Annotated in this window: 200 protein-coding genes, 2 tRNA genes and 3 rRNA genes (2 of these 205 cut by a window edge); 106 read left to right on the top strand and 99 right to left on the bottom strand. The window is 45.1% G+C overall.

The window, feature by feature from the left end:
- The 6 genes from AC6H1S_RS03275 to AC6H1S_RS03250 form a co-directional block, all read right to left on the bottom strand.
- Positions 1-3191, bottom strand: the 5' portion of a protein-coding gene (locus AC6H1S_RS03275) for a two-component regulator propeller domain-containing protein (RefSeq protein ID WP_497565091.1). 907 nt of this gene lie to the left of the window's left edge; the window shows 3191 of its 4098 coding nt (coding positions 1-3191); the start codon lies at positions 3189-3191; its stop codon lies off the left edge, out of view.
- A 218-nt stretch (positions 3192-3409) separates the two neighbouring features.
- Positions 3410-4567 carry a TIGR03364 family FAD-dependent oxidoreductase gene (locus AC6H1S_RS03270; RefSeq protein ID WP_497565090.1) on the bottom strand — a complete coding sequence of 386 codons (1158 nt, stop codon included), beginning with the start codon at positions 4565-4567 and terminating at the stop codon, positions 3410-3412.
- A 157-nt stretch (positions 4568-4724) separates the two neighbouring features.
- Entirely contained in the window at positions 4725-5294 is a 570-nt protein-coding gene (locus tag AC6H1S_RS03265; protein ID WP_199139030.1) for a helix-turn-helix domain-containing protein, read from the bottom strand.
- 425 nt (positions 5295-5719) lie between these two features.
- Entirely contained in the window at positions 5720-6622 is a 903-nt protein-coding gene (locus AC6H1S_RS03260; RefSeq protein WP_497565088.1) for a metallophosphoesterase family protein, read from the bottom strand.
- A 12-nt stretch (positions 6623-6634) separates the two neighbouring features.
- A complete protein-coding gene (locus AC6H1S_RS03255) occupies positions 6635-8431 on the bottom strand; it encodes a RagB/SusD family nutrient uptake outer membrane protein (RefSeq protein ID WP_497565087.1) in 1797 nt (598 codons plus the stop codon).
- 11 nt (positions 8432-8442) lie between these two features.
- The gene (locus tag AC6H1S_RS03250; protein WP_497565086.1) at positions 8443-11622 is read right to left on the bottom strand and encodes a SusC/RagA family TonB-linked outer membrane protein; all 3180 of its coding nucleotides are present in this window, start codon (positions 11620-11622) and stop codon (positions 8443-8445) included.
- 270 nt (positions 11623-11892) lie between these two features.
- Here AC6H1S_RS03250 and AC6H1S_RS03245 point away from each other — a divergent pair, with 270 nt between their 5' ends.
- A complete protein-coding gene (locus AC6H1S_RS03245; RefSeq protein WP_497565085.1) occupies positions 11893-12516 on the top strand; it encodes a Pr6Pr family membrane protein in 624 nt (207 codons plus the stop codon).
- 68 nt (positions 12517-12584) lie between these two features.
- Here AC6H1S_RS03245 and AC6H1S_RS03240 read toward each other — a convergent pair whose 3' ends face one another.
- Positions 12585-13472: a PorP/SprF family type IX secretion system membrane protein gene (locus tag AC6H1S_RS03240; RefSeq protein ID WP_199139041.1), complete on the bottom strand. Its 888-nt coding sequence runs from the start codon at positions 13470-13472 to the stop codon at positions 12585-12587.
- A gap of 23 nt (positions 13473-13495) precedes the next feature.
- Positions 13496-22084, bottom strand: a complete 8589-nt coding sequence (locus AC6H1S_RS03235) for an MBG domain-containing protein (protein ID WP_497565084.1) — start codon at positions 22082-22084, stop codon at positions 13496-13498.
- 483 nt (positions 22085-22567) lie between these two features.
- On the opposite strand from AC6H1S_RS03235, the gene AC6H1S_RS03230 reads away from it, so the two are divergent.
- On the top strand, positions 22568-23878 hold the full coding sequence (locus AC6H1S_RS03230; RefSeq protein ID WP_497565083.1) for a sensor histidine kinase: 1311 nt from the start codon (positions 22568-22570) through the stop codon (positions 23876-23878).
- 51 nt (positions 23879-23929) lie between these two features.
- The gene (locus AC6H1S_RS03225; protein WP_497565082.1) at positions 23930-24400 is read left to right on the top strand and encodes a DUF1579 family protein; all 471 of its coding nucleotides are present in this window, start codon (positions 23930-23932) and stop codon (positions 24398-24400) included.
- Between the two features lie 21 nt (positions 24401-24421).
- Here the strand turns inward: AC6H1S_RS03225 and AC6H1S_RS03220 are convergent, their stop codons facing one another.
- From AC6H1S_RS03220 to AC6H1S_RS03170, 11 genes are all read right to left on the bottom strand, one after another.
- Complete coding sequence (locus AC6H1S_RS03220) at positions 24422-27334, bottom strand: outer membrane beta-barrel protein (protein ID WP_497565081.1); 2913 nt, start codon at positions 27332-27334, stop codon at positions 24422-24424.
- Positions 27335-27374: 40 nt separating this feature from the next.
- Positions 27375-28238: a hypothetical protein gene (locus AC6H1S_RS03215; protein WP_497565080.1), complete on the bottom strand. Its 864-nt coding sequence runs from the start codon at positions 28236-28238 to the stop codon at positions 27375-27377.
- A 271-nt stretch (positions 28239-28509) separates the two neighbouring features.
- On the bottom strand, positions 28510-30276 hold the full coding sequence (locus AC6H1S_RS03210) for a S8 family peptidase (RefSeq protein ID WP_497565079.1): 1767 nt from the start codon (positions 30274-30276) through the stop codon (positions 28510-28512).
- Positions 30277-30423: 147 nt separating this feature from the next.
- Positions 30424-30535, bottom strand: a 5S ribosomal RNA gene (gene rrf, locus AC6H1S_RS03205).
- Positions 30536-30618: 83 nt separating this feature from the next.
- Positions 30619-33493, bottom strand: a 23S ribosomal RNA gene (locus AC6H1S_RS03200).
- Between the two features lie 180 nt (positions 33494-33673).
- Positions 33674-33750, bottom strand: a tRNA-Ala gene (locus AC6H1S_RS03195).
- Positions 33751-33771: 21 nt separating this feature from the next.
- Positions 33772-33846, bottom strand: a tRNA-Ile gene (locus tag AC6H1S_RS03190).
- Positions 33847-33955: 109 nt separating this feature from the next.
- Positions 33956-35477: ribosomal RNA gene (locus AC6H1S_RS03185) — 16S ribosomal RNA — on the bottom strand.
- Together the 16S, 23S and 5S rRNA genes with 2 tRNA genes alongside form the textbook arrangement of a ribosomal RNA operon.
- Before the next feature lie 743 nt (positions 35478-36220).
- Complete coding sequence (locus tag AC6H1S_RS03180; protein ID WP_497565078.1) at positions 36221-36580, bottom strand: CoA-binding protein; 360 nt, start codon at positions 36578-36580, stop codon at positions 36221-36223.
- Positions 36581-36622: 42 nt separating this feature from the next.
- A complete protein-coding gene (locus AC6H1S_RS03175; protein WP_497565077.1) occupies positions 36623-37090 on the bottom strand; it encodes a DinB family protein in 468 nt (155 codons plus the stop codon).
- 13 nt (positions 37091-37103) lie between these two features.
- Entirely contained in the window at positions 37104-38654 is a 1551-nt protein-coding gene (locus tag AC6H1S_RS03170) for an NAD(P)/FAD-dependent oxidoreductase (protein ID WP_497565076.1), read from the bottom strand.
- Between the two features lie 240 nt (positions 38655-38894).
- Between AC6H1S_RS03170 and AC6H1S_RS03165 the strand changes: the two genes are divergently transcribed.
- The 5 genes from AC6H1S_RS03165 to AC6H1S_RS03145 all read left to right on the top strand — a co-directional run bounded on the left by AC6H1S_RS03165 (position 38895) and on the right by AC6H1S_RS03145 (position 41792).
- Positions 38895-39476 (top strand): LemA family protein, encoded by a 582-nt coding sequence (locus AC6H1S_RS03165; protein WP_199136955.1) that lies wholly within the window; start codon positions 38895-38897, stop codon positions 39474-39476.
- Between the two features lie 76 nt (positions 39477-39552).
- A complete protein-coding gene (locus AC6H1S_RS03160; RefSeq protein ID WP_199136953.1) occupies positions 39553-40002 on the top strand; it encodes a TPM domain-containing protein in 450 nt (149 codons plus the stop codon).
- Positions 39999-40784: a TPM domain-containing protein gene (locus tag AC6H1S_RS03155; protein ID WP_497565075.1), complete on the top strand. Its 786-nt coding sequence runs from the start codon at positions 39999-40001 to the stop codon at positions 40782-40784. The genes AC6H1S_RS03160 and AC6H1S_RS03155 overlap by 4 nt, the downstream gene beginning before the upstream one ends.
- 70 nt (positions 40785-40854) lie before the next feature.
- Positions 40855-41247 carry a hypothetical protein gene (locus tag AC6H1S_RS03150; RefSeq protein ID WP_497565074.1) on the top strand — a complete coding sequence of 131 codons (393 nt, stop codon included), beginning with the start codon at positions 40855-40857 and terminating at the stop codon, positions 41245-41247.
- Between the two features lie 5 nt (positions 41248-41252).
- Complete coding sequence (locus AC6H1S_RS03145; protein WP_199136947.1) at positions 41253-41792, top strand: NUDIX hydrolase; 540 nt, start codon at positions 41253-41255, stop codon at positions 41790-41792.
- A gap of 163 nt (positions 41793-41955) precedes the next feature.
- Here AC6H1S_RS03145 and AC6H1S_RS03140 read toward each other — a convergent pair whose 3' ends face one another.
- Positions 41956-43017: a DUF4932 domain-containing protein gene (locus AC6H1S_RS03140; protein WP_199136945.1), complete on the bottom strand. Its 1062-nt coding sequence runs from the start codon at positions 43015-43017 to the stop codon at positions 41956-41958.
- Between the two features lie 189 nt (positions 43018-43206).
- On the opposite strand from AC6H1S_RS03140, the gene AC6H1S_RS03135 reads away from it, so the two are divergent.
- Together AC6H1S_RS03135 and AC6H1S_RS03130 are read left to right on the top strand one after the other, a co-directional pair.
- Entirely contained in the window at positions 43207-44265 is a 1059-nt protein-coding gene (locus AC6H1S_RS03135) for a sensor histidine kinase (RefSeq protein WP_497565072.1), read from the top strand.
- Complete coding sequence (locus AC6H1S_RS03130; RefSeq protein WP_199136941.1) at positions 44262-44981, top strand: LytR/AlgR family response regulator transcription factor; 720 nt, start codon at positions 44262-44264, stop codon at positions 44979-44981. Before AC6H1S_RS03135 ends, AC6H1S_RS03130 begins: the two co-directional genes overlap by 4 nt.
- Before the next feature lie 68 nt (positions 44982-45049).
- Here the strand turns inward: AC6H1S_RS03130 and dnaA are convergent, their stop codons facing one another.
- From dnaA to AC6H1S_RS03115, 3 genes are all read right to left on the bottom strand, one after another.
- The gene (gene dnaA / locus AC6H1S_RS03125; protein ID WP_199136939.1) at positions 45050-46480 is read right to left on the bottom strand and encodes a chromosomal replication initiator protein DnaA; all 1431 of its coding nucleotides are present in this window, start codon (positions 46478-46480) and stop codon (positions 45050-45052) included.
- 193 nt (positions 46481-46673) lie between these two features.
- Entirely contained in the window at positions 46674-48221 is a 1548-nt protein-coding gene (locus AC6H1S_RS03120) for an acyl-CoA mutase large subunit family protein (protein ID WP_199136937.1), read from the bottom strand.
- Positions 48222-48273: 52 nt separating this feature from the next.
- A complete protein-coding gene (locus AC6H1S_RS03115) occupies positions 48274-48804 on the bottom strand; it encodes a DUF7935 family protein (protein ID WP_199136935.1) in 531 nt (176 codons plus the stop codon).
- Between the two features lie 164 nt (positions 48805-48968).
- Between AC6H1S_RS03115 and AC6H1S_RS03110 the strand changes: the two genes are divergently transcribed.
- On the top strand, positions 48969-49319 hold the full coding sequence (locus tag AC6H1S_RS03110) for a HesB/IscA family protein (protein ID WP_199136933.1): 351 nt from the start codon (positions 48969-48971) through the stop codon (positions 49317-49319).
- 91 nt (positions 49320-49410) lie between these two features.
- Positions 49411-50643 (top strand): ABC transporter permease, encoded by a 1233-nt coding sequence (locus AC6H1S_RS03105; protein WP_199136931.1) that lies wholly within the window; start codon positions 49411-49413, stop codon positions 50641-50643.
- Between the two features lie 127 nt (positions 50644-50770).
- Here the strand turns inward: AC6H1S_RS03105 and AC6H1S_RS03100 are convergent, their stop codons facing one another.
- From AC6H1S_RS03100 to AC6H1S_RS03075, 6 genes are read right to left on the bottom strand one after another with little or no spacing between them, the layout of a single operon-like run.
- Positions 50771-51496: a tyrosine-protein phosphatase gene (locus AC6H1S_RS03100; protein WP_233165632.1), complete on the bottom strand. Its 726-nt coding sequence runs from the start codon at positions 51494-51496 to the stop codon at positions 50771-50773.
- An 11-nt stretch (positions 51497-51507) separates the two neighbouring features.
- Positions 51508-52560, bottom strand: coding sequence for a dTDP-glucose 4,6-dehydratase (gene rfbB / locus AC6H1S_RS03095; protein WP_497565071.1), 1053 nt, complete (start codon positions 52558-52560; stop codon positions 51508-51510).
- Positions 52561-52563: 3 nt separating this feature from the next.
- Positions 52564-53130, bottom strand: coding sequence for a hypothetical protein (locus tag AC6H1S_RS03090; RefSeq protein ID WP_199136925.1), 567 nt, complete (start codon positions 53128-53130; stop codon positions 52564-52566).
- Positions 53131-54150, bottom strand: a complete 1020-nt coding sequence (gene galE / locus AC6H1S_RS03085; protein ID WP_497565070.1) for a UDP-glucose 4-epimerase GalE — start codon at positions 54148-54150, stop codon at positions 53131-53133.
- Positions 54151-54174: 24 nt separating this feature from the next.
- Positions 54175-55167 carry a UDP-glucuronic acid decarboxylase family protein gene (locus AC6H1S_RS03080; protein WP_199136921.1) on the bottom strand — a complete coding sequence of 331 codons (993 nt, stop codon included), beginning with the start codon at positions 55165-55167 and terminating at the stop codon, positions 54175-54177.
- The gene (locus AC6H1S_RS03075; protein WP_199136919.1) at positions 55167-56477 is read right to left on the bottom strand and encodes a UDP-glucose dehydrogenase family protein; all 1311 of its coding nucleotides are present in this window, start codon (positions 56475-56477) and stop codon (positions 55167-55169) included. Before AC6H1S_RS03075 ends, AC6H1S_RS03080 begins: the two co-directional genes overlap by 1 nt.
- A 66-nt stretch (positions 56478-56543) precedes the next feature.
- Here AC6H1S_RS03075 and AC6H1S_RS03070 point away from each other — a divergent pair, with 66 nt between their 5' ends.
- Positions 56544-57779 carry a 3-deoxy-D-manno-octulosonic acid transferase gene (locus tag AC6H1S_RS03070; protein WP_497565068.1) on the top strand — a complete coding sequence of 412 codons (1236 nt, stop codon included), beginning with the start codon at positions 56544-56546 and terminating at the stop codon, positions 57777-57779.
- Positions 57780-57782: 3 nt separating this feature from the next.
- On the opposite strand, the gene hemH is transcribed toward AC6H1S_RS03070, so the two are convergent.
- From hemH to AC6H1S_RS03050, 4 genes are all read right to left on the bottom strand, one after another.
- On the bottom strand, positions 57783-58796 hold the full coding sequence (gene hemH / locus AC6H1S_RS03065; protein ID WP_497565067.1) for a ferrochelatase: 1014 nt from the start codon (positions 58794-58796) through the stop codon (positions 57783-57785).
- Positions 58797-58798: 2 nt separating this feature from the next.
- The gene (locus AC6H1S_RS03060) at positions 58799-61174 is read right to left on the bottom strand and encodes a TonB-dependent receptor (protein WP_497565066.1); all 2376 of its coding nucleotides are present in this window, start codon (positions 61172-61174) and stop codon (positions 58799-58801) included.
- A 76-nt stretch (positions 61175-61250) separates the two neighbouring features.
- A complete protein-coding gene (locus tag AC6H1S_RS03055) occupies positions 61251-62099 on the bottom strand; it encodes a 4-hydroxy-3-methylbut-2-enyl diphosphate reductase (protein WP_199136911.1) in 849 nt (282 codons plus the stop codon).
- A gap of 121 nt (positions 62100-62220) precedes the next feature.
- Positions 62221-62730 carry a phosphoribosyltransferase family protein gene (locus AC6H1S_RS03050; protein ID WP_199136909.1) on the bottom strand — a complete coding sequence of 170 codons (510 nt, stop codon included), beginning with the start codon at positions 62728-62730 and terminating at the stop codon, positions 62221-62223.
- A gap of 139 nt (positions 62731-62869) precedes the next feature.
- Here AC6H1S_RS03050 and AC6H1S_RS03045 point away from each other — a divergent pair, with 139 nt between their 5' ends.
- Entirely contained in the window at positions 62870-63586 is a 717-nt protein-coding gene (locus AC6H1S_RS03045; protein ID WP_199136907.1) for a head GIN domain-containing protein, read from the top strand.
- Positions 63587-63661: 75 nt separating this feature from the next.
- Here the strand turns inward: AC6H1S_RS03045 and AC6H1S_RS03040 are convergent, their stop codons facing one another.
- From AC6H1S_RS03040 to AC6H1S_RS03025, 4 genes are all read right to left on the bottom strand, one after another.
- Positions 63662-64078: a hypothetical protein gene (locus tag AC6H1S_RS03040; RefSeq protein WP_199136905.1), complete on the bottom strand. Its 417-nt coding sequence runs from the start codon at positions 64076-64078 to the stop codon at positions 63662-63664.
- A 3-nt stretch (positions 64079-64081) separates the two neighbouring features.
- Positions 64082-64651: a hypothetical protein gene (locus tag AC6H1S_RS03035; RefSeq protein ID WP_497565065.1), complete on the bottom strand. Its 570-nt coding sequence runs from the start codon at positions 64649-64651 to the stop codon at positions 64082-64084.
- Between the two features lie 42 nt (positions 64652-64693).
- A complete protein-coding gene (gene rlmD, locus AC6H1S_RS03030) occupies positions 64694-66130 on the bottom strand; it encodes a 23S rRNA (uracil(1939)-C(5))-methyltransferase RlmD (protein ID WP_199136901.1) in 1437 nt (478 codons plus the stop codon).
- 251 nt (positions 66131-66381) lie between these two features.
- Entirely contained in the window at positions 66382-66492 is a 111-nt protein-coding gene (locus tag AC6H1S_RS03025) for a phenylalanyl-tRNA synthetase subunit alpha (RefSeq protein ID WP_199136899.1), read from the bottom strand.
- A 133-nt stretch (positions 66493-66625) separates the two neighbouring features.
- Here AC6H1S_RS03025 and AC6H1S_RS03020 point away from each other — a divergent pair, with 133 nt between their 5' ends.
- Positions 66626-67144, top strand: coding sequence for a hypothetical protein (locus tag AC6H1S_RS03020; protein WP_497565064.1), 519 nt, complete (start codon positions 66626-66628; stop codon positions 67142-67144).
- 28 nt (positions 67145-67172) lie between these two features.
- Here AC6H1S_RS03020 and AC6H1S_RS03015 read toward each other — a convergent pair whose 3' ends face one another.
- The 5 genes from AC6H1S_RS03015 to kbl form a co-directional block, all read right to left on the bottom strand.
- Complete coding sequence (locus AC6H1S_RS03015; RefSeq protein WP_199136895.1) at positions 67173-67748, bottom strand: TetR/AcrR family transcriptional regulator; 576 nt, start codon at positions 67746-67748, stop codon at positions 67173-67175.
- On the bottom strand, positions 67748-68161 hold the full coding sequence (locus tag AC6H1S_RS03010) for a Rieske (2Fe-2S) protein (protein ID WP_497565063.1): 414 nt from the start codon (positions 68159-68161) through the stop codon (positions 67748-67750). The genes AC6H1S_RS03015 and AC6H1S_RS03010 overlap by 1 nt, the downstream gene beginning before the upstream one ends.
- A 1-nt stretch (position 68162) precedes the next feature.
- On the bottom strand, positions 68163-69203 hold the full coding sequence (pheS, locus tag AC6H1S_RS03005) for a phenylalanine--tRNA ligase subunit alpha (RefSeq protein WP_199136891.1): 1041 nt from the start codon (positions 69201-69203) through the stop codon (positions 68163-68165).
- A gap of 119 nt (positions 69204-69322) precedes the next feature.
- On the bottom strand, positions 69323-70255 hold the full coding sequence (locus AC6H1S_RS03000) for an alpha/beta hydrolase (RefSeq protein WP_497565062.1): 933 nt from the start codon (positions 70253-70255) through the stop codon (positions 69323-69325).
- Between the two features lie 16 nt (positions 70256-70271).
- Positions 70272-71462 (bottom strand): glycine C-acetyltransferase, encoded by a 1191-nt coding sequence (gene kbl, locus AC6H1S_RS02995; protein WP_497565061.1) that lies wholly within the window; start codon positions 71460-71462, stop codon positions 70272-70274.
- A gap of 135 nt (positions 71463-71597) precedes the next feature.
- Between kbl and AC6H1S_RS02990 the strand changes: the two genes are divergently transcribed.
- The 13 genes from AC6H1S_RS02990 to AC6H1S_RS02930 all read left to right on the top strand — a co-directional run bounded on the left by AC6H1S_RS02990 (position 71598) and on the right by AC6H1S_RS02930 (position 92463).
- Positions 71598-74051 (top strand): DUF5686 and carboxypeptidase regulatory-like domain-containing protein, encoded by a 2454-nt coding sequence (locus AC6H1S_RS02990; protein ID WP_497565060.1) that lies wholly within the window; start codon positions 71598-71600, stop codon positions 74049-74051.
- A 134-nt stretch (positions 74052-74185) separates the two neighbouring features.
- Entirely contained in the window at positions 74186-75118 is a 933-nt protein-coding gene (gene trhO, locus AC6H1S_RS02985; RefSeq protein WP_497566016.1) for an oxygen-dependent tRNA uridine(34) hydroxylase TrhO, read from the top strand.
- Positions 75119-75193: 75 nt separating this feature from the next.
- Positions 75194-75517, top strand: coding sequence for an ORF6N domain-containing protein (locus tag AC6H1S_RS02980; RefSeq protein WP_497565059.1), 324 nt, complete (start codon positions 75194-75196; stop codon positions 75515-75517).
- A 31-nt stretch (positions 75518-75548) separates the two neighbouring features.
- The gene (locus AC6H1S_RS02975) at positions 75549-75920 is read left to right on the top strand and encodes a DMT family protein (protein ID WP_199136882.1); all 372 of its coding nucleotides are present in this window, start codon (positions 75549-75551) and stop codon (positions 75918-75920) included.
- 77 nt (positions 75921-75997) lie between these two features.
- Positions 75998-78904 (top strand): ligand-binding sensor domain-containing protein, encoded by a 2907-nt coding sequence (locus AC6H1S_RS02970; RefSeq protein ID WP_199136880.1) that lies wholly within the window; start codon positions 75998-76000, stop codon positions 78902-78904.
- A gap of 300 nt (positions 78905-79204) precedes the next feature.
- Positions 79205-82180, top strand: coding sequence for a SusC/RagA family TonB-linked outer membrane protein (locus AC6H1S_RS02965; protein WP_497565058.1), 2976 nt, complete (start codon positions 79205-79207; stop codon positions 82178-82180).
- Positions 82181-82191: 11 nt separating this feature from the next.
- Entirely contained in the window at positions 82192-83673 is a 1482-nt protein-coding gene (locus AC6H1S_RS02960) for a RagB/SusD family nutrient uptake outer membrane protein (RefSeq protein WP_497565057.1), read from the top strand.
- A 20-nt stretch (positions 83674-83693) separates the two neighbouring features.
- Complete coding sequence (locus AC6H1S_RS02955; RefSeq protein WP_199136874.1) at positions 83694-84518, top strand: LamG domain-containing protein; 825 nt, start codon at positions 83694-83696, stop codon at positions 84516-84518.
- Between the two features lie 66 nt (positions 84519-84584).
- The gene (locus AC6H1S_RS02950; protein WP_497565056.1) at positions 84585-86249 is read left to right on the top strand and encodes a glucoamylase family protein; all 1665 of its coding nucleotides are present in this window, start codon (positions 84585-84587) and stop codon (positions 86247-86249) included.
- An 8-nt stretch (positions 86250-86257) separates the two neighbouring features.
- On the top strand, positions 86258-87622 hold the full coding sequence (locus AC6H1S_RS02945) for a glucoamylase family protein (RefSeq protein WP_199136871.1): 1365 nt from the start codon (positions 86258-86260) through the stop codon (positions 87620-87622).
- Between the two features lies 1 nt (position 87623).
- Entirely contained in the window at positions 87624-89366 is a 1743-nt protein-coding gene (locus AC6H1S_RS02940) for a discoidin domain-containing protein (RefSeq protein ID WP_199136869.1), read from the top strand.
- 1 nt (position 89367) lies between these two features.
- Positions 89368-91680: a beta-glucosidase BglX gene (bglX, locus tag AC6H1S_RS02935; protein WP_497565055.1), complete on the top strand. Its 2313-nt coding sequence runs from the start codon at positions 89368-89370 to the stop codon at positions 91678-91680.
- Between the two features lie 6 nt (positions 91681-91686).
- On the top strand, positions 91687-92463 hold the full coding sequence (locus AC6H1S_RS02930) for a carboxylesterase family protein (RefSeq protein WP_497565054.1): 777 nt from the start codon (positions 91687-91689) through the stop codon (positions 92461-92463).
- A gap of 91 nt (positions 92464-92554) precedes the next feature.
- On the opposite strand, the gene AC6H1S_RS02925 is transcribed toward AC6H1S_RS02930, so the two are convergent.
- Positions 92555-93283, bottom strand: coding sequence for a YebC/PmpR family DNA-binding transcriptional regulator (locus AC6H1S_RS02925; protein ID WP_199136864.1), 729 nt, complete (start codon positions 93281-93283; stop codon positions 92555-92557).
- Between the two features lie 78 nt (positions 93284-93361).
- Positions 93362-94306 carry an NAD-dependent epimerase/dehydratase family protein gene (locus tag AC6H1S_RS02920; protein ID WP_497565053.1) on the bottom strand — a complete coding sequence of 315 codons (945 nt, stop codon included), beginning with the start codon at positions 94304-94306 and terminating at the stop codon, positions 93362-93364.
- A gap of 319 nt (positions 94307-94625) precedes the next feature.
- Here AC6H1S_RS02920 and AC6H1S_RS02915 point away from each other — a divergent pair, with 319 nt between their 5' ends.
- From AC6H1S_RS02915 to AC6H1S_RS02875, 9 genes are all read left to right on the top strand, one after another.
- Positions 94626-95273: a gluconate 2-dehydrogenase subunit 3 family protein gene (locus AC6H1S_RS02915; RefSeq protein WP_497565052.1), complete on the top strand. Its 648-nt coding sequence runs from the start codon at positions 94626-94628 to the stop codon at positions 95271-95273.
- 100 nt (positions 95274-95373) lie between these two features.
- Positions 95374-97074 (top strand): GMC oxidoreductase, encoded by a 1701-nt coding sequence (locus AC6H1S_RS02910; protein ID WP_497565051.1) that lies wholly within the window; start codon positions 95374-95376, stop codon positions 97072-97074.
- Positions 97075-97162: 88 nt separating this feature from the next.
- Positions 97163-98317 (top strand): Gfo/Idh/MocA family protein, encoded by a 1155-nt coding sequence (locus tag AC6H1S_RS02905; RefSeq protein ID WP_199136856.1) that lies wholly within the window; start codon positions 97163-97165, stop codon positions 98315-98317.
- Positions 98318-98323: 6 nt separating this feature from the next.
- Positions 98324-99376, top strand: a complete 1053-nt coding sequence (locus AC6H1S_RS02900) for a sugar phosphate isomerase/epimerase family protein (protein ID WP_497565050.1) — start codon at positions 98324-98326, stop codon at positions 99374-99376.
- A gap of 19 nt (positions 99377-99395) precedes the next feature.
- Positions 99396-99779, top strand: coding sequence for a c-type cytochrome (locus tag AC6H1S_RS02895; protein ID WP_199136852.1), 384 nt, complete (start codon positions 99396-99398; stop codon positions 99777-99779).
- A 23-nt stretch (positions 99780-99802) separates the two neighbouring features.
- Entirely contained in the window at positions 99803-101260 is a 1458-nt protein-coding gene (locus AC6H1S_RS02890; RefSeq protein ID WP_199136850.1) for a Gfo/Idh/MocA family protein, read from the top strand.
- Positions 101261-101299: 39 nt separating this feature from the next.
- On the top strand, positions 101300-101995 hold the full coding sequence (locus tag AC6H1S_RS02885; RefSeq protein ID WP_199136848.1) for a 3-keto-disaccharide hydrolase: 696 nt from the start codon (positions 101300-101302) through the stop codon (positions 101993-101995).
- Positions 101996-102085: 90 nt separating this feature from the next.
- On the top strand, positions 102086-103303 hold the full coding sequence (locus AC6H1S_RS02880) for a nucleoside permease (protein ID WP_497565049.1): 1218 nt from the start codon (positions 102086-102088) through the stop codon (positions 103301-103303).
- Positions 103304-103321: 18 nt separating this feature from the next.
- Positions 103322-104203, top strand: coding sequence for a sugar phosphate isomerase/epimerase family protein (locus AC6H1S_RS02875; RefSeq protein ID WP_497565048.1), 882 nt, complete (start codon positions 103322-103324; stop codon positions 104201-104203).
- A gap of 79 nt (positions 104204-104282) precedes the next feature.
- Here AC6H1S_RS02875 and AC6H1S_RS02870 read toward each other — a convergent pair whose 3' ends face one another.
- Entirely contained in the window at positions 104283-104636 is a 354-nt protein-coding gene (locus tag AC6H1S_RS02870; protein ID WP_497565047.1) for a YtxH domain-containing protein, read from the bottom strand.
- A gap of 96 nt (positions 104637-104732) precedes the next feature.
- Positions 104733-106535, bottom strand: coding sequence for a lamin tail domain-containing protein (locus AC6H1S_RS02865; protein WP_497565046.1), 1803 nt, complete (start codon positions 106533-106535; stop codon positions 104733-104735).
- 131 nt (positions 106536-106666) lie between these two features.
- Between AC6H1S_RS02865 and AC6H1S_RS02860 the strand changes: the two genes are divergently transcribed.
- The 9 genes from AC6H1S_RS02860 (at position 106667) to AC6H1S_RS02820 (ending at position 116445) form a co-directional block, all read left to right on the top strand.
- Positions 106667-107659, top strand: coding sequence for an aspartate-semialdehyde dehydrogenase (locus tag AC6H1S_RS02860; RefSeq protein ID WP_199136838.1), 993 nt, complete (start codon positions 106667-106669; stop codon positions 107657-107659).
- Between the two features lie 154 nt (positions 107660-107813).
- Positions 107814-108938, top strand: coding sequence for an ATP-binding protein (locus tag AC6H1S_RS02855; protein ID WP_497565045.1), 1125 nt, complete (start codon positions 107814-107816; stop codon positions 108936-108938).
- A gap of 4 nt (positions 108939-108942) precedes the next feature.
- Positions 108943-110352, top strand: coding sequence for a D-alanyl-D-alanine carboxypeptidase/D-alanyl-D-alanine endopeptidase (gene dacB / locus AC6H1S_RS02850; protein WP_497565044.1), 1410 nt, complete (start codon positions 108943-108945; stop codon positions 110350-110352).
- Positions 110353-110463: 111 nt separating this feature from the next.
- Entirely contained in the window at positions 110464-110973 is a 510-nt protein-coding gene (locus AC6H1S_RS02845; RefSeq protein WP_199136825.1) for a GNAT family N-acetyltransferase, read from the top strand.
- A 36-nt stretch (positions 110974-111009) separates the two neighbouring features.
- Positions 111010-111480 (top strand): hypothetical protein, encoded by a 471-nt coding sequence (locus tag AC6H1S_RS02840; protein WP_497565043.1) that lies wholly within the window; start codon positions 111010-111012, stop codon positions 111478-111480.
- Positions 111481-111518: 38 nt separating this feature from the next.
- Positions 111519-113501 (top strand): beta-N-acetylhexosaminidase, encoded by a 1983-nt coding sequence (locus AC6H1S_RS02835; RefSeq protein ID WP_497565042.1) that lies wholly within the window; start codon positions 111519-111521, stop codon positions 113499-113501.
- A gap of 146 nt (positions 113502-113647) precedes the next feature.
- Positions 113648-114094, top strand: coding sequence for a DoxX family protein (locus AC6H1S_RS02830; RefSeq protein ID WP_199136821.1), 447 nt, complete (start codon positions 113648-113650; stop codon positions 114092-114094).
- A gap of 142 nt (positions 114095-114236) precedes the next feature.
- The gene (locus AC6H1S_RS02825; protein WP_497565041.1) at positions 114237-115940 is read left to right on the top strand and encodes a M28 family peptidase; all 1704 of its coding nucleotides are present in this window, start codon (positions 114237-114239) and stop codon (positions 115938-115940) included.
- A gap of 106 nt (positions 115941-116046) precedes the next feature.
- The gene (locus AC6H1S_RS02820) at positions 116047-116445 is read left to right on the top strand and encodes an acyl-CoA thioesterase (protein ID WP_199136817.1); all 399 of its coding nucleotides are present in this window, start codon (positions 116047-116049) and stop codon (positions 116443-116445) included.
- 57 nt (positions 116446-116502) lie between these two features.
- Here the strand turns inward: AC6H1S_RS02820 and AC6H1S_RS02815 are convergent, their stop codons facing one another.
- From AC6H1S_RS02815 to AC6H1S_RS02795, 5 genes are read right to left on the bottom strand one after another with little or no spacing between them, the layout of a single operon-like run.
- Positions 116503-117009 carry a shikimate kinase gene (locus AC6H1S_RS02815; RefSeq protein ID WP_497565040.1) on the bottom strand — a complete coding sequence of 169 codons (507 nt, stop codon included), beginning with the start codon at positions 117007-117009 and terminating at the stop codon, positions 116503-116505.
- A complete protein-coding gene (locus tag AC6H1S_RS02810) occupies positions 117006-117440 on the bottom strand; it encodes a DinB family protein (protein ID WP_497565039.1) in 435 nt (144 codons plus the stop codon). The genes AC6H1S_RS02815 and AC6H1S_RS02810 overlap by 4 nt, the downstream gene beginning before the upstream one ends.
- Before the next feature lies 1 nt (position 117441).
- On the bottom strand, positions 117442-118497 hold the full coding sequence (locus tag AC6H1S_RS02805; protein WP_497565038.1) for an ABC transporter permease: 1056 nt from the start codon (positions 118495-118497) through the stop codon (positions 117442-117444).
- 2 nt (positions 118498-118499) lie between these two features.
- Positions 118500-119651 (bottom strand): BT_3928 family protein, encoded by a 1152-nt coding sequence (locus tag AC6H1S_RS02800; RefSeq protein ID WP_497565037.1) that lies wholly within the window; start codon positions 119649-119651, stop codon positions 118500-118502.
- A 53-nt stretch (positions 119652-119704) separates the two neighbouring features.
- Entirely contained in the window at positions 119705-120247 is a 543-nt protein-coding gene (locus AC6H1S_RS02795; RefSeq protein WP_199136807.1) for a DUF1599 domain-containing protein, read from the bottom strand.
- A 54-nt stretch (positions 120248-120301) separates the two neighbouring features.
- Here AC6H1S_RS02795 and folP point away from each other — a divergent pair, with 54 nt between their 5' ends.
- Positions 120302-121156 (top strand): dihydropteroate synthase, encoded by an 855-nt coding sequence (folP, locus tag AC6H1S_RS02790; protein ID WP_497566015.1) that lies wholly within the window; start codon positions 120302-120304, stop codon positions 121154-121156.
- A gap of 69 nt (positions 121157-121225) precedes the next feature.
- Entirely contained in the window at positions 121226-122017 is a 792-nt protein-coding gene (gene cdaA / locus AC6H1S_RS02785; protein ID WP_199136803.1) for a diadenylate cyclase CdaA, read from the top strand.
- A gap of 117 nt (positions 122018-122134) precedes the next feature.
- Here cdaA and AC6H1S_RS02780 read toward each other — a convergent pair whose 3' ends face one another.
- The 3 genes from AC6H1S_RS02780 to AC6H1S_RS02770 all read right to left on the bottom strand — a co-directional run bounded on the left by AC6H1S_RS02780 (position 122135) and on the right by AC6H1S_RS02770 (position 123518).
- Complete coding sequence (locus AC6H1S_RS02780) at positions 122135-122545, bottom strand: BrxA/BrxB family bacilliredoxin (RefSeq protein ID WP_199136801.1); 411 nt, start codon at positions 122543-122545, stop codon at positions 122135-122137.
- A gap of 147 nt (positions 122546-122692) precedes the next feature.
- Positions 122693-123160 (bottom strand): CCC motif membrane protein, encoded by a 468-nt coding sequence (locus AC6H1S_RS02775; protein ID WP_497565036.1) that lies wholly within the window; start codon positions 123158-123160, stop codon positions 122693-122695.
- 4 nt (positions 123161-123164) lie between these two features.
- Entirely contained in the window at positions 123165-123518 is a 354-nt protein-coding gene (locus AC6H1S_RS02770) for a DUF2752 domain-containing protein (RefSeq protein ID WP_199136797.1), read from the bottom strand.
- Between the two features lie 313 nt (positions 123519-123831).
- On the opposite strand from AC6H1S_RS02770, the gene ahcY reads away from it, so the two are divergent.
- The gene (gene ahcY / locus AC6H1S_RS02765; protein ID WP_199136795.1) at positions 123832-125148 is read left to right on the top strand and encodes an adenosylhomocysteinase; all 1317 of its coding nucleotides are present in this window, start codon (positions 123832-123834) and stop codon (positions 125146-125148) included.
- A gap of 243 nt (positions 125149-125391) precedes the next feature.
- A complete protein-coding gene (locus AC6H1S_RS02760) occupies positions 125392-125730 on the top strand; it encodes a DUF6370 family protein (RefSeq protein ID WP_497565035.1) in 339 nt (112 codons plus the stop codon).
- A 13-nt stretch (positions 125731-125743) separates the two neighbouring features.
- On the opposite strand, the gene AC6H1S_RS02755 is transcribed toward AC6H1S_RS02760, so the two are convergent.
- Entirely contained in the window at positions 125744-127360 is a 1617-nt protein-coding gene (locus tag AC6H1S_RS02755) for a mechanosensitive ion channel family protein (RefSeq protein WP_497565034.1), read from the bottom strand.
- A 33-nt stretch (positions 127361-127393) separates the two neighbouring features.
- Entirely contained in the window at positions 127394-128359 is a 966-nt protein-coding gene (locus tag AC6H1S_RS02750; protein ID WP_497565033.1) for a polysaccharide deacetylase family protein, read from the bottom strand.
- 154 nt (positions 128360-128513) lie between these two features.
- On the opposite strand from AC6H1S_RS02750, the gene AC6H1S_RS02745 reads away from it, so the two are divergent.
- The 8 genes from AC6H1S_RS02745 (at position 128514) to AC6H1S_RS02710 (ending at position 136681) form a co-directional block, all read left to right on the top strand.
- Complete coding sequence (locus AC6H1S_RS02745) at positions 128514-129230, top strand: pyridoxine 5'-phosphate synthase (RefSeq protein ID WP_497565032.1); 717 nt, start codon at positions 128514-128516, stop codon at positions 129228-129230.
- A 13-nt stretch (positions 129231-129243) separates the two neighbouring features.
- Positions 129244-130152 (top strand): EamA family transporter, encoded by a 909-nt coding sequence (locus tag AC6H1S_RS02740; protein WP_497565031.1) that lies wholly within the window; start codon positions 129244-129246, stop codon positions 130150-130152.
- A complete protein-coding gene (locus AC6H1S_RS02735; protein WP_497565030.1) occupies positions 130149-130709 on the top strand; it encodes a hypothetical protein in 561 nt (186 codons plus the stop codon). The genes AC6H1S_RS02740 and AC6H1S_RS02735 overlap by 4 nt, the downstream gene beginning before the upstream one ends.
- 506 nt (positions 130710-131215) lie before the next feature.
- Positions 131216-134092, top strand: a complete 2877-nt coding sequence (gene gcvP / locus AC6H1S_RS02730) for an aminomethyl-transferring glycine dehydrogenase (protein WP_497565029.1) — start codon at positions 131216-131218, stop codon at positions 134090-134092.
- Between the two features lie 134 nt (positions 134093-134226).
- Positions 134227-134811, top strand: a complete 585-nt coding sequence (locus tag AC6H1S_RS02725; RefSeq protein WP_497565028.1) for an HI_0983 family protein — start codon at positions 134227-134229, stop codon at positions 134809-134811.
- A 4-nt stretch (positions 134812-134815) separates the two neighbouring features.
- The gene (locus AC6H1S_RS02720; RefSeq protein WP_497565027.1) at positions 134816-135370 is read left to right on the top strand and encodes a hypothetical protein; all 555 of its coding nucleotides are present in this window, start codon (positions 134816-134818) and stop codon (positions 135368-135370) included.
- A 174-nt stretch (positions 135371-135544) separates the two neighbouring features.
- Positions 135545-136132, top strand: a complete 588-nt coding sequence (locus AC6H1S_RS02715) for a YceI family protein (RefSeq protein ID WP_199136776.1) — start codon at positions 135545-135547, stop codon at positions 136130-136132.
- A gap of 138 nt (positions 136133-136270) precedes the next feature.
- Positions 136271-136681 carry a response regulator gene (locus tag AC6H1S_RS02710; RefSeq protein ID WP_199136775.1) on the top strand — a complete coding sequence of 137 codons (411 nt, stop codon included), beginning with the start codon at positions 136271-136273 and terminating at the stop codon, positions 136679-136681.
- Here the strand turns inward: AC6H1S_RS02710 and AC6H1S_RS02705 are convergent.
- Positions 136668-137438 (bottom strand): MBL fold metallo-hydrolase, encoded by a 771-nt coding sequence (locus AC6H1S_RS02705; RefSeq protein WP_199136773.1) that lies wholly within the window; start codon positions 137436-137438, stop codon positions 136668-136670. The genes AC6H1S_RS02710 and AC6H1S_RS02705 overlap by 14 nt on opposite strands.
- A gap of 127 nt (positions 137439-137565) precedes the next feature.
- On the opposite strand from AC6H1S_RS02705, the gene recJ reads away from it, so the two are divergent.
- The 7 genes from recJ to AC6H1S_RS02670 all read left to right on the top strand — a co-directional run bounded on the left by recJ (position 137566) and on the right by AC6H1S_RS02670 (position 144853).
- A complete protein-coding gene (gene recJ / locus AC6H1S_RS02700) occupies positions 137566-139266 on the top strand; it encodes a single-stranded-DNA-specific exonuclease RecJ (RefSeq protein WP_497565026.1) in 1701 nt (566 codons plus the stop codon).
- Between the two features lie 48 nt (positions 139267-139314).
- Positions 139315-140049, top strand: coding sequence for an LPS export ABC transporter ATP-binding protein (gene lptB, locus AC6H1S_RS02695; protein WP_199136769.1), 735 nt, complete (start codon positions 139315-139317; stop codon positions 140047-140049).
- Positions 140050-140061: 12 nt separating this feature from the next.
- On the top strand, positions 140062-141570 hold the full coding sequence (locus AC6H1S_RS02690; protein WP_497565025.1) for a GH3 auxin-responsive promoter family protein: 1509 nt from the start codon (positions 140062-140064) through the stop codon (positions 141568-141570).
- A gap of 178 nt (positions 141571-141748) precedes the next feature.
- Positions 141749-141934, top strand: coding sequence for a hypothetical protein (locus tag AC6H1S_RS02685; protein WP_497565024.1), 186 nt, complete (start codon positions 141749-141751; stop codon positions 141932-141934).
- Between the two features lie 48 nt (positions 141935-141982).
- Positions 141983-142828, top strand: coding sequence for a helix-turn-helix domain-containing protein (locus AC6H1S_RS02680; RefSeq protein ID WP_497565023.1), 846 nt, complete (start codon positions 141983-141985; stop codon positions 142826-142828).
- Positions 142829-142897: 69 nt separating this feature from the next.
- A complete protein-coding gene (locus AC6H1S_RS02675; protein ID WP_497565022.1) occupies positions 142898-144313 on the top strand; it encodes a S41 family peptidase in 1416 nt (471 codons plus the stop codon).
- A 111-nt stretch (positions 144314-144424) separates the two neighbouring features.
- The gene (locus AC6H1S_RS02670) at positions 144425-144853 is read left to right on the top strand and encodes a CBS domain-containing protein (protein ID WP_199136759.1); all 429 of its coding nucleotides are present in this window, start codon (positions 144425-144427) and stop codon (positions 144851-144853) included.
- Positions 144854-144934: 81 nt separating this feature from the next.
- Here the strand turns inward: AC6H1S_RS02670 and AC6H1S_RS02665 are convergent, their stop codons facing one another.
- The 3 genes from AC6H1S_RS02665 to AC6H1S_RS02655 form a co-directional block, all read right to left on the bottom strand.
- Entirely contained in the window at positions 144935-146386 is a 1452-nt protein-coding gene (locus AC6H1S_RS02665; protein WP_199136757.1) for a M20/M25/M40 family metallo-hydrolase, read from the bottom strand.
- 70 nt (positions 146387-146456) lie between these two features.
- The gene (locus AC6H1S_RS02660; protein ID WP_497565021.1) at positions 146457-147515 is read right to left on the bottom strand and encodes a TerC/Alx family metal homeostasis membrane protein; all 1059 of its coding nucleotides are present in this window, start codon (positions 147513-147515) and stop codon (positions 146457-146459) included.
- Positions 147516-148487, bottom strand: coding sequence for a polyprenyl synthetase family protein (locus AC6H1S_RS02655; RefSeq protein WP_199136747.1), 972 nt, complete (start codon positions 148485-148487; stop codon positions 147516-147518).
- A 147-nt stretch (positions 148488-148634) separates the two neighbouring features.
- On the opposite strand from AC6H1S_RS02655, the gene AC6H1S_RS02650 reads away from it, so the two are divergent.
- The 3 genes from AC6H1S_RS02650 to AC6H1S_RS02640 all read left to right on the top strand — a co-directional run bounded on the left by AC6H1S_RS02650 (position 148635) and on the right by AC6H1S_RS02640 (position 151013).
- Positions 148635-149618, top strand: coding sequence for an alpha/beta hydrolase (locus tag AC6H1S_RS02650; RefSeq protein WP_199136745.1), 984 nt, complete (start codon positions 148635-148637; stop codon positions 149616-149618).
- Between the two features lie 51 nt (positions 149619-149669).
- Positions 149670-150143 (top strand): YdeI/OmpD-associated family protein, encoded by a 474-nt coding sequence (locus AC6H1S_RS02645; RefSeq protein ID WP_497565020.1) that lies wholly within the window; start codon positions 149670-149672, stop codon positions 150141-150143.
- A 99-nt stretch (positions 150144-150242) separates the two neighbouring features.
- Positions 150243-151013: a hypothetical protein gene (locus AC6H1S_RS02640; protein ID WP_497565019.1), complete on the top strand. Its 771-nt coding sequence runs from the start codon at positions 150243-150245 to the stop codon at positions 151011-151013.
- Positions 151014-151072: 59 nt separating this feature from the next.
- Here the strand turns inward: AC6H1S_RS02640 and AC6H1S_RS02635 are convergent, their stop codons facing one another.
- Both AC6H1S_RS02635 and AC6H1S_RS02630 read right to left on the bottom strand, forming a co-directional pair.
- A complete protein-coding gene (locus tag AC6H1S_RS02635) occupies positions 151073-151738 on the bottom strand; it encodes a LytR/AlgR family response regulator transcription factor (protein WP_199136739.1) in 666 nt (221 codons plus the stop codon).
- Positions 151735-152808 (bottom strand): sensor histidine kinase, encoded by a 1074-nt coding sequence (locus tag AC6H1S_RS02630; protein ID WP_497565018.1) that lies wholly within the window; start codon positions 152806-152808, stop codon positions 151735-151737. The genes AC6H1S_RS02635 and AC6H1S_RS02630 overlap by 4 nt, the downstream gene beginning before the upstream one ends.
- A 182-nt stretch (positions 152809-152990) precedes the next feature.
- Between AC6H1S_RS02630 and AC6H1S_RS02625 the strand changes: the two genes are divergently transcribed.
- Together AC6H1S_RS02625 and AC6H1S_RS02620 are read left to right on the top strand one after the other, a co-directional pair.
- The gene (locus tag AC6H1S_RS02625) at positions 152991-154169 is read left to right on the top strand and encodes a redoxin family protein (protein ID WP_497565017.1); all 1179 of its coding nucleotides are present in this window, start codon (positions 152991-152993) and stop codon (positions 154167-154169) included.
- A 66-nt stretch (positions 154170-154235) separates the two neighbouring features.
- Positions 154236-155333, top strand: a complete 1098-nt coding sequence (locus AC6H1S_RS02620; protein ID WP_497565016.1) for a redoxin domain-containing protein — start codon at positions 154236-154238, stop codon at positions 155331-155333.
- Between the two features lie 26 nt (positions 155334-155359).
- Here the strand turns inward: AC6H1S_RS02620 and AC6H1S_RS02615 are convergent, their stop codons facing one another.
- Together AC6H1S_RS02615 and AC6H1S_RS02610 are read right to left on the bottom strand one after the other, a co-directional pair.
- Entirely contained in the window at positions 155360-156775 is a 1416-nt protein-coding gene (locus AC6H1S_RS02615) for an MBL fold metallo-hydrolase (RefSeq protein ID WP_199136731.1), read from the bottom strand.
- A gap of 2 nt (positions 156776-156777) precedes the next feature.
- Positions 156778-157359, bottom strand: coding sequence for a methyltransferase domain-containing protein (locus AC6H1S_RS02610; protein ID WP_497565015.1), 582 nt, complete (start codon positions 157357-157359; stop codon positions 156778-156780).
- 50 nt (positions 157360-157409) lie between these two features.
- On the opposite strand from AC6H1S_RS02610, the gene AC6H1S_RS02605 reads away from it, so the two are divergent.
- Positions 157410-157640 (top strand): (4Fe-4S)-binding protein, encoded by a 231-nt coding sequence (locus tag AC6H1S_RS02605; protein WP_497565014.1) that lies wholly within the window; start codon positions 157410-157412, stop codon positions 157638-157640.
- Here AC6H1S_RS02605 and AC6H1S_RS02600 read toward each other — a convergent pair.
- The 4 genes from AC6H1S_RS02600 to AC6H1S_RS02585 form a co-directional block, all read right to left on the bottom strand.
- Positions 157637-158659 carry an asparaginase gene (locus tag AC6H1S_RS02600; protein WP_199136727.1) on the bottom strand — a complete coding sequence of 341 codons (1023 nt, stop codon included), beginning with the start codon at positions 158657-158659 and terminating at the stop codon, positions 157637-157639. The genes AC6H1S_RS02605 and AC6H1S_RS02600 overlap by 4 nt on opposite strands.
- 233 nt (positions 158660-158892) lie before the next feature.
- Positions 158893-159660, bottom strand: a complete 768-nt coding sequence (locus AC6H1S_RS02595) for a TatD family hydrolase (protein ID WP_199136725.1) — start codon at positions 159658-159660, stop codon at positions 158893-158895.
- Positions 159661-159765: 105 nt separating this feature from the next.
- Positions 159766-160761: an FKBP-type peptidyl-prolyl cis-trans isomerase gene (locus AC6H1S_RS02590; RefSeq protein WP_199136723.1), complete on the bottom strand. Its 996-nt coding sequence runs from the start codon at positions 160759-160761 to the stop codon at positions 159766-159768.
- Between the two features lie 31 nt (positions 160762-160792).
- Positions 160793-161803, bottom strand: coding sequence for a DHH family phosphoesterase (locus AC6H1S_RS02585; protein ID WP_199136721.1), 1011 nt, complete (start codon positions 161801-161803; stop codon positions 160793-160795).
- Between the two features lie 118 nt (positions 161804-161921).
- Between AC6H1S_RS02585 and AC6H1S_RS02580 the strand changes: the two genes are divergently transcribed.
- From AC6H1S_RS02580 to AC6H1S_RS02570, 3 genes are all read left to right on the top strand, one after another.
- The gene (locus AC6H1S_RS02580) at positions 161922-162341 is read left to right on the top strand and encodes a nucleoside-diphosphate kinase (protein WP_199136719.1); all 420 of its coding nucleotides are present in this window, start codon (positions 161922-161924) and stop codon (positions 162339-162341) included.
- Positions 162342-162446: 105 nt separating this feature from the next.
- Positions 162447-163169 (top strand): BamJ family beta-barrel-assembly machinery protein, encoded by a 723-nt coding sequence (gene bamJ / locus AC6H1S_RS02575; protein WP_497565013.1) that lies wholly within the window; start codon positions 162447-162449, stop codon positions 163167-163169.
- A gap of 46 nt (positions 163170-163215) precedes the next feature.
- Positions 163216-163389, top strand: coding sequence for a hypothetical protein (locus AC6H1S_RS02570; protein ID WP_199136715.1), 174 nt, complete (start codon positions 163216-163218; stop codon positions 163387-163389).
- Positions 163390-163427: 38 nt separating this feature from the next.
- Here the strand turns inward: AC6H1S_RS02570 and AC6H1S_RS02565 are convergent, their stop codons facing one another.
- On the bottom strand, positions 163428-163718 hold the full coding sequence (locus AC6H1S_RS02565) for a DciA family protein (protein WP_199136713.1): 291 nt from the start codon (positions 163716-163718) through the stop codon (positions 163428-163430).
- Positions 163711-164814 (bottom strand): DNA replication/repair protein RecF, encoded by a 1104-nt coding sequence (recF, locus tag AC6H1S_RS02560; RefSeq protein WP_199136711.1) that lies wholly within the window; start codon positions 164812-164814, stop codon positions 163711-163713. The genes AC6H1S_RS02565 and recF overlap by 8 nt, the downstream gene beginning before the upstream one ends.
- A 293-nt stretch (positions 164815-165107) precedes the next feature.
- Between recF and AC6H1S_RS02555 the strand changes: the two genes are divergently transcribed.
- The 3 genes from AC6H1S_RS02555 (at position 165108) to ytxJ (ending at position 167206) form a co-directional block, all read left to right on the top strand.
- Complete coding sequence (locus AC6H1S_RS02555) at positions 165108-165776, top strand: tetratricopeptide repeat protein (RefSeq protein ID WP_199136709.1); 669 nt, start codon at positions 165108-165110, stop codon at positions 165774-165776.
- A 409-nt stretch (positions 165777-166185) separates the two neighbouring features.
- Positions 166186-166677 carry a 6,7-dimethyl-8-ribityllumazine synthase gene (gene ribH, locus AC6H1S_RS02550; RefSeq protein ID WP_199136707.1) on the top strand — a complete coding sequence of 164 codons (492 nt, stop codon included), beginning with the start codon at positions 166186-166188 and terminating at the stop codon, positions 166675-166677.
- A 199-nt stretch (positions 166678-166876) separates the two neighbouring features.
- Positions 166877-167206, top strand: a complete 330-nt coding sequence (ytxJ, locus tag AC6H1S_RS02545) for a bacillithiol system redox-active protein YtxJ (RefSeq protein ID WP_497565012.1) — start codon at positions 166877-166879, stop codon at positions 167204-167206.
- A 75-nt stretch (positions 167207-167281) separates the two neighbouring features.
- On the opposite strand, the gene AC6H1S_RS02540 is transcribed toward ytxJ, so the two are convergent.
- Positions 167282-168799 (bottom strand): malate:quinone oxidoreductase, encoded by a 1518-nt coding sequence (locus AC6H1S_RS02540; protein ID WP_497565011.1) that lies wholly within the window; start codon positions 168797-168799, stop codon positions 167282-167284.
- Between the two features lie 276 nt (positions 168800-169075).
- Here AC6H1S_RS02540 and AC6H1S_RS02535 point away from each other — a divergent pair, with 276 nt between their 5' ends.
- The 4 genes from AC6H1S_RS02535 to AC6H1S_RS02520 all read left to right on the top strand — a co-directional run bounded on the left by AC6H1S_RS02535 (position 169076) and on the right by AC6H1S_RS02520 (position 172051).
- Positions 169076-169531 (top strand): GNAT family N-acetyltransferase, encoded by a 456-nt coding sequence (locus AC6H1S_RS02535; protein ID WP_497565010.1) that lies wholly within the window; start codon positions 169076-169078, stop codon positions 169529-169531.
- Positions 169532-169702: 171 nt separating this feature from the next.
- Entirely contained in the window at positions 169703-170584 is an 882-nt protein-coding gene (gene lipA, locus AC6H1S_RS02530) for a lipoyl synthase (RefSeq protein WP_199136699.1), read from the top strand.
- Between the two features lie 65 nt (positions 170585-170649).
- Positions 170650-171201: an RNA polymerase sigma factor gene (locus tag AC6H1S_RS02525; protein ID WP_497566014.1), complete on the top strand. Its 552-nt coding sequence runs from the start codon at positions 170650-170652 to the stop codon at positions 171199-171201.
- A 7-nt stretch (positions 171202-171208) separates the two neighbouring features.
- Positions 171209-172051: an anti-sigma factor gene (locus AC6H1S_RS02520; RefSeq protein WP_497565009.1), complete on the top strand. Its 843-nt coding sequence runs from the start codon at positions 171209-171211 to the stop codon at positions 172049-172051.
- Here AC6H1S_RS02520 and AC6H1S_RS02515 read toward each other — a convergent pair.
- Positions 172048-173544 (bottom strand): NAD(P)H-hydrate dehydratase, encoded by a 1497-nt coding sequence (locus AC6H1S_RS02515; RefSeq protein WP_497565008.1) that lies wholly within the window; start codon positions 173542-173544, stop codon positions 172048-172050. The genes AC6H1S_RS02520 and AC6H1S_RS02515 overlap by 4 nt on opposite strands.
- 145 nt (positions 173545-173689) lie before the next feature.
- Here AC6H1S_RS02515 and yiaA point away from each other — a divergent pair, with 145 nt between their 5' ends.
- Both yiaA and AC6H1S_RS02505 read left to right on the top strand, forming a co-directional pair.
- Positions 173690-174097, top strand: coding sequence for an inner membrane protein YiaA (gene yiaA / locus AC6H1S_RS02510; protein ID WP_199138822.1), 408 nt, complete (start codon positions 173690-173692; stop codon positions 174095-174097).
- 148 nt (positions 174098-174245) lie between these two features.
- On the top strand, positions 174246-175469 hold the full coding sequence (locus tag AC6H1S_RS02505) for a glycoside hydrolase family 5 protein (protein ID WP_497565007.1): 1224 nt from the start codon (positions 174246-174248) through the stop codon (positions 175467-175469).
- Between the two features lie 109 nt (positions 175470-175578).
- Here the strand turns inward: AC6H1S_RS02505 and uvrA are convergent, their stop codons facing one another.
- Positions 175579-178419: an excinuclease ABC subunit UvrA gene (gene uvrA, locus AC6H1S_RS02500; RefSeq protein WP_497565006.1), complete on the bottom strand. Its 2841-nt coding sequence runs from the start codon at positions 178417-178419 to the stop codon at positions 175579-175581.
- Positions 178420-178567: 148 nt separating this feature from the next.
- Here uvrA and AC6H1S_RS02495 point away from each other — a divergent pair, with 148 nt between their 5' ends.
- Both AC6H1S_RS02495 and fabV read left to right on the top strand, forming a co-directional pair.
- Positions 178568-178726: a hypothetical protein gene (locus tag AC6H1S_RS02495; RefSeq protein ID WP_497565005.1), complete on the top strand. Its 159-nt coding sequence runs from the start codon at positions 178568-178570 to the stop codon at positions 178724-178726.
- 22 nt (positions 178727-178748) lie between these two features.
- Positions 178749-179951 (top strand): enoyl-ACP reductase FabV, encoded by a 1203-nt coding sequence (fabV, locus tag AC6H1S_RS02490; protein ID WP_199138818.1) that lies wholly within the window; start codon positions 178749-178751, stop codon positions 179949-179951.
- Positions 179952-180014: 63 nt separating this feature from the next.
- Here the strand turns inward: fabV and AC6H1S_RS02485 are convergent, their stop codons facing one another.
- Genes AC6H1S_RS02485 through AC6H1S_RS02475 form a run of 3 tightly spaced genes read right to left on the bottom strand, consistent with a single transcriptional unit; the run spans position 180015 to position 181255 of the window.
- Positions 180015-180431 (bottom strand): arsenate reductase ArsC, encoded by a 417-nt coding sequence (locus tag AC6H1S_RS02485; protein WP_497565004.1) that lies wholly within the window; start codon positions 180429-180431, stop codon positions 180015-180017.
- Positions 180432-180434: 3 nt separating this feature from the next.
- Positions 180435-180908 carry a DUF6428 family protein gene (locus AC6H1S_RS02480; protein ID WP_497565003.1) on the bottom strand — a complete coding sequence of 158 codons (474 nt, stop codon included), beginning with the start codon at positions 180906-180908 and terminating at the stop codon, positions 180435-180437.
- 14 nt (positions 180909-180922) lie between these two features.
- Positions 180923-181255 carry an ArsR/SmtB family transcription factor gene (locus AC6H1S_RS02475; RefSeq protein WP_199138813.1) on the bottom strand — a complete coding sequence of 111 codons (333 nt, stop codon included), beginning with the start codon at positions 181253-181255 and terminating at the stop codon, positions 180923-180925.
- Positions 181256-181333: 78 nt separating this feature from the next.
- Between AC6H1S_RS02475 and AC6H1S_RS02470 the strand changes: the two genes are divergently transcribed.
- Positions 181334-182221 carry a pirin family protein gene (locus AC6H1S_RS02470; RefSeq protein WP_497565002.1) on the top strand — a complete coding sequence of 296 codons (888 nt, stop codon included), beginning with the start codon at positions 181334-181336 and terminating at the stop codon, positions 182219-182221.
- 596 nt (positions 182222-182817) lie between these two features.
- Here the strand turns inward: AC6H1S_RS02470 and AC6H1S_RS02465 are convergent.
- Entirely contained in the window at positions 182818-183870 is a 1053-nt protein-coding gene (locus tag AC6H1S_RS02465; RefSeq protein WP_497565001.1) for a 2Fe-2S iron-sulfur cluster-binding protein, read from the bottom strand.
- Positions 183871-183978: 108 nt separating this feature from the next.
- Entirely contained in the window at positions 183979-184752 is a 774-nt protein-coding gene (locus tag AC6H1S_RS02460) for a lytic transglycosylase domain-containing protein (RefSeq protein WP_199138807.1), read from the bottom strand.
- 219 nt (positions 184753-184971) lie between these two features.
- Between AC6H1S_RS02460 and AC6H1S_RS02455 the strand changes: the two genes are divergently transcribed.
- Together AC6H1S_RS02455 and AC6H1S_RS02450 are read left to right on the top strand one after the other, a co-directional pair.
- Positions 184972-186267, top strand: coding sequence for a pseudouridine synthase (locus AC6H1S_RS02455; RefSeq protein WP_497565000.1), 1296 nt, complete (start codon positions 184972-184974; stop codon positions 186265-186267).
- A 211-nt stretch (positions 186268-186478) separates the two neighbouring features.
- The gene (locus AC6H1S_RS02450) at positions 186479-187588 is read left to right on the top strand and encodes a lactonase family protein (protein WP_497564999.1); all 1110 of its coding nucleotides are present in this window, start codon (positions 186479-186481) and stop codon (positions 187586-187588) included.
- Positions 187589-187599: 11 nt separating this feature from the next.
- Here the strand turns inward: AC6H1S_RS02450 and bshA are convergent, their stop codons facing one another.
- The 3 genes from bshA to tilS form a co-directional block, all read right to left on the bottom strand.
- On the bottom strand, positions 187600-188739 hold the full coding sequence (gene bshA, locus AC6H1S_RS02445; protein WP_199138800.1) for an N-acetyl-alpha-D-glucosaminyl L-malate synthase BshA: 1140 nt from the start codon (positions 188737-188739) through the stop codon (positions 187600-187602).
- Positions 188740-188943: 204 nt separating this feature from the next.
- On the bottom strand, positions 188944-189426 hold the full coding sequence (locus AC6H1S_RS02440; RefSeq protein WP_199138799.1) for a hypothetical protein: 483 nt from the start codon (positions 189424-189426) through the stop codon (positions 188944-188946).
- Positions 189426-190757 carry a tRNA lysidine(34) synthetase TilS gene (gene tilS, locus AC6H1S_RS02435; RefSeq protein ID WP_497564998.1) on the bottom strand — a complete coding sequence of 444 codons (1332 nt, stop codon included), beginning with the start codon at positions 190755-190757 and terminating at the stop codon, positions 189426-189428. Before tilS ends, AC6H1S_RS02440 begins: the two co-directional genes overlap by 1 nt.
- Positions 190758-190920: 163 nt before the next feature.
- Between tilS and AC6H1S_RS02430 the strand changes: the two genes are divergently transcribed.
- On the top strand, positions 190921-193194 hold the full coding sequence (locus AC6H1S_RS02430) for an OstA-like protein (protein ID WP_497564997.1): 2274 nt from the start codon (positions 190921-190923) through the stop codon (positions 193192-193194).
- A 109-nt stretch (positions 193195-193303) separates the two neighbouring features.
- On the opposite strand, the gene rdgB is transcribed toward AC6H1S_RS02430, so the two are convergent.
- Both rdgB and AC6H1S_RS02420 read right to left on the bottom strand, forming a co-directional pair.
- A complete protein-coding gene (gene rdgB / locus AC6H1S_RS02425; RefSeq protein ID WP_497564996.1) occupies positions 193304-193876 on the bottom strand; it encodes an RdgB/HAM1 family non-canonical purine NTP pyrophosphatase in 573 nt (190 codons plus the stop codon).
- A gap of 10 nt (positions 193877-193886) precedes the next feature.
- Entirely contained in the window at positions 193887-194504 is a 618-nt protein-coding gene (locus AC6H1S_RS02420; RefSeq protein ID WP_497564995.1) for a hypothetical protein, read from the bottom strand.
- A gap of 215 nt (positions 194505-194719) precedes the next feature.
- Between AC6H1S_RS02420 and AC6H1S_RS02415 the strand changes: the two genes are divergently transcribed.
- The 4 genes from AC6H1S_RS02415 to AC6H1S_RS02400 all read left to right on the top strand — a co-directional run bounded on the left by AC6H1S_RS02415 (position 194720) and on the right by AC6H1S_RS02400 (position 198112).
- Positions 194720-195205: a hypothetical protein gene (locus AC6H1S_RS02415; protein WP_233165757.1), complete on the top strand. Its 486-nt coding sequence runs from the start codon at positions 194720-194722 to the stop codon at positions 195203-195205.
- Positions 195206-195265: 60 nt separating this feature from the next.
- Entirely contained in the window at positions 195266-196630 is a 1365-nt protein-coding gene (locus tag AC6H1S_RS02410; RefSeq protein ID WP_199138788.1) for a peptidylprolyl isomerase, read from the top strand.
- Positions 196631-197593 carry an AAA family ATPase gene (locus AC6H1S_RS02405; protein WP_497564994.1) on the top strand — a complete coding sequence of 321 codons (963 nt, stop codon included), beginning with the start codon at positions 196631-196633 and terminating at the stop codon, positions 197591-197593.
- 120 nt (positions 197594-197713) lie between these two features.
- Positions 197714-198112, top strand: coding sequence for a DoxX family protein (locus AC6H1S_RS02400; RefSeq protein ID WP_199138782.1), 399 nt, complete (start codon positions 197714-197716; stop codon positions 198110-198112).
- Positions 198113-198232: 120 nt separating this feature from the next.
- On the opposite strand, the gene AC6H1S_RS02395 is transcribed toward AC6H1S_RS02400, so the two are convergent.
- From AC6H1S_RS02395 to mutL, 8 genes are all read right to left on the bottom strand, one after another.
- Positions 198233-199120 (bottom strand): glycerophosphodiester phosphodiesterase family protein, encoded by an 888-nt coding sequence (locus tag AC6H1S_RS02395; RefSeq protein WP_497564993.1) that lies wholly within the window; start codon positions 199118-199120, stop codon positions 198233-198235.
- Between the two features lie 141 nt (positions 199121-199261).
- Positions 199262-200116 carry a nuclear transport factor 2 family protein gene (locus AC6H1S_RS02390; RefSeq protein ID WP_497564992.1) on the bottom strand — a complete coding sequence of 285 codons (855 nt, stop codon included), beginning with the start codon at positions 200114-200116 and terminating at the stop codon, positions 199262-199264.
- A gap of 76 nt (positions 200117-200192) precedes the next feature.
- On the bottom strand, positions 200193-201182 hold the full coding sequence (locus AC6H1S_RS02385; RefSeq protein WP_497564991.1) for a M28 family peptidase: 990 nt from the start codon (positions 201180-201182) through the stop codon (positions 200193-200195).
- 71 nt (positions 201183-201253) lie between these two features.
- The gene (gene cysS / locus AC6H1S_RS02380; protein ID WP_199138774.1) at positions 201254-202714 is read right to left on the bottom strand and encodes a cysteine--tRNA ligase; all 1461 of its coding nucleotides are present in this window, start codon (positions 202712-202714) and stop codon (positions 201254-201256) included.
- A gap of 24 nt (positions 202715-202738) precedes the next feature.
- Complete coding sequence (locus AC6H1S_RS02375; protein ID WP_497564990.1) at positions 202739-203848, bottom strand: endonuclease/exonuclease/phosphatase family protein; 1110 nt, start codon at positions 203846-203848, stop codon at positions 202739-202741.
- The gene (locus AC6H1S_RS02370; RefSeq protein WP_497564989.1) at positions 203848-204693 is read right to left on the bottom strand and encodes a rhomboid family intramembrane serine protease; all 846 of its coding nucleotides are present in this window, start codon (positions 204691-204693) and stop codon (positions 203848-203850) included. Before AC6H1S_RS02370 ends, AC6H1S_RS02375 begins: the two co-directional genes overlap by 1 nt.
- Positions 204686-205378 (bottom strand): rhomboid family intramembrane serine protease, encoded by a 693-nt coding sequence (locus AC6H1S_RS02365; RefSeq protein WP_199138768.1) that lies wholly within the window; start codon positions 205376-205378, stop codon positions 204686-204688. The genes AC6H1S_RS02370 and AC6H1S_RS02365 overlap by 8 nt, the downstream gene beginning before the upstream one ends.
- Before the next feature lie 4 nt (positions 205379-205382).
- Positions 205383-207230, bottom strand: coding sequence for a DNA mismatch repair endonuclease MutL (gene mutL / locus AC6H1S_RS02360; protein ID WP_497564988.1), 1848 nt, complete (start codon positions 207228-207230; stop codon positions 205383-205385).
- Between the two features lie 304 nt (positions 207231-207534).
- Between mutL and AC6H1S_RS02355 the strand changes: the two genes are divergently transcribed.
- Together AC6H1S_RS02355 and AC6H1S_RS02350 are read left to right on the top strand one after the other, a co-directional pair.
- On the top strand, positions 207535-209163 hold the full coding sequence (locus AC6H1S_RS02355; protein ID WP_497564987.1) for an amidohydrolase: 1629 nt from the start codon (positions 207535-207537) through the stop codon (positions 209161-209163).
- Positions 209138-210967: a serine hydrolase domain-containing protein gene (locus tag AC6H1S_RS02350; protein ID WP_199138762.1), complete on the top strand. Its 1830-nt coding sequence runs from the start codon at positions 209138-209140 to the stop codon at positions 210965-210967. Before AC6H1S_RS02355 ends, AC6H1S_RS02350 begins: the two co-directional genes overlap by 26 nt.
- Before the next feature lie 76 nt (positions 210968-211043).
- On the opposite strand, the gene AC6H1S_RS02345 is transcribed toward AC6H1S_RS02350, so the two are convergent.
- Positions 211044-211289 (bottom strand): hypothetical protein, encoded by a 246-nt coding sequence (locus AC6H1S_RS02345; RefSeq protein WP_199138760.1) that lies wholly within the window; start codon positions 211287-211289, stop codon positions 211044-211046.
- Between the two features lie 214 nt (positions 211290-211503).
- Between AC6H1S_RS02345 and AC6H1S_RS02340 the strand changes: the two genes are divergently transcribed.
- The 7 genes from AC6H1S_RS02340 (at position 211504) to AC6H1S_RS02310 (ending at position 217467) form a co-directional block, all read left to right on the top strand.
- Entirely contained in the window at positions 211504-211893 is a 390-nt protein-coding gene (locus AC6H1S_RS02340; RefSeq protein ID WP_497564986.1) for a helix-turn-helix domain-containing protein, read from the top strand.
- A gap of 11 nt (positions 211894-211904) precedes the next feature.
- Complete coding sequence (locus AC6H1S_RS02335) at positions 211905-212177, top strand: helix-turn-helix domain-containing protein (RefSeq protein WP_199138756.1); 273 nt, start codon at positions 211905-211907, stop codon at positions 212175-212177.
- Positions 212178-212259: 82 nt separating this feature from the next.
- Positions 212260-214383: a TonB-dependent receptor gene (locus tag AC6H1S_RS02330; RefSeq protein WP_497564985.1), complete on the top strand. Its 2124-nt coding sequence runs from the start codon at positions 212260-212262 to the stop codon at positions 214381-214383.
- A gap of 26 nt (positions 214384-214409) precedes the next feature.
- Entirely contained in the window at positions 214410-215048 is a 639-nt protein-coding gene (locus tag AC6H1S_RS02325) for a hypothetical protein (protein WP_497564984.1), read from the top strand.
- Between the two features lie 20 nt (positions 215049-215068).
- A complete protein-coding gene (locus AC6H1S_RS02320) occupies positions 215069-216127 on the top strand; it encodes a sensor histidine kinase (RefSeq protein WP_497564983.1) in 1059 nt (352 codons plus the stop codon).
- Positions 216120-216863: a LytR/AlgR family response regulator transcription factor gene (locus AC6H1S_RS02315; RefSeq protein WP_497564982.1), complete on the top strand. Its 744-nt coding sequence runs from the start codon at positions 216120-216122 to the stop codon at positions 216861-216863. Before AC6H1S_RS02320 ends, AC6H1S_RS02315 begins: the two co-directional genes overlap by 8 nt.
- 85 nt (positions 216864-216948) lie before the next feature.
- A complete protein-coding gene (locus AC6H1S_RS02310; protein ID WP_497564981.1) occupies positions 216949-217467 on the top strand; it encodes a hypothetical protein in 519 nt (172 codons plus the stop codon).
- 80 nt (positions 217468-217547) lie between these two features.
- Here AC6H1S_RS02310 and AC6H1S_RS02305 read toward each other — a convergent pair whose 3' ends face one another.
- On the bottom strand, positions 217548-218510 hold the full coding sequence (locus AC6H1S_RS02305; protein ID WP_497564980.1) for an isopenicillin N synthase family dioxygenase: 963 nt from the start codon (positions 218508-218510) through the stop codon (positions 217548-217550).
- Positions 218511-218746: 236 nt separating this feature from the next.
- Between AC6H1S_RS02305 and msrA the strand changes: the two genes are divergently transcribed.
- Positions 218747-219346 (top strand): peptide-methionine (S)-S-oxide reductase MsrA, encoded by a 600-nt coding sequence (gene msrA, locus AC6H1S_RS02300; RefSeq protein ID WP_199138747.1) that lies wholly within the window; start codon positions 218747-218749, stop codon positions 219344-219346.
- A gap of 299 nt (positions 219347-219645) precedes the next feature.
- Here the strand turns inward: msrA and AC6H1S_RS02295 are convergent, their stop codons facing one another.
- Positions 219646-220596, bottom strand: coding sequence for an outer membrane beta-barrel protein (locus AC6H1S_RS02295; RefSeq protein ID WP_199138744.1), 951 nt, complete (start codon positions 220594-220596; stop codon positions 219646-219648).
- A gap of 185 nt (positions 220597-220781) precedes the next feature.
- Between AC6H1S_RS02295 and AC6H1S_RS02290 the strand changes: the two genes are divergently transcribed.
- The 3 genes from AC6H1S_RS02290 (at position 220782) to AC6H1S_RS02280 (ending at position 225037) form a co-directional block, all read left to right on the top strand.
- Positions 220782-221378 (top strand): TetR/AcrR family transcriptional regulator, encoded by a 597-nt coding sequence (locus tag AC6H1S_RS02290; RefSeq protein ID WP_199138743.1) that lies wholly within the window; start codon positions 220782-220784, stop codon positions 221376-221378.
- A 28-nt stretch (positions 221379-221406) separates the two neighbouring features.
- Positions 221407-222039 (top strand): NAD(P)H-dependent oxidoreductase, encoded by a 633-nt coding sequence (locus AC6H1S_RS02285; RefSeq protein WP_199138741.1) that lies wholly within the window; start codon positions 221407-221409, stop codon positions 222037-222039.
- 274 nt (positions 222040-222313) lie between these two features.
- A complete protein-coding gene (locus AC6H1S_RS02280) occupies positions 222314-225037 on the top strand; it encodes a carboxypeptidase regulatory-like domain-containing protein (protein ID WP_497564979.1) in 2724 nt (907 codons plus the stop codon).
- Between the two features lie 46 nt (positions 225038-225083).
- Here AC6H1S_RS02280 and AC6H1S_RS02275 read toward each other — a convergent pair whose 3' ends face one another.
- The 5 genes from AC6H1S_RS02275 to AC6H1S_RS02255 form a co-directional block, all read right to left on the bottom strand.
- Positions 225084-225452, bottom strand: coding sequence for a hypothetical protein (locus AC6H1S_RS02275; protein WP_199138737.1), 369 nt, complete (start codon positions 225450-225452; stop codon positions 225084-225086).
- A gap of 7 nt (positions 225453-225459) precedes the next feature.
- Positions 225460-225672 (bottom strand): hypothetical protein, encoded by a 213-nt coding sequence (locus tag AC6H1S_RS02270; protein WP_199138735.1) that lies wholly within the window; start codon positions 225670-225672, stop codon positions 225460-225462.
- Positions 225673-225697: 25 nt separating this feature from the next.
- Complete coding sequence (locus AC6H1S_RS02265; protein WP_497564978.1) at positions 225698-226303, bottom strand: DUF998 domain-containing protein; 606 nt, start codon at positions 226301-226303, stop codon at positions 225698-225700.
- Between the two features lie 11 nt (positions 226304-226314).
- Positions 226315-228759, bottom strand: coding sequence for a TonB-dependent receptor domain-containing protein (locus AC6H1S_RS02260; protein ID WP_497564977.1), 2445 nt, complete (start codon positions 228757-228759; stop codon positions 226315-226317).
- A 394-nt stretch (positions 228760-229153) separates the two neighbouring features.
- Positions 229154-230686 carry the 3' portion of a PspC domain-containing protein gene (locus AC6H1S_RS02255; protein ID WP_497564976.1) on the bottom strand. 42 nt of this gene lie beyond the right edge of the window, so only the last 1533 of its 1575 coding nucleotides appear in the window; its start codon lies off the right edge, out of view — the gene reads right to left on this strand; the stop codon is at positions 229154-229156.

Genomic DNA, 230686 nt, shown 5'->3' with positions numbered 1-230686 from the left:
ACCACTTCGTCTTTTTTGCCCACCACATTGGTGTTCAGCTTGAACCTGACCTTAAAATAAATCCAATCGGCTTTGAGCTCGGCCGTAAGCTCTCCCGCTAAAAGCGCTACCAGTTCTTTGGTAAAAGCCAGGCCAATACCGGTGCTGAACCTTTCGAAATGGCGGTCGTGCGCCACATGGTACTTGCTAAAAATAAGGTCCAAGTCATTGGCCGTTAAAGTACAGCCCGAATTGGCAATAATGGTTTCCAAATAATGGCTATCGGCATCATAATTAACCTGAAACGTAATCTCTGCATGGTGGCCGGCATGTTTAAAAGCATTAGACAAGAGGTTGAACAATATTTTTTCGTACTTGTCTTTATCTATAAAACCCGCTATGTTTTCCTGGATGTAGCTGTTAAAATACTGTTGCCCCTCAACGGCTACCGGCTCGAACAGTTTCTTCAGGCTGTTCAGCATCTTGGAAATGTCTACATAGTCGTCGTTTCTGGTTAAATAACCCGCCTCTGCCCTTCTAAATTCCAAAAGTTGCTGTACCAGATAGGTTAAACGCGCCGTGTGTTGATGGATGAGCGACAAGAAGTAATTTTTGCCCTGGTTCTTGTCCTCTTTTTGGATGGTATGCTCAACCGAACCCATAATCAGCGTGAGCGGGGTTTGGATTTCGTGGGCAATATTGGTAAAGAAATTAATGCGTTGCTGGTGTATTTCTTCATCTTTTTGCCTAAACAAGGTTTCTCTTTCCAATTTGAATTTCATCTCTACCTTGTTTTTGCGATAGCGGTGAAAGGCATAAGCCGAGCCCGCCACAATGAGCAGATAAACCATGTAGGCCGGCCAAGTAAGCCACCAAAACTGCCTGATGGTAATGTGCAAAGCCTCTACGTCTTTGGTCCACACGCCCTCGCCGTTAGACCAGCGTACCATAAGCGTATATTTGCCGGCCGGAATATTGTAATAGGCAATTTTGCCATCGGTTCCGGTATAATGCCAGTCTTTTTCCAGTCCGTTGAGCTTATAGGCAAATTCGTTTTTAGAAGCATTGAAATAATTAAGGGCCGTTAACGCAAACTGGAAGAAATTGTTTTTCCTTTCTATTTCCAGCCCGCGAACCTCGGTGTTGATGGGCTTTACGGTAAAAAACTGGTTATTGAGCAACGATTGCCCCCCAAACTGCAGATCTGAAATGAGCAGATTGGGCTGAATGGTGTTTTCGGCCACATTTTTAGGCAAGAAATAATTAAACCCGTAAATACCGCCGAAAAGCAACTGGCCGTTGCCTGCTTTGTATACGGCACCATCGCTAAACTCGTTGCTTTGCAAACCATCCGTTTCCTGATAATTGGCTATAGTTTTGGTACCGGTATTCAGTTTGGCCAATCCACGGTTGGTGCTGAGCCAAACATTGCCCTTGCCATCGGCGGCTATGCCATGGATGGTATTGTTGGGCAAGCCGTTATCGGTGGTTATTTTAGTAAAGGCCGGATCGTTTTTAAGCGATTCGGCATGTGTCAGGTAATTCAACCCATAGCTGGTTCCTATCCAAAGCGTTTGATCCTGGCCGAAATAAAGCGACAGCACATCGCTATGCGAGAGGCCGTTTTGGAGCCCCGATGCCTTATAGGTTTTGAAGGTTTTTTTTCTGAAATCGAAAACGCTCAGGCCGCCATAACGACAGGCCAGCCACAAACGTCCGTCGTTGTCTGGCGCCAGTGCATAAATAATATCGCTGGCCAAGTGCGGATAATTTTTGGTGGCGTATTGCTTAAACTCGCCTACTTCAAAACCGTTTGGGCTTCTGCTGATTTGCAATTCGATCAATCCATAGCCGCTGGTTCCGAGCCAAAGCCTGCCATCAGGCGCCTGCCAAATGGCGTAAACCGACTTAAAATCGGGCAGTTGCTCTGCTCCACGGATGGTTTTCCAGTTTACAATCCGACTATTGCGATGGTCGTAAAGTGTAATTCCCTTGCCATCAGAACCGATGTAGGTAAGGTCATCTGCACCATGCTTAATTACGTAAACAGCATTGTTGTCCAAGCCAGAACGGCTATCCAACCTCTGGATTTGGCTTTTTTGTGGCTGTTGCCAAAAATTACTGTAAATGAGAATGCCATTGCCCTTGGTGCCCACCCACAAATCGTTTCCAGCCTCGGCAAAACTTCGAATGGGCTTGTTGATGGGCAAATTATCCATCTTGGCGACCAAACCAAAGTAACTTTCTTTCTGATAAACCTGTACCAATCCGTTACCGTCGGTTCCGAACCACAGCATATTATTCTGGCCTCGGCTAATTGAGGTAATCCTTACGTTTTCCAATTTGCGGGTCTCGTTTTGCAGATAGCCCGAAGGCCTGAACTGCTGGTCGAAAACACTCAGCCCCTGATTTTCCCAAGCCACCAAATAATAGTTATGGTAAGCCGTAAGCACCTTGATTTTGCGTTTGCCTAATGGGATGGGTATTTTTTGCCGGTCTTTGGTTAAAAGAACCTGTTCGTCGGCATTGGTGGTGTAAACAAGCTGGCTGCCCAACAGAAAAAAATTATTGATGCCGTTGGCGTCTGTAATGAGTTGCGTAGTCTTGCCGCCCTGCTTCAGGTCTATAACCCGTAGTTTTTCATTTTTATCGAGTACCCAAAGCCTACCCGAGCCATAACTGGCCTTCAATGGAATATCGCCGTTTTTGAAGGTGGCAACCTGAACAAATTGATCTTCGTTTGGCTGATATTTGGTTAACTGCCCGTTGGCTGCAAAGCAAAACACGCCTTGGCCAGGCACCACTACAATTTCATATTCCTTTTCGCTAACCTTACTGCTGGTTGATTTATAAAAGTAACGGTAAAACTTGCCCGTTTTCTTTTCGTACCTCGAAATGCCGCCAATGGTACTGATCCAGATGTTGCCCACATCGTCTTCGTTTAGCGATTGGATGACATTACTGCCCACACTGGTTTCGGGACTGCTGATATTGTGGTTGTAAGTGGTAAACTTGGCGCCGTCAAAACGGTTCAACCCGTCCCAAGTGCCAATCCACAACAGCTGGTCCTTGTCTTGTAAAATGGCATTGATCGAACTATTTGACAGGCCATGCCTGTTGTCTAGCTGCCGGTACACAAAATTTCGAGGATCTGTACGGTCTGTTGCGTGCACGCCAAAAAACGGCACAAAAAGCAACAAAAGGAAATACATACTCGGGCATTTGATCATGAACAGGCAAAGTTGGCTGCCTAAATTTACGAAAACAGACCACAAATGAACCCAAGTAACGAATACTTTGCCTGTTAATTGACATTACTTTGTTTTGGCTCCTCCCTGCAACACCAAGGATTAATGAATTAGCCCTTGCCGGTGCTGTCTGCCAGCAAGTATGCGTTTCTTGATGTTGCTGAGGCTTACCAATTATCAAACTAAGCCAGCATATCTTTCATACTTTGCTCGGCATAGCCTGCACTGGCCGTCATTCCTTTACCTCCAATAGCTGTACGGATGTGTATTTTATCCTCCAAATCGAGGGTAACGATATGCTTATCGGGATGTTGCGGATAATAGCCTGCCCAATAATGCTGGATGTTGCGTACCTCAAAATTCACAATCCGTGCGGCTTCCCGCAACATCAGTTCGTTGATGTATTGGTTAAGGTTAAAGCCCAAATCGTCTATATGGTTCACGGCTGCATATTCATGCGAATCGCCGATAATGAAGCTGCCATCACTGGCTTTTTTAAAGAGGATATGGATGCCCCACTTTTTCAGTTCTTCATAATGGGCCGGTGTTTGAATGGATTTAAACGAAGGACAATGATATTCGAAGCTTTCGTAGCGTCTGGTGGTTAATCCGGTTAGGATATTGCCTTCCAAAGCCACTTCTGGCATGGGCTGTGTTCGCATCATCTGCAATTTGCTGACTACAATGCCACTGTTGGCAAAATACTCGGGGAACAACAGCTTAAATTCATAGCCATTACAGATGACCGCTTTGGCGGCCTTAAACATTTCGCCTGTGCTTAACCTGATTTCTACTCCGCCGTTTTTAGTTTCGCAAGCCACCACGGCGGCGTTGTATTGCAAGGTATAATGCTTAAAATCGGCTTTGAGGTATTGATGCAGCTTGCTGATCATTTGGTCGGGCTCTACACTCACCTCCTGTGCAAAAAATAAGCCTTCTAAAGCATAGGCAGGATTTAACGCTGGGTAGCTTTGTTGCAGTGCCGATTGCGACAACAGCTCGCAGGCATAGCCCAGCTTATCGTAATGCGCCTTTAATTCGTGGATCAGGGTTTGCTCGTCTGGGTCAGAAGCGATGTATACGCTTCCGTTTTGGCGAACCGAAATATCAGCTTTAGCCTGGATGCCTTTATACAGTTCGGTGCTCCTGCAGCCATATTCGAACCAAACTCCTTCCATACCCGAAGGAACTACCTGCCCAAAATTTCGAACGGTTGATCCTACCGGAAAGTTGTCTTTTTCAAAATGCAGTACTTTTTTGCCCGCCAGCAAGGCGTGGTAGGCATGAAAAGTCCCCAAAATGCCACCGCCCACGATGATGATATCATAAGAATTATCCATGGTGAATTATCTTTTTAAAATTACTTATCGGAGCTAGCGCAAACGCTAGCTCTCGTTCGTTAATTGCCAGTACAATTGTAAACAAAGTTTATTATTTATAAACAAAAACCAGGTTAAATTAACGTTAAGCTTTTAGGGCATGTAACATCGTATCGAACTATTCGAAGAAATAAACCACAAGCATAAGCGCCTTGGCAGTGCCCATATTTACGGGCGTATGCGAAATACGGCCGTCAAATAACATCGAATCGCCTTTTTCGAGTGTTACCTTTTTATTGGAAAACTGGTACTCTATCGTGCCTTCGATGATATATTTGAACTCAAAAGCTTCTGTCTGCACCATCGGCCTATGGGCACCTACTTCGAGTTCGAGCAATACAAAATCTATGGTAGACGACTTGATGCTCTTAGACAGGATACGTTGATAATTAAACCCTACGGCCTGCTCTTTCTCAAAAGCCTGGTATTGGTCTTTGCGCTTGACCAAGATGGGCGCATCTTTTTTGTTGAAATTGATGTCCTTAAAAAAAGTATTGAGGTCGATATCAAGATTTTTGATGATGTCTATCAGCACCATGAGGGAGGGAACGGTTCTGCTGTTTTCGATTTGGGAAATCAGCCCTTTGCTTACCGAAGCTTTATCTGCCAGCTCTTGAACAGTGATTCCTAGTGCTTTGCGTCTTTCTTTTATTTTCAGGCTAATTTGGAGGAGGGTATTCTCAGACATCTATGCTTCTTTCAATTTAAGGTTTTATCAAATTTAAAGAAAATACCCACATTTGTATAATAAAGATTATTCAGCACGACAAAGCCTCCCGAACCGAAATTCAGGAGACTTTATTTTTCACCGCCTAGGCATAACGTGGCATTTTCATCTTATCATTACATACGCTGAACATTTTTACCACTTAGTGCGACTTAGTACAGTTTGCCTTAATTTTGTTCACCGCCTCAGACGCCTCAGCATAACCGTTAGCCTGAATAGGATACAGATTCGCTAACTAGTAAAGCATACAAAGCGACGAGCATGCGCCCTAATCTCAAATGCCCTTAAACGTCTGAAGTGGTAACTACATGGCAATTTGCTCACCGCCTTAGACACCTTAGCGTAATGTCTTGTTTATCGTCTTAGACGCCTTAGACTATAGCAAATTAAATCTCGAACTGGTAAGGCAAATATTCGTTTTCTACCGTGCCATCGCTGTAAAGTTTGAGCAGCGCATAACCGGGTGGCGTTTCTTGGTAATAATAGGATGCTGCAGATTTGGCATCGCCTTTGCCCCACCAAAAACCGCTCATGGCTCCATTACAAAAATAGTTCACGCCATTGTACCAAGCTCTATCCAACAGATGCTGATGGCCACTTAAACAAACCTTTATTTTATCCTTATGCTTATAAAACAAGGCCTTTAGCTCTTTGTGGTCGCCATGCTGGCCACCTTCCCAGGTACCGGTTACGGTTAAAATGGGGTAATGCGACATGAGCAACACAGGAGTATTTGGTTTTAAACCTTCCAGTTCTTGATGCAGCCAGTCTGTTTGTTCCTTATCTAGCTTAATGCCGCTGTTATTACCATCGAGTATGATAAAATGCCATCCATTTTGGCTAAAGCTGTAGTAACGGTTCGGAATTTTAAGCCGTTTAACGACATAAGGAATACCGTACATCTCGTCGTTCTTATCTGGTGCCTTCCACCACGGATCGTGGTTGCCTATACAGCTGTACACCTTTGGCTTGGCACGGCCTATAAACTCGTCCCATACGGCCCACTGGTCGGTTACCTGCTGGCGCACCACATTGTCATAAGAGGCATCGTGTATCGAATCTCCTCCGTTTAATATAAAATCGAGCTGATGCTTTAGTACTTCGTCCAAGCATTTTTTTGCTCTTGCCGGCACATTGTCGTTGCCCCTGATATGAACATCGGTAATGTGTGCTATGGTAAGTGCCGGCCTTTGTTTTTCTTTGTTGGTGGCTGCCAAGCTTATACCGGTTGGCAACACCCCCAAGGCACCAATCAGGCCTGTACTTTTAAGGAAATTTCTTCTTTTCATTGTTTCATTTGGTTATTGGTCCCATCCAAATACCTGTTTCAATTTTGGATTGAGTGAGATTTGGCCAATCGGGATAGGACGATAGTAGTATTTAGGTTCAACAAAAATTCTTGGCTGATCGCGGTCGCGCGTAAAGGCAATAAAACCCGAAGTACCATTGGTGAGGTAAAAATTGGTATTGTTGCCCGAAGCATCTTTCAGGTAATACTTGCCTAAACCGGCTTTTACACTGGCCGGCAAATTGGCAATCGGCGATTCGTCTGATGGCGATGCCAAGATCGCAATATCCTCTACTCCATCGCCGGTTACATCCATCGCGCCCAACGCAGGCACATACATGCCCACCTGACTATTTTGCAACAGCATGCCCGATTTCCAGCGCATCAAATCGTCGTAACGCAGACCTTCACAAGCCAGCTCTACCCTACGTTCTCTTCTGATCTCCAACAAGACGGCTTTATTGGCCGCCGTGGCGTTGGGATACATAGTTGCCAAAGCAGGATCCTGTGCTACGCCCATATCTAAATTGGGCATATTTACGCGTTTTCGCAACAGGTTTATGGTTTTATCCAAGTCGGCCTGGGTCAGCTCGCCCAGTTCGGCTTTGGCTTCGGCATTAATCAACAATACTTCGGCCAGCCTAAAAATAGGTAAGTCGGTAAAATTAAGTTGCCATCCCTGCATTAATTCTGTAGCACGCGGATAAAACTTGATTTGGTTTAGCCCACCCAGGGTTGCCTTGATTTTGTAAGGCACTGTTGTACCTGTTTGCACAAAACCCGGATAGCCTATGGTTTCCATCATCCGTGGATCTCTGTTGGCAAACATTTGCGTAAACAGCAGGGTATTGTTAGCCGCTACAGGAGTTCCATCGGTTTTAAGGTAAGAATCGGCCAGGCTTTTGCTCAAGGCATAGGTATAGTCGAATACGGTATGCGAGTTGTTGCCTCTGCCTATTTTTTGGTCAAAATCGGCCCAGAGAATAATTTCCTTGTTGTTGGCCAAGGTATTTGAAGAAAACAGGTTTCTGTAATCTTCGCCACCTTTGCCGGTATTGTAAATACTAAATCCGCCTTCGGTCATGATCTTGCTCGTCGCATCGGCAGCTATTTTCAAAAAGCGATTATAGTCGTTGCCTAAGCCCAATTCGTCGTGGTATTTTCTAAATGTACCTTCATGCAAGGCAAAACGGGCCAATAGCGTTAACGCGGCCCATTTGGTAATGCGGGTATTGCCTCCATTGGCCTGGATGTTATCGGCGGCAAACTGCAGGTCTTCCAAGATATGGTTTACCACATCGGCTCTTGGATCCTGGCCTTTGTACAAAGCTTCATCTTCCGAACTCAGTACAGAGCCGTACCAAGGCACATTGCTGTATTTTTTAACTTTAGAAAAATAGAACCAGCCCCTAAAAAATCGAGCGATGCCGATGTAATGGTTAATTTCGGCCTGATTACCTGTAACCGTTCCTACGTGGTCTAATAGGTAATTGATGCTCCTGAGGTTACCCCAATCACTTTTATCCCAGCCGCCATAGTTGTTCTGCGAGATGGTGCCCCGCACCAGATTATCTACTTCGCCACTGGCATTGTAGTTTGAAATGTTATCGGAATTCAGGTCGTCATACGCAAACTGCAACTGCCCATAAAGTCCGTTGGTATAGGTTTGCAAATCGGCAGGTGTTTTAAAGAAGGAAGCCGCTGTTACATTGCTTTGCGGATCTCTTTGCAGGAAATCCTTTTGGCAGCCGGTAATGAAGGTGCCACCCAGCACCAACAGGACCATATATATTGATTGATTTAATTTCATGATTTCTGATTTTATAACGTAAGGTTAAGACCAAATGAATAGGTTTTTTGGAATGGATAAACATCGCCACCCAAAGCCTCCGGATCGAGGTTGCCTTTGATATGCGAACGGTCGAGGATATTCTCGCCGCTGAAATAAATCCTCAGCCTGTTGATCCTCAATTTGCTGCTGAGCGCCTTAGGAAAAGTGTAGCCAACCGTTAGGTTTTTGAGCCTTAAATAAGAAGCGTCTTGCATATACTTGGTTTGTGCCTGACCCAACTCGGTTGCATCTTCGGCAATGTAGGCCTTTAAACGCGGAAAATAAGCATTTGGTGTTTCGGGCGACCAATGGTCGAGGTTTTGAACCGTAACGTTTGTCCAAGGTTGCGCATAAACACCCCAGAAATAGATGTTGCTCGGATTTGGGTACCAGTCTTGCTTGCCCACCCCCTGGAAAAACGCCCTGAGGTCAAAGCCTTTCCAGCCCAGGTTAACATCAACGCCATAGCGATAGCGGGCACTGCTGTTGCCAATCCTAACCAGGTCGCCATGATCTGACAAGGTATTTTTTCCTTTATTGATTTTGTTGTCGCCATTTTGGTCCTTGAACTTCAAATCGCCCACGTAAAATTTATAGCCGGTATCATCGGCACCTACCGCGGTTTGGTCGGCATGGCTTTTCAGTTCGGCTTCACTCTGGAAAAAGCCTTCGGTTTCCAAGCCCCATATTTCGCCCAATTCCTTGCCTACGTAGTAATCGCTCAAGGTTCCGGTTGGGTTATCGTATTTGGTGATAAAGGTCCGGTTATCAGAAAGATTAAAGCCTACATTATAGGTTAACGGGCTACTGGCTACGCTAACTGCATCTTTCCAACCCAGCCTCAGCTCCCAACCCTTGGTTTTTAAATTGGCGGCATTAATGGTGGGCTCGGCCGTACCAAATACACCTGGCAAGGTTTTGCCTTTGGTTAGCATGCCTTTGGTATAGCGGGTAAACTTGTCAAAGTTAAGCTCGAGCCTGTTGCCAAACCAGCCCATATCAACGCCAAAGTTTACGGTCGATACCTTTTCCCAGGTAAGGCTTGGCGAAATGGCTCCCGGCGCATACACGGCCGTTGGCCTTGTTCCGTCTAAAATAGAAGCAATTTGGCCCGAGCCCATGGTAGCGATATACGAATAGGCGCCTACATCCTGGTTACCCAGATTTCCGTAGGATGCCCTTAGCTTAAAGAGGTCGAGATGGATATTGTTAGCGAAAGCTTTGACAAACTTTTCATTGGTAAGCACCCACGAGGCCGATGCCGATGGGAAGAAGCCCCACCTATCGCCACTTGGAAAGCGCGAAGTACCATCGTAGCGACCATTAAATTCGAGGATATATTTATCGTCGTAAATATAATTGAGGCGGTAAAATAGGCCACGCACTGCCCAATCGGTAATCGATTCGCTGGCTGTAACATCGCCCGTAGCCAACGAAATAGAGGGTAGATTATTGCTGATCAAGATTTTGCGGTTTACAGAAGTTGAGCCCGCATACCTGTATTCCTGGTTAAAACCGACCAAAGCCTGCACATCATGCTTGTTAAAGGTTTTGTGGAAATCGGCATAGACATTATAGAGGTTATTGCGGGTTTCGCCGTTGTCTACCTGTGCAAACGAGGGGTTAGAACCAACCAGCTTTGCCGCCGTGTTTGGTCCGGTGTAATAGGAAACCGGAAAATCGTTGCTTTTGTTGATTTGCGCATTTCTTCTGAAAGTTGCATCGGCCTTCAGCTGCAATACATTTTTGATGACGTTGGCCGTTGCGCTGAAAGTGGTTTGAAAATTATTGGTTCGGTATATCGAATGGCCTCCTTCTTTTAAACGGCCAATAACCGCGGCACCAGAGTTGGTATACGTACCATCGGGATTATACACCGGATCTAACGAAGGCTGGCGGTTAACATTCCAGAAAAAATCGTTGGCAGCCACATAGGGCACCTGGTAGTATGACGAAGCAAACGCGGTGTTGTTTTCAACATTGAGCCAGTTGAGCACCTTTAAATCTGCCTTTGCCCTCAGGTTATAGCGGTCGTAAGATTCTTTTGCGTCTTTCAAGGCGCCATCGGTACGCATATATTCGGTAGAGATATAATAATTCAGTTTTTCGGCACGCTTGCTTAGGCTAAAATTGGCATTGTAGCTCGGCGAATTATTGTTGTAGGCTTCTTTTAGCCAATTGGTATTGCCTACGTTTTGCCAGGTGGTTGGACTTGCGGGATCGATATACACTGCAGGCAACGACATGTCTGCCGAACGTTTTTTAGCATAATCGAGGATGGCCCCGGTATAGAGATTGTACAAAGGATAAGCGGCATCGTGCTTATAAGTCATTACCGTAAACGGATCGGTAACAAGTTCGGGTAATCTACCTACGGTTTTAAGGGCATAATAGCTATTGGCACTTACATTTAGCTGATCGCCTTTGGCCGTTTTGGTGGTGATAAGGACGACCCCAAATGCCGCTCTTGCCCCGTAGATGGCGGCCGAAGCGGCATCTTTTAGCACGGTAACGCTTTCAATATCATTAGGGTTGATAAGGCTTAGCTCCGTTGAAGTATAGGGCACGTTATCTACCAAGATATACGGACTGCCACCAGAAAGCGAGGTTACGCCCCTGATGTTGAAACCAGGTGCATCGGTTGCCCTACCGCTACCAATTGATACATTGAGGTTGGGAATGAGCCCCTGCAAACCTGCACCTAGGTTGGCAATAGGCCTGTTTTCGATTTCTTTGGCCGTAATGCCATCAACGGCACCACTTAAATTGATTTTTTTCTGCTTGCCATAACCAACCACCACGAGTTCGTTCAGGGTTTGGTTGTCTTCTTTGAGCAAAACGCTGATTTCTTTTCGGCCATTGATGGCAATTTCTTGCGGTTGCGAGCCGATGGAGCTTACCAAAAGCACATCGCCTGCATTGGCATTGATCTTAAAACGGCCATCGGTATCGGTAATGGCTACCACCGTAGTGCCTTTTACTTTTACCGAAGCACCCGGAATTGGCGCACCATTTACATCGGTTACCTTTCCCGTAATCACATCGCGAACAAGAATGGCCGTTTCCATAGCCTTCTCAGCAGCAGTGGCCTGGTTAGCCTGTCCCGCAAGTGCCAAGGCAAATGCAAGTACGACCAAAAGCCCTTTCTGGATTGTAGTATACTCTTTCATAGTTTAATTTTTGTTTAGCTAAACTAAACTATGTTTATTAACAAAATAAGAATTAGTCGTTAACAAATAATAAATATTGTTTACAACAACTAACTTAAAATCAACCTGAAAGCTTTTGATCGCATATTAAATAATTGCTACTTGCTAAGCAGATGTACCAATCATGGTGAATAACAGGCTTAACACATATTGCCAAATAGTGCTCGCCGGCACCAGCTTTAACCATAGGTTGATTTTTTATCGCTAAATTTAAATCAAATTGTATTCGCTATGAGTAGACACAAACTGCTTTTGTTTATTATTGCAATCACCGCATGGGTATCACTAATTGCCCAACTGGTACTTTCTTTCGGCTACAGTACAACTGGCACCACAGAAACCCTTGTTCGGTTCTTCAGCTTTTTCACGGTACTGACCAATACCCTGGTTGCATTTTTTGCAAGCGTACAGTTTTTTTCGAAACCTCAGCAACACGGATTTTTTGCCAATGCCAATACACAAACCGCCATTACCATGTACATTACCATCGTAGGCCTGGTGTTTAACCTGGTGCTACGAAGCTTATGGAAAGAGGGTGGCCTGCAGGCCTTGCTTAACGACTTGTTGCATTCTGTTATTCCTGTATTGATGATTATTTATTGGTGGAGATATGTAGATGGCAAAAAGGCTACTTATAAAAGCATTCCTTTCTGGCTGGTCTATCCCGCAGTTTATGCCATTTATACCCTGTTAAGAGGGCCTTTTGCTACTTGGTACCCTTATCCGTTTATCAATGTCATTGAATTGGGCTATCCCGCCGTACTTCGCAACAGCGCAATATTGGTACTGGTATTTTTGTTTTTTTCGTTCTTCTTTGTATTTCTGGGCAAAAAGAAACCCACCCAGTTAGATTAAAGTTCAAACCAATAGGCATAAAAAAAGGAGCAACCTTAACGGTTGCTCCTTTTTGTTACCGGCAGGGCTTATTGGCCCGATCCCATTTTTACCCTCAGGAAAACTTCGAATCCCCCATTGGTGTAATTGTTGAGCTGCGAAGTGCTCGTGGTATACAAGCCGCTGATGAGATATTTCTTTTTGTAGTCCATCCCAAAGCCAAAAGTGGCGTTCTTGGTGCTGTGATACATCGCCGAAAGCAAGATCTGTTGGTTTACAAGGGCAAACTGTGCACCTGCATCCCAGATGTTATCGTAACCCGAAACGGCTCTGTAAGCAACCAAAGGCTCCACAAATTCGCCATTAAGGTTAGTATTGAACGGGATTTTGTAGCTGATGGCCGAATAAAACCGGGCCACATCGGCATATTTGGTATCATCGCGCTTGAACAACTTATTCAGGTTTGGCAAGGCGGCATTAATGGTTAACCTGTTACTGGTATAAGCCACACCAAAATCGCCATCGATATAGCTTTCACGGTCATTGTACTGGCCTACCAACACATCGTTCGGATTGCCTTTGATATCCGAATTGCTCAAACGCTGATTGGCAAAGCCCAACGAAACGCCAAAGTTCAGCTTATTGTTTTCATTGAGGGGGAGATGGTAAGCAAAGCTACCCACCACCCTGGTTTGGCGCTGAAGACCAGCCTTGTCGTTTACTACATTTAGGCCTACTCCTACCTTATTAAAACCATGATCAACGGTTATGGCTTGTGTAACCGGTGCCCCTGGAATGTTATTCCAGAGGCTACGATAGCCTAAGTTAAGATTGGTACCGTGCTCAAACCCGGCGAAGGCCGGATTGAGCTGGTAACGATTATTATAGTACTGCGACGACAATGGGTCGAGTTGCGCCTTAGCCGTTATTGATGAAGCAATAATGCCTACCAGAACTAAAATCTTATGTCTTTTCATTTTATACAATTTAGTTGTCCTAATTATTTATCCTGACGCACTATGGTGATGAAGCCTCTTTTCTTCAGCTTGCCAGGTCCGAAATCGATGATATAGAAATAAGTACCCTCGTTAAGTGGCGCACCATTTAAGGTAGCATCCCAGCTGTTATCGTAGCCTTTTTTGCTATACAATACGCGTCCTGCCTTGTCGAAGATCTTCACTTCGTTGTTCGGATACTGGTCTATGTTTTCTACCACCCACTTGTCGTTTACTCCATCGCCGTTCGGGGTCAGGATATTGGTAGCCTCAACCGCCTGGAAGTCGTCTCTTACTTCGATGGTGATGCTCTTCACATCGCTACAGCCTGTTGCGTTGGTTACGGTTACCGTGTAGGTAGTGGTTACCGATGGACGAACGGTTAGACTGGCCGTATTTTGGCCACTTACTATACCATTTGCAGTTGCCCAGCTATAGCTTGTGCCGCCTACGGCAGTAAGTACTGTAGTTTCGCCCTTGCTCAACGATGTACCCTTGCTCGAGGCAATGTTTACGATTGGCAACGGATTGATGGTTAAGGTTCCATTTTGGTAAGTGAACGTGTAGTTGGTTGCCACACCGCCGGCAATATTGATTGGGTAGCTGTTGGCGATAGAATTGCCACTGGCCGCTGTGGTCAGCGTAGGTGCAGTGGTCAATACGCCAGCAGTTTCTCCGTTTACGAAACCGGTATAGCTTACCGTAAAGGCCGGGTTAGGCTGTCCGTAGCAACGCGCCTTGTCGTCGGCTTTGGCAGTCAGCGTTGCCTTGTTCACCGTCAGGGTACCACTTACATAGTTGAGCTGGTAGTTGGCCGAGGCATAGCCCGCAGGGGTGATTACATAAGTGCCAGCATTGATGGCGCCCTGGGCCGTGCCAGTGTAAGCCAATGTTCCCGTTAAGCTATTGGTGGCGTTGTCGGTTCCTACAAAACCGCTATAGGTTACGCCATTGCCTCCGTTAAAGGCCAGACCATTGTAGGTTTTGCTGGCATTGGTGGCAATCACATCCAAAGGTTTTTTGGTGATGGTCAAGTTGGCGCCAGTGTAAGTTAAAGCATAGTTGCTGCTTAAAGCCAAGGTATTCTGACCGATGGCATAAGTGCCTACGCTTTCGCCTGTTGCACGGCTTAACGAACCGCTAAAGCTGTCGCCGGCTACCAGAGCCGGGCTGAAAGTATAGGTAAGAGCCGGATCGGCACTGCCGTAAACCTTGCTTTTTGCATCGGCAGTTACGGTAATGGCTTTAACCCCAATTACAATATTTCCAGCTGTATAGGTAATGGCATAGTTGCTGGCCGTAAATGTACCCCCAACAGCTGCACTAGGCGTTACTTTTGCTGTATAAGTTCCTACTGCATCGTTAGCCGCAGCGCCAGTTCCGTAGGCTATGCTCACTGTACCTACGGTTTCACCGTTTTTCAATCCGCTTGAAACAAATGCGGTTGAACCGGCAGCACCTGTTAAAACATCGCCGTAGGTTTTGTTTACTTGGTTCGCCGTAATGGTTAATGGTGCTGCAGTTACTGTACTCGAAACCGTCGCTTTAGTTACATTAACAGCTCCCGCACTGGTTAACAGGATATTTCCACTATAAGTGCCTACAGCGGTTGTGTTTTTCAGCCTTAGGTAAACCGGTGTACTGGCAATCATGCCCGAAGTACCTACGGTTACCGTATTGCTAAAGGTAGTGTTATCAGTACTTACTTCAAATCCTGCTGGCGGTGTTACCAATATGCCAGCCGTCATGTTTACACCCGAAACTGCAAACTGAGTTGAGGCCGATGCTGTTCCGTACACAGTGTTCAGTGCACTTAGGGTACCTGTAGCGGTAATGGTTGGCACCGTGATTACGGTAAATGTATTTGTTGCACTGTATACGCTTGCATTTCCGGCTACATCAGTTGCCAATGCTTTTAAGGTATGCGTGCCATCCAATAAGGCCGTACCTAAAGTATAGCTCCAGTTGCCGCTGGCATCTACAGGGATACTTGTACTTACCGTCGTTGCGTCTAGCTGTAAAGTTACGGTAGAGCCTGCTTCGGCAGTACCGCTAATTGCAGGAAGACCGGTGTAAACAGTTGCGCCATTGGCCACGGCAACCACTACTGGAGCAATAGGTGGGGTAACATCTATGGTCCAGGTATAGCTTGCAGGAGTTGCATCTACATTGCCAGCGGCATCAATTGCCCTTACCCTAAAGGTATGGGTACCTTCAGCCAATCCGGTGTACGTTAATGGCGAAGTTGCACTTACGTAAGCTCCGGCATCAAGCTGTGCTTCGAAAGTACCTGCTTCAGTACTTGTAAAAGTGAAGGTTGCATCGATTGCATTTGTAATGGCTGGCGGATTGCTGGCAATGGTTGTATTAGGTGCTGTATTATCAACAGTTACAGCAGTTGAAGTGGCACTTGCCGCTTTGTTGCCTGCTACATCGGTAGCGGTATTGGCCGCAATGCTGATGGCAATTGTTCCATCTCCAGTAATTCCGTTAAGCGTTACGGTTCTGGCTAAGCCGGTGCCACTTACGGTAGCTGTTCCGGTTGCGGTTCCTGTTGTAATCAAAGCGACATCGCTATTGGTTAATGAAACCGTACCATCAGAATAGGTCAAGGCAAAAGTTACCGGACCGTTTCTGGTCAATGCGACTGATGGACTACCAATGGTTAGCGTTGGCGCGGTTTGATCAATGGCATATACCTGTCCGCTTGTAAAGCCAGCGCTTGTAGGATTTCCAGCCATGTCGGCTACGCCTGTAGCACTTGCTTTAAGGTCAAGGCGCAAGGTTCCGTCGCCGGCAATCGTATTCACATTAATGGTATAAACCGTGGTACTTATAGGGGTAACACTTGCTACCGCAGCCGATAAGGTACCAGTGGTTGTTAAAGCAAATGCATTAGCGGTTACACCGGTAACTGGTTCAGAGAAAGTTACGGTATAATCAACATTTGTGGCATTGCTTGGGGTTGTGCCTACGCGGTTAATCGAAACCACAGTTGGCGCAATACCATCGATAACGATATTTTTGTTTGCGCCAAGAGAACCCGCCGCGCCAGGCGCAGGCAAAGTTAGCGTAGCATTGTTATTCAAGGCGTCTTTAATTGTTCCGCCTGCCAAAGTAAGTGATGTTGTAGAGGCATAATCCAAGTCGGCCGTTTGGTTACCTGATGCTACCGTATAATTGAATACTAAAGAAGAAGTTCCGGAGCCCGAATTGTACAATGCGTTGGCACCTGTATTCAAGGCCAACTGAGGTGTTCCAGTTACGGTTACAGGCATATGGAAATTAACCTGAACAGCTATTACATCGCCTATTTTATAGGTACCATTAGCCGTGCTGGCCGTTACGCCTGCAACACCCGCTGGCTGGGTAATGGTAAAGCTGCGCGTAATACTGCAGCCATTTGCATCAGTTATCGTTACTGTGTAGTTTCCTGCAACTAAGCCCGTAGCTGTAGCAGCGGTTCCGCCACTTGGAGCCCATGAATAGCTATAAGCTGGTGTTCCGCCAGATACCGATACAGTAGCCGAACCATTGGCAGCTCCAAATGCAGTTGCATCTGTTTGGCTTTGTGTTGCCGTTAGTGCCGTTGGCTGCGTAAGGGTAAAGCTTTTGGTCAATGTACAACCATTGTTATCGGTAATGGTTACCGAGTAGGTTCCAATGGCCAAGCCTGTAATAGCCGATGTAGTAGCTCCTGTGGTCCATAAATAGGTATAAGGGGCCGTACCACCAACTGGGCTTACACTAGCTACACCTGTTGAACTGCCATTGCAGGCAATATTGGTCTGACTGGTCGTAGCCGCCAATACGCTTGGCTGGGTAATGGTAAATGTTTGGGTGGTTTGGCACAAGTTGGCATCTTTAACCGTTACCGTATAGGTTCCGGCTGCAAGGCCAGTTGCTGTTGCACCTGTGCCTCCGCTTGGCGACCACGAATAGGTATATAGTCCGGTTCCGCCGACAACATTAACTGTGGCCGAACCATTTGAACCGCCATTGCATGAAACATTAATTTGCGATCCAGCCGAAGCCACTAAAGCTGCTGGCTGGGCAATAGTAAACGATTGAGTGGTTTGACAAAGGTTGGCATCTTTAACTGTTACCGTATAGGTTCCGGCAGCAAGCCCAGTGGCCGTTGCACCTGTGCCTCCGCTTGGCGACCACGAATAGGTATATGGTCCGGTTCCGCCGACAACATTAACTGTGGCCGAACCATTTGAACCGCCATTGCATGAAACATTGATTTGCGATCCCGCCGAAGCCACTAAAGCTGTTGGCTGCGTAATATTAAAAATTTGGGTTTTCGTACAAGCATTGGCATCGGTTACGGTTACCGTATAAGTTCCGGCAGCCAAGCCAGTGGCCGTTGCACCCGTGCCTCCGCTTGGCGACCACGAATAGGTATAACCTGGTGTTCCTCCCGTAACGCTAACCGTAGCTGAGCCATTAGCACCTCCATTACATGAAACATTGATTTGCGCACCAGGCGAAACCGCCAATGCGGTAGGTTGGGTAATGCTGAAATTTTTAGTTAAAGTACAGTTATTGGCATCCGTAATGGTTACCGAATAGCTTCCAGCTAAGAGGCCAGTTACGGCAGAAGTTGTAGCTCCAGTTGACCATAGATAAGTATACGGGGCCGTTCCACCGCTTGGATTTACACTTGCCATACCCGTTGCACTGCCATTGCAGGCAACATTGGTTTGGATAGTAGTTGATGCCAATACCGTAGGCTGTCCGATGGTAAAGGTACGGGTGGCCTGACAAGCGTTCGCATCGGTCACCGTTACCGTATAAGTTCCGGCAGCCAGGCCAGTAGCCGTTGCCGCCGTGCCACCGCTAGGTGCCCATGAATAGGTATAGCCAGGCGTGCCACCGGTTGGCGATACCGTAGCCGTTCCGTTAGATCCGCCGTTGCAGCTCACATCGGTTTTGCCTCCTGTGGCCAAAGATAAGGCCGTAGGCTGGGTGATGGTAAAAGATTTTGTACCTGTACAACCATTGGCATCGGTTACTGTTACCGTATAGGTTCCGGCAGCCAGGCCAGTAGCCGTTGCCGCCGTGCCACCGCTAGGTGCCCAAGAATAAGTATAAGGCGCCGTGCCACCTGTTGGCGAAACTGTCGCCGTTCCGTTAGATCCGCCATTGCAGCTCACGTCGGTTTTGCCTCCTGCTGTCGTATTTAAAGCCGTTGGTTGAGTAATGGTAAAGCTACGGGTAGCCGTACAAGCATTGGCATCGGTCACCGTTACCGTATAGGTTCCTGGAGCCAGGCCTGTTGCTGTGGCCGCCGTGCCGCCACTAGGTGCCCAAGAGTAGGTATACGCTGGCGTGCCACCGGTTGGCGAAACTGTTGCCGTTCCGTTCGTACCACCATTGCAGCTCACATCGGTTTTGCCTCCTGTGGCCAAAGATAAGGCCGTAGGCTGGGTGATGGTAAAAGATTTTGTACCTGTACAACCATTGGCATCGGTTACTGTTACCGTATAGGTTCCGGCAGCTAGACCCGTTGCTGTTGCCGCGGTACCACCGCTAGGTGCCCAAGAATAGGTATAGCCAGGCGTGCCACCGGTTGGCGAAACTGTCGCTGTTCCGTTAGATCCGCCATTGCAGCTCACGTCGGTTTTGCTACCTGCTGTCGTATTTAAAGCTGTGGGTTGCGTAATGGTAAAACTACGCGTAGCTGTACAGCCATTCGCATCAGTCACCGTTACCGTATAGGTTCCTGGAGCCAGGCCTGTTGCTGTGGCCGCCGTGCCGCCACTAGGTGCCCAAGAGTAGGTATATGCTGGCGTACCACCGGTTGGCGAAACTGTCGCCGTTCCGTTAGATCCACCATTGCAGCTCACATCGGTTTTGCTACCTGTGGTTAGAGACAATGATGCACTAGGTTGCGTAATTGTGGCGTTTACCGTACCCGTACAACCATTGGCGTCGGTTATCATTACTGAATAGGTGCCCGCAACAAGGCTGGTCCGGTCTTCGGTAGTAACACCCCCGGCCCAGTTAAAAGTATATGGAGGAACTCCTCCAGTTGGTGTGAGGTTGATTGCGCCGGTATTGCCGCCAAAACAGGCTATGTTAGTGACTACGGTAGTGCCCGAAACAGGCGCTGTTGGTTGTGTTACCGTAGCATTTACCGTACCCGTGCAGCCATTGGCATCGGTTATCATTACCGTATAGGTACCAGCAACGAGGCTGGTCCGGTCTTCGGTGGTAACACCCCCTACCCAGCTAAAGGTATATGGAGGTACTCCCCCGGTTGGCGTTAGGTTAATTGCACCGGTATTGCCGCCAAAGCAGGCTATATTGGTGACTACAGTGGTACCGGAAACAGGCGCAGTTGGCTGTGTTACCGTAATACCAGATATCGTTTTGGTACAGCCATTGGCATCGGTTATTATTACTGAATAGGTGCCCGCAACAAGGTTGGTGCGGTCTTCGGTAGTAATACCCCCTCCCCAGTTAAAGGTATACGGAGCAAGCCCGCCGGTTGGGGTCAGGTTGATTGCACCAGTATTGCCGCCAAAGCAGGCTATGTTGGTCACTACAGTACTGGCGGAAATGGCCACAGGCTGAGTGATGGTGAAAGATTTTGTACCTGTACAACCATTGGCATCGGTTACCGTTACCGTATAGGTTCCAACCGACAAGCCGGTTGCCGTGGCTGCCGTGCCCCCGCTTGGAGCCCACGAATACGTGTAGCCGGGCGTACCGCCAGTTGGCGATACCGTAGCCGTTCCGTTAGATCCACCAAAGCAGCTCACGTCGGTTTTGCTGCCAGCTGCTACATTTAAAGCCGTTGGCTGGGTAATGGTAAAGGTTTTAGTCGCCTGGCAGTTGTTGGCATCGGTTACCGTTACCGTATAAGTACCTGGTGCTAAGCCGGTGGCTGTTGCAGCCGTACCGCCACTAGGTGCCCACGAGTAGGTATAGCTTGGCGTACCGCCGGTTGGCGATACCGTAGCCGTTCCGTTCGATCCACCAAAGCAGCTCACATCGGTTTTGCTACCTGCGGCTACATTTAAAGCCGGTGGCTGGGTAATGGTAAAGCTTTTAGTCGCCTGGCAGTTGTTGGCGTCGGTTACCGTTACTGTGTAAACGCCAACGCTTAAGCCGGTTGCCGTGGCGGCCGTACCGCCGCTTGGTGCCCACGAGTAGGTATAGCCTGGCGTACCGCCGGTTGGCGATACCGTAGCCGTTCCGTTCGATCCACCAAAGCAGCTCACATCGGTTTTACTGCCAGCGGCTACATTTAAAGCCGGTGGCTGGGTAATGGTAAAGCTTTTAGTCGCCTGGCAGTTGTTGGCGTCGGTTACCGTTACCGTGTAAACGCCAACGCTTAAGCCGGTTGCCGTGGCTGCCGTGCCTCCGCTTGGAGCCCACGAATACGTGTAGCCGGGCGTACCGCCAGTTGGCGATACCGTAGCCGTTCCGTTAGATCCGCCGTTGCAGCTCACATCGGTTTTACTGCCCGTACTTACATTTAGCGCAGCTGCAGGTTGATTGATGGTAATAGTTTTTGTAATCTGACAACCAATGTTATCTGTAATGGTAACGGTGTAGGTTCCAGCAGCGAGGCCAGTAGCAATACTAGCTGTACCTCCACTAGGCGACCAGGAATAAGTATAAGGAGCTACCCCTCCAGTTGGAGAAACAGCCGCAGAGCCTGTGTTGGTGCCGTAGCACAATACATCATTTTTAGCGGTTGAACTTGTGATGTTGCTCACCGATAATGTTGCAGAGTTAGAGTTGGTACTACCGCCAACATTGCCAGCTACGCAACGGTACTGGTAACCATTCATTCCTGCACTCGCCCCAATAATTGTTAGGCTGCTGGTTGTAGCATTACTATACACACCGCCATTGTTGATATTGGTAAATCCGCTACCCGTATTTACCTGCCATTGATAACTTGTAGCACCTGTGGCTGTAATCGGAAAGGTCGTATTGCCATTTACACATATAGACCTATTGGGCGGATTTGAATTAATAACTGGTAAAGAGCTAACGCCCCATTTAAATGCATCTAAAGCAAAATATTCGAAAGAACCTGTAGTTGTAAAGGTCAATTTATCTATGTTTACTGAAGTATTATTTGAGCCTCCATAAGTCGTAAGGTCTATTAATGTATAACCGTTGTTAACACCAACATTGGTATTGAAGCCAGTGCTGGAGGTTGCAGTAAACTGGGTAACTCCATTTAAGCTTCCGGTTATTGTTAATGAACCCGTGTTATAAGACAAATCTGCACGGGATATAAAAACCCAAAAGCTTTTAGCCTGAAATGCTGAGGCACTAGCTATGCTAAAATTGACATTTACCCCTGCGGCCGCAGATCCAGAATTATCGATAAATTTATTATCTGGGGCTGTTCCATTCCAGCCAAAACCCGGACCATCGTACATATCGAAAAGCCCTCCAGATACGGTAGAAATATTAAAGACCTGCCCATTACTCGTAAAGCTTGTCGCAAAAGCGGAAAAGCTTTCAAAGGTCTCTGTGGTCTGCGCTTTAACCCAATTGGGTGCCATCATGGCTATAAACAGCAACAGACACGAGAAAAATCTTCTAAGGTAAAATTTTTGCATAAAGATTTATTTAGTTAATTAAGATGCGGATGAATAGATTTCAGAAAATTGTTCCAAACGAAAATCTAAGCACAGGGGAGCCAAGCCAAAAGGCAAAAAACCCCTTTAGCTTATCGCTTTCTGAATAAGAATTTGAACGAGAAAAAGTCGGTTGACTCTAAATTATACGTGACAACATATAATTGCCCATAAGGATGGGACTTTATGAATTTGGTGAGAGCATTCATAATAAGGATGATTAAGGTTTTCAAATATATAGACCTTATTTTTCAAAAACAAGTTTTTAACTATTAATTAATGTTCGGCGATTTAACTTTTCCACTCATCAAGCCATAAAAAGGACCTTTACAACTTATTGTGCTGGCTTTACCAAACTCATCAAAAAGTTAAGACATTGCTTCACAGCAACTTGCTTGTTCATTTTTCACCGAAATTGATTTGATAATCCTTCCGCTTTATATTTGGATAAAGATCAACCCTAACTTGAAATCGCTTCTAACTAAAATTGTCAGATTCTGGACCGGCGTAATTGGCAAAGAATACCAATACACCTTAGAATGCCGCATTTTTAATGCCGTAAGCATTTTGGCAGCCCTAACGGCATCTGTCAACGCCAGTATCAATTTTGCGCTTGGCTTGGCATTTTATGGTTTCATCATGTTGCCTTTAATCGTCTTGCTGATTTTTGGCTATTTCCTCTCCCGTTTTAAAAGCAGACTCAGCATTGCCATCGGCCTATTTGCCATTGCCTTTAATTTTCTTTGCGGCATTACCTATTTTGTAAGCGAAGCTTCTGGAGGGGTAAACCTTTTTACGTTTATTCTGATCGTTTTTATCTTAACCATTGTAAGCGACCACAAGCAGTTTTGGATCTGGATTCCTTTCACTTTATTCGTTATCGCCGGCCTTTTTTTTACGGAATATCAGTATCCCGAACTCGTTAAACAGCTATACGATACGCGTCAAGCTAGGCTTTTAGACCATGTGCAAACCGTTTTTGAAGTACTCTTGATGATGACCATCATTACGGTTTTTGTAAAAAAAAGCTATTACAAGGAGAAATGGCTGGCCGAACAGCGCTTTACGTCGCTGGAAGAAATTAACGAAACTAAAAACAAACTGTTTTCTATCGTAGCCCACGATCTAAACGCACCGCTTTCTTCCATAGAAAATTATCTTTCGATACTGAACCATGTAGAAATGGATGCCGCAGAAAAAGCGGCTATCGAAAAATCATTGCTGCTTTCTACCAAGCTGACTTCGGAAATGTTGCAGAACATCCTTTCATGGTCTAAAGATCAGATGGGTGGCACCTTGGTTAACCTCAAGTCGGTTCCCATTCACGACGCCCTTCACAAAACGATACAGCTCAAAGAAAACCTGGCCCGAGAAAAACACATCACCCTCGTCTATGTGCCACAGCCACACTTGCTTGCCATAGCCGATACCGACCTTTTGCAGCTGATTATCAGAAACCTGCTCAATAACGCCATCAAGTTTTGCCATAAGGGAGGCACGATTCTACTCGAAACCATCGACCAGCACGACCAATGCCTTATCCGAATCAGTGATGATGGAATTGGGATTGGAGAAGGGGAAAAATCGCAGGTTTTTTCGCTAAAACATAAGGGCACCTATGGCACCAACAAAGAAAAGGGTGTTGGCTTAGGCCTTACACTAGCCAAAACCTACACCGAACTGCAACATGGGCAAATTTGGTTCGAAAGCGAAATCGGCAAAGGCACTACTTTTTATGTCAGCCTGCCCAAACCCAAAGCCAATTCGTCCAACTAGTCAGATGCCCAATAATGCTAAACTTTTCGTGCAGTCAAATGTTTAGCAATTATGGAAACACAACACTATCCCCTGGAAGAAAAACCAATTATAGTACCTACCCGCGAACATGCCTCGCTCGAAGCTTTTGTAGGCAAATGGGCGATAGAAGGCCAAAGTTTTGCCTATACTGACGATACAAGTCCCTCCAAAATAAAAGGCATCGTTACCTACGAATGGCTGGCGGGTGGCTTCTTTTTGTGCTATAAATGGGACCGCTACTTTGATTTCGAAAACCATAAAGGCATGGGTATCATTAGCCATAACGAGAATGCCCATTCTTTTGCCATTACCAATTACGATAGCCAAGGAAACATTAAAAACTACCAGATTAGCTATACCCCCGATAGCTGGAAATTCAAGGGAGAAAAAGAACGCGCCACCCTTAAATTCAACACCGATTCATTTACCGAAACCTGGGAAATCCTGGTAGGCAAAACCTGGAAGCCTTTGTGCGAAATCAAAGCCCATAAAATAGCATAGCTCAAAACGCGCTATCCCTTATCAATTGAAACTACCATCTCCTCTTCTCATGATCGGACGGCCATTACGGCCTTTGGCACCGGTCCATTTCTGTAGCCTGATGCTTGCCCTCACCATAAAATACCTGCTCAAGGCATTGGTTTTCGTATCGGTATAGCTACCATCGTCGGCAATGGTACGGTTTACAAAATTGTTCTGGTTCAATAAATCGAAGGCCTGTACCGTTATGGTTGCCCTGCGTTTCCAAAGTTCTTTTTGGAGGTAGCTGTTAATCACCAAGGGGTTATTGGTAATATTGGCATTAATGCCACTTACAAAGCTCTTGCTTGCACTATAGCCCAAGATCAAGCTGCCCCACATGATAAAACGGCCATCAATATTCAGCGAAAGCGTATTGGTACGGCTATCCCTAAAAGTAGGCAGCGAATTGCTCGATTTGGTAATGCTGTAAGCCACAAAAGGATTTACTTCCAGCCACTCGTTAGGATTGATCCTGGCACCCGCGCGTTCGTTCATGATCCAGGTAGAAGTGGTGTTTTTGTTAAAATTACTCATAGAAACGGTATGGTTGTTGGCTATGTTACCGCTAAAAGACAAATTGTATTTGCGGTCGTTCAGTTGCTTGCTGATCGAGTAGTTTCCGTTGATCCGGTATACACCAGCGGTATTCAAAAAATGGGTTTCGCTTTTCCAAATGCTATCGGCACCCTTTACATCAACAGTATTTCTGATAACCGCATCGTCAACAAAAGTAGCGTTCATGTTAAACGAATAATTCAGCTTTGAATTGGCGATGTAGTTGTTATAACTCGCGTTAATGGAGTGGTTAAAAGTAACCCTCAGGTTTGGATTACCCACCACCGGATTTTGCGGATTGGAAACATCCCTCACCGGCTGGATCTGATCAAAAGTAGGTTCGGTTGCATTGCCCGAATAATTGATCTGCATGCTGTGCTGCCTCGACCATAAATATTGGAACCGGGCAATAGGAATAAGGTTGAAACTGGTTCGGTGCGTACTTGTGCCGAGGCTTACCTTGGTGCCACTCAAAACCGCTGGCACTGCCGTAACACCTAATGAAAACCTGGTTTTCGAATCGCGGTCTACTCCATAGCGATAATTCAGGGCGATACGGGCCTGGGTAAACGAATAATCGTAAATATTGCTTAGCGAATCGATGACCTGATGCACGCCACCTGCATTGATGTTGCTTGTTAAGGCCGTGTTGTCGTAGCCGTTGTAATTAATCTGCCCGTTAAACTCAAACTGCGATTTAACCGACAATGGCTCTACATAGGTTAGGCTTCCGCGATAGGTTCTTGTAAGATTGTCTCTTTCAACAAGCCGGTGAATCAGCGAATCTTTTGATACGATATCGGCATTGCTGCTTTCGTAAGAGATAATATTCGAATTCCTTTCCTGCTCGGCATCCTGTTTGTTGCGGCTCATGCTCAGCTGTACCGAAAGGTTTCTTCTCGGTTTTTTAAAAATATGTTGATAGAACAAAGTTGCATCAACATTGGGCCGGGTATTACTGCTGGTATTGGCCCCTGTTTGGTCCTGGTTAATGTATCCTCTTTGGATGACATTAGACTGCCCGCCATTAACAGAAGAACTATAAGTAATGTTTGGGCTGAATTTGATATAATTGTTGCTATCGAGGTTAGCTTCCAGTTCAAAACCGAAATTATGGTTTTTAGAATTGTTTTGGCTGGTGCTGTTATTGGTAGAAAACGTAGATCCTCTAGAGCTAAAAATTTGCGAAGCGCTGCTGTTGAGCGAGTTTACATTATTAAAAGTATAGCGGTAATTGGTATTCAGCTCTACCTTGGGGCTCAGCTTGTCGCGATAAGAGAACGAAGTATTTCCGGTGTTGGTGGTTCCCCCGCTTCCTCCCGAAGAGCTGTTGCCACCCCCGGTATTGCCACCGCCGTTTCCACCACGGTTTCCACCTCCACCTCCGGCATTGCCTCCTCCTCCATTTCCACCACCATTACCGCCTCCGTTGCTGCCACTATTGGCCACGCCATTTACGGTATTGTTCAATCGGCCACTTAAGCCAATGGTTTCGTTGCCATTGATCCTTGTCCCGAAAACAGAGCCCTCGTAGCGCTTGTTGTTGCCAACACCCGCACTTGCATTTCCGGTATTGCCCACCGATTTGTCTGTCCGAGTTACAATATTCAGTATTTTTTCTGGGTCGCCGTCTTTAACGCCCGTTCTGGCGGCCTGGTCGCCATAATCGTCAACAATCTGTACTTTCTCCACAATTTCGGCAGGCAGGTTCTGAATGGCCGTAGCCACATCGCCACCCAAGTAGGTTTTGCCATTAATTTTAGCCTTGGTTACGTTGTTGCCTTGATGCACCAAGGTGCCGTCTGATCCTACTTCCATGCCTTCCATTTTCTTTAAAAGCTCATCTACTGTGGCATTTTCGCGCACAATGTAGTCGCTCGCCTTATATTCAACAGTATCTGTTTTATACGTAATGGAAGGTGTTCCGTTTACGACCACCTCGTTGAGGGTATTAGCCTGACTTTTGAGTACGATAGGATCCATCACGATACGCGGAATGGCATCGTTTTGTTTAAACTTGGCCACAATAGGCTTATAGCCCAGGCTAGTGATCGAAAGTGTATAAGTAGCCGATTTTACATTTTTGAACACGAAAATGCCATCGGGATTGGTGCTGGTTACCAAAGTGTCTTTGGCCGAAGTAAGTTTAACCGTAGTGCCTGGTACGCCAAGATCGGTGGTATCTTTTACAATACCGCTGATTTCGCGCAGCAACAAAGGTGGCGGCGTATTGGATTTAGGGGGCGTATTTGGCCTTACGGGCGTTTGTTGAGCGTACAGGGTATTAACGAAGAAGAACCCGAGTACAAAAACAAGCAATGCTTTTGAAAAAGCAGGATATATCGATGAATTGAACATGTTGAGTAGAGTTTGTTTGGTTTGAATTGAAAGGCTTTGCTTATTTTTTGTAAAGGGTATATTTTCCCCAGAAATCTGTGGCATTCATCAGATCCTGCATATTGCTTCCAGCTCCGCCGCCAAAACCAGCTCCTCCGGCTCTTCCGCCAGCTGCTCCACCACCAAAGCCTCCACGAGCCCCACCAAAACCACCTGCACCGCCTCCGCCAAAGCCGGCATTGCCTCCAAAGCCCATATTGCTTAATCCATTTAATTTAATTTGATAAGCGAGTTCCTTGGCATCGGCCACATTGATGTCTAATAAACTTAAGGGAATAGCCAATTCATAAACATAAGCCCCACTTTGATCAAAGGAAGCCACTGCTTTCAATCCGTACTCGTTATAAATAGAAACCAGTGAATCTGGAATAGATTTGAATCCCGCCACTTTGATTTCCTTTACACCGGCCAATTGTTGCTTATGCAACACGAGGTTGGCCGAATCACGCTGTTGTTGCGTTTGTTGGGCTCTATTCTGAAAACCACCTTGTCTTTGTCCGCCTTGACCACGCGCACCCTGTGTGCGGTTAGCACGATTAATCAAGGGGTAAGTAACACTCATGGCATCCTTATCTCGTTTTTTGCCTTGCGTATTGATCAAAAAAGTCAATCCCCCAGCCATAATTTTGGTGGCATCAACTGCTTTGACAATCAGGTAGAGATTTTTATCGTCGTTGGCCATGCTATAGAAAATAGCTGTTCTTTTATTTTCGGCTGCATAAGTATCGTTCCAGTCGGAAGCTTTTCCATCAATTCTGATCATAGCCGGAGCTGGCATGCTGGCCACTTGAACATCTGGCAGTTTTTGCGCCATGGCGCCCAAGTTCAATAGGCTAAGGCAAAAGAATAAGTAAAAATTTTTCATGGTGTGTTAAGTATCTGCTATTTGATTAGGTTTAACGCAATAGACTGCTGAATTTTGGAATGGCTTAATTCAGAATTTTGGATTTTAAGCTTCTTACGATTGCAAAAAATACAATAGTGGCCTTCAATGTAAAATAAAGGCCATTTCACTCCCTATCAGCAACCTCCATATCGCTAAAATGTTACGGTATGGCTTTATCCTTCCAATCCTTCAAGACAAAAAAAAATCCCCGATAGGTGTATCGAGGATTTGAGGGGTATTCAAGAATATTTTATTTCGACAGCTCGTACGATTGGGCCAGCTTAAGTGCATTATAGGCATTTACAATTCCGCCACTTACGCAGATCTCGCTAAACAGCACACGTACATTCTCATCCTTCTCGTTCTTATATTTTACCTTATGGTTTACTTTGCTTACCGATTTGATGATGATTTCCCTAACTTGCGCCGGACTCAGTTCGGGATGGTAGCTCAATAGCAAAGCCGCCAAGCCAGAAACCACCGGGGCGGCCATACTGGTACCATCATATTCGTCGTATTTAGAGCCCGGAACGGTAGAGTTGATCATGAAACCAGGTGCAAAAACATCTACATTGTATTTGCCATAGTTCGAAAACGATGCCTTTAAATCTTCGTCGTCTTTATAGGAACTGGCGCCCACCTCTATCCAGTTACTGGCATGTGGCAAGTTGTACTTAGCCGAATCAAGCGGTGCCGGCTTGGCAAAAGGATCTGGTCGGCGTGGTCCCATGCCCATACCTTGCCGCATCATGTCTTCACGTTTGGGTATCGTCAATCCTTTTTCAGGTTTTTGATGAGCTTTGGCATACGCTTCGGCTTCGGGACTGTCGTAATATTTATTCGGGAAATTATCTACGATATCGTTATTGCTGTTATCATTTCCAGCGGCATGTACCAAAAGTACGCCTTTTGATTCGGCATATTTAACCGCTTCGTCAACTGCTTTTTTATCCCATTTATAGGCTTTGCCAAAACTCATGTTGATTACACGTGCTCCATTATCAACAGCATAACGGATGCCATTGGCTACATCTTTATCGCGTTCATCACCTTCGGGTACCACCCTAATGGTCATGATGCTTACATGATTGGCTACGCCCATAATGCCTAAGGCATTGTTTCTGTTGGCACCAATAATGCCCGATACGTGGGTACCGTGATCGGCATTAGGGCCGGTAACGTCGTTATTTCCGTAATTACGCTGAGCCGAATTGCTATAATCGTCGCCAACCAAGGTTGCACGCTCATCGTATTTCATTTCAAGATTATATTTCAGCATCACTTCGAGCTCGTGATAACCTTTCTGAATATTTTTATAGAATTTCTCTATGCTTCCGTCTTCTTTTGAGCCTTTACGGATGATCTTCTTCACATACTCTTCAGTCTCGTCGTCTGCCTTGTATTTGTCGATATCTTCTAAAGATGCGATTTGTTTTTTATTGATGAAAGCCACCGAATCCATGACTTTTTTAATGGCGATGTAAACCGGGAAGGCGCTGCTGGCCTCGTCATATTTCTTTCCGAAATCTGTCCTCACCTTGTTATACAATGCAAATTCTACTTTTTCGGCACTATCCAACACCGTACTCGGGATAGTAGACTTATATTTAGGTTCCAATTTTCTCTTGATCCTTACCAGTTCAAGGTTATCGTAGGCCAGATTGCCTTTGTTCGAGCCTATGAAATTCCAGCCATGCACATCGTCGATATAGCCGTTGCCATCGTCGTCTATGCCATTTCCAGGAATTTCTTTGGCATTGGTCCACAGTACATCCTTAAGGTCTTCGTGTTTGATGTCAGTGCCGCCATCTATCACGGCTACAATGATTTTTTGTTTAGGCTTTTTGTCTTTGAGCAATTCGGCGTAAGCCTTTTCGGTGCTGATGCCAAAATAACCACTGGTTAGCAAATCGAGATTAAACCAGTTGGGAGGCAGGGTTACATTTTTATCTTGGGCAAAGAGCGGTGCTGCTAGACCTATGAAAAGTGCAAAAAACAGACTAATCTTCAATTTCATGGTTAAAATACTTTCAGAGATTAACGTAATTTACAATAATACGGTTTTAAAATAGTTAGGGCGCTAGTTTAAAGCGATTTTAACAAATATTTAACAGGAGGGTATAAACGACAAAGGGCCATCCTTTTGGATGGCCCCTGCTTTAAAATTTGGCGCCGACCTACTCTCCCACGTGTTACCGCAGTACCATCGGCTCAGGCGGGCTTAACTTCTCTGTTCGGAATGGGAAGAGGTGGACACCGCCGATATAGGCACCTGAATATCTTTATTGCGTGCGCCAGGGCGCAGGCAATGACATATTATTGAAAGAAGTTAGTTCAGAAGAGCACCCAGCGTTCCTGCTCCTGAAAGCCTCGGACTATTAGTACTACTCGACTGTGGTGTCGCCACCTTTACATCTGTAGCCTATCAACGTAGTAGTCTCCTACGGTCCTGTATGGAACCCTCATCTCGTGGCTAGTTTCGCACTTAGATGCTTTCAGCGCTTATCTATTCCCAGCGTAGCTACTCTGCAATGCCCCTGGCGGAACAACAGATTCACTAGAGGCTGGTCCAACCCGGTCCTCTCGTACTAAGGTCAGCCCCACTCAAGATTCCTACGCCCACAACAGATAGGGACCGAACTGTCTCGCGACGTTCTGAACCCAGCTCGCGTGCCACTTTAATCGGCGAACAGCCGAACCCTTGGGACCTTCTCCAGCCCCAGGATGTGACGAGCCGACATCGAGGTGCCAAACCTCCCCGTCGATATGAGCTCTTGGGGGAGATCAGCCTGTTATCCCCAGCGTACCTTTTATCCTTTGAGCGATGGCCCTTCCATGCAGAACCACCGGATCACTATATCCGTCTTTCGACCCTGATCGGCCTGTTTGCCTCACAGTCAAGCAAGCTTATGCTATTGCACTCCCCGTACGGTTACCAAGCGTACTGAGCTTACCTTTGAAAGCCTCCGTTACCTTTTTGGAGGCGACCACCCCAGTCAAACTACCCGTCAAACAATGTCCCCCGCTGGGCGGGGTTAGACACCGAATACAGAAAGGGTGGTATTTCAACGTTGGCTCCACGAACGCTGGCGCGCCCGCTTCAAAGCCTCCCACCTATCCTACACATCCTGTACCCAATGTCAATGTTAAACTGTAGTGAAGGTGCATGGGGTCTTTCCGTCCCGTTGCGGGTACCCGGCGTCTTCACCGGGACCACAATTTCACCGAGCTCATGGCTGAGACAGCGCCCAGATCGTTACACCATTCGTGCAGGTCGGAACTTACCCGACAAGGAATTTCGCTACCTTAGGACCGTTATAGTTACGGCCGCCGTTTACTGGGGCTTCGATTCAATGCTTCGCCTTGCGACTGACATCCCCTCTTAACCTTCCAGCACCGGGCAGGTGTCAGGCCTTATACCTCATCTTTCGATTTTGCAAAGCCATGTGTTTTTGTTAAACAGTCGCCTGGGCCTTTTCACTGCGGCTGGCATTGCTGCCAGCGCCCCTTCTCCCGAAGTTACAGGGCCATTTTGCCGAGTTCCTTAGCCATGATTCACTCGAGCACCTTAGAATCCTCTTCCCGGATACCTGTGTCGGTTTGCGGTACGGGTCTTTGCAGACTGGAGCTTAGCGGTTTTTCTTGGAAGTCTGATTACCTGCGCTATCGCATCCCCCGAAGGTTCTGCGTACTATCGGCTTTCGGCAGGAAATCCGGATTTGCCTGGAATTCCTATACCTACGGCCTTCAACGAACTATTCCGTCAGTTCGCGGCAGTGTCACTACTCCGTCCCCACATCGCATCTACAAAGAGTACGGTAATATTAAACCGTTGTCCATCGGCTTCCCCCTTCGGGTACGCCTTAGGCCCCGACTAACCCTGATCCGATTAGCGTTGATCAGGAAACCTTATCCTTTCGGTGGGCGGGTTTCTCTCCCGCCTTATCGTTACTTATGCCTACATTTGCTTTTCCAGAAGCTCCACCACCGCTGACGCGTATGGCTTCGCAGCCGCTGGAATGCTCCCCTACCGATATATTTCAATCCCATAGCTTCGGTGCGCAGTTTGATGCCCGTTTATTATCCATGCACGATCGCTCGACTAGTGAGCTGTTACGCACTCTTTAAATGAATGGCTGCTTCCAAGCCAACATCCTAGCTGTCTGTGCAATCGCACCTCGTTAGTTCAACTTAACTGCAACTTGGGGACCTTAGCTGATGGTCTGGGTTCTTTCCCTCTCGGCGCGTGACCTTAGCACCCCGCGCCTCACTGCCGTGTATATTAGATAGCATTCGGAGTTTGTCTGGATTTGGTAGGATTTGACTCCCCCGCACCCAATCAGTAGCTCTACCTCTATCTAACTCTGCCACGACGCTGTTCCTAAAAACATTTCGGGGAGTACGAGCTATTTCCCAGTTTGATTAGCCTTTCACCCCTACCCACAGATCATCCGGAAGCTTTTCAACGCTTATCGGTTCGGTCCTCCAGTACGTGTTACCGCACCTTCAACCTGTCCATGGGTAGATCACAAGGTTTCGCGTCTACCTCCACTGACTGTGCGCCCTGTTCAGACTCGCTTTCGCTTCGGATCCGTGCCATAAGCACTTAACCTTGCCAGTGAAGAGTAACTCGTAGGCTCATTATGCAAAAGGCACGCCGTCACAGAACTCGTCTGCTCCGACCGCTTGTAGGTATACGGTTTCAGGTTCTATTTCACTCCCCTGTTCGGGGTTCTTTTCACCTTTCCCTCACGGTACTGGTTCACTATCGGTCTCTCAGGAGTATTTAGCCTTACCGGATGGTGCCGGCTGGTTCCCACAAGGCGTCTCCGACCTCGCGGTACTCAGGATGCTGCTAGGCCGACATTGCTTTCCTGTACAGGGCTATCACCTTGTATCGCCGGGCTTCCCATCCCGTTCCAGTTCACTTTGCCGTGCCACATCGCAGTCCTACAACCCCACGCCCGCCGTAACGGGAATGGTTTGGGCTCTTTCCCTTTCGCTCGCCACTACTCAGGAAATCATTGTTATTTTCTTCTCCTCCGCCTACTTAGATGTTTCAGTTCGGCGGGTTTGCTCTTATCGTGCCATGCCTTCAGCATGGCGGGTTCCCCCATTCGGAAATCCCCGGATCAAGTCATATTTGCTGATCCCCAGGGCTTATCGCAGCTTATCACGTCCTTCATCGCCTCTGAGAGCCAAGGCATCCCCCGTATACCCTTTATTACTTTCTTCCGCTATGCCGCCTTTTGCGCCGGCATGCGTGCTGTTGCGTGCTCGCGCGTCCAAAAGAACGCGTCCGCACTGCTGTGTGCTCTTCTTGTTTTAACTTCTTCCAATATGTCAAAGAACTTTTCTCTCCCGGAGGCCAAAGCCCCTATTATAAACATGCCTTCTGTAACAGGCACCGGTGGTGGTGGAGAATAACGGAGTCGAACCGTTGACCTCCTGCGTGCAAGGCAGGCGCTCTAGCCAGCTGAGCTAATCCCCCAAAAAAACAACCCAGGCGCTGTAGTCCCGTCCAGATTTGAACTGGAGACCCCTACATTATCAGTGTAGTGCTCTAACCAGGCTGAGCTACGGGACTGTAATCAATCTCGCCGCTTGGCCGGCAGGGCCGCCCATGGCGTCATCTTCTTGGTGTTTTCTTTAAGATAATCATTTTATAACGCAGCGAGTAGTCCAATCTACTCCAGAAAGGAGGTATTCCAGCCGCACCTTCCGGTACGGCTACCTTGTTACGACTTAGCCCCAGTTACCGGTTTTACCCTAGGACGCTCCTTGCGGCTACGTACTTTAGGTACCCCCAGCTTCCATGGCTTGACGGGCGGTGTGTACAAGGCCCGGGAACGTATTCACCGCGTCATTGCTGATACGCGATTACTAGCGAATCCAACTTCAAGAGGTCGAGTTGCAGACCTCTATCCGAACTGTGATCGGCTTTTTGAGATTGGCATTCCATTGCTGGATAGCTGCCCTCTGTACCGACCATTGTAGCACGTGTGTAGCCCCGGACGTAAGGGCCATGATGACTTGACGTCGTCCCCTCCTTCCTCTCTGTTTGCACAGGCAGTCTGTCTAGAGTCCCCACCTTTACATGCTGGCAACTAGACATAGGGGTTGCGCTCGTTGCGGGACTTAACCCAACACCTCACGGCACGAGCTGACGACAGCCATGCAGCACCTAGTTTCGTGTGATTGCTCACTGTCCCATCTCTGGAACATTCACTAACTTTCAAGCCCGGGTAAGGTTCCTCGCGTATCATCGAATTAAACCACATGCTCCTCCGCTTGTGCGGGCCCCCGTCAATTCCTTTGAGTTTCACCCTTGCGGGCGTACTCCCCAGGTGGAACACTTAACGCTTTCGCTTAGCCGCTGACCGTGTATCGCCAACAGCGAGTGTTCATCGTTTAGGGCGTGGACTACCAGGGTATCTAATCCTGTTTGATCCCCACGCTTTCGTGCCTCAGCGTCAATACAACCATAGCAAGCTGCCTTCGCAATCGGTGTTCTGTGACATATCTATGCATTTCACCGCTACTTGTCACATTCCGCCTGCCTCTAGTTGATTCAAGCCCGTCAGTATCAAGGGCACTGCGATGGTTGAGCCACCGTCTTTCACCCCTGACTTAACAGGCCGCCTACGCACCCTTTAAACCCAATAAATCCGGATAACGCTCGGATCCTCCGTATTACCGCGGCTGCTGGCACGGAGTTAGCCGATCCTTATTCCTACCGTACATTCAGCTTCCTACACGTAGGAAGGTTTATTCCGGTATAAAAGCAGTTTACAACCCGGAGGGCCGTCTTCCTGCACGCGGCATGGCTGGTTCAGGCTTGCGCCCATTGACCAATATTCCTTACTGCTGCCTCCCGTAGGAGTCTGGTCCGTGTCTCAGTACCAGTGTGGGGGGCCATCCTCTCAGATCCCCTAGCCATCGTCGCCTTGGTGGGCCGTTACCCCGCCAACTAGCTAATGGCACGCATGCCCATCTTGATCCCATAAATGTTTGGACATTGCTCCATGCGGAACTGTGTCTTCATGCGGTGTTAATCCGGATTTCTCCGGGCTATCCCCCTGATCAAGGTAGGTTGCATACGCGTTACGCACCCGTGCGCCGGTCTCTGGCAGTGCAAGCACCGCCATACCCCTCGACTTGCATGTATTAGGCCTGCCGCTAGCGTTCATCCTGAGCCAGGATCAAACTCTCCATTGTAAAATGTTGTGTTTGAATCTCTGACTATTTTGTTATTCTAAATAGTCTTATTATTCTAATAAAAATTGTCTGTTAGAATTAGACTTAAGAAACATCGAGACCACATGTACTTTGTGTACTAAATGTTTGCCTCGCTGCGTTGTATAAAAATGATATCCTTTTAATGAACTTTTCGATTTAACCTCTCGGCAATCTGTTATATCTTTAAGCTTGTTTTGTATCGGCCTTAATGCTCCTCAACTCCTCTCGCTTATTTCAATCTTTCTTTTGTTTTGTCCTTCCGACATCCGTCGGTGAACTTCCCGTTTCGTTTGGGATTGCAAAGGTAGAAACTTCTTTTTGATTTCCAAGAAAAAAATTTTATTTTTTTTCTTTTCCCTTTCTGCCTTTCAAACTCCCCTTCCGGGTTTTCCGTTCCTTCCGAAGCGGGTTGCAAAGGTAGAAAACTTTTTCGTTTCCCGAAAATAAATTTTAAAATTTATTTTCCCTTTCTGCTATTCAATAGATTAACGCTCTTTGTTCAATAATAGCCTGCATAAGCCAGCTATCCATGTTTTCAAATCCTTTCAATCCGTAACCCCCTTCCTTCCGAAGCGGAGTGCAAAGGTAGAAATTGTTTTTTAATCTAAAAACAACAGAACAATAAATTTTCGTTATTTTTAGTAAGTGTATGATTTACAACAAGAAAAAATGGGATGCAATTTCTCGCACCCCATCTCCAATCATTAAAAGCCCTCTTCAAGCTAGTATTGTCCAATGCTTAACAACACCAAGGTACATGCTTCTACAGGCTGTATTCCATGTTCCTTGAGCGCTTGTTCCAATGCGGGATTCTCGGTTCCCGGATTAAAAATTACGCGTTTGGGTTTGGTTTGCAGGATATAATCATAATAACTATTCTGCAAAGCCGGACCTATATATAAGGTAATGGTATCTATGTCGGTGTAAATCTGTCCGGGCTTTTCTATTTCTACGCCTGCAACCTTTCCATGTTTAATTCCTATGTTCACAATCGGATGTCCTTTTGCGGTTAGCTGCTGCGCGGCTCGGTAGGCATACCTATCTTCATTTGGGGTAGCGCCTATAATCAGTGTCTTCTTCATGTCTTTCATGTATGGCTTGGTTTAAATGATATAAATAGGTTATTAAAACTTTAACAATAAGGCTACTTGACCGGCATGGTAGGCATGATGTTGCACCAGACCATTGATCAGTTCGGCATTGTTCACGCCGGTGCCCAAGGCTGGATTACGCTCATCTTTTGTTGCGGCATCCCATTGATGGCTGCCCAGTTGGCCACAAAGGGCAATCAATTTTTCATTCGCCGCCTTAAATCCATTCAATATCCGTTCCCATTCCTCGGCAGAGTTTTCGTTCGGAACAGGCCAATCGCCAAGTGCTGGTTCCTTAGCCGGATGGCCATTTATCCTAGCTATCGTTTCTTCGGTCCAAGCCGTTAAATGCAACGCCAGCTCGGCAATAGAATGCGCATCGGGAATGGGATGGGTAAAAACCTTTTCGGCATTGGCTGCCCTAAGCAAATCGAGCGTATTGCTTCCATGCCATGGATCGCCATTATAAGCCTTGCTAAGTTCGTCTGCTAAATTGATCATAAACTATTAACGTTTACGAAGATGAATTGTTTAAAATGGCATTGGCACAATTGATCCCATCTATCGCCGCCGAAACAATGCCTCCGGCATAACCGGCACCTTCGGCACAAGGATACAAACCCTTAACCTGCGGATGCTGGTAGTTTTCCTTATCGCGCGGAATACGAACCGGTGAAGAGGTCCGGCTTTCCACACCTACCAGTATGGCCTCGTTGGTATAATAGCCTCTCATTTTCTTACCGAACAAGGGCAACGCGGCTTTTAGGCTCGACGCTACAAAGTCGGGCAGTATATTATCCAGCATTACGCTTTTGGTTCCCGGCAGGTAAGAGTTTTTAGGAAGCGAGATCGAAAGCTTGTTTTCTACAAAATCGACCATGCGTTGGGCGGGCGCCACCAAATGGCCTCCACCGGCTTCAAATGCCAAGTGTTCTATTTCCGACTGGAAGTTCAACATCCGCAAGGGGTCGTAGCCCTGCACATCGTCGAGCGTAACCTGAACCACCGTACCCGAGTTGGCAAAGGGGTTGTTTCTTTTGGAAGGCGACCAGCCATTCACCACAATTTCATCCAAACCTGTAGCGCATGGCGCAATGATACCTCCGGGACACATGCAGAACGAGAATACGCCTCTGGCCTTTACCTGTTCTACCATACTATAATAGGCTGGTGGCAAAAACTCGCTTCTCACATCGCAATGATATTGGGCACTGTCTATAATCTGTTGGGGATGCTCAATCCTTACGCCAAGCGCAAAGGGCTTAGCCTCAATCAGGATGTTCTTCTGGTTGAGCAACTCGTAAATATCCCTGGCCGAATGGCCGGTTGCCAGGATGACCGAATCGGCAAGCAACTCCTGGTCTTGGTTAACCACAATGCCCTTAACCTCGCCATTGGCTAAAATCAGGTCGGTAAGCTTGGCATCAAACAGCACATCTCCTCCGGCCTGGAGGATGGTTTCCCTGATGGCCGTAATAATTTGTGGCAGTTTATTGGTTCCGATATGGGGGCGGGCATCAATTAGGATATCTTCAGTTGCGCCATGCGCCACAAATAGCTGCAATACCTTATTAATATCGCCACGCTTGTTGGAACGGGTGTAGAGCTTGCCATCAGAATAGGTCCCTGCCCCGCCCTCGCCATAGCAATAATTAGATTCGGTGTTGACTAGGCCTTGCTTATTGATGGCGGCCAAATCGCGCCGACGCTGCTTCACATCCTTGCCGCGTTCTACCACAATGGGCTTCAATCCGTTTTCGATGCATTGCAAGGCCGCAAAAAGGCCAGCCGGACCAGCGCCTACAATGATTACACGCCTGGTATCCTTCACTTTAGGATAGCTTGCCAGTTTTTCTGGTATCGGTGCTTCTTCATTAATATAGGCCCGAACCTGCAAACGGTATACCACGCCCCTCCTCGACCGGGCATCGATAGAGCGTTTCAGCACCTGGTGGTGCCTGATCGTGTCTGCTTTAACGTTTAGGGCTTTAGCCAATTGAACCAGAATAGCTGCTGGATTGCCCACCTGCTCTGGGGCAATGGTAATTTCGATTTCTTTTTGCATAAAGGCTAGCCGGGTTTTTATCCCGAATAATACAAAATTACTAAATTGATAGCTAATTATCTATACATCCTGAACCAGGTTACGGCTTATCTCTCCGAAATATGCTATCTTTTTACTACCTTAGTTTGAACCTGTTACAATTGGGGATATGGCAACTTGTCAGCAATTTGTCTTCTTTAGTAACAAGGTATGGATATTGCTATCTAATTTGAAATAGAAACCTAAAAACAAAATAACAAAATGAAAAACGTAGTAATAGGAATAGTCGTAGTTGTGGCTTTGTTAGCTTTAATTGGCGGATGTGGTTATAATGGTCTTGTAAAATTAGACGAAGACGTAAAAACCAAATGGAACCAGGTTGAAACCCAGTATCAACGCAGGGCCGATTTGATCCCTAACTTGGTGAGTACCGTTAAAGGCGCGGCCAAATTTGAGCAGGGCACCTTAACTGCGGTAATCGAAGCGCGCTCAAAAGCCAGCCAAATTACGGTTGACCCTAACAAGCTTACCGAAGAGAACATCGAAAAATACCAGGCGGCACAAGGCCAGATTAGCCAAGCATTAGGCCGTTTGATGGTATTGACCGAAAACTATCCGGAACTAAAAGCTACCGATCAATTCAGGGACTTGTCTGCCCAATTGGAAGGCACCGAGAACCGCATTACCGTTGCCCGCAAGGATTTTAACGAATCGGTACAGGTTTACAATACCAAAGTAAGATCGTTCCCTAATAATTTAACAGCAGGAATGTTCGGTTTTAGCCCTAAAGCAGGCTTCAAAGCCGATGCTGGCGCCCAAAACGCTCCTAAAGTAGAATTTTAGTTACCGACCCAACATTTTAGGGTAATGCCTGTTTTAAACCAAAACACGCATTACCCTTTCTTATAAAAATACACACATGCCTCTTTTCAGTACACAAGAACAAGAACAGATAGCCAACGCCATAGCCGAAGCAGAAAAAGCAACTTCGGGCGAAATAAGGATAGCCGTTGAAAAACATTGCCATGGTAGTGCCATAGAACGGGCCACTCAATATTTTGCAGAACTTGGCATGGACAAGACCTCGCACCATAACGGCGTATTGATTTATCTGGCTCACGAAGACCATAAATTTGCCATCATCGGCGATCGCGGTATCGACAAACTGGTACCCGACGATTTTTGGGAAACCGCACAAGTGGCCATGAAAGCACATTTCATGAGTGGCAATTTGGCAGATGGCCTGATTGCGGGAATTTCTTTGGCAGGCGAAAAACTGGCGCTGTATTTTCCTTATCAAAATGGCGATGTCAATGAGCTGCCTAACGATATTGTATTTATAGACCAGGCAGAAAAAACCACCAAATGAAGAAACTCATCATCTTTTTTGTCTTAGCACTAAGCTATCACCTCGGTTTTACCCAGGATTTTCCGGCTAAGCCCACTACCTTGGTCAACGATTATACCCAAACCCTAACCGCCGAACAAATTACCAATCTAGAACGAAAATTGGTTGCTTTCGACGATTCTACCTCCAACCAGATTGCGGTTGTGATCGTAAAATCGGTGGGCGATTACGACATTAACGAGTATGCGTTGGAACTGGGCAGGAAATGGGGCGTTGGCGGCGACAAAACGAAAAACAATGGCGTTGTACTTTTAATCGCCCTGGGCGATCGGAAGCTTTCCATCCAAACAGGCTACGGTCTTGAAGGTGCTTTGCCAGATGTATACACCAAACGGATCATTGAAAACGACATCAAGCCCTACTTTAAGGACGGCGATTACTATCGTGGCATTGATGTCGGAACCAATTCTATCATCTCGCTCATCAAAGGCGAATACAAAAACACCAATCCCAAAGCTAAAACACCTGGTGGCAAAGGCACAGCAGGTATCATTGTGCTGATTATCATTGTTGTTATCTTTCTCATCATTCGCAAAGGCGGAGGCGGCAATGGCAGTCAGGTGATTGGCGGCAGAGGCGTTGCTGATGCTTTTTTCTGGAGCATGCTCTTAGGTGGAGGCCGCGGCGGCTCTGGTGGCGGAGGATTTGGAGGAGGTTTCGGCGGGGGCTCTGGTGGCGGAGGCGGTTTTGGAGGCTTCGGCGGAGGCAGTTTTGGCGGTGGCGGCAGCAGCGGCAGCTGGTAGTGTTTAGTTGGGCCTCAACAACCGCTTTAACGTTACAACCCTAAACCATTACAATTTTACAGTGCTCAACATGTACAGAAGAGACCTCATTACAGCAGAAATAGAAAAACTTGCCCAGGTTTTGGCCCGTATCATAGGTCTTAAGCAGGATGGCGATTTTGTGGCTTCCGATGAGCTACTGCAACAAACATTGGCTTCGAGCTTTGGCCTAAAACCAGAAACACTGTACGCTTCAGAACCCGATGCCTTTGGACTTTGGCTCGAACAAAGCGATTGGCCCGCCGAGAAATTGGATATGCTGGGTCAGTTTCTGTTCAATGAAATCGATCCGAATGGAGAACCTTTGGCCAACAAACTTTTGGCCACCAGGCTTGTCCTCGTTTATCAAACATTGGCAAGCAAACATCATATGGTGCATTTGGCCAATTTGAAGCGGCAAGATAGTATACAACAATACCTATAACAAACATGGAAATCTTAAAGTGGCAGAAACTCGCCTCAAAATACCTGGTTAGAGAAAAATGGGCAACTTTGCGCGTAGACACCTGCAAGCTGCCCAACGGAACGGTGAAAGACGATTATTATGTACTCGAATACCCAAATTGGGTAAACGCAATTGCCCTGACCAAGGAAAATAAAATCATTATGGTGCGCCAGTACCGCTTTGCGGCAGAGATCGTTTCGCTCGAAATTCCGGGTGGCGTAATAGACGATGGCGAAGATCCCGAAACAGCCATCAAGCGCGAGCTGCTGGAAGAAACAGGCTACAGTTTCGAAACCTGCGAACTGATTGCAACGCTTTATCCCAATCCGGCAACCTCCACCAACAGAACTTTTACCTACTTGCTAACCGGAGGCACAAAAACGCACGAACAGCATTTGGATGAGCACGAGATTTTAAACGTAGAAGAATACACCATTGAAGAAGTCAAGCAATTGCTGGCCGACAACAAAATAGACCAGGCGCTCCACGCGGCCGCACTTTTTTATGGCTTGATGAAAATTTAGTATTGCGAATAGCGTAATGTGCATTGCGAAGAAGTGAAACGCTGAGTAAGCCACAGCTTGACAAATCGCCCGATGCAATGCGAATTACAAATCCGCAGTTATTATGTTGGTCCGGAAATGTTTTCCGGACCAACATAAACCTGTCAACTTATGGCTAATTATACTATTTACCAACCGGCGGATGTTTCTCTTTGAGCATCTGCAGCATAGCCGGGAAGAAATCTTCAAATTTGGTATATTTTTTTCCCTCTCCGTAATTATCAATAATAAATGGCACCAGATCTTCTACATAAATAAAATCGCTGGCCGTTTCTCTGGCAACCTGCCTTTTAAATTCTCTCTCGGTACGATACTTTTTGTATAGGCTTCCTACAATTGCCCTGACCATATTTTCGTTGAGGCAATATTCCCACGAACCGATGCCATTTCGTTTCATGCCCTCATCGTCTTTGTTATAGAGATAAGCCATTGCATCGATCTCTTTTTTGTACTTTTTAAAAGAAGGCTCTAAAAATATATGGCTTCCTTCGTGCCAAACCAAATAATCGAAACCTTTGTATTCAAAAAAAGGCTTGTCGGCCACAGTTGATTTGGTATTGAAATAACCTGTATTGTACACAACCATATTGCTGAACTGTGGATTGATGTTTTTAGTGGTAATGGCATGCGAACCCCAGCTGTTTAGCGGATCGATACAGATGTACCAGGTTACATCTGTGTTAAAGCCGTAGAATTGCTGCAGCTGCTGCATAGTACCGCTATCGCTTACGTTTTGTTTAATGCCTTGCCCCCATTCTTCGTACTGTTTGGCATGAGCCTGATAAAAATCCCAAAACTTGGTATCTCTAAAAAAATCCTTGCACAGCCTGATATACTCCAGCACATTTTCCTTGCCATAGTTTTTATACCAGTTCAGTTCTTCGGTAGGCTCGTAAATCCTGATGTTCGGAAAATCGCTCATGGTCCAACCCAGTTCCGTCAAATCGGTATAAACCTTGTTAAAGCTTTTTACCTTAAGCACTGCCGGATGCTCCTTGTATTTGCCAAAATAATCCATCACTTCTTTGCTATAGGCAGACGGATTGGGTGCTGGAAATTTGTCGGCCAGGATTTGGACAATGGTAAACAGCTCTACGCCGGGATGAACCTTAACAATCAGTTTTTGTTGGGCTCGTGCACTGCTCATCAGTAAAAAAGCAAGTGCCAATAATTTGATCTTTTTCATTCGATTGGTTTTTTGGGCAAAGATGTATGCCTTGCCCCAAAGCAACCCGCTTAAATTGACCAACCGACCAAATGTATTGACCAACGCCTTAATCGAATAACAACCCATGTCTTTGCCGGTTTGTACCTAAAAAAACGGCGTTGATGTATTTTGCTCGTCCAATTGGTTAATTGATGATATATTTGGCTGATGCAGAAAAAATACAAAATCGGCTTGCATGTACTGGTGTGGACAGTCTTTCTTTTAAACGATTTACTGCCCAAATACTTTAGCAAGGCTTACCGGTCTTATAGCAACGATATCAATTCTTTTGCGCTTTTTGCCAAATACCTTGGGGTAAACCTGGGCTATTTGTTTTCGGGTATCGTTGTTTTTTACGGCGTGGCTTATTGGATCGCGCCCCTGGCTTTCAGACACAAAAAATGGATCCAAAGCATTTTAGCCACCCTTGCCCTGTGTATTTTTATTGTCGGCTACCGTTATATAATCGAATTTTGGGTGCTCAAGCCCTATTTGGATTTCGACAATTACTTTGGCAATATCCCCGAAACTTCCTGGTACATCAAAAATGCCTTGCTCTATTCTTTATATAGTTACTTCAGTTATGGCCTTATTTTTTTCTTCATCAACGAATGGTACATCAGCAATCGCAAAAAGAAGGAACTGGAACAGGAAAAAATAACCACAGAGCTGGCCTTCCTCAAATCGCAGATCAATCCGCACTTTTTGTTCAACACCTTAAACGATATTTATGCCCTCACCTATCGCCGTTCTGACGATGCCCCTGCAGCCGTACTCAAATTATCGGCCTTGCTGCGCTACATGCTCAAGGAAAGCGACGAGCAATTGGTACCGTTGGATAAGGAAATCGGCTACCTGCACAATGTGATCGAACTGCATAAAATTGGCCAAAAGGGAAATGCCTATATCGACTTTAAGGTAGAAGGCCATACCGAAGGCCTAAAAATTGCACCGCTCATCTTGATCAACTTTGTTGAAAATGCCTTTAAGCATGGCGTATTCGACGATCGTGAAAACCCCATACAAATCCAGATGGATATTATCGGCCAGCACATGGTCTTCAAAGTTTTCAACCTCAAAAACCATCACCAGAAAGACAAGACCGGTGGCATAGGCCTTAGCAACGTGCAAAGAAGGCTTAGCCTCATTTATCCGCAACAACATACGCTGGACATTGGCGATGAAAACGCTACATTTACCATTATACTTCAAATCAACTTGCAATGATCAGGTGCCTTATCATAGACGACAAGCCGTTGGCCATCGACATCCTCACCGATTATGTAAGCCAAATCTCCTTTTTAACGCTGGTACATAGCACCACGCATCCCTTGGAAGCCCTGCAACTGATCATGGACGAAAAGATAGATCTTGTTTTTTTGGATATCCAGATGCCCCAGCTCACAGGCATACAGCTGATGAAGATTGCACAAGGCAAATGCAAGGTTATTTTAACTACCGCTTACGCCGAGTATGCCTTAGACGGATTTGAGAACGACGCCATCGACTACCTGCTCAAGCCCATCGCTTTCGAACGTTTTTACAAAGCCGTACAAAAAGCGAAAGAGGTATTGGAAAGAACAGTTCCAACAAATACCAGCTTGCCCCTGTCCAATGCCAAGCCAGCCGACTATATTTTTGTACGGAGCGAGTACAAATTGGTAAAGATAGACCTCCACACCATTTTATATGCAGAAGGCCTGCAAAATTACGTCACTATTTATACCGAAACCGAAAAAATCGTTTCCTTGCAGAACATTAAAAAGCTGGAAGAGCAATTGCCATCTGCACAGTTTGCCCGCGTGCACAAATCATATATCGTGGGCATAGGCAAGATCAAAAGCATAGAACGCAATCGTATTTTTATAGGCAGCGAAGTCATTCCTTTGGGCGACGCCTATCGGGAAGCTTTTTACAAACAGATCGAACCCAAGGGCTCCTAAACAAAAAGCCCCGTTCTGATATAGAATCTGAACGGGGTTTCTGTTGAATTATAATTTCCCAATATATATTAACTCATCTTCAGTTTTTTCTGGATATCGTTAACGTAAGCTTTGAACTTCTTATCCGTTTCGATCAGGTCTTCTACTGTTTGGCAAGCATAGATTACGGTAGAGTGATCGCGTCCGCCAAAGAAAGCCCCAATGGTTTTGAGCGATGACTTGGTATGGCTTTTCGACAAATACATAGAGATTTGACGGGCCTGTACAATTTCGCGCTTACGGGTTTGCGATTTCACCATGTCAACCGGCACCTCGAAATATTCGCATACCAGTTTCTGGATATACTCCATCGAAATTTCTTTCGAAGTGTTTTTGATGAAGTTCTTCAGCATCTGCTTGGCCAAGGCCAAATCGATGTCTTTTTTGTTCAGGGTCGATTGCGCCAATAGCGAAACCATGGCACCTTCCAGCTCACGCACATTGTTATCGATGTTGTGCGCTACATATTCGATCACCTCTCCCGGCAGTTCGATGCCATCGGCATACATCTTTTTCTTCAGGATGGCAATGCGGGTTTCCAAATCAGGGATCTGCAAGTCGGCCGAAAGCCCCCATTTGAAACGGCTCAACAGGCGCTCTTCCAAACCGGCCAGATCTTTAGGTGCTTTATCAGAGGTCAGGATTACCTGTTTGCCCGATTGGTGCAAATGGTTAAAAATGTGGAAGAAGATATCCTGGGTTTTTTCTTTGCCTGCGAAATTGTGTACATCGTCCATGATGATAACGTCCATGGCTTGGTAGAAGTTCACAAAATCGTTGATTGTATTATTCTTTAACGAGTCGACAAACTGTTGGCAGAACTTTTCGCACGACACATAAATCACCAGTTTATCGGGCATGTTGCGTTTGATCTCGTTGCCAATGGCTTGCGCTAGGTGGGTTTTGCCCAAACCTACGCCACCATAAATCATCAGTGGATTGAACGAGGTACCTCCAGGCTTTGCGGCTACGGCATAGCCGGCAGAGCGAGCCAAGCGGTTGCAATCGCCTTCGATGTAATTATCGAAAGTATAGTTCGGATTTAACTGCGGATCTACGTTCAGCTTTTTAAGGCCTGGTATAATAAAAGGGTTTTTAATGTCTTTATTAATAGCTACCGGGATGGGCATCGATTGGATCTTTGCTTCAGCACCATTTCCGTTAGAAGGCATGTTGGTGGTGTAGGGAGAACCCGAGTTAGACGACTTGTCTACTACGATGTTATATTCCAGTCGGCCCTCATCTCCCAATTGCTTCTTTACCGTTTTGCGAAGCAAGCCAACATAGTGTTCTTCCAACCACTCGTAAAAGAATAAACTAGGCACTTGTATGGTTAAAACTTTGCCTTCCAATTTAAGTGCTGATATCGGTTCGAACCAGGTTTTGAAACTTTGGTTCGGAATGTTATCCTTAATAATTTGAAGACAGTTCTTCCATACTTCTGTACAAGTTTTTTCCATTGTAATTCTGTAATTTGTTGGTTTTCAGTTCTAAGAAGGGCATTACGGATGTGCCCTTTCGAGACATCGAATATTCAAAAAATTATCAACAAAAAAAACAAAATTTTGAATTAATTTGTAAGTACTTCATCAGCAGTAGCATAAACTAGTTAACCTAAATTTTTTATGTGGATAACTATTTTTTAACCCCAATTTAATACTCTCCGAACACACTTCTGAGGCTATCGGCAATTTCGCCCAAAGTGGCGTATTCCTCTACTGCAGCCAAGATATAAGGCATCAAATTCCGTTCCGTTTTTGCCGCTTCCTTCAAATTTTCCAAACTAATTTTCACCGCATCGTTATTACGCTCGGCCTTGAGCTTGTTGAGCTTCTCGGTTTGTATGGTCCTGATCGATTCGTCGATGTTGAGCACTTCGGTTAAGGCCTCGGTTTCCTGGGTAAATTTGTTCACCCCCACAATGATCCGCTCGGCACTTTCAATCTCCTTTTGGTACTGGTAGGCCGAGTTGGCAATCTCTTGTTGGATGTAGCCATTTTCGATGGCATTGACCGAACCGCCCATGGCATCGATCTTATCGATATAGGCCAAAGCCGCCGCCTCGATTTCATCGGTCAGGCTTTCTACAAAATAAGAGCCCGCCAAAGGATCAACCGTATCGGTAATGCCACTCTCGAAAGCAATAACCTGCTGAGTGCGCAAGGCGATTTTGGCCGCGGCTTCGGTAGGAAGCGAAAGCGCCTCGTCGTAGCCATTGGTGTGCAGCGATTGTGTACCGCCCAACACGGCGGCCATAGCCTGGTTGGCTACCCGCACCACATTGTTTAACGGTTGTTGTGCCGTCAAGGTAGATCCCCCGGTTTGCGTATGGAAACGTAGCATCATGGCCTTCTCGTCGGTTGCGCCCAAGGCCTTGGTGATGTGCGCCCACATGCGGCGTGCCGCACGGAACTTGGCAATTTCTTCGAAGAAATTGTTATGGCAATTAAAGAAGAACGACAAGCGCTTGGCAAAAACATTAATATCCAAGCCTTTTTCTAAAGCGGCATTTAAATAGGCTTTGCCATTGGCCAAGGTAAAGGCAAGCTCCTGCACTGCCGTAGAACCGGCTTCGCGGATGTGGTAGCCTGAAATAGAAATGGTATTCCATTTGGGCACTTCCTTGCTGCAGTATTCAAAAATATCGGTAATGATGCGCATGGAAGGCTTAGGCGGATAGATATAAGTTCCCCTAGCGGCATATTCCTTTAAAATATCGTTTTGGATGGTTCCCGAAATTTCCTTCAAGTTCGCCCCCTGCTTTTTGGCCAAGGCAATGTACATGGCCAATAAAATCGAAGCCGTAGCATTGATGGTCATGGAAGTGGTAATTTGCTGCAACTCGATGCCATCAAAAAGGATTTCCATATCCTTCAGCGAATCGATGGCCACGCCTACCTTTCCTACTTCGCCTTCGGCCATTTCATGATCCGAATCATAACCGATCTGCGTAGGCAAATCGAAAGCTACCGACAATCCCATGGTGCCTTGAGCCAACAGGTAGTGGTATCTTTTGTTCGATTCTTCGGCGGTAGAGAAACCCGCATATTGCCTCATGGTCCATAAACGCCCCCTGTACATATCTTTTTGGATGCCCCTGGTAAAAGGGAACTTTCCAGGCATTTCATCCGAAGGCTTGGCAACAGTATATATATCTTTGATTTCAATACCAGAAGTGGTGGTGAACTTTTTCTCCGTCATAATTAATCTATTTGGTTATACTATAATATATAGGTGGCCTATGGCCATGCCACTAAAACAGGATATGGATATCTTGTTTGAGCAAATCTATGGTTAGCTGGTAGGGGTTTTGTTCGATGCTGCTCATGTGTAGCAGTATTTTGCGACTCAAATCTATACCGCTAGCCTCTGGTGGTAATCCTTCTACGGTGTTGTTGATCATGGCAATGGTATCGTCCTTGAGCTTTCGCACCACGTCCCAGCTTGCTGCACTGATATACAGTTGCTGTGTAATGTTGTGCTGGTATTCGGCATTTACCTCGTTAATGATCAGGGCCTGCAAGGCCGAAAGCGCTATGCCCGACTGGTGCAAGCGAACCAGCAGGTTTGCGGGGTTAATGCGCTCGATAAAAATAATTACCCGCTCATAGGCCTGCAAGCGCAAGGGCAATAACGTGGCGCGCTCCTCTTTTTGGCGCTCCAGCGATTTGAACCTAAAGTAATGCTGGATATCTCCCTTGACCAAAAGATAAGCTACTGTTACGGCAATAATGCCTCCCAGGCCCATGATGGCCGCTTGGGTTAAAAAATGCGCAATGTTCATTTTATTTGTTTATAAACCGTAATATTAATAAGTGCGACGGACAAAAATGTGCATTTATATTTATATTTGTTGAGTAATTTATTTTTTTCAATGGTTGGAACAGTTGCTAACCTAATTGCCATCCAAAACAATTGGGCCAAACTGGGCTGCTAATTTTAAATTTTATGAGTAACGTAGAAACTGCTTTTGCGCCTGTATCTTTTACTGAAACCGCAACAAAGGAAATCAAAAAGCTGAAAGACCAACAAGAGATTACCGAAGATTTTGGTTTGCGCGTTGGTGTGGAAGGCGGCGGTTGCTCTGGAATGAGCTATGTTTTGGGCTTTGACCAAAAGAAAGAAGGCGATCAGGAATTTGAGATCGACGGCATCAAAATATTCATGCATAAGGCACACCAAATGTACCTTTTGGGCATGCAAATAGACTGGCAAGACGGATTAAATGCAAGGGGCTTTACCTTTAATAACCCGAATGCCACCAGCTCATGCGGTTGCGGCACGAGTTTCTCGGTTTAACACATGATTGTTTGTAACATTTTAACAGGTCTCGTTGTCTTAACAGCGGGACTTTTTATTTTTATCCTCAACCGAATTTTATCTCCATCTGATGACTTATACTGAAAACGTAAGGCTTGCACTACAATCCATTAAAAGCAATAGGCTGCGCACCCTGCTTACCGCATTGATTATTGCTATTGGCTTGTCGGCCCTGGTTGGCATCTTAACCACTATCGATGCGATCAAAAAAAGCATGACCGAAGCATTTTCGAGTATGGGCGCCAATTCTTTTAACATCCGGAACCGGGGCACCGGCATCCGTATTGGCGGTTCGGGCAAACGTCCGAAACCATTCAAGTCTATCCGCTACGAAGATGCCATTGCGTTTAAGGAGCGATTGAACACGCCTGCCAAAGTAGCCATTAGCGTATATGCTACTTTCGGCTCTACCGTAAAATACGAACAGGAAAAAACCAACCCCAACACCAACATCCAGGGGATTGACGAAAACGGATTGGGCTCTTTAGGCCTGGAACTTTCGCAAGGGCGGAATTTTAATGCGGCCGAAGCACTGAGCAACAACAACATTTGCATTATCGGCAACGAAATCGCAAAGATTTTGTTCAAAGGCCAGCCTGCTATCGACAAGATTATCATGGCGGGCAACAACCGCTTAAGGGTAATTGGGGTATTGGCACCAAAGGGTTCGAGCATGGGCCCCAGCAGCGACCGGGCCGTATACATTCCCTTGTTCAAGGCCAAGCTCATCAATGCCAACAGTAATCCTTCTTATACCATCACCGTAATGGTGCCCAACAATGATTTGATGGACAACATTATTGGCGAGGCTACCGCAGAATTCAGGAATATCAGAAAGGTAAAAATAAGCGAACCCAACAATTTTGAAATCACCAAAAGCGATGCTGTTGCCCAAACGCTGTTCGAAAACCTCAAGTATGTGGTTATTGGTGGCGTGGCCATCGGCGCCATTACCTTATTGGGCGCCTCTATCGCCCTGATGAATATTATGCTGGTTTCGGTTACCGAAAGAACCCGCGAAATCGGGGTAAGAAAAGCCATCGGTGCCAACCCTGCCGTAATTCGCAAGCAGTTTTTGATTGAAGCCGTCGTAATTTGCCTGATCGGTGGTGCATTTGGTATTTTGCTGGGTATCGGCATCGGCAATATTATTTCGAGCATGATGGGCGGTTCGTTTATCGTACCGTGGTCGTCTATCGGTGGAGGCTTTGTAATCTGCGTATTCGTGGGAATCGTTTCAGGTTACTACCCTGCCAAAAAAGCTTCGAAACTGGATCCGGTTGAGGCTTTGAGGTACGAGTAGGCTTGTGAAAAGTCTGAAGCCTGAAATCCGAGGTCCGAGGTTGATAGTCAATGGCTGATGGCCAATGGTCTATTGTCATAGCAGCGTGCCCTTAACAATCTAATGACCAATGAACCCATAAACCTTATTAAAGCAAAAGGTTGTTGAGTTGTGGTTGCGAGAGGATATTTTGTAAGCGCTCTACGTATAAGCTTTCTTTCAAGGCATCAGCATGGCGCAAATGGTGCATATCGCTACCCAAAAAATCAATACAGTAATTATCCACCAGCTCATCGGCCGCCTGTTTGCACCCTTTGCCGTAATAACCCGTAAGCGAAATGGTATTCAACTGCAGCATACAGCCCGTATCCCTGATCTGCTCATAGCTTTCTAAAGAATTCTGATAGTAAGGGTAACGCTCTGGATGCGCCAAAACAGGCTGATAGCCTGCATCCTGCATTTTGGCTATGGCTTCGAACAAATTATGTGGCGGATTAACAAACGAGAGCTCAAAAAGCAGGAAGTTTTGGCCAAAGGTCAGTACGTTTTTCTTGGCGATCTTGTTTTCGAATGTTTCGTCCAAATAATACTCGGCAGCCGCCTCTACTGCTAAATCGATTTCGTTTTGCTGCAGGCCTTCTCTCAGGATATCCAATCCTTTTTGGATGGTTTCGGGAGTATTGCGGTAATAATCGGCCATGATGTGAGGTGTGGCTACCAACTTTTTAAAGCCCAGAGCCTTGAAGCGTTTGGCCAGCGCCAAAGAATCGTTGATGTTTTTTGCGCCATCATCAATACCCGGAATAATATGCGAGTGCATATCCGTTCCGATAGCGGAAAAGTTAAACTCAGGCTCCTTTTTCTTTTTAAACAACCCGAACAAGCTTACCTCCCTTTGTATTGGTTAGCATAATAGGCCTGATAATGGCCCGAAGTTACGTTATTGAGCCATTCTTCGTTATCCAAGTACCAGTCTACGGTTTTTTCCAGGCCTTCTTCAAACTGCAGGCTGGGCACCCAACCCAGCTCCTTTTGCAGCTTGGTCGAATCGATGGCGTAGCGAAGGTCGTGCCCCGCCCTATCGGTTACAAAGGTAATGAGCTTGGCCGATTCGCCTGCCTCACGCCCCAGTTTGCGGTCCATAATCCGGCACAGCAAGTGGATCAGGTCTATGTTTTTCCATTCGTTGTGCCCACCGATATTGTAGGTTTCTCCGCTTTTGGCTTGGTGAAAAATAACATCGATGGCACGGGCATGGTCTTCCACCCAAAGCCAGTCGCGCACATTCTCGCCCTTGCCGTAAACAGGCACAGGCCGGTTGTTTTTGATGTTGTTAATGGCCAAGGGGATTAATTTCTCCGGAAAATGGTGCGAGCCGTAATTGTTAGAGCAATTGGAAATCACCACATCAAGACCATAGGTATCGTGATAGGCCCTAACAAAGTGATCTGAACTTGCCTTCGAAGCCGAGTATGGGCTATGCGGATCGTAAGCCGTACTTTCGGTAAACATTCCCGTTTCGCCCAGCGCACCGTAAACCTCGTCGGTACTTACATGATAAAAGCGTTTGGCTACATAATTATCTTTCCAATATTCTCTGGCCGCGTTCAACAGGTTAACCGTACCGATTACATTGGTCATTACAAAAGCCAAGGGATTGGTAATGGAACGATCTACATGAGATTCGGCCGCCAAATGGATTACCGCATCAAAGTCTTCGGTTTTGAACAACTGGTTAATATCAACCGCGTTGGTAATGTCCATCTTGACAAAGCGGTAATTGCTTTTATCTTCCAGATCGGCCAGGTTGGCCAAGTTACCGGCATAAGTCAAAGCATCGAGGTTTACAATTTCGTACTGCGGATAGTTGTTTACCATCCTGCGTACCACATGCGAGCCAATAAAACCCGCACCACCTGTAATTAATATCTTCTTCATAACTTATACTTGTTCGGGCAGGTCCAGTTGCTTGGCAACTGTTGCCATGTTTCCTTGGTATATCTTGGTTAATATCTTGTTCATTTCATCCCTCAAGTCGTACTGGAGGTCTTCGTGCAAGCCTTTAAACTTCCGGATCGTCATCAGCACATACTTTACAAAGTAATTGGCTAAGACCTGCTCGTGGTTCCTGTACGACGAAAAAAGGCCGGTTTTAAAACCTAGTTCCGTATGGTTAACCAAAAACAGCCTGAGTTCTACTTCTTCATAATTGGCCTTGGTTACCTTGTAATTATGGTTCAACTGCTTGGCCAATTTACGCAATTGGGTCAGTACCTCTTTCGCATTTAGGTTTTTTAACGTTTTAAGGCCTTGCATTACCGTAACAATATTCTCCTTTAAGGCTGATACACGTTGCTTTAGGTCTTCTTCGTTTTCTAAAAGCACGAAATGAAGACGCTCGGTAAGCACCTTGTCTTTTCCCACCAAGCGAAGCAAAAGCTTATCTTTTTCTTTTGGCGGCAATGCCAAAATTTCTTGTTTAAGTTCCTTATGCTCGCTTAATTTCATTTAAAAGGGATTTGCTTTCAAATATTCCTCCCAAGCCCAGGCCGAACTCATCATTTCTTCTACACCAAGTTCGGCTTTCCAGCCCAGTACCTTATTAGACAAGCTCACATCGCCAAAGGTTTTTTCAATATCGCCTTCCCTGCGCGCACCAATTACATAATTCAGTTTTACACCAGTCGATTTTTCGAAGGCATGGATGACTTCCAATACCGATGAGCCTTTGCCTGTGCCTACATTAAAAACTTCGTAATTGGCGCCATCGCCGTCTTCCAGTCTTTTGATGGCCGCCACGTGTGCTTTGGCCAAATCAACCACATGGATGTAATCTCTGATGGCCGAACCATCTGGCGTATGATAATCGTTGCCGAAAACGGTAATCGGACCACGTTTGCCAATGGCTGATTGGGTAATAAACGGCACCAGGTTTTGTGGCACGCCAATAGGCAATTCGCCAATCAGCGCCGATGCATGTGCACCTACCGGATTAAAGTAACGCAGGGCAATGACTTTCAACGACGGCGTTACGGCACAGGTTTCGGCCAAAATTTCTTCGGCAATCTGCTTGGTGTTGCCATAAGGCGACTCGGCTTTCTTTACCGGTGCGCTTTCGGTTACCGGCAATACATCCGGCTGTCCGTAAACGGTACACGACGACGAAAACACCAATTTAATGTTGTTTTGGTAAGCCGTTAGGATATTAATGAGCGAATAAAAATTGTTTCTGTAGTATTTGAGGGGCTGCTGCACCGATTCGCCAACTGCTTTGAAAGCCGCAAAATGGATAACGCCACTAATATCTTGGTGCGCCTGCGCAAAGGCATGTACACCCTGCTCGTCGGTGAGGTCCAACTTGACAAACTCTGGCTTCTTGCCCGAGATTTTTTCGATCTGGTCTAAAATTTTCGGGTTCGAATTAGACAGGTCGTCTACTATGACAACATCGTAGCCTGCATTAAAAAGTTCAACTACGGTATGCGAGCCAATGTAGCCTGCTCCTCCTGTTACTAAAATCTTTTTCATTGTTTTTCGGGTAGGGTATATGATTTATTGTTTGTTATAGGTATTAAAGTCTTTATGCTCTTTGTTCACCAAAGCTTCTTTGGGCAACGATTTGAAGTACTCGTAGGTAATCTTCAGGCCTTCGGCTCTTGATACCTTCGGTTCCCAGCCCAACAGTTCCTTGGCTTTTGTAATATCCGGACGGCGTTGTTTGGGATCGTCAACCGGAAGGTCTTTGCAGACTATTTTCTGGTCGGTTCCTGTGAGCTTGATGATCTCTTCGGCAAAATCCATCATGGTAATCTCGTCGGGGTTGCCGATGTTTACCGGCAGCGCATAATCGCTGAACAGCAGGCGATAGATGCCTTCGATCAGATCGTCTACATAACAGAACGAACGCGTCTGGCTGCCATCGCCAAATACGGTCAAGTCTTCGCCCCTCAGCGCCTGCCCAATGAAAGCAGGCAATACGCGCCCGTCGTTCAGTCGCATGCGTGGCCCGTAGGTGTTGAAGATGCGCACAATGCGGGTTTCCAGCCCGTGGAAGGTATGGTAGGCCATGGTCATGGCTTCCTGAAAGCGCTTGGCCTCGTCGTAAACGCCACGCGGGCCGACCGGATTTACATTGCCCCAGTATTCTTCGGGCTGTGGGTTGACCGTTGGATCGCCGTATACCTCCGAAGTAGAGGCAATGAGTAACCTGGCCTGTTTTGACTTGGCTAAACCCAACAGGTTATGGATGCCCAGCGAGCCCACTTTGAGGGTCTGGATCGGAATTTTCAGGTAGTCTATCGGACTGGCCGGCGAGGCAAAGTGCAGGATATAGTCGAGGTTGCCCGGTACGTGCACAAACTTAGATACGTCGTGGTGGTAGAATTCGAAATTCTCCAGCTTAAACAGGTGCTCGATGTTACGCAAGTCGCCGGTAATGAGGTTGTCCATGGCAATGACATGGAAATCTTCCCTGATGAAGCGGTCGCACAAGTGTGAGCCTAAAAATCCGGCTGCCCCGGTAATCAATACTCTTTTCCGTTCCATTATACGATCAGTTTGCGTCCAACGCTGTTGTAATAATAACCGAGGTCTACCATTTTCTGCAGGTCGAACAGGTTCCTGCCGTCGAAGATGGTTTTATTGGCTAGGAGGCCTTCCATTTTTTCGAAATCCGGGTTGCGGAACACCGACCATTCGGTAGCGATCAGCAAGGCGTCTGCCCCTTGCAAAGCCTCGTACTGGTTGTTGGCATAGTCGATTTTATTGCCTAGCAAGGCTTTTACATTATCCATCGCTTCCGGATCGAATGCGGTAACCTTGGCACCACGGATCAACAGCTCGTCGATAATGTACAAAGCAGGCGCCTCCCTGATGTCGTCGGTTTCTGGCTTGAAGGCCAATCCCCACAAAGCAAAGGATTTGCCTTTGATGTCGCCGTTATAGTATTTGAGTAGTTTGTCTACCAATATCGTTTTTTGCTTCTCGTTTACCTGCATTACCGCTTTCAGCAACTGGAAATTATAGCTGTTGCTTTCGGCGGCTATCGCCAGCGCCTGCACGTCTTTAGGAAAGCAGCTGCCTCCGTAGCCGATGCCCGGAAAAAGGAAACGCTTGCCTATACGGTCGTCGGAGCCGATGCCCCTGCGCACCGCGTCAACATCAGCACCCACAATTTCGCACAGGTTGGCGATTTCGTTCATGAAGGTAATCTTAGTGGCCAGGAACGAGTTGGCGGCATATTTGGTCAGTTCCGAAGAACGTTCGTCCATAAAGAAGATCGGGTTGCCCTGGCGCACATAGGGTGCGTAGAGCTCAGCCATCAGTTTCTGTGCCTTTTCGCTGCGTGTGCCAATCACTACACGGTCTGGTTTCATGAAATCGTCGACCGCAACGCCTTCGCGGAGAAACTCCGGATTGGAAACCACATCGATTTCCACCTGGGTGTTCTCGTTAAAAACGGCCTGTACCTTGTCGGCCGTACCCACTGGCACAGTAGACTTGTTGATGATCACCTTGTACTCGGTTACCAGCTTCGAAATATCCTTAGCAGCACCCAAGATGTACGAAAGGTCGGCCGCACCGTCTCCGCCCGGAGGGGTTGGCAGGGCCATGAAGATGAGTTGCGATTCCTTGACCGCGTGGGCAAGATCGGTAGTGAACGACAAGCGTCCCTGCTCGATGTTGCGGTGGAACAGCACGTCGAGGCCGGGTTCGTAGATCGGCACTTTGCCATTCTTCATCTGCTCTACCTTAGCCTTGTCAATATCTACACAGATGACATTATTGCCCGTTTCTGCCAGGCAAGTTCCGGTAACCAAGCCTACGTATCCTGTTCCAATTACTGCGATCTTCATATATTAATTGAAGGTTTTAAATTTAATCGTTTATCTTCGGACGAAGATAAGAATTTAAGATGCAAAATGCTTTGGATTTATAATATTGGGATTGTCATTTATGGGCTTTTGGTAAGATTGGCATCGCTGTTCAATGCGAAAGCCGCACTCTTTGTTGCGGGAAGAAAAAACAGCTTCGAAAAAATGGCACAAAAAATAAATCCAGCCGACAGACCGATATGGTATCATTTTGCTTCGTTGGGAGAATTTGAACAGGGACGGCCGGTACTTGAAAAGTTGAAATCGCAATATCCGAACGTTAAAGTTGTGGTTACTTTTTTTTCGCCTTCGGGCTATGAGATCAGAAAAAACTATCTTTTGGCCGACGGTATTTTCTACCTGCCTTTAGACACGCCAAGCCACGCCCAAAAATTTGTGGCATTGGTTAATCCACGATTGGCTATTTTTACCAAGTACGAGTTCTGGTACCACTATTTCAAAACCCTGCATCAGCAACAAATTCCAATTTACATCATTTCGGGAATTTTTAGGCCAAATCAGCTCTTTTTCAAGCCCTATGGTGGCTTTTACCGAAAAATGCTTGGCTTTGTCAAACATTTCTTTGTCCAAAATGAGGAAAGCGTTCAACTCCTGCATGGAATCGGCATTAACAGGGTAAGCCTGAGTGGGGATACGCGTTTCGACCGAGTTTTTGAAAATGCGCTAAGGCCAAAGCAGCTTCCTGAAATAGAGGCTTTTTGTGGCCAAGAACCTGTTTTGGTGGCAGGCAGTACATGGCCAGCCGACGAGAAGCTATTGGTGGCACTGGCCAATCAAAACCCAGACTGGAAATTCATCATTGCACCGCATGAAATCGGTGCTTCGCATATTTCCGAAATCGAATTGTTGTTCCCAAACGCGGTTAAGTTTTCAGTCCTCGGTTCTCCATTGGCCCAAAGCTCCAATCTAAAATCTAAAATCTTAATTATTGACAACATCGGCATGCTTTCTTCGCTTTACCAATATGGCAAATTAGCCTACATCGGTGGCGGCTTTGGTGCAGGCATCCACAATACTTTGGAAGCCGTTGCTTTCGGTTTACCTGTTATTTTTGGCCCCAAATACGACAAGTTTCAGGAGGCCAAAGATCTAATAGCCATCGGCGTAGCCCAAAGCATTGGCAATGAAAACGAATTGCTCCATGCTTTTAACAGCTTAAAAAGCGAGGAGGAACTTAAACACAGAGCCAAAACCTACATCGAAAACAAAAAGGGGGCTACCGACATGATTATCGGTTACATCAAAGAAGAAATGAAGTTGTAATTTTTAGCTTTTGGCCAGGGCAACCAGGGCTTCTACAAATTTAGGATGGTCATTCAGGCTTTCAACCAACTGTACATGTTCGCCTCCCAGTTCCCTAAATTCCTTATGGTACTCCACCGTGATTTCGTAAAGGGTTTCCAGGCAATCAGCCACAAATGCGGGGCTAAACACCAACAAACGCTTTTTGCCCTCCTGAGCCAACCTTTTCAATACATCGGTGGTATAAGGCTGTACCCAAGGCTCTTTACCCAAGCGAGATTGGAAACAAACGGTATAATTTGCTTTGGCTATGCCCAACTCTTGGGCCAACAACCTTGCCGTATCATGGCTCTGGGCCGAATAGCAAAATTTATTGGTATCGTTTAAAGTTTGGCAACAAGCTTCATGTTTTAGGCAATAGCTTCCGGTATGGTCGCATTTAAGCAGTTGACGCTCTGGCAGGCCATGAAAACTGAACAAAACATGATCATAGGTTTCGGGACGATGTTTCCTGGCATTTTCGGCAAAAACCTCTATCATCAACTGGTTATCGTGAAAAGAATTGACAAAGCTGATGTTCGGTATGGTAGCCCATTTGCCTACCAGTTCCATGACCAGCTGCATAACCGAGCCGGTACTTGCAGAGGCATACTGCGGAAACAAGGGAATTACCTTGATGCTTTCGACCAAGCCTGCCTTTAATTTGGCTAAGGCAGCTTCGATAGATGGGTTTTGATAGCGCATGGCCAGCTCTACCTGGTAGCCATCGCCCAATTGCTCTTGCAGCATGGCGGCCTGTATCCTGCTGTAGTACAACAAAGGCGAGCCTTTCTCGTTCCAGATTTCCTTATAAAGCTTGGAGGTTTTAGGGCTACGGAATGGCACGATAATGCCTTTAACCAATAGGGTACGGTTAAATTTGGGAATGTCGATTACCCTGCCATCCATTAAAAACTGATCTAGATATTTCTTTACGTCTTTTACTTCCGGACTATCTGGCGTACCCAAATTGACTAATAAAACTCCCTTTTTTCCCATAATTATAGTTCAAAGATTACCCCTATTGTTGGCAATATATTACCACTGGTGTTGGTTAATAATTTTGTTCTGAAACGTGTTGGATCTCCCAAGGCATCTTGCGGATTACCATTGGCATCTCGGTCTAGCACCAGCTGCGCCTGGGTTTCGTATTTGTTATAAGTTAAATTCTGAATGTCCAAATATACGTTAAGGTTAAATTTCTTAAAAGGGTACTTTTTATCCACCCTTACATCGAGCTGATAAAAACCTTTTAAACGGCTGTCATTCAACCTATCGTAATCAGGAATTCCTTGCGGAAAAACCGAATAATTACTTTTTAATGATGAATAGGCTATATCATAAGGCGTATAAGGCGCCCCGCCACTTAACCGCAGCTTAGCACCGATTTCCCAGTTCCGAGGCAAAAGCTTTCCGGCCGTCATGCTCAAAATGTAGCGGTTGTTCCAGCTCGACTGCACATATTCTCCATTCTTATCTTCAAATTCGCTCCTGAAAAGAGTAAGCGCCAAAATACCGTAAAATCCCCGGTTTAAGCGCTGTTGGGCAAAAAACTCCAAGCCATAGCTTCTGCCTTTGGTGGTCCCCATTACAGGCTTATTGCCCACTACGCCAAAATCTGCACCCAAATTAGCCAGGGGAACATCATCATTAAATACCTTAACCATTGGATAATTACCGTAGTGTTTGTAAAACCCCTCAACCGTAAACTTGGTGTTTTTGAGGGTGTTGTATTCAAATCCTGCCACCAGTTGCGACGACCTGATATAGTCGATATTGGCATTGGCCAATATGCCACCAGTCTGTTCCCTAAAGCCCAGCACGGTATAAGCAGGCAGTTGATAGTAGATGCCCGTATTGAAGTTGAAGCTTATTTTTTCGCTAAAGTTATACGATGCCGAAAAACGTGGAGAAAGCGTTTTTAGCGGATTCCCCATTTCACTATTAAAACTATTTCCATCTAGTCTTAATCCAAACGAAAGGTTTAACTTATTGTCCAGGTAAGGTGCGCTCACTTGTGCAAAAGCGCCATATTTGATCAAGTCGATTTCTGAAGCATAGTTTTCGGTGCCTCCCGGCAAAACCTGCAGGCTATTGGTGGTATAATTGGCTGTTTCGATCCCTGCTCCAAAATTGATTTTGTAGCTGCCTTCTAGCGACGAATTTTCGAACCGTAGCTTGTTTTCGGTCTCGGTAGAACGATAATTCAAGGTCTGCAGTTTGTTTTCGTCATTATCTTGAAACTTATCGGCCCTATTGCTCAGGTAATTCCTGCTTAGCACAAAAGTTGAAAAGCCCTTTGAACGGTAATTTTTATAAACCGCGCCAATGGTGTAGTTTTCTTGCTTATTTTCGGGCAGATTGGCCAAGATATACTGATTGTTTTCCGTTTGCTTCGTATTAAAATTGAGCACTGATTTGTCTAATGCACCCAAACCCAATAGCGTTAATTCGTTCTTGGTATTGAAACGGCTTTTGAGCTTGAACTGGAAATCTTGGTAAGAGGGTAAAAAAGGAAGGCCCAGTACCTTAAAAAGGCCTTGCAAATAAGACAGGCGGTATGAAGCCATATAGCTTGTCTTTTCGCCGATTGGCCCCTCTCCCATCAGGGCAAAATCACTAGAGCCCAAAGTTAACGATGCCTCTGGCCTTACCTGACTGCCATCTTTTTGCTTGAATTCGAATACGGAACTTAACGCATTGCCTCTTGCGGCCGGAAATGCTCCTGAATAGAAATCGACCTCTTTGATAAAATCGACATTGATCAGCCCAACAGGACCGCCTGAGGAACCTTGGGTAGTAAAATGATTGATGTTCGGAATTTCGACCCCATCTAAATAAAAGCGATTCTCGTTTGGTGCACCTCCACGAATAATGATGTCATTGCGAAAACTGACCGGCGCCGAAACCCCAGGCAACGACTGGATTACTTTAGAAATATCACGGTTACCTCCAGGATTTCGCTTAATTTCGGTAGCTCCAATAGTCCTGAGCGACAAGGGGCTTTCTATAGGCTTGATAAATTTTGGCCTTTGGATAAGCACCTCATTCAGCTTGCTAACCTCGGCCTCCAAGGCAACATCCATGGTCATTGGCCTGGCATTGCTTACCAAAACATCAAATACCGCCTTCGATTGGTAACCTACAAGACTGAACTGAAGATTATAAACACCGGGCAACAGGCCATTGAGCGTATAATTACCTAAACTATCAGAGATAGCAACCTGTTGTTTGCCCTGTATGGCCACATTTACCCCCATTAAGGGCTGATTGCTAAAAACATCGGTTATTTTACCCTTTACCATAGCATTTTGGGCAAAAACATGAACAGAGGAAATCAGAAAAACAAAAAGTAGAAAGCGTTTCTTCAACATCATCTTAATTTAATCTTAATTAATTGTACTACGAAGAAAATGGTCGAACGGATTGACATAAACAAATTTCTTGATTTGCTTAGTAAGCCTCTAGTGTGGTTTTTACGTTTTCCATAAGCCACATCGGGGTTGAGGTAGCACCGCAGATGCCTACTTTATCGCTTGGAGAGAACCAGTTTTTGTCCAGTTCTTCTACATTGGAGATAAAGTAAGAATTGTCATTGTGCTTTTTGCATACATCGTAGAGCACTTTGCCGTTCGACGATTTTTTACCTGATACAAAAACGATCTTGTCATAACCGGCCACAAAATCTTCCAGTTCTTCGTAACGATTAGAAACTTGGCGGCAAATGGTATCGTTGGCTTTTACTTCATAGCCCCTATGGAGCAACTCTTCCTTAATCTGGTAGAATTTATCGGTACTCTTGGTGGTTTGGCTGTACAAGGTAAACTTATTGGGCAGCTGCAGCGAGTCGAGTTCGGCCAGGTCTTGAAAAACAATGGCTTTGCCATCAGTCTGCCCCTGCAGGCCAATCACTTCGGCATGGCCATGCTTGCCAAAAATCAGGATCTGTTCTTTATCGTCGTGCGAGTTTTTAATCCGGTTCTGCAGTTTGAGTACCACCGGACAAGAAGCATCGATCAGCGTGAGGTTGTTATTGAGTGCCAACTCATAAGTTGAGGGGGCTTCGCCGTGCGCCCTGATGAGTACTTTTTCGTTAGAAAGCTGACGCAGCTGCTCGTGGTCGATAATGCGTAACCCCTTAGCTTTTAAGCGTTCTACTTCTTCGTCGTTGTGTACAATATCGCCCAGGCAATAGAGGTAATCCTCATGGTCGAGGATATCTTCGGCCATATCAATGGCGTATACTACCCCAAAGCAGAAACCCGACGACTTGTCAATCGTAACGTTTAAATTGTACTCCATCCTGCGCTCTGTTATTTTTCACAAAAATACATAAAAAAGGTGAGGTTGAGTACAGCCTCTTTGGCCTTCGCGTCATCCCAAATTCAACTTTATCTAAAGGCTTGGTTGGCAACAAACCATCTTAGCTGAGGTAAACACGGTCTTCTTCGCCTTCTACATCCATTACCACGTCAACATGCTCCTTTAAAATGGTAGAAAGTTCCAATCCAACGAAATCTGTAGCAATCGGGAATATTTTATGGCTTCTATCTACCAATACCACCGTGCGGATTTTTTTGTGTGGGGTATTCAAAAACACACCCAAGCCATAGGCCAATGTTTTGCCGCTATTGAGCACATCATCAACCAAGATCACCACTTTGTTTTTCCATACGCTTTCGGGCAAGTCGGTTTTGGCCACCAGTTTGCTGCTTTGTTTTTCGAGGTCTACCCGCAACAAGATCAGGTTGAAGCTTGAGATTTCCTGCAGTACTTTTTGCAGGCGCAGGGCCAGTTTGTAGCCACGGTCCCAAATTCCAGCCAGCACCAGCTCCTTCTCTCCTAAATTGTCTTCCAAAATCTGATAGGCAATGCGATTGATCTTCTGCGCAATCTGCTGTTTATCTAGAATAAGTACCTGGTTTTCGGGCATAATGAAATTGTTTGATCTTGCCTACAAAAGAACAAATTAAACCTCAAAATCAAATACAAAAAATTATTTTTAGCAAATCCTGCAACGTTTTGGCAGGCATCGGCGTCTAATCATTACAAACCCTAAAGCAAAAAGAATCATGAAATTGACCAGTATCAGAAAAATCAGCCTCCTTTTAATAGCAACTTTTGGCTTTGGCCTTAGCTTGGCCTATGCCCAAGGCAACAGAAGCGTAAGCGTAAAAAGCTTTGACCAACTTACCGTAAGCAGCGGCATTGACATGTACCTGACCCAAGGTGGCACCGAAAGCCTTACCATCAAAGGCAACGACGATGTAATTAAGGATGTGGTGGTAGAACAAAACGGAAGCAGCGTAGTAATCAAATACAAAGAGGGCATCAACTGGAGCAGGCTGTTCAAAAACCAATCGATAAAGGTCTATGTGAACTACAAAAACATCAAAAGCCTTACCTCGAGCGGGGGTTCTGATGTATACACCCAAAATACCATGAAGGCCGACCAGCTGAACGTAAGAGCCAGTGGCGGTTCTGATGTAAAACTGACCCTAAACTGCAGAGACCTTACCTTGAGCATTAGTGGTGGCAGCGATGCCGACTTAAAAGGAACTGCCGAAAACATGCAGGCAAGTGCTTCTGGCGGTTCTGACATAGACGCTTTTGGATTTGTGGTAAACAATGCCAAAGTAAACGTAAGCGGCGGTTCTGATGCCAACATCTACGTAAACAAAGCGTTGGAAGCTGGTGCAAGCGGCGGCAGCGATATCCACTACAAAGGCAATGCCTCGCTCAAAAAAACCACTTCGTCAAAAAGCGGCGACATCAACCACGTGAATTAGTTTTAGTTTTTTTGTTTAAATAGCAAAGCCCATATCGCACATGCAATATGGGCTTTCTTTTTTGTAGGCCAAAGGCTAGTTTGCTGCTTTCGGATATGGATAGTACACAAAATTGGCGCCTTCGGGTACAATGACGAAAATGCACATGTAGTTTTCCGGCTTTTTGTAGCTTTTGAGGAAATGCTCTTTTTTATCGGGATGGATAATTCCTTTTTGAACAAATTCTTCCAAAGTTGAGGCCTGGATAGTCCATGCCGTATTGAGCTCCTCGCGGTTCAAAATCAGCTCGCCAATGCTTACTTCATGTTGGTGGGCAATAAAAATAGGATGGGAAGAAATACCTTCTACCATAATTTCGACGGCAACCTCCTTGATCGAATCGGCATAAAAAGCCAGATCTTTTTCCAGGCTTACCAAAGGGCTTTTGCGTTCTGGCGCCTGTTCCTTATTGCCATTTTGGCCTAAATTGCCTAATAATTCTTCTGATTCCATTTCTTAAAACTTGATTTCTTTTTTCAGGACGATAAATTTATCATCGGTTAGGCTATCGGTTAAAAGCGCATAGCCTTGACCGGTTTTGATTACTCTCTTTGCTAACGGATATTGGTCTGAACAAAAATACATGCTGCCTGTTTTAACCAGTTTCCAGCTATTATGCTTTAACGAAAACAGGTTGACGGTTGACCAACAGCTGCTGAACCATTCTGGCCTGAGCAGCAATTCGGGCTGTCCGTCGCCATCCAAATCGCCTAACCAAACAAGATGCGCGCCGATTGCCTTGTCGAATGACAGCATTGGCCAATTTTTAGGCGCAAAAAATACATTGATGAGGTAGCTTTTTTGCTTGTCGCCCATATCATCGTCAACCAGCTTGTTTCTGACCACAAAAGCCGTATCGGCAGGCGTTAGCAAAATGGTATCAACGCTTTGCTTTTTCCAATCGACTTTGGGTCTGGCAGGTACTTCGGCCACGCTTGGCTTTGTTACTGCGCCATCAGTTTTGACCTTGCCCCTACAGGCAACCAAAACCATCAAAGCCAACAAACAAATCCAAATATTTTTCATCTGTTTACCATTGCGACGGCCTTAACCAGCCGTGATGTTATTTTACTTCAGTTTGAGCAAAACCACGTTTTCTACGTGTTGTGTATGCGGAAACATATCAACGGGTTTTATCCGTACCACTTCGTACTTTTCTTTGAGCAGCGCCAAATCCCGTGCTTGCGTAGCGGCATTGCAGCTTACGTAAACGATCTTTTCGGCTTCCATTTCCAACAGGCGATCTACCACATCGGCATGCATACCGGCGCGTGGCGGATCGGTAATCACTACATCGGGCTTGCCATGACCGGCAATAAAATCGGCCGTTAGGATATCCTTCATGTCGCCAGCATAAAAAAGCGTATTGTTGATACCGTTCAACTCAGCATTAAATTTGGCGTCTTCAATGGCCGTTGGCACGTACTCGATGCCTACTACCTGTTTTACGCTACCAGCCACAAAATTGGCAATGGTTCCGGCGCCAGTATATAAATCGTATACCAGTTCATCGCCCTTAAAACCTGCAAATTCTTTGGTGATTTTATACAATTCGTAGGCTTGCTCTGAATTGGTCTGATAAAAAGACTTGGCCCCGATCTTGAATTTCACCTTGTTGGCTTCCGACCCATCGAGCGACATCGCCTCGAAAATATGATCCCTGCCCGAATAAACAATAACTTCCTGATCAAAAATGGTATCGTTTCTTTTTTGGTTAACGATATATAGGAGCGAGGTAATTTCGGGAAAAGCCGTCTTTACGTGCGCCATCAACCCGTCGATCTGCTCTTGGCTGGCATAGGCAAAAACCACCACCACCATCAGCTCGCCCGTTGAAGAGGTACGGATAATCAGGTTGCGGAGCGCGCCCTCGTGGTTGCGCAGGTCGTAAAAACTCAGGTCGTTTTGCAGCGCATATTCGCGAATGCGCAAGCGAAGACTGTTGCTCGGCTCTTTTTGCAGGTAGCAATGTTCGATATCCAGAATTTTATCGAAACGCAAAGGCACGTGAAAGCCCAAGGCATTCATTTCCTTATCATCGCGCTCTATCTGCATATCGCCGGCATTGAGCCAACGTTTATTAGAAAAAGTATATTCGAGTTTGTTGCGGTAGTACCTGTTTACGGCCGACCCCAGGATAGGTTCCATGGCGCTGGTATCTACCTTGGCCAGGCGTTGCAGCGCAGCTTCTACATTCTTATGTTTGAAACGCAGCTGGGCTTCGTAGTCCATGTGTTGCCATTTGCAACCTCCACAAGTACCAAAATGGCTACAGAAAGGGTCGGTACGCAGGTCGGAAGGTTTTTGGAGCTTTTCGATTACCGCTTCGGCAAAGTTTTTCTTTTTCTTCACCAAGCGAACATCTACCACGTCTCCAGGAACGGCTTTGTCTACAAAGATCACCAAATCATCGGCTTTGCCCACCCCCTTGCCTTCTTCGGCAATATCAATAATCTGCAACTCGGGAATTACAATCGGAGCGCTATTTCTTCTGTTTCTACTCATTGATGCAAATATACGAAAAGTCGCGTTGATAGTTTTGCTGGGCTAGAGGCTAAAGACTAAAGCTGAAAGACCAAAGAAGGCGGAAGACAGAAGGTATGAGGCAAAAGGTCAAATAAGATAGTCAAGTTAAGAGCTTTCCATCTCCGGCGAACCTTGGGAAGTTTTTCTTTTTGCTATTGAAACAGAAAATACAAAGCATAAAGTTCCATTCGGATTGACAAATCCGCACCAGGATAATTCAGCTGAACTTATTACTGTCCAAAAACTTTAAGGATTAATCCAAAAAAGCCTTCAACCAGGTTAAAGTTCATGTCGAATTGCTCGTCAACCATTACAGAAATTTCTAAAACTTCTTTACTCATCGCCTATTTTATTGCTATTTGAACAAAAATACAATATTTTGAACCAAAAACCAAAACGGTATATATTAAATTTATGTAAAGGATTTCGATATCATGAAGGTGTTCTTATATTTGTTTATACACTAACCCACTTATGAATCTCAAAACGCTCTGGACCATCATTCTTAAAACATTGGGTGTCTATTTCCTGCTCCACTTGATTGCGGCAGCCAGCCAACTTGTAGCGGGCTTATTATCTTTTGCAAGTATGCCTGTTGATGCATCGACTATGGCCTACGTCTTAATGCCATTGATCATGTTCACCATTTACCTTTTCATTCCATTGGTTCTGATTTTTAAAAGCGCCTGGCTGATCGAAAAGCTAAAACTAACGCAAGGATTTGAACAAGAAAGAGTAGATGCCAATATTAACGGAGGCGCGGCCATCAATATCGCATTAATTGTTTTAGGCGGTTATGTTTTTATCGACTCGGCGCCGGTATTTTTGCAACAGGCCTTTACTTATTTACAAAATGGAACCGATCAACCAAACAACACAGGGTCTGGCAGCATGCTCATACAACTGGCCAAAACAATTATAGGTGCATTCCTGGTTTTGAAGCACCAAGTTGTGGGCCAGTTTATCATTAAACAAAGCCAAGCCAACGATTAGACTCTAATTTTAAGAAACCTATTACGAATTACAACGCCGCCTTAACCAGATAAGGCAGGATTTCTTTTTGAAAGGTGACAAAGTTTTTGCGCACATCGGCATCGCTAACCGAGGTAAAGGCAAACGAGAAAACAATGCTTTTGCTCGCTTTGAGCAAAAAGGCCAAACCTCCCCTACGCGCCGGGTTTTTCTTGAAACTATCAAGCTCGAGGTAGGCCGATAGCAACAAAGCCTCCAATTGATCTGACAGGTGCTTCAAAAACTCTTGCGAATTGGCGTTTTCGCGCACAAAATCCCAGCCGATAAACTCGTTGCAAACCGTAAAAGACAGGCGGCAGGTTTTCATGACCAAGGCTTTCAGGTGCTCTTCTTCGCTGGCAAACTGTACCTTGTTGCTTAAAATTTCGTGCAGGTTTACATCCAGGTAATCCATCAAAATGGCATCTAAAACCTGTTCTTTGCTATCAAAATACTTATAGATGGTAGCCTTGGCGATACGTGCTTTTTTGGCGATCTCGTTTACGCTGGTTTTATGGTAACCATATTTCCTAAACAGCTCTTTGGCTGCTTTGACAATGCTTTCTTTTATTTTTTCTGGTTCCATTAATTAGTCACCTGTAAATTATTGCCTGCAATGGCAACATTATATCGTTTTAAAGATGTTTTGGCTGGCGCCTTTACCGGGCTTCCGTCGTACAAAGAGTACTTTGCACCAGAAACAGGATCGGTTACCGTAATCACAGGATCGTCTAAAACCACTGCATTTTTCTTTTCTGGATTTACCGTACTGCAACGGTCGTAGGCCACGTAGGCATTATCTGGCCGGCGATAAATAACAATCCCCGCAACGCCGTAGCCATTTAGGGTTACTGCCCCACCGGGACTGCTCAACCTGCTGAGCCTCGGATCGGTTAACGGTGCGCTAAAATTTACGGGATAATCGGGTATGAAGTTATTTTCTTTGGCACAAGACGAAGCCATCAGCACCACAAACAATATCCCGATCAGTCTTTTCATCTTAGATCAATGCGCTTTTATATTGTTTAAGGAAACGCACGTCATTCTCGGAGAACAGGCGCAGGTCCTTGATTTCGAATTTCAGGTTGGCAATACGTTCAATGCCCATTCCGAAGGCAAAACCGCTGTATTTTTTGCTGTCGATGCCACAGTTCTCCAAAACATTCGGATCAACCATACCGCAGCCTAAAATCTCAACCCAGCCACTGTATTTGCACATTTGGCAACCTTCGCCCTTGCAAATGGTACAAGAAATATCCATCTCGGCCGATGGCTCGGTAAAAGGGAAATAAGATGGCCTGAAACGTACTTTGGTACCCTCGCCATAAAGCTCTTGTACAAAGTAGAAAAGGGTTTGTTTCAAATCGGCAAATGATACTTTCTCGTCTACATACAAGCCTTCTACCTGATGGAAGAAACAGTGTGCCCTTGCCGAAATGGCCTCGTTGCGGTATACACGACCCGGCATCAACGCCCTGAAAGGAGGCTGTCCGGCTTCCATCATCCTTACCTGTACCGATGAGGTATGGGTACGCAAAGCGATATCGCCTTTTTCGCCGCCCTTTTTTATGAAGAAGGTATCCTGCATATCTCTTGCCGGGTGTTCTTCAGGAAAGTTCAAGGCCGAAAAGTTATGCCAATCGTCTTCAATTTCCGGTCCTTCGGCAACGCTAAAGCCCAGTTTATTGAAAATTTCGATGATTTCTCTCCTAACCAAGGCCAAGGGATGACGGGCACCCACTTCGAAGCCTTCGCCAGGCAGCGTTAAGTCTAGTTGCACATGACCGGCCAAGCCTTGCTCACTTTCGACGGTTTCGTTTAGCGCTTGGTATTTGGCTTCTGTTAATTGCTTAAATTCGTTCAGTACTTTGCCCAAAACCCGCTTTTCTTCTGGAGAAACGGCTTTGAACTGGTCGAAGATATCTTTGATTATACCTTTGGTTCCCAAGAATTTAATGCGGAACTGCTCGAGTTCGTCGGCATTATGGGTATCAAATGCATTGACCTCTGCGGTGTACTGTGTAATTTGGTCTTGTAACATCTGCCAAATATACGGCATTTAATAGAAATATTTGGTGTTGCCCGGTTCAAAAATCATCTTGAATGCATTTATTACAAGAAAATGAACTAAGCGGCACCAAAACGCGGCCTCAAAAAATGCTAGTCTATGTTTTTATGGAGGAAGCTGCAGGTTTTGTCTAGCACCAGCACCCATTTTCCGGCTTGGTTAAAGGTATGGTCGGCTCCGGCAACAAACAGCAATTCGTTGGGCACCTTTAGCAAATTGAGCTGGGCACCAAATGCGCTGTAGGTGTTAAAATCCTGTTTGGGCAAACCTTCAATGTCATTGTTTTCTGGAAAAACATTCAGTGTAGGAATTTTTCGATTGGCATTGGCGGTATAAAGTGGGCTGATGGCTTTGTAATAGGCTTCGTTGGCCACATTCACCTCGTAACCCGTGTAGCGATAGCCTGCTTCCAGCACATAAGGGGGCAATTGCTCCCAGTTGGGAAAATTGGTAAACAAAATATCTAATGCACCGGCCAAATTGGCGATGGCTTTTACCTTGCCGTTATTTTTCGCATCGTAGCCATAGAGCAGCCCTAGCGTGGCTCCCGCACTGTGTCCAACCAAGGCGAGCCTGTTGCCACTAACCACCCATTCTTTGGCATGCGCCAATGCATAATCGACTACGGCCCCTACATCGGCCACTTGGTCTTTTATTTTAATGGCACTTTCGCGGTGTACGGGTAAGGGCTGACTGAACAAGCCGTTGCCATCTACCAAACGATAATTGACATTGAGCACGGCAAAGCCGCTGCTGGCCAGGTATTTGGCTTGGGCAGTAAATTCGTTCTTATCTCCACCGATAAAACTGCCACCATGCAACAAAATAATAATACCGGTATTGGTGGTGCGGTTGGCCGGCAGGTAAACATCCAGCGTTTGCCAGGCATCACTGCCATAGCTTACATTGAGCATCGTTTCAGCTTGGGCAGCTACCTGAAAAGAAGGCGGATCGCTCTTCTCGCATTGGGAAAAAAGCATGAGGCCAATCAGCCCCATGCCTATCATCATTAAACTTCTTTTCATTGAGCTAAAGCAAAGCCTATTTAATTACGCCTAATTCTTTGCCCACTTTGGTAAAGGCGGCAATGGCCTTGTCTAAATGATGCTGTTCGTGGCCGGCAGAAAGCTGCACCCTGATCCTGGCTTTGCCTTGTGGCACTACCGGATAGAAAAATCCGATTACGTAAATGCCTTCCTCGAGCATTTTGCTGGCAAACTGCTGCGCAATTTTGGCATCGTACAGCATTACCGGAACAATCGGGTGGAAACCAGGCTTGATATCGAAACCAGCTTCGGTCATTTTTTCGCGGAAATATTTGGTGTTGTTTTCTAATTTATCACGCAGCTCGGTCGTTTCGCTCAACATATCCAATACCGTAATCGAGGCACCGGCAATAGAAGGCGCCAGGGTATTAGAGAACAGGTAAGGGCGCGAACGTTGGCGCAACATGTCGATAATTTCTTTCTTGCCCGAGGTAAAACCACCTGAAGCACCGCCAAGGGCTTTGCCCAAGGTACCGGTAATGATATCGATCCTGTCCATGACATTAAAGTGCTCGTGTGTACCACGACCGGTTTTGCCAATAAAGCCTGAGCAATGCGATTCGTCTATCATGACCAAAGCTTCGTATTTATCGGCCAAATCGCAGATTTTATCCAAAGGAGCTACCGAACCGTCCATAGAAAAGGCACCATCGGTAACGATAATGCGGTGACGACAGTCTTTGGCCGAAATCAACTGCTGCTCTAAGTCGGCCATATCGATATTTTTGTAGCGAAAACGCTGCGCCTTGCAAAGCCTTACCCCGTCAATAATCGAGGCATGGTTCAGTTCGTCTGAGATAATGGCATCTTCCGGGCCGAACAAAGGTTCGAAAACCCCACCGTTGGCATCGAAAGCAGCCGCATATAAAATGGTATCTTCGGTACCCAAAAACTGGGAAATCTTGGCCTCTAGCTCTTTGTGGATATCTTGCGTACCGCAGATAAAACGTACAGAAGACATTCCGTAGCCATGCTCGTCTATCGCTTTTTTGGCCGCTTCGATCACTTTAGGATGCGAAGACAATCCGAGATAGTTGTTGGCACAGAAGTTAAGCACTTCTGCTCCGGTGCTTACCTTAATGGCAGCACCCTGAGGCGTTGTAATGATACGCTCGCGTTTGTATAGTCCGGCGTTTTCTATTTCTTCTAGTTCTTGCTGCAGAACGGGCTGTAAAGTTTTATACATATTTATTTTTCATTTAAGATGCAACCATTTTGCTGGCAGATTGCTCTACAAATATAAGACACGTTAACAAACTTTAACAGTTTAAATGTGTTAAGTTCCAGAACTTAATCGATATTTATAATTTAATACACTTATATGAAGAAAATTTTCCTCTCCCTGTTTTTTGTGATCACAGCCCTGAATTCTTTATTTGCGCAACAATATCAAGTGAGCGGAAAAATAACCGACAACAAGGGCGAGATTATCCCCTTTGCTTCGGTATACATCAAAAACACTACGCATGGCGTATCGGCGAACGTAGATGGCCTTTACAAACTTGCGCTCGACAAGGGAAACTACACCTTGGTTTACAAGGCCATTGGCTACAAGGCAACGGAAAAAACGATTGCGGTAAGCGATAACCTGACGCTAAACACAACATTGGCCGAAGAAAGCTATACTTTGAACAATGTAGTGATCAGGGCTAATGCCGAAGACCCCGCCTATGCCATCATCAGGCAGGCCATTGCCAACCGGAAAAAACACCTGAACGAGGTAGACGAGTACAGCAGCGATGTATACATCAAAGGTCTGCAGAAACTGGTGGGCGCACCGAAAAAATTCCTGGGTCGCGACATTCAGAAAACCTTAGACCTCGATACCAACCGCAAGGGCATTCTCTATTTATCCGAATCGCAATCAAAGTTCAGCTTTAAGCGTCCGGGCAAGGTTAAAGAAGAAATGGTATCATCTAAAGTATCCGGACGAAGCAATTCCTTCAGTTTCAACAAAGCCTCAGACCTGATCATCAACTTCTACGAAAACCTTTTGCTGGAAGGCTCGGGACTGAGTTCGAGGAGTTTTGTTTCGCCTATTGCCGACAATGCGCTTTTTTATTACAAATACAAATTGTTGGGAACTTCCGAAGAGAACGGAGTAACCATCAACAAAATAGAGGTAATGCCGCGTCGCACCAACGACCCGGTATTTAGGGGCATTATTTACATTGCCGACGACAGCTGGAGATTGATGGGCACCAATTTATACCTCACCCAAGATGCGGGCATCAACCTGATCGATACCCTGAACATCAGCCAACAGTTTATCAAAGTAGAAAATGTTTACATGCCATCGAGCATTAAGTTCCAGTTTAACGGCAGCGTGTTCAAATTCAAGTTCGAAGGCTATTTTGTAGGGGTTTACAGCAACTTTAACATCCATCCCAATTTTCCTAAAAACTATTTTACGGCCGAAATCCTGAAAGTAACCAGGGCCGTCAACAAAAAAGACTCGCTGTATTGGGCCAACAATAGGCCTATTCCACTAACCGACGAAGAAAGGTACGATTACAAGCGGAAAGACAGCATCGCCCTGCGCAAGGAATCGAAGCCATACCTGGATTCTTTGGAACGCGAAAACAACAAATTCGGCCTTGTCAAGCTCGCGCTTACCGGCTACAGCATAAACGACAGGTACAACAAGCGTTATTTCTATTTCGATCCGCTGATGCGTTCTGTGCTTTACAACACGGTTGAAGGCGTTGCGCTAAAATATGGCATTACCTACAGGAAGCAGCTCGAAGACCGCAAGTTTTACAGCATCAGGCCAGAGGTGCGATACGGTTTTTCGAATCGTATATTTACAGCTAACCTCAGTGGAAACTACTATTACGATCCTTTGAAAAGAGCCAGCGTGAGCGCCTCTTTTGGCAGCGAGATTGCCGACCTGAACCGCTATGGCTCCATGAGCTTATTAACCAACTCGATCAATACCCTGCTTTTTGAACGAAACCTTTCTAAATTCTACAAAAAGGAGTTTGCCAACGTGGCGACCACCAGGGAGCTGGCCGACGGACTGCAGGCTTCGGTTGCCGTAGAATACACCAGAAACCACACGTTGGAAAACACCAACAGTTTTAAAATCAGGGACGTCAAGAACCGGGAGTTTACTTCGAACAATCCGTTTACACCGGATTCGGAAACCCCGCTTTTCCCTACCTACAACTCGTTTAATGTAAGTGCCACATTGAGTTACACTATCGGCCAAAAATACATTACCCGACCTGATGGCAAATTTTACGAGGATTCGAAATACCCACGCTTTCAGTTGGGCTACAGAAAGGGCATCAAGAACGTTTTGGGCAGCGATGTAGACTACGACCTGGTTAGCCTGGAAGTTTACCAAGAACGCATCAGCGCTGGCTTATTGGGTTTTTCGTCGTTTGTTTTGGGTGCCGGCAAGTTTCTGAACAACACAGCTGTTTTTTATCCAGACAGCAAACATTTCAGGGGCAACAATTCGACCATTTTCCCTCCTAACCTGCGCAAGTTCAGGTACCTTGATTTTTACATCTACAGCACCGACAAACAATACTTCGAAGCGCATTTCGAACACAATTTTGCAGGTTTCATGACCAATAAAATCCCTTTGTTGCGCAAATTGAAGCTTGAAGAACTGGTAGGCATCAATTATTTAACCCAACCGCAAAAAAGAAACTACACCGAATATTATTTCGGCCTGCAGCGCCTTGGTTTTGGGGTAAGTTATGGCTATGCCTACGATGGCAACAAAAAAGTAGAAGAAGGCTTCAGGATTTCGTACGGCTTCTAAAGCGTCACAACAAGGCAAAAGGCAGCGGGCTAAAGAATAATTAAGGACTAAACCTTTGCCTTTTACTTTTTTACCTTCCGCCTTTTTTGCTATCTTTGCAACGCATTAAACGCCGTTTGCAACGGTATCAATGAATTATGAATTATCAGACTTTACTTTACTACTGCTATTCTCCAATAGCTGAGGCTGAACAATTTGCAGCCGACCACCTTGCTTTTTGCAAATCTTTGGGCCTTGTAGGCCGTATCATTGTAGCCGACGAAGGATTGAACGGAACCGTTTCTGGAACTGTTGAAGCTTGCGCTACCTATATGGCGCATATACATGCCGATGAGCGCTTTGCCAAAACCGAATTCAAGATAGACGATGTGGCCGAACCTTCTTTCATCAAGATGCACTGCCGCTACAAGGCCGAAATCGTGCATTCTGGCCTGAGGGATACGAGCATTATCGATCCGAATAAACAAACCGGAAAACATCTCGAGCCTTTGGAGTTCAGCAAGATGATGGAAGAAGAAGATGTGATTGTGCTGGATGTGCGTTCCAACTACGAACACAACTTGGGCAAATTCAAGAATGCCATTACATTAGACATCGACAATTTCCGCGATTTTCCAGACCAGATCAATGCCTTGGCGCAATACAAAGACAAAAAGATAATGACCTATTGTACAGGCGGCATCAAGTGCGAAAAAGCATCTGCCCTGCTCCTGCACCATGGCTTTAATGATGTTTACCAGTTGCACGGCGGCATTATCAAATATGGCAAAGAAGCCGGCGGAAAGGATTTTGAAGGCAAATGCTATGTTTTCGACAACCGCATTGCCGTTGACGTCAATTCGGTAAATCCTACCGTAGTTTCAAAATGCTTCAACTGTGGCAAAACCACTTCAAAAATGATCAATTGCGCCAATCCGGAGTGCAATGAGCATTTTACGCAATGCGACGAATGTGGCGAAGAACTGCAGGGCTGCTGCTCGGCCGCCTGTGCTACCCACCCACGCAAGCGCCCTTACAACGGGACCGGTTATTATGTAAAAGTGCCCCAGCCCGTAGCGAAAGCCTAGTTAACCATTAACCAACAAGATAGATGGTTAGACGCCAATAGATGATTATATTTATAGCAACAAAACCATCTACCTATGGAACTGCAAACGATAAAAAACAAGATTTATCAGATCCGAAACCAAAAGGTAATCTTGGATTTTGATCTGTCGGCTTTGTACGAAACCGAAACAAGGGCCTTGAAGCAGGCCGTAAACAGGAACATTGGTCGTTTTCCCGAAGAATTTCTGTTTCAGTTAACCCAAACAGAATGGCCGGCGGTTCTCACAAATTGTGACAACCTGTCTCCAACCGCTAAATTTAGCCCGTCGCGGCCTTATGCCTTCGTACCCATTAGGCAATACGCCTTGATAAAAGCGACCAAGAAACCAACCAAAAACAACGCGAAAAATCGGCTATAAAATCACTTCTTAAACCTAATTCAACTATTGCATGCGAGCTTTACTTACCGTTTTCTTCTTATTCGTTTCCAACACCTTCATGACTTTGGCCTGGTACGGGCATTTAAAGTTCAAGGAAATGGAATGGAGCAAAAGCCTGGGACTGATCACCATCATCCTGATCAGCTGGGGCATTGCCTTGTTCGAGTATATTTTTCAGGTTCCAGCCAATAAATATGGCTTTAAGGAAAACGGCGGGCCGTTTAACCTCATGCAGCTCAAAGTAACCCAAGAAGCCATTTCCATTACCGTGTTTCTTATTTTCTCAATTTTGTTTTTCAAGACCGAGAAAATTGCCTGGAACCACATTGTGGCTTTTGCACTTATAATCCTTGCGGTATTCTTTGCCTTTATCAAGAAATAAATAAGGCATTATTTTTATACTTGTATTTATTTTGCCGAAAATGGCTGTTCGTTAGCTATTTCAGGTTGCCTTTTTTTATGCTGAACAAATCCAATACCTGCAAATTCCTTCTTTCCCTGATGCTGTGTTGCCTTACCCCTACATTGCTCAGGGCCAATGGCATTCAAAGTATCGGGGTGCCTTATGTACAGAACTACCCCAAATCTGCTTACCTATCTGGCAACCAGAACTGGTCTATTGCCAAAGACAAAGCGGGGCTGGTTTATTTTGGCAATGCCGAAGGCTTGTTGGTTTACGATGGCAAATATTGGCAACAGTACAAAATGCCCAACCGGCAAATTGTGCGTTCGGTAGCTACCAGCAATGACGGACGTATTTATACCGGCAGCTTCGGCGAATTCGGCTATTGGTCTTACCAAAACAGAAAGCTGGCCTACACTTCGCTAACCAAGCTCATTCCAAAGTCAAATCAGCTAACAGACGAGATCTGGAAAATTTATATTGACGACAAAAGAGTAATCTTTCAGTCTTTTTCTACCATATACATTTACGAAAACAATAAAGTAAGTGTGGTCAAATCGTCAGGTGCCATGCTGTTCTTGTACCAGGCCAACAAACGTTTCTTTGTAGAGGTATTGGGCAAGGGACTTTACGAGCTTCAGGGGAAAACGCTAAGTCCCTTGGCGGGCAGCGAAATACTGGGTTATACCGGAATACTTTCCATACTGCCTTACAAGAACGGCAGCTTCATTATCGGCACCAGCAAAAACGGACTTTTTATTTATGATGGCCAGACCTTTAAGCCATTCGCCAATGCGGCCAATTCCTTTCTCCAAACCTTTCAGCTGAACAATGGCGCCAAGGTGCTTGGCAAGTACTACGCTTACGGCACCATTTTAAACGGCTTGATCATTATCGACGAAGACGGCAACATCGTGCAGCGCATCAACAAATCGAGTGGTTTGCAGAACAATACCATCCTGTGCCTTTATGCCGACAACGAGCAAAACCTTTGGGCAGGGCTTGACAATGGCATCGACCGCATCGAACTTAACTCGCCACTTTACTTTTATTTCGATAAGGCTGGCCAATTTGGTACGGTTTATTCGAGCCTGATTTGGGGCAACAGGATTTATCTCGGCACCAATCAAGGTTTATTTTCAAGTCCTTGGTTGCCCGAAAGCAGCAACCTGTTCAATTCTTTTGATTTCAAGCTGGTGCCCAATACCCAAGGCCAGGTTTGGGACCTCAGGGTAATCGGCGATCAAATCCTCTGCGGGCACAACGATGGCACTTTTGAGGTAAATGGCAATCAAATTCAAAAAATATCGAGCATTAATGGGGGCTGGACCATCAAAAGGATGCTTTCCAAACCTAATTTTTTGATCCAAGGCACTTATACCGGATTGGTCATTTTCGAAAAGGACGCGAGCGGCAAATGGAAATTTAGCCATAAGGTAAGTGGATTTAACGAACCTTCACGCTATGTAAAAGAAGATGCCAAAGGCGATATTTGGGTAGGACATGCCTACAAGGGGCTTTACAAGCTTACGCTGAGCCCCGACCTGAAAACAGCAACCAACATCAAATATTACGATGAGAGAAATGGGCTGCCCAGCAATTATAACATCAACATCTTCAACATCGAAAACAAAATCCTTTTTTCGAGCGATTCGGGATTTTTTGTATACGACGACATCAGCAACCATTTTAGCAAGTACGATGCATTAAACAAAAATTTGGGGAGCTTCGCCGCATCAAACAAGATTATCGATGCCGGACTCAAAAAATACTGGTTCATCAGTCATGGCCGGATGAGTTTGGTTGATTTGGCCGAACCCGGAAAAATCACCGTTGATTCGACAAGATTTAGTGTATTGGACGGCCGTATGGTACAGTACTACGAAAACATTAGCCAAATTGGCGATAAAATATACCTGATTAGCGTTGATGATGGCTTTGTCATTTACAACACCACCGATATCGAAACCAAGCGTCAGCCTCCACTGCCTTCGGTGCTCATTAGAAAGATTGAAGACATTACCGACAAGTATGTTACGCTGGCAGAGAATGGCGATAACAACCAAGCCATAGAAATCCCCTTCAGCCGAAACAACATTCGCATTTCTTTTGCCATTCCTTATTATCGCCAATCAAAAATCAAGTTTCAGTATTATTTGGAAGGCTACTCTAAGCAATGGTCTGATTGGAACCCTGCAACCCAAAAAGACTTTACGAACCTGGGCAGGGGCACTTACAAATTTAAGGTACGTGCCAAAATAAACGACGAGCTTATTAGCCAGGTTACCGAAGTCGAATTTACCATCTTGCCACCTTGGTATGGCAGCAATTGGGCCATCGCATTTTATTTGCTGGTAGGCATCGTGGCGCTAATTGCCGGCAAACGCATTTACGAAGCCAAGCTCAAGAAAGACCAGCAGCTGATTACCCAAAAACTTCAGGTCGAAAAAGAAGAGTTCTTAAAGAAAGAAGCCGAGGCTACCGAGAAGCAGATCATTAAGCTGCGTACCGAAAAACTGCAAGCCGAACTGGCCGGCAAAAACAGGGAATTGGCCAACTCGGCCATGAGTTTAGTTTACAAGAACGAACTGTTGCAAAAACTGAGTCAGGAAATTACCAAACTGAAAGACGAAAACGGCAAAAAACTGTCTGAAGACCAGTTGCGTAAAATCCAAAAGGTAATAGACGATGGCATGAACGACGAGCGCGATTGGAACCTCTTCGAAAGTAGCTTTAACGAGGCCCACGAAAGCTTCTTCAAAAAGCTAAAAGCCAACCATCCAGACCTCGTTCCGAACGACCTCAAACTATGTGCCTACCTGCACATGAACATGAGCAGTAAAGAGATGGCTTCGCTCCTCAACATCTCGCTCAGGGGCGTAGAAATACGACGCTATCGTTTGCGTAAAAAACTTGATGTTCCCCACGACAAGAACCTTGTTGAGTTTTTAATGGAGCTCTAGCACTACATCATTACCTCTCATCAAACAATTTTGAGCGCGCAAATCAAAGCTCCAGATTTTTCATTTGTAGTAGCTGTAATTTTCCTGTTATCATTTCAAAAACGCCGTTTTTGAACCAAAAATCAATTTTGTTAAGCCTATTGAGAAAGTACATCACACCCCCTTGATGTATTAATGTATAGGCACAATCGTTTGCACTAACCAAACAAAAACAGAAAATTAGAACAATCAATTAACACAAACATGTATAACAGTATGAAAAAAATCTTTACAAAATTTTCTGTTTTAACTTTTCTCTGTTTGCTTTTTTTATTAGACGTAGCTTATGCCCAAAACGTTACAGTTAAGGGCGAAGTTAGAGATGACCAAGGGTTACCTATACCGGCGGCGAGCGTTGTAGTAAAAGGCACAACAAACGGGGTTCAAACAGATGCTAACGGAGCCTATTTTATTAGTGCGCCGAGCAATGCTACTTTGGTATTTTCCTATATAGGTTTTAATACCCAAGAAGTAGCCATTAGCAATAGAACTAGAATTAACGTTACCTTGACTACGGCTACCAACGATTTGCAACAGGTAGTGGTGGTAGGTTACGGCACACAAAGAAAAATAGATGTGACCGGATCGGTTGGCACAGTAAAAGGCACCGACATCTCAAAGCAGGCTTCTCCAAACGCGGTAAGTTCGCTTCAGGGTAAAGTTGCGGGTGTAAACATCACCAACTCTGGTACGCCAGGTGCTTCGCCACAAATTTCTATCCGTGGTACCGGAACCATTTATGGTAACTTGGGCGTGCTTTATGTAGTTGATGGCGTTTGGTTTGACGATATCAGTTTCCTCAACCCTGCCGATATTGAAAGCATGAGTATCTTAAAAGATGCATCTTCACAATCCATCTACGGTATCCGTGCAGCCAACGGCGTAGTTTTAGTAACTACCAACAAAGGCAAAAACGGCAGCCCGACCATTTCCTACAATGGTTCTGTGGGCTATAGGGCCGTAACCAACCAGGTTGAAATGGCCAACGCCACAGAATATGCTACCATTATCAACGAACTGTCTGCATCAAATGGGGCTACGCCACTTTTTGCCAACCCAGCCAGCTTCGGCACCGGAACCAACTGGTATAATCAGGCTTTTAGGAATGCTTTTCAAACCAATCACCAAATTTCGGTAAACGGTGGTTCAGAAAAATCGAGCTATAACTTCTCTTTAGGCTATACCAATGAAGACGGTATTGTTAAAACCCAAGGCTACAAACGTTATACCGCACGTTTGGCTAATGATTTCCAAGTTGCGAAATTCTTAAAAATAGGCTATAACGTATCTGGAACATCGATCAACACCAATGATATCAATGGAGGTATTTTCCGTCAGCTCTACGCTGCGGGGCCTGTTGTTCCGGTATATTATGCTGATGGAACTTATGGCGATGCCAACGATTTCAGTTTGGGTGGAGGCAATAACTTCAACCCTCAGGTTACCTTGGATTTCTTTAACCAGAAATCTAAAAACTACCGCCTCAACGGAAATGTATTTGCCGAGTTGACCTTTGCTAAAAACTTTACGTTCAAAACCAGTCTTGGTGGCGATTTTGGCCAAAACGAGATGAGAGGCTACACGCCTGTTTACAAAGCCACGCAAGGCCAGCAAAACAATGTGAGTAAACTTGCCGTTAACCGCAGCGAAGACAGAAACTGGATCATTGAAAATACACTGACCTATAAAAATACCTTCGGCGACCACAACTTGACCGTGCTTGCTGGTCAAACCGCGCAAAGAAGGAAGAACTATTTCATCAATTCTACTGCGCTTAATGTTCCTTATTCTAGCGATGGCGATTTATACCTGTCGTTAGGCAGCGCCGCTGATCGCTCGGTAATTGATGGAGGTAATCTAACCACCTACGTTTCATATTTTGGCAGAGTTAACTATGCATTTAAAGACCGTTACCTGTTAAATGCTACCTTACGTGCCGATGCGGCTTCGCAGTTCTTTAATGGTGGCGATCTTTGGGGCTACTTCCCTTCTGTAGGTGCAGGCTGGGTTGTAACCAACGAAGAGTTCATGAAAAACCAAAATGTATTTAACAACTTAAAGATTAAAGCATCTTGGGGTAAAGTAGGTAATGCTGGCGTACCGGTTAACCCAACAACCCTAACCGTTGACCAACGAGCTGGCTATGTAGTGGTTCTAGGCGGCGTGGTTTATACGGGTGCCAACGTCAACTCTTTGGTTCCTTCGTTCTTGAATTGGGAGCGCACTGCTGGAACCGATATTGGTTTTGAAGCCTCTTTCTTAAACAATCGTTTAAGCGTTGAAGCCGGCTATTACAACAAAAAAACAGAACAAGCTATCTTCAACATCCCAATCTTAAGCTCTGTGGGTACAGTTGGCAGCGAGATGCTGGGCAACCAAGCCGATTTCCGTAACCGTGGCTTTGAATTCTTGGCTACTTGGACCGATAAAACAGAAAGCGGCTTCAAGTACTCGGTTAGCGGCAATATTGGCATCAACAACAACAAAGTACTTTCTGTAATCACGGGTTCGAACCCTATCTATAGTGGCGGACAAGGCATTGCGAATGGTGCTTTAGCGACCAGAACCGTACAAGGTGGCGCTATCGGCCAGTTTTTCGGCTACAAGGTTGATGGTATTTTCCAAACCGCCGCAGAAGTTGCCGCATCGGCTCAGAAAAGTGCCAAGCCAGGCGATTTTAGATACGTTGACCAAGATGGAAATGGCATCATCGATGGTAAAGACCGCGTTGTATTGGGCAATCCAAACCCTAAATACAGCTTTGGTTTAAACACCACTTTCGAATACAAAAACTTCGATTTGGCGCTTGACATCCAAGGTGTAGCCGGCGTAGATGTTTACAATGCCAATATCGCTTATCGTTTTGGTAACGAGAATTTCAGCAAAGACTTTTACGACAACAGATGGCATGGTCCGGGTACTTCAACTACCTATCCTTCGGCCAATGTGGGTTCTACGGCTAATTCGGCACCAAACTCGTTTTATGTTGAAGATGGCTCTTATATCCGCTTAAGAACCGTTCAATTGGGTTATACCTTGCCGTCTACCCTAACCAGCAAATGGATGACCAAAAAAGTAAGGTTCTTCCTAGATGCCCAAAACGCTATCAACATCTTTGGCTATAAAGGCTTTACACCAGAAATTGGCTACGTAGGCTCCCCTACTTCTAGAGGCATCGATGCAAGTGTATATCCTTTATCGGCCGCTTACAGGTTAGGTCTTCAAGTTACTTTCTAATATCAACAGCAATGAAAACAAATTATAAAAAATCATACATACAAAAAATCGGTTTGCTTGCCTTGGGCTCAAGCCTTTTGATAACTGCCTGTCAAAAAAGTTTCTTGGATGTACCGCCTCAGGCCAAGCAGCCTGCGGTTACTTTCTGGAAAACGCAAGATGACGCTACCAAAGCTGTCAACTCCATCTATGGCAACATCAGAAACTGGGCCAATACGGCTTTTCCGGCGTTGGCGGTAGAGAGTATTGGTGGCGATGATGCCGAAAAAGGCAGTTCTCCTAACGATGCTAGCTATTTGAATGCATTCGACAATTACACGGTAACTTCAACCGAAGGGCAGTTGCAGGGTTTCTGGGAAGGCCAGTACCAAAATATCAATCTTTGCAACCAGGTATTGGACAATGTACCGGGCATCAACATGGACGCCAATTTAAAGGCGAGATACTTGGCAGAGGCCAAATTCATCAGGGCTTATTCTTATTTCAGACTGGTTCGTGCCTTTGGCGATGTACCATTGCGTTTGAACGTACCAAAAGATCCTTCTGAATTTAACATCCCAAGAACGCCAAAGGCTCAGGTTTGGGCCGCCATTGAAAAAGACCTGGATGATGCGGCAGCCGTATTGCCACAAACTTATCCAGCAGCAGATCGCGGTAGAGCGACCAAAGGCGCAGCCTTGGCATTGCATGCAAAAGTTGCCATGTATTTAGGCAAATGGGATCAGGTACTTTCTTTTACCAACACCGTAATGACAATGGGCTATGATCTTTTCCCTAGTTATGAAGCGGGCTTCCGTTTGGCCAACGAAAACAGTGTAGAATCGGTTTTCGAAATCCAATGCGACCTTATTTTGAACAATAAAGACGCTTCCAACTCTCAATATAGCCAAGTACAAGGCGTAAGGGGCACAGTTGCAGGCTGGGGCTTTAACGTACCAACAGCTACTTTGGCCGCCGCCTACGAGGCAGGCGACGTGAGAAGGGATGCCACCATCATTTTCAGGGGCGAAACTACGCCGCAAGGCGATGCAATTCCTGCAACCGGCGATAATCCCATGTACAATCAAAAATCATATGTTCCATTTAGCTTAATCGTAACCGGCTATACCGAAGGCAGCCAACAAAACGTAAGGGTATTGCGTTTCGCCGATGTATTGCTCATGAATGCCGAAGCAGCTAACGAGCTGAATAACCCTACCTTGGCCAAATCATCGCTAAATAGGGTAAGAGCACGTGCCAGGGGCGGTGTAGCTGGCGTATTGCCTGATGTAACCACCAGCGACAAAGATGCTTTGCGCCAAGCCATCTGGAAAGAAAGGCAAGTAGAGCTGGCCATGGAATCAGACCGTTATTTCGATGTGATCCGCCAGGGCCGTGGTACCGCTGTATTTGGTCCTAAAGGTTGGACAGCCGGCAAAAACGAAGTTTGGCCAATTCCTTCGGTTGAAATCGACAAAAGTGCGGGTACTTTAACCCAAAACCCAGGTTATTAATCGCTTAAATTTAAATAAGAATGAAAACAAGATATTTTTTATTGATGGCAGCAGCAACCCTAGGGTTATCTTCTTGCCAAAAAGACTTTGATCCGGCCAGCTATGCTCCGCCTTTGAATATTGGAGGCTATACCAGTGCCAGTCAAATTGCACCGAGCAATTTAGCTGCCTATTGGGCTTTTGATGGAAGTTTGGTCGACAGTGTTTCCAATACTGCAGGTGCCAATACAGGAACATCATTTGCTGGGGGCGTAAAAAAACAATCGCTACAAGGTGCGGCCAATAGTTATGTATTAACAACACCTTCTGCAAAAGTTACCGGCTTACAAAGTTTTACCTTGACAGAATGGATCAACACTCCTCCTCCATCAAATGGCATCATCGGTCTATTCAGTTTGTCAAACACTACCCAATTCTGGGGCAACCTGGAAGTGTTCATCGAAAATGGTAGTACTAACGACAATGGAAAATTGAGGATCCATATTAATCAGGGCGGCGACAGGACATATGCGGCTGATAATGTGCTTAATTTATTCGGCAAATGGGTTGGATTAGCTATTTCTTACGACGCAACCACTAACATGGTTAAGGTATATGTAAATGGATCAAGAGTAAGTGCTGGCACCGTAAATGGTCTTACTGGACCTTTGGCTTGGACCAACAGTGGCAAAGTAGTATTTGGCACGGTTCAATTCCAAACTACGCCTAGTCAAACCAGTGCCACCGGCAAACAAGATTGGGCCAGCTTCCTAACTGGCAATGTTGATGAAATCAGGCTTTATAACAAAGCACTTTCTGATGCCGAAATCGGCTCTTTGGCCAAACTAGAAGGAAGAGGTAAATAATACTCCTCATTTTAGACAATTATTAAAGGGGATTGTCTCAGCAATCCCCTTTTTAAATCCATATCCATGAATAAGCTTTATTTTTACTTTCTGATCCTTTCTGTTCTCTTTGTCTCCTGCAAAAAGGGAAGCACCCCGGCCCCAGTTGATCCGCCTGTTGCTCCCGCTACCTATTCCTTTTCCGATTTAAAGGTAAATGACACCTTCAATGGCTTTACCTACTATGGCTTAAACAATGCCCCTATAGTTAAAATTACTTTCTCAAGCCCAATCAACGGAAGCTCTGTTGCTGGCAATGTTACACTTACAGACGGTGCCGGCAATGGTGCCAGTTTTGTATCTTCTTTAGAAAACAACGATAATACGGTTGTGATTACGCCCGCTGCGCTTCAACCCATTACAAAATATACCCTAACCGTTAACACTGGATTGCTGTCAAAAACCGGCAACAAACTGCAAAGCGGCATCAGCGTAACACTGGTTACTGCCGTTGACAATACCGATAAATTTCCAAGAATTACAGACGACGAGCTCCTTACCCTGGTTCAAAAGCAAACCTTCAAGTATTTTTGGGATTTTGGGCATCCTACCAGCGGACTGGCACGCGAGAGAAACACCGCTGGGAACACAGTAACATCCGGAGGCTCGGGTTTCGGCATCATGGCCTTGGTAACGGGCGTAAGCAGAAACTTTGTGAGCCGCGCCGAGGGCTTGGCCAGGATGCAAAAAATCGTGGCCTTTCTTAAAACTGCCGACCGCTTTCATGGAGCTTACCCGCACTGGCTCGACGGCAATACGGGTAAGGTTATCCCGTTCAGCACCAAAGACAACGGTGGAGACTTGGTAGAAACATCATTCCTAATGGCCGGCCTCATTACCGCCCGTCAGTACTTTAATGGTGCAGACGCGGCCGAAACCGCACTAAGGGCCGACATCAATAGCATTTACAACGGCGTTGAATGGAACTGGTACAGAAAAGACAACGGCAACGTACTCTACTGGCATTGGAGTCCAAATTATAACTGGGACATGAACCTGCCGATAAAAGGCTGGAACGAATCGCTCATCACTTATGTCATGGCCGCTTCCTCTCCTACCTTCAGCATTCCCAAATCAGTTTACGACCAAGGCTGGGCTCAAAACGGAGCCATGAAAAACGGCAACACCTATTACGGCGTGCAGTTGCCTTTAGGTTCGGCCAATGGCGGTCCGCTTTTCTTTGAGCATTACTCCTTTTTGGGCATCAATCCGATGGGCCTGAGCGATGCTTATGCCAATTACGAAATACAGACCAAGGCACATACCCTCATCAACTACAATTATTGTAAAGCCAATCCGTTGGCCTATTACGGCTATAGCGAAAACTGCTGGGGACTTACCGCCAGCGACATTCCGAACGGCTATACCGCGAGTTCGCCAAGCAACGACGTTGGAGTGATTGCGCCTACCGCCGCATTGGCGTCGTTCCCTTACACGCCAACAGAATCCATGCAGGCATTAAAGTATTTCTACTACAAATTGGGCAACAAGCTATGGGGCGATTACGGCTTTTATGATTCCTTTTCGCTACATCAACAATGGTTCGCTAACTCTACGTTGGCTATTGATCAGGGCCCAATCATCGTGATGATCGAAAATTACAGGACCAAGCTGATATGGAACCTTTTTATGAGCGCTCCCGAAGTTAAAACCGGAATGAGGAACCTGGGCTTTACAGGTCCTAATCTATAAACACATCCATGAAACTGAAATACTTAATCATACCTATTGCATTTGCGACCTTAGGCATCAATCATGCAGGCGCACAGACTTTTGAACAAATTACAAAGGCGCCTAAGATCAAAAAAAACCTCTCCGACGACAAATTATTAGACGTTGTTCAAAAACAGACCTTCGAATATTTTTGGGATGGCGCCGAACCTACCTCTGGCGCGGCCAGGGAACGCTACCATGCCGACAACATCTACCCCGAAAACGATAAAAGCACCGTAGCCACCGGAGCGACAGGCTTTGGCCTGATGGCCATTTTAAGCGGCATCGACAGAAAATACGTAACCCGTGAGGAAGGTTTGAAAAGATTGAACCAAATCCTAGATTTTTTGGGCAAGTCGGATCGTTTTCATGGCGCCTGGCCACACTGGTTTCATGGGGAAACTGGCAAGGTACGTCCCTTTGGCAGGAAAGACAATGGCGGCGACTTGGTAGAAAGTTCGTTTGTAGCACAGGCCCTGATCTGCATCAAAGAATATTACAAAAACGGAACGCCCGCCGAAAAAGAAGTTTCGGAAAAAGCTGATGAGCTTTGGAAAGGCATTGATTTCGATTGGTACCGCAATGGCCAAAACGTATTGTATTGGCACTGGTCGCCCGAGTACAAATGGCAGATGAATTTTCCTGTTAAAGGCTATAATGAATGTTTGATCATGTACGTATTGGCGGCTTCATCGCCAACACACGGTGTACCGGCAGCGGTTTACCACGAAGGCTGGGCTAGAAACGGTGAACTGAAAACCAGCTTCGAAGTATACGGACATCCTTTTACCTTATCCTACCAAACCCCAAAAAATACTGTTGGGCCTTTGTTTTGGGCACATTATTCTTACTTGGGCTTAAATCCGAAAGGCTTAAAAGACCGTTACGCTAACTATTGGGAGAATAACGTAAACCAAACTTTGGCCATCCACGATTATTGCGTGGCCAATCCAAAAGGCTTTAAAGGCTATGGGCCCAACAACTGGGGCTTAACCGCCAGCTATTCGGTTAAAGGTTATGCCGCACACAGCATCCAAGAGGATTTTGGCGTCATCTCCCCTACGGCAGCCATTTCATCCCTGCCTTACACCCCAAAAGAATCGATGAAGGTCATCAGGCATCTGTACGAAAACCTGGGTGACAAGGTTTGGGGCAAATACGGCTTTTACGATGCCTTTTCAGAAACCGACAACTGGTATCCGAAAAGATATTTGGGCATAGACCAGGGGCCAATGGTGGTGATGATCGAAAACCACCGTTCGGGTCTGCTTTGGAAATTGTTCATGCAAAACGAAGATGTACAAAAAGGATTAATCAAACTAGGCTTTGAAAGCCCTGCAATCAAAAAATAGAATGAAGAAAGTCTTAGGCCTATTGTTTGTTCTTTTCAGTGTATCGACGGGCTTTGCACAGCAACAGACCTACTGTAACCCTATTAACCTCGATTATGGCTATACGCCTTTTCCGAGCTTTGTAGAATGGGGCAAGCATCGCGCCACCGCCGATCCTGTTATTGTAAACTACAAAGGCGACTACTACCTGTTCAGCACTAACCAATGGGGTTATTGGCACAGCAGCGATATGCTCAACTGGAAGTTTAACGAAAGAAAATTTTTACGCCCCTGGAACAAGACCCTTGATGAGCTTTGCGCGCCAGGCGTGGGCGTGGTTGGCGATACCATGGTGGTTTTTGGCAGTACCTATACCAAAAACTTTACCCTTTGGGGAAGCACCGACCCCAAAAACAACAAATGGTTTCCACTAGTCGATTCGTTAGAAATTGGGGGCTGGGACCCGGCCTTTTTCACCGACGACGATGGCCGTTTTTACATGTACAACGGCAGCAGCAATACCTTTCCGGTATATGGTGTAGAGCTCGACCGCAAAACCTTCAAACCCATAGGCACACGTACGCCCATGTACTTGTTGCAAGATTGGCGCTTTGGCTGGCAGCGCTTTGGCGAGCACATGGACAATACTTTTCTCGACCCTTTTATTGAGGGTGCCTGGATGACCAAACACAACGGCAAATACTATTTCCAATACGGCGCGCCTGGAACCGAGTTTAGCGGTTATGCCGACGGCGTGGTAGTAGGCAACAAACCACTTTTTGATGGCGCCCAAACCACGCCGCAATCCGACCCCCTGAGCTTTAAGCCAGGCGGCTTTTCGAGAGGTGCTGGCCATGGCGCCACTTTTCAGGATAACCAGCAAAACTATTGGCATGTTTCTACTTCAATCATCTGCGTAAAAAATACTTGGGAAAGGCGCATTGGTATTTGGCCAAGTGGTTTTGACAAAGACGATGTGATGTGGTGCAATACCGCCTTTGGCGATTATCCGCTTTACCTGCCCGCCGCCAGAAAACCTGATGGCCCCGCTGGTCCGGGTTGGATGCTCGTCAACTATAAAAAACCAGTAACCGTTTCGTCTACCTTGGCAGGCTTTAATGCCAACAACGCCGTTGACGAAAACATCAAAACCTATTGGAGCGCCAAAACGGCCAACAACGGCGAATGGATCCAGACAGATTTGGGCAACGTTTCAACCGTTAATGCCATCCAAATCAATTATGCCGATCAAGACGCCGAGTTTATGGGCAAGCAGACCAATATTTACCACCAGTACAAATTGCTGTATTCGCTCGATGGCAAAAAATGGAGCACTTTGTCCGACAAGAGCCAGAACAAAACCGATGTACCCCATGATTACATCGAACTCAGCAAACCCGTACAAGCCCGTTTCATCAAAATGGTGAACATCCATATGCCAACCGGCAAATTTGCCATTAGCGGATTGAGGGTATTTGGCAACGGCAATGGCGAAAAACCCGAAGCGGTTAAAAACCTGATTGTTTTGCGTACCGAAAAAGACAAACGCAGCGCCTACATCAAATGGCAACCGGTAGATAATGCATTTGCTTACAACCTTTACTACGGCACCGCGCCCGACAAGCTGTACAACTGCATCATGATCCACGATTTTAACGAATACTGGTTCAAGGCTATGGACAGCCAGAAAACCTACTATTTCACGATAGAAGCCATAAACGAAAACGGTGTTTCAGCCAAAACACCCATTAAAAAAGTTGAATAACATGAATACACACATAATGAAAAAAACACCTTTCCTATTTACTTTATTGGCCCTTTTTGCATTGGGCAGCTCGGCACAGGTCAAAAAAACAACCAATCCGCAGCAAGCAAAAATGGATTCCTTCATCAAAAACCTGATGACCAAAATGACGATCGACGAAAAGATTGGTCAGCTTAACCTCGTTACCGGTGGCGAGGCCACTACTGGCTCGGCCGTAAGCACCGATGTAGAATCGAAGATAGCCAAGGGAAACGTAGGAGGAATTTTTAGCTTAACTACCCCACAAAAAATCAGGAAAGCCCAAGAAATAGCGATGAAAAGCCGTTTGAAAATCCCTTTGATTTTCGGGCAGGACGTCATACACGGTTATAAAACCACCTTCCCTATCCCTTTGGCCTTGGCGGCCAGCTGGGATATGCCACTGATCCAAAAAACAGCCCGCATAGCGGCTACCGAAGCAAGTGCCGACGGCCTGAACTGGACCTTCTCGCCGATGGTTGATATCGCTCGTGATGCACGCTGGGGCAGGATTGCCGAAGGCAGCGGCGAAGATACCTTTTTAGGTTCCGAAATTGCCAAGGTAATGGTTAAGGGTTACCAAGGCGACGACCTAACCAAGGTAAACACCATCATGGCCTGCGTTAAACACTTTGCCTTGTACGGCGCCGCAGAGGGTGGCAGAGACTACAATACCACCGACATGAGCCTAGACCGCATGTACAATGATTACCTGCCGCCCTACAAAGCCGCTTTAGATGCCGGCGCGGGTAGCATCATGGTTTCGTTCAACGATATCAATGGCGTACCAGCCACTGCCAACAAATGGTTGCTTACCGATCTTTTACGCAAGCAATGGGCCTTTAAAGGCTTTGTAGTATCAGACTATACCGGCGTAAGCGAACTCATCGACCATGGTTTGGGCGACTTGAAGACCGTTTCGGCATTATCCCTAAAAGCAGGCAACGATATGGACATGGTGAGCGAAGGCTTCTTAACCACGCTTAAAAAATCGCTCCAGGACGGCAGAGTAACACAAGCCGAAATCGACAGGGCTTGCCGCTTGATTTTAGAAGCCAAATACAAACTGGGCTTATTCGACGATCCGTTTAAATACTGCAGCGAAGAAAGAGCCAAAAACGAAATCCTTACTCCGGCCAACATCCAGTTTGCCAGAGAAACCGCTGCCAAGACCTTTGTCTTGCTCAAAAACCAGAACCAGGTATTGCCACTTAAAAAATCGGGCACCATTGCCTTGGTGGGGCCTTTGGCCAATAGCAAAGCCAACATGCCCGGTACCTGGAGTGTAAATGCCGATATGGCCATCGTTCCTTCCCTGTTGGAAGGCATTAAAAACGTGGCCGGCAGCGAGGTAAAGATTTTGCATAGCCTAGGCGCTAACCTCACCGCCGATGCGACTTTGCAGGCCCATTCGACCATGTTTGGCAGAGAAATTCCTAGAGACAACCGCAGCGAAGAAGAACTGATTAAGGAAGCTGTTGAAAACGCAAAAAAAGCCGATGTTGTCGTAGCGGCTTTAGGCGAATCATCGGAAATGAGTGGCGAAAGCTCTAGTCGCACCGATTTGGGCATTCCAGCTGTACAACAAAGATTATTGAAAGCTTTGGTTAAAACTGGAAAACCGGTAGTTTTGGTGCTCTTTGCCGGTAGGCCAATGACCCTGGTATGGGAAAATGAGAACGTACCGGCCATCTTAAACGTTTGGTTTGGAGGTATTCAGGCAGGAAATGGCATTGCCGATGTATTGTTTGGCAATGTAAACCCATCGGGCAAGCTCCCTGTAACCTTTCCGCAAAACGTAGGTCAGTTGCCATTGTACTATGCCCACAAAAATACTGGACGTCCGTTAGAAGATGGCAAGTGGTTCCAAAAATTCCGTTCTAACTATTTAGACGTCAGCAACGATCCACTCTATCCTTTCGGTTTTGGCTTAAGCTACACCACTTTTGCCTATGGCGATTTGAAATTGAACACCAACACCCTCAAACCTAGCCAAAAAATAACCGCCAGCATTACCGTGAGCAATACCGGCAAATATGCAGGCGAAGAAGTAGTACAACTTTACATCCGCGATATGGTAGGCAGCAGCACCAGACCCGTAAAACTATTGAAAGGTTTCCAAAAAATAAGCCTGCAACCCGGCGAAAGCAAAACCGTAAGCTTTAACATCGACGAAGAAGCCTTGAAGTTTTACAATAGTGAGCTGAAGTATGTTGCCGAAGCCGGCGATTTCAAGGCATTTATTGGACCAAATGTAAGAGACGTGAAAACAGCAGATTTCAAACTGGTAAAATAAATTCCGATGAAAAAACTAATCGCCTTATGGTGTTTTGCTCTAGCACTTGTTCAAGCAAAAGCGCAAGATTTTTCTCAATTCAAGAAGGAAATCCTGGTTCAGGGGGCAGATACTTTAAAATACAGGATTTTATATCCCGAGCATTTTGACCCTGCAAAGAAATACCCAATCGTATTCTTTTTGCACGGACGTGGCGAAAGCGGCAACGACAATGAAAAACAACTAACCCATGGTGCCAAGATGTTTTTAGCTGATGATTTCAGGAAAAAATTCGAAGCGGTGGTTATTTTTCCGCAGTGCGCCGAGGAAAGCTATTGGGCCAATGTAGAGATCGAAGCCGTTAACACCAAACGTTTTTTCACTTTTGTGAAAGGCGGGGAGCCTACCCAATCAATGTCGCTTTTGCTGCAGCTAACCGATAAAATGGTTAAACAACCCTTTGCCGACAAAAACAAAATCTATGTAGGTGGCCTATCGATGGGAGGCATGGGTACTTTTGAGGTCTTGAGGCGCAGACCTTCAACCTTTGCAGCGGCCTTTGCCATTTGTGGTGGCGATAACGTGGCCAACGCAAAGAAATACCAACATGTACCGCTTTGGATTTTTCATGGTGGCTTGGACGATGTAGTTTCGCCACAGTTTTCTTACGGCGTTTACCTAGAGCTTAAAAAGCTGGGGCACGAACCCAAATTTACCATTTACCTCAAGGCCAACCATAACAGCTGGGATAGTGCTTTTGCCGAACCCGAATTGTTACCATGGCTTTTGAGCCAGCATAAATAGCATCACCAAATCGGTTCAGTGCCCGATATGGTACAATTAAAAACAAAAGCCCCGACAATAAATCGGGGCTTTTTTATTCATGAGTTTGCAACTACTCGGCCATGTTATGGTAAACGGCCTGTACGTCGTCATCTTCCTCCAGCTTATCGATCAGCTTCATCACATCGGCAGCCTGCTCTTCAGAAACAGGATGGTGCGAAAGCGCGATACGCTCCAATTTAGAGCTTTTCAGTTCGATGCCTTTTTCTTCCAAAGCTTTCTGCAAAGAACCAAAGCTTTCAAAAGCGCCTTGCGCCACTACAATATCGTTTCCTTCTTCATCGGCCTCCACATACAATTCTTCCAAACCAGCGTCGATCAATTCGAATTCCAGTTCTTCCAAATCCAGACCATCGGTAGGCACAAACCTGAAGATCGATTTACGGCTGAACACAAAATCCAAAGATCCAGTTTTGCCCAGAGAGCCATCGGTTTTATTGAAATAGCTGCGCACATTGGCCACGGTTCTGTTCGTGTTATCGGTAGCCGTTTCGATCAGTACGGCAACGCCATGTGGCGCATAGCCTTCGTAAACAATCTCCTCATAGTTGGCCATCGATTTATCAGAAGCACGCTTAATGGCCGCATCTACCCTGTCTTTGGGCATATTTACCGCCTTGGCATTTTGAATGGCCGTACGCAGGCGCGAGTTGGTTTCTGGGTGCGGACCGCCTTCTTTTACCGCAATGACGATATCTTTGCCAATACGCGTAAACTGAACCGCCATTTTGGCCCAACGCTTAAATTTTCTTTCTTTTCTAAATTCGAATGCTCTTCCCATTTTTTTAGTATTGAGTACGGAGATAAGAGAGGTAAGAAAGGAAAACTTCAGCCTTTAGCCCCTCCACCTATATCTTGATTATTTTTTTAAATTGATTAACATTTCGCTGGTCATTTTGGCCAGGTCAAATTCCGGCTTCCACAACCATTCTTTTTGTGCATAACTGTCGTCTATCGATCTTGGCCAGCTATCGGCAATAGCCTGGCGCGGATCGTTTTCGGTGTAAGACAGCTTAAAATCAGGGATATGCTTACGGATTTCTGCGGCCAATACCTCTGGGGTAAAGCTGATACCCGCGAAATTGTAACTAGACCTGATGCCGATATTTTCGGCTGGTGCATCCATCAATTCGATGGTGCCACGAATGGCATCGTCCATGTACATCATCGGCAATTCGGTAGTGGCCGATAAAAACGACGAATAGCTCCCTTTTTTCAGGGCTTCGTGGAAAATATGAACCGCATAATCGGTAGTACCACCACCAGGTGCAGCTTTCCAACTGATCAATCCCGGATAGCGGATGCTTCTTACATCCAGGTTATATTTTTGATAATAATACTCGCACCAGCGCTCGCCCGCCAATTTGCTGATTCCATAAACCGTGTTCGGATCCATGGTACAATATTGAGGGGTTTGGTCTTTTGGCGAATTCGGTCCGAAAACAGCAATAGAGCTTGGCCAATAAACTTTGGCAGTCTTATACACCAAAGCCAAATCAAGCACATTGAGCAAACCATTCATATTCAGTTCCCATGCCAGTTTTGGGTTTTGCTCGCCTGTGGCCGACAACAAAGCTGCCAGCAAATAAACCTGTTTCGGTTTATATTTTTCGAAAATCTCTTTCAGGATTTCCTTGTCCAAAACGTTTACAAATTCAAACGGCCCGGCATTTTTCAATTCATAATCCGGCCTTCTGATATCGCAGGCTACCACATTGTCGTTTCCATACGCCTTGCGCAAGGCAGTAACCAATTCGGTTCCGATTTGTCCGTTAGAACCTAGGACTAATATTTTTTCGTTCATTTTTAAAATAGGTATGGGTAGCAAAGGTAAAAAATTGCCGCAAACCTTGGCAATTGTTTAAAGTTATGTGCCATAAAAATGTTTATCGGCTTTTAGCACAAAGCAAAACCATTTTTGCCACATGGGCAATGTCCTGATTTTTTAAGGTATTTTGTTTGCTTGTAAATTAATTTTTACAATGCCCATATGGGTTCTAGCGCTGGGTCTAAGTGTATTTAATACAATATATAATCTATAATCATTCTAAATAAAGTCTTGCGTTCGTTGAGTTAACATATAATCAGTAATTTAAATCACAGAAACCTTTAACCAAATACTTATGGACAGAAGAGAAGCCGTAAAAAGTGTTGCCTTCTTAATTGGTGGAGCCCTATCGGCAACTACCTTGGCAACCTTGTTCGACAGCTGCAATGAGCCGGGTAAAGACAGTGCGCACTTGTTCACTGCCGACCAAGAAAAACTTGTTACAGAGCTGGCCGACATCATTATTCCAACCACCCCAAAATCACCGGGCGCCAAAGCCGCCAATGTAGGACCTTTCATTATCATGATGGTGAAAGAATGTTATCCCGACGAAGCGCAAAAAACTTTTGTAAAGGGCCTCGAAGGTTTAGAAGACCGTTCGAAAAAAGAGTTCGGCAAATCTTTCCTTGCCATATCGGTCAAAGAGCGCGAGCAATTGGTAACCAAGCTTCGCGACGAAACAGTAGCTGAGCAGAAAGAAGATGGCGAAAAACAGAAAAAACTGGATGAGCAATCTAAGGCTACAGACAAACAAGGCAATCCAATGACGGTTAAAGAAAAGCCTCCAGGCAAATCTTACTTCTTTGCCATTGCCAGAGACCTGACCATGCTGGGCTTCTTTACATCAGAGGTTGGCGCAACAAAAGCCTATGAATACGTACAAATCCCAGGCCGCTATGATGGTTGCGTAGACCTTAAACCGGGCCAAAGGGTTTGGGCATAAACTTAATCTACCAAAAGTTCTGAACCAATTGAGGCATTGCCCATTGCATAACAGGCAAGCCAAAAGAACTGAAAACCACTGAAAACAAAACAACAAACAAATGAACTTAAATACAAAAGCTACCGCACAAAACACTTACGACGCCATTGTAGTAGGCTCGGGTATTAGCGGAGGTTGGGCAGCAAAAGAGCTAACCGAAAAAGGTTTAAAAGTATTGATGCTCGAAAGGGGCAGAAACATTGAACATATTAAGGATTATACCACGGCCATGAAAAAGCCATGGGAATTTGAACACCGCGGCCGACTAACCGAAGAGCAGAAAAAGACGCATCCGGTACAAAAACGCGACTATCCTTATCAAGAGTATAACGAAAGCTTTTGGGTAAACGATTTGGAGTGCCCTTACACCGAGGTCAAACGCTTCGATTGGTACCGTGGTTTCCATGTAGGGGGCAAATCGCTGATGTGGGGACGACAAAGCTACCGTTTAAGCGACCTGAACTTTGAAGAAAATGCCAAAGACGGACATGGCGTTGATTGGCCGATCCGCTACAAGGATATTGCCCCTTGGTACGATTATGTAGAGAAATTTGCAGGCATCAGTGGCCAGGCCGAAAACTATCCCCACTTTCCCGACGGACATTTTCTGCCTCCGATGCAGATGAACTGCGTAGAAAAATCTGTAAAAGAGCGCATCGAAAAAAAATATAACAAAGCCCGTATCATGACGATTGGTCGTACGGCAAACCTCACCGTAGAGCATGGGGGCCGTGGCAGTTGCCAATACCGCAACTTGTGTAGCCGTGGCTGTCCGTTTGGTGCTTATTTCAGTACCCAATCTTCTACCCTGCCAGCAGCTGTAGCAACCGGAAACCTAACCCTACGCCCTTTTTCTCTGGTCAACGAAATCATTTACGATAAAGAGACCCAAAAAGCGAAAGGCGTGCGTGTAATCGATTCGGAAACCATGGAACATCATGAGTATTTCGCCAAGATTGTTTTCGTAAATGGTTCTACTTTGGGCACCACTTTCTTGCTGCTCAATTCTACTTCTGCCGAACACCCAAATGGTTTGGGCAACGCCAGTGGCGAATTGGGCCATAATTTAATGGATCACCATTTCCGTTGCGGCGCCTCGGGTACCGCCGAAGGTTTCGACGATAAATATACTTACGGCAAGAGAGCAAACGGCATCTATATTCCTCGCTACAGAAACATCGGCAACGATAAACGCGATTACCTCCGTGGCTTCGGCTACCAAGGTGGTGCAGGCCGTTCGGGCTGGCACAAAGACATTGCCGAATTGGCTTTTGGTGGCGATTTCAAAGACTTGATTTCTACACCAGGCATTTGGAGCATGGGCTTGGGCGGTTTCGGCGAATCGCTGCCACGTCACGAAAACCGGGTGTATATCGACAAAACCAAAAAAGACAAATGGGGCCAGCACGTATTGGCTATCGATTGCGAGTTTGGCGACAACGAATACAAAATGCGTCAAGACATGATGAACGATGCCGCCGAAATGCTGGAAGATGCAGGCATTAAGGACGTAAAAACCTACGATAATGGCTCTGTACCGGGCATGGCCATCCACGAAATGGGAACCGCGCGCATGGGCAAAGACCCTAAAACCTCGGTTCTGAACAAATGGAACCAAATGCACGAGGTAAAAAATGTATTTGTCACCGATGGTTCATGCATGCCTTCTATTGCCTGCCAAAATCCATCGCTAACTTTTATGGCCTTAACCGCCAGAGCGGCCGATTACGCAGTAAGCGAATTAAAGAAAGGAAACATTTAATCAATAAAGGTAGAAGGCAAAAAGGTTAAAGGTGTAAGGCTAAACCAGCCCTACGCCTTTGGCCTTAAACCCTACACCCCAAAATACTATGCAAAGCAAGATACGAATGGGCATGATTGGTGGCGGACGCAAAGCCTTTATTGGCGCAGTTCACCGCATGTCGGCCCAATTAGATGGATTGATAGAACTCAGTTGTGCAGCATTAAGCTCCGATCCCAAGGTAGCTTTAGAATCTGGCAGAGATTTAATGTTGCCTGCCAGTAGGATTTACGAAAGCTATCAGCAGATGATTGCCCAAGAAAAGCAGCTGCCCGAAAACGAGCGCATGCATTTTGTAAGCATCGTTACCCCAAACAACCTGCATTTTGAACCCGCTATGCTGGCGCTCGAAAATGGATTTCATGTGGTGATAGACAAACCTATTACCTTAACCCTGGCCGAAGCCAAAGCACTGAAGCAGAAAGCCGATGAAACCGGACTTTTTGTTTGCCTAACCCATACCTACTCAGGTTATCCAATGGTAAAACAAGCCAAAGAGATGATCAAAAATGGCGCGTTGGGCACCATCAGAAAAGTATGCGTAGAATATCCACAAGGCTGGTTAAGCCAACCTGCCACCAGCGACAACAAGCAAGCGGCCTGGCGCGCCGATCCTGCTAAAAGCGGTATCAGTGGCTGCATGGCCGATGTAGGCACACACGCCGCCCACTTGGCCGAGTATATTTCAGGCCTGCAAATCACCAAGATCTGTGCCGACCTCCACATTGTAGTAAATGGTCGCGCGCTCGACGACGATGGCAACGTGCTCCTCAGGTTTAACAATGGCGCCAACGGCACTTTAATGGCTTCGCAAATTGCTGCCGGCGAAGAAAACGCCTTAAAAATTAAAATCTATGGCGAAAAAGGCGGCATGGAATGGCACCAAATGGAGCCCAATAACTTAATCGTGAAATGGCTCGATCAGCCCATGCAGGTTTACCGCACTGGCAATGCCTATGTAAGCGAAATTGCCAAATTCAACACCAGAACCCCATCAGGACACCCTGAAGGCTACCTTGAGGCTTTTGCCAATATCTATAAGAATTTTGCGTTGACTTTAGCAGCCAGGCTGGATGGCAAAACCCCAAGCCCTTTTATGCTTGATTTCCCAGACGTCAACGATGGCGTAAGGGGAATGGCCTTCATAGAAAATGTAGTAGCCTCGAGTAAATCAGACCAAAAATGGTACGATTTTAAAATTTAGAACAAAATGACAACGATACAAGGACCAGCCATATTTTTAGCCCAGTTTATTGGAGACGAAGCACCTTTCAACTCGCTCGATGGCATTTGCCAATGGGCGGCCAGCTTGGGCTTTAAAGGCATCCAAATTCCTACGCTCGACCCACGCTTCATCGATTTAAAACTGGCGGCCGAAAGCAAAACCTATGCCGACGAATTGAAGGCCAAAGTGGCTTCTTACGGCTTGGCCATTACCGAGCTGTCTACGCATTTGCAGGGCCAATTGGTGGCTGTAAATCCAGCCTACGACCAGTTGTTTGATGCCTTCGCCGCACCAGAAGTAAGAAACAATCCGAAAGCCAGAACCGAATGGGCTATACAACAAATGAAATATGCCGCTAAGGCTTCGCAAAACCTGGGCTTAAATGCGCACGCTACCTTTAGCGGCTCCCTGCTTTGGCATACTTTCCACCCTTGGCCGCAACGCCCCGAAGGCTTGGTAGAAGATGGCTTTAAGGAATTGGCCAAGCGCTGGTTGCCTATCCTCAACGAATTTGACCAGTGTGGCGTAGACGTTTGCTACGAAATACATCCGGGCGAAGACCTTTTTGATGGCGAAACCTATGAAATGTTTTTAGACAATGTAAACCAGCACCCAAGGGCCTGCTTGCTGTACGATCCCTCGCATTTTGTATTGCAGCAGTTAGACTATATCCAATACATCGATTTTTACCACGAACGCATTAAGGCATTCCACGTTAAAGATGCCGAATTTAATCCTACAGGCAAACAAGGCACTTTTGGAGGCTATCAAAGCTGGGCCAACCGGGCAGGCCGCTACCGTTCGCCAGGCGATGGCCAGGTCGATTTTAGACGTATTTTTAGCAAATTGGCACAATACGACTTTAAAGGCTGGGCCGTTATGGAATGGGAATGCTGCATCAAGGATTCTGAAACCGGTGCCCGTGAAGGAGCCGAATTCATTAAAAAACAGATCATTCCGGTAACCACCAAGGCATTCGACGATTTTGCGGCCTCGGGTGGCGATACCGGATTTAACCAAAAAATATTAGGCATTTAAATAACAATACCCTACACAAATGAAAAAAACACTCCTATTTTTAAGCGGAATCGCCCTGTTTCTCACAGCTTGCGGCGGTTCAAGTTCAGACGAATCATCAACGGCCAATACCGAAACCCCAGCGCCTGCAGCAGCCAAGCCGGCTATGGATCCAGGCGAATTATTGATCGTTAAATCAGATTGTATCGGTTGCCATCACAAAGAAGATAAACTGATCGGGCCGGCTTACCAGGAAATCGCAGCCAAATACCCAAATACACCAGAAACAGTAACCGCACTGGCCGGAAAAATCATCAAGGGAAGCAAAGGTACTTGGGGCGCTGTTCCGATGACACCGCATCCTAAAATCAGCAACGACGATGCACAGCTGATGGTAAAATACATCTTATCGCTCAAGAAATAATCAAACCTTAAAAAACTAAACTAATGGAAAAGGGAAAACAAGAAGCGGAATCACAGAGTAGACGTAATTTTATTAAGGCTGGAGCCATTGCTACGGCCGCTTTTATGATTGTGCCACGCCACGTTTTGGGCGGCAAGGGCTTTTTGGCACCAAGTGATAGGCTGTTGGTTGCCGGTGTGGGTGTAGGTGGCAAGGGCCAAAGCGACATTGCGGCATTCGCAGCCAGTGGCAAGGCCGATATCGCCTTCCTTTGCGATGTGGATGATCGCCGGGCAGCCAAAAGCGTTAAAGACTTTCCAAAAGCAAAGTACTACCGCGATTGGCGCGAAATGTATGAAAAAGAACATAAAAACTTCGATGCGGTTTCGGTATCAACACCCGACCACAACCACGCCATACAAACCTTGGCCGCCATGCAGTTGGGCAAGCACGTTTATGTGCAAAAACCCCTTACTCACGATATTTACGAAGCACGCGCCTTAACCGAAGCCGCCAAAAAGTATAAAGTAGTAACCCAAATGGGTAACCAAGGTGCCTCAAACGATGGACCGCGTCAAATGAAAGAATGGTACGATGCCGGCCTCATTGGCGACGTACATACCGTTTACGCCTGGACCGACAGACCGGTTTGGCCACAGGGTATTGCCTGGTCTGCCAACAAAGCCGAGGTTCCGAAAGAACTCGACTGGGATTTATGGCTAGGCACCGCTCCCTATAAGGATTATGTAAACAAATTGGTGCCTTTTAACTGGCGTGGCTGGTGGGATTACGGCACCGGTGCCTTAGGCGACATGGGCTGCCACCTGTTAGAAGCACCATTTAGCGTATTGAACCTGAAATACGCTACCGAAGTACAAGCCAGCGTAGGTTCTGTTTACGTAGATGAGTTTCAGCGAGGCTATTTCCCCGAAAGTTGTCCGCCATCGAGCCATGTTACCCTTAAATTTCCAAAAACCAACAAAACCAAAGGCGATGTAACCGTACATTGGATGGATGGTGGTATTCAGCCGGAAAGGCCGGAAGAACTGCAGGCCAACGAAACCTTTGGCGATGGTGGCAACGGCACCTTGTTTATCGGCACCAAAGGCAAAATGATGGCCAGCACCTACAGTGCCAACCCCCGCTTGTTACCTCTATCAAAAAACGCCGATATTAAAGTGCGTCCAAAATTTGCCCGCGTACCTAACCAGGCCAACGGCCACTATGCCCAGTGGGTAGAAGCGGCTATTGCCGGCTACGGCAAAAACGAACTGAGCTCGCCGTTCGAAATTGCCGGCCCGCTAACTGAAGCCTTGCTCATGGCCAACCTGGCCATCCGTGGCGCCGATATCCAAAAGAAAAATGCCGATGGAAAAATCATTTACCCAGGCAGGTATACCAAATTGCTTTGGGATAACGACCAAATGAAGGTGACCAATTTTGACGATGTGAACCAATTCGTAAAAAGAGAATATCGCAAAGGCTGGACTTTGGGCGCTTAATTAATTTCTAAAACGTTAACACTAAAAATATCCTAACAGATGAACAAATACCTATTATCAGCGGCATTGCTACTGGCCATGGGCTACGGCGCCGCTGCGCAAACCGCCAAATTGCCTAAAGGCTTTAAATGGTTATTCGATGGCAAAACTACTACCGGTTGGCATACTTATGGCAAAACTACGGTTGGCCAAGGCTGGAAAGCCGAAGACGGCGTGCTCCACTTTAACCCGAAGGCCAAGAACAACGATGGCGGCGATATTGTAACCGATAAGGAATATTCCAATTTCCATTTGAGCCTCGAGTGGAAGGTAGCCCCGAAATCAAACAGCGGCATTATTTTTTATGTGCATGAAGAATTGCCAAAATATGGCCAAACTTACAGCACAGGCCCAGAAATGCAGGTATTGGATAACGACGGGCATCCAGATGGAAAAATCACCAAGCACCGTGCCGGCGATTTGTACGACTTAGTCAAAAGTTCGTCGGAACCTGTAAAACCGGTTGGCGAATGGAACAAAGCCGAAATCATCAGCAATAAGGGCAAATTAACCTTCAAGCTGAACGGCGTAACCGTAGTGAACACCACGCTTTGGGACGACAACTGGAAATCGCTGATTGCGGGTAGCAAATTTGCCAAATGGGAGGGCTTCGGCACTTTCAAAACCGGTAAAATCGCTTTGCAAGACCATGGCGACGAAGTATGGTACAGAAATATCATGATTAAAGAACTTTAAAAACAGGCCTAAATTGGGAGGTTTGAGGGCAAATCAAACCTCCCAGCACTTGCCTTCCCCCACTACCCTAAACTAACCAAACTAAACCAAATGAATACGACAACGAGATTTAAACTATCTTTCATGATGTTCCTGGAATTTTTTATCTGGGGCGCATGGTTTGTAACGATGGGCACTTACCTCGGTAAAAACCTAATGTCTAACGATGTACAGATTGGCTCTGCCTACAGCACGCAGTCGCTCGGCGCAATTATAGCCCCGTTTATTATAGGTTTGATAGCCGACAAGTTTTTTGCTGCGCAAAAGGTACTGGGCGTATTGCATTTGGTAGGTGGCGTGTTATTATGGCTTGCCGCAAGCTCCTTGAATTTCGATAGTTTCTTCCCGTTCATTTTGGGTTATATGATTGCGTATATGCCAACTCTTGCCTTGGTTAATTCCATCTCCTTCAAGCAGATGAATGACCCGGGAAAAGAATTTCCTGCAATCCGCGTTTTTGGAACCATCGGCTGGATCATTGCCGGTTTGGTTATCGGCTGGCTTAACTGGGAACAAGAAGGCAACCTGATCCTGACCTTCAAAATGGCTTCGATCGCATCGATTATCCTGGGTTTGTTCAGTTTCATACTGCCTAATACACCTCCAGCCAAAAAGAACGAAAAAACCACGTTTGGCGAAATCATCGGACTGGATGCCATCGGCCTTTTGGCCAACAGATCTTACCTGTTATTCTTTTTGGCATCAGTGGCCATTTGCATTCCACTCGCCTTTTATTACAACTTTACCAATCCTTTCCTAAACGAAGTAGGCATGAAATCGGCCGCGGGCGTACAATCGCTGGGGCAGGTATCAGAAACCGTATTTATGATTTTGATGCCGCTATTCTTTGTCAGGCTAGGCGTTAAAAAAATGTTGGCCATCGGTATGATTGCCTGGGTAGCCCGTTATTTGTTCTTCGCCTTTGGCAATGCCGATTCCAACTATTGGATGCTCATTGCGGGCATTGTATTGCATGGCATCTGCTACGATTTCTTTTTCGTTACCGGCCAGATTTATACCGACAAGCTGGCTGGCGAAAAATTCAAAAGCGCAGCCCAGGGATTTATTACCTTGGCTACCTACGGCGTGGGCATGCTGGCCGGCTCGTTTATTTCAGGCATTATCGTAAACAAGTATGTGATTGCCAGTGGCGGCCATCATTGGTATGATATTTGGATTATCCCAGCAGGCATTGCCTTTGTTGTATTTCTGTTGTTTGTTTTGCTATTTAGAGATAAAAACAAAGACATAACCGAAGCCCAAAGTTAAAATCGATACCATCCTGATATGAATTCTAGAAGATCCTTTATTAAACAAACCGGCCTGTTCGTAGCAGGCGCTGCCTTATTGCCTTCCTTGCCCGCCTTGGCTTTTGCCAAGCCGAAAAAAGTGGCTGGACTACAACTTTACTCACTCAGAGACTTATTGCCCAAAGATGTTAAAGGCGTTATCAAGGCCGTGGCCGAAGCAGGCTATGGCGAGGTGGAAACCTATGGCTACTCGAAAAGAGACAAATTTTGGGGCCTCGATCCCAAAGCCTTTGGCGATTTACTGAAACAGTATGGCCTGAGGGCACCAAGTGGCCATTATGATATGGATGGCTTTATCGGCACCGGAAACAGCGACGCACTGAAAAGCTATATCGAAGCCGCCAACATATTGGGGTCTGAATACATCACTATTCCTTACCTGGGCGACCACCTGCGAAAAGATTTGGACGGATTTAAAAAAGTAGCCGCCCGATTAAACGAGGCCGGTGCTTTGTGCAAAGCTGCTGGATTAAAACTAGCCTACCATAACCACGATTTCGAATTCAAGAAATTTGGCGAAACCACCGGCTATGAAGTGATGTTAAATGAAACCGACAAAAAATTGGTCGATTTTGAAATGGATCTGTATTGGGTAGTGAGATCGGGCAACGATCCGCTGAAGCTATTTGCCGCCCACCCAAAACGCTTTACCATGTGGCATGTTAAAGACATGGATAAAACCAATCATGGCCTCAATACGGAGGTAGGCAAAGGCGCCATCGATTTTAAGGCTATTTTTACCCAGGCTAAACAATCGGGTGCCAAACATTTCTTTGTAGAGCATGAAACCAATTATCAGCCTAACGAACTGGCTTCCATAAAAACCAGTTGCGAATACCTAAAAGCCAATCTGTTGTAGAAGCATTCGCTTAACCATATAAAAGCCCGGCCTACTTAATTATTTTAAGCATAAGCCGGGCTTTTGATTTGGGCAAAACCTAAGCCTGTTCTGCGTTGTGCTGAGCCTCTGCAACCAGATCTTTAATAGCCGATCTGCGTTTTTTCGGCGATGGTTCTCCAACCAAATGCGGGACCGCCGTTTCTGCTGCCAGTTCCTCATGTTCTTCGCCAACAATGCGACGTTTAAGGTTATCATAACCGTCGCGCATACCGTTACCCAGATTTTTGGCTCCATCAGCAATACGCTTACGCGATTCTTCGCCACTGGCTGGGGCAAACAAGATACCAAGCACTGCACCTGCAGCCAAACCTGCAATTAAGGCAACCGCCACTTGGGCATTATAATTTGATTTTTCGGCAAAAAGCCTTGAAATTAATTTTTCGTATTTCATAACAACTGTTTTAAAAAACAACAACAGATCAGCGCTATTGTTTAAAATAACGTCAATTTAACCAACTCATGATGGTTTTGGCATCAAAGCTTTACGTTAATTGAGCTTGGCAGCCAATACGCAGGCCTGTCTAAAGTGCTCACGCTTGCCGTTTAGTGCAAAGGTATCAAATTGTACCACATAAATACCCACCTTGCTGCGTTGCCCATTGTCGTCCGTGCCATCCCAGGCAAAGCTTCCCGAAGTGGCAATACTGGTGTTTCTTTGCAATTTTCGAACCAAAATGCCTTTGTCTGAATAAATATTGACGCTAGCCAATTGCCCATTGTTCACAAAGCGATAATCAATTTGCAACTGGTCTTCAAAACCATCCCCATCAGGCGAGAATGTTTTGCTGCCTAGGGTTACACGGTTAGCAAGCAGTTGGCTGTCTTCCTCCTGCGAATTGCGATAAGTTGGTGTTGCAAAACCCACACTAGCCGCTGCCGATTTGAAATTGCCTGGCTCATCGGTTGGTCTGGCAAACGAAACCCGCTCCAGCGAAACACCATCGGCATTACGCAATAAGGCCAGATGCATGTCTTCACGGTATACCAGCCGGTCAATCGGCTTTAACGAACTTAACAATACCACCGTACCCTTATCATTATTAAACGCAGGCAAACTTGTCATTTTCACTAACTGTGCAGGAAAACTGACCTGGTATTGCGCTTGAACAGCATCCGGATTAGTCGTTAACACCCAATACGTTTTGGCAGGCATCAGTAAGGAGACAGGGCTTACATTTTTAATACTTGCTGGATTGCCATTTGCATCGGCATTAGCCAACTGCAGATTTTTTAAATCCAGCAGCTGGTTACTCGCATTATAGATCTCGATAAAATCGACGCCGTCTTTTTTGGGATTGACCAAAATCTCGCTGATCAGGATATCGCCCTTTTGAAATTCGTATGGCTGTACAAAAATAAAATTGGCTCGATTATCCTTTGCAATTGTATTTCCTTTTAGGTCTTTTACGCCGCTTACCGTCAAGGTGTAGTTGCCTGTTGGCAAAGCCGAAGCATATACCAGTTGGTAAACATTGGGTAAAGCCGTAGCCTTAACCAAAGCCGGACTACCCAGCTTAGTAATAATGTAATTACTGGCAGTTAAAGCCGTACCGGCTATTAAACGCTCCGAAAAAACGGCTTCAATGGTTTTATCGTCCAAGGCTTTGGCACTGAGCAAAGTTGGCGGGCTTACGTCGGGCACCAGTTCGTCTACCTTAAAATCATCAAAAATAAAACCCTCAGACCGGGTAGCGGTGTATCGGCATGAAACCCCAAACCAATCGCCATACAAGAAGGCCTTATCGATAGCCTTGCCTTCCAAATTATAGTTTGTGCCTCCGGTAATATCGGCATATACCTCCCATTCGCCTTCGTCGGTACGGGTTACTTTTACCCTGGCTAAAAGCTTGTTCACTTCGGCCCGCGATTTGGCCGGTCCATCGATGATTTTCGTTACCGTTGTACCCGCCTGCCGATACAGATCGTAACTATCAGTACTGCCATTTTCACCAATTTGGATAAAATAGCCATTTAATGGGCCATTTAAGTCCTGCTGGTCGGCCACCAAATAAATCCTGGCCTGATTGGCTGCAGAAGGATCAAAATTCAGCTGCACAAAAAATTCCCACCTGGCATTTGCAGCCAGCCTATTGGGGACAGCCAGCATAACCGTTTGTGCAGCAGCACTTAGCGACGTCTGCAACTGATTGGAACTATTTACCCTAAAGGCACTGGCCTGGCCAGTCCAAGCTGGGTTTGAAGTGAAGTTTCCGTCGGAGAAATCGTCGAAAACTTGGCCGAATGCAAGTTTAGCACTCAGCATCATAAAAAAGAGCAAAGTTTTTCTCATATTTGGTAGATATTAGAAATCAATTAAATATAATTAAAAAAAAGATGAAATCCTTATGGTTTTATCGGCTCCAACAAGGAACGATTACCAAATCATAATTGCTTCGTCGCCATTAAAAACAAATTAAAAAAATGAAAGTTGCAGTAGTAGGTGCCACAGGATTAGTGGGCACTGTAATGTTAAAAGTATTGGAGGAAAGAAACTTCCCGTTAACCGAGTTAATTCCAGTTGCCTCAGAAAAGAGCGTTGGCAAGTTAATTACGTTTAAGGGTAAGCAGTATCCAATCGTTAGCATGGATACTGCAATTGGCATGCGCCCGGATATCGCCTTGTTTTCGGCTGGCGGAAGCACTTCGCTAGAGCACGCGCCGCGTTTTAAGGAAGCCGGCACTACGGTAATCGACAACTCGTCGGCCTGGCGCATGGATCCGGCCATCAGACTGGTAGTTCCGGAAGTAAATGCCAACGTACTTTCTATCGACGATAAAATCATTGCCAACCCGAACTGTTCTACCATTCAAATGGTAGTAGCCCTAAAGCCCTTGCACGACAAGTACAAAATCAAAAGAGTGGTGGTATCAACCTATCAATCGGTTACAGGTACGGGCGTAAAGGCGGTTGACCAGATGATGAACGAGAGAAAAGGCATCCACGATGGCCCAATGGCCTATGCCTACCCAATCGACTTGAACGTTATTCCGCAAATCGACGTATTTACCGAAAACGGCTATACCAAAGAGGAAATGAAGATGATTAACGAAACCCGTAAAATTATGGGCGACGATAGCATCCGCTTAACCGCTACAACCGTGCGTATTCCGGTAATGGGTGGCCACTCTGAATCGGTAAACATCGAGTTCGAAAACGAATTTGACCTAGCCGACGTGGTAGCTTTGCTAGAAAAAACCGAAGGTATTGTAGTAGTTGACGATATTGCCAACCTCAAATACCCAATGCCTAAAGATGCCCATGAAAAAGATGAGGTATTTGTAGGCCGCATCCGCAGGGATGAATCAATGCCAAACACTTTAAACATGTGGATTGTTGCCGACAACCTGCGCAAAGGCGCCGCTACCAATGCGGTACAAATTGCCGAGTATCTGGTCAAAAAAGAATTGATCTAAATTTTTTAGTTTCAAATAAAAAAGTGATGCTTAAGCATCACTTTTTTTGTAGGGCACCAAATCCTAATCTAAAAATTACATATAATCAAGTGATTATAATCTAAATTTTATATATAATTTTTAGATTACAATCGAAATTTTATATATTTATGTGATGGTTAGCAGAATTTTAGAGCCTATTATAGAATCCAAGTTTTTCAAAGGAAAGGCCATTATCCTGACTGGAGCAAGACAGGTAGGCAAAACCACCTTGTTGAAACGTTTGGCCAAGAACACAGGCTTGCCATTTACGTTTTTAAACTGCGACGAAGCAAGCGTCCGCAACAACTTGCAGGACATCAGTACCGAGCGTCTTAAATCTATTATCGGAAAAAACAAAATCATACTGATTGATGAAGCGCAAAGGGTACGAAATATTGGACTGACGTTAAAGCTTATTGTCGACAATTTCAGCGATATACAGCTCCTGGTTACTGGTTCATCGACATTAGATCTGGCCTCGGGAATACAAGAACCCCTAACGGGGCGTAAGTTCGAATACCATTTGTTTCCTTTTTCCGTTGAAGAACTAGCCAACCATACCAATCTCATCACCGAAGAACAGGCTTTAGAAAAAAGATTGATTTACGGCAGCTATCCAGATGCCATCAATTACCCCGGAGAAGAAAAAGAACTACTCTTTAATTTGACCAATAGCTATCTTTTTAAAGACATTCTTTCATTGGCCGATATCAGGAAACCCCTGCAACTTGAAAAATTGATACAAGCCTTGGCATTGCAAATTGGCAACGAAATTTCCTATCACGAACTGGGGCAGCTTATTGAAGCCGACAAACAAACCGTGGAGAGGTATATCGATTTGCTCGAAAAATGTTTTGTGGTGTTTAGACTAAACGCCTACAGCGGCAACCTGAGAAATGAAATAAAAAAAAGCAAAAAAATCTATTTCTACGACTTGGGTATTCGAAATGCCATTATACAGAATTTTAGTCCGCTTGGTTTAAGATTAGACAGCGGCCAGCTTTTCGAAAACTATGTCATCGCCGAATACATCAAAGCCACCAACAACCATAGGAAATTTGCCAAATATTATTTCTGGAGGAGTTTTCAGCAACAGGAAATAGACCTGATCGAAGCAATAGACGGAGAAACAAATGCCATCGAAATCAAATGGAACGACAACAAAAAAGTTAAATTCCCAACAACTTTTACAGCGAACTATCAGGTTAACCAAACCATTGTTATCAACAGAAAAAACTATACTTACTTTTTAATTTAATGCCATGAAAACATACAAGGCCGCTTTATTATTCTTACTCTTCTCGTTAAACGGTTTCGCCCAAAATACTGTGGCCAAACTGGAGCAGGCTTACAGCAATTTGATGAATGACGACCAAGCCAAATATGCCATCGCTTCGCTTTGTGTGCTGGATGCCCAAACGGGCAAGGTAATTTTTGCCAAGAATGAGAACATAGGACTGGCTACGGCCTCTACGCTGAAAACCATTACCTCGGCAACGGCCTTTAGCGTTTTGGGCAAAGACTTCAGGTACCAGACTACATTGGCCTACACGGGCAAAATTACTGCCGACGGCACTTTGCAGGGCGATTTGGTGATTATAGGCAGCGGCGATCCTACCTTGGGCTCTTGGCGTTATGCACAAAGTAAGGAAAACGTGGTTTTAAACCAATGGGTTGGGGCCATACGAAATGCGGGCATCAAAAAAATAGAAGGCTCGGTAATTGGCGACGATAGCCTGTTCGGTACCCAATCGATGCCCGAAGGCTGGATTTGGCAAGACATGGGCAACTATTATGGGGCGGGTACTTCGGCGCTGGCTTGGCGTGAAAACCAGTTCGTTGTGCATTTAAAGCCTGGCACAGCCCCTGGAAATGATGTAAAGGTACTCGAAACCGTACCCGCAATGCCTTACCTCAACATTGTAAACGAATTAAAAACAGGCGTAAATGGCTCTGGCGACAATGCTTATTCCTTTTTGCCTCCCTACAGCTACACGGCTTATTTAAGAGGCACCTGGGGAATGGCCATTAGCAAGGCCGGTATTTCCTTAGCCCTGCCCGACCCAGCTTTTGAGGCCGCCTATCGTTTGCAGGACACTTTGTTAAGGCTCAACATCCAAAGCACCAAAGAAGCCACTACAGCACGTAGATTGGCCTTGGAAAACAAAAGCGTAGCCCCTATTGCCCAAAAACTTGCTACATTAAGCTCGCCCGACCTGAGCGAAATCGTATACTGGTTCAACAAAAAGAGCATCAATCTTTATGGTGAGCAGCTGCTCAAAACCATGGCCTGGAAGCTGGGAAAAACGCCAAGCACCAAAAACGGCGCAGCTTCGGTTATTAATTTCTGGGCCGCCAAGGGCATCGACAAAAATGCCCTGAATATTTTAGATGGCAGCGGACTTTCGCCGGGCACCCGGGTTACCACCGCCGCCATGGCCAGCATCTTGTTTCAGGCACAAAAAGAGGATTGGTTTCCAGCCTATTACAATTCATTGCCCGAATACAACGGCATGAAGATCAAAAGCGGCACCATTAACGATGTATCGGCCTATGCGGGCTATTACACCGATAAAAACGGTAACAAGTATATTGCAGTCATTAACATTAACAATTACAACGGTTCGGGCATTAGCAAAAAGCTGTTCAAGGTACTCGATGCGCTAAAATAGCCCTGGCAAACAACAGGCTCGCACTAACATTCCATTGAATCTAGCGGCCAACGAACTAATGGCCCCTTTATTTGTTACCTTGAAAACCCATTACCCAAACAACGTCTCCATATGCAGTTCGAACTCCGACCATTTCAACTGAGCGACTTGCGCAGCTTGGTTAAACATGCCAACAATTACAACATTGCCAAAAACCTGAGCAACAAATTTCCTTTTCCTTATACCCAAGATGATGGCATTGCCTTTATCAATCTGGCTTTATCGGCCACTCCCCAAGAGATATTCGCCATTGTGGTAAACGGAGAAGCTGCAGGCTCTATCGGCGTACACCCGCAACAGGATTTCTATTGCAAAAATGCTGAAATGGGCTACTGGATTGCCGAAGCATATTGGGGCCAGGGCATTGTACCAGAGGCGGTAAAACTGATGCTAAACTATGGTTTCAGGACCTTTGAGGTGACCCGTATCTTTGCACGGACCTTTGATACCAACATCAAATCGCAACGCGTACTGGAAAAAGCAGGCTTTAAGCTAGAAGCAGAGCTGGCAGGTACGTTTTATAAAAACGGAACGGTTTACGACGAGCTGATTTATGCCGTGCGGAAGCCTGCGGTTTTGTAAATCAATTGTTATTTTTAGGTTTACTAACTTGCAAAGATGCACAAAAACTTATCGCTCATTTTCAAGGCTGGCCTTTTGGTGGGCACATTGGATATTTTGGCCGCCTTCATTAACTTCTATCTTAAAACCGGGAAAAATGTAATCCTTGTACTCCAGTACATTGCCAGCGCGGTATTTGGCCAGGAAGCCATGAACGGTGGCATTTTTACCGCATTGGCCGGTCTTTTGTTTCATTACCTCATTGCTTTGGCATTTACGGTGTTATTTGCGCTACTTTACCCCAAATTATGGCAATGGTTTAAAAACATCTGGCTGATTGCCATTTTGTATGGTCTTTTGATTTGGTTGCTGATGAACCTGATTATCGTGCCAAGCACAAGGGCACCACAAATTCCCTTCTCCTGGTCGGCCGGATTGGTCAATTGTTTGATTTTAGTACTTTGCATCGGCTTGCCCTTGGCCTATCTTTTTCGCAAAAACGATCCTGCTAATTCCCCTAAAAATTAATAAATTGCGGTTTCATTCTATCCAATTTAATCAGTTCAATGAAACGAAGCTTATCTTTTATTCTGTTCCTGCTCTTTAACCTTCATGTTTTTGCACAATCTGCCGAAGGTAGCGGTCCAACGCTAGCCAGTACCGACATGGAGACATCTGGCGAAACCGAAAGCATGGCCAATAGCGAAATTGCCATCATTCCAGAACCGGTAAGCATTATTAAACAAGCCGGGCATTTTGTTTTGCCCGCAAATATTGTCATCCAGGCCCATAAATCGCCAGAGCTGAAACAAACTATCGCCTTTTTACAGGAACGTTTGTCAACGCCAACCGGCTATTATGTAAGCACCATCAGCACCCCATCGGCTACCGCCACCATTAAACTGATCATTAACGAAACCAACGATGCCGCCATAGGCATGGAGGGCTACCGCTTAAACGTAGGGCCAAAACAGGTAACCATCAGGGCCAATAAGCCTGCAGGCCTGTTTTATGGCGTGCAAACTTTATTGCAGCTGCTGCCCAAGGAAATTGAGAGCAAAGAAGAAGTAAAAGGCATAAAATGGACGATGCCTTGTGCCGAAATTACCGATTACCCGCGCTTGGGCTGGAGGGGATTGATGTTTGATGTTGCCCGCCATTTCTTTACCAAGCAAGAGGTAAAACAATACATTGATGCCATGGTGCGCTACAAATACAACATTTTGCACCTGCACCTTACCGACGATGAAGGCTGGAGAATCGAAATCAAAGGTTTACCAAAATTGACCGAAGTAGGTGCCTGGAACGTAAAACGCGTAGGCAGCTTTGGCGATTTTATTCCGCCAACACCCGATGAACCCCGTAACTATGGTGGTTTTTATACTCAAGACGATATTAGAGAACTGGTAGCTTATGCCAAAGATCGCTTTGTGAATATCCTGCCCGAGATTGATGTGCCTGGACATAGCTTGGCCGCCATTGCTTCTTACCCAGACCTTTCGTGCACGCCAGACGCCGTTAACTACAAAGTACGCAGCGGCGAGAAAATCATGGATTGGAGCCGCGGTGCCCCGCCTATTGCTTTGGTTGACAATACCCTTTGTCCGGCCAACGAAAAGGTTTATGTTTTCTTAGATACCGTAATTTCGCAGATTGCGCAGCTTTTTCCTTTCGAATATATCCATATGGGTGGCGATGAAGCTTCTCATAATTTTTGGGAAAAGAACGACCAGGTTAAAGAGCTGATGAAACGGGAAGGCCTGAAAACCATTCCTGAAGTACAGGGCTATTTTGAACGCAGGGTAGAGAAAATCGTACAATCGAAAGGCAAAAAATTCATGGCCTGGGATGAAGTTTTAGAAGGTGGTGTATCGCAAAGCGCAGCGGTAATGAGCTGGCGAAGCATGAAATACGGAACTGAAGCAGCCAAAGCAGGCCATGAAGTGGTGATGAGCCCTACACAATATGCCTATATCGATTACATGCAGGCCGATGCCATTACCGAGCCTCGTGTGTATGCTTCGTTGCGTTTGAGCAAATCGTATGAGTTTGATCCGGTACCTGATGGCGTAAATCCGGCCTTTATCAAAGGCGGACAAGCCAATTTGTGGACCGAGCAGGTGTACAACATCCGTCAGGCCGAATACATGACCTGGCCACGGGGATTTGCCATTGCCGAGTCGGTATGGTCGCCAAAAGAGAAAAAGAACTGGGCCAATTTCTTTGCCCGCACCGAACAACACTTTAAACGTTTGGATGTGGCCGAAACCAAATACGCACCAAGCGTTTACGACCCGATATTTGCCGTAAGGAGAACTGCCGACCGCAATTTGCTGATTACTTTGAGTACAGAGGTGGATGGCCTGGACATGTATTACAGTTTCGACAACTCGTTTCCAGACCGTTTCTATCCAAAATATAATGGACCTTTGGTGCCACCAATTGATGCCAAGGTATTGAAAGTAATTACCTACAGAGGCAAAACGCCGGTTGGCCGGATGATGAACATGCCGATAGAAGAGCTCGAAAAAAGAGCAGGCAAACGATAATAAAAAGCCACAGACCCAATCAGTCTGTGGCTTTTTCATGCAACTGCTAATCCTTTATTTTTCAACAATTTAAATCAAGCACCGTTTGGTTTTGTTTAACTCAATATTTTTCGTAACTTGATGTAAGCTTTAAAAGGAGGTTTATTATGAACGTTATCCAAAAAGTTGAGCACTGGGGCGATTCGCATCGCGCCAAATGGCTAGATGTAGTCCGCATTGTATTAGGTCTCATCATCTTTAGCAAAGGCATAGCGCTAATCAGCGACACAGGCCATCAGCAGGAACTTTTATTTAAGAACAGCGTATTCGGATTTTCCGAAATGATGTCGAGCATTGCCATACACCTCGTTGCCTTTGCGCACTTGGTGGGCGGAATTTTGATTACCATTGGGTTGGTTACGCGTTTTGCCGTCGTTATCCAGATTCCAATCCTGGTTTGCGCGGTATTGTTCGTCAACATTTCAAACGGCTTTTCAGCCCTTAATTCAGAACTTTGGCTATCGCTTATCGTACTTTGCCTATTGGTGCTGTTTTGGGTAGTTGGCTCCGGCCCTTTTTCGGTCGACCACCAGATCAAGTACAAACGGGTTTAGTCCTTAATTCCTCATCCACAAAAATCTATGCCTGGCATGGATGGTTATTGTTTTGTCCATGGTTGTTTATCTGCTATATTTTACGTTGGCCATAGCGCAGGTTAACGATAAACTTGCTAACTTTCCGTTTTAAGAAACAATCATGAAGAAATTCCTACTCTTTGCCTTGCTGTTCAAAATTTCGACCAGCATCGCACAAACCCAAACCGACGATTACTTCAAACTGACCCGTGCCGGCTTTAACGAAAAAAACGCCTATGCCACCACCGCATTTGTAGAGCAATATTTTCGCGTACCTGGCAATACGGGTTTCAATGCCAGTATCCATTATGTAGAAGGCATCTTGAAAAAAGCAGGCTTTACAGAGCAGAAAGCCGACGAATTTGAAGCACCCCTGACCTATCGCATAGAAAAACGCCCCATGAAACGCAATACTTGGGAGCCGGTTGATGCCAGCGTAACCCTGATTGGCGAGACCCAGCCCCTCATTGCTTTCAAAACCAACCGCAACATGATACCGATCAACTGCCCTTCGACCCCCGCTACAGGTATTACGGCCGAAGTTGTTTTTGTCGGCAAGGGCACCGCGCAGGATTTGGAAGGCAAAGACTTGAAAGGCAAGATCGTATTTGCCGATGCCTCAGCCGGCCGATTGCTAAGTGTTGCTTCAAAAGCTGGTGCCATTGGCGTAATGGGTTATTCGATGCCTAAATATACGCAGCCCGAAAAACACCAAACCTCTATTCAATTTGGCAGCATGCCTGCCAACTCCAGCGTTTGGTCGTTGTTGCTGTCGTATGGCGTAAAAGAAAAACTGAAAGCCGCCTGCCTTAAGGGAAAAGTAGAGCTGAAAGTAAATATCCAAACCAAGATTTACCAAGCCGAAGAACTGACTTTGGTAGCCAATGTAAAGGGCAGCGTAAATCCTAACGAACGCTTTGTGTACAGCGCGCATGTGCAAGAACCGGGTGCAAACGACAATGCCAGCGGCGTAGGCACCTTGGCCGAAATGGCTCGTCTAACGGCTTCTTTGGTTAAATCGGGCAAATTTAAGCCGCAACGCACGCTTACCTTTTTATGGGGCGATGAAATTGTATCGACAGGCAGGTACATTACCGACGATGCGGCACGTGCCAAGGGCATTATGTGGGGCATGAGCTTAGACATGGTGGGCGAAGACACCCAAAAAACCGGTGGCTCTTTCCTGATCGAAAAAATGCCTGACCCATCGGCCATCTGGACCCGCGGCAATGATAAACATACCGAATGGGGTGCTGGCGATGTGAAAGAAAAAGACCTCTTCCCACATTATTACAACGATTTTATCTTCGACATTTGCAAAGCGCAGGGCAAATTTGCCAACTGGACGGTTAATTACAATCCTTTTGAAGGGGGCAGCGACCATACACCGTTCCTGCAAAACAAAATTCCAGGCTTGTTGATGTGGCACTTTACCGATGTATTTTACCATACCGATAACGACAGGATCGACAAAGTTTCGGCCACTACCATGAAAAATGTAGGTGTGAGCGCCCTTACAGCTGGCTTTACTTTAGTTACAGCCAATGAAAATACAGCTATGAAAACTGTAGCCCAAGTAAAATCGGATGCCTTGGTGCGTCTTAAAACCGAGTTTGAGTTGAGCAAAAAAGCCATTGCCGAAGGCAAAGTCACTGCTGATGAGCAGCACATTCTGCAAGTTTGGGGCAAATGGTACACCGATGCCCTTGCCACCATTGGCAACATGGCCGTTAAGCCACAAACCACCAAAGTAGGTTCGGCTATTAAAGTAGCCACGCTGGAAGTAGAAAAACAAACACAGGCCTATATCAGCGAGCTTAAATAAGTTGCTTAGCATAAGGAAAGGGAGTTGAACAAGCTCTCTTTTTCTTTACATGGCACTGAAACTGCCTTGCGCTGATTTTGTTATATTCGTGAAAAACCGATAGTCTATGAATTTTCACACGCGCAAATGGGTAAAGCCCGAAGACCTCAATCCGAATGGTTCGCTGTTTGGTGGGAGCCTGCTAAGATGGATTGATGAAGAAGCCGCTATTTATGCCATCGTCCAACTGGAGAACCCCAAAGTGGTTACCAAATACATGTCTGAAATCAATTTTGTAAGTTCGGCCAAACAGGGTGACATCATTGAATTGGGCATTACGGCTACTGCTTTTGGCACCACCTCTATTACCATGTGCTGCGAAGTTCGGAACAAAATTACCCGAAAGAGCATCCTGACCATCGACAAGATCGTTTTCGTTAACATTAACGATTACGGCGATCCAACGCCACATGGCAAAACAAAAATCAAATATATAGACGAACAGTTCGAAGACCTGGGCAGCTAATTGGTCGACCCTTGGGCACGGGCGCAGCCAAACAATTAGCAGTTTCTCAACGAAGTTTTAAATATCCTGCAAACGAATGGCTTCCTCCAGTTTTTCTGCATCCAAATCGAAAGCATTGACGATTACTTTGGCTTGGTTATAAAAAGCATTTCTTTCGTCCAGTTTCTTGATAATAAACTCGAGCAGCTGCTCATCATCCATGCCTTTAAGCAAGGGTCTTTTCTCGCGGTTATGCAAGCGCGAAACCAACTGTGGTGGGGTCATTTGCAGGTAAACCGTAATGCCATGCGCATTCATCCAATCCATATTGTCGAAAAAACAAGGCAAGCCACCACCGGTAGCCACGATACAGGTTTCGGGATAAGCGTAGGTTTTTAGTGTTTGGCTTTCGAGTTCGCGAAAAGCGGCTTCGCCATGCGACGCAAAATAATCAGCAATGCTTTGTCCCTCACGCGCTACCATAACGGCATCTAAATCGATTACCGGGCAATCGAGCCGATGTGCCAATTGCTTGGCTTTGGTACTTTTGCCGCAGCCCATAAAGCCCACCAAAAAAACTATCATAATTGGTTTGTTCTTTTTAATATTACAAAATCGGTTACTGGTGGTATTTTTCCAGCTTTTTTGAGCATCGTTGCAATTTGCGCCCGATGGTAGGTAGAATGGTTCACCACATGAAACAGGATATCCTGCAGGCTGTTTTCAAATTTTCCATGGGAATTTGCATAGTGGATCAGTTCATCGAATTGCCGTGTAGACAAAATCTTAGCAAACAGTTTGGCGTTTTCGGCGCTTAGCGCTTCAAAAACGACTTTGGGTTGTTCTTCCCATACCCCTTTTTCGGGTTGCTCTCCCAAAATCCGTTTGGCCCAAATATGTTGCGCCGTGAGCACATGGCTAAACAGCTTATCGGCTTCGGGCAAATCTGCCTCATGCAACGCGGCCATAACGATGACATCAGCTTTAGTGGTATAGTTTAAAAGTTCTGCAAGCATATCAGGCAAGTTTAACCCTTGGGTCTATCCAGGCATACAACAAATCGACCAAAATATTAACCACCACAAATACAAAGGCGATAAACAGGATGGAGCCCATCACGACCGGAAAATCAGACATTTCTAAAGCGGTAACCGTGGTGCGACCCAAGCCGTTATAGCCAAAAATATATTCTACAAAGAAAGAACCGGCCAACAAAGAGGCAAACCAGCCCGAAACTGCGGTAATTACCGGATTTAAGGCATTTTTTAAGGCGTGCTTATAAATGATGGCATAGCGGCCCAAACCTTTGGCCTTGGCCGTTCTGATGTAGTCTTGCGCCAGCACGTCGAGCATGGCGCTGCGGGTAAGCTGTACAATAATGGCCAATGGGCGCAAACCGAGGGTAATCATGGGCAACCAGAGGTTTCGCCAAGTAATTACCTGGCCTTTAAAAGGATCGTAGCTGTACAGGCTGCCGCTCATGTTCAAACCCGTATAATCGGCCAGTACAAAGCCAAACAGCCAGGCAATGATGATACCGGCAAAGAAAGAGGGTGCCGAAATGCCCAAAATGGCAAAAGAATTAGCCAATTTATCAATCCATGTACCTTGATGTACCGCCGAAACTACCCCTAACAACACCCCAATTAATGTGGCGAATATCATGGCGGTTAAAGCCAACACAAAAGTATTGGGTACGGTTTCCGAAAGAATGGTAGTTACGTCTCTCTTGGTTTGATAGGACCGGCGAAGGTAAGGCACTTTGAGCACGACAACATCTGTACCGGTTGTAAAAAGTTTCTGGTAATGGTATTTCTCCTGATTTTCGGCCGTATTGGAATGGATGCTAACCGGCATTAAATCGTTCAAATACAGGAGAAACTGAACGGGCTTGGAGCGATCCAAACCAAACTCTTTGCGCACGGCTTCCAGCGACTGCACATCTGAACGCTGCCCCATGGTCATACGAGCGGGATCTCCCGGCAGGATATTGAACAGCACAAACACCACCGAAATAACGCCGGCCATGACGGCCAAACCATATAAAAATTTTCTGATGGCGTAACGTCCCATGGCTATTTACTGAGATATTGGGCCGACAATTTTTCGAATGAAGGCACAGTATGGTAATGCCATTTGTTGACAATGGTGCCATTTTTCAAGAGCATGACCCCTGGGTTTGCTCTTACCATGCTTTTCAGGGGCACGGCATCGGCATAAAATACTTCCATAAAAAGCTTCATCCGCTTGCTAAAGGCTTGTGCCTCCTGCGCCGAATTGGACGTGAGCAAAACCGTACGCACATTGAATTGTTCGGTGGCATTGAGTGCCAGGGCATTGATTTCGGCAATGGCTTTTTCGTCGGTATGCTTCAAATCATAAGCTACGACCACCAAATTGTAATAGGGATTTTCGATCAGTTCCTTGGTATAGTCGGTTCCCGAAGCATCGGTAATTACCAAATCCTTTATTTTGACGTCGTAGCCTTTTTTAATCAGTTTCTTCTCGGGCGTGCCCACCACTTCCCAATTGTCGTCTTTCCACACCTCCTGCTTCATGTAGTCTTTATCGCTCATGGTTTTGGCTTCGCCGGTTGCCTTGTTTTTAAGCTGGTACATGATCAGGAACTCGTCTTGTGGCGCACCTGGAGGAATCTTCATCGACTCTGGAATATTAGAGCCCACTTTATAAGGCAAAAAGTCGATGATGGGCAGGTAATTATAAGTGAACATGCCGAATGCAACCGAAGCCACCAAAACCGCCGTAGACAAGCCACTTTGCCAACCCGAATGCTGGGTGAGCGGTTGTATTTTTTCACGCTTGATGAAAAGATAAACGATTAAAATCAATAAGATAAGGTCTTTGCCGAATGACTGCCAAGGCGTAAGCGGAATGGCATCGCCAAAGCAACCACAAGAAGTAACCACCTTAAAGGCTGCCGACACAAAGGTAAGAAAGGTAAAAAAGATAATCAGTCCCAATAAGCCTTTGGTGACCTGGTTTCGCCAAAAGCCAAAGAGCAGCAAAGCGCCAAGGTAAACTTCAAGCACACATAAGATGATGGCGATACCTGTTGCCCAGTTGCTCAGAAAAGTAATATGGAAAACCTCAAAATATTCCTGAAGCTTATAGCCAAAACCCAGTGGGTCGTTCAGTTTGATCAGACCTGAGAAAATGAACAAAACCCCTACAAACCATCTCGAAAAGTTTAAAGCTATTTTTTGCATAATCAGTAATTTTAACCGTTTTCGCTGGCCTGGGGCACAACGAATTCATTCATTTATTTAACGCCTAATTTGATCAGGGCAAATACGGCATAGTTCAGCATGTCTTGGTAGTTGGCATTGATGCCTTCCGAAGCTACAGTTTGTCCCAAATTATCTTCAATTTGTTTCACCCTAAAAATTTTCATTAAGATCAGATCTGTTAAAGAACTGATGCGCATATCCCTCCAGGCCTCGCCGTAATCGTGGTTTTTGGCAAACATGAGTTCTTTGGTACCATTAACGCGTTCGTCGAAAAGTTTTTCCACCGCTTCTACCCCCAGTTCGAGGGGATCTTGCTCGGTAAGATCGAGCTGCATCATGGCAATTACGCAATAGTTTACAATGCCGATATACTCCGAAGTCACATCCTCGCCCACCTTCGAAACCTTCTTTTCTTCAAGCGTACGGATGCGTTGCGCCTTGATAAAAATCTGGTCGGTTATAGAGGCCGGCCTCAAAATACGCCAGGCCGTACCATAATCTTTTGTCTTCTTTAAAAAAAGCGATTTGCATACCGCTATTACCTCTTCGTACTCTTTTGCTGTGTTATGGGCCAAAACAATAAAATATTTAGTTTAAAGCTGGGTTAATGCCTATTTTTGCATTAAATGATGGCTAAAGATACGTTTTTAAACCGAAAAGCAACACTAAATAGCAAAGGCAAACCGATTGAACTGAACGGTCAGGCGGTGATGGCAATCCTCAATTTAACGCCCGACTCTTTTTATGGCAAAAGCCGTGCGGCAGGCCTGGAGGAAGCCTTGCACAAAACCGAAACCTTTTTAAACGAAGGTGCAAAATTTATCGATATCGGTGCCTATTCGTCGAGGCCCGGTGCGACCGACATCAGTCCCGACGAAGAGTTGCAACGCCTTATTCCGGTAGTTGAAGCTTTAGCCAAAACATTTCCGGAGGCTTTGCTTTCTATCGATACTTTTAGGGCACGAGTAGCCAAAGAAGCCATTTTGGCCGGCGCACACCTGATCAACGACATTGCGGGGGGCAGCTTAGACGAAACGATGTTTGCTACGGTTGCCGAACTACAGGTACCCTACATCATGATGCACATGAAAGGCACGCCTCAAAACATGCAACAAAACCCAAGTTATGAAAACGTTGCACTGGAGGTTTTTCAATATTTCGACAAAAAGATAGCCGAATTAAAACAGCTGGGCGCCAAGGATATTATCATAGACCCAGGCTTTGGATTTGCCAAAACCACTGCACACAATTACGAACTGTTGCAGCAGCTGCAGGTGCTCAACAGTTTTGGGTTGCCTGTTTTGGCTGGCTTCTCCAGAAAATCGATGATTACCAAAGTGCTGCACAACAAAGCCGCCGATGCCCTGAACGGCACCACTGTACTCAACACCATTGCTTTGCTCAAAGGCGCTGCCATTTTAAGGGTGCACGATGTAAAAGAGGCACTCGAATGCATTAAACTGGTGAACCTGGCTACCACCTAACCCACACATTTACCGGTTAGCTATTGAGCGGCCATGAACAATTGACCATATTTTCTTATATTGCTAACGATGAAGAGCTTCGACTTTGATTTCCTAAAATTTAGCTGGGCCAGTGCCATAGATATCATCCTGGTAGCCATCCTGATCTATTACGTTTACAGCCTGATCAGGAATACGCTGGCCGTAAACCTCCTGCTGGGCATGTTCATCATCCTCATTTTTTACCAAGTGGTAAAGGGGCTCCACATGGACCTGCTCTCTAAAATTATAGACAAGTTCATCAGCGTGGGCATCATGGCTTTGATCATCATCTTCCAGCCAGAAATCAGACGGTTTTTGCTACACATTGGCAAAAGCACGTTTTTGCAGAAGAACAAGGCCTGGTGGGGCTATTTGTTTGGCAGCAAAGACAGGGAAAGAGACAACCTGCTACGCATCAAACCCATTATCGATGCCTGCAAAAGCATGAAAAAATCGAGAACCGGAGCCTTGATTGTCTTTGTAAAGTTTTACGATGACGAGCTTTTTACCAATAGTTGCGAAATCATCGACTCGAAAATCTCGAAGCGACTGCTCGAAAGCATCTTCCAAAAACACAGCCCTCTGCACGATGGTGCCGTGGTGATCGCAGAAAACAAGATCAAAAGCGCCAGTTGCATCCTGCCTCTCACCGACAACGATAAATTGCCACCGCAGTTTGGCCTTCGCCACAGGGCCGGCATTGGTATTTCGGAAACCGCCGATGCCGTTGCGGTAATCGTTTCTGAGGAAACCGGCGAGATTGCCTATGCCAAGCAGGGCCGCGTGCGCATGAATGTTTCTTTTGGAGAACTGGAAAAACTACTGAACAAGGATTTTTAAGGTTGCGGGCTAGCAGTTGCCAGTTATGAGACCTATCTCCCGTTTCCGCTCAAGACCAAACAAAAAAGGAGCAAAGATTCGTCATCCTTACTCCTTATTCTATTATTTTTTAGCTGGTTAGCAGTATTGCTCAAAGGCACCAATCAGGTTTTCGGCAATCATTTGTGCCGGCCTGCCTTCAATTTGGTGGCGTTCGATCATGTGTACCAGCTTGCCGTCTTTAAACAAAGCCATCGATGGCGATGATGGAGGGAAAGGCATCATATACGATCTAGCTCTATCCACTGCATCTTTTTCCATACCAGCAAAAACAGTAACCAATTTTTGGGGATGTTTGGCATTGGCTGCTGCAAGTTTGGCTGCCGGACGGGCATTGGCTGCCGCGCAACCGCATACCGAGTTTACCACTACAAATACGGTTCCTTCGCTTTTGATCGCTTCGTCAACCGCTTCTACAGTTTTTAATTCTTCAAAACCTACGTTAGTCAATTCTGCACGCATAGGTTCTACTAAATATTCAGGATACATCTTTTTCTCTTTTTATTGAAATAATCTACAAAGATAGCAAACATTGTGCGCTAATGATTACCTCGACATAAAATAACAATTCATTGACGTTGACTCATAAAAAAAGCCGGACTTTAAAGCCCGGCTCGTTTATGGAATAGTTTGTTTTTATTGCAGGCTTCTAATGGCTTCTTGCAGCGCTTCTGGATTTTTCACGACGCCAAAACCAAACATGGCAAATAGGGCAACATACATCAGCAAATCTAAAATACTCAAAATCAAACCAATAATAGCACAAACCCTACCGGCATTCAGGTTTTTATAGGAGCCTTCTGTATAGGCACCTACGTTCATGGCGTACAATTGCCTGTCTTTTTTACTCAATACCAAGGCAATAACAGCCAAAATAACCCCAGGTATGCCGTAGCAGCAGCAGGTTACAATAGACAAGATACCTAGCACCAATACGGCCGTGGCATTGGGCAATGATTGTTGCATGCCTCCAAAATTGCCTCCAAAGTTACCACCAAAACCTCCATTGTTTGGCGGAAAAGGCGTTTGTGGTGGCGGGGGTGGAGGTGGCGTAGGCTGTTGTGGCACCGGATTTTCTTGTGGCGCTAGTTGTTCTTCAGACATGACTTTAAATTAATTGATGGTTTAATATTTTATAAATGTAATTGGCTACGACAATTAATGCGATACCAATATAAAGGATTTTTATTAAAAAAGCCCCGTTCTTAAAATCAAATTTCAGGTGGATGATGGTAAAAGCTACCAAAAAAAGAATCGGCAAAGTAGGTGGGTAAAATTTAAACGAAGCGACGATATCGCCCTTCATCAAAGCCAAAACCGATCGTTGCAGGCCACAGCCCGGACAATCGATGCCGAAGGTCTGCCTAAACGGACAAGCCAGCAAATGTCTTTCCAGCCAATGAATAAATCCTCCGGTTTCTGTTAACAGCAACAATAGACCCAATCCGACAACGTTTTTCATGCAGGCTAAAAATAGTAATTTCACATGATATGCCGATGGGCAGGCACTGTGGCAAGGGGTATACGCAAGCCACCAACGCCTGGCATTTCTCTGCAGTATGTAATATTTTTTGGCATCTTGCTATCCAAAGATACGATTTAAATCGCGTGAAGGGGCGAACTTCCAACCCAACGCCTTAAAGCTGGCAATTGCAATTTGAATTGGTTAAACTATTGCGTAATTTTGCCCTGCTTATTTAAGCTGGACAAAAGTTCGAAAAACTAACATCCACCCGCAATAAGCAATTAATTATTAATCACTTAATAAAAACAACATGTCATCAGTAGAGACAACTTACGTTCCTTACAAAGTTAAGGACATTTCACTGGCAGAATGGGGCCGTAAAGAAATTACATTGGCAGAGGCAGAAATGCCGGGCTTAATGTCATTGCGCAAAGAATTCGGACCATCTAAACCCCTCAAAGGCGCCCGCATTGCCGGCTGCCTGCACATGACCATCCAAACTGCGGTTTTGATCGAAACCTTAGTTGAACTAGGCGCAGAAGTAACCTGGTCGTCGTGCAACATTTTCTCCACCCAAGACCACGCCGCTGCCGCTATCGCCGCTGCCGGCATTCAGGTTTATGCCTGGAAAGGCCTCAACGAACAGGAGTTCGATTGGTGCATTGAGCAAACTTTACACTTTGGCGAAGACCGTCAGCCGTTAAACATGATTTTGGATGATGGTGGCGATTTGACCAATATGGTTTTCGATAAATACCCTGAACTGATTGCCAACATCAAGGGCTTATCAGAAGAAACCACTACCGGCGTACACCGCTTGTACGAAAGAATGAAAAACGGAACTTTGCACTTGCCTGCCATCAACGTTAACGATTCGGTAACCAAGTCTAAGTTCGACAACAAATACGGCTGTCGCGAGTCGTTGGTTGATGCGATCCGTCGCGCTACCGACGTAATGATGGCCGGCAAAGTAGCCGTAGTTTGCGGTTATGGCGATGTAGGTAAAGGTTCGGCCGAATCTTTGAGCTCGCAAGGCGTACGTGTCATCGTAACCGAAATCGACCCAATTTGTGCCCTCCAAGCCGCTATGGAAGGTTACGAAGTTAAAAAACTAGCTACAGCCATTAAAGAAGCCGACATTGTAGTAACCACCACCGGTAACTGCGACATCGTTCGTGCCGAGCACTTCAAAGCCCTAAAAGACAAGGCTATCGTTTGTAACATCGGCCATTTCGACAACGAAATCGATATGGCTTGGTTAAATTCAAACTATGGCCATACCAAGGTTGAAATCAAACCTCAGGTAGACAAATACACTATCGATGGCAAAGATGTAATCATTTTGGCCGAAGGCCGTTTGGTAAACCTGGGCTGTGCCACTGGCCACCCGAGCTTTGTAATGAGCAACTCGTTTACCAACCAAACTTTGGCGCAATTGGAACTTTGGACCAATCCAGGCAAATACGAAAACAAAGTTTATGTATTGCCTAAGCATTTGGACGAAAAAGTTGCCCGTTTGCACTTGGAAAAAATCGGTGTAGAATTGGATGTTTTAGACCAGCACCAAGCAGATTATATCGGCGTTCCGGTTGAAGGCCCTTTCAAACCAGACACCTACAGGTACTAGTCTTAATTTCGGACTACAAAATAGAGGGATGTGCAAATTTGCATATCCCTTTTTAGTTAATGCCAGCTGCCACCATGGCGAACATCTTGAAGCGATTTTTGAAAAGCCCATTCGGTAACACTTCGCTACCTGTAGCCCCGCTGTCCGCTTGACGAGGTGCCCGCTCCCATCGGGTTTAGCCAACAAGAGGCAGTATTTCATTTGCAGATAAATACTTAGCTTTGAAACATCAATTTTTCCCACATGAAAAAGTTCATCATCGCAATTTTGGTTGCTATGGCAGGCTTAAGTGCCCATGCTCAAACCAAACCTAAAAAAGCTCTACCCGTTCAAACCCTTACCAAGCAAACCGTAGAAATTGCCTGTGGCGAGTGCCAGTTTAAAATGAAAGGCAAAGACTGCGAGCTGGCAATCAGGATTGACGGCAAGCCTTATTTTGTAGACGGCAAAGGCATTGACGACTTTGGCGATGCCCATGGTACCCACGGTTTTTGCAATGCCATTAGCAAAGCCGAAGTAAGTGGCAAAATCGTAAATAACCGCTTCAAGGCTGAAGAAATTAAATTATTGCCTAAAAACTAACCTTTATTGCGGCCTACTTGCTTTTAATGTTAAAGCTTGGGGCTTCATAATCTTGGGCACGGTAGCTTGGCGGGATAGATGTTTCGTTACCGTCTCTCATAGCCTGGTAGTGAGGAGACATGATTTCGACACCGTTTTCAAAAAACACATTTTGTATTTCCTGGTGTAGGTTAGAGTAGATTTGCGCCATGCTATTGGGACTGTTGGTATAAGCATTTAACTGATAAGAAACATACCAGTCGTCTAGGCTGGTCTGCAATACAAAAGGCTTGCGGTCTTTCAATATTCCTTCACAACGCATGGCTGCATCTATCAGCAACTGATGGATCTGAGGCCAAGGTGTTTCATAGCCAATGGTTACCGTGGTATGCACAATAAGGCCATCCTCTTGAGCCATCAGACTGTAATTTGTAGTATTTCCATTTAGGATTGCCGCGTTTGGAATAGTCACCACTTCGTTTTTGATGGTTTTGAGCCGGGTCACCAAAAATGCCTTTTCCACAATATCTCCCGTAACATCACCTATTCTTACCCGATCGCCAATCCTGAACGGCCTCATGTAGGTAATTACCAAACCGGCCACGATATTGCCAATCGCCGTAGACGAACCCAACGAAATCAACAAACCCAAAAATACCGAAACCCCCTTAAAGATTTCAGAATTGGAACCCGGCAAAAACGGCCAAATAACCACCAGCATAAAAGCGTAAAGGATAAACCTGATGATGTTATAAGTGGGCTTAGCCCAATCGGCATAAAAACCGCTGATTTTCAGTTTGCCCGCTTCTATCTCGCTGGCCAGAAATTTGATAAGCCTATTGATATACTTAAAAACCACCACCACAATAACAATGGTAATCAGGTTGGGGATAAACTGCACCACCGAGCTGAGCATGTTGCGCAACGGACTCAGCACAAAATCGATCAGCGTATCGCTCCAGCTTTTTGTCCAGGGGAATAGCCTGAAAATGAACGGCAGGGTAATGTAGACCAAAAAAGCAATGAAAACATACTTGAAAATGTGAAAAGCCTTACGAAAAAGCACGATTTCTCCGGCCTTGGTAAGCAATTCATAATTCCTGATCCTGACCCCTTTTAAGTGCTTAGACAGCCTTAAGGTGGCCGCATTCAATATGCGGTTAGAATATTTGTTGAGAAAAAAAATGGCTATCGCCAACACCAGTAAAATGAGCAGGCCCTGCCCTGTTCTGAGCAAAAGTTCGGTTATATCGGTCTGCGCTTTATAATTTTTAATCGAATCCACCATTTTGAAGCGGTAAATTTTGGCCAGGGCCTGCCGGTTGATCTTGGCACTATCGGCGTCGATATTTGCCACGCTAAAAATAATTTCCTTGCCGTAGATAATATCCGAGGTAGCCTCCTCCTCCCTAACCTTTATCGAGTCGGCAATAAGCAGCATATTGCCTTCCAACCTCGCCAATATAGCGCTGGTCCGTGTAGCCCTTTCAGCGGCCGAAAGCGAGCCCAAACGGTTTTGAACATGAAACAGCGTATCGCTATTGAGCATAATCGGGATACCTTTTCTTGCCTTTGCGGTATCGGCAGGGGCATTGGCTATTACGACCGATGGCAAAAGCAACAACAGGAAAAGTAGCTTGAAGAGTTTCATTGCTGGAGGTATTTTATACCAAAATACAAATAACTATTCGAATTCTCGCCCTAAGCCCTCACGGAGATCAAAAAGCAGCCATTGTTTGTTTTTGACATCAACCTGCCTGTTTTGAAGCAACCGAATAAAATCCTTGACGCCGATTTCTTCGTTACCGTTGCCATGGATCAGCACAATGCTTCCTGCTTGCGCCAGCTGCCCTTTGGCCAGCCAGGCATCGCTGCCTACCGGAATTAAGCCATAATCTACAATTTTAGCTACCAATTGCGGACTCGAAACCAAGCCCGGAAAGCGAAAAAATACCGAAGGTGTCAACCCGTTTTTCAACAGCAGTTTTTCGTTTTCCAGTACTTCCACATCCATATTGGTACCTGGAGCCAGCAAAAAGTTTTGGGCCAATGGCAAACTGTTCACTTCATGGTTGTATGAATGGTTGATCCAGGTAATGGTCAATTCGTTTTGGGCAACCAGGCTTTTTAGCCAATCGAGATCTACCTGATGTTTCAATATCCATTTGCCCGACACCGAAATGGCCAAAGGCACAGGTTTTTGTATTTTCTTAAATTCATCCAGCAGGCGCTGAAAAATAACACGGTCGAGGTTCCTATGCGATGGACACAAATCAATGGTGAGCGCAATGCCTTTTTCTTGCGGAATGGCGTGATCTATCCCCGAATTCTGCAGGCTTTTGCTGTTAAAAAGGGCAGCATCCAGTGCTTTTACATACGGCGAGTTTTTAAAAATAGCTCTTACATTGCCGATATCCAGTTTATCGAGCGCAAAACCATCGGCGAGCTTTACAAAAGTCAGCAGGCTTTGCGGATCGGCCAACAGCAGGTATTTCTGGTTGCCATTAACAAAGCTTCGTAGGGCTATCCATTTGCCATTATTGGCCGTAGCTACGGCATAACTGACCTTATACCGCTTAATCGAGTCAAAGTTCTGGGCAAAAGCAGCCGAGGCAATCCATGAAAACAACAAGAGCAGTTTCAGTTTCATGTTACAAATATAATCAGGAAGTTCATTCTATGTTGTTGAAAACTGGAAGAGGCAACGAATCATCAACATGCGGTCTACGAACGATGGGGCCAAGACGAAACACTAATGACCAAGGCTTTACAAAAAAACGCCAGGCGATTGCTATCTTTGCCGCATGACAAAACTTTCGGTTAACATTAACAAAATTGCCACTTTGCGCAACAGCAGGGGTGGCAATAACCCCGACTTGGTTAAAGTGGCGCTAGATTGCGAACGTTTTGGTGTTCAAGGCATTACCGTTCACCCGCGTCCAGATGAGCGCCATATTCGTTACCAGGATGTGTTCGACCTGAAAGCCGTCATCGCAACAGAATTCAATATTGAGGGCAATTGCAGGGAGCAAAAATTTGTAGACCTGGTATTGGCCAACAAGCCTGCACAAGTTACCTTGGTACCCGATGCCGAAGGACAACTTACCTCCAACCACGGCTGGGATACCCTAAAACATGCCGATTACCTGAAAGAAATGGTAGCCGTGTTTAAAAATGCCGGCATCCGCGTTTCCATTTTTGTAGACCCGGTGGTAGCGCTGGTAGAAGGCGCTTTGGCAACCGGTACCGACCGCATTGAGCTGTATACCGAAGCTTATGCCAGCCATTTCCATCAAAACAAAGCACAAGCCATTGCACCTTATGTGCAGGCTGCGCTGAAAGCTAACGAACTGGGCTTGGGCATCAATGCGGGCCATGACCTCGATCTGCATAACCTGAAATACTTTGCCCAAAATATTCCCAACCTGCTGGAAGTCTCCATCGGTCATGCCTTAATTAGCGATGCCCTGTATTACGGATTGGAAAACACCGTCCAGCTTTATTTAAATCAACTCTCCTAATTTTTCAAAACCTATGTTAAAAGGCATATTCCTTGTACTTTTTGGTGCATGCAGCTTTGGTATTCTCTCTACTTTTGTAAAACTGGCCTATGCAGAAGGCTATACTTTAGGCGATGTTACCGGCACACAGGCGCTGTTTGGGGCCCTCATGCTCTGGACACTGCACCTCCTCCAAAGCAACCTCAGCAAAAAACCAAAACCGACAATAACCACCCATTGGCTTAAACTTGTTGGCGCCGGTTTTTTTACCGGTTTGGTTAGCCTTACCTATTACCAATGCGTAAAATTTGTGCCGGCTTCCTTGGCCATCATCCTGCTGATGCAGTTTGTATGGATCAGCGTGTTGCTAGAGCTGTTCATCTATAAAAAGAAGCCCAACAAAGCCCAAATATTCGCCATTATTTTTATCCTGGCAGGTACGGTACTGGCCAGTGGCTTTACCGATACCAAACTGGCCGACATTAACCTGGTTGGCGTGGCTTTTGGCTTGCTGGCCGCCTTGTGCTATGCCATTTTCCTCATGCTGAACGGCAAGCTGGGCAACGAATATCCGCCCCTTCAAAAAAGCGCATTAATGATTACGGGCGCTTGCCTGCTTATTTTTGTCGTGTTGCCCCCTCACTTTCTGTTTAACGGGGCTTTAGGTGGAAGCCTGCTCAAATGGGGAATGATATTGGCCATTTTTGGCACCGTAATTCCGCCACTCTGTTTCGCATCGGGCATTCCACGTGCAGGCTTTACGCTCAGCTCTATTTTAAGCTCGGCCGAATTGCCTGTGGCAGTGAGCATGTCGGCCCTGGTACTGCACGAGCCGGTAGGTCCTATGCGCTGGCTGGGCGTATTCGTTATTTTGGGCGCCATGCTGTTGCCAAATTTGGAAAATATAAAAAAGGGGAATATCTTTAAAAGAAAAACCACATGAAAAACCATTTTCTGATCATACTTAGCCTGTTCGTTATAGCCGTTGGCTGTAAAAACGTAGCCACCATCAACGAAAAAGAAGCTGGAGAAAAGATTACCGATTACCTCAAAGCCAATCCGGAATACAAAACTGCCCGCTTCAGCTTTGGCGAAATGAAGTTCAACAGCGAAAAGGACATGAAGGAACTGGAAAAATACCGTCAGTTGGCCGATGAGGGCTATGTTTCGCTCAGCTTGCAAAGCGCTAAAAAGAAATTCCTTTCCAAAGACAGCAGCTATGTTTTTCAGATCAGGCTAACCGACAAAGCGAGCGAGCTGGTGCTTAAACAAGACGACGACAGGGCTACCGTGAAGGTGGTACAATACGAATTGGCCAGCGAAAAACCAGTCGACTTTAACCGGATAAACGACAACAATGCCAAGGTTACGGTATCGCTCAAAAAGATAAACACCCCTTTTGCACCATTCCAAAAAAACGCAAGCGAGAACAGCAATTTCATCACCAAAACCTATCGCCTCAAATTCGACAAGGAAGAAGGCTGGAAGGTGCTCAAATAATCGCGCCTTTCTTGCAAAAGTTGGCTGGGAAATATTTTCCCTACTCGACCGAATTACGGATTTGCAATCCATTTTGAGCACTCATTGGCATTTTCCACCGACAAGCAAATCAAAAAAGCTGGAATTGACTTCGCGAGCGATATGATGCGAACATTTGGTCTAGCTATTCTAGAATAGTAAACCAAATGTAAGCTGCTCAGTTAAACTTACAGATGGATTGAAATGTCTTACACCTCAATCAATTGCTCAATGTATCTCCGGTAAGTTTTCGCTAAAGTATAAATTATTAACTTTAAGTTATTGTTTGGATGCTCAAACTGACCGCAAATCGGCCAAATGTCAAAAAATAGAGCAAAACCCAAAATGCCAAATCCGCAAACCCTACTAAAAACATAGATTTAACAGGTTGTATTTGAGACTAAAATATGACGTTTGCCCATCCATTTTGATGGCAAAAAATAGGGATAGTTTTCTTACCTTTGCGGCATCAATTATTGCTATACTTCATGAGCTTAAACATCCACTACCAAGAAGAATTTAAAGAACGCCACATTGCGCCAAATGCTGAAGATACAGCGGCCATGTTGCAAACCGTTGGCGTTGCCTCAATTGACGAACTGATTGAACAAACGGTTCCTCAGCAAATCAGGTTAAAACAGCCTTTAAACCTACCTAAGGCGAAATCTGAAACCGAGTATTTGGCAAGCCTCAAACAAACGGCTTCGCTAAACAAAGTTTTTAAATCATACCTTGGTCAGGGTTACTATGACACGATTACGCCGGGTGTAATTCTGCGCAACGTAATGGAAAATCCGGGATGGTATACGCAGTACACGCCTTACCAGGCAGAAATTGCCCAAGGCCGTTTGCAGGCGTTGCTTAATTTCCAAACCATGGTTATTGATTTAACCGGCATGGAAATAGCCAATGCTTCGTTGTTGGACGAAGGTACCGCCGCTGCCGAAGCCATGTTTATGCAGTACAGCTTGCGCAAAAACCAGGCTGCCGTAAAATACTTTGTATCAGAGCAGCTGTTTGCCCAAACCATCGACATCCTAAAAACCAGAGCCAACCCTTTCGGCATTGAGCTCGTAATTGGCAACCACGAAGAGTTTACACCTAGCGAAGACTTCTTTGGTGCCATTGTACAATATCCTGCGGCCAATGGCGAAGTTTACGACTATACCAACTTTGCCAACGCCCTGCACAATCAAAACATCAAACTAACCGTAGTGGCCGACCTCTTGAGCTTAACCTTGCTCACTCCTCCGGGAGAGTGGGGCGCCGACGTGGTGGTAGGTACTACGCAACGCTTTGGCGTACCAATGGGCTTTGGCGGTCCGCATGCAGCCTATTTTGCTACCAAAGACGAATACAAGCGTTCTATCCCTGGCCGTATTATTGGCGTAACCATCGATAGCAACAACAATTACGCACTGCGTATGGCTTTGCAAACCCGCGAACAGCATATCCGCAGAGACAAAGCAACTTCTAACATCTGTACCGCTCAGGCTTTATTGGCTATCATGGCCGGCTTTTATGCGGCCTACCATGGTCCAAAAGGCTTGAAACTCATTGCAGAGCGCACCCATGGCTTAACCGTAAGCCTGGCCCAGTCACTTTCAAAAATCGGCTACAAGGTATTGAGCAAAGCTTATTTCGATACCATCCAATTGGATTTGGGCGATTTAACCGATTCGATCCACAAAGAATGTCTGGACAACAACATCAACCTTAACTATAAAGGCAACCTGGTAAGCATCGCTTTAGATGAAACCACCACTTTTGAAGATGTAACCCTTTTGGTTCGCATTTTCTCGAAAGTTAAGGGCATTGCTTCAGACAGCATCAACGTGGTTGACCAAGTAAGCACCACTATTCCTGCCGGCTTGCAACGCCAATCGGCTTATTTAACCCATCCGGTATTCAATTCGCACCATTCGGAACATGAAATGTTGCGCTATATCAAATCTTTAGAGACCAAAGATCTTTCGCTTTGCCACTCGATGATTGCCTTGGGTTCATGTACCATGAAACTGAATGCCACGACCGAAATGATTCCGGTTACCTGGCCAGAATTTGGCAAAATTCACCCGTTTGCACCAAACGACCAAGTATTAGGCTACTACACCGTATTTGACGAACTAGACAAATGGCTGAGCGAAATCACTGGCTTTGCGGCCATGAGCTTGCAGCCTAATGCGGGCGCACAAGGTGAGTATGCCGGTTTGATGGTGATTAGAGCTTACCACCAAGACCGTGGCGACCACCACCGCAACATTGCCTTAATTCCAGCTTCGGCACACGGAACCAACCCTGCTTCGGCAGCGATGGCCGGCATGAAAATCGTCGTGGTAAAATCGTTGGAAAACGGCAACATCGATGTTGACGACTTGAAAGCCAAAGCAGAAGAACATGCGGCCAACCTATCATGCTTAATGGTAACCTACCCTTCTACGCACGGCGTATTTGAAGAAAGCATTATCGATATCTGCAACATCATCCACCAAAACGGCGGCCAGGTTTACATGGACGGCGCCAACATGAACGCTCAGGTAGGCCTAACCAGTCCGGCCAATATCGGTGCCGATGTTTGCCACCTGAACCTGCACAAAACCTTCTGTATTCCACACGGCGGTGGAGGTCCGGGTATGGGTCCAATCGGCGTAGCGGCACACTTGGTTAAGTATTTGCCAGGCCACGCAGTAGTCGACATCAATAAGGAAAAATCTATCCACGCGGTTTCTGCAGCCCCTTGGGGCTCGGCTTCGATCCTGATCATCTCTCATGCCTACATTGCCATGATGGGTGCCGATGGATTGACCAACGCAACCAAATATGCCATTCTGAATGCCAACTACATGAAAGCCCGCTTAGAGGCCCACTACCCTGTATTGTATTCAGGCAGCCAGGGCCGTTGCGCACACGAAATGATTTTAGATTGCCGCAGCTTTAAAAACTTCGGCATCGAGGTGGTTGATATTGCCAAACGTTTAATGGATTATGGCTTCCACGCACCAACCGTATCGTTCCCGGTTGCGGGTACTTTGATGGTTGAGCCAACCGAAAGCGAGCCTAAACATGAACTGGATCGTTTCTGCGACGCCTTGATTGCCATCAGAAACGAAATCAGCGAAGTGGAGAGCGGCAAACTCGACAAAACAGACAATCCGTTAAAAAATGCGCCACACACCGCAGCTGTAATTACGGCTAACGAATGGAACCACGGTTATAGCAGACAAACTGCTGGCTTCCCGCTTCCTTATGTGGCCGCTTATAAATTCTGGCCATCGGTAGGCAGGGTAAATGATAGCCACGGCGACAGATCGCTGATTTGTGCCTGCCCTCCACTAGAAAGTTATATGGAAGAAGCAATGGCATAATAACAACACTGCGAAGTTTGTTAAACTTTGCAGTGCAACTCATAAAAAAAGCCCAGGCAAATTGTCTGGGCTTTTTCTTTAAAAGTACATATGCTTCGACACCAATCCTTATATTTGGGCACTAATCAAAATACATGAAAACCTATACGCTCCTTGCCGCCCTCCTATTGTATATCGCTAACCCCATCAAAGAGGTCACAGATCGCTTGGGCGTAAAGGGGCCTTTAAAATTCGACCAAACCAGTTTTGTATTGGCCTCGGCCGAAAAACCCACCAACAACTATTATATCCAGGAGTATTTGCCAGCGGGCGAAAAATTTGAAAATTTCAATCAAATGCTCACCATCCACTTGTTTATTATGCCTATTAGTGCCAAAGAAGCGGCCCTACAAAAAATTAAGGAACTGGAGAAAAGAAAAAGCACAGACCCCCTTTGCAACTACCAGATGGCCGAAAGCCCCGATGGAACCGAGAGCATTGTCGACTTTCTGGTCAGCGATAGCAAAAACGACAAATTGAACATTGCCGAATTTAATGTTTACCATTTCAAGCAGGTTGATGTAGGCAACAACCAAAAAGCGATCATGATCTATGCCTATTCGAAAAGAAGCTACGGCGACAGCATTACTGATTTTTTAAGTGGCTTAAAAGAAGACAGAAATCATTATTTAAACACTATGATTGGCACAGAAATACCGAAAGTGAGCCTAAGCAACTAGGGTCATGAGGCATATAATCGACCTGAATGTTACAAAAAGCATCAATAAAAACAAACTGATTGCAAAAACAGAATGGGGAGACGTTCCGAGTCAACTCACTATTTATTTTGTTGCTGCCGTATTTGTTTTAATCGAGATAAATATCATCCCCGCTGTCGATTACAGCGTTATCAGCAACAGGGTATTCGTTGTCGTACCTTTGGTGCTCATGAGTGGAGCTTCGTTTTTTATCGCTTATAGAAAAGCCACAGAAAAACATCTTTTAAGAATCTCCACATCTTTCGATGCCGGCAAAAATAAGGCTATTCTAAGTAAATATATTTGCTCAAAGAGCTATAAAACTTGTGCTTTCCGCAAAGACTGTCTGATTTTCAAAAAAACCTCCATTGGTGAGTTTATAGATTACAGAACGAAAACTGCTGTATTCATCATAAGAGATCATTTGGTGCTGTTTACGATCCTAGAAGAAAATTCAAGGTTAAATTGGCCAACTTTCTTTAGTCATTTGACGATTAAACGTGAACTGGAAGAAATCTTAGGCAAGCCCGATAATGATTAGGTTTATAAGCCAATTGTCAAGAAGCAATTAAACCTTTCGTTTATTTTTTAATCTAACCCCACCAACGAACCGGAAAGGCTATAGTTAAGAATTTTGGAAAACGAAATCTTAACCTATGGTATTTTTTAGCTTCGACAATTTAAATACCTTTACAAAAAACTTAAAAAAAATCAGATGAAATTGAAAATCACATCAATGTTATTGCTAGCTTTTGCAGCTAGTTTCGCTTTCCTGGCTTTTACTCCAAAGGCCGATATCTACACTGTTGACGTAACTAAATCGACAATTACTTGGGAAGGCAAAAAATTTGCAGGTTCTCACAAAGGAACTGTTGACCTTACTTCTGGCACTTTGGGCTTTAATGGCAAAAAATTAGCAGAAGGTGGCTTTATTGCCAATATGACCACTATTAAAGATGCCGACAAAAACGGCGGTTTGGAAAACCACTTGAAAGCCGACGATTTCTTTGGTGCCGCTAAGTTTCCAGCAGCCAATTTCGTTATCAAAAAAGTAGAAGGCAACGGAGCTAACGTAAATGTTACAGGCGATTTGACCATCAAGGGCATTACGCAGTCGATCACTTTCCCGGCTACGATTACCTGGAACGCAGACAAAACCGTAACAGCTACTGCCGATAAAATCACCATCGACAGAACCAAATTTGGCATCCAGTTCAAATCAAAATCGGTTTTCTCTAACATTGGAGATAATTTCATCTACGACGACTTTACCATTGCCGTAAAATTGGTAGCTAAGAAATAAACGGATCCAATTCCGACAAAAAGGCCTTTTGCATTTGCAGAAGGCCTTTTTGTGTATAAAACGTATTGTTATTTAGCGCAGCAATCTATACCTTTAAAGAGTTAAGAAAAAGCTTTCTTGCTTTACATAAGGACCTCAATGTTAGATACAAAGATTAATCTATTAGTGATAGATGATGATGATATCAATATTTTTATCATCAAAAAGATTGTGGAGAAGACTGGATTTGACATAGAAATGGTGTCGAAAAGCAACGGTCAGCTGGCAATAGATTACCTTAAAGATGCCATTTCCAGAGGCGCATCACTTCCCCATCTCATTCTAATAGACATCAACATGCCGGTAATGAACGGCTGGGAATTTGTAGAGGCTTACCAACGACTTGGAATTGCAAAACCGGTAGACCTTTACATCCTATCTTCATCGGTTTACGAAAACGATATCGAAAAAACAAAAAGCTACAGCGCTGTGAGAGGCTTTATCTCTAAGCCTTTGTCTATTGAAAGGCTAACCGAACTGATCAAGGCGCTCGAAACTAAACAATCTTAAAGCGATCGCCGTCTAGCGCTATATAAGCCTGTGTTTTTGATTTAGAATGATAGAATAGGCATTTCCAATGCTCGGCAGCAGCCTTTTGCCCAAATTCTTCGCGCAGTTCCATCGCTTTCCGGCCGTCGTAATCGTACTTGGCAATAAACTTGCGCAGCAGCTCTTCGGGTTCAGGCAGCACATCGCCACCAAAAAATGCCTTGTCTATGCCATCGTCTATCAAAAATACCTGATGGTATGGGCAATGCGCACCGGTAAGCTCGTAGCTGATAAACTCGTTAAGCTGGCCAGAGCCTTCGATCAACTGGATATCGGCATTAACCTGCAGAAACTCAAAAATATCCGTATGGTAAGAAGACGAGCTGCTCGAAAAAGCGGTCTCCCACTCTCCCCTTTGCATCACGTAAGTGGCATCGGGAAAACTCAGTTCCATTTTGCCCTTGTGGTGATGCACCATGCCTCCAGAATGGTCGAAATGCAGGTGCGACATCAACACCAGCTGGACGTCTTCAGGTTTAAATCCGGCCTTTCTGATGTTCTCGTGCAAATGCAGCTGGCCTTGTTCGTTGCTATAGCCTAGGCCAGTATCGAGTAAAACCAACATCTCATTAATCTTCACCAAAAACGGCTGCACATGGATGAACAGCGAGGCCGGCCTGTCTTTCGGGTTGTCTTTCGTCGGATCAAAAGGAATAAACTTCTTGGTAACATCAACAGAATAAGACCCTTCGGTTAAAGTAAAAACTTGTAAAGACATGGCTATTTTTTGAACAGAAATTAAATGATATATTTACGACACCACAAATATAGGCAACCTGTCTGAACTTTGCGACAAGCAACGAGTTTGGCAGGCCTCACGATACTGATCTAAGAATAACGCTACAATGAAAAAAAGATGGGTGCAGGTAGGGCAAGGCGCGACAGAAACAAGTGAAAAACTTGCCCAGCAATTGAACATAGACCACAGTTTAGCGCAAATACTGGTACAACGTGGCATAGCTGATTTTGAAGAGGCCCGCTATTTTTTCAGACCCCAGCCAGGACATTTGCATGATCCTTTTTTAATGAAGGACATGGAGCAGGCTGTTGATCGGATTAGCCTGGCGATTGGCCAACATGAAAAAATACTGGTTTACGGCGATTACGATGTAGACGGCACGACGGCAGTAGCTCTTACCTACAGCTTTTTAAGCCAATTTACCCAACAAATCGACTATTACATTCCAGATAGGCACCAGGAAGGTTATGGCATTTCTACCCAAGGAATTGATTTTGCCAAGGCCAACGGCTTTACACTGATCATTGCCCTAGACTGCGGCATCAGATCAGTTGATAAAATTGCTTATGCGAACCAATTGGGTATCGACTTTATTATTGCCGACCACCACTTGCCTGCCGAGCAAATCCCCGAAGCGATTGCCGTACTCGACCCCAAAAGAGTTGATTGCGAATATCCTTTTAAAGAATTATCGGGTTGTGGCATCGGTTTTAAGATAGCACAGGCCTACTGTCAGCTGCATAACCTGCCCGACGAGCTTTACCAGCAATACCTCGACCTTTGCATGGTAAGCATTGCTGCCGATATCGTACCCATTATTGACGAAAACAGGGTAATGGCGCACTTTGGCCTCCTCAAACTGAACGAAAAGCCCTGCACTGGCCTCAAGGCCCTGATGCAGATATCGGGCAAAACCGAAAACTATACCATCGCCGATGTGGTGTTTCAATTGGCGCCACGCATTAATGCCGCCGGCCGGATGGGCCATGCGCGCGATGCCGTAAAAATGCTGCTGAGCGAAGTGGCCGAATTGGCCGAGGAACAAAGCGCTTTAATCAACCTGCAGAATACAGATCGCAAATCGTTTGACCAGAACATTACAGCGGAAGCCTTAGCCATGATCGAAGCCAGCGAAGAACTGGTTAACCGCAAAACCACAGTGCTTTTCCAGCAGCACTGGAACAAGGGCGTTATTGGCATTGTAGCTTCCCGCTTAACCGAAACCTATTACCGCCCTACCATCGTACTCACCGAATCGAATGGAAAATATACCGGTTCAGCTCGTTCGGTAGTGGGTTACGATCTTTACGAAGCCTTATTGGCCTGCGAAGAACTGCTGGAACAATTTGGCGGACACAAATATGCAGCCGGACTAACCCTTAAGCCTGAAAACCTCGACACTTTTACCGAAAAGTTCGAAAAAGTGGTGGCCACTACAATTAGTCCGAACTTATTGATACCGGAAATCCTGATAGACAGCGAGATAAGCCTGACACAGATTGATGCTAAATTCTATCGTATTTTAGCTCAAATGGCTCCTTTCGGACCGCAAAACATGGCACCGGTATTCAAGAGTACCGGAGTAAGCTTGGTAGGCTATCCGCAAATTGTTGGCACAAATCACCTCAAGTTGGCTGTAAAGCAACAAAATTCAGCTATTTTTGATGGCATTGCCTTCGGACAGGGAGAATTTGAGCAATTGTTAAAAGCCGATCGCCCCTTCGATATCTGCTATACCATTGAAGAAAACGTATGGAAAGACAAGAAGCGTTTGCAATTGAACATAAAAGGCATTAAAATTGATTAGGTTTCAAAAAACCAATCGTAAATCATAATTCTAAAATCGTAAATCTAGATGATCTTAAGAGCCGAAAATCTGGTTAAAAAATATAAGCAGCGTACCGTGGTCAACCATGTTTCGTTTGATGTAAGTCAGGGCGAAATTGTAGGGCTACTGGGACCGAACGGGGCTGGAAAAACAACCTCTTTCTACATGATTGTAGGACTGATCAAGCCCAATGAAGGCAATATTTACCTGGAAGGCGAAGACATTACCAAAGACCCCATGTACCGCAGGGCACAAAAGGGCATTGGCTATCTGGCTCAAGAAGCCAGCGTGTTCAGGAAACTGACCGTTGAAGACAACATTATGGCCATTTTAGAAATGACCAAGCTCAACAGGGAGCAACGCCACGAAAAACTGGAAGAACTGATCAATGAGTTCAGCTTGCACAAAGTAAGAAAAAACCGGGGCGATTTGCTGTCGGGAGGCGAACGCAGACGTACCGAAATTGCGCGCGCTCTGGCGGCCAATCCGAATTTTATCCTATTGGACGAACCTTTTGCCGGCGTAGACCCGATTGCTGTAGAAGAAATACAGACCATTGTAGCCAAATTGAAACAAAAGAACATCGGAATCCTCATTACCGACCACAACGTACAGGAAACTTTGTCTATTACCGATAGGGCCTATCTGCTTTTTGAAGGAAAAATACTCGAATCGGGTACACCGGAGGTATTGGCGGCCAACGAAATGGTACGAAAGGTTTATTTAGGCTCGAACTTTGTGCTGCGTAGAAAAAAATTATAATTTCGGAAGCTGATGGCGATTGTAAATTCGATTTTTACCTGGTACATGAAAAAGCGCATCCACCAGATTGAGCTTTTTATCAAATATCCTCACGATGTTCAGGAAGAATGGCTACATACCTTGATTTCGAGTGCCGAAAATACCGAATGGGGCAAAAAATACGATTATAAATCGATTTTAACCGCCTCGCAATTCAAGGAGCGTGTTCCCATTCAGAACTACGATACTTTAAAGCCTTATATCGAGCGCATGCTCAAAGGCGAACAGAATGTGCTTTGGCCATCAGAAATCAAGTGGTTCGCCAAATCGTCGGGTACCACCAGCGACCGCAGCAAGTTTATTCCGGTGTCTGAAGAAGCTCTGGAAGAATGTCATTTTAAAGGTGGAAAAGACATGATCTCCATCTATTGCAACAATCGCCCCAACACACAGATGTTTACGGGTAAAGGTTTGGTGCTCGGTGGCAGCCATCAGATCAATCAGCTTTGCGACGATATCCATTACGGCGACCTTTCGGCCGTGCTGATCAAAAACCTGCCCATGTGGGCCGAATATTACCGCACGCCTGATATTTCTATCGCCCTGATGGACAATTACGAAGAGAAAATGGATAAAATGGCCGAAGCTACCATTAAGGAAAACGTAACCAACATTTCGGGCGTGCCTACCTGGACCATTGTTTTGGCCAAGAAAGTACTCGAACTTACCGGCAAAAGTAACCTGCTGGAGGTTTGGCCCAATTTGGAACTCTATTTTCACGGCGCCGTTAATTTTACCCCCTATCGCGAACAGTTTAAGGAATTGATTCCTTCGCCAGACATGTATTACCTCGAGACCTACAACGCCTCTGAGGGCTTTTTCGGCATACAAGACCAGGATAATTCGGAAGAACTGCTCTTGATGCTCGACTATGGCATCTTCTACGAATTCCTGCCTTTAGAAAACCTGGAAGACGAAAACCCTAAAACATTATCGCTAGAGCAGGTAGAACTGCATAAAAACTACGCCATTATTATCAGTACCAATGCCGGACTTTGGCGCTACCTGATTGGCGACACCATTCAATTTACCTCGCTCTCTCCTTTCCGCATCAAGATAACCGGCCGGACCAAGCATTTTATCAATGCCTTTGGCGAAGAGCTGATTATTGACAATGCCGAAAACGCACTGACTAAGGCCTGCTCGCTTACGGCCGCCAAAATAAAAGACTATACTGCCTGCCCTATCTACTTTAAGGGTGAAGAAGCAGGAGGCCACGAATGGATCATCGAATTTGAAACGCAGCCACAGGATTTTGAACAGTTTGTTGATGTGCTTGACCAAACCCTGCGCGAGGTCAATTCAGACTACGATGCCAAGCGTTTTAAAGACATGGCCCTGCGCCGTCCGAAAGTACATAATGCACCAGCCGATACCTTTTACAAATGGCTAAAGGTTCGTGGCAAACTGGGTGGCCAGCACAAAGTGCCTCGCCTGGCCAACGACCGCAAGTATGTTGACGAGATTTTGGAGCTTTTATAGCCATGAGAAACCAATCCGGCTATTTCTGACCGAATGCAACGGAAAAATCAGATTTAACCTGGCCTAACCCGGCGACAATAAATATGATGGCCGATTTGAATTTGAACTGGTTAATGATACCCTTGTGGGACAGGGATGGCCTAGGATTCTACTTTATCGGTAAGCCTAAAACTGCCTTTTGTTCAGCCACGGCTACATCTTCAAAAAAATCGGCTATCGCCAGTTCTTTGATCCGGTTGAGTGGTACGTGCCGGTAACCGACAATGTAGGCGGCCAACTGAGCGCCACCGAAAAAGCCAACATCAAATTATTGATGCGCTTTGAAAAATACGCCACCGATAATTACGATACGTTTGGCAGATAATCCTTAATTTTGGGGCCAACAGCTTCAATCGCTGCTGGCCATTTCCAAATGAATACCCATATCATAGCGCCCAAGCATCCCTTGCTCAAAAAGCATATCCAGTATTTTCTCTTTTTTAGGCAGGATACCAAAGTTGCTAGCAGCTATGTAACGTTTCCGAACAACAACCTCTGCCTGGCCATCTACAAAAACAATAGCGTTGCATACCAATCCAAAGACGGCGTAAACAACTGCAATATATCGAACGGACAAAATTCTTTTACCAGCAGGCTCTATGGCTTCCACAACCTGCCCTTTAAGGTACAGGTACAATCGGCCCTAGACCAGGTTTGTATCCTGTTTAGCCCGGCCGCCTTACGATTGTTTACCAAAGAAACCTACAAAGACCTGCTCAGTACCGACGATGTTTTTAACGCTATTTTTCAAAAGAGCCCTAATTTTTTAGCGGTGCTGTTCGGCACGGAAGATTTTGTTGAGCGGGCAGCCTTGTTGGAAACCCTATTGCTGAAAAACCTAAACATCGAAAACATTCCTTCCACGATGAACGAGGCTTTGCAGCTGATTTCGGCTGTTGCCCAAAACAAGGCATTGCTGCCCGTAGCAGAGCTAGCCAAGGCATTACACCTGAACGAATCGACTTTGTACAGGTTATTTTCGACTCATTTGGGGCAAAATCCGAAAGCTTATCTCAAAACGCTCCGGTTTAGGCATACCCTAAACGAATTGATGTCTAAACCCAAGCCGCTTACCCAAGTAGCTTATTCCAATCATTATTTTGATCAGGCCCATTTTATCAAGGATTTTAAAACCTTTACCGGCTGTACCCCAAAAGAGCTGACCGAGCATGTTTCTGTTAAAGAACGAAATCTGGTTTGGCTGTATAGCGAAGCGTAACTGCACGATTTTTACAATTCTCCATCGAAGGCTTTCTTTTCCTTTGCGCATATCTTAAAGTTAATTTTTATGGAAACAAGAACTGTATCACTATTGGTTCTATTGCTATTTGTAGTGAAAATGGGTTATGCGCAAAAGAATTGCAACTGCGAAGAGGCGTTAAATTCGGTAATCAAAAAAATAGAAAGCGAATATCCGGGATTTGAAATAAAAACCAAGGATAAATCAACTTACCTCAATTTTAAGGCAAACTTGGCCATTCAAGCGCGAAAAACACCAGACAATGCCTGTCTGGCGCTGCTCAAACAATATACCGCCTATTTTAGGGATAGCCATATTTGGGTTATGGGCAACGAAACAACCCCTCCACAAACCGAAACTAAAACAGGCAAACAGCTGGTTAAAGTAGATCTCGAAAAATTCGAGAATCACATCCAAAAAACAAACGATCAGTTGGAAGGCATTTGGCGAGACGAGCAATATAAAGTAGGGGTTATAAAAACAGGCCAAAACGAATACACCGGCTTTATTATAGCCGCCAATCCAACTTATTGGCAACCCAAAGAAATCAAGTTCAAACTCTTTGCAAACGGCAACTTCGAATACCTGATGCAAGACCACTCTGTACAACGAGGCACCTTTAAAAGCTATGACGATTGCATTTTGCAGTTTAAGGAGCTGCGCTCTATGTTTATTAAGGAAATGCCAACCCCTGCGCTTAATGCCGTACAGCTCGCCGATAAAATCAATGAAATAGAAGGTTTCTTCGTGAAACAACTCACGTCCAAAACCGCTATTATCAAACTTTCGAGTTTCGATTATCCTTATGTTGACCGGATCAAAAAGCTAATTGCCGACAACAAATCCATATTGGAGAACAGCGAAAACCTAATTATCGATATTCGGGGCAATGGAGGCGGAACCGATGCGGCTTACCAAACCCTGTTGCCTTACCTTGCCACCAATCCGGTTAGGCATGTAGGCGCCGAGTATTTGGCTTCCGGCACGCTCATCAAGGGGGTAGAGAACTATCGCGACAACCTCAAGGACAAAGACCAAAAAACAGCAGAAATAGCAACTTTAAACACAACGCTAGCGCGTTACAAGGCAAATTTCGGAAAATACATTATCCCAAGCGGAGATACCATCACGGTAAGCGACTTAGTCAGGGCACCCAAAAGTCCGAAACAGATCGCTGTGCTGGCCAACAAAAAGGTAGGGAGTGCTGCCGAGAACTTCATCCTGGTTGCCAAGCAAAGCAAAAAGACAAAAATACTCGGAACTCCAACTTTTGGCGTACTGGATTATGCCAATGCTTATATGTTCGATGTAGGTTGCAGCAATTACAAGCTCGTTATGCCCACTTATCGCTCCTTAAGGCTACCCGATTACCCCATAGACAATATTGGCCTACAGCCGGATATTTACCTCGATTCATCGGTAAAAGACTGGATAGCTTACGCCACTGAGTACCTGGAACAATAAGACAGCAACAAAGCTGGGCCCATGTTGGTCCAGCTTTGTTCTTTATGCTTTTAGCCTATGGCATTTCTAATTTATTTTAGTTAAATTTAATTAGCTAAATCTCAAAGCATTATGAAAAGCGTCCAACAAATCCTCAGCACCAAACCCGTTCAGGTTTATGCGGCTGCTTCTACCGATTCGGTGCTCGATGCACTCAAAGTGATGACCGAAAAAAACATCAGTGCCTTACTGATTATGGACAACGACGACCTGCTGGGCATTTTTACCGAGCGTGATTATGCGCGCAAAATCGTGTTGCATGGCAAGTCTTCCAACACCACGCCCCTGAGCGAGGCCATGACCAAGAACCCAATCACGGTAAACCCTGCCGACAGTATTGAACTGTGCATGGAACTGATGACCGACAAGCACATCAGGCATTTGCCCGTAATGGATGGTACCAAAGTGGCAGGTATGGTTTCTATCGGCGATGTGGTAAAGTTTATCATTGCCGATCAAAAACAGACCATTTCGCAACTGGAAAGCTATATTAATAGTTAGGCCAAGCCCTAAGCAAAAGCTTAAAAAATATCTTGTTACGCTTATGAACAATCAGCCAATGCCTAATGAACTAATGAGCTGTTAGTCCCCCCAACGCCACTCGCCTGCTACCTGTAAAGGCAGTTTGAGGTTGTTCTTTTCGAGAAAAGCTTTCAGGTCGGCGTCGTTCATTTTACCAACCGGGATTTTTGGCGTGTTAGCCAAGGCATAAGTAAGCATGGCCGAATAACGCACCGTATTTTTAAGGCCTTGCTCATCAACCAGTTTAAACAAATCACCATCTGAGTGGTAGTAAGGACCTGAGTTGTTAGGCAAACGTCCGCCAGCGCCTCCGCCGGTAGGAATGCCTTCCAGCATAAACGGCTGATGGTCGCTATGCAAGCCTGCACCCGCCTGAAAAAGATTTTTAAAGCCGGTATCGATTTTTACTACTTCTTCGCCCCAGCCTTTAAACAAGGTTTCCATTTCTTTTCTGCTGGTCGAGAATCCTTTTGGATCGTTGGTCATATCGTAGTTGAGCATGAAACTCACCTGGTTTAAGGTACCGTTTTTCTTGGCCTGCTCAACATAAGCTTTTGAACCCAGCAAGCCTTGCTCCTCGCCCATAAAAAGCACAAATTCTACCGTACGTTTGGTTTTGAGATTCAACTTTTTAAAGGTACGGGCCATATCAACCACGGCAAAAGAGCCAATTCCATTATCGATGGCCCCAGTAGCCAAATCCCAGCTATCCAAGTGGCCGCCTACTACTACTTTTTCCTTCGGAAATTCGGTTCCCTTAAATGTAGCAATCACATTGCGCGCTTTGATCATGCCCGAAAAGTTGGTCATGGCAATACTGGCTGTTTGCGGGGTTGTCTTTAATTTTTCTTTGAGCGCCATGCCATTTTCCAAGCCAATGCAAACAGCAGGTATCGGAATAAGCTTTCCGGTTACAGAGGCCGTTCCGGTTAAGAGTACGCCATTTTTTACAGTATTGATAATCATTACGCCGGCAGCACCGTATTTGGTGGCAATGGCGGTTTTTTCAGAGCGATGCAAAGCAGGTGTGCCTTTGGCCGAACCAGGCAATACGCCCAAATAAATCAAGGCAATTTTTCCTTTTACTTTATCGGCAATACCTGCATAATCTGCCTCAAGGCCGTTGCCTACGTCAACAAGTTCGGCAGTTACTTGAGCCGATACAGGCGAATGAGCCAAGGTTACGGCTTTCATCTCGGCAAGATGATTGGCATCGTCGCCTATTTTTACGGCAAGCGTCTTTCTGTCCCAGCTTTCTACTTCGAAAGGCTGGTATCTAACGTCGCAGCCATACGATTTGAGCAGGTTATAAACATAGGCTTCAGCCTTTGCCCCATTTACCGATCCGGTTAAACGATGACCAATGGTTGTCGATGCATCCTTCAAATTGCCATAAGCATTCGAATGGGCCTGCACTTCGGTATTGATTTGCTTAAAAACCGGGCCGAAATGGTCTTGTGCGCCAGCCGTAAAAGACAAACCGGCTAAAGCCAATAAAAAGAAACTCTTCATTTAATGTTATTTTTTGATGAAAATAAGTTTTTTCGGACAGCTTGAGCCCAACGCTGTAAAATTTTTACAATCAGGCCTTATGATGCTGCGCTTTCTTTTTAGGAAATACCAGAGAAGCGACGATACTGGCCGTGAGGATAAACAAAATAATCAGCAACGAATGTTCTGTGGTAAAGCCCCAGAACTTAAGGTAATCGTGTGCCAGCATTTTAATGCCAATAAAAGTGAGCAATACGGCCAAGCCTGTTTTCAGGTAGTGGAATTTGTGGATAATATTAACCAGCAGGAAGAACATAGACCTGAGGCCCATAATGGCGAAGATGTTCGAGAAGAAAACGATGTAGGCGTCCTTGGTTACCGCAAAAATGGCCGGAATAGAATCGACGGCAAAGATGAGGTCGGTAAACTCTACGATCAGCAGTACCAGGAATAAAGGCGTAAGCAAAGTCTTGCCATTTACCTTGAAAAAGAATTTCTTGCCTTCGTACTTAGGGTGGATGGCAAAAAACCTGGAGGCAAATTTTACCACCTTATGGTTCTCGGGGTCAATCTTATCATCTTCTTCCTTGCTAAAAAACATGCGGATGCCTGTAAAAACGAGAAAGGCACCAAATACATATAAAATCCACGCAAACTTGCCGATCAGCGCTGCGCCGGCAAAGATGAAAATAAAGCGCATGATGATGGCGCCCAAAATACCCCAAAACAATACCCTGTGGTAATATTTTTCGGGCACGGCAAAGGCCGAAAAAATCAATACGATGACAAAAATATTATCTACCGAAAGGGCGTATTCGATAACGTAGCCGGTTAAAAATTCTATGCCCAGGTTCTGCTTGTAAATGCGAAGGCTCTCTTCAAAATTGCCCGGGATGAGCGTAATCTGATGCTGATGTGCCTTTACAATATGCTCGAGCTTGGCATAGGTGTCGATGCCATGCAGCTCCTGCCCTTCCAATAGCAGCAGAAAATAAAAGCCGAGCGCGAGCAACACCATTACAAAACTCATGATACCGGCCTGCTTTAAGCTCACTACCTTCTCTGTTTTGCTAAAAAGACCTAAATCGAGGGCCAAGATCAGCACAATAAACAGCAGGAATCCGCCAATGAATAATATTTCGTTCGACATTTATTTTTTACGTTCAGTAGTGTATCTTACCAATTGTTCCAGACCGGTTCTGGCTTCGCCTTCGCTAAACTGGTATAAAATATCAAAGGCTTCCTTTTGATATTCGAGCATTTTTTGGTTGGCATAATGCACGCCTTCCTTGCTGTTTACAAAATCGATGACCTCCTGTATCTTTTTCGGATCATCCTGATGGTTTTTCACCAGGTTGATGATGCGCTTGCGCTCCGATTTTTCGGCTCTGTTTAAGGCGTAGATCAGGGGCAATGTTACTTTTTTCTCTTTGATGTCGATGCCCAAAGGCTTGCCTACATCGTCGGTACCAAAATCAAAAGTATCGTCTTTGATTTGAAAGGCAATACCTACTTTCTCGCCAAAAAGGCGCATTTTTTCAATAGTTTCGGCGCTAGCGCCTACCGAAGCTGCTCCACAGGCACAGCAAGAAGCAATGAGGGAAGCCGTTTTCTGGCGGATAACCTCAAAATACAGTTCCTCGCTGATATCCATGCGCCTCACTTTTTCAATCTGCAGCAGCTCGCCTTCGCTCATCTGCTGTACCGCTTCCGATACTATTTTTAACAAAGCATGTTCGTTATTGTTTACCGAAAGCAGCAAACCTTTGGCCAAAAGATAATCGCCCACCAAAACTGCGATTTTATTTTTCCATAAGGCATTGATCGAGAAAAAGCCTCGACGCTCGTAGGCATTGTCAACCACATCGTCATGTACCAGCGTAGCGGTATGCAAAAGCTCTACCAAGGCGGCGCCACGGTGGGTCGATTCCTGAATCTCGCCACAAAGCTTGGCGGCAAAAAACACAAACATCGGACGCATCTGCTTGCCCTTCCTTTTCACAATGTAGTGGGTAATTCGGTTCAATAACGGCGCATCGCTGTGCATCGAATCCTTGAATTTTGCTTCAAATGCATTAATCTCTGCAGCAATGGGCTGTTGTATCTGGTCTATTCCGGGCATTCGGGCTAAAAATGTGTTTGCAAACTTAGTTAAATTCCATTAAAAGCGTATTTTTAATCAGACTATTCGTGCAAAACGTTGTATACAATTGTGAAAAACATGGTTCCTGATCCAGTAATCGTCCATTAAAACAAATAACCCAAAGTCATGAAAATATTTCTCGGCATACTCCTCGTGTTGGTTGTAGTACTTACCATTGTTTATTTGCTTGGTCCGCACCCTAAAAAACCAGTCTACAGCGAACACTTGCCTGCTGTGCCGACACTCGACCAATTACCCGATTTTATAGCGCAGCAAGAAGCCAAATACCAGATAAAACCGGGTAACGAAGCCGAAATTGTTTGGGCCGACAGCACTCATCAGCAAACCGAATACGCCGTAGTTTACCTTCATGGTTTTTCGGCCTCTAAAAAAGAAGGAGATCCCGCTTATTATTATTTAGCCAAGGCCCTGCACGCCAATCTTTACCTTTCGCGTTTGGCCGATCATGGGCTCGACACCCTAGCGCCCATGCAATACTTTACTGCCGACAAACTTTGGGAAAGCGGTAAACTGGCTTATGCCATTGGCAAAAAACTGGGCAAAAAAGTAATCTTGATGGGTACTTCTACTGGCGGAAGCTTGGCTTTGCAACTGGCGGCTACTTATCCGGAAGTAAACAGCCTGGTACTGCTATCGCCCAATATTGCCATTAACGACTCCAAGGCATGGATGCTGAACAATCCTTGGGGCTTGCAAATTGCCCGGCAGGTAATTGGTGGCGACGAACGAAAAGTGGACGACAAAGAGCTTGATTACCGGAAATACTGGTACACGCATTACCGTTTAGAGTCTACTGTAGCACTTCAGGAAATGCTCGAAACCGCCATGGTGCCCGAATTATTTGCCAAGGTAAAACAGCCGGTATTGCTGCTGTACTACTATAAAAACGAAACGGAACAAGACCCGGTGGTGCGCGTAGATGCTATGCTCAAAATGTTTAACGAATTGGGCACACCAGCCAAGCAAAAAGAGCAAATAGCCATTCCTAATGCCGGCAATCACGTAATCGGCTCTTCGATTACCTCTAAAGACATACCGGGAGTTGAAAAAGCCATGGATGGGTTTATTAAAGCGAGGCTTGAGCGGTAGAGGGTTGAGGGTTGAGATGGATTGAAGATCGGAAAGTTTAACATTATTCAGATGAAACATCATTTCAAAGCTGTGATTTACAAAACAGGCATCAATTGGGCAGTTGATGCACCTTTAGAGATTACGCAAAAACTTACCAAAGAGAAGGGCTATATCCGCATCAAAGGGCAAATTAATGGCTTCGATTTTAAGCAGACCTTGGTGCCGGTAAAAAACTCGCCCCACCGATTATTTGTAAACCTGATCATGATGAAAGGCGGTCAAACAGCTGTAGGCGAGACCGCTGTTTTTGCCATCGAGCAAAACGACGAACTAGTAGAAAAAATGTACGACATGCCAGAGATGCTGGCTGCTTCGCTCAAAACAAACCAACTCGAAAAAGAATTCGACCAGCTTAGCGCCACCAGAAAAAAGGATATTCTCAAATACCTCCATTACCTCAAAACCGCCGAAACCATGCAGAACAACATCGACAAAGTAATTGTACAGCTGCAGCAAAAAGCCAAACAGGTGCGCATACCTTAATCAGTTGGCCGTTTGCAGACATTGTGATTCGAGAATCGGACGAAAATTGCTCAGGAAGTATCTAATTTATTGTTAACGCCTTAACAATCCGCCAAACCAATGAAAAAATTGTTTACAATCATTTTAATTGCCATATCGGCAACAGCGTACGGTCAAAGCTTATCCATGATTGAAAAAGACCTGTTAAAAAACTTAAAGAGAATCCATTACTGGTCGGAGATCGGATATCGAGATAAACTAAGTGTTGGAGATTCGCTAAACAAAGAAAACAGTTTATTAAAGAAAAAACTACTTAAATACACCAAAAATCAGCCCTTAACGCTGCGTTATGACTTTAAAGCACTACAAAAAGAAGGCTTGACCATCGCTACATCGGCCGATAAAAAATTTAGAATTTACTCATGGGATACCTATACCGGTGGAACCATGCATTTTTTTGAAAACGTTTACCAATATCAAACTGGCAATACCGTATCAGCTAAAGCAATGGGTTCTTCGGATGATGCCAAGGGCTTCTTTTCCGAAATATTTACGATGAAAACAAACGCTGGACCTATTTATCTCGGCTATCTCCACGCTATTTTATCAACGAAGCTGGCTTACCAAAACGTCAGTTTATTCAAAATCGAAAACCGGCAAATAACAGATGTCGACCTCATTAAAACCAAAAGTGGCCTTCACAATTCATTGGGTTTCGAGTTCGATTTCTTCTCTGTGGCGGATCGGAAGGAAAGACCTGTAAAGCTGATCTATTTTGATGAGGCGAAAAAAGAAATCAAGATCCCGCTGGTTAAAGCAAACGGTGAAGTAACGCCAAAATTTATTACCTACCGATACACTGGCAGTTATTTTGAAAGAGAGCAAAAATAATTCGTTCAGATGAAAGCCCAAGCTCAATCCAGAGATCAATATGCCAATGGGCTTGCGAACTATTGAACCAGCGCTCTTTTATAACTCTCCCCGATAGGGATTTCTTTCTCGTTGATGCGCAAATGGGCTTTACCGATAACCTGTACGGCATTTCTGTTCACCAAATAAGAACGATGTACCCTTACAAATTCCTTTTCGGGCAACAACTCGCCAAGGTATTTCATGGTCATGTGCACAATGTGGTTGCCAAGCAAGGTGTGCAACAAAATATAATCCTTTATAGACTGGGCATATAAAATATCGTCGTGCAATACCTTCACCAATTTGCCAGATACCTTGAAATAAGTAAAATTAGGGGTGGCTTCTGCCACAGGCTGCAGCTTCAAGAATTTGGCCAGCGCCTTGTCAAAACGCGCTTGGGTAATGGGTTTTAGCAGATAATCTACCGCTTCCAAATCGTAGCTGGCCGCCGCATATTCCGAATAGGCCGTTGTAAATATAACCGCTGGCGGGTTTTTAAGCGATTTGACTAGGTCTATTCCGCTGAGGCCAGGCATTTTGATGTCTAAAAACAACAAGTCTATTTTTTCCTGATGCAAAACCTCAAAAGCTTCTAATGCCGTATTGCAGGTTTTCACGAGGCACAGCGAGCTCGTATCTTGCACATAGGTAGCCAAAATATCTTGGGCCAAAGGTTCGTCGTCTACAATGAGGCAATTGATCATTTCATTTGCAAAGTTAAGCGTACCTGATAAGTTTTTTCGTCGGCCTGTTGTTCCAACGTATAGCCATGAGGGTAAAGCAGCTCCAATCTTTTTTGTACGTTGGCCAGTCCTATTCCTCCAGTTTTTATATGGCCCGTGGCTATACTGTTGCTGATTTCCATTAACAGCTCGGCTTCGGTTTGGCAAATTACAAGATGTACAAACCCTTCGCCCCGTTCTTCCGCAACCCCATGTTTAAAGGCGTTTTCTACAAAAGGCAACAGCAACAAAGGGCTAATTGTGGTGTGGGACCGGATGCCTTGTACAACCAATTGGATAGCGATAGAATCGCGATAACGGATTTGCTCCACTTCCACATAATTCTTGACAAATGCGATTTCATCTTTTAAAAGCACTTGCTCCTGATCAGCCTGATACAACATATAACGCATCATTTCCGATAATTTGGCTACTAATGGCGCAGTATCTTTTGATTGCTTAAGAGCCAGCGCATAAATGTTGTTAAGCGTATTGAAAAAGAAATGGGGTTGCAGCTGGGCCTTTAAATAGGTAAGTTCAGACAGCAATTGTTGTTCTTTCATCGCTTTGAGTTGCTCGTCTTGTTGCAAAGACCTGATCAGAAAAGTAAAGCCAATAATGGTAAACAAGATGCGGTTGAGCGTATAGCTCACGATGAAATACAAAGTTGGCCGATTGAGCTCCTTTAGTGCATCCAGCTTCAGTTTTTCGGAAACAAAAGGCAGCCGCACGATTGACCAGTTCATCAGGTATTTGTTATAAAGATGGCTCAGCAGAATAAAGCAAACAATGCTCAGCAAGATTGGCAACGTTTTTTTTCTGAAGACATAGCTCTTTAAAAAGACCCAATAATAAATCCCATAAAATACAAAAGAATATGTGCCTACAACCAGTCTGTATTCGAGGGCCTCTGTAAATTTCCAAACGTTGTTTTCTTCGTAGAAGCTATATTCGATATCACTGATAATAGAACCGAGATAGCAGATGAAAATGAAAAAGAACAGCTCTATCTTAAAATATTTGACATCGGTTCTGCTCTTCAGTTTAAACATATGGCCAAGGTAGATAATATTTTCTAGTGCCCAACTTGCCTGCGCAGCCTTTCGACTAATTGCCCGTTTTTTTAGACTAACGCCTAAAACGACATATTCGTCGAATTATCTTGGGTTCCGGTCTAAATTCAAAAATTCTTAACCCATTTCGGTCTAAGTTTGACGAACAAAACCCAATACACATGCAAATTTCCATTCCTTTCATCATCACTGCCTTGGCATTAAGCAACGGTGTTTCAACCCCAAAACCCGAAACAGCAGAGGCTGTACTGAGCCAAACGCATGAAACCTTGAACAACCTGAAATCCATTTCGTATCACAGCTACCGCGAAATCAACAATTTTAAGGACGATTATTTTGCCAAGAACAGTGGCGACAGCTATTTTGAGTACAACAATGCCGTAGATGGAAAAACGGCCCGCTTCCAGCTTAGTTCGCCAGGCGCACTACAGGTTTACAACGGAACAGAATATTTTTACCTGGATCAGCAAAACAAAACCATTGACTTAGAAAAAAAAACCGTTAAACAGCTTAATGGTTTATCCCTGCTTTACAATTCTATCACGGCCATTCGTTTGGTTTTGCCCCAATTGTTGCAAGATACCAGTATTCCAAAATCATTGGCCGATACCGTAGTAGACGGTAAAAGCTATGACCTGGTTAAATTCGAGCTCCACAAAAAATCGATGGAATTCCCCAATGGTTTTTCGAGCTTTGATAGCGAGGTAACCAAGTACTACAAGCTGATTATCGACAAAAAAACTTTCCTGCCTTATATGATTTTTGACGGCAACAGCATTTCGAAAGATCAATATTACACCAAAACCGTTTTCACCGACATCAAGATCAACCCTAAAATCCCATCAGAAAATTCATGGTATTCTTCGAGTTATACCGGCTATGCGCCTCAAAAGAAAGAAACCAGGAACCCATTGGTAAAACCGGGCGGTCCGTTGTTAAATTGGTCGCTCCCGGTTTATAGCCCCAACGCCTCCCATACCCTGCAATCGGCAAAGCTGAAAGGCAAACCCGTGCTGCTGGAGTTCTGGATCAAAAACTGTGGCTACTGCATGCTGGCCTTTCCCAAAATGAAGGAACTGCAAAAGAAATATGGCAAACGGGTAGAAATCCTGAGCATTAATGCTTACGAAAAAAAAGAAGAAGTTGGTTTCTTTTACAAAAGGGAACAACCCGCTTATACCATGCTTTACGATGGTGAAAAATTGGCCAACTCGCTTGGCATTTATGCCTATCCGGTAGTTGTTTTAACCGATAAAAATGGTAAAATCACCTATGTGAGCGAAGGCATGGACGAAAAACAAGTTGAAAAGGAGATTTTAAAATTGCTTAGCCGGCCTTAAAAATTTTGACACTTATCGCTGTTTTAAAATTTCTGTATATTGCGCTTCAACTACCCTATCTAACCTATGAAGTTTGCTCAAAGAACATGCCTTTTATTCCTGCTGTTGACAACAGCCCTAAGCAGCGATGCGCAAAATTTTAACCTAAAAGGCACAAGTTTTGGCCTTCCAGATGGAAGCCGACTATTCCTACAAATCTTCCTTACTGATCAAAAACCTGAAAGGATTGACTCTGCAGTCGTCAAAAATGGTCAATTTTCTTTTGCAGGCCCCTTAAAAGAAAAACACTATATGGCTGTTCTTCGTACTGCCGACAGTAAGGACCAGGCGATGATTTGGCTTGAACCCGCAGCGCTAAGCGTGACCGTTAAAAAGGGAGACTTCAATAATTTGGCCATAAAAGGATCGGTAGCATCCCAAGAATTTCAAGAATTCTCTTCTATCATGAACAGAATCCGTGCACAGCAAGACAGCCTGCAAAAAATCGACACCAAACAGGATTCTATCAAGGATAAAGAAAAATGGGACCAATACGAGAAACTTCAGCTTGCCGAAACCGAAGCCGGAAAAAACTTTGTAAAATCGCACCCCAACTCTGTGGTATCGGCTTTTATTTTAAATATTTTCAGCACCAACTGGGGCAGGCAAAATGCCGAAGAACTTTATCAGCGCTTTAGCCCAACCGTGAAACAGAGCAAACCCGGACAACAAATCAGGCAGTTTATTGGACTAAGCAAAGAGATTAAGGTAGGCGATAAATATGTAGATTTTGAGCTGTCAAATGTCAACGATAAAAAGGTAAAGCTCTCCAACATCAAGGGCAAGTATATTTTATTGGATTTTTGGGGTTCTTGGTGTGGCCCCTGCAGACATGAAAACGTAAATCTGCTAAAAGCCTACCAGCTTTTTAAGGATAAGGGTTTCAACATATTGGGCGTAGCCGCCGAAACAGATAAAAAGGAATGGCTACAAGCCATCAAAGCAGATGGATTGCCTTGGGAGAATGTAACCGATGTAAGTAATGGCAAAAATAACGCTGCCATAATGATTTATAATATCTTTTCCTTTCCCACCAATTTCCTGATCGATGAACAAGGTACCATTATTGCCAAAAACCTGCGTGGCTCCGAACTCATCCAGAAACTGGGTGAGCTTTTGCGATAATCCTTACACGAATTAACTATTTTCTACTAGGCTTTCATGGCCTTGCTTGGGCAGGCAAAATCCGTACGCTTAAGGCTGGTGTTTTTAATGGCGCCATAGCCTCCAGCCACATCGATTACTTTGTCTACCCCGCGTGCCTTTAGAATAGATGCGGCAATCATCGAACGATAACCACCAGCACAATGGATGTAATAAGTTTCGTTGGGACTGATTTCTGCCGTCCAGTCGTTGATGTAATCCAGCGGACGGGTTAACGTGGCTTCCAAGTGTTCGGCTTCGTACTCGCCAGGTTTGCGCACGTCAAGGGCATTTACATGAGGGTTGCCGTTAACGATGCTTTCAAATTCAGCCGCACTGATCGATTGGATCTGGTCGGTTTCCTTGCCGGCGGCCTTCCAGGCTTCGATACCTCCTTCTAAGTAACCAATCGTATTGTCATAGCCTACCCTGGCCAAGCGGGTAATTGCTTCTTCAGCCTTACCCTCGTCGGTAACCAGCAACAGTTCTTGTTTCAAATCCGTAATCAATGCGCCAACCCATGGAGCAAACTGGCCATTTAAGCCAATGTTTACCGAATTGGGTATAAAGTCTTGTGCAAAAACCTGTGGATCTCTGGTATCTAAAATCAGGGCTCCTGTTTGGTTGGCCATTTCTTCGAACTCGGCTGGCGCCAAGGCAATCAGTCCTTTTTCAAATACTTCGTCAATGCTTTCGTAGCCGCCTTTGTTCATGGCCGCGTTTTTGGCAAAATATTGGGGCGGAGGCAAAATACCTGCCGTTACTTCTTGGATAAATTGGGCTTTCGAACCGGCTTTTAAAGCATAGTTCACTTCTTTTTGATGGCCAAGGGTATCAAAAGTTTCCTTGCTCATGTTTTTGCCACAGGCAGAACCTGCGCCATGAGCCGGGTAAACGATTACATCGTCGGCCAGCACCATGATCTTGTCGTGCAAGGAATCATAGAGCGTAGCGGCCATATCTTCCATGGTTAATGTGCCTTTCTGGGCTAAATCTGGCCGACCAACATCACCGATAAACAATGTATCGCCGGTGAAAATGCAATAGTCCTTGCCATTGGCATCGGTAAGCAAGTAAGTGGTCGATTCTGGCGTATGTCCTGGGGTATGCAATGCGGTAATGGTCAAATCGCCAATTTTAAACTGCTCGCCATCGGTTGCGATGTGCGATTCGAATTCGGTTTTTGCTGTTGGACCGTAAATGATCTGAGCCCCTGACTTCTCGGCCAAATCGACGTGACCAGAAACAAAATCGGCATGAAAATGAGTTTCAAAAATATATTTGATGGTAGCGCCATGCTGAGCGGCCTTTTTAAGATAAGGCTCTACCTCGCGCAGGGGGTCAATGATGGCGGCTTCGCCTTTGCTTTCAATATAATAAGCCGCTTCGGCTAAACATCCCGTATAAATTTGCTCAATCTTCATCTCTATTTTTTTATAAAATTAATAAAAACCTCGGCGTTTTGCCTTGGCTTTACAGAATTATACGCCTTTTCCAGTTTTCGAAGCCTAAATTGCTCCCTAAACAATTCCTCATATTCGGCAACCGAACCTCCAAAAGGCGGCCCATCGGTTTCGAACTGCTTATCGAACAGCAAACCAACCAATTTTCCATGAGGTTTCAATAATTCGGCCACTTTGTTTACATAAGTTTTACGCTGTTCGGGACGGATGGCACAGAAAAAAGTCTGCTCCAAAATCAAATCGAATTGGCCTTCCAAACTAAAGAAATCGGCTTTCAGGATCTTGACAGGCGTATGTTTAAATTGTTGTTGCAACTGGGCAACCAGGTTTTCGGCAATATCAATGAGCGTAACCTGGGTAAAGCCATTGGCCAACAAATAACCTGCTTCGTACGCCCGGCCACAACCGGGTATTAAAATTGACAGTTCTTTGTTTTCGAGCTGATCGATATAGGCTTGCAAAGGTGGTGAGCACTGGCCCAAATCCCAACCCGTTTGGTGTTCGGCATAGCGATTTTCCCAATAGATTTTATCAGTAACTTTCAATTCTTTGATTGCTTAAATTAAAATCTTATATTTAATTATCATTCTCTACCATGAGAGACATTACCAAAAAATATACCAACAGAGCAGTAACCATTATTTGGCAACCTGCCAAGTGCATACATTCGGGCATTTGTTTTAGGGGCTTGCCCCAGGTCTTCAATCCAACAATAAGACCTTGGATAGAACCTTTGGGTGCCACTACCGAAGAAATCATTGCGCAGGTAAAAAACTGCCCTTCTGGCGCACTCAGCTATATTTTGAATAGCGACACCGCAAGCTAATTGCCTACCGTCAACTCGCCGGCAATAGAAATCTCCAGCAGTTGTTTGATGGCCGCCCTATCAAGTCCCTGCCCCATCAGGTACATCAATTTGGTTACCGTGGCTTCAAAAGTCATATCGTAACCGCTTACAATGCCCATTTGTTGCAACTTGCGACTGGTTTCGTACAAGCCCAACTGTACCGAACCGCCTTTGCATTGCGAGATGTCTACAATAATCTTATCATTGGCAATGGCTTGTTGCAGGCAATCGATAAACCAAGGTGCGGTAGTGGTATTACCCGAACCGAATGCTTCGAGCACAATGGCGTCAACCGCCGATTCGGTAATGGCTTTGACCGCTCTTTCGGTAATGCCCGGATACATTTTCAATACGCCGATATTGGCATTGAAGGTTGTATGGATCTGAAAAGGCTCAGTAGGTTCGGGCAGGATGTAGTTGGGAAAGAAAGTCAGGTTTACTCCTGCTTCTGCCAAGATTGGATAATTGGGCGACAAAAAGGCCTCAAATTTTTCCGAATTATATTTGATGGAACGATTGCCCCTAAACAACTGATAATCAAAATAAATACAAACCTCTGGCACCATGGGCTTGCCATCTTTTTTGGTGGCTGCAATTTCTAAGGCCGTAATCAGGTTTTCTTTGGCATCTGTCCTGATTTCGCCAATAGGCAACTGCGAACCCGTTAAAACAACAGGCTTGGCCAAGTGCTGCAACATAAAGCTTAGTGCCGACGCGGTAAAAGACATGGTGTCTGAACCATGCAAAATCACAAAACCATCGAAGCGCTCATACTCGTCGCGGATCAATTTGGCCAGGGAAGCCCAAATTTCCGGATTCATGTTCGATGAATCCAAAATCGGATCGAAAGAGTGTACCGACAGCTGGTAATTTAAGCGGGCCAACTCGGGCACATTCTCTTGAATTTGCTGAAAATCGAAAGGAATAAGCGTACCTGTTTTGGCATCGTTTACCATACCGATGGTACCGCCGGTGTAGATGATGAGAATTTTGGTCATTGGCCAGATTAACTATTTTACTTGTGCAAATTTGGAATGTTATTTCATTTTCCAAAGCCTTTTTAACGATTTGCAACAAAACCCTTTCTTTGCCACAAAGAATAACAAATTTACAATAAAAAATAGCTTCTATTTAAAATTTCAAAAAATGCAAACGAAATCACATTGATTATTTGCGAAATTATCAAAAAGCAATTGTTTACAAAACCAGGGAAAATCCCAGCAGATCCTGCCTAAACTCCAAAAATTTCTCGCGAATTTGCCGTGGTTGCTTCGGCTACTTCCCCTATACTCAAACCATAAATATCGGCCACTTTTTGGGCAATATGCACCAAGTAGCTGCTTTCGTTGGGCTTGCCTCTAAATGGAACAGGGGCCAAATAGGGAGAGTCGGTCTCTAATACCACATGTTGAAGCGGAACTTGAGCCAATACCAAATCCAAACCCGCTTTTTTATAGGTAACTACCCCGCCAATGCCCAGGTAAAAACCCAGTGCAATGGCTTGCTCGGCCTGTGCCAGACTACCCGTAAAGCAGTGGAAAATACCACGGAGCTTCTCGTCTTTCAGGTCTTCGAGCACTTCAAAAACTTCGTCAAAAGCCTCTCTGCAATGGATCACGATAGGTAAGCCTAGTTCTTTGGCCCAATTGATCTGCTGCCTAAAAGCATCTTGTTGTAGGGCCAAAGTGGTTTTGTCCCAGTACAAATCAATGCCAATTTCGCCAATGGCATAAATCTGTCGACCGTTTATACTTTTAAAAATGGTTTCCAGCTGGCTTTCATAGCCTTCTTTTACATCGCAGGGATGCAAGCCGGCCATGGCAAAACAGTTTTCGGGATATTGCCGCACCAGGTCGTCTATCATGGCAATAGAGGCTACATCAACGTTCGGCAAAAAAAGGCGCTTCACTTGGTTATCTAAACAGCGTTGCATCAGCTGCGTTCTTTTGGCCAGATCGGCTTCGTAGTAAAGATGGGTATGGGTATCGGTTAACAACATATACAAAGTTAAGGGCATTTATTGAGCTTTCTGTCACCACAAAAAACTGATTTTACAAAAAAGCCCCATCTGCATCAGATGGGGCTTTCAATTTCCTGGGTAATCTTATTGTTTTGGTGTAGAAGCTACCGGTACTGGCGGTGCCGCAACAGGTGCTTTTCCTTTAATAATATCTACAATTTCGATATCGAAAGCCAATGGAGAGTTTACACCGATACCCGCTTGCGGGATAGGTTGCTCGCCATAAGCCAATCTCGAAGGAAGGATAACGGTAACCTTACCGCCTTTGCCCACCAGGGTCAAAGCTTCGCTAAAGCCTGGAATAGAACCGCCTACAACCATTTTGGTAGGGCCATAAGTTCTGCCAGATGCCTGAAGCTTGGCTTCTTTGGCTATTTTCTCATCGCTTGTGTCGAATATTTTGTATTTGCCTTTGGCGTCTTTTTTAATCAGGTTGCCGGTGTAGTTTACCATCAAGGTATCACCGGTTGTTGCTTTTTCTGCGCTACCCTCTTTTACCACAACATACTCGATGCCGCTAGGGGTAGTTTTGGTCTTAAGGCCTTTATCAGCAATGTAAGCTTTGATTTTTGCTGGCTCGGCTTTTTTCATGTTGTCCATAGTGGTTTGGTAATCCTTTTGGAAATACTCATTTGCTCTTTTATGGAATACCGAATCAGGCTCGTTTGCGTTTTTCTTGAATACTTTATGAATTTTAACAGTAAAAGTCATGTATTTATCGTTTTTGAACGGTTCCGGCTTAGGTTGTTTTTGGTAGAAAGCCATGGTATCCAAATTCAATTTGAATGTAGCGCTATCGCCTTCGCCAAAAAGATAAAGCACATCGTTCATATCGCCGGCATAACTTTTCTTGCCTACAGGGAAAACCTGAGGAATTCCGTTTTCATAAGTGCTGAAGAAAACTGAGTCTTTATCGTTTTTCTGAACGAAATCCATTTTAACGATATCGCCTTCTTTGATTTTGTCTTTGCTATCAGAATGGTGGATGGTGTATAGCAAACCTCCCGGACCTTTTTTCTCTCTGTTACAAGCGGCTAGGCCTACGGTAGCTGCTAAAAGAATTACTAAACTTTTTTTCATTTTTTATTTATTGTTTTTTTTTGTTCCTCAATTATTGTAATAGTTGTGTTTTATATTCTGGCAGGATGGATTTAAACTTCTCAACGGTTTGCTGCAAACTTAGTTCTGATGCCCCACCTGCCGCATTCCGGTGTCCACCGCCATCAAAGTATTTCTTACAAATTTCGTTCGCCGGAAAATCGCCGGTCGAGCGTAAAGATAGCTTAACTTTATCAGTTCTTTCAATAATAAAAGCCGCCAGTTTAATACCATTGATAGAAAGCGCATAATTTACGATGCCCTCGGTATCGCCAGTAGCAATCTGATAGGTTTTCAGCTCTTCGGCATTGACTGTAATGATGGCGGTATTGAACTCTCTTAAAATCTCCAATTTGTTAGACAGGCAATGGCCTAGAAAACGTAAACGGTTTTCTGAGGCATTATCGTATACCAGCTGGTGAATGCGCCAATGTTCGGCACCAAGGTCGATCAGGTCGGCCGCAATGCGATACACCGTTGAAGTAGCCGAAGGAAAACGGAAAGAACCAGAATCCGTCATGATGCCTGTATATAAACAAGCCGCCACGTCTTTATTGATCAGTTCGCCTTCGCCTAGCTCGTTCTTGATGAAATCGTAAACCAATTGGGCCGCGGCACAGGCATTGATATTCCAGTGGCGGTAATCGTCAAAATCTTCTGGATCTAAGTGATGGTCTATCATCAGCTTTAACCCCGGCGCCTTACGGATATGTTCGCCCAGCTCGTTGATCCTGCTCAGCGTATTAAAGTCCAGGCAAAAAATCAAGGCGGCCTCGTTAACCAGCTGTATCGATTTTTCCACTGCCTCGGTATAGATAATGACATTAGAATTGTTCGGCATCCAGTGCAGGAAATCAGGATAATCTGTTGGCGTAATCACCTGTACATGATGGCCTTTCTGAATTAAAAAGGCATACAGCCCCAAAGACGAGCCCATTGCATCGCCATCGGGTTTGTGATGCGTGGTGATGACAATCTTCTGTGGCGTAGCCAACAACGTTTTTAATTCGGAAATGGATATCATAATTTTTTCGCCAGCAAAGCTAATGATTTTAGGTTTAATTGACAGCTTTTATTCTTTCGGCCTTTAATATTAAGCGAAGAAAGTGTATTTTTGCAAAAAATTTGAAACAAATATAAAAATGGCTACAAATAGAACATTTACAATGATTAAGCCTGATGCAGTTGCAAACGGGCATATCGGCGCAATCATTAACGATATTACCAATGCAGGATTTAAGATCATTGCCTTGAAATACACCCAATTGACTCCAGAATCAGCTGGCGAGTTTTATGCCGTGCACAAAGCGCGTCCTTTCTACAACGACTTGGTAAGCTTCATGTCGTCGGGCCCTATTGTTGCGGCGATCTTGGAAAAAGACAATGCGATTGAAGATTTCAGAAACCTGATTGGCGCTACCAACCCTGCCGAAGCTGCCGAAGGAACCATCCGTCAGAAATATGCCAAATCTATCGATGCTAATGCTGTTCACGGTTCTGATTCGGACGAGAACGCACAAATCGAAGGCGATTTCTTCTTCACCGCTGCAGAGCGTTTCTAAGCAAAAGGAAATTTTAGGGATACGTCACCTGGACATAAGTTCTGGGTGACGTATTTTTTTTGTAGGTATTTTTATTTTGTATCTTTCGGCTTTTAAAACTAATTAATGAAGAAAATATTTATAGCCGCTCTAGTCGCAACAGTTGGATTGAGCGCCAATGCCCAAACCAAAGGGAAAGCTGCACCGGCCAAAAAGCCTTCGGCTGCTGTCAAGCCCATTGCCAAACCCGTTTTTAAAACCAATACCGATTCGGCCAGTTATGCCCTGGGCCTCAATGTAGCCAACAACTTCAAGTCGGGGGGCGTAAGCAGCCTCAACTATGAGCTGTTTAGCAAAGGGCTTAAAGATGTTTTTGCCAGTGCCAATCCATCGCTTACCCAAGAGCAATGCCAACAGGCCGTAGTGAGGTTTTTTGAAGAAGCCGGAAAAGAAAAATACGGCGCTAACATTAACGAAGGCAAAGCTTTTTTTGCCAACAACAAAGCCAAAGCCGGTGTTCACACCACTGCCAGCGGCCTGCAGTACGAAGTAATTACGCAGGGAACCGGCAACAAGCCTAAAGCTACCGACCGGGTTACCGTTCACTACAAAGGCACCTTGCTCAACGGAACACAATTCGACAGTTCTTACGACCGTGGAGAGCCTGCTACATTTGGCCTTAACCAAGTCATTTCTGGTTGGACCGAAGGCTTGCAACTGATGCCCGAAGGTTCGAAATTCCGTTTCTTTATTCCGCAAAATCTGGCTTATGGCTCAAGGGCAACGGGTGGCATCCCTCCTTTCAGTGCCCTGATTTTTGAAGTGGAACTGATTAAAATCGAACAATAGGAAACTATTTTTGGCTTGTGCTGTTGTATAAAAAAATCAGCTCGCCATGAACAAATACATTCCATTGGCCTTTATTGCACTCGCCTGCACAACATTAAGCAGCTGCGAACTTGTAGAAGGCATATTCAAAGCTGGCGTTTGGACCGGCATCATTGTAGTCGTCGTTGTATTAGCCTTGATCATCTGGTTAATTTCCAAGATATTCGGCAATAAAGACTAAGCCTTAAATCCCGTTGGAGACTTCGGGATTTTTTTGTGCTATAAAAAAACGATTTCGGTAATGACCTCCGCTCCGGCGCGTTCGTTCAGTTTTTGGATAATGCCGGTGCGCACCAGGAGCAGTTCGTTTTTAATTACCGACGATTCGATGCGAACAAACAGCTTTCTTTGGCTCACATAAATCTGGGTCGTTCTATTGGCTACCGCAGTGCCCATCAGCTCGGGCCAATGCGCCACCACGCCGGTTTCGTCGTATTTGCCACGCAAACGGTAAACCGAAAGCATCTTGGTGAGGGCTTCCTTGAGGGTAATATCGTTGGGTTTACGCATGGCTGATTGTTCCGTTGGCTACTTCGAACAAAGTTACGTTAACATGAATGGCATTAAAAATAGAATTTACTCTTTCTTTGCTGGTGTCGGTAATAAAGAGCTGGCCAAAATCGTGGTGCGAAACCATTTCCATGAGCTTATGCACCCTTAAATCGTCGAGCTTGTCGAAAATATCATCCAGCAGCAACAAGGGCTTAAAGCCTTTCGATTTTTGCAGGTAGCTGTACTGCGCCAGTTTTAAGGCAATGAGGAAGGATTTCTGCTGTCCTTGTGATCCAAATTTTTTCAGCGGCATATCCCTGATGGCAAACAAAAGCTCGTCTTTATGGATACCGGTAGTGGTTCGCTCAAGTAAACGATCCTTTTCTATCGACTGGGCCAATAGCTGTTCAAAATCCTGCTCGTTCAGTTGCGACTGATAAATTAGCGACACCTGTTCGGCATCGCCGCTAAGGTAGCTGTAGTGCTGGTTAAACAGTGGGATAAAATCGGCGAGAAACTGCTTGCGCTTTTCGAAGATCTTGGTACCCGACTGCACCAATTGCTCGTTCAATATTTCGAGCAGGGCAATATCGAGCTTGCGGGTGGCCGCCACCTGCTTTAGCAAGGCATTGCGGTTGAGCAGGTGTTTGTTGTAAACGATCAGCTCATCGAGGTAATCGGCATCGGTTTGCGAAATTACATTGTCTATAAACCTTCTCCGCTCTTCGCTGCCATCCATCACCAGGTTGATATCGTAAGGCGAAATCATGACCAAGGGAAAAAGCCCGATATGGTTGGCCAGTTTGTCGTATTCTTTTTTGTTGCGCTTAAACTGCTTTTTCTGGTTGCGTTTAAGGCCACAGGTAATCTTTTCGTTCTTGTCTTTGCGGTCAAAATCGCCCTGCACCAAAAAAAGTTCTTCATCAGTTTTGATCTGCTGGCTGTCTATGGGATTAAAATAGCTTTTGCACAGGCAGAGGTAATGCACCGCATCGAGCAGATTGGTTTTTCCGGCCCCGTTGTTGCCCACAAAGGCATTTACGGTTTTAGAAAAACTAAGCTCGGCAGCCGCATAGTTTTTAAAATTGAGCAGAGTAATATTTTTAAGCCACATATGATAACGCCAAAGTTACTTTTTTTAGCGGTGCTAATTGACTAAAGTTGAGGGTCTGTTTAAAATTTATGGCACGAAAATGTCCAGCATTTATTTTTGGGCATAATGAAGCTTGTTTTTGAGGAGAAAGCAACGTTACCAACCCAGAAAAACGCAACGAAGCCACAGCCAAAAGGAAGCCTGAACAAATTGGCAGCTAAGTTTTAAACAGGCTCTTTACTAAATAGTTAAAAAAGGGGTTGATACTTCCATTGAAAAATGTATTTTTGCAATCCTTAATTTTTTAAAATAAAATGTCTACAACAGAGAAAGAAACTAACCAGCCTGTGAAAAAGGGTTCTTTTATACAAGAAAACACCAAAAGCTTGGCCTTTATTGCCGGAGCTATCGTAGTTTTAATTGGTATTTATTTTTGGTATCAAGGTGTTTACCTTAAAAACAGGGCAGAAAAAGCAGCTGGCGAGATGTTCAAAGCTGAGCAATATGTAGGCGTTGATTCGTTGGCTAACATTGCCATTAATGGCGAAGGTGGTTATCCAGGTTTGGAAAAAATCGCTGCAGAATACGAAAACACCAAATCGGCTAATTTGGCTAATCTTTATTTAGGCGGTATTTATCTGCGTAAAGGCGAATACAAAAAAGCGACTGAGGCATTGGGCAAATACACAGCTACTGGAAGTCCGGTTGCCGACCCATTGGCATTAGGCCTTTTGGGCGATGCGTACAGCGAACTGAAGGATTTTAAACAAGCGGCTACTTACTACAAAAAAGCGGCTGATAAATCGGCAAACAAATTCACTTCGCCGATGTTCCTTAAAAAATTAGGATTGGTAAACGAGCAGCTGAAAGACTTTAAAGGCGCTGCAGAAGCTTACAACAAAATCAAGTCTCAATTCCCCGACAGCCAAGAAGCAGCCATGATCGATGAATATATCGCTCGTGCTGAAGCTCAAGCAAAATAATTTCCGTTAATTCGGCTTAAAAAGAGAATGTTCAAAAGACATTCTCTTTTTTTATGGCGTTTGCCTTCGTAACTATTTCAGTACACCAGGCAACTTTCAACTTAATGACTCGATGGCTGGATAGATTTTAAACTACTCCAATTATGTATGTTGACCGCCTAAGACACCTTAGGTAATTTAGTTGCAATCTGCCTAATTTTATCTTAATGGTTAAAAAACAACGGCAAAGAGAAAACATACCCAATTGCTCAAATTCAATTATTAATAGTTGACCACCTTAAACGCATTGGGCAATCTAAGTCTATCTCAATGGTTTGAAAAAACCAACTGCTGTGGTTAACATCAAAACTTTACAACATTACAACTTTTCGGCCTTACAACATTACAAGCATAATCCTATCTTTGTAGCATGGCAACACACCTCAAAAACCTATCGGATTTTTCGCATACTACCATCCCTGATGGATCTGGTTTTAAAATTGCAATCGTAGTCGCAGAATGGAATGCTAAAATTACCGGTGCGCTTTACCAAGGCGCTTACGATACGCTGCTTAAACATGGCGTAAAAGAAGAAAACATTATCTCGGCACCTGTACCGGGCAGTTTTGAACTCACCGCAGCAGCAGAAATTCTGTTGACCCAACAAGTTGGACTTCACGCGGTAATCTGTTTGGGTTGCGTAATTCAGGGCGACACGAAACATTTCGACTTCATTTGCGAAGCCGTTGCCAATGGCATTACCAATGTAGGCATTAAGCACAGCAAACCGGTTATTTTTGGCGTATTAACCACCAACGACGAGCAACAGGCCCTAGACAGGGCTGGAGGCAAACATGGCAATAAAGGCGATGAAGCGGCCATCACCGCATTAAAAATGGCGCACTTTGCGGCAACAATTTAATTCGCTTGCTTGTTATTCACAAAAATTTGTAATTTAGAGCTTTAATCAGGAAATTCTTTAAATAAAAAGTCGATGAAAAAAGTAGCTATTCTTCTATTATTCTTGTTCTGCGCAATTGCCATATTAGAATCCTGCTCTTCTCGTCTTTGCCCTGCCTATAGCTCTTATCCAGAAGGAAAAAGAAGGAGATAATAGCAAAATGCAATGGATAAACCTGAGTGATCCAGCACAAATCAACGACATTAAACTCGCAAAAGGCTACAGTGTAATTTTTAAGCACAGTACCCGTTGTTCAATCAGTTTGATGGCCAAAAGGAATTTTGAATTCGATTGGAGCGCCATACCCGAAAACACCCCGCTTTATTTTTTAGACCTGATTAGCCACAGGGATATTTCTGCGCTTATTGCCGAAACTTTTCAGGTTCACCACGAATCGCCACAGGCTTTACTGATCAAAGACGGCGAATGTATCTTGGATTCTTCGCATAGCGACATTTCTGTTGCAGAAATTGTAGAAACGATGATTTAACACTTGCGAAGTTTTCAAAACTTCACAAGCTAAATCCATTTAATGACGCTTTTGCCTTCCAAGCCCTCTACCCTATTAGCCTTCAACCAAGCTGTTAAGCTTCAGTGTTGCGGCAGTATGTTGCCTTGTTTCGTGGCAAAGCGCTTCATTTTCGGCCAGTTTCTGTCCGTAGGTCGGAATAATCTGTTTGATTTTAGACAACCATTTGGCACTCTGCATTTCTTTTTTGAAACAGCGCCCCAATAAATCGAGCATGATAGAAACCGCGGTTGAAGCACCAGGAGAAGCGCCCAGCAAAGCGGCGATCGAACCATCGGCAGCACTTACCACTTCGGTACCAAACTCTAAAATACCGCCTTCTTTTTCATCTTTTTTGATGACCTGTACACGCTGTCCAGCTGTTTCCAGCTCCCAATCCTTCATGTCGGCATTGGGCAAATATTCTCTTAAAGCCACCATCCTGTCTTCAGGCGATTGGCGCACCTGCTCGATGAGGTATTTGGTCAGGTCTAGGTTGTGCAGTCCCGCAGCGATCATCGGGCGGATATTGTTGAACTTGATCGATAAAGGCAGGTCCAAAAACGACCCATGCTTTAAAAATTTGGTCGAGAAACCTGCATAAGGTCCAAAAAGGAGGGCTTGTTTGCCATTAATCATGCGGGTATCCAAATGCGGCACCGACATTGGCGGCGCACCAACCGCAGCCTTGCCATAAACTTTGGCATGATGGCGCGCAATCACCTCTTCGTTGGTGCATTTTAGCCATTGTCCGCTTACCGGAAAACCGCCAAAACCTTTTCCTTCGGGGATATCGGATTTTTCAAGCAATGGCAACGAGCCTCCACCAGCGCCAATAAATACGAATTTGGCTAGACGTTTACGTCTTTTGCCATTGTCAAGGTCTTTAACCTTCACCTCCCAGGCACCACTGGCCGTTTTGTCCAATTCGCGGATTTCATGATCGAAAAACAAGCTTACATTTTCTTGTTTGCCCAAGTAGCTGAACATTTCGCGCGTTAATGACCCAAAGTTCACATCGGTACCCAGATCCATTTTAGTAGCCGCTACTTTTTCGTTGCTGTCGCGGCCCTCCATAATCAATGGTACCCATTCTTTTAAGGTAGCTGGGTTTTCGGTGTATTCCATCTCCTCGAACAGGTTGCATTTGCGCAGTTCCTCGTAACGGGTTTTCAGGAATTTGATATTTTCTTCGCCCCAAACAAAGCTCAGGTGCGGAATATTTCTAATAAAGGTATGCGGATCAGAAAGAATGTTCTGCTCAACCAGGTAGGTCCAAAACTGTTTGGAAACCTCAAAAGATTCGGCAATCTGAACCGCTTTTTTGGTATCCACCGAACCATCAGGCTTTTGGGGTGTATAATTCAGCTCGCAAAACGCCGAGTGCCCTGTACCTGCATTGTTCCAGGCATCCGAACTTTCGGCGGCCGCAATATCCAAGCGTTCATAAATTTCAATGCTTAGGCTTGGTTCCAGTTCTTTTAACAACATCCCCAGTGTGGCGCTCATAATGCCAGCACCAATCAGAATCACATCTGTGTCGGTTTCAGCAACCGTCTTTCTTTTTCTGCTCATTTTACAACCAAATAAAATCTGTAAGTTACTTAGCACAATCGGTGCCAAACAATCACTTAACAGTCATGTTAGTCTAATTAAATCAATTTGCGTTCAACAACAGGATGACTACGCTAGAACATAGACAGATTTCCATCAGCCACAAAGGCCAAACAGACATTTTCTTTGGTTAGTGCACAAATTTAAGCTTTATAAATTTAAATTTGAACGATAATGAGCAGATTTTGAGGCAACCATCACGATTTTTCAATCTTTTACTCCAAAAACAGCAATACAGTGAAAATCAGCATCCAACAGCTCGTCGCAATAAACGAAATCCAAGCCCAACAGCTTTGCCGATTAACTGCCCAATTGGGCTACGCCAACGAACCAGTGGCCTTTGCCCAGCGCCTGCAAAATTTAATCAGCAGCAAAACCGACAGCATTTTTATAGCAATTGCCGACGACCAAATCGTAGGCTGGATCCATGGCACTTACCAACTTACCTTAGAAAGCCCGGCTTTTGTTGAAATCTTAGGCTTGGTGGTAGAAGCAGGTTTCAGGGGACAGCAAATAGGCAAAAAACTGATCAAGGCAGTCAAAACTTGGAGCCAGGCATTTGAAGTAGAGAAAATGAGGGTAAGGTGCAACGTAGTACGATTAGCAAGCCATGAATTTTATAAACGGTTAGGCTTTGAGGAAAACAAACGGCAGGTGGTATTCGATTGGAAGCCGACGGTTGACAGCCTGTAGCCCATGGGCTGAAGCTTGCGGCTTAACCAATTCATCAATACTACCATTCGGCATACCAGGCTATAGCCAACAATTAAAACAAGATAGCCATTCTCAGCAATCCTTATATATTTACAACATTCAAACATTTCGGTTTTCCAACTTGTCAATCCTATTGCTTAACTTTGTACTATGATTGAACTTCCTGTAGTTCCGGCTGTAACCCAAGCCCCCCGCAAACCCGACTGGTTAAGGGTAAAATTACCCGTTGGCAAAGAATATGCACAAGTGCGCAGTTTAGTCGATACGCATAAGCTGCATACCATTTGCGAGAGTGGCAATTGCCCCAACATGGGCGAATGCTGGGGTGCCGGCACGGCAACTTTTATGATCCTGGGCAACATTTGTACACGCTCTTGTTCTTTTTGTGCGGTGGCCACAGGCCGTCCTTTAGCAGTTGATACCGACGAACCAGCCCGTGTAGCCAATTCGGTAAAGCTGATGCAGGTAAAACATTGCGTAATTACCTCGGTTGACCGAGATGATCTTAAAGATGGTGGTTCGATCATTTGGGCCGAAACGCTACAGGCCATCAGACGTGAAAGTCCGGAAACCACTTTAGAAACCTTGATTCCCGATTTTAAGGGCCAATGGGATAACCTTTACCGGGTATTGGAAGAAAGACCCGAAGTTGTATCGCACAACATGGAAACCGTAAGGCGCCTAACCAGACAGGTACGCATCCAAGCCAAGTACGACAGAAGCTTAGAGGCCCTGAAACGTATTTCTGAATTTGGTCTTCGAACCAAAACCGGAATCATGCTTGGCCTTGGCGAAACCGAAGAGGATATTTTAGAAGCCATGGACGATCTGGTAGCAAACGGCGTACACATTCTTACTTTGGGCCAATACCTGCAGCCAACCCGAGCACATCATCCGGTAGTAGATTGGATCCATCCCGACCAATTTGCCAAGTACAAGGAAATTGGTTTGGCCAAAGGCTTAAAATATGTGGAGAGCGGCCCTTTGGTACGTTCCTCCTATCATGCAGAAAAGCACTTGTTTGATTTTTAAAAAAATATCCAAGTGCAAACATTTTTCTTAGCATCTTGTTTATAGTATTCTGTATATTAGCACCATTGGCAACCACTAAAAAAATAACACTTTCTGAAGAAGAATTGGTAAGCGCCCTTAAAAGGCGTGATACAATTGCTATTAAGGCCTTGTACAGCATGTATTCTGGAGCCTTGCTTGGTGTAATTTCGCGCATTGTTCAACCTATTGAACTGGCCGAAGATCTATTACAGGAAACTTTCGTTAAAATATGGAACTCAGCAGAAGGCTACGATCCCTCAAAAGGACGTTTGTTCACCTGGATGATGAATGTTGCCCGCAACCTGTCAATTGACAAACTACGTTCGAAAGATTTTAGGAATTCGGCCAAAAACCAAGACCTCGAAAATAACGTAGATTTCATTGACGAACAAAAAAAGGTTAGCTTTAATGCTGATTTGCTAGGCCTAAAAGACCTGGTTACGCAGCTTAAGCCAGAGTTTAAACAGGTATTAGACCTTGTTTACTTTGGTGGCTACACGCATGTTGAAGCAGCCGAAGAATTAAATTTGCCTTTAGGAACCGTTAAGACGCGGGTCAGAATGGCTATTTTAGAGTTGAGGAAAAATTTTAATTGAGGTGGAAGTGGAAGATGTAAACGCATATATCGAATCGGGCATTCTTGAACTCTACGTTTTGGGTCAGTTAACTGAACAGGAATGTAGAGAGGTGGAAGAGATGGCTCAAAAACATCCCGAAATAAAAGAAGAGCTATCGGCTATCGAGCTGGCATTGGAAAACTATGCTTTAACCAATGCGGTTACGCCATCGGCAACATTAGAAGCCAAAATACTTGGCAACCTCGAACAGGCCCAAACTTCTACTACCCCTGCAAACGAGCCCAAAATCATTCCTTTGCAACCTAACTATCCCGATAAAAGGGTAAAGACCTTACGAATTGCATTGGTAGCCTGTATTGCTCTTTTGGTAATAAGCACCGTTGCTTTATTTTCGCTATATAGCCAATTAAACATGGCTCACGATCAAATTGCAAGCCTAAATGCTACAAAAGACAGCTATGCCGCAACTGTTTCGAAATTAGAATTTGATAAAGCGGGCATGAAAAACCGCATAGACATGACCGAAACCACGGAATGGGCAACCGTAAAACTGCGTGGGGTAAAAGATTCGCCAGAGGCTAATATGCAGGTTTATTGGAATAAAACCAACAAAAGCATATTGATCAATTATGCCGCGATGCAATTGCCTAAAACCGACAATGCACATGAATACCAATTGTGGGCTTTGGTTGATGGCAAACCGGTAAGCTTAGGGGTATTTGGTCCTGACGACACTGCCAAAGAAGCGGTAAAACAAATGGAAACCATTGCCAAGGCACAAGCTTTCGCAGTAACCATCGAACCGATGGGCGGCAGCCAAAATCCGACCATGGAGAAAATGGTGGTAATGGGCGAAACCTCTATCTAATCTCTATTTAAAATTTGCTTAATCGTTTTTGGAATTTGCAAAGTCAATTGCGAAGCGCTAATGGTTGCTCTTTTTTTAGCCAGTTGATCGCCCGCTGCTCCATGCAGGTAAACACCCAGCACAGCCGCATCGGCAGCTGTATAACCCTGCGCCAATAATGCGGTCAAGATGCCGGTCAGCACATCGCCCATGCCCCCAGAAGCCATTGCCGGATTGCCGGTTGGATTGATATGGATTTCGCCGTCGGGTAAGCAAACAAAAGTGTATTGGTTCTTCAGCACGATGACGATTTTTCGTTGCTGGGCTTCCTCGCTTGCCGTAGCTACCCTGCTCCACCAATTTTCATGCTGGCCAAACAAACGGTCAAATTCTTTCAAATGTGGCGTTAAGATACTCCCCGGTGCCAATTCGGCCAGTATGTCTTGTCTTTTAGCCAATAGATTCAAGGCATCTGCATCAATCACCAAAGGGCGCTTTAAACCAATGACCTGCTCTAAAAGCCGTTCGTTTTCCGTCTCAGTTCCCAAGCCAGGCCCAATGGCAATGGCCTCAAATTGATCAAACACATCGATACTTAAATCGATGGTTCTTGGCAAAGCCATCACTTCCGGCAAGGCTGCGTTCAAGGCTATTAATCCGCTTGGGGGCAAGCATACCGTGGTTAAGCCTGCACCGCTATGCAAACTGGCCCCGGCCGCCAACAGGGCCGCCCCCATGGTAGTTTCGTTACCTGCTAGCAATAATGCATGCCCATAGGTTCCCTTGTGGCTAAAGTTTCGCCGAGGCACAAGCAACCCTGCGATATCGGCTTGTTCGGTTAACTTCCATCGGCTTGATTGCCTTGCTATAAAACCTTGGTCCAACCCAATATCGGCGACCTCAAACCGTGCCAATGCGTGTACCGATTCGGGGAAGAAAAAATTGAGTTTGGGTTGTTGAAAAGCAATAACCAGTTCGGCTTTGATACCATTGTAATGGCTAAGTTGGCCTTCGGCATAGAAGCCTGTAGGTACGTCGACAGCAATTACCTTGCGATTTAACTGGTTGACCAAAGTTGCCAGAGCCAAAAAATCGCCGGTTAGAGGTTTATTCAATCCCGAACCTAAAATGGCATCTACAATGACCGTGGCTTTCGATTGGCCAAGCAAGTCTACTTTGTCCAATTGTGTCACTGCAATTTTGGTTTCTCGTAATCGGGACAGGTTTATCAAATAGTCATCGCTCTGCTTAGCCGAAAAGCTGGCCAAAAAAACTTCGCAACCGCCGTAGCCCTCATGGACCAGCAGGCGCGCTATGGCCAAACCATCGCCTCCGTTGTTGCCAGTCCCGCAAATAACGGCTATCGAGGTATCCTTTTCTGGCACCTCCCGCACAAATACCTGTACAAAGGCTTTGGCAGCACGTTCCATTAAATCGACCGAAGGAATGCCTTGCTGCCTGATGGTATAGGCATCGGCTTCGCGCATTTGGGCAGCAGACAGGAGATTTTTCATTGACCTTAAGTTAGCAATTTTAGTCCAGAGTTAAAAGCGCTAATCAATGGCGAATAGGCTATCGGTTTAACAAAGAAAATGTAACATTCCTCTCCCACCGGCGTCTCTATATCGATAATTGAATCGCTAACCAAATTAAAAACAGATGAATCAAAAACCATCGAACGCATTCATAGCAGCCGCATGGATCGCACTTGGAATTGGCATGATTGGCTTTATCGTTGGGCTTTGGCGCTCCGATATGCTGTTAAACGAAAAAGGTTATTACTTTGCGGTATTGATGTTCGGCCTGTTTGCCGTCATTTCGCTGCAAAAAGCGGTACGCGACAAACTGGAAGGTATCCCGGTTACCGAAATCTACTATGGCATCAGCTGGTTCTGCACCATTTTAACGATTACCTTGCTGATTATTGGCTTGTGGAATGCGGAACTGCTGCCTAGCGAAAAGGGTTTCTACGGCATATCCTTTATCCTGGCCCTTTTTGGCGCTATTGCGGTGCAAAAAAACACCCGAGACAGCCAAAACTTTAACAAAAGCCAACAATTAAACTAGAAAACCATTCATCCTTTACAAGCCACTTGCTCCAAGCAGGTGGCTTTTTTGTGTACTTCATACACTATCTTACCAAAATTGTGACAATGGGAACGCGATAAAATACTATGCTTTAGCTATTTTAGGAATAATTTATCCCATTTTTTAGATGAAGTACTTAAAAATTTTAATCTTAGCCGTTACCCCGTTTTTCGTAGCCGCTCAAAGCCCCAAATTTTTCGATGTGAAAGGCAAAAGCATCATCGACCCCAAAGGCCAACCCATTGTGCTCAAAGGCACCAACCTGGGCAATTGGCTCATCCCCGAAGGTTACATGTTCAAGTTCAAGGATGCTACTTCGCCCCGGATGATCAATCAGGTTTTCACCGAACTGATCGGCCCCGACAAAACGGCAGCTTTTTGGAAAAAATACCTCGACAATTATGTGACCCAGGCCGATATCCATTACCTGAAAAGCTCGGGCATGAACTCTATCCGCATCCCTTTTCATTACAAAATGTTCACTGCCGAAAGCTATCTGGGCAGCAACGATCCCAATCGTGGTTTCGAATTGATGGACAGGGTAATCAACTGGTGCAAAGCCGAAAATCTGCCTGTAATTTTAGACATGCACTGCGCGCCTGGCGGCCAAACTGGCGATAACATTGACGATGGCGACGGCTATCCTTTCTTGTTCGAAAACGAAGCCAGTCAGCAGTTAACCGTTGATATTTGGACCAAAATTGCCAATCATTACAAAAACGAGCCCACCGTAATCGGCTATGACTTGCTGAACGAACCTATTGCTCATTACTTCGACACCAAAAAACTAAATCCATACCTGGAGCCTTTCTACAAAAGAGTAACCGCAGCGGTAAGGAAGGTTGATCAAAACCACCTTATCTTTTTAGGCGGTGCCCAATGGGATTCGAATTTTAAGATTTTTGGCCAACCCTTCGACAACAAGCTGGTTTATACTTTTCATAAATACTGGACGGCCACCACGCAAGATGTAGTGCAGGAATATGTAGATTTTAGTCATAAGTATAACGTGCCGATTTATGTTGGCGAAACCGGCGAAAACAACGACAAATGGATTTTGGAATTCAGAACCCTGATGGAAAAACTGGACATCAGCTGGCATTTCTGGCCTTACAAAAAGATGAACAACAAAAGCGGCATCGTTACTTTCCCCACACCCGAAAACTGGGATTTGGTAGTTAAATACGCCGACCAGCCCAAATACAGCTTTGCCGACTTGAGAAAATATGCTCCCGCAGACAGAACAATCATTGAAAATGCCCTGAACCAATTGCTAGAAAAGTGCAAATTCGAGTATTGCAACACCAACGATGGCTATTTGAAAGGCTTAGGGCTGAAAGAGGGGAAATAAAGTTGGCCGTTTTCAGTTGGCGGTTGGCAGTTTACCCATGAGCCAATGAACTAATCAACCAATCAGCTAAAAACATAGGCGAAGCTTTAAAAACTTCGCTTATGTTTTTTTAGTCTTCCATTTCTTTTTTCAGGAATTTTCCGGTCAGGCTAATCGGGCTTTGGATCAATCCCTCTGGCGTTCCTTCAAAAATAATGCGTCCACCACCAGCGCCACCTTCTTCTCCCAAATCGATTACCCAATCTGCTACTTTTACGACATCTAGGTTGTGTTCGATAACCAACACCGTATTTCCTTTTTCTACCAGCTCGTTCAGCACGCCCAATAACACGTTGATGTCTTCAAAATGCAATCCGGTTGTAGGTTCGTCGAGGATATAAAATGTTTTGCCGGTATCTTTTTTAGATAGCTCGGTGGCCAGCTTAACCCGTTGCGCCTCGCCACCCGATAAAGTGGTAGAGGCCTGTCCCAAACGGATATAGCCCAAGCCAACATCGTTTAGCGTTTTGATTTTACGGTAAATGGCTGGCATATGCTCAAAGAAAGCGCAAGCTTCTTCAATGCTCATATCCAGCACATCGCTAATGGATTTGCTCTTATAACGGACCTCTAAGGTTTCGCGGTTGTACCTGCGTCCGCCACATTCCTCACAAGGAACGGCCACATCAGGCAAGAAATTCATTTCAATAACCTTCATGCCGGCACCCTGACAGGTTTCGCAACGGCCGCCTTTTACGTTAAAAGAGAAACGGCCCGGCTTGTAGCCCCTGATTTTCGCCTCTGGCAGCTGTACAAACAGATTCCGGATATCAGAGAAAACGCCGGTGTAAGTAGACGGGTTAGACCTGGGTGTACGCCCGATGGGTGCTTGGTCGATCTCGATTACTTTGTCAATTTCTTTAAGGCCATTGATTTTTTCGTAGGGCAAAGGCGTTTTCTTGGCCCTGAAAAAATGATGGTTCAATATCGGATAGAGGGTTTCGGTAATCAGGCTTGATTTGCCACTGCCCGATACGCCCGTTACGGCAATAAACTTGCCCAAAGGGAAATCGACAGAAACCTCTTTTAGATTGTGACCTGTGGCTTTAATGATTGAAAGTTTATGCCCGTTGCCTTTGCGGCGTTTTTTAGGCACAGCTATGCCTTTTTTGCCATTGAGGTAGGCCGCGGTTAGGGTATTCGATTTTAAAATTTGCGCAGGAGTTCCTTCGGCCACTACTTCGCCGCCACGTACGCCTGCTGCCGGACCGATATCTATCACATGGTCGGCTTCTAAAATCATGTCCTTATCGTGTTCAACCACCAAAACGGTATTGCCCAAATCGCGCAGGTTTTTCAAGGCATTGATCAGGCGTTCGTTGTCGCGTTGGTGCAAACCTATGCTTGGCTCATCCAAAATATACATCACGTTCATCAGCTGCGACCCGATTTGGGTAGCCAAGCGGATGCGTTGCGCTTCACCGCCCGATAACGTACGGGCTGTACGGTCAAGCGAAAGATAATTCAGGCCCACATCGGTCAAAAAACCAATCCTCGACCTGATTTCCTTCAAAATTTCCTTCGCAATGGTATTTTGTCTTTCGTTCAGCCGGTCTTCTACATTTTCGAACCAGCCTTTTAGCGTCAAGATATCCATTTCGGCCAGCTCGAAAATATTCTTGCCATCTACCTTAAAGTGCAGGCTTTCTTTCTTTAAACGAGCGCCATTACACTCAGGACAAGTTTTCAGCTTGCGGAAGCTATCCATATCATCGGCTTCTTCGCCCCTGCGCTCCTGTTGTTCTTCCAGCAATTTGATAATCCCATCGAACGTAATCTGGTAGTTCTGCACGTTCCATTTATTGTATTCGACGGCAACGCTCAACAATTCGTGCGTACCGTTTAAGATGATGTCGATGTTTTCATCGCCCAACTTTTCTAGCGGCGTTGATAGCGAGAAGCTGTATTTTTTGGCCAAGGCTTTCAACACCTGGAACATCCATACGTCGCGGTATTCGCCCAAAGGTGCCAAACCGCCGTTAACAATGCTCAGCTTCATGTTGGGCATTACCGATTCCTTGTCGACCACAAAAATATAGCCCAAGCCATCGCAACGTTCGCAAGCACCATAAGGCGAGTTGAACGAAAAGCTGTTTGGTTGGGGTTCATCGTAAGAAATACCGGTGGTTGGGCACATCAAAAAACGGCTGAAATGCGCCACATTGTTTTCCTTATCGCTGATTTTGATAATTCCCTTGCCTAGGCGCATGGCAGTTTGGATGCTGTCCAACAGGCGTTTATGGTCTTTTTCATCGATGATCAAGCGGTCAACCACAATTTCGATATCGTGTATTTTATAGCGATCGACCTGCATTTTGGGCGTCAGGTCTTGGATTTCGCCATCAATGCGCACCTTTACATAGCCTTGCTTGCGGATCTGCTCAAACAGTTCGCGGTAATGGCCTTTACGGCCTTTTACTACCGGAGCCAGGATATTGACGGCAATGCCTTCAAATTTCTTATAGATATTGCGCAAGATCTGGTCTTCGCTCATACGCTCCATTTTTTCGCCGGTATTGTACGAAAAGGCATCGGCCACACGGGCGTAAAGCAAACGCATAAAGTCGTAGATTTCGGTAATGGTACCTACGGTTGAGCGCGGGTTCTTGCTCGTTGTTTTTTGTTCGATGGCAATTACCGGACTTAGCCCTGAAACTTTGTCTACATCCGGACGTTCCATGCCGCCCATAAACTGGCGCGAATAGGCACTAAAAGTTTCCATATAGCGACGCTGGCCTTCGGCATAAATAGTGTCAAAAGCCAACGACGATTTTCCGCTGCCACTAAGGCCCGTGATGACAACGAGCTGATTACGAGGAAAACTAACATCGATATTTTTAAGGTTATGCACTCGGGCTCCATACACTTCTACATCTTTTTGTACGCCGAGGTCGATATTGTTTTTGCTCATAAATTAGTGAATTTTCGATATTAAAAAACAGCCTGCAAAAATAACGATTTTCGGGCAGAAAAACGACCCATCTGCAAAGCTGAAAATCAGGCACATGTCATCATTATAATTCGTGACTAATACCTCAAACAAACAAGCCAAAACACAAATGGTTGGCGTTATTTTCAAACTCGAATTTGATGGGGCAAAACCTGTTTTCGGCAACCGTTGCGCAAAACATATCACCGCATATTTGGAATGGAAAAAAATTAAGAATAGTTTTGAGGAAACAAAACAAAGCTTTGCCAATGGCGCAGGGCTGATTTAATTTTAAGAAAAGCTTAGAAATTATGATTATCGAACCTAGAATGCGAGGATTTATATGTTTAACCGCACATCCGAAAGGCTGTGAGCAAAACGTAATTAATCAAATTAACTATATCAAATCGAAAGGGGCCATCAACGGCCCGAAAAAAGTGTTGGTTATTGGCGCATCAACCGGTTTTGGCTTGGCCTCAAGAATTACCAGTGCCTTTGGTGCTGGCGCGGCAACTATTGGCGTTTACTTTGAAAAACCACCCAAAGAAGGAAAAACAGCCTCGCCAGGCTGGTACAATACCGCCGCTTTCGAAGCCGAGGCCCAAAAAGCAGGCCTATATGCCAAAAGCATCAACGGCGATGCCTTCTCTAACGAAGTTAAAACTCAAACCATCGACCTGATCAAAGCCGATTTAGGCCAGATTGATTTGGTGATCTACAGCTTGGCTTCACCGGTAAGAACCAACCCCAAAACAGGTATTACCCACCGCTCGGTACTGAAACCAATCGGCGGCACCTTTACCGACAAAACCGTCGATTTCCACACCGGCATTGTTTCTGAAGTTTCTATCGAGCCTGCCAACGAAGAAGAAATTGAAAACACGGTAGCCGTAATGGGTGGCGAAGACTGGGAAATGTGGATCGACGCCTTAAAAGAGGCTGGCGTATTGGCTGATGGCTTTACCACGGTAGCTTATTCGTATATCGGCCCTGCCGTTACTGAAGCAGTTTACCGCAAAGGAACCATTGGCCGTGCCAAAGACCATTTAGAAGCCACTGCCTTTACCATTACCGATAAATTAAAGGACATTAACGGCAAGGGCTATGTTTCGGTAAACAAAGCTTTGGTTACCCAAGCCAGTTCGGCTATTCCGGTTATTCCGTTGTATATTTCATTGCTCTATAAAATCATGAAAGCCGAAGGCATCCACGAAGGCTGTATTGAGCAGATCCAGCGTTTATACCAAGATAGATTATATACAGGCGCAACCGTTCCGGTTGACGAAAAAGGGCGCATCAGGATTGACGATTGGGAAATGCGCGAAGATGTTCAAAATCGCGTAGTTGAACTTTGGAAAGATGCTACTACCGAAACTTTACCTGCCATTGGCGATTTGGCTGGCTATAAAACCGATTTCCTGAATCTGTTCGGGTTCGATATAGCCGGTGTTGATTACCAGGCCGATGTAAACGAAGTTGTTGACATTCCTGGGTTGGTAGAAGCTGAGGCTTAAGCCAAAAATATTTACGAAGCTTCCAAAACTTTGTAAGCGAAACTCTTGCAAAACCTCGACCAACTAGTCGAGGTTTTCTTTTATAAACGTTTGGCAATACGCCTTGATTTCGTCTCTTGTTTTGACAAAAGAAGCCAAGACCATCGCATCGCTCCCTTTGGCTTTTGCGGGATCTGAAAAGCCTTGATGAAACCTTTTGGCATGGCCCGGAAAAAACGGGCAGTTGGCCTGGGCATGATCGCAAACCGTAATGATAAAATCAAAATCGATGTCCTGGTATTCCTCGATGTGGTTAGCAGTATGGTTGGCAATATCGATCCCGTCAGCAGCCATTACAGCAACAGCCATGGGGTTAAGGCCATGGGTTTCAATTCCGGCACTATAAATCAAGGCTTTCCCCTTGGCAAAAGCCCTCAAATAGCCTTCGGCCATTTGGCTTCGGCAACTGTTGCCTGTACAAAGCACTAACATCTTCTTCATCCCTTAACAACAGCCACCACCAGGCGTACAGGTTCCTGAATTAGCTGTTGGCAGCTGTACCAGATTGAGCTTTGGTTTTGCCGGCTGAATACCACAAGCATCTTTGGCCAGACAGGCTGTTTGCATGTTGACCAACAAAAAGTCTTTGCCGTCAAATTCCAAACTGTATTTGCCGATGGTGCCACTTTGATATTCTACTTGAATCTCCAGATCCTCCATGCCCAACACCTCTTCGGAAAGACTGATAATGTTGAGCAATTTGGCCGGTTTTAAGCGGTGTTCAAAATCATCGGCATTCCACAGCTGAAAGTTGGCCCGGTTTTCGGTACGAACGGTTCCTCCACAGTCTATAAAGTGCTTGCGCACCACGCCAACTTCGGTTACATGAAAGTGCACTGGCACAAAGGTACCATCGGCCAGCTTAAAATTGACCGCCTCCACCGTATTCAGGATATTTTTTATTTCTGATAATTTCATACTTTATATTTTTTCTAGCAGCATTCTTTTTTCTTGGCCAGTATTTTTCCGAACACCTCTTCAAAAAAATGCTTGAACTTGGCAAACATTTCTTCGTCTATGCAATAGCAAATGGCATTGCCTTCGATATTGCCCTTGATGAGGCCCGCATTTTTAAGCTCTTTCAAATGCTGCGATACCGTTGGCTGGGCCAAGGGCAACTCGTTTACAATATCTCCGCAAATGCAGGTATCAACGCTCAGCAAAAAATCTATAATCGCTATTCTGGCTGGATGGCCCAAGGCTTTCATGATGGATGCCATTTCATTTTGCTTGGCGGAGAAGTGATCTGTTTTGGATGCCCCCATTATTTGATATTTTAATATTGCAATATTACGATAAAGATTTATATGCACCAAATTTTTTATCTTTAAACAAAAAATCCGATGTCGAATATTCAGCTTATAATCGAAGAAAGGCCAAGTGATATTGGCAATTTTATGGTGGGGAGGCTATTGCCTTTCCGCGAGAAAAGAATGGTTGGCCCCTTCAGTTTCATCGACCACATGGGCCCGGTAGCCATGAACGACCACAACAACCTCGACATCCCGCCCCATCCGCACATTGGGCTATCAACCCTCACCTATCTTTTTGAGGGCAACATCATGCACAGAGACGGATTGGGCACACAAATAGAAATCAAACCTGGCCAAGTTAACTGGATGACTGCCGGCAAGGGCATTGCGCATTCGGAACGTACACCCGATTATCTGCGCAATACAGACAAAGTACTGCACGGCTTACAGATTTGGGTGGCCCTGCCCAAGCACCTCGAACAAATGGAACCTGAATTTTTCCATGCCGATGTAGAACAAATTCCTTCTTGGGAAGAAAATGGTGTTCGGTACAAGCTGATTGCCGGAGAGGTGATGGGACATCAATCACCCATTCCGGTGTATAGTCCGCTTTACTTTTTAGAACTTAAAACCTCGGCTCAACAAACCATTAAAATTGGCAATAGGCTTTTTGGTGAAAGCGCCATCTACATTTTAGAAGGCGCGGTAGAAAGCGATGGCAACAAATTTGAGCCCAAGCAACTTTTAGTGGCCAAGGATAGCTCGCTCTGCGAGTTTACCATGCATGCCAATACCACCATCTACATTTTTGGTGGCGATCCCTTTCCGGAAGAGCGTTTCATTTACTGGAATTTTGTGGCCAGTAGCCGTGAGCTGATCGAGGCAGCCAAAGAAAGATGGTTGGCGCAAGACTATCCACCCGTTCCCGGAGAAACCGAATTTGTGCCACTGCCATCATCATCCAAAAACATCAAATAGCATATTTTCTCGGCAAAAACAGCATTTTGAAATCAACAGTTTAACCATTAAGAAGTTAAGATATTTAGGCAAACCGCAACTTAGACGTCCTCAGCTGTCTTAGGTGGTAAAGTAACGGCAACATTTCAAATTGCCGTTCAACCATTTAGGCATTAAGGTACATTTAGATAAACTCAGGCTTAGACGTCCTCAGGTGTCTTAGGCGGTGAAACAACGGCAACATTTCAAATTGCCGTTCAACCATTTAGGTATTAAGGTACATTTAGATAAACTCAGACTTAGACGTCCTCAGGTGTCTTAGGCGGTGAAACAACGGCAACATTTCAAATTGCCGTTCAACCATTTAGGTATTAAGGTACATTTAGATAAACTGAGACTTAGACGGTCTTAGGCGTCTTAGGGGATAAAACAACGGCAACATTTCGAATTGCCGTTCAACCATTTAGGCGTTAAGGTACATTTAGACAAACTGAGACTTAGACGGTCTTAGGCGCCTTAGGGGATAAAACAACGGCAACATTTCAAATTGCCGTTCAACCATTTAGGCATTAAGGTACATTTAGGCGATTGCAACTCGGGCAGACACAACCATTTACCTACTCCCAAGTAATTGTGGTGCCATTTACCGTGGGATGCCCCGTACAGACCAGCACCCGCCCACGAGCCACTTCATCGTCGGTAAGCACTTCGTTGTAATCCATTCTTACACCGCCTTCAATGCAAGTGGCTACACAGGTACTGCAAACACCACCGCTACAGCTGTATGGTAATTTGATCTTGTTTTCGAGCGCTACTTCTAAAATCCGTTTGGGATAAGGAATGTCTAAATGATGTACTTTGCCCGCAAAATGGAGTACCACCGAATAAGTATTCGTATCCTTTACCTTTTCGGTCGAATCATCTTCGTCAATTTCGTCCTCGGGCAACACAAAAGTCTCGCGTTTAACCTGAGCTGGCGCATAACCGGCTCCAAGCAGGGTAATGCGGCAAACATCCATGTAATCAACCGGACCACAGGTATAAAAGAGCGCGTCGGCCGAGCTGAAGGCCATATTTTCTTTTACCAATTGGTTGATCAGAAATCCATTTAGTCTGGCGCGCATCAGGTTTTTCGAATTGCTGTGCAGCTGGATAAGGGTTAAGCGCTCGGGATAATCCCGTTCCCACTGCCGAAGCTCATCCCTAAACAAAGTATCTTCGGCAGAACGGCTACTATAAATCAGTACGATTTTAGAAAACTGCTCGCTAAGCAATGCCGTTTTGAGGATTGAAAAAAGTGGCGTTATGCCTACTCCGGCACCAAACAGAAAAACTGTTCTTTTGAGCGTTGGTGCAGGCATATAAACAAATTGCCCGTTGGGTTCGGCCGTATTAACTACATCGCCTATAGCCAATTGATGATGGATAAATCGCGAAATTTCTCCATTTTCCACCAACTTCACGGCAATAGACAAAGGTTCGTCGGCCACTGGCGAACTGCAAAAGGAATAAGATCTTCGCAGTTCTTTGCCGTTTACCTCAAAAACCAAGGTCAGGAATTGTCCGGCCTCATAAGCAAGCTTTGATCCGTCTACCGTTTCAAAATCGATAGCCAGCACTTCAGTAGGCTGTGGCCTGACGGCAATAACGCGAAGCTGGGGTGTAGACATGGGCCTAAATTACAAAATATCAGCACAACTCGCAGCAAGGCCAATGTCAAGACAACAAAAAAAGCCGTCAACTTTGAGATTGACGGCCTTTGTTTTGTTTAAATCAAATTACTCTACATTGCTGCTGGTGCTGCCCGTATAGGCAATGAGTGCTCTTTGCCCTACGTAGCCATTGCGTACGGGGTTTTCTAAAATTTCTTTGACCGAAATCAACTTGTAAACATACCCTCCTGTTTCCCGGTTTAATTTCATTTTGAAATAATTATCCTGATTTTGTCTGTTAATCTGCCTCTTCATGTGCACATCGCCTACGTTATAGGCCGCGGCTACAAGCGTCCAGCTATCAAAGATTCCATAAAGCTCTTTGATATATTTACAAGCCGCAATAGTCGATTTCCTCAGGTTGTTGCGTTCATCCACACGGCTATTCACTCGAAGTCCGTAGGTACGGGCCGTTCCGGGCATAAATTGCCAATAGCCGGCTGCGCCTTTGGGCGAAGTACCGCCCTGAAGGCCTGATTCAACCAATGGAATGTACTTGAAATCGTTAGGAATACCATATTGGGCCAAAATAGGTTCTATAATCGGAAACCATTCTGCCGCCTTGCGGTGTAAACGATTAGTTTGCAGGTTATGGTAAGAAAAAGAGGCCAAAACCTTTTTCATCTTGCCGTTTATTTTCGCGTCGCCCATGGGTAGGGTTTCTGCTGCAAATTCTAGTTGAGCTAGTGAGAAAGCCGGCTCTTCAGCTTCTTTTTTTAGGGTATTTTTGTTGTCCTTATCAAGACTTGTCTTTACTTCTGGCAGCGTATAAGCAAACACTTTTGCCATAACCAGTAATACCAAGATTACCGTACATGGAATGAGGTGTTTCTTTATCATCTTCCTCCTTTTTTTGGTGAACAAAATATACTTGGTGCGCAAAGGTACATTTTATTAACCTAATTATCAAATAGTTATGAAATTAAGTTTAAAAATCAGGCTTTAAATAACTTTAAACGCAGATTCCATTTTTCTCAATTTGGACAAAATTTAAGGGTTTGGATTACGAGATTTTTGCTAAATTTGCATCCGCATAATTCATGCGCTTAGAGGCATATCATGATCAGAAACAACAACAGGAACAGTCGCGATGACAAGTCCAAATCGGGCAAAGGAAGTACAGGCAGCAAATCTACAGGTACTGACAAATCCCAAAGCAGGTTTAACGACGCAACAGGAAGAGACGACAGGCGGAAATCCGGCTTCGACTCGAAAGAGAAAAGAGAATATAAACCAAGAACCGAAAGCGGTTACAAATCCAGAGAAGCAGGAGACGACAGACGCAAGTCTAATTTCGACCCCAAAGAAAAAAGAGCATACAAACCCAGAACCGAAGGCGGCTTTAAAGCTAAAGAAGGATTTAATAAGCCTTGGGATAAAAAAGAGGGCCCTCGCCCATTCAAAGCCGCCAGTTCTAAAGACGGCATTACCGAAAGCAAACGCAGCTACACCAAAAGAGACGGCCAAACCGGAGAAGATTTCAAATCAGGCGACAGGAGAAGTAGCGCGCCGAAAAGCTTCGACAGCCGTCCGTTCAGAAAAAGAGAAGAAGGCAGTTTCAAGCTACGCAAAGAAGATAAAGGCGAAAGGGTTGCTCCAGCTACCCGCAGCCGGAAGCCCGTTGCTTCAAAAGACGACGACCTGATCCGCCTGAACCGCTACATTGCCAATTCGGGCATCTGCTCGCGCCGCAAGGCCGACGAACTGATCGAAGCCGGTGTAATTAGCGTAAACGGCGTTCCGGTTACCGAACTGGGCCACAAAGTCGACCCTTACAAAGACGAAGTACGCTACAATGGCGAGGTGCTTAAACGCGAAAAGAAAGTTTATGTACTCTTGAACAAGCCTAAAGACTATATTACTACTACCGACGACCCACAAGAACGCCGCACGGTAATGCAATTGGTAGAAAAAGCCAGTCGCGAACGGATTTACCCTGTGGGCCGCTTAGATAGAAATACGACCGGATTATTGTTAATGACCAATGATGGCGAGTTGGCGGATAAGCTGTCGCACCCTAAAAATGGCATTACCAAAATCTATCACGTTGAGCTGAACAAAAACCTAAGCCAAGGCGATTTCAACAAAATCGAGTTTGGCTTGGAACTGGAAGATGGCCTGATCAAACCAGACAACATTTCTTACGTGGCCGGAGCCTCAAAAAAAGAAATCGGCATCCAGATCCACAGTGGTAAAAACCGCATCGTACGCCGCATATTCGAACACCTGGGCTATGAGGTAGTTAAGCTTGACCGCGTAGTTTACGGAAGCCTGACCAAAAAGGATTTGCCAAGAGGCAGGTGGCGCTTTTTGGAAGAGCACGAACTGATCCAGATTAAACATTTAATTAAATAAGGCGGAAGGTTTGAAGTTGAAAGTCCAGAGTTGAAAGAGGAGGTGCCTGAAAGACGGCTGGTTAAAGAACCAAACAATAAGGCTAAATCATTCATCAACTCAATCGCTTTAGGTGCCATTCTTGGCTCAAATCATTTTTTTTTAATTAAATTCACTCCATAAAGACAACCTTAAACGTTGTCTTTTTTTATTAAGCTTAAATTCCGGAACCATGAAAAAATTATTTTTCCTTACCGTTGCCCTTCTTTTTGTGGCCAATGCCCATGCACAGCATTACAATCTGCTGGTAGGCACCTATACCAACAAGGGCAATAGCGAGGGGATTTATGTGTACGACTTCAATACCCTGAACGCCGAAACCAAGTTAAAAGCCGTTGCCAAAAACGTAGTCAACCCAAGTTATTTGGCCATCAGCAAAGACAAGAAATTTGTATATAGCGTAAACGAAGATGGAAAGAACAGCGGCGTAAGTTCGTTCAAATTCAATAGTACCAGTGGAGATTTGGCTTTTCTCAACAAAAAAGATTCAGAAGGTGCCGATCCCTGCTACATCAGCGTTGATGATAAAAACGTAATCCTGGCCAATTACAGTGGCGGAACCATCAGTGTTTTTGGTCGCCATGCCGATGGTTCTTTAACCGATGCCAAGCAGGTAATCCAACACACAGGCAAAAGCATCGACCCTCAAAAAAGACAGGAAAGCGCGCACGTGCACATGGTGCAGTTCACTCCCGATAAAAAATACTTGATCTCGAACGACCTGGGCGAAGACCGGATTTATATCTACAACTACAATCCCATTAGCAGAAACAAAGTCTTGAGCATAAAAACGGTGATCAAAACCAATGCAGGAAGCGGCCCAAGGCACTTAACCTTTAGTCCGAACGGACGTTTTGCCTATTTGGCCCACGAGTTTAACGGCAGCATCACCGGCTTTGTTTACGCCAATGGCACTTTGAAAAAGATCCAGGAGATGGCTACTGCCGACAAAAACTTTACCGGCAGGATCGACGGTGCCGACATCCATGTAAGTGCCGACGGCAAATTCCTTTACGAAAGCAACCGCGGTGATGCCAATACCATTAATGTGTTTGCTGTTTTGCCAACAGGCATTTTGAGGTTTGTAGAAAGCGTAAGCTCTTTGGGCAAAGGCCCGCGCAATTTCAGCATCGATCCATCGGGCAAGTTTTTGCTGGTGGCGCACCAATACACCAACGAGGTAGTGGTTTTTAACCGCAACAGCATTACCGGCAAACTCACCGACAGTGGCAAACGAATCAATGTTGGCGTACCCGTTTGCCTAATATTTAGCAAACTATAAACACAGCTGTATTAATTATTTACTTTCGATTGCTCCAATACTTCGTTGTAGAATTCAACATACATGGGCAATATTTTCTTCAAATCGAAGTCTTTGGCTCTGGTTAAGGCATTTTCCTTAAAATAAGCCAACACATCTTCATTGCTTAGAATGGTAATGGCTTTGTTGGCCATATCGTCTATATCGCCTACATTGCACATGTAGCCACAAAAATCGTCGATGTTCAGCTCTGGTAAACCGCCTGCATTCGAAGTAATGACAGGTACTTTGCAGGCCATCGCTTCCAGGGCAGCCAAGCCGAAGCTTTCCGATTCGGAAGGCATGATAAAGAGATCCGAAACCGAGAGGATTTCTTCAACCGCATCCTGCTTGCCTAAAAACCTTACGTTTTCGCAAATGTTAAGCTCCCGGCAAAGCTGTTCATTAGCCGTACGCTCGGGTCCGTCGCCTACCATCAACAATTTAGACGGAATACGCTCCTGTACCTTTTGGAACATTTTGATGACGTCTTCGGTGCGTTTCACTTTCCTGAAGTTGGAGGTATGGATCAAAATGCGCTCGTTATTAGGGGCAATGGCTTTTTTGAAATGATCTTTAGGCTTCAGGCTAAAGCGGGCAAAATCGATAAAATTCGGAATAACCTTGATTTCTTTTTGAATGTCGAAGTGCTTGTAGGTATCTTCCTTAAGGTCTTGCGATACGGTAGTAACACCATCGCTTTGGTTAATAGAAAAAGTAACCACCGGTTTGTAGGTGGCGTCTTTGCCTACTAAAGTAATATCGGTGCCATGCAGCGTGGTTACAAACGGAATATTGATACCATAGGTAGCCAAAATCTGCTTGGCCATAAAGGCGGCCGAAGCATGCGGAATGGCATAATGTACATGCAACAGGTCGAGCTGTTCAAACCTGACCACATCTACCAGCTTGCTGGCCAGGGCCGATTCGTATGGAGCGTAATCAAACAGCGGATAATCCCTCACCGAAACCTCGTGGTAAAACAGGTTGGCAGAGAAAAAATCGAGCCGGGCCGGTTGGCTGTAAGTGATGAAATGAACCTGATGGCCTTCGTTAGCCAGTGCTTTGCCCAACTCTGTAGCTACTACACCGCTACCGCCAAAGGTAGGATAACAAACAATTCCTATTTTCATCTAGTTGTTTCTTTTAATAAGCTAATTAAGTATTCCATTTAATCAAAACCAGATTAAATTAACGAAAGCAAATTAACTTATATCTTATGTATTAATTGTTATCTGCCGGTAATAAAATGGAGAGATTATCAGTTGGCAGTTATCAGTTTACGGTTTACAAATCAGTCGACGCGTAATTAAAATCTGTTAACCTGTGGCTACAAATCAAGACTTCATTTCAGCCTGGATCACAAGGTACATCTCGTTAGGTCTTTGTGTACCGATGAAATATTCGAGGCCATCCCGATCAGTTAGCACGATGGCATCTTTGCCAGAAGAATAGAATCTGATGCTGCCTTTTCTGTGCAGGTTGTAAACCGGATTATTGAAAAAATAATTGCTGTAAGTAGCCTTGCGCACCTTTACAATGCTGTTCAGGTCAATTTTAACGCGCTTGGCCGTCCAAAGTCCGTCAATAATTACGCTCTTGTTTTCGATGCGGATTTTATACTGGATCAGAAACAGCAGAATAATCGAAACACCAATAATGCCAAAGCCCACTACCAGAAAAAGATCTACGGTATTGTCTCTATCGCGCTCATACACGTAGGCCCCAAAACAAAAGGCCGCCATGACCAAACGAATGGCAATGCGGATATAATCGCGCCCAATGTATTGTTTTTCGATATAAACGTGCTTTTGATCCATTATTGATTTAACAGTTCGAATATAGCAACTTTTTTCGTTGTTGCATTGACTTTATATCTATTGTCTTGCCTTAATCCGGCTACCCAAATTATTTCGCCATTACCGTTAATCAGCAAAGGAATGCGTTCTTTTTGGGGCAACGGTACTTTTTCGTCGATCAAAAAATCGCTCAGTTTCTTGAACTGCCTCATTCCCAAAGGCATAAACCTATCGCCATCTTGTCTAAAACGCAATATCAACGGAAAAATAAGCTGCGCAACATCTACGTAAGCCTTATTCGGATTGGTTTCGTACACCCTCGCCTCTACATAAGAAAGCGCGATTTCCTGGCTGCCAATCCAGCTATGGCTATCTTGGGGGTGCACCAGGCAATGTTCTTCGTTTTTCTTCTCCACCGGCGAAATAATCAGCATTTCCCTATCAATGGTTGCGCGATGGCTCGAGCTGTAAAAAGAAGTACCGCTCTGCTTATCGAGCGATGCCAAAATCCTGTTTACCACATGGGCACTAAAATTAAAGGGCTTCAGCAATTCAAACAACAAAAGCTTTTGGGGCTTTAGCTCCTTGATTTTTGCTATTTGGAGATGGCAATCGCCATGTTCTACATACATTATGGCCTGTCGGGTTTCGGCAACGATGCGCTGTACCAGTTCTTCCGTTTCGGCAAAACGCTCCATATTCTGGACAAAGGTCTGCTCCAGCTTGGGATTGAGTTCCTGCAGTTGTGGCATTACCGTGAGGCGAATACGGTTACGGGCATATTTGCTGCTCTCGTTAGAGCTGTCTTCAACAAAACTGATGTTATTTTCATCTATCAACTGGTCTATTTCTTGGCGCGACAGAAATAACAAAGGCCTGATCAACTTATCGCGTTTGGGCAAAATACCATGCATGCCACTAATACCCGTACCCCGGACCAGGTTAAGCAACAGGGTTTCTATCGAATCGTTTTGGTGATGGGCCAGCGCAATGTAATCGTAATTCAGCTCCTGCCTCAGCTGTTCAAACCATTGATAGCGAAGTTCGCGTGCAGCCATCTGTGTCGACAGCTGATGCGTATCGGCATATTCGCTGGTATTGAAATGCGCAATGGCTACAGGCGCTTCCAAATCGGCAGCCAGCAATTTCACAAAACTCTCGTCGCGCCGCGATTCGTCGCCACGCAAATTAAAATTGCAGTGGGCTATACTAAAATGAAATCCGGCGAGTTTAAATAGCTGTGCCATCAATACCGAATCCTTGCCTCCGCTCACGGCCAGGAGGATTTTATCTTCCGGCTCAAAAAGGGCATTCTTTTTGATATAAGCGATGAACTGGGTCAATGGCAACATAATCCAAAATTATCTATTTTATAACGATTGTACTTAAAATATAGAACAAAAAACGCTTCCGCAAAGCCGAACCATTTAAAATGAAGGGCAAAAGCCCTTGCCAAACCTTAAAACAAAAGAATTAATCAGCTGAAAATACTAAGCAAAAACTTAACTTTGTAACGTGCAAAAATTACGCTTTTTCTTTCTTCTAGTCCTTTTGCCCAACTTGTTGCTTGCGCAGCAGCGCACCAAGATCATCCTGCAGGGTTCGAGCCAGGCCAAGGTAGATACGAAAACGAACATCACTTATGTTAAAAATCCTATTTTTAGACAGGATAATGCCATTTTAACTTGCGATAGTGCCGTTTTCTATACCGAAAGAAATTTTTTCGAAGCCTATAAAAACGTACACATCAACCAAGGCGATACCGTCAATATCTTTTCCGATTTTCTCGATTACGACGGCAATGCCAAGATGGCGCACCTCAACAGCAATGTACGGATGGTAGACCCCACTTCGGTGCTCACCACCAATGTGCTCGATTACAACATGAATACCCGTATTGGTACTTATACCGACGGCGGCAAAATAGTCAATAAGGAAGGCGTAACCCTAACCAGTAAAAAAGGCTGGTACTTTGCCTTTAGCAAAGATGCTTTTTTCAGGTACAACGTGGTGGTGGTAACGCCGCAAAGCGTCATCAAATCAGATACCCTTCGCTATAACACCCTAAGCAGTTGGACCTATTTTTACGGTCCAACCAACATCAAGGGCAAAGACGACAACCTTTATACCGAAAACGGGCTTTACAACACCAAGTCTGAAAATGCCTATTTCGACAGAAACAACCTCTATACCAACGGTTCGAGATCATTAAAAGGCGATAGCTTGTATTATTACGGCAAAAAAGGCTATGCCAAAGCGGTGAGGAATATTGTTTACATCGACACTTCAGATAAAACCGTAATGCGTGGCCAACTTGGCGAGTATTACAAAGCCGACGAACGGGTTTTGGTGACCAAAAATGCTTATGTGGGTATAGGAACTGACGATTCGGTAATGGTGGGCAACAAGAAGGTCCCTGATACGCTTTGGCTGGGTGCCGATAGCCTGGAGGCACAGAAATCTTTTGTCAAAAACATCAAACTGCTTAATAAGCCTATTATTGAAAAAGACAACGAAGTAGGTGCCGAAGACGAAAAAGCGAAGGAAGAAAAGGAAAAAGAGAAAGCGGCGGCCAAAAAGGAAATGGCCAATGCCAAGCTTTTAAACAAGGCCGTTGTACCAACCGAAAGCCCGAAAAAATTAAGCCGAAAGGAAAGAAAAGAAGCCGAACAAAAGGCCAAAGATACCAAAAACACGAGTCCGCCAAAATTATTGGCAGACAGCATACTGCTCACCAAAGCCAAGCTCCGGCTCGATAGCATTAGACAAGATAGTTTGCTTAACGTGCAGCAACAGCAAGCGCAGATCAAGGCCAAGGACAGCTTGAAAACTGCTCAAAAGATGGCAGACAGCTTGAAAAAAATTACGGTAGCTGGCAAAAAACCGGCAACTGTTGATCCAAAGGCAAAAGCTGTAGCGGCCAATAAAGCCAATCCCGCTGGCAAGACCGGCAAGGACAGCGTAGCTGTGTTTAATCCCGCCGATACCGTTACCGCCAGGGTAATTAAGGCTTACCATAATGTAAGGGTATATAAATCGAATATGCAGGCCATAGCCGATTCATTGTACTACACTTCGGCCGATTCGGTACTGCGCTGGTACAAAAACCCTATTTTATGGTCTGACGGCTCCCAACAAACCGGCGATACCATTAACGTATTCTTTAAAAACAAGAAAACACATAGCTTTCAGGTACTGCAAAATGCATTTATTGTGAACCTCGAAACCGATACCACCAAATTTAACCAGGTAAAGGGCAAAAAGATTACCGGCTTTTTTCAAAACGGCGAACTGCGCGACATGTATGTAGACGGCAATGCCGAGAGCATGTACTACAACAAAGACAAAAACGGCAATTACGACAACCTTAACCAAACGGTGAGTGGCCGTATCAAATTCAGGTTTGCCGACAAGGAGCTTTCTGAGGTAACCATTATCAAGAAAAACGAGGGCACCATGTTCCCTATCGATAAAATGCCAAAGGAACCTTTGCTAACCGGATTTATCTGGAAACCAGAATTAAGGCCAAGAAGCAAAGCCGATGTGATTAAAGGCAGGCCAAAAGCCAAAGCTACGCCCAAGACGGCTCCTGCCGACAAATCGAAGACGGGCGACAAAAACAAGGGTGTTGACCCTAGTGGAGTGAGGCCTATACTGCCCGCCAAAAAACCAGTTGCCAGCGCTACCCCAAAAGAGGCTGGGCAAAAACCAGCTCCGCTTGGCAAGCCCTTAGAGCTGGAGCCGGTAAAAACCGATACCGGAAAAGTTATTTTACCAAAAAAGGGTTGATGATAAAGGAAATAGGGCTACTGAAGATGGATTTGGTTGCTTTTAACCGTCACAAAGCGGATCATTAAACTTAATGAATCATAATTTCTACCTAGCTAAAAGAAACGACTTATCCTTTTAAAAATGCGATGAGTTGTTGCATGGCCAAAGCCCGGTGGCTGATTTTGTTTTTCAGTGCCAAATCCATTTCGGCAAAAGTTATACCGAAGCCTTCTGGCTCGAAGATAGGATCATAGCCAAAGCCATTGGTTCCTGCAGGTTCTTGTCTGATATAACCGTTAATGACCCCTTCAAACAAATGGTTTTCTCCGTTTTGCATGAGTGAGATTACGGTTTTGAAACGCGCCTTGCGATTGGCTACCCCCTCCATTTTTCCCAATAGAAATTCAAGATTAGTTTGATCGTTTTTAACGCCGCTGTAACGGGCCGAATAAATGCCGGGCTCATTATTCAGGGCCTCTACCTCTAAGCCGCTATCGTCGGCAAAGCAATCTAGCTGGAAGTTTTCGACGACATAGCTGCTTTTCAGGGTTGCATTTTCGGCAAAAGTATGGCCTGTTTCCGGAATATCCACCTCGCAACCAATGCCAGCCAGGTTCAACACTTCATAGGCAGGTGCCAGCAGGTTACTCACCTCTATTGTTTTATGGGCATTATTGGTGGCAAAGACAAGTTTTTTCATGATAGACCGGCTATTTTTTGAGTTGCTGCAAGCTACCCCAAAGCATTTTTTTGCTCTGTTGGTCGCTATCCAGGCTGTGCAGGTTATGGGTAAAAACAAATTGGATATTTTCGAGCATGGCCAATTGGTGCAAAGGCTGTTCGGCCAGTTCGAGCTGTTGGGCAGTTACCCCAAAAGACAGCACCAGCTTGCAATTAAAGAAAGTGCTGAAATCCCGGAATTTGGCTCCGCCATAATTCGCATAATTAACCAAGGCAAAATCGTTGGCAGTAAGTTCAATGGCTTTGACCAATTTGCGCAACAGTTCCCTCCCCTGTTCCGTACTCACCTCGTTTGCATTATCGTTAACCAAAATAAGGATCTGTTTCTGGTTTTTGCCCAAAAACTTGAAATCGAAACCGCCTTTTGGAGCTGTTTGCAGGCTTGGCATGGCAGGCAGGGCCACCACTTTTTCGGTTGTTGGCTCAGGTTCGGCTTTGGGCAAGGCAACAGGGGCCTGCCCGGGCACTTGGGCAGACACTACCCTAATTGGTTCAACAGAAGTCGCTTGCACATCTTGTCGCACCAAATAAACCTCTTCAGTAAAAAATAAACGTAAAGCTTCTGCGTTATTGGTAAGTTGGTTCACCTTCTTCTCTTTTCTGTTGAAATTATTTTCTGTTAAAATTAGTTAAATATCTTATTATAGCGCCTTAAATTATTACTTTTATCCATTAAAATTTATAGCTGTTGTCTCTTGTGAGAAAAGTCTGTTGCATTTTTATTTTCTGTTCTTTGGTCCATGTTGCTTTTGCTCAAAATGTTGCCTCCGTTAACGGCAAATCCATCAGCAGCAAAGAGTTTATGTGGGTCTACAAAAAAAATCATGCAGGGGTGGCCAGTGCCTCCTACCAAGACTTGGCGGCCTACCTTAACCTGTACATTAACTTTAAGCTGAAGGTAATGGACGCCAAGGCGATGGGACTGGATGCCGATACGGCCTATAAAAAAGAAATTAATGGTTACGAAGATGCCCTGAAAGCGCAAAGAAAAACCTCGCCCAAAAACATAGAGTACAACTTCATCATGAACGAGTACCGCGAAGGTGTGCTGATGTTCAATGTTTCGGAAAAGAAAATCTGGAGCAAGGTACAGGACGACGAAGCGCAAATCCATAATTTCTACAGCAAAAACGCGGGCAACTATGCCGGCAAAAGCTTTGAAGATGTCCGTGGACAGGTAATTGCCGATTATCAGCAAAGCCTCGAAGACCAATGGATCAAATCTTTAAGAGCCAAATATACCGTAAAGGTAAACGACGACGAACTTAGAAAGCTGGCCAAGCCTTAAAAGCCCGGTGTTAGCCGAATAATATTAACTTTGCAACAGAAATAATTGAATACACCCATAATGAAGAGATTTCTAATCATCGCAGGCTTGCTAACTTGCCTGTTCATCAATGTACAAGCACAAAAAACAACCATAGATAAAGTAGTGGCCGTAGTAGGAAGCAACGTGATCCTCCTCTCCGACCTCAACCAGCAATATGCTATTTTCCTCAACCAGGGAAATCCGCCCGATACCAAGGTCAAATGCTACTTCCTGCAACAAATGCTGATCCAAAAACTGTTGAAGCAACAAGCTGAAATCGACTCGATTATGGTTGACGACAGCCAGGTTGATGATGCTTTGGACAAACGCATGCGCTACCAGATCCAACGTATGGGCGGACAGGAGCGTTTAGAGCAGTTCTTGCAAAAATCGGTGCTTCAGTACAAAGACGAAATGAGACCAGAAGTAAAAGAAGGTCTTATTGCCGACAAAATGCAGCAAAAAATTACCGAAAACACAACTGTAACGCCTTTAGAGGTTAAAAAATATTTCGAAAGCTACAATAAAGACAGTTTGCCCGACATTGGTACAGAAGTAGAAGTTGGCGAAATTGTACTTTACCCTAAACTAACCAAAGCCGAAAAACAAAGGTATTACGACAAAATAGAATCATACAGGTTGCGGATCAAAAGTGGCGAAGACTTTGGCTTTTTGGCCAAAAGCTATTCTGAGGATCCAGGTTCTGCCTCTGAAGGTGGCGATATGGGCTTTATCGACAGAACCACCATGGTCAAGGAATTTACGGCTTGGGCATTTAAGCTTAAAGCTGGCGAAATGTCGCCGGTATTCGAAACCGAATATGGCTACCATATTCTTCAGGTCATTGAGCGCAGGGGTGAGCAGGCACACGTGAGGCACATTTTGATCAGGCCACAAACTACGCCAGCCAGTTTAGACCGCATCAAGCTCAAAGCCGATAGTATCTATAAAGACATCACTGATAAAAAACTACCGTTCTCCTCTGCCGCATCGCTCTATTCAGACAACAAAGAAACCCAATACAATGGCGGTATGATGCTTTACGCCGACAACCAAACGGCCAGAACAACCTTTATCCCGGTAGAAAAACTTGATCCTTCGGTATTTGTGGTTATCGATACCATGAAAGTTGGCGAGGTTTCGAAACCTATTCCATTTAGCAGTCAACAAGACGGCAAGGAAGGCTATAAATTGTTCTTCTTAAAGTCTAAAACCCCGCCACACAAGGGCAACCTGGAGCAGGATTACCCTAAGTTTAAAGAAAGGGCGCAACAGGATAAAAATGCAAAAGTAATGAGCGAGTGGTTTGAAAAACGCAGAGAAACTACTTATATTAGGATCGACGACGAGTTTGCTACTTGCGACGAGATGAAACTTTGGGTTAATAAAGACAAGAAACAATAGATGCAATTTAATAACGAGGTCGAAGCGGTAGATGCCCTGCACCAATCTTTCAAGAACATTAAGGCCGAAATTGGCAAAGTGGTTATTGGCCAAGACGAAATCGTAAAATCTGTACTAATCGCCATATTCAGCAATGGACACTGCCTTTTGGTAGGCGTTCCCGGATTGGCCAAAACCTTATTGGTGCAGACCGTTGCCAACGTTTTAGACCTCGATTTTAACCGCATCCAGTTTACGCCCGACCTAATGCCCAGCGATATTATCGGGGCAGAGATTTTAGGTGAAGACCGCCATTTTAAATTCATTAAAGGCCCTATATTTTCGAATATCATTTTAGCCGACGAAATTAACCGTACACCTCCAAAAACACAGGCAGCCTTATTGGAGGCCATGCAGGAAAAAGCGGTTACTGCCGCAGGCCATACCCATACCCTACCACAGCCTTTCTTTGTATTGGCTACGCAAAACCCCATTGAACAAGAAGGAACCTATCCCCTGCCCGAAGCGCAACTAGACCGTTTCATGTTCAACATTCAGCTCAACTACCCTTCGTTTGCCGACGAGCTGACCATTGTTAAAAACACCACCAGCAACAGGGAAGTACAGCTGAACAAAATTGTAAGTGCCAGCGAAATCCAGTATTTCCAAAAGCTGATCAGAAATATCCCGGTTACCGATAATGTTTTGGAATATGCTGTCAAGCTGGTAGCCAAAACCCGCCCGAATACCGAGTTTGCCTCGACAGCGGTTAACAACTACATTTCTTGGGGCGCCGGCCCTAGGGCTTCGCAGTTTTTGATTTTTGGCGCCAAATGCCATGCCGCCATTTCGGGCAAATATGCGCCGGATATTGAGGATGTTCAAGCGGTTGCCGAACCTATTTTGCGCCATCGTATCGTACGTAACTACCGTGCAGAAGCCGAGGGCTTATCGATAGAACAACTCATCAAAGATTTGTTTTAATCAGTTAGGCTACTAAATCAGGCCTAAGCCCGCCTATGCGAAAATCACCAAGCTGTTCTCGGTTTGCTGCATAGAGAAATTATTTGGGTACCTTAATCAGGATAACCTTTTAAATCCTGCATGAAGAACAGCATTTTTATCCTCCATATCGCCATTGCCGTCATTTTGCTTACACATGCCTTGCCCGGCATGTTCGATGGTGGCATCCATAGTTTCGGACAGGACTATTTAAACCAGATCGGCTTTGCGCCCGTGGGCGTACCCTTGGCCTGGGCCATCAAATTGTCGCATGTGGCTTGTGCCATCCTTTTAGTGGCCAACAAGTGGGTAAAGCCTGCCGCTTTGCTCACCATTGCTATACTTGTGATGGGCATTATACTTGTTCATTTTAAAGAGGGCTGGTTTGTGGTTGGTGGCGGGCGAAACGGCGTAGAATATAATTTGCTGCTCATCTGCGTATTGGTAGCGATCATGTTCAACAATAAGCCCAAGACTACCACGATCCAATCGCAACTATAGTTTCCAGTCTAAATTATTGGTGGTACTCGGTTGTGGTTACCTTGCCGCCAAAAATGCTTTTTTGTCTCTGTATTTGCCTTAATTTTTTTCACGCTGCGATAGAGCTTTCACCAAGTTTAATTAATTGTTACGATTAAGCTGTCCCATTAAATTTGGATAGTCGGTTACAATGCCGTCAACCCCCAAATTCATGAGGTATTCTATATCAGCTACCGAATTAACCGTCCATGGAATAATCTTCACTCCAGCGGCACGGCATTTATCAACCAGATTCTTACCCACCAACACCGAATAGGGGCTATAAATGGTTGGTTTAAAGCCCAACTCCTTGATGTTATTCTCAAAATCCTCCTTCTCGTCGATGCCCAGCGAAGTGCGCATTTTCGGATATTTCTGGTGCAGGTATTTCAAAGAACGCATATCGAATGATTGGATGATCACCCTTTTTTCCAGCTTTCTTTCCTTGACAATACCCATGATGATATCTACAAATTCTTCCGGACTTGGCTGAAATTCGCCATCGCCATTGCGGATCAGCTTGGTTTCGATGTTATAATCGGGCTTAGGCAATTTCTTCTGTTTGACGTAGTTTTCTACCGAATCCAGCAGTTCGCCCAACAGGGGTTTGTAAGCCGCTATTTTCTGCTGACCAGGAAAGCGTGGATGGATTTTGCTGCCGACATCAAATTTCTTTACTTCTTCGTAATTCATCTGGTAGATATTATATTTTCTCTGGTCTTTCAGGGTAATCGGCTTGCCATCGGGCGTTAGGCTAAACTCGAAGTTAAAATAGGGCTCCTGCGAAACAACAGCCTGTCTGTCTTTAGAAATGACGATCTCCATTTCGAGCGTGGTGGCACCCAGCTCGAGGCCTTTGATCATTCCGGGGATGGTATTTTCGGGCATGATGCCACGCGCGCCGCGGTGTCCTTGCACATCGAATTTTTTTTGTGCCAAGGCGGTTAATGAAATCGAGCAAAAAATCAAGAAAAGTAGGTGTTTTTTCATGTCCATTTTCGAGCAATAATGAAGCCAGTTTTTGAAATGGCGAGCAGGGAACAGGCTCAAGCCAAAAGACCTTTAGCTACTAAACAAAAAAGGATCCCAGCATAGCCAGAATCCTTGAAGGTTTATATTTGGTTGGTTTGGTTAACGTTCGGCCAAGGTAAATATTTGGGTCATGATATTCCAATTGCCATCGCTCTGGCGTTCCCAAATAAACAGGTAATTAAAGCTTTCGCGCAAATCGGTTTTGTAGTCGATAGTGGCCACACCATAAGTATAAGCCAAATCGCCACCCAATGCCTTGTCGGCAGCCGTAGTTTTCAAGTTGATTTTGTCTACCATACGGTTGTTGAAGGCCTGGATGCTTTCTTTACCGGTAATGGTTTCTGTACCTGGGAACAACAATTGCGCATCTTTATTCAAGAAACCTGCAAAAGCGCTTGGTCCATAAGATTTCAAGGTGGCATTTAATGTTTTTTCGGTTGTTAAAATCACATCCCTGCCTGCTTTCAGCTCTTTTTCTGTTGCGAATTTTGGCGTAAAATGATCTTTAGGCTCTACAAAATTGGCAACTGCCTTGTTTAAAGGCCTGTTGGTTTCGGCTCCAAGGTCGAGAATGAGTTCCCATTTTCCGTTTTTGGCTCTCCAAACCGAAAGGTAATGGCCATACGATTTTTGTTCGCCATTGACTACATAAGCACCGCTGGTAAAGCCCCAATCGCCGCTTCTCGATACACGGGCGGTTGTTGGCGTCCAGCTCAACGATTTCATGTCGGTTGCCGTGGCATAGAATTTTTTGGCATTGGTAGGGTTTGGCCTAAATACCAGGGCATCTGCTGCCGTATATTTTAGAAAAGCTGCATTTGCGCCTTCTTTAGCCGCATCTTCGGCAAATGCTTTTTCGGCATTAACCAACGATTTTGTTGTTCCATCTGATTTTTGTGCATAAGCACCTACGCTCAAAGTGGCCAGTAAAGCGGTGTAAATGATTTTCTTCATGATTAATTTTAATATGGTAGCGCGAATATAAGATTTGGGCGTAAACACCGGCCAAAAAGTATTCCACAATTACACATTAACTAACGGGTTGCTCACGATAGATGGTCTCCAGCATGGTTTGCCCCACCGCTTTCAAGGTGTTCTTGTCAATGTTGTTCAGGTTATCGAGCTGCGTATGCCAGTTCATGTAAAAACCAGTGGCATCTGAGTAATGGATTACATCAATACAAGGAATACCCGCTTGGTTTACCCAAAAATGGTCGTCGATCAAGTTGCCTGAAGGCACATTGACAAAATAGGCCGAATAGCCGATTTCATTGCCGATATCCCATACTTTCTTCACAATTTGTGGTGCATATTTTCTAGAAACCTCGTCTTGCGTAAATTGGGCGTTGCTACCGCCTACCATATCTAGGTTGATGGCATAAAGTGGCTTGTAACCTTTTACAGGCTGATTTTTAACCCAATATTGCGAGCCCAGGCACCAAGTGGTTTCGTTTACCGATTCGTCATTGGCCTTGCCATAATCTTCAATATCCCATAAAATAAAATCAACCCCTACATTGGGTTGTTTTTGTTGCAACTGGCGAGCCATCTCCAACATCACAGCCACGCCGCTGGCGCCGTCGTTGGCGGCGTCAAAAGGTTTATCGTGCATATTGGCATCAGGATCTTGGTCTGAAAATGGACGGGCATCCCAGTGTGCGGTAATCAATACCCGCTGTTTTTTCTCTGGATAAAAAGCGGCGATGATATTTTTTAGCTGATGGCTCTTGCCGTCGTAGGTTTTGGTGGCACCTTCTTGTACAAACACTTGTCCGCCAAAAGATTTGAATTGCTTCACCAAATAAGCGGCACACGCGGCGTGGGCTTTGGTTGAGGGAATGCGAGGGCCAAAATCAACCTGGGCCTTGGTATAGGCCAAAGCACTGTCGGCATTAAAATCTGGCGACACAAGCTTCACTTCTTGTGTGGGCTGGTCGGTTGTTGCACCTGGCTTGTTGTTATTGCAGGCCGCTAACACGGCAAGTGCAATCAGGGCTAGCGGTAAATACTTTTTGATCATGAAATTCTTTTTTATATTAAATAGCAAAGACTAAAGCCAAAAGACTGCGGACTACACCATCTACTTCCAACCTAAACCTTGCTCCAGGTGGTTCCTTCTTTGCTGTCTTTTAACTGGATGCCTATTTTTTGCAAGCCTACCCTGATCATATCAGAAGTGGCATAATCTTTATTTTCTTTGGCTTCTTTGCGCAGGTTAATCACCATATCCAACACCTCATTAAACTCGCCGTTGCTGGTGTCTTCGTCTTTCAGTCCAAAAATATCGGTTACAAAATCATCCATCAGCTTTTTCAGGGCCTCAAGTTCGGTGGCCGAAATCTTGGCGCTGCCGTCGTAAACCGTATTGATGATGCGAACAGCTTCAAAAAGTTCGGCAATAACTACCGGACTGTTGAAATCATCGTTCATGGCATTGATACAGTTGATGCGGATCGGTTCGATGGCTACATCGCTCTGTTCGCTGGCTACCAGCTTTGGCAAAAGGGCGATGGCATTCATCATGCGCTTAAAGCCCTTTTCTGAAGCATCCAACGCATCGTTAGAAAAATCCAAGGTGCTTCGGTAATGAGCCTGCAGCATAAAGAACTTCACCGTCATGGGGCTATAGCCTTTTTTAAGCAAGGGATGGCTGCCCGTAAACAGCTCTCCTGGCAAAAAGCCGTTACCTGCCGATTTAGACATCCTGGTGCCATTAACCGTTAGCATATTGGTATGCATCCAATATTTAGCTGGCTGGTGATGGCTACAGGCTTCAGACTGTGCAATTTCATTGGTATGGTGCGTAGCGGCCAAGTCCATGCCTCCCCCGTGGATATCGAATTCGCTGCCCAGGTATTTGGCGCTCATGGCCGAACACTCGATGTGCCAACCCGGAAAGCCCATGCCCCATGGCGATGCCCACTGCATCAGGGTTTCGGGCTTGGCTTTGATCCACAAGGCAAAATCCAATCGGCCGTGCTTATCGCCCTGGCCATCCAGTTCTCTGGTATTGGCCAACAGGTCGTCGAGGTTGCGATTGGTTAAAATGGTATAGTTGTATTTTTTGCTGTACTTTTCTACATCGAAATAAATGGTGCCATCTACCTCATAGGCATAGCCGTTATCCATGATGACTTTGATCATTTCAATCTGCTCGATGATATGACCGGTTGCGGTAGGCTCGATGCTTGGCGGCAAGGTATTGAACATGCGCAACACTTCGTGGAAACCCAACGTATATTTCTGTACAATTTCCATCGGCTCCAACTGCTCAAGCTTGGCGCGCTTTGCAAATTTATCATCGCCCTCGTCCCTATCGCCTTCCAAGTGGCCGGCATCCGTAATATTCCTTACGTAGCGAACTTTGTAGCCACTGTATTTCAGGTACCTGAAAATAAGGTCGAACGAGATAAAAGTTCTACAATTGCCCAAATGCACATCGCTGTAAACGGTTGGCCCGCACACGTACATGCCCACATGTGGTGCATTTAGCGGTTCGAATACTTCTTTTTTTCGAGAAAGGGTATTGTATAATTGGAGATCTTGTATCATGCTGCAAATGTAAATAAAAACCGTTTAAGGCTTGCTTTTTAAACGCAGGTCGCTGCGAACAGGAAAATGGTCTGACAATTTTGCTTCAACAATATGGTAATTAACCACTTCAAAGTCTTTTGTGGTGGCAATATAATCGATTTGAAAGTTCGGAAATTTGCCATTATAGGTGCGCCCCAAGCCTCTTCCCTGTTTGATGAAGGCATTGTTCAGCGAATAGGTCATTTGGGTTACCGCATAAGAAGCGGGCGTGTCGTTAAAGTCGCCGGCAATAATGTAGGGAACCGTACAGGTACGCATGTGGGCCTTCATGATACCTACCTGCTCGCTGCGCTTTTTGAATGCGCTCCTCAACATGCGTACAATGCGCTTAGAAGGATTCATCTGCGGATCCATTTCCTTTACCTTTTCTAAATAGGTATAATCTTCTTTTTCGAAAGAGATCGATTGCAGATGGATGTTATAAACCCTGATGGTTTGGCCGTTCACATCCAGGTCGAGGTAGATGCTCTCGTTGCCTGCATTTGGCTCGAAAATAATCTGACCCTTGTTTTTGATGGGATATTTAGAAAAAATAGCCAATCCAATAGCCTCCGACTGGCTTTTCATGGTAGGCTGAAAATAATAGTACTGGGTGTTGAGCATTTTCATCAGGCTATCAACCGTATCAAAAGGCCCTTTGTAGCGGGTATAAAATTCCTGGAAACAAATGATGTCGGGATTTTGGGTCTTCACTACATCGAGCATCTTGGCTTTTATGCCTTGCGTAATCTCTTCGCCATAGGGCTTAAAATTGTGCACGTTGTAAGTCATCATCCGCACCAAGCCGGCTTCTTCTTTTTGGTTGGCACCCACTTTGCCAAAAAGTCCGAAGGTAGCAATAAGCGTATGCCAGCCACTGCAAATTACCACCATTGTAACCAAGCCTAATATCCAGCGCCGGCGCAGCACCCACCACACCAGCATCATTACATTACCCAACAAAAAGAAAGGATAAGCCAACCCGAAAAAGGCCAGCACGATATGTTGCCTTGGATCGTTTTGACCGGCCAAAATACCACAGACCAGGCCGATAACCAGTACAGCACTGATCAACAGCAACAACTTATCGAGAAAGGTAAACTTCTTCTTCATCAATTTTTGCTGGCCTTGAACAGCGTTTCTTTTTCTTCTTTGCTCAATTTATCGTAACCGCTTTTAGAAATCTTATCCAAAATGGCATCGATTTCGTTTTGGTTGATATGGCTTGTATTTTGCTTTACATTTTCGTTCCGAACCACTTTCAGCTTTGGCCTGCGCTTAAAAACCGAGCTCATATCGTAGCCGTTTTGCAGCAGTTTGATATAAACAAAGCCAAACAAGGCGCCGCCCAAATGGGCCAAACTGCCACCGGCGTTGCCATCGGCTGTACCAATCAGGTCTAAAACGATGTAGGCTAGCAACAAGTATTTCATTCTGACATTGCCGATAAACAACAAGCGGATTTCGTAGTTGGGTACCAACGTGGCCAAAGCCGCCATTACCGCCATTACGCAGGCCGATGCGCCAACGAGCGGAATGCCGACAAATTCCTTAAAAGCAGGAATGAAGTTAAAAATAAGTGCAAAAAAGATAGCACCTGCAATACCACCACCCAAATAAATGACATGGAATTGCCGGGGCTTGATAAAATCGAGCAACAGCTGCCCCATCCAATACAGCCAAAGCATATTGAACAGGAGGTGCAGAAAACCATCGTGAAAAAACTGATAGGTAATGAGGGTATAAAACCTGCTCAGCCATAGTTCAGGACTTGATGGAAAGGCCAGGTATTGGTATACAAGTCCATCAGCCAAACCTCTTTGTCCCGCCAAAAAACAAACTAAACCAGCCAGGCCAACCACTACAAAAATAAGCACATTGAGCCCTATATAGGCCATAGCAGGGCTACCCGACCTCAAAAACTTCAGCTTTAAATCGTACCAAATATTGTTATTCATAATAGTCGTAAAAGGTATTCTTGTTCTTCCAAAGCTTAACCAGGATATAGCCGATCAGGGCTCCACCCAAATGGGCAAAGTGCGCCACCGAATCGCCTTTAAACTGACTGAAGCCCAAAAACAATTCTATAACGATATAAATCGGAATAATATATTTGGCCTTCACCGGAACCGGAATAAACATGATATATAATTCAACATTTGGATAAAGCATGCCAAAAGCAACCAACAAGCCAAAAATAGCGCCAGAGGCCCCTAGCATCGGGGTTGAATAGATATCCCTTAATTTTGTAGCCGCTGCCAAATCGGTAATATTCAGGCCGTAAAGATTATTGATTGGGCTACCTGTAATCTGGTAAACCTCAAAAGCCTGTACCGCCCATTGCAGCGCCAAAGCGCCCAGGCCGGTAATCAGATAAAAATTAATGAAACGTTTGCCTCCCCAATGCGCTTCTAAAATACTGCCGAACGAGTAGAGGGCAAACATATTGAAGAAGATGTGCGCCAACCCTCCATGCATAAACATATAGGTAATGGGTTGCCAAATCTTAAAGAATGGAGAGTTAAAATAAAAAACAGATAGATTTTCAACCATAAATTCTCGCTGAAACCAAGTGGCTGCAAAGAAAATGATATTGATAATGAGCAGGTTTTTGACTACCGGAGGAATATTTAAGTTATTCATAAAATTACTTTTCAAATTTTTGGATCAGCTCGGCCAAGGTAATGGTTTGGATTACCGGCCGGCCACCAATGCTAAAGTTAGGAGTTTTACAGGCAAAAAGTTCTTCAATCAGCGCATTCATTTCCTGTTGGCTCAATACCGTACCGCTTTTAATGGCGCTGTTACGGGCCATGCTTCGGGCCAAGGCATCGCGCTTGTCTAATTTAAGTTCTTGCTGCGAATTTTTAAAGCCTTCTATTAGGCATTCAAACAGCTCGGTTTCGTTGATGTTGCTGCTGCCCAAATCGACCGGAATGCCTTCGATAACCAAGGTATTTTTACCAAACTCGCGCACTTCAAAACCCAGGCTCTTGATATCGTCGAGCAGGCCTTTGGCCAATTCGTAATCGTTGGCACTCAAAGTTACCGTTTGCGGAAACAGGCTTTGTTGCGAGGCGCCCTTGCGGTCTTCCAGGTGCAGCAAAAACCTTTCGTATAAAATACGTTCGTGTGCCGCCTGCTGGTCGATGAGCATAATGCCAGATTTGATCTGTGAAACAATATAACGGTTATGGATCTGCATAAATTGTTTCTGCACCGGCTCAAACTGTTCGTCGCGGGGCGAGCTGCCCAAATCGATGCTCGCCTGTTCAGGCTGCTGGTGCTGTACCACCTCGTACAACGAACCCCAATTCTTGGCGCTAGGCGCATGCGGCACGGGGCTTCTTGAGGCAAAACTGCCCGAACTGGCCGGCTTGCTTTGGGCAAAAGGATTAAAATCGGGGTTAAAAGAAATGCTCGGAGGCACAATATCTTCGGGTGCAATGGGGCTGATCATGTTGCTAAAGCCCGTTTCCTGGTCAAAATCGATGGTTGGACTGATGTTGAACTTGCCCAGTGATCTTTTTACCGCCGAATGGATAATGGCATAGATGGATTTTTCATCCACATACTTGATCTCGGTTTTGGTAGGATGCACGTTCACATCAATTTTTGCCGGATCGATATCGATGAATAGCACATACAAAGGAAAGTTATCATCGGGCAACAGTTCTTCGTAGGCCCGGTTAATGGCATGGTTCAAATAACCGTCTTTGATAAAGCGCTCATTTACAAAAAAGAACTGTTCGCCCCTTGTTTTTTTGGCAAATTGGGGCTTGCCGATAAAGCCTTTGAGGTTAATAATGGTGGTTTCTTCTTCTACCGGAATTAAGCGCTCATTGTAGTTATTGCCCAGCAAATGCACAATGCGCTGTTTCATGCCCGAGGCCGGCAGGCGATAAATCTCTACCCCATCGTGGTGCAAACTAAAGGCAATATGGGGCCTGGCCAGCGCAACCCGCTGAAATTCGTCGATGATGTGGCGCATCTCGGCCGGATTGCTCTTCAAAAAATTTCTTCGTGCCGGAATGTTATAAAACAGGTTTTTGACGGCGATACTGGTTCCGTTAGGGCAACCGGTTGGTTCTTGTTTGATAAAAGTCGAACCTTCAATCTGAATTAGGGTACCTACTTCGTCTTCATGGCGTTTGGTTTTCATTTCAACCTGTGCAATGGCGGCAATAGAAGCCATCGCTTCGCCCCTAAAACCCATGGTACGAATGGCAAACAAATCTTCGGCCTTGCGCACTTTCGAAGTGGCATGGCGTTCAAAACAGAGGCGCGCATCGCTAATGCTCATGCCACAGCCGTTATCTATCACTTGGATCAGGGCCTTGCCTGCATCTTTTACAATCAGCTGTATCTTGTCTGCCCCTGCATCTATGGCATTTTCTAAAAGCTCTTTTACCGCCGAAGCCGGTCGCTGTACCACCTCACCTGCCGCAATCTGGTTGGCAACACTGTCGGGTAAAAGTTGAATAATATCAGACATCTATTATGGTTGTGTAAAGGTGCTAATTTAGCGAAAATAAGCCTTATCCATAAGCCTGTTTTCACAATACTGATACTAAATGACTTAACTATGTGGTTCAATGGCCCATGAGCTCATTGGTTTGTTGGCCGTTGCCGGGTTTTAAAGAAGTGGGTTGAACCGGGGCAAAAATCACAAGCTTTTTATATCTTTAAAGCATGAAACCATCATGGTGCATGAAAGGTGAAAGGATCAAACAAACCAGCAGGATTTTAAAAAGGTCTCTACGCCAGTTTCATTGCCATCAAAAGAAACCAACACACAGATGAAAAAGATTTTATCCCTACTCCTTTTATTGGCTGTTTTTTGCAGTTGCAGCAAGCCAAGGGCAGATTTGATTGTCTACAATGCCAAAATCTATACCGTTAACAACAAATTTGACATCGAGGAGGCCATGGCGATTAAGGATGGCAAGATTATACAACTGGGCAAAAATGCCGCCATCAAAGGCCAATATGAGGCCAAAGAGGAGCTTGACGCACAAGGTAAAGCCATTTACCCTGGCTTTATCGATGCCCACGCCCACTTTTTCGGCTATGGCCAGAGTTTGCAAACGGCCGACTTGCGAGGCACCAATAGCTGGGAGGAAGTTTTAGACAGGCTGAGCGAATTTGCCAAAACCCATCCCGAGGGCTGGCTTACCGGACGTGGCTGGGACCAAAATGACTGGCCCGACAAACAGTTTCCGACCAGGGAAAAACTAGACCAGCTTTTCCCGAACAGACCCGTATTATTGGAACGGATAGATGGCCATGCCGCTGTTGCCAATGATATTGCATTGAGCGAGGCGGGCATCACCAAATCATTTACCTTAACCGGAGGCGATATTGTAGAAAAAGACGGTAAGCTGACCGGTTTGCTCATCGACAATGCAGTTGAACTCGTAGCCAGCAAAGTACCTTCGCCAGATTCAATTCAAACCAAAAAAATGTTACTGGACGCACAAAAAAACTGCTTTGCTGTAGGCCTCACTACCATAGACGACTGCGGACTGGATTACGATGCCGTTGAGTTTATCGAAAAGCTGCAGGCCGATAAAAGCCTAAAAATGCGTTTGTATGTGATGCTTTCCGATGCCGAGAAAAACTTCGAATACCTGTTTAAACGAGGCGCCATAAAAACCGACCGGCTCAATGTACGTGCCTTTAAGGTTTATGCCGATGGTGCATTGGGCTCGAGAGGCGCCTGCTTATTGCATCCTTACACCGATATGCCCAAAAAATCGGGTTTTTTGCTGAGCGACATCAAGCACTTTCAAGAGGTAGCCCAAAAAATAAACCAGCATAACTTTCAGATGTGCACCCACGCCATCGGCGATTCGGCCAACCGCAGCATCTTAAAAATCTATAACGAGGTACTTGGAGGCAAAAACGATAAACGCTGGCGCATTGAACATGCACAAGTAGTAGCTCCTAGCGATTTTGCTCTGTTTGGCAAAACCAGTGTTATACCTTCTGTACAGCCTACACATGCCACTTCAGATATGTACTGGGCAGCCGACCGTTTAGGCCACGAAAGAATAAAAGGTGCCTATGCCTACAAACAATTGATGGCCCAAAATGGTTGGATACCATTGGGCACCGACTTTCCGGTTGAACAGATTAACCCGATGCTTACTTTTTATGCCGCAACCATCAGAAAAGACAGCAAAGACTATCCAACCGGAGGATTCCAGATGGAAAATGCCCTTACACCAGAAGAAGCTTTGCGAGGCATGACCATCTGGGCCGCCAAAGCCAATTTCGAAGAAAAAGAAAAAGGAAGCTTGGAAGTGGGCAAATTGGCTGATTTTGTCTTGATGGATAAAGACATAATGAAGGCCACGCCACATCAGATTTTAGACAACAAAGTGTTAAAGACCTACCTGAATGGAGAAAAAGTATATGAGAAATAACCTGGCTGGCGTAATTGCCATTTGCCTAGCTACCGTTTTTACGTTGAGCGCATGCGCCCAAGATCACAAACAGAACGAAAACAGACTTAAAAACATCAATGCCATTGCCAAAAGCGATGTTCTTTTAAACAATCAGCAGGGATTTATTCCCCTAACCAAACTGGCCGAAAAAAAAATTGCTTCGGTAAACCTTGGCTTCGTTTACCAAGCGCCGTTCGACAGCCTGCTCAACAAATATGCCGATGTCAAATCGCTTAATGCCGAAAAATACAAAGACTCTGCTACCCTAAACGACCTGGAAGATGATCTTAAATATTTTAGCACGGTAATTATTGGCCTAACCGACCAAATGGCCAGCAATGGTCGCTACCTCAATTTCATCAGCAATGTGGCTAAACACAAAGAACTGGTATTGGTACTGTTTGGCGACGGCAAAAACCTATCGGCGTTCGACAACCTAAGCTCGCCCATTGTATGGAGCCCACAACAAAGTGCCGAAGCTGCCATGATTGCCCCCCAAGTAATTTTTGGAGGCATAGCCGCCGAACAAGTGTTAGCCAAAACCTATTCTGGCAAATACACCCAAGGTTCAGGCTTTAAAACCACGGTTACCCGCCTAAAGTATACCGTACCCGAAGATGCCGGCGTAAATACCGAAAACCTGATGGAAATAGACAGGATTGCGGCCGAAGCCATTGCCGGCAAGGCAACGCCTGGGCTGGTAGTACTGGTAGCCAAAGATGGCAAGGTTATTTACAACAAAGCCTACGGTTTTCACACCTATGCCAACGCTATGCCCGATAAAGTTACCGATATATTCGATTTGGCGTCGGTAACCAAAACCACTGCCACCACGCCCAGCGTCATGCGTTTGGTTGAGGAAAACAAATTAAAGCTCGACACCAATATTGGCTATTACATTCCGAAAGCACGCAATACGCCGATGGAAAATATTAACGTGCGCGAGGTAATGCTGCACCAGGCCGGCTTTATTCCCTACATCCCTTTTCATAACTTTATTAAAGAAGGCGATTATAGCCGCGACTCTTCGGCCGCCTATCCGACCAAAGTGGCAGACAATTATTACATCAAAAAAGGATTTTTTAGCGATTTCATGTGGCCGAAGATGCTCAACTCGCCCATTAAAACCCGTGGCGCTTACGTATACAGCGACATCAGCATGTACGTTATGAAGGATATTGTAGAACACATTACCGAAGAACCTTTGGACAAATATGCGCTCGACAACTTTTACACGCCATTGGGCATGCACACTGCCGGATTTTTGCCGAGGAACCGTTTCAGCAAAGACCTGATTGTGCCTACAGAAGACGACAAGGTTTTTAGAAAGACGCTTCTAGAAGGCTATGTACACGATCAGGGCGCCGCCTTGGCTGGCGGTGTTTCTGGCCATGCCGGTTTATTTGCCAATGCTAACGATTTGGCCATCTTTTATCAGTTATTGCTCAATAAGGGAACTTATGGTGGCGAACAGTACTTTAAACCCCAAACCGTAGAAACCTTTACCAGCAAACAGTCTAATGTGAGCCGCAGGGGCCTTGGCTTTGATCGTTGGGATCCAGACTTGAGCAAAAAATATCCGTCAGAATTAGCTTCGTCGCAAACTTTTGGACATACGGGTTATACCGGAATCGGGGTTTGGGTTGACCCATCGAGAGGGTTGGTTTACATCTTTTTGTCTAACCGCGTAAACCCACAGGTTTCAGACAACCTCTTGAAAATGAACATCCGTCCGCGTATTCAGGATGCCATCAACAGGGCTATCGACAAAGGAAACAACTAATAAAACCCAAAATGGCCAATTTATAGCATAATAAATGCTATAAATTGGCCTGCAATAGAAGTTGATATTGTTGAAATTACCCGCCTCCAATACCGCCGCAGGTTGATGTTTTTTTATTATAACCACTTTTATTCGCACAATAGCCGTCCCAATTGGAAGGACTGCAATCAGATACCTCGAACGAATCGTCGATCAAACTGCCATCCGCCGTACGACACGCCATCCAAATCTTACCGCCGCCTCCTATCTCAAAAGAGCCCGGATCATCTCCACCTAATACCATTTTCATTTCAGCTTTGCTGAGCAAATTCATTTTTTTCATCGTTAAAGTTGTTTTAGTTTGGTCAAACCTCTTTTAGCCGGGTTTGCTAAGCTTTATCAATCACCATGTACTGACGGATAAGCTAAATTTAGAAGTACCGGCTCCCAAAGCGAAAAAATAACGGAATAATTTTATTGGTATAAAGAATGAATTTATCCCCCGTTTTCGGCTAGCAGATTGTCAATTCTTATAACACCTGATTAAACCGAAAAAGATGAGAACGATAAAGAGCGGAATTATGCGGAGGTATAGAGATGAAAAATGCTATTCTCAAGCCTTTGTAGCCAATAAACTGGGCATCACCCAAAGCGCCTATCAAAAAATAGAAACTGGCGATGTAAAGATTACTTTAGAACGATTGGCCCAGATTGCTATCATTTTGGAAAAAAAAATAGAAGATTTTTTAGACTGCCCAGAAAAAAGCGGCCCTATCAAAGACACAGTCTTACAGCACCACAAGCAATTTAATTTTATGGAGAAAATCATTCTTCAACAAGCAAAGTGGATAGAAGAACTTGAACTTAAATTAAAAACAAAAGATGACGAAATCGAAAATTTGAAGCGTCAGTTGGCTTCTGCAAAACTCCAGCAGCCTTCTACTTAAACCTTATTTTTATGCCATTAGAATCAAAACAACCAAAGATCAATGAGCTAAAAATCATCCGTCATGCCGCATTACTAAGTGCCAACGAAATGAAGGCATTTAAACCACACAAAATAAACAGTTTTAGAACGGAGAAGAAATACAGCCAGGCCTTTATGGCCTATAAACTAGGGCTAAGCCTGGGCAGTTACCAAAAACTTGAAAGCGGGGAAACCAAAATTTCCTTGTTTCAACTGATACAGATCGCCATTGCTCTGGAAAAGCTGCCCCAGGATTTTTTATAACACCACAGCAACTCGTCGCTAAAAAACAACCGCTCGTCGGAAATCGCTGTGCAAAAAGCCTCTTCAGCGCCAAATTTGAGGCATGAAATGTCAAAGGCTTTACTTTTTGCTCAGCTTCTTGCCTATTTCCTTATGGACACCTGGCAACTCGGCCGCTCAAATTAGGATTAAGGGAAATGTTACAACCATTACTCATAAAGCCGTTCCTTTTGCTTCTGTTGGCATTAAGGGCAGCTATGATGGCACGACGGCCGACAGTACGGGAAAATTCCATTTTACAACCAGCGAAAGAGGCCTTAAAACCCTATTGGTTAAGGCAATGGGTTACGAAACCGATAGCCTAACGATTGATCTAAACAAACCTGTTGACTCATTGCAATTCCGCTTAACCGAAAAATCAAATTCGTTGAATACCGTGACCATTGGCATAGGAAGCTTCGTTTCGGGCATTCAGGGAAAGGGAATTTCGTTAAACGCCCTCGATATTGCCACAACGCCGGGCATGGCCGCCGATATCTTTGGCGCCATGCAAACCCTGCCCGGCGCACAAATGGCTTTTGGCGAAAGCGGCCTGCTGGTTCGCGGAGGCTCTACGGCAGAAACCAAAACTTTTATCGATGGCATGCTCATGAAAAATCCCATCAATGCCCAGGTGCAGGGGCTCTCATCGCGGGCCCGTTTGTCGGCTTTCAACTTTAGGAGTACCGATTTTTCTACAAGTGGCTATGCGGCACAGTTTGGGCAGGCACTGTCTTCTGTTTTATCGCTCCAAACCAATAACATCCCCGAAAAAACAAGCACCACAATCCGCTTGCTTTCGGTAGGTGTTGAAGCCCAGCAAAACATCAACTTAAAAAACAGCGGACTGGTTTTAACAGGCAGCTATTATAACCTTAAACCAAACTATACTTACTTAAACCCCTCGCAAATAGACTGGATCAAGCCCCCGGCAACAGCAACCATAGGTACCCAATTTATGCACCGCATAGGCGAAACCGGCATGTTCAAATACTATATGGACTACAGCGATTCGAAACTCGGGCTAAACCGCGCCACCCCAAACAGCATGAATGATTTTGCGGTCGTACATAATAAAAATTCCTACCTCAATACCACTTATCAAGATGCACTATCGCCGTTATGGAGATTAGAAACCGGCATTGCTTACAGCTACACCAAAGATGACATCAAAATACGGCTTGGAAATGTACAGCGTTTAGACCAATTGCTGCAATTGCGTGCCGTTGCAATACACGATGTCGGCAAATTATCTTTGATCCGTTTTGGGGCTGAAACATTTTATACCAATCGGGGAGAATCGCTCAACGAGTTATCTCGAAGCTACCAAGACCAATTGTCTGCCGTTTTTGCAGAAACAGACCTATACCTGAGCAGAAAATTGGCCATTCGGGCCGGGTTAAGGGGCGAATACTCTTCCTATCTGGCAAAATCCAACCTCTCTCCAAGAATTTCGTGCACCTATAAACTGAACAGTTACACGCAAGCTGGCCTCGGTTATGGCCGTTATTTCCAATCGCCAGCCGATGAATACTTGTTGCGTTCAAAATTAGATTTCCAAATCGCCGACAGTTACGTAGGGAATTTCGAATACAAAAAATCGGGCTATAACTTCAGAGTCGAAGCCTATTTTAAAGCCTATGGCCAATTAATCAAAACGGCGGATGGCCTTTTCAACAACAACGGAGATGGCTATGCCAAAGGCTTTGACTTGTTTTGGCGGGACAAAGAAAGCATGAAGGATTCCGAATACCGCATTGGCTACTCGTTTCTCGACACCAAAAGAAACTACCTGGACTACCCTACATTGGCCACACCAGGCTTTGTCTCTAAACATACCTTTAATATCTTTTACAGAAAATACTTCGGCGATATCAAGACCCAGCTTAATGCCGGCTATGTTTTTGCCACCGGAAGGACCTATTACAACCCCAACAACCCGCATTTTTTGGCAGATAAAAGTCCGAATTACCACGACATCAGCGTAAATGCGAACTACATCACCACCTTGTTCAAGCAACTGGCGGTAGTTTATGTAAATGTGGGCAATGTTTTGGGTCTTCGACAAATATACGGCTATAACTATACCGCCGACGGAACTGTCCGGACGCCCATTACGCCCTCAACCAAAAGAAATATCATACTGGGCCTGATCATCACCATAGGCGACAATACTTTTTACAACTAAACCAATCACTTACCAAAAATCAAATCATGATGAAAAACCTGATCATTTTATTCAGCTTATTGGCTTTTACAATCCTAGCCAAAGCCCAAAACACACCTTATGTGAAGGCCATGCAAAATGCGATTGCCCTGCTAAACAAAGCACAGGAAAAGAGCGATTTTATTACCCAGGCTGCCACGTTTAACAGAATTGCCGATGCCGAACCCAAGGCTTGGCTGCCTTTGTATTACGCCTCCTATGCCAACTTGATGGGTGGATTGAGCGAAGCCAATGCCAAAGAGAAGGATGCTTTTTTCGACCTTGCGCTTCAGTTGCTGGACAAAGCCGAAAAGATAACCGGCAGCAACGACGAAGTTTATGCCTTACGTGGTTATGTGCAGTACATGAAAGTATCTATCGACCCGATGAACCGTCTCCATTTTGTGGCCGCTTCTAAAGCGGCATTGGAAAAAGCACAGGCGCTTAATCCAGAAAACCCGCGCATTTACCTCATCAAAGGACAGAATACATTTTACACGCCAGAAAATTTTGGAGGCGGAAAGGCCGCCGCCAAACCCATTTTAGAAATGGCCAAACAAAAATTTGAGGCATTTAAGCCCGCAAACGACTTATCGCCCAATTGGGGCATGGCAAGAACTGCACAATTATTAGCCCAATATCTTTAAAAAAATCGCCAATTTGCAATATGTTAACCCGGTGCAGAAAAAGCTGGTTGCGAACCAATATCAAATATGGCCTCATTGGCCTTGTGCTTGGACTTTTGGTCTATGTTACGCAATCGGCTATAGCTAATGCCTTAAAACCTATCGAATACCTTATTGCCAGTCTCACCTTTAGCACCAGCATTTCGCTCACCATTGCCAACATGGTCCATTTTGCTACCTCTACCAAGCTATTGCGCAACTGGGAAAACGTATGGCGCAATTTTACGATCTATTACCTGATTAGTTTTGCGGGCATGATTATCGCCGTAGAACTGACCTATTTGGTGCTGGGCTATTTTTACAACTGGGAAAGCCAGTTTCCGCACACCAAAGACTATCTCTTCGATTCGATTTTGGTATTGGTGGTTTGTACGCTCATTTATGTAGACATTTACCGGAAAGCCCTTCAGGCAAACAAGCTGAACCAAAAAGAGCTCGAGTTGCATAAAATGAAAGAGCTGAGGTCGAGTGCCGAACTAGAGGCCCTGCAGGCGAAGATCAATCCGCATTTTTTATACAATGCCTTAAATTCTATTGCAGGCCTTATCAAAGACAATCCCGATCAGGCCGAAGAAATGACCATTAAGCTCTCCAAGCTTTTCCGTTACAGCATTAACCAGAGCCAAGAAAACCTGGTGAGCATTAGGGAAGAAGCCGAATTGCTAAGCCTTTACCTCGAAATAGAAAAGATACGTTTTGGAAACAGGGTTACCTTTGAGGTCAACATTGGAGCCGGGTTATATACGACTAAAATTCCCAGGTTTTTGATCCAGCCTTTGGTAGAAAATGCCTTAAAACACGGCCTCAAATACAACGCCGCAAACGGCCGCTTAGCAGTTGATGTTTTTGCCGAGGTTACTGATTTGGTTATTCAAGTAGCCGATAACGGCCAACCTTTTGCCTCCGATTTAGTGTTGGGATATGGCTTGCAAAGCACTTTCGACAAAATACAGCTGCTCTATGGGGCCCATGGCAAAGTGGAGCTCATCAACAGTCCTCAAAAAATGGTTCAGATTAAAATACCTTTAGCCCATGTTTAAAACCTTAATTATAGACGACGAACCCCTAGCCAGAAGCCGACTGCGCAGGTTGCTGGCTGCTTATACCGATGCTATCGTCATTATAGGCGAAGCCGCCAACGGCGAAGAAGGGGCCGAACTGATCAACCTCTTAAAGCCCGATGTTATTTTCCTGGATATCGAAATGCCCATGCTCAATGGCTTTGAGATGCTCGACAAATTGGAGTTCCACCCCATCGTTATTTTTGCGACGGCCTACGATCAATATGCCATTAGGGCTTTTGAAGAAAACTCCATCGACTATTTGTTAAAGCCCATTGAAGCAGACCGGTTGGCAAAAACCATTCAGAAACTACAAAAAAACGTCATTAAAAACGACTTTGAGGCCATCAGACAACTTGCGTTTACCGAACCCGCCAAAAAAGCGACTACGCTGAGCCTGCAAATTGGCGAGCGTTTTGTATTAATCAAAATAGCCGACATCAATTACGTGGAAGCCGATGAGAAATATGTTTTCATCTATACCAACGACCACAAAAAATACATTACCGATTTTACGTTAAAAGCGCTGGAAGAAAAACTGGGCAAAGATTTTATGCGCATACACCGGAGCATCATCATCAACCACAATCAGGTTGCCGAAATCAGGCGAAGCTTTAATGGCGCTTTTGTATTTATCATGAAGGGGGCACAGGAAATCAGGCTAAAATCGAGCCGTTCTTATGCCAACGAAATCAGAAAGGCTTTTGAAATTTAAGTTGCAGGCTTTGGGACAGGCGTGGCAAAAACCATAAAAAACGCTTATCTTCAACTACCTTTTCAACCCTTAAAATCATCCCTTCATGAAAAAGACTGTTTTTATTTTAGCCTTACTGGTTACGGGCTTTATTAGTGCTTCAAAGGCTCAGCAGCTTAAAGATGGCCAAACCCTAGACCTCAACGGCATCGCCGTAACCTTCAACATTATTAACAAAGAAAGCATCGAGGTAAAAGACCAAAGCTTTGACCGCTACAAAGTGGTGGCCACCGTAAAAAACAACAGCCCAAAATCATTTAACGTCAGGTTGGCTTCCGCGAGCGACTTATCGGCAGCGCTTAAAAGCAAAATTGTGGAACTGAACTGCTTAAATGCAACTGGTGCCAGGCTAACTTCGAAAAAGCTAGACGTAGGCATGAAAGCGCACATGATTACGGTTACTTATCCGGGCAAAGACAAAGACGGCAAATTTGTGAGCCAAACCATGACCGTAGTGGCAGGCTATTATTTTGATGCCGGCCAAACCCTGCAAAGCGATGCTATTTTTATTGTACCCAAAGGCGAAACTCCGCAAGTATCGGTTAGAAGCCTGTTGCAAAACTAGCATCGTCGAGCCACAAGATCTACGCCATAAAAAAAGGCAGCTGACTATTCAGACAGCTGCCTTTTTTATTTTTGAATGGATTATTTTTTTAGTCCAATTTCTCTCAAGCGCTCATCCAAGTACTCGCCTGCGGTCATATCGCTGTACACTTTCGGGTGCTCGGCATCAATGGTTGATGGCAAGCTGGTCAAGTCCATATCAGAACGCGGATGCAGGAAGAATGGCACCGAGAAACGCGAGGTCTTCATCAGCTCTCTTGGCGGATTAACTACCCTGTGCGTGGTAGATTTCAGCTTGTTATTGGTTAAGCGTTGCAACATATCGCCAACGTTTACCACAATATCGGTATGGTGGGCCTTAATTGGCAACCATTCGTTGCTTCTGGTCAACACCTCAAGTCCATCGGCACTGGCACCAATCAGCAAGGTAATCAGGTTAATATCCTCATGGGCGCCAGCTCGAACTGCATCATCAGGCAACGAATCGGGGTTTTCGATAGGAAAATAATGGATACCCCTTAAAATAGAGTTACCATTGTGTACATGTTTGTCAAAATAATCGATTGGCAAACCTAAATAAGTGGCAATGGCTCTTAACAGGTGTTTACCGTTTTCTTCTAATTTTACATAAATTTCGCGGGTAACCTGGTTAAATTCAGGCAACTCCTCCAGCACTTCATTATCAGGATATTCTTTTTTAATCGGATCCCCATCAGATACTTCCTGGCCAATTTGCCAGAACTCTTTCAAATCGGCAGTTTTAGCGCCTTTTGCCGTTTCCTTGCCTGCACTGGTGTAGCCACGCTGGCCGGCCAGTTCAGGCTTTTCGTATTTGCGTTTGATTTCTACCGGAAGGGCAAAAACCGCTTTAATGTTTTCGTACAGCTTGTCAATCAATTCCTGACTTACGCCATGGTTGGTAATGGTTACAAAGCCCGAGTCGTTGAAGGCTCTTCCCAGTTCGTCGGAGAACTTTTTGCGTTGCTCCTCGTTTCCATTAATGTAGGTGCCCAAATCTAGGCATGGAATATACGGTGTAGACATATGATTTTAATTTTAATGAATATTTAAATTTAGAAAAGATATGTTAATAAAGTTTGAACCTGCCCATTTTTACCAGCTAACAATTTACAAAACAATTTGTTAAGTTATTAACAAATCTGAAAGTTCAGCGCAATTCCGGCTTTTGTCAGCAAGAAGTACATTTTTTGATTTAAAAAACTTTAATGCATCCTTTTACGTATACTTACTAAACATTGCGTACATTATATTTTCATCAGATGAAATACCTAACCATTATGGCACTAATCCTCCTATCTATGCAAGATGCAAACGCCCAAAAACCAAAAACCCTGAAAGCCACTTTTGGCATGGGCTGTTTTTGGTGCTCTGAAGCTTTATTCCAGCGATTAAACGGCGTATCGAACGTAAAGTCGGGCTATGAGGGTGGCGATATTGCCAACCCTACCTACGAAGAGGTGTGTACCGGAACCACCAACCATGCCGAGGTTATTGAAATGGAATACGATCCGGCAAAAATAAGCTACGACGAGCTACTGGAAATTTTCTGGAAAAGCCACGATGCCACCACCCTGAACAGGCAAGGTGCCGACGTGGGCACCCAATACCGCTCGGTTATTTTTTACCATAACAACGAGCAAAAAGAAATTGCCGAAAAATATAAGGCAGAGTTGAACAAAGCCAATGCCTTTGGCAAACCAGTAGTAACCGAAATTGCCAAGGCCCAGCCTTTTTATGTGGCCGAGAACTACCACCAAGACTATTACCTGAAAAATGGCGAAGCGCCTTACTGCCGACTGGTGATCTTACCCAAAATGGAAAAACTGGAAAAGCTGTTCAAAGCAAAGCTGAAACATTAAATCGTGGGAAGTTCTGGGTTGAACCATTCAGGCTTACGCCATTCAAAAGCCTAAACACGGCCACACGAAACAACCAAGCTTAATTACCTTAATTTCATGGTTGGCTATCCTATCCAAATCATGGAACCATGGAGGCATTAAGCACATTAAGGGTTATGTTAATCAAAACATGGGCTCGGCAACACGAAACAACCAAGCTCAATTAGCTTAATGGTTAAAGTAAAAAGCCTCATCCTGATCTAAATCAAGAAGAGGCTTTTTTGTTATTGTTAGCAAATCCAGGTCAGGAAAAGCGCAATCTATATTCCTATTTTCAAGCCCACGTTCAAGCCCAATCCCCCAATGTTGATATAGGATTTCAAGTCGTCGCTGGGTTGGTTCGGATTGTAATTTGCCGTACCCGCTACATTAGAGCTTGGCGTTAGCGTTTTGTGGTAATTGGTTTCCCTTACCGCGGTTGGCAAATCGTTTAGCCCAACGTTTACCTTGGTTCCGTTGGCCAAGGTTCCGGTAGCGTTAAAGCTTTTCACTTCTTTGCTATCGCTGTTTACCGATACGTTTCGATATTCGATTTCGCTAAAGAAGCTGATGTTTTTACCAATGGGGTAATTAAAGCCCGCCGCGCCTATAAAGCCGAGCGTTGGCTTAGGTTTTACCCTTTCAGAACGGGTAAGCTCAATGGCCACAAAGTTAGGGTTTACGGTTTTGGCAATGGTACCGGTTTGGTCGCTGGCCGTAGTATTGATATCTAGGTAGCCATATACGGGAACTACCGCTCCCATTTTGAGATAAGGCTTAAATTTCATTTGCGTTGGCAAGTGGAAAACCAGGCTCGGGGTTAAATCCAATGCCGAAACCTGTCCAACAGCCTCTAGTGCCAATACGCGGTTATTGCCGATGTAGCCCGTTTGCTTGGCCATGGTGTTTTTCTCGCTTTGGAAATAATTCACGCCCAATTCTACCGCCACAACATTATTGAACCTGAAACCTCCAGTTAAACCGGCACGCCAGCCCTGGCCAAACGACCCTGTTATGGTGCTTTCAGAAATCCGCGTCTGTGCACCCGACGAAGGGTTGATCGAAAACACATAATCACGTGGCTGCAACGAGCCCACATTCGGGAATTCTACCGGGGTAACCTTTAAAAAGTAGCTTCCAGTTGGCTTAAGGTAAAACCCCCTTCCTTCCTGGGCAAAAGTAGAGAGAGACGCTCCTGCTAATAATGTAGCAATCAATACAAGCTTTTTCATAACGATGAGAATTTAGGAACAAGCATATTCATTATGCTTGCATAGTATAATATTTAAACGTCATTAGGCAGCAAATGTTTTTACCTCACCCTTTTTCCTATCATTTTTTGGTCATAAACCATTTTAGATGTTTCAGTTTTGAACAAGGCATTCTACTTTTGCTAACAGTGTTAACTTTTTATTAAATGGCAGTTACAGAACGTCGGTTAAAACAGCGCGAGCAACAGAAGGAATCCATTTTGGAAGCCGCCCGCGCCATTATGCTCAAAGAGGGCTGGACTGCGGTTTCTATCCGCAAAATTGCCGATGTAATAGGCTACAGCCTGCCCGTGGTTTACAACCATTTCGAAAACAAGGATGCCATTATGGAGGATTTTATCAGGCATGGCTTTATCCTTTTGGGCGATGCCGCTCTGGCCGCAAAGGCACAATCGGCCGATCCGGCGCAACAACTTAAGCTCATTGCCATAGCTTATTACGAGTTTGCCCTTTCGCACCGCGAATACTACCAGATTATGTTTGGCCTGGGCGTACCCAATTGTGATCGCGCTAAAGAAATAGCCGAAATTGGCCGCTTTGGCGACATCATTATTGCTGCCCTCAAACAGTTGCAGGGAGGCGAATGCAGCCCCCAAACCACTTTAAAGTTCCACACTTTTTGGTCGATCCTCCATGGACTAAGCTCCATCAACATGATCAACCTTACCGCTGCCCCCGATGAACTGCAGCAAAAAGTGCTGCAAGATGCCATACAGGGCTTTATCATGAACATCAACAATTAAAAAATCACATAAAAATTAGAATAATACAATGGAATTAATAGAAGCATTGAACTGGCGCTATGCCACCAAAAAAATGAACGGACAAGCGGTACCGCAAGAAAAAGTAGACCTTATTTTAGAAGCCGCCCGCTTGGCGCCAACTTCATCCGGCTTGCAACCATTCAAGGTAATCGTGGTAACCAACCCTGAACTTAAACAAGCCTTGTTGCCACACGCCTTTAACCAATCACAAATTGTAGACTCGTCGCATCTATTGGTTTTTGCGGCTTGGGACAACTATACCCATGAGAACATTGACGAGGTATTTAACAGAACCAACCAAGAGCGTGGCGTTCCGGCCGAGGCCACTGCCGACTATGTTGCTCGCCTAAAAGGGATGTTGGTTGACCGTGAAGCCGAACTCAATTTCCAGCATGCTGCCCGTCAGGCCTACATCGGCTTCGGCATGGCTATTGCACAAGCGGCCTTACTTCAAGTGGATGCTACCCCGATGGAGGGTTTCGACAATGCCAAAGTTGACGAATTGCTGGGTCTAAGAGCCAAGAATCTGCGCAGCGTTACAATGTTGCCTTTGGGCTACCGCGATGAAACGGGCGACTGGTTAGTGGGCTTGAAAAAAGTACGTCAATCACTTGCAGATTTTGTAATCGAATTCAAATAAAATAGCTGAAAAGGCAGACTTTGGATTTGCCGAAGAAATTGCTTATCCCATTGGCAATAAAAAAGCGGGCGATTGTTTACAGTCGTCCGTTTTTTTTGATTAAGCTTTCGAAATTTTGAAAACTTCACCAATATTGATCAAACGCAGCCACTCTACATCCGCCACCCTGCACAGGCAGGTCCTTATTGTAAAAATATGTTAAAGATGAGTTACGATAAGTTTCTATCCATCAATAATCAATATATTAGCGAACATTCAACAAGTACGACAATTGATGAAACTGACCAAAATCCTTTTCGCCTTCCTGATTTCCACCTTCCTATTTAATTTATCGGCCAGTGCCCAGCAAGACAGCGTGGCCCTTAGCAATATCATTAGCAAAACCAAAAGACTTTCCGACGAGCAACCTATAGAAAAGGTTTATGTGCATTTTGACAAGCCCTATTATGCAGTGGCCGACACGGTTTGGTTCAAAGCCTATGTAACTACCGAACAGAATGTACCTTCGCCATTGAGCAAGATTGTGTATGTAGAACTGTGGACGGCCAAGGATTCACTGGTACAAACAGTTAAGCTGCCGGTTAGGAACAGCGTAGCTTACGGCAATATTCCGCTGAATATGAACACCTACAAACAGGGCAATTATTATGTAAGAGCCTATACCCTGTGGATGGCCAATTTCGACAACGCTTATTTCTTTACCAAAACCATTCCCATAGGCGAGGCGATTGACAAGCAACTCATTACCAATATTTCCTTTACCAACGAGCAGAGCGACAAAAACATCAAGACCAATGCCAAAATCCAATTTCGCGACATGACCAAAAAGGCCTATGCCAACAAAACGGTCAACTGGCAGGTCTATTCAAATTATGATGTATTTGCCAAAGGCAAGGGCACTACCGACCAAAACGGCGTACTTACCATCAGTGTAACCAGCAAAAACGGCGAACCCATTACCAAGGGCAATATTATAACCTCGCTCAGCATTAACGAAAAAGAAACCGCCAATGCAAGTTTCGATTTGAAGCAGCGCGTTAATACGGTCGATTTTCAGTTTTTCCCGGAAGGAGGCGAACTGGTTGGAGGCATTCCGAACCAGGTTGGCTTTAAGGCCGTGAGGGCTTCTGGCTTAGGTGCCGACGTGAAAGGCAGCATTATCGACGACCAAAACAACGAGATTACCGCTTTCAACAGTTCGTTTGCAGGCATGGGCTCGTTTTTCATTACACCTGAAGCCGGCAAGGTTTACCGGGCTAAAGCCACTTTTAAAGATGGCTCTACCAGTATCTACGAACTGCCAAAAGCCAATGCCAGCAGCATTAGCCTGCAGGTAATCAATTCGAATACCGAATTTGTTAATTTAAAGATCTTGGCCAATACGCCTTATTTTGAAGCCAATAAAGACAAGACTTTTTTTGTAGTGGCCCAAAACTCGAATGTGGTTTACTATGCGGCCAAAGCACCACTCAAAAACCAGGTGATCATTACCAAAATACCTAAAGGCAATTTCCCATCGGGTATTGTGCAGCTTACTTTGTTCGATGCCAACAGCAAGCCTTTGAGCGAACGCTTGGTTTTTATTCTCCATCCAAATGCCCTTAACCTGACCGTAAAAAGCGATCTGCCCTTGTACAAGCCTCGCCAAAAAGTAAAAATATCGCTCGACGCCAAGAGTGCCAGCCTCCCGGTAGCCGGCGATTTTTCGGTATCGGTAACCGACGAACAAAAAGTACCGGTTGACGAAAATAGCGAAACCACCATTTTGAGCTCGCTGTTGCTCACTTCCGACCTTAAAGGCTACATCGAAAAACCAAATTACTACTTCATCAAAACCGACGAGAAAAAACTGGCTGACTTAGACAAGCTCATGCTCACACAAGGCTATCGCAGGTTTTCTTACAAAGCCATCCTGGCCGACGAATATCCGATTGTTAATCTGCTGCCAGAACAAGGCATGAACATTACCGGCACGCTGAGAGACCGCACCGGTATGCCGATTAGAAAGGGCGCTATGCGTTTAATGGTAACCGGAAAACCGATTTCGGCCGAAACCGTAACCACCAACATGGGCGTGTTCAACTTCCAGAACCTGAACATTCCCGATTCATCGCAAGTGGTAATCAGCGCCAAGTACAATGCAAATTCGGCCAATATGATGATCATGCTCGATGGCGTTCCCTCTCCTGCGCCTTCCAAAAACCCAAACATTGCAGACGAGGTGGCCAATATCGACACCACACTATCGGCCTACCTGAACAACAGCCAAAAGCAGTACAGGTATTTGCGCACCTTAAAAACCGTAGAGATTAAAGGCGCTCCGATTAAAAAACCAAGCCATAGCGACCATGCAACCCTTTCTGGTCTTAATCCAAATCCCGACCATTTGTTAAGTGGCGACCGTTTTAGCTCGGGCTGTACAATGTTGCTGCAATGTTTGAAAACAATGGCCACCGGCCTCACTTTCGACAATGAAAATTTTTATGTTTCGAGAGATTTCAACTCGGGATCGCGAACGCCGGTTCAGGTTTTCATCAATGGAAACCCGGTTGATGCCAGAGACATCAATGGCGTAAACGCCGCAGAAGTAGAATCGGTAGAGATTTTCTTAAAGGATGACCTGGGAACCGTAGATCGTCTTTATGGAACACGTGGTGTAATGGTAATCAACACCAAGAAGGCACCTGTGGGCAAAAAAATCAGCAAGCAAGAACTGATGGACATGTTGCCCAAAACCAACATCATTACCTATTCGCCACCTGGATATGCCAAGGAAAGAGAGTTTTATGCGCCAAAATACCTTCCAGGCGCGCCAATCAACAGCAACGACTTAAGAACAACCATTTATTGGAACCCTAAGGTAATTACCGACGAAAAAGGCAATGCCAGCTTCGAATTTTTCAATGCCGACGGCAGGGGAACCTACAGAGTGGTAGTTGAGGGGCTCGACAAAAGCGGCAACCTGGGAAGAGCTGTTTACCACTATACGGTCAAATAGTTTTTTCATAAAAAAGCCCCGAAGCTATTGCTTTGGGGCTTTTGGCTTATTTAAGCGTATCTTTTACACCTGCACACAGCTCTTTTAGCTTTTGGTAGGAAGTGAATGAGTTTTTGTTCTTCTTAAAATCGATTTCTACATAGCCTGGATAAGCCTTCAGGTAAAACCGGCTACCATCACCTAAAACGATTTCGGCATCCTTTTTTTCTGCCGCATCAAAAATACGGTCGTCTTTTAAGGTACGCTCAACGTAGTCGACCACGTATTTGCTTTTCCGCTCGGGATAAGAAGCCTGAAAGTTGTAGCCTTCGTTGGTGTTCCTAATGCTGATCGATTGGCTATCAGCATGGCCACCAAATTTGCAGCCCGATGCCAATACCGCAACCAAGGCTACCATTAAGTATATTCTTTTCATATCTGTTTTATTTAATTCGTTTCAATTCTGCTGCAAAACTTCCATTTTCGCAGGCAATTATTTTGGCTATTTTTTTGTTCGCCTTTATAAATTCGAAGATAAGATCCTGGCTCTTGACGAAGCTGGTATTTTCAGTCTGCACCATGGTTTGCACCATCAAAATACCTGGCAAGCCTCCGATGATGAGCAATACCAACCTAAATCTGCTTATTGTTTTCATCGCTTCAATATTAAATAATTAAACATTAGTCGTTAATAGCCGGAACATAATTATATTTAGCATTGAGTAATTTGATAAAGCTGAAGGCCATGGACACAAACCACATGGACCAGCCCAGGTGAAAAAAACGTTGTACCAGACCTGGAAAATGCTGTTGAAACGAAGGAACAAAGCGCAGAAAAATCAAGGCCATCATCAAAAAACTTAGCAACGACAGCTTTCTCAGGTTTTGCAGCTGCCGTGACTTCCAAAGCAACACGCTTAGCCATGCTCCGATAAAAAGCAACAAGGGCACAAAACCAATTACCTCATGCCATGGATGTCCGAGATGGAAAATGGATGTCCAGGCGAACATGATTGCACAGGCAGGCGTAGCCAAAATAGGCACAATGCTTACTTCCATCTCCGTGCAAACACGCCATAAGCCTACAACGAAGCATAGGGCCATCACTGCACAACACAGCATGGCAATGGCCATAAAGCTTTCCGAATTTGCACCAATGGCACCCAGTTCGCTTACGGTATGCACAAAGGGATTATAGTTGCCGTGCAGTTCGCCGGCAATGGCCATGCTTACCCAAAACACGAAGGGCATAATGAGACCTAGGTAAAGTAGTTTTTTGGTTTTCATGATTTTTCAGGTTAATTGGCCCTATTCTTCAAATCGTCGGTGGCGGTGTTGCGGTTACGGGCCGATTTTACATTCTGGTTTCCAAAATTATAGCTGAGACTAAACGATGCCCTACGGCTGGTATAGCGGTTTACTACCTGCAGGTTTACATTCTGATATTGGAGCTTGCCTTCCCAATGGTTGGTCAGAAAAATATCGTCTACACTCAACCTGAGCTTCATCTTTTTGTTCAGCAACGATTTTTGTACGCCTGCATTCAAGGCATATTGGTAAATTGTGGTTTGTTCTACCCCAGATACGCGTGGCGAATTGAGCCAAAAGTTAAGCTCTAGACTAAAGTTGTTGGGCAGCATAAACGATTGTGTCGTATTGAAGCTATAAGCCACCTTGCTCGCGTTGTACTGGGCGCCTTCTAAATTGTTGTCGCTAAACTTATTGTAGAAAACATTAAGGTTTTGCTGCGTATTCCAGAATTTGGCTAGGCGAATAGGTACATACAAATTGACCGAGTAATTCTGTGCCCTCCCCAGGTTTGCCCTGATTACATTTACAATACGGGTTGCCTCGTCTTGCTGGCTGATCTGCGTAATCATATCATGGGTATCAGAGTAGTTAAAAGACAGTGAATATTCCTTATAACTGTAGCCCAACTCAAAATTGTTGGTAAACTGCGGCTTTAAATAAGGATTGCCCTGATCAAGCGCATATGGATCCATGTAAAACACAAATGGATTGAGCTGCTGGTAATTCGGGCGGTCTACCCTACGGCTGTAAGAATACCTGATGTTGTTGTCTTTGTTTATTTTCTGGTTCACAAATACCGTTGGAAACAAAGACAAATAGTTTCTGTCCACTACTTTGTTTTCGGTTATCGAATTGCCGTTTGAATGGGTATGCTCGGCCCTTAAGCCCAATTGCACTTGAAACACCTTCCATTCTTTCGCCACATTGGCGTAGGCAGCATTGATATTTTCCTTATATACAAAATCGTTAGAGCGTCCGAGGTTATTTTGCCAATTGCCGTTTACAAATTCTTCGGCCAGCAGGTTATTATGGGTAATAACATGGCTACTCTTCAGGCCTGCTTCAAATTTAAAGGTTTTAGAGATCGGCAACGTGAGGTCGGATTTCAGGGCATAAACATCAATGTTGGCGTCGGTGGTATTTCTCAACCCGGTGGTCTTGTTCACTTGTCCGGCACCATTCAGGTATTTCGCATCGAAAACTTCGTTCTTTTTGTTGCTGAAACCTGCATAGTCGGCATCGAAAGTCAGGCTTGCCTCTTTGCCAAAATCGTGCTTGATGTTAAAATTGGCGGTCAGATTGCTCGCCGGCGATTTTGAAATTGCCTGCTGGCTTACCGAGTTTGAAGTGCTTGTACCATTTTGCAATTCCTGGATATAGGTATTGCTCAAGTTGCCCAAATTGGTGCTTATGGTATTGGCATCAACCATCACGCCGATTACGGTTTTTTCAGACACATAGTAATCTGCGCCTAGCTTTCCGGTATAGCCCACCCCGTGGTTGTTGCGGTCAAAATTCTGGTCGAAAGCACTCGAAAGTCCATTTGACAAGGTGTTGCGGTTAACCCTGATGTTGTTGAAGTTGGTTCTGCGCATAAAACCCGCATTGCCAAAGATGTTCCACTTGTCAACACGGTGGTTCAGGTTGAGAAATACTCCTGCCCTGTACAAATCGCTTGGCGAACCGGGCATCAAACCTTGGCCACCATTAAACGAAACACTGCCATTGGTACCAAAAAACTTATTTCTTTTGAGCTTGATATTGATAATACCCGCATTGCCAGCCGCATCGTATTTGGATGATGGATTGGTAATGAGTTCGATGGTCGAAATCTGGTCGCTGCTCATGTTGCTCAGCAAGGTAGTAACGTCGGCACCCGAAAGCACGTTGGGTTTTCCGTCTATCATCACCGTAATACCGGTTTTATTGTTCAGCTTGATTTGGTCGTTCTGCCTATCGATGGTTACGCCAGGGGCTTTTTCGAGCACTTCGAGGGCTGTACCGCCCGTAGCCACGATGCTGTTTTCTACATTGAGCACCGTTTTGTCTATTTTATGCTCCACAAATGGCTTCCTGGTTTCGATAGTTACCTCTTTAAGCTGCTTGGTTAGTCCTTCCATTTTAATGGCGGGCAGCTTTACATCGGCATCGGCTACTGTAAAACGTTCTGTTTTGGTGGCTTTGTAGCCTACCAGCTGTACGGCAAGCAAGTAGTTTCCAGATTTTACCTGTTCGAAGGCAAAATTGCCATCAAAATCGGTCTGCACTGTTTTGAGGGTGGCCGTATCAGGAAAATGGAGCAGTTTAACCAAGGCATAAGGTACCGCCTCTGCTTTTTCGTCGGTAACCTTACCTGTAATTTTACTGTTTTTTTGGGCAAAAGAAGTCCCGTACGCCAATAGACAGGCTATCAGCACAATTAATTTTTTCATAATGTCTAGGGATTATATGCTCGGTAGAGCTTAATTCATCTGTTTTTTTTCATGAGCGCCAATGCCACCTTTGAAGTGGTTGGCGGATTAAAAATTTTGTCTAAATACGTTTAATAACTTTTTACTTTCAACAGGCTTCCGCCCATTATGGCTTGGTTAATCCGGCAAAACCAAAGCTCTTTTCTTTATCAAACCAGTCTCAAAACCCAATGCCTACGGTTGCATTTCGCAGGATAAACCGGCCTAAGCTTATCCCGTTCAGCATCCCTCATTCATTTTATTTTTCAACTGTACTAGTTAAATAATACACTAAGTTATTAATACAGAAAATAGATTCCAAATTTTAAGACAACTAATTTGCAAAACCTAGCTTCATGGCTATTTTATGGAGCTTTTACAGCTCGCTTTTGCACTTCAGTCCCTCTTCGGTCATCACCCATTCTTTGTATTCGCCCTGTTTATCTTCATCGGCATTGCAAGAGAAATAATAGAATTGCAGCATATAGATATTGTCGTTTACCAACAGGTGGGTTCCAACCGGCACCTTGAGGGTGATGTGCAATTCCTGGTTTCTCCAAATGCTTTCTTTTTTCAGCTGCAGCCTCGGACTAAGCACGAGCAGCGAATCTGTTTGTGTGTATTTGTAATCAATATTCTGTGCATTTTTCAACGCCATAGAAAAGGTTTTGCCCTGCGATTCGTAAGTCTGTATCATGCTGGTTTTGCCATTGTCGCTTTTTACGATTTCCAAATGCACATTTCGGGGGATGCGAAAAGGATGGTCTTCGTCGTTGTCTACCACTACCCTGTCGCCAAAATCGTCTTTGCCGATGTGGTAGGCCAAGCTATCCTCCTTGCTAAAAATCATGCTCCTGTCTACGTCGATACGGTAGGTTGGGTAGCTTTTAAGCGAAGTGGTACGCACCAATTCGGCATGCTCCTGAAACTCGGCCGAAATTTTGGCGCCATAATAAATCGTTGTAGAAACACCCACCAGCCAAATGATCAATAAGGCAAACGACAGGGTTTTGTTGATGGTGGTTTTGTTAAAGGCAACACGGATAGAGAAAAGTACCAACGCCAAAATCGGGATAAACAAACTTATAAAAGCAGCGAAAACAAGGGTATCCCTGTAGCTTTCGTTAATGATCGAGAAAGGGAAATAATCATAGGCATCCCAAAAACCCAACAAGGCAGCCAAGCAAGCGATTAGGCCGATCATAGCACCAAAACCGAAAACAATCATCAACCCGGCAATAAGCTTAAAGATGGCTTTGGCACTTCCGTTGAGGAAACGGCGTATCGCATCCAGAAATTCGGTAATTAAACTGCCCGAACGCTTCATCATCGGCTTAAAGTGTTTTTCGCCAGTCGATTTCATGTTGGCCGCAAAAGCAGCCATTTCTTCTTCAAAATTCCGCTGATAGCCATACAAATTGGTCGCTTCTCCTTTCATTTCCATTTTTTCGGATCTGGAAACCGCTCTCGGAATGGCAATCCACAAAATGAGGTAAGCCAAAATGCCCGCACCGCCAATAAAAATAGACAAGAAAGCCACCAGCCTGATCCAGCGTGCCTCGATGTTCATGTAATGGCCCAAGCCCGAACACACACCGGCAATCATGGCATCTTCCATGTCGCGATACAATTTTTTATCGCCGGTAAAACTAAAAGTCTGATTGGCCTGTGGCATTTCCTCTTCTTCGTTTTGGAAATCCTGCACGCGACCCATCTGCGCAATCACGCCTTCAACGTCGGCCATTTCAACTACCTGCTTTTGCGAAGTTGTCAAAATCTCGGTCAGCATTTCGGCAATACGGTTTTCGATATCGGTTACAATCTCAAAATCGTCGGCGTTTTTGGCAAAGTGTTGTTTAATTTCGTTCAGGTAGGTGGTAAGCACCTCGTAGGCATCTTCTTCGATGTG

The sequence above is a fragment of the Pedobacter sp. TM02 genome (genome assembly GCF_059705275.1).
Note: the sequence above shows the minus strand (reverse complement) of the source record. Positions and strands in the feature narration are given on the sequence as shown.

Coding starts and splice junctions, on each gene's coding strand:
- AC6H1S_RS03270 (WP_497565090.1), bottom strand. CDS start 4,567: ATGGATAATTCTTATGATATCATCATCGTGGGCGGTGGCATTTTGGGG.
- AC6H1S_RS03265 (WP_199139030.1), bottom strand. CDS start 5,294: ATGTCTGAGAATACCCTCCTCCAAATTAGCCTGAAAATAAAAGAAAGA.
- AC6H1S_RS03260 (WP_497565088.1), bottom strand. CDS start 6,622: ATGAAAAGAAGAAATTTCCTTAAAAGTACAGGCCTGATTGGTGCCTTG.
- AC6H1S_RS03255 (WP_497565087.1), bottom strand. CDS start 8,431: ATGAAATTAAATCAATCAATATATATGGTCCTGTTGGTGCTGGGTGGC.
- AC6H1S_RS03250 (WP_497565086.1), bottom strand. CDS start 11,622: ATGAAAGAGTATACTACAATCCAGAAAGGGCTTTTGGTCGTACTTGCA.
- AC6H1S_RS03245 (WP_497565085.1), top strand. CDS start 11,893: ATGAGTAGACACAAACTGCTTTTGTTTATTATTGCAATCACCGCATGG.
- AC6H1S_RS03240 (WP_199139041.1), bottom strand. CDS start 13,472: ATGAAAAGACATAAGATTTTAGTTCTGGTAGGCATTATTGCTTCATCA.
- AC6H1S_RS03235 (WP_497565084.1), bottom strand. CDS start 22,084: ATGCAAAAATTTTACCTTAGAAGATTTTTCTCGTGTCTGTTGCTGTTT.
- AC6H1S_RS03225 (WP_497565082.1), top strand. CDS start 23,930: ATGGAAACACAACACTATCCCCTGGAAGAAAAACCAATTATAGTACCT.
- AC6H1S_RS03220 (WP_497565081.1), bottom strand. CDS start 27,334: ATGTTCAATTCATCGATATATCCTGCTTTTTCAAAAGCATTGCTTGTT.
- AC6H1S_RS03215 (WP_497565080.1), bottom strand. CDS start 28,238: ATGAAAAATTTTTACTTATTCTTTTGCCTTAGCCTATTGAACTTGGGC.
- AC6H1S_RS03210 (WP_497565079.1), bottom strand. CDS start 30,276: ATGAAATTGAAGATTAGTCTGTTTTTTGCACTTTTCATAGGTCTAGCA.
- AC6H1S_RS03180 (WP_497565078.1), bottom strand. CDS start 36,580: ATGAAGAAGACACTGATTATAGGCGCTACCCCAAATGAAGATAGGTAT.
- AC6H1S_RS03175 (WP_497565077.1), bottom strand. CDS start 37,090: ATGATCAATTTAGCAGACGAACTTAGCAAGGCTTATAATGGCGATCCA.
- AC6H1S_RS03170 (WP_497565076.1), bottom strand. CDS start 38,654: ATGCAAAAAGAAATCGAAATTACCATTGCCCCAGAGCAGGTGGGCAAT.
- AC6H1S_RS03165 (WP_199136955.1), top strand. CDS start 38,895: ATGAAAAACGTAGTAATAGGAATAGTCGTAGTTGTGGCTTTGTTAGCT.
- AC6H1S_RS03160 (WP_199136953.1), top strand. CDS start 39,553: ATGCCTCTTTTCAGTACACAAGAACAAGAACAGATAGCCAACGCCATA.
- AC6H1S_RS03155 (WP_497565075.1), top strand. CDS start 39,999: ATGAAGAAACTCATCATCTTTTTTGTCTTAGCACTAAGCTATCACCTC.
- AC6H1S_RS03150 (WP_497565074.1), top strand. CDS start 40,855: ATGTACAGAAGAGACCTCATTACAGCAGAAATAGAAAAACTTGCCCAG.
- AC6H1S_RS03145 (WP_199136947.1), top strand. CDS start 41,253: ATGGAAATCTTAAAGTGGCAGAAACTCGCCTCAAAATACCTGGTTAGA.
- AC6H1S_RS03140 (WP_199136945.1), bottom strand. CDS start 43,017: ATGAAAAAGATCAAATTATTGGCACTTGCTTTTTTACTGATGAGCAGT.
- AC6H1S_RS03135 (WP_497565072.1), top strand. CDS start 43,207: ATGCAGAAAAAATACAAAATCGGCTTGCATGTACTGGTGTGGACAGTC.
- AC6H1S_RS03130 (WP_199136941.1), top strand. CDS start 44,262: ATGATCAGGTGCCTTATCATAGACGACAAGCCGTTGGCCATCGACATC.
- dnaA (WP_199136939.1), bottom strand. CDS start 46,480: ATGGAAAAAACTTGTACAGAAGTATGGAAGAACTGTCTTCAAATTATT.
- AC6H1S_RS03120 (WP_199136937.1), bottom strand. CDS start 48,221: ATGACGGAGAAAAAGTTCACCACCACTTCTGGTATTGAAATCAAAGAT.
- AC6H1S_RS03115 (WP_199136935.1), bottom strand. CDS start 48,804: ATGAACATTGCGCATTTTTTAACCCAAGCGGCCATCATGGGCCTGGGA.
- AC6H1S_RS03110 (WP_199136933.1), top strand. CDS start 48,969: ATGAGTAACGTAGAAACTGCTTTTGCGCCTGTATCTTTTACTGAAACC.
- AC6H1S_RS03105 (WP_199136931.1), top strand. CDS start 49,411: ATGACTTATACTGAAAACGTAAGGCTTGCACTACAATCCATTAAAAGC.
- rfbB (WP_497565071.1), bottom strand. CDS start 52,560: ATGAAGAAGATATTAATTACAGGTGGTGCGGGTTTTATTGGCTCGCAT.
- AC6H1S_RS03090 (WP_199136925.1), bottom strand. CDS start 53,130: ATGAAATTAAGCGAGCATAAGGAACTTAAACAAGAAATTTTGGCATTG.
- galE (WP_497565070.1), bottom strand. CDS start 54,150: ATGAAAAAGATTTTAGTAACAGGAGGAGCAGGCTACATTGGCTCGCAT.
- AC6H1S_RS03080 (WP_199136921.1), bottom strand. CDS start 55,167: ATGGAACGGAAAAGAGTATTGATTACCGGGGCAGCCGGATTTTTAGGC.
- AC6H1S_RS03075 (WP_199136919.1), bottom strand. CDS start 56,477: ATGAAGATCGCAGTAATTGGAACAGGATACGTAGGCTTGGTTACCGGA.
- AC6H1S_RS03070 (WP_497565068.1), top strand. CDS start 56,544: ATGCTTTGGATTTATAATATTGGGATTGTCATTTATGGGCTTTTGGTA.
- hemH (WP_497565067.1), bottom strand. CDS start 58,796: ATGGGAAAAAAGGGAGTTTTATTAGTCAATTTGGGTACGCCAGATAGT.
- AC6H1S_RS03060 (WP_497565066.1), bottom strand. CDS start 61,174: ATGATGTTGAAGAAACGCTTTCTACTTTTTGTTTTTCTGATTTCCTCT.
- AC6H1S_RS03055 (WP_199136911.1), bottom strand. CDS start 62,099: ATGGAGTACAATTTAAACGTTACGATTGACAAGTCGTCGGGTTTCTGC.
- AC6H1S_RS03050 (WP_199136909.1), bottom strand. CDS start 62,730: ATGCCCGAAAACCAGGTACTTATTCTAGATAAACAGCAGATTGCGCAG.
- AC6H1S_RS03045 (WP_199136907.1), top strand. CDS start 62,870: ATGAAATTGACCAGTATCAGAAAAATCAGCCTCCTTTTAATAGCAACT.
- AC6H1S_RS03040 (WP_199136905.1), bottom strand. CDS start 64,078: ATGGAATCAGAAGAATTATTAGGCAATTTAGGCCAAAATGGCAATAAG.
- AC6H1S_RS03035 (WP_497565065.1), bottom strand. CDS start 64,651: ATGAAAAATATTTGGATTTGTTTGTTGGCTTTGATGGTTTTGGTTGCC.
- rlmD (WP_199136901.1), bottom strand. CDS start 66,130: ATGAGTAGAAACAGAAGAAATAGCGCTCCGATTGTAATTCCCGAGTTG.
- AC6H1S_RS03025 (WP_199136899.1), bottom strand. CDS start 66,492: ATGAGTAAAGAAGTTTTAGAAATTTCTGTAATGGTTGACGAGCAATTC.
- AC6H1S_RS03020 (WP_497565064.1), top strand. CDS start 66,626: ATGAATCTCAAAACGCTCTGGACCATCATTCTTAAAACATTGGGTGTC.
- AC6H1S_RS03015 (WP_199136895.1), bottom strand. CDS start 67,748: ATGGAACCAGAAAAAATAAAAGAAAGCATTGTCAAAGCAGCCAAAGAG.
- AC6H1S_RS03010 (WP_497565063.1), bottom strand. CDS start 68,161: ATGAAAAGACTGATCGGGATATTGTTTGTGGTGCTGATGGCTTCGTCT.
- pheS (WP_199136891.1), bottom strand. CDS start 69,203: ATGTTACAAGACCAAATTACACAGTACACCGCAGAGGTCAATGCATTT.
- AC6H1S_RS03000 (WP_497565062.1), bottom strand. CDS start 70,255: ATGAAAAGAAGTTTAATGATGATAGGCATGGGGCTGATTGGCCTCATG.
- kbl (WP_497565061.1), bottom strand. CDS start 71,462: ATGTATAAAACTTTACAGCCCGTTCTGCAGCAAGAACTAGAAGAAATA.
- AC6H1S_RS02990 (WP_497565060.1), top strand. CDS start 71,598: ATGAAGAAAATTTTCCTCTCCCTGTTTTTTGTGATCACAGCCCTGAAT.
- AC6H1S_RS02980 (WP_497565059.1), top strand. CDS start 75,194: ATGGAACTGCAAACGATAAAAAACAAGATTTATCAGATCCGAAACCAA.
- AC6H1S_RS02975 (WP_199136882.1), top strand. CDS start 75,549: ATGCGAGCTTTACTTACCGTTTTCTTCTTATTCGTTTCCAACACCTTC.
- AC6H1S_RS02970 (WP_199136880.1), top strand. CDS start 75,998: ATGCTGAACAAATCCAATACCTGCAAATTCCTTCTTTCCCTGATGCTG.
- AC6H1S_RS02960 (WP_497565057.1), top strand. CDS start 82,192: ATGAAAACAAATTATAAAAAATCATACATACAAAAAATCGGTTTGCTT.
- AC6H1S_RS02955 (WP_199136874.1), top strand. CDS start 83,694: ATGAAAACAAGATATTTTTTATTGATGGCAGCAGCAACCCTAGGGTTA.
- AC6H1S_RS02950 (WP_497565056.1), top strand. CDS start 84,585: ATGAATAAGCTTTATTTTTACTTTCTGATCCTTTCTGTTCTCTTTGTC.
- AC6H1S_RS02945 (WP_199136871.1), top strand. CDS start 86,258: ATGAAACTGAAATACTTAATCATACCTATTGCATTTGCGACCTTAGGC.
- AC6H1S_RS02940 (WP_199136869.1), top strand. CDS start 87,624: ATGAAGAAAGTCTTAGGCCTATTGTTTGTTCTTTTCAGTGTATCGACG.
- bglX (WP_497565055.1), top strand. CDS start 89,368: ATGAATACACACATAATGAAAAAAACACCTTTCCTATTTACTTTATTG.
- AC6H1S_RS02930 (WP_497565054.1), top strand. CDS start 91,687: ATGAAAAAACTAATCGCCTTATGGTGTTTTGCTCTAGCACTTGTTCAA.
- AC6H1S_RS02925 (WP_199136864.1), bottom strand. CDS start 93,283: ATGGGAAGAGCATTCGAATTTAGAAAAGAAAGAAAATTTAAGCGTTGG.
- AC6H1S_RS02920 (WP_497565053.1), bottom strand. CDS start 94,306: ATGAACGAAAAAATATTAGTCCTAGGTTCTAACGGACAAATCGGAACC.
- AC6H1S_RS02915 (WP_497565052.1), top strand. CDS start 94,626: ATGGACAGAAGAGAAGCCGTAAAAAGTGTTGCCTTCTTAATTGGTGGA.
- AC6H1S_RS02910 (WP_497565051.1), top strand. CDS start 95,374: ATGAACTTAAATACAAAAGCTACCGCACAAAACACTTACGACGCCATT.
- AC6H1S_RS02905 (WP_199136856.1), top strand. CDS start 97,163: ATGCAAAGCAAGATACGAATGGGCATGATTGGTGGCGGACGCAAAGCC.
- AC6H1S_RS02900 (WP_497565050.1), top strand. CDS start 98,324: ATGACAACGATACAAGGACCAGCCATATTTTTAGCCCAGTTTATTGGA.
- AC6H1S_RS02895 (WP_199136852.1), top strand. CDS start 99,396: ATGAAAAAAACACTCCTATTTTTAAGCGGAATCGCCCTGTTTCTCACA.
- AC6H1S_RS02890 (WP_199136850.1), top strand. CDS start 99,803: ATGGAAAAGGGAAAACAAGAAGCGGAATCACAGAGTAGACGTAATTTT.
- AC6H1S_RS02885 (WP_199136848.1), top strand. CDS start 101,300: ATGAACAAATACCTATTATCAGCGGCATTGCTACTGGCCATGGGCTAC.
- AC6H1S_RS02880 (WP_497565049.1), top strand. CDS start 102,086: ATGAATACGACAACGAGATTTAAACTATCTTTCATGATGTTCCTGGAA.
- AC6H1S_RS02875 (WP_497565048.1), top strand. CDS start 103,322: ATGAATTCTAGAAGATCCTTTATTAAACAAACCGGCCTGTTCGTAGCA.
- AC6H1S_RS02870 (WP_497565047.1), bottom strand. CDS start 104,636: ATGAAATACGAAAAATTAATTTCAAGGCTTTTTGCCGAAAAATCAAAT.
- AC6H1S_RS02865 (WP_497565046.1), bottom strand. CDS start 106,535: ATGAGAAAAACTTTGCTCTTTTTTATGATGCTGAGTGCTAAACTTGCA.
- AC6H1S_RS02860 (WP_199136838.1), top strand. CDS start 106,667: ATGAAAGTTGCAGTAGTAGGTGCCACAGGATTAGTGGGCACTGTAATG.
- AC6H1S_RS02855 (WP_497565045.1), top strand. CDS start 107,814: ATGGTTAGCAGAATTTTAGAGCCTATTATAGAATCCAAGTTTTTCAAA.
- dacB (WP_497565044.1), top strand. CDS start 108,943: ATGAAAACATACAAGGCCGCTTTATTATTCTTACTCTTCTCGTTAAAC.
- AC6H1S_RS02845 (WP_199136825.1), top strand. CDS start 110,464: ATGCAGTTCGAACTCCGACCATTTCAACTGAGCGACTTGCGCAGCTTG.
- AC6H1S_RS02840 (WP_497565043.1), top strand. CDS start 111,010: ATGCACAAAAACTTATCGCTCATTTTCAAGGCTGGCCTTTTGGTGGGC.
- AC6H1S_RS02835 (WP_497565042.1), top strand. CDS start 111,519: ATGAAACGAAGCTTATCTTTTATTCTGTTCCTGCTCTTTAACCTTCAT.
- AC6H1S_RS02830 (WP_199136821.1), top strand. CDS start 113,648: ATGAACGTTATCCAAAAAGTTGAGCACTGGGGCGATTCGCATCGCGCC.
- AC6H1S_RS02825 (WP_497565041.1), top strand. CDS start 114,237: ATGAAGAAATTCCTACTCTTTGCCTTGCTGTTCAAAATTTCGACCAGC.
- AC6H1S_RS02820 (WP_199136817.1), top strand. CDS start 116,047: ATGAATTTTCACACGCGCAAATGGGTAAAGCCCGAAGACCTCAATCCG.
- AC6H1S_RS02815 (WP_497565040.1), bottom strand. CDS start 117,009: ATGATAGTTTTTTTGGTGGGCTTTATGGGCTGCGGCAAAAGTACCAAA.
- AC6H1S_RS02810 (WP_497565039.1), bottom strand. CDS start 117,440: ATGCTTGCAGAACTTTTAAACTATACCACTAAAGCTGATGTCATCGTT.
- AC6H1S_RS02805 (WP_497565038.1), bottom strand. CDS start 118,497: ATGGGACGTTACGCCATCAGAAAATTTTTATATGGTTTGGCCGTCATG.
- AC6H1S_RS02800 (WP_497565037.1), bottom strand. CDS start 119,651: ATGCAAAAAATAGCTTTAAACTTTTCGAGATGGTTTGTAGGGGTTTTG.
- folP (WP_497566015.1), top strand. CDS start 120,302: ATGGCTAAAGATACGTTTTTAAACCGAAAAGCAACACTAAATAGCAAA.
- cdaA (WP_199136803.1), top strand. CDS start 121,226: ATGAAGAGCTTCGACTTTGATTTCCTAAAATTTAGCTGGGCCAGTGCC.
- AC6H1S_RS02780 (WP_199136801.1), bottom strand. CDS start 122,545: ATGTATCCTGAATATTTAGTAGAACCTATGCGTGCAGAATTGACTAAC.
- AC6H1S_RS02775 (WP_497565036.1), bottom strand. CDS start 123,160: ATGTCTGAAGAACAACTAGCGCCACAAGAAAATCCGGTGCCACAACAG.
- AC6H1S_RS02770 (WP_199136797.1), bottom strand. CDS start 123,518: ATGAAAAACGTTGTCGGATTGGGTCTATTGTTGCTGTTAACAGAAACC.
- ahcY (WP_199136795.1), top strand. CDS start 123,832: ATGTCATCAGTAGAGACAACTTACGTTCCTTACAAAGTTAAGGACATT.
- AC6H1S_RS02760 (WP_497565035.1), top strand. CDS start 125,392: ATGAAAAAGTTCATCATCGCAATTTTGGTTGCTATGGCAGGCTTAAGT.
- AC6H1S_RS02755 (WP_497565034.1), bottom strand. CDS start 127,360: ATGAAACTCTTCAAGCTACTTTTCCTGTTGTTGCTTTTGCCATCGGTC.
- AC6H1S_RS02750 (WP_497565033.1), bottom strand. CDS start 128,359: ATGAAACTGAAACTGCTCTTGTTGTTTTCATGGATTGCCTCGGCTGCT.
- AC6H1S_RS02745 (WP_497565032.1), top strand. CDS start 128,514: ATGACAAAACTTTCGGTTAACATTAACAAAATTGCCACTTTGCGCAAC.
- AC6H1S_RS02740 (WP_497565031.1), top strand. CDS start 129,244: ATGTTAAAAGGCATATTCCTTGTACTTTTTGGTGCATGCAGCTTTGGT.
- AC6H1S_RS02735 (WP_497565030.1), top strand. CDS start 130,149: ATGAAAAACCATTTTCTGATCATACTTAGCCTGTTCGTTATAGCCGTT.
- gcvP (WP_497565029.1), top strand. CDS start 131,216: ATGAGCTTAAACATCCACTACCAAGAAGAATTTAAAGAACGCCACATT.
- AC6H1S_RS02725 (WP_497565028.1), top strand. CDS start 134,227: ATGAAAACCTATACGCTCCTTGCCGCCCTCCTATTGTATATCGCTAAC.
- AC6H1S_RS02720 (WP_497565027.1), top strand. CDS start 134,816: ATGAGGCATATAATCGACCTGAATGTTACAAAAAGCATCAATAAAAAC.
- AC6H1S_RS02715 (WP_199136776.1), top strand. CDS start 135,545: ATGAAATTGAAAATCACATCAATGTTATTGCTAGCTTTTGCAGCTAGT.
- AC6H1S_RS02710 (WP_199136775.1), top strand. CDS start 136,271: ATGTTAGATACAAAGATTAATCTATTAGTGATAGATGATGATGATATC.
- AC6H1S_RS02705 (WP_199136773.1), bottom strand. CDS start 137,438: ATGTCTTTACAAGTTTTTACTTTAACCGAAGGGTCTTATTCTGTTGAT.
- recJ (WP_497565026.1), top strand. CDS start 137,566: ATGAAAAAAAGATGGGTGCAGGTAGGGCAAGGCGCGACAGAAACAAGT.
- lptB (WP_199136769.1), top strand. CDS start 139,315: ATGATCTTAAGAGCCGAAAATCTGGTTAAAAAATATAAGCAGCGTACC.
- AC6H1S_RS02690 (WP_497565025.1), top strand. CDS start 140,062: ATGGCGATTGTAAATTCGATTTTTACCTGGTACATGAAAAAGCGCATC.
- AC6H1S_RS02680 (WP_497565023.1), top strand. CDS start 141,983: ATGAATACCCATATCATAGCGCCCAAGCATCCCTTGCTCAAAAAGCAT.
- AC6H1S_RS02675 (WP_497565022.1), top strand. CDS start 142,898: ATGGAAACAAGAACTGTATCACTATTGGTTCTATTGCTATTTGTAGTG.
- AC6H1S_RS02670 (WP_199136759.1), top strand. CDS start 144,425: ATGAAAAGCGTCCAACAAATCCTCAGCACCAAACCCGTTCAGGTTTAT.
- AC6H1S_RS02665 (WP_199136757.1), bottom strand. CDS start 146,386: ATGAAGAGTTTCTTTTTATTGGCTTTAGCCGGTTTGTCTTTTACGGCT.
- AC6H1S_RS02660 (WP_497565021.1), bottom strand. CDS start 147,515: ATGTCGAACGAAATATTATTCATTGGCGGATTCCTGCTGTTTATTGTG.
- AC6H1S_RS02655 (WP_199136747.1), bottom strand. CDS start 148,487: ATGCCCGGAATAGACCAGATACAACAGCCCATTGCTGCAGAGATTAAT.
- AC6H1S_RS02650 (WP_199136745.1), top strand. CDS start 148,635: ATGAAAATATTTCTCGGCATACTCCTCGTGTTGGTTGTAGTACTTACC.
- AC6H1S_RS02645 (WP_497565020.1), top strand. CDS start 149,670: ATGAAACATCATTTCAAAGCTGTGATTTACAAAACAGGCATCAATTGG.
- AC6H1S_RS02640 (WP_497565019.1), top strand. CDS start 150,243: ATGAAAAAATTGTTTACAATCATTTTAATTGCCATATCGGCAACAGCG.
- AC6H1S_RS02635 (WP_199136739.1), bottom strand. CDS start 151,738: ATGATCAATTGCCTCATTGTAGACGACGAACCTTTGGCCCAAGATATT.
- AC6H1S_RS02630 (WP_497565018.1), bottom strand. CDS start 152,808: ATGTTTAAACTGAAGAGCAGAACCGATGTCAAATATTTTAAGATAGAG.
- AC6H1S_RS02625 (WP_497565017.1), top strand. CDS start 152,991: ATGCAAATTTCCATTCCTTTCATCATCACTGCCTTGGCATTAAGCAAC.
- AC6H1S_RS02620 (WP_497565016.1), top strand. CDS start 154,236: ATGAAGTTTGCTCAAAGAACATGCCTTTTATTCCTGCTGTTGACAACA.
- AC6H1S_RS02615 (WP_199136731.1), bottom strand. CDS start 156,775: ATGAAGATTGAGCAAATTTATACGGGATGTTTAGCCGAAGCGGCTTAT.
- AC6H1S_RS02605 (WP_497565014.1), top strand. CDS start 157,410: ATGAGAGACATTACCAAAAAATATACCAACAGAGCAGTAACCATTATT.
- AC6H1S_RS02600 (WP_199136727.1), bottom strand. CDS start 158,659: ATGACCAAAATTCTCATCATCTACACCGGCGGTACCATCGGTATGGTA.
- AC6H1S_RS02595 (WP_199136725.1), bottom strand. CDS start 159,660: ATGTTGTTAACCGATACCCATACCCATCTTTACTACGAAGCCGATCTG.
- AC6H1S_RS02590 (WP_199136723.1), bottom strand. CDS start 160,761: ATGAAAAAAAGTTTAGTAATTCTTTTAGCAGCTACCGTAGGCCTAGCC.
- AC6H1S_RS02585 (WP_199136721.1), bottom strand. CDS start 161,803: ATGATATCCATTTCCGAATTAAAAACGTTGTTGGCTACGCCACAGAAG.
- AC6H1S_RS02580 (WP_199136719.1), top strand. CDS start 161,922: ATGGCTACAAATAGAACATTTACAATGATTAAGCCTGATGCAGTTGCA.
- bamJ (WP_497565013.1), top strand. CDS start 162,447: ATGAAGAAAATATTTATAGCCGCTCTAGTCGCAACAGTTGGATTGAGC.
- AC6H1S_RS02570 (WP_199136715.1), top strand. CDS start 163,216: ATGAACAAATACATTCCATTGGCCTTTATTGCACTCGCCTGCACAACA.
- AC6H1S_RS02565 (WP_199136713.1), bottom strand. CDS start 163,718: ATGCGTAAACCCAACGATATTACCCTCAAGGAAGCCCTCACCAAGATG.
- recF (WP_199136711.1), bottom strand. CDS start 164,814: ATGTGGCTTAAAAATATTACTCTGCTCAATTTTAAAAACTATGCGGCT.
- AC6H1S_RS02555 (WP_199136709.1), top strand. CDS start 165,108: ATGTCTACAACAGAGAAAGAAACTAACCAGCCTGTGAAAAAGGGTTCT.
- ribH (WP_199136707.1), top strand. CDS start 166,186: ATGGCAACACACCTCAAAAACCTATCGGATTTTTCGCATACTACCATC.
- ytxJ (WP_497565012.1), top strand. CDS start 166,877: ATGCAATGGATAAACCTGAGTGATCCAGCACAAATCAACGACATTAAA.
- AC6H1S_RS02540 (WP_497565011.1), bottom strand. CDS start 168,799: ATGAGCAGAAAAAGAAAGACGGTTGCTGAAACCGACACAGATGTGATT.
- lipA (WP_199136699.1), top strand. CDS start 169,703: ATGATTGAACTTCCTGTAGTTCCGGCTGTAACCCAAGCCCCCCGCAAA.
- AC6H1S_RS02515 (WP_497565008.1), bottom strand. CDS start 173,544: ATGAAAAATCTCCTGTCTGCTGCCCAAATGCGCGAAGCCGATGCCTAT.
- yiaA (WP_199138822.1), top strand. CDS start 173,690: ATGAATCAAAAACCATCGAACGCATTCATAGCAGCCGCATGGATCGCA.
- AC6H1S_RS02505 (WP_497565007.1), top strand. CDS start 174,246: ATGAAGTACTTAAAAATTTTAATCTTAGCCGTTACCCCGTTTTTCGTA.
- uvrA (WP_497565006.1), bottom strand. CDS start 178,419: ATGAGCAAAAACAATATCGACCTCGGCGTACAAAAAGATGTAGAAGTG.
- AC6H1S_RS02495 (WP_497565005.1), top strand. CDS start 178,568: ATGGTTGGCGTTATTTTCAAACTCGAATTTGATGGGGCAAAACCTGTT.
- fabV (WP_199138818.1), top strand. CDS start 178,749: ATGATTATCGAACCTAGAATGCGAGGATTTATATGTTTAACCGCACAT.
- AC6H1S_RS02485 (WP_497565004.1), bottom strand. CDS start 180,431: ATGAAGAAGATGTTAGTGCTTTGTACAGGCAACAGTTGCCGAAGCCAA.
- AC6H1S_RS02480 (WP_497565003.1), bottom strand. CDS start 180,908: ATGAAATTATCAGAAATAAAAAATATCCTGAATACGGTGGAGGCGGTC.
- AC6H1S_RS02475 (WP_199138813.1), bottom strand. CDS start 181,255: ATGGGGGCATCCAAAACAGATCACTTCTCCGCCAAGCAAAATGAAATG.
- AC6H1S_RS02470 (WP_497565002.1), top strand. CDS start 181,334: ATGTCGAATATTCAGCTTATAATCGAAGAAAGGCCAAGTGATATTGGC.
- AC6H1S_RS02465 (WP_497565001.1), bottom strand. CDS start 183,870: ATGTCTACACCCCAGCTTCGCGTTATTGCCGTCAGGCCACAGCCTACT.
- AC6H1S_RS02460 (WP_199138807.1), bottom strand. CDS start 184,752: ATGATAAAGAAACACCTCATTCCATGTACGGTAATCTTGGTATTACTG.
- AC6H1S_RS02455 (WP_497565000.1), top strand. CDS start 184,972: ATGATCAGAAACAACAACAGGAACAGTCGCGATGACAAGTCCAAATCG.
- AC6H1S_RS02450 (WP_497564999.1), top strand. CDS start 186,479: ATGAAAAAATTATTTTTCCTTACCGTTGCCCTTCTTTTTGTGGCCAAT.
- bshA (WP_199138800.1), bottom strand. CDS start 188,739: ATGAAAATAGGAATTGTTTGTTATCCTACCTTTGGCGGTAGCGGTGTA.
- AC6H1S_RS02440 (WP_199138799.1), bottom strand. CDS start 189,426: ATGGATCAAAAGCACGTTTATATCGAAAAACAATACATTGGGCGCGAT.
- tilS (WP_497564998.1), bottom strand. CDS start 190,757: ATGTTGCCATTGACCCAGTTCATCGCTTATATCAAAAAGAATGCCCTT.
- rdgB (WP_497564996.1), bottom strand. CDS start 193,876: ATGAAAAAACTTGTCTTTGCCACCAATAATGCCCATAAAACAATAGAG.
- AC6H1S_RS02415 (WP_233165757.1), top strand. CDS start 194,720: ATGTGGGTCTACAAAAAAAATCATGCAGGGGTGGCCAGTGCCTCCTAC.
- AC6H1S_RS02410 (WP_199138788.1), top strand. CDS start 195,266: ATGAAGAGATTTCTAATCATCGCAGGCTTGCTAACTTGCCTGTTCATC.
- AC6H1S_RS02405 (WP_497564994.1), top strand. CDS start 196,631: ATGCAATTTAATAACGAGGTCGAAGCGGTAGATGCCCTGCACCAATCT.
- AC6H1S_RS02400 (WP_199138782.1), top strand. CDS start 197,714: ATGAAGAACAGCATTTTTATCCTCCATATCGCCATTGCCGTCATTTTG.
- AC6H1S_RS02395 (WP_497564993.1), bottom strand. CDS start 199,120: ATGAAAAAACACCTACTTTTCTTGATTTTTTGCTCGATTTCATTAACC.
- AC6H1S_RS02390 (WP_497564992.1), bottom strand. CDS start 200,116: ATGAAGAAAATCATTTACACCGCTTTACTGGCCACTTTGAGCGTAGGT.
- AC6H1S_RS02385 (WP_497564991.1), bottom strand. CDS start 201,182: ATGATCAAAAAGTATTTACCGCTAGCCCTGATTGCACTTGCCGTGTTA.
- cysS (WP_199138774.1), bottom strand. CDS start 202,714: ATGATACAAGATCTCCAATTATACAATACCCTTTCTCGAAAAAAAGAA.
- AC6H1S_RS02375 (WP_497564990.1), bottom strand. CDS start 203,848: ATGAAGAAGAAGTTTACCTTTCTCGATAAGTTGTTGCTGTTGATCAGT.
- AC6H1S_RS02370 (WP_497564989.1), bottom strand. CDS start 204,693: ATGAATAACAATATTTGGTACGATTTAAAGCTGAAGTTTTTGAGGTCG.
- AC6H1S_RS02365 (WP_199138768.1), bottom strand. CDS start 205,378: ATGAATAACTTAAATATTCCTCCGGTAGTCAAAAACCTGCTCATTATC.
- mutL (WP_497564988.1), bottom strand. CDS start 207,230: ATGTCTGATATTATTCAACTTTTACCCGACAGTGTTGCCAACCAGATT.
- AC6H1S_RS02355 (WP_497564987.1), top strand. CDS start 207,535: ATGAAAAAGATTTTATCCCTACTCCTTTTATTGGCTGTTTTTTGCAGT.
- AC6H1S_RS02350 (WP_199138762.1), top strand. CDS start 209,138: ATGGAGAAAAAGTATATGAGAAATAACCTGGCTGGCGTAATTGCCATT.
- AC6H1S_RS02345 (WP_199138760.1), bottom strand. CDS start 211,289: ATGAAAAAAATGAATTTGCTCAGCAAAGCTGAAATGAAAATGGTATTA.
- AC6H1S_RS02340 (WP_497564986.1), top strand. CDS start 211,504: ATGAGAACGATAAAGAGCGGAATTATGCGGAGGTATAGAGATGAAAAA.
- AC6H1S_RS02335 (WP_199138756.1), top strand. CDS start 211,905: ATGCCATTAGAATCAAAACAACCAAAGATCAATGAGCTAAAAATCATC.
- AC6H1S_RS02330 (WP_497564985.1), top strand. CDS start 212,260: ATGAAATGTCAAAGGCTTTACTTTTTGCTCAGCTTCTTGCCTATTTCC.
- AC6H1S_RS02325 (WP_497564984.1), top strand. CDS start 214,410: ATGATGAAAAACCTGATCATTTTATTCAGCTTATTGGCTTTTACAATC.
- AC6H1S_RS02320 (WP_497564983.1), top strand. CDS start 215,069: ATGTTAACCCGGTGCAGAAAAAGCTGGTTGCGAACCAATATCAAATAT.
- AC6H1S_RS02315 (WP_497564982.1), top strand. CDS start 216,120: ATGTTTAAAACCTTAATTATAGACGACGAACCCCTAGCCAGAAGCCGA.
- AC6H1S_RS02310 (WP_497564981.1), top strand. CDS start 216,949: ATGAAAAAGACTGTTTTTATTTTAGCCTTACTGGTTACGGGCTTTATT.
- AC6H1S_RS02305 (WP_497564980.1), bottom strand. CDS start 218,510: ATGTCTACACCGTATATTCCATGCCTAGATTTGGGCACCTACATTAAT.
- msrA (WP_199138747.1), top strand. CDS start 218,747: ATGAAATACCTAACCATTATGGCACTAATCCTCCTATCTATGCAAGAT.
- AC6H1S_RS02295 (WP_199138744.1), bottom strand. CDS start 220,596: ATGAAAAAGCTTGTATTGATTGCTACATTATTAGCAGGAGCGTCTCTC.
- AC6H1S_RS02290 (WP_199138743.1), top strand. CDS start 220,782: ATGGCAGTTACAGAACGTCGGTTAAAACAGCGCGAGCAACAGAAGGAA.
- AC6H1S_RS02285 (WP_199138741.1), top strand. CDS start 221,407: ATGGAATTAATAGAAGCATTGAACTGGCGCTATGCCACCAAAAAAATG.
- AC6H1S_RS02280 (WP_497564979.1), top strand. CDS start 222,314: ATGAAACTGACCAAAATCCTTTTCGCCTTCCTGATTTCCACCTTCCTA.
- AC6H1S_RS02275 (WP_199138737.1), bottom strand. CDS start 225,452: ATGAAAAGAATATACTTAATGGTAGCCTTGGTTGCGGTATTGGCATCG.
- AC6H1S_RS02270 (WP_199138735.1), bottom strand. CDS start 225,672: ATGAAAACAATAAGCAGATTTAGGTTGGTATTGCTCATCATCGGAGGC.
- AC6H1S_RS02265 (WP_497564978.1), bottom strand. CDS start 226,303: ATGAAAACCAAAAAACTACTTTACCTAGGTCTCATTATGCCCTTCGTG.
- AC6H1S_RS02260 (WP_497564977.1), bottom strand. CDS start 228,759: ATGAAAAAATTAATTGTGCTGATAGCCTGTCTATTGGCGTACGGGACT.